The 230,686-nt window shown below is 72.9% G+C and carries 183 protein-coding genes, 2 tRNA genes and 3 pseudogenes (2 of these 188 only partly in view); 84 read left to right on the forward strand and 104 right to left on the reverse strand.

What is annotated here, in order from left to right; translation table 11 throughout:
- The 3 genes from J2S42_RS02840 to J2S42_RS02850 all read left to right on the forward strand — a co-directional run.
- A protein-coding gene (locus J2S42_RS02840; RefSeq protein ID WP_307234897.1) for a non-ribosomal peptide synthetase crosses the window boundary here: on the forward strand, positions 1-5,777 show its 3' portion. Its footprint begins 4,504 nt before the window's first position; 5,777 of the gene's 10,281 nt are visible here — the last part of the coding sequence; its start codon lies off the left edge, out of view; the stop codon is at positions 5,775-5,777.
- A complete protein-coding gene (locus tag J2S42_RS02845) occupies positions 5,774-6,817 on the forward strand; it encodes a serine hydrolase domain-containing protein (RefSeq protein ID WP_307234899.1) in 1,044 nt (347 codons plus the stop codon). Before J2S42_RS02840 ends, J2S42_RS02845 begins: the two co-directional genes overlap by 4 nt.
- 130 nt (positions 6,818-6,947) lie before the next feature.
- Positions 6,948-8,396: a GGDEF domain-containing protein gene (locus tag J2S42_RS02850; protein ID WP_307234901.1), complete on the forward strand. Its 1,449-nt coding sequence runs from the start codon at positions 6,948-6,950 to the stop codon at positions 8,394-8,396.
- Positions 8,397-8,412: 16 nt separating this feature from the next.
- Here the strand turns inward: J2S42_RS02850 and J2S42_RS02855 are convergent, their stop codons facing one another.
- Together J2S42_RS02855 and J2S42_RS02860 are read right to left on the reverse strand one after the other, a co-directional pair.
- Complete coding sequence (locus tag J2S42_RS02855; protein ID WP_307234903.1) at positions 8,413-9,636, reverse strand: TerC family protein; 1,224 nt, start codon at positions 9,634-9,636, stop codon at positions 8,413-8,415.
- A gap of 267 nt (positions 9,637-9,903) precedes the next feature.
- A complete protein-coding gene (locus tag J2S42_RS02860) occupies positions 9,904-10,893 on the reverse strand; it encodes a helix-turn-helix transcriptional regulator (protein ID WP_307234904.1) in 990 nt (329 codons plus the stop codon).
- Between the two features lie 139 nt (positions 10,894-11,032).
- On the opposite strand from J2S42_RS02860, the gene J2S42_RS02865 reads away from it, so the two are divergent.
- From J2S42_RS02865 to J2S42_RS02880, 4 genes are all read left to right on the forward strand, one after another.
- Complete coding sequence (locus J2S42_RS02865; RefSeq protein ID WP_307234906.1) at positions 11,033-11,233, forward strand: hypothetical protein; 201 nt, start codon at positions 11,033-11,035, stop codon at positions 11,231-11,233.
- A gap of 187 nt (positions 11,234-11,420) precedes the next feature.
- Complete coding sequence (locus tag J2S42_RS02870; RefSeq protein WP_307234908.1) at positions 11,421-12,299, forward strand: L,D-transpeptidase family protein; 879 nt, start codon at positions 11,421-11,423, stop codon at positions 12,297-12,299.
- A 101-nt stretch (positions 12,300-12,400) separates the two neighbouring features.
- Positions 12,401-12,817 carry a DUF6153 family protein gene (locus tag J2S42_RS02875; RefSeq protein ID WP_307234910.1) on the forward strand — a complete coding sequence of 139 codons (417 nt, stop codon included), beginning with the start codon at positions 12,401-12,403 and terminating at the stop codon, positions 12,815-12,817.
- 88 nt (positions 12,818-12,905) lie between these two features.
- Positions 12,906-13,553, forward strand: a complete 648-nt coding sequence (locus J2S42_RS02880) for a DUF305 domain-containing protein (RefSeq protein ID WP_307234912.1) — start codon at positions 12,906-12,908, stop codon at positions 13,551-13,553.
- Between the two features lie 260 nt (positions 13,554-13,813).
- Here the strand turns inward: J2S42_RS02880 and J2S42_RS02885 are convergent, their stop codons facing one another.
- The gene (locus J2S42_RS02885; protein ID WP_307234914.1) at positions 13,814-14,563 is read right to left on the reverse strand and encodes a (2Fe-2S)-binding protein; all 750 of its coding nucleotides are present in this window, start codon (positions 14,561-14,563) and stop codon (positions 13,814-13,816) included.
- A 276-nt stretch (positions 14,564-14,839) separates the two neighbouring features.
- Between J2S42_RS02885 and J2S42_RS02890 the strand changes: the two genes are divergently transcribed.
- Genes J2S42_RS02890 through J2S42_RS02910 form a run of 5 tightly spaced genes read left to right on the forward strand, consistent with a single transcriptional unit; the run spans position 14,840 to position 20,871 of the window.
- Positions 14,840-16,369 carry a pyridoxal phosphate-dependent decarboxylase family protein gene (locus J2S42_RS02890; RefSeq protein WP_307234916.1) on the forward strand — a complete coding sequence of 510 codons (1,530 nt, stop codon included), beginning with the start codon at positions 14,840-14,842 and terminating at the stop codon, positions 16,367-16,369.
- 37 nt (positions 16,370-16,406) lie between these two features.
- Positions 16,407-17,654, forward strand: coding sequence for a fatty acid desaturase family protein (locus J2S42_RS02895; protein ID WP_307234918.1), 1,248 nt, complete (start codon positions 16,407-16,409; stop codon positions 17,652-17,654).
- Between the two features lie 42 nt (positions 17,655-17,696).
- Positions 17,697-18,146, forward strand: coding sequence for a cobalamin-dependent protein (locus J2S42_RS02900; RefSeq protein ID WP_307234920.1), 450 nt, complete (start codon positions 17,697-17,699; stop codon positions 18,144-18,146).
- A complete protein-coding gene (locus tag J2S42_RS02905; protein WP_307234922.1) occupies positions 18,139-19,509 on the forward strand; it encodes a methylaspartate mutase in 1,371 nt (456 codons plus the stop codon). Before J2S42_RS02900 ends, J2S42_RS02905 begins: the two co-directional genes overlap by 8 nt.
- Before the next feature lie 12 nt (positions 19,510-19,521).
- Positions 19,522-20,871 (forward strand): aspartate aminotransferase family protein, encoded by a 1,350-nt coding sequence (locus J2S42_RS02910; protein ID WP_307234924.1) that lies wholly within the window; start codon positions 19,522-19,524, stop codon positions 20,869-20,871.
- Between the two features lie 5 nt (positions 20,872-20,876).
- Here J2S42_RS02910 and J2S42_RS02915 read toward each other — a convergent pair whose 3' ends face one another.
- Both J2S42_RS02915 and J2S42_RS02920 read right to left on the reverse strand, forming a co-directional pair.
- On the reverse strand, positions 20,877-23,813 hold the full coding sequence (locus J2S42_RS02915) for an AfsR/SARP family transcriptional regulator (protein ID WP_307234926.1): 2,937 nt from the start codon (positions 23,811-23,813) through the stop codon (positions 20,877-20,879).
- Positions 23,814-23,979: 166 nt separating this feature from the next.
- The gene (locus J2S42_RS02920; RefSeq protein WP_307234928.1) at positions 23,980-24,927 is read right to left on the reverse strand and encodes an EamA family transporter; all 948 of its coding nucleotides are present in this window, start codon (positions 24,925-24,927) and stop codon (positions 23,980-23,982) included.
- A 103-nt stretch (positions 24,928-25,030) separates the two neighbouring features.
- On the opposite strand from J2S42_RS02920, the gene J2S42_RS02925 reads away from it, so the two are divergent.
- Positions 25,031-25,582: a CGNR zinc finger domain-containing protein gene (locus J2S42_RS02925; protein ID WP_307234930.1), complete on the forward strand. Its 552-nt coding sequence runs from the start codon at positions 25,031-25,033 to the stop codon at positions 25,580-25,582.
- A gap of 230 nt (positions 25,583-25,812) precedes the next feature.
- A complete protein-coding gene (locus J2S42_RS02930) occupies positions 25,813-26,358 on the forward strand; it encodes a GAF domain-containing protein (RefSeq protein WP_307234931.1) in 546 nt (181 codons plus the stop codon).
- A gap of 30 nt (positions 26,359-26,388) precedes the next feature.
- Here J2S42_RS02930 and J2S42_RS02935 read toward each other — a convergent pair whose 3' ends face one another.
- On the reverse strand, positions 26,389-26,964 hold the full coding sequence (locus J2S42_RS02935) for a helix-turn-helix domain-containing protein (protein WP_307234933.1): 576 nt from the start codon (positions 26,962-26,964) through the stop codon (positions 26,389-26,391).
- An 82-nt stretch (positions 26,965-27,046) separates the two neighbouring features.
- Here J2S42_RS02935 and J2S42_RS02940 point away from each other — a divergent pair, with 82 nt between their 5' ends.
- Positions 27,047-28,138 carry an alkene reductase gene (locus J2S42_RS02940; protein ID WP_307234935.1) on the forward strand — a complete coding sequence of 364 codons (1,092 nt, stop codon included), beginning with the start codon at positions 27,047-27,049 and terminating at the stop codon, positions 28,136-28,138.
- Between the two features lie 189 nt (positions 28,139-28,327).
- On the opposite strand, the gene J2S42_RS02945 is transcribed toward J2S42_RS02940, so the two are convergent.
- The 5 genes from J2S42_RS02945 to J2S42_RS02965 form a co-directional block, all read right to left on the reverse strand.
- On the reverse strand, positions 28,328-28,729 hold the full coding sequence (locus J2S42_RS02945; protein WP_307234938.1) for an arsenate reductase ArsC: 402 nt from the start codon (positions 28,727-28,729) through the stop codon (positions 28,328-28,330).
- A 16-nt stretch (positions 28,730-28,745) separates the two neighbouring features.
- The gene (gene arsB / locus J2S42_RS02950) at positions 28,746-29,819 is read right to left on the reverse strand and encodes an ACR3 family arsenite efflux transporter (protein WP_307234940.1); all 1,074 of its coding nucleotides are present in this window, start codon (positions 29,817-29,819) and stop codon (positions 28,746-28,748) included.
- A 59-nt stretch (positions 29,820-29,878) separates the two neighbouring features.
- Positions 29,879-30,538: an arsenate reductase ArsC gene (locus J2S42_RS02955; RefSeq protein WP_307234942.1), complete on the reverse strand. Its 660-nt coding sequence runs from the start codon at positions 30,536-30,538 to the stop codon at positions 29,879-29,881.
- Positions 30,531-31,220 carry an arsenate reductase/protein-tyrosine-phosphatase family protein gene (locus J2S42_RS02960; RefSeq protein WP_307234944.1) on the reverse strand — a complete coding sequence of 230 codons (690 nt, stop codon included), beginning with the start codon at positions 31,218-31,220 and terminating at the stop codon, positions 30,531-30,533. Before J2S42_RS02960 ends, J2S42_RS02955 begins: the two co-directional genes overlap by 8 nt.
- Positions 31,221-31,396: 176 nt before the next feature.
- On the reverse strand, positions 31,397-31,768 hold the full coding sequence (locus tag J2S42_RS02965) for an ArsR/SmtB family transcription factor (RefSeq protein ID WP_307234945.1): 372 nt from the start codon (positions 31,766-31,768) through the stop codon (positions 31,397-31,399).
- Between the two features lie 149 nt (positions 31,769-31,917).
- On the opposite strand from J2S42_RS02965, the gene J2S42_RS02970 reads away from it, so the two are divergent.
- The 3 genes from J2S42_RS02970 (at position 31,918) to J2S42_RS02980 (ending at position 35,261) form a co-directional block, all read left to right on the forward strand.
- A complete protein-coding gene (locus tag J2S42_RS02970; RefSeq protein ID WP_307248604.1) occupies positions 31,918-32,391 on the forward strand; it encodes a GNAT family N-acetyltransferase in 474 nt (157 codons plus the stop codon).
- An 86-nt stretch (positions 32,392-32,477) separates the two neighbouring features.
- The gene (locus J2S42_RS02975; RefSeq protein WP_307234947.1) at positions 32,478-33,905 is read left to right on the forward strand and encodes an NAD(P)-binding domain-containing protein; all 1,428 of its coding nucleotides are present in this window, start codon (positions 32,478-32,480) and stop codon (positions 33,903-33,905) included.
- 672 nt (positions 33,906-34,577) lie between these two features.
- Positions 34,578-35,261, forward strand: a complete 684-nt coding sequence (locus tag J2S42_RS02980; protein WP_307234949.1) for a TetR/AcrR family transcriptional regulator — start codon at positions 34,578-34,580, stop codon at positions 35,259-35,261.
- Here J2S42_RS02980 and J2S42_RS02985 read toward each other — a convergent pair.
- The 10 genes from J2S42_RS02985 to J2S42_RS03030 are packed head-to-tail and all read right to left on the reverse strand — an operon-like array spanning position 35,240 to position 45,698.
- The gene (locus tag J2S42_RS02985) at positions 35,240-36,376 is read right to left on the reverse strand and encodes a glycosyltransferase family 4 protein (RefSeq protein ID WP_307234951.1); all 1,137 of its coding nucleotides are present in this window, start codon (positions 36,374-36,376) and stop codon (positions 35,240-35,242) included. The two genes, J2S42_RS02980 and J2S42_RS02985, sit on opposite strands and share 22 nt — an antisense overlap.
- 12 nt (positions 36,377-36,388) lie before the next feature.
- Positions 36,389-37,459 carry an endonuclease/exonuclease/phosphatase family protein gene (locus J2S42_RS02990; RefSeq protein WP_307234953.1) on the reverse strand — a complete coding sequence of 357 codons (1,071 nt, stop codon included), beginning with the start codon at positions 37,457-37,459 and terminating at the stop codon, positions 36,389-36,391.
- Positions 37,459-38,376, reverse strand: coding sequence for a UbiA prenyltransferase family protein (locus J2S42_RS02995; protein ID WP_307234955.1), 918 nt, complete (start codon positions 38,374-38,376; stop codon positions 37,459-37,461). The genes J2S42_RS02990 and J2S42_RS02995 overlap by 1 nt, the downstream gene beginning before the upstream one ends.
- A complete protein-coding gene (locus tag J2S42_RS03000; RefSeq protein ID WP_307234957.1) occupies positions 38,376-39,383 on the reverse strand; it encodes an NAD-dependent epimerase/dehydratase family protein in 1,008 nt (335 codons plus the stop codon). The genes J2S42_RS02995 and J2S42_RS03000 overlap by 1 nt, the downstream gene beginning before the upstream one ends.
- On the reverse strand, positions 39,377-40,798 hold the full coding sequence (locus J2S42_RS03005) for an aspartate aminotransferase family protein (protein ID WP_370879140.1): 1,422 nt from the start codon (positions 40,796-40,798) through the stop codon (positions 39,377-39,379). The genes J2S42_RS03000 and J2S42_RS03005 overlap by 7 nt, the downstream gene beginning before the upstream one ends.
- A 3-nt stretch (positions 40,799-40,801) precedes the next feature.
- Positions 40,802-41,722, reverse strand: coding sequence for a lysylphosphatidylglycerol synthase domain-containing protein (locus tag J2S42_RS03010; RefSeq protein WP_307234959.1), 921 nt, complete (start codon positions 41,720-41,722; stop codon positions 40,802-40,804).
- The gene (locus J2S42_RS03015) at positions 41,719-42,702 is read right to left on the reverse strand and encodes a glycosyltransferase family 2 protein (RefSeq protein ID WP_307234961.1); all 984 of its coding nucleotides are present in this window, start codon (positions 42,700-42,702) and stop codon (positions 41,719-41,721) included. The genes J2S42_RS03010 and J2S42_RS03015 overlap by 4 nt, the downstream gene beginning before the upstream one ends.
- A complete protein-coding gene (locus J2S42_RS03020; protein WP_307234963.1) occupies positions 42,702-43,685 on the reverse strand; it encodes a glycosyltransferase family 2 protein in 984 nt (327 codons plus the stop codon). Before J2S42_RS03020 ends, J2S42_RS03015 begins: the two co-directional genes overlap by 1 nt.
- The gene (locus J2S42_RS03025; RefSeq protein WP_307234965.1) at positions 43,678-44,742 is read right to left on the reverse strand and encodes a glycosyltransferase 87 family protein; all 1,065 of its coding nucleotides are present in this window, start codon (positions 44,740-44,742) and stop codon (positions 43,678-43,680) included. The genes J2S42_RS03020 and J2S42_RS03025 overlap by 8 nt, the downstream gene beginning before the upstream one ends.
- Positions 44,739-45,698 carry a glycosyltransferase family 2 protein gene (locus J2S42_RS03030; protein WP_307234967.1) on the reverse strand — a complete coding sequence of 320 codons (960 nt, stop codon included), beginning with the start codon at positions 45,696-45,698 and terminating at the stop codon, positions 44,739-44,741. Before J2S42_RS03030 ends, J2S42_RS03025 begins: the two co-directional genes overlap by 4 nt.
- Before the next feature lie 501 nt (positions 45,699-46,199).
- On the opposite strand from J2S42_RS03030, the gene J2S42_RS03035 reads away from it, so the two are divergent.
- Positions 46,200-46,448, forward strand: coding sequence for a hypothetical protein (locus J2S42_RS03035; protein ID WP_307234969.1), 249 nt, complete (start codon positions 46,200-46,202; stop codon positions 46,446-46,448).
- A 114-nt stretch (positions 46,449-46,562) separates the two neighbouring features.
- Here J2S42_RS03035 and J2S42_RS03040 read toward each other — a convergent pair whose 3' ends face one another.
- Positions 46,563-47,618 (reverse strand): LCP family protein, encoded by a 1,056-nt coding sequence (locus J2S42_RS03040; RefSeq protein ID WP_307234971.1) that lies wholly within the window; start codon positions 47,616-47,618, stop codon positions 46,563-46,565.
- A 377-nt stretch (positions 47,619-47,995) separates the two neighbouring features.
- On the opposite strand from J2S42_RS03040, the gene J2S42_RS03045 reads away from it, so the two are divergent.
- Entirely contained in the window at positions 47,996-49,384 is a 1,389-nt protein-coding gene (locus tag J2S42_RS03045; protein ID WP_307234973.1) for a hypothetical protein, read from the forward strand.
- Here the strand turns inward: J2S42_RS03045 and J2S42_RS03050 are convergent.
- The 5 genes from J2S42_RS03050 to J2S42_RS03070 are packed head-to-tail and all read right to left on the reverse strand — an operon-like array spanning position 49,357 to position 56,623.
- Positions 49,357-51,912 carry an O-antigen ligase family protein gene (locus J2S42_RS03050; RefSeq protein ID WP_307234975.1) on the reverse strand — a complete coding sequence of 852 codons (2,556 nt, stop codon included), beginning with the start codon at positions 51,910-51,912 and terminating at the stop codon, positions 49,357-49,359. The two genes, J2S42_RS03045 and J2S42_RS03050, sit on opposite strands and share 28 nt — an antisense overlap.
- Complete coding sequence (locus J2S42_RS03055; protein ID WP_307234977.1) at positions 51,912-53,114, reverse strand: glycosyltransferase family 4 protein; 1,203 nt, start codon at positions 53,112-53,114, stop codon at positions 51,912-51,914. Before J2S42_RS03055 ends, J2S42_RS03050 begins: the two co-directional genes overlap by 1 nt.
- On the reverse strand, positions 53,105-54,322 hold the full coding sequence (locus J2S42_RS03060) for a glycosyltransferase (RefSeq protein ID WP_307234978.1): 1,218 nt from the start codon (positions 54,320-54,322) through the stop codon (positions 53,105-53,107). The genes J2S42_RS03055 and J2S42_RS03060 overlap by 10 nt, the downstream gene beginning before the upstream one ends.
- Positions 54,319-55,503 (reverse strand): glycosyltransferase, encoded by a 1,185-nt coding sequence (locus J2S42_RS03065; protein WP_307234980.1) that lies wholly within the window; start codon positions 55,501-55,503, stop codon positions 54,319-54,321. Before J2S42_RS03065 ends, J2S42_RS03060 begins: the two co-directional genes overlap by 4 nt.
- Positions 55,490-56,623: a glycosyltransferase gene (locus J2S42_RS03070; protein WP_307234982.1), complete on the reverse strand. Its 1,134-nt coding sequence runs from the start codon at positions 56,621-56,623 to the stop codon at positions 55,490-55,492. The genes J2S42_RS03065 and J2S42_RS03070 overlap by 14 nt, the downstream gene beginning before the upstream one ends.
- A 188-nt stretch (positions 56,624-56,811) precedes the next feature.
- On the opposite strand from J2S42_RS03070, the gene J2S42_RS03075 reads away from it, so the two are divergent.
- Positions 56,812-58,080 carry a DUF1800 domain-containing protein gene (locus tag J2S42_RS03075; RefSeq protein ID WP_307234984.1) on the forward strand — a complete coding sequence of 423 codons (1,269 nt, stop codon included), beginning with the start codon at positions 56,812-56,814 and terminating at the stop codon, positions 58,078-58,080.
- A gap of 20 nt (positions 58,081-58,100) precedes the next feature.
- Positions 58,101-59,357, forward strand: coding sequence for a DUF1501 domain-containing protein (locus J2S42_RS03080; RefSeq protein WP_307234986.1), 1,257 nt, complete (start codon positions 58,101-58,103; stop codon positions 59,355-59,357).
- A 14-nt stretch (positions 59,358-59,371) separates the two neighbouring features.
- Here J2S42_RS03080 and J2S42_RS03085 read toward each other — a convergent pair whose 3' ends face one another.
- Positions 59,372-60,757 carry a sugar transferase gene (locus tag J2S42_RS03085; RefSeq protein ID WP_307234988.1) on the reverse strand — a complete coding sequence of 462 codons (1,386 nt, stop codon included), beginning with the start codon at positions 60,755-60,757 and terminating at the stop codon, positions 59,372-59,374.
- A gap of 476 nt (positions 60,758-61,233) precedes the next feature.
- Between J2S42_RS03085 and J2S42_RS03090 the strand changes: the two genes are divergently transcribed.
- Entirely contained in the window at positions 61,234-61,650 is a 417-nt protein-coding gene (locus J2S42_RS03090; RefSeq protein ID WP_307234990.1) for a DUF7134 domain-containing protein, read from the forward strand.
- 290 nt (positions 61,651-61,940) lie between these two features.
- Here J2S42_RS03090 and J2S42_RS03095 read toward each other — a convergent pair whose 3' ends face one another.
- Complete coding sequence (locus tag J2S42_RS03095; protein ID WP_307234992.1) at positions 61,941-63,770, reverse strand: hypothetical protein; 1,830 nt, start codon at positions 63,768-63,770, stop codon at positions 61,941-61,943.
- Positions 63,771-63,835: 65 nt separating this feature from the next.
- On the opposite strand from J2S42_RS03095, the gene J2S42_RS03100 reads away from it, so the two are divergent.
- The gene (locus J2S42_RS03100) at positions 63,836-64,369 is read left to right on the forward strand and encodes a hypothetical protein (RefSeq protein ID WP_307234994.1); all 534 of its coding nucleotides are present in this window, start codon (positions 63,836-63,838) and stop codon (positions 64,367-64,369) included.
- Here the strand turns inward: J2S42_RS03100 and J2S42_RS41860 are convergent.
- From J2S42_RS41860 to J2S42_RS03110, 3 genes are all read right to left on the reverse strand, one after another.
- Positions 64,258-64,794: a hypothetical protein gene (locus J2S42_RS41860; protein ID WP_370879141.1), complete on the reverse strand. Its 537-nt coding sequence runs from the start codon at positions 64,792-64,794 to the stop codon at positions 64,258-64,260. The genes J2S42_RS03100 and J2S42_RS41860 overlap by 112 nt on opposite strands.
- Positions 64,795-64,798: 4 nt before the next feature.
- Complete coding sequence (locus J2S42_RS03105) at positions 64,799-65,056, reverse strand: hypothetical protein (RefSeq protein ID WP_307234996.1); 258 nt, start codon at positions 65,054-65,056, stop codon at positions 64,799-64,801.
- A 447-nt stretch (positions 65,057-65,503) separates the two neighbouring features.
- Positions 65,504-65,577: transfer RNA gene (locus tag J2S42_RS03110), tRNA-Pro, on the reverse strand.
- A gap of 178 nt (positions 65,578-65,755) precedes the next feature.
- Between J2S42_RS03110 and J2S42_RS03115 the strand changes: the two genes are divergently transcribed.
- Complete coding sequence (locus J2S42_RS03115) at positions 65,756-66,628, forward strand: poly(ethylene terephthalate) hydrolase family protein (protein ID WP_370879142.1); 873 nt, start codon at positions 65,756-65,758, stop codon at positions 66,626-66,628.
- Positions 66,629-66,694: 66 nt separating this feature from the next.
- On the opposite strand, the gene J2S42_RS03120 is transcribed toward J2S42_RS03115, so the two are convergent.
- Positions 66,695-66,973 carry a GlsB/YeaQ/YmgE family stress response membrane protein gene (locus tag J2S42_RS03120; RefSeq protein ID WP_307234998.1) on the reverse strand — a complete coding sequence of 93 codons (279 nt, stop codon included), beginning with the start codon at positions 66,971-66,973 and terminating at the stop codon, positions 66,695-66,697.
- Between the two features lie 421 nt (positions 66,974-67,394).
- Between J2S42_RS03120 and J2S42_RS03125 the strand changes: the two genes are divergently transcribed.
- Positions 67,395-68,816 (forward strand): MFS transporter, encoded by a 1,422-nt coding sequence (locus tag J2S42_RS03125; RefSeq protein ID WP_307235000.1) that lies wholly within the window; start codon positions 67,395-67,397, stop codon positions 68,814-68,816.
- A gap of 34 nt (positions 68,817-68,850) precedes the next feature.
- On the forward strand, positions 68,851-69,342 hold the full coding sequence (locus tag J2S42_RS03130; protein ID WP_307235002.1) for a hypothetical protein: 492 nt from the start codon (positions 68,851-68,853) through the stop codon (positions 69,340-69,342).
- A 41-nt stretch (positions 69,343-69,383) separates the two neighbouring features.
- Here the strand turns inward: J2S42_RS03130 and J2S42_RS03135 are convergent, their stop codons facing one another.
- The gene (locus tag J2S42_RS03135) at positions 69,384-70,283 is read right to left on the reverse strand and encodes a fibronectin type III domain-containing protein (protein WP_307235004.1); all 900 of its coding nucleotides are present in this window, start codon (positions 70,281-70,283) and stop codon (positions 69,384-69,386) included.
- A gap of 164 nt (positions 70,284-70,447) precedes the next feature.
- On the opposite strand from J2S42_RS03135, the gene J2S42_RS03140 reads away from it, so the two are divergent.
- Positions 70,448-70,933: a hypothetical protein gene (locus J2S42_RS03140; RefSeq protein WP_307235006.1), complete on the forward strand. Its 486-nt coding sequence runs from the start codon at positions 70,448-70,450 to the stop codon at positions 70,931-70,933.
- Positions 70,934-71,248: 315 nt separating this feature from the next.
- Here J2S42_RS03140 and J2S42_RS03145 read toward each other — a convergent pair whose 3' ends face one another.
- The 4 genes from J2S42_RS03145 to J2S42_RS03160 all read right to left on the reverse strand — a co-directional run bounded on the left by J2S42_RS03145 (position 71,249) and on the right by J2S42_RS03160 (position 75,664).
- Positions 71,249-71,515, reverse strand: a complete 267-nt coding sequence (locus J2S42_RS03145; RefSeq protein ID WP_307235008.1) for a peptidoglycan-binding protein — start codon at positions 71,513-71,515, stop codon at positions 71,249-71,251.
- Between the two features lie 167 nt (positions 71,516-71,682).
- Positions 71,683-74,301 carry a hypothetical protein gene (locus J2S42_RS03150; protein ID WP_307235009.1) on the reverse strand — a complete coding sequence of 873 codons (2,619 nt, stop codon included), beginning with the start codon at positions 74,299-74,301 and terminating at the stop codon, positions 71,683-71,685.
- A gap of 141 nt (positions 74,302-74,442) precedes the next feature.
- A complete protein-coding gene (locus tag J2S42_RS03155; protein WP_307235011.1) occupies positions 74,443-74,841 on the reverse strand; it encodes a GlcG/HbpS family heme-binding protein in 399 nt (132 codons plus the stop codon).
- Positions 74,842-74,881: 40 nt separating this feature from the next.
- Positions 74,882-75,664: an SDR family oxidoreductase gene (locus J2S42_RS03160; RefSeq protein WP_307235013.1), complete on the reverse strand. Its 783-nt coding sequence runs from the start codon at positions 75,662-75,664 to the stop codon at positions 74,882-74,884.
- A 338-nt stretch (positions 75,665-76,002) separates the two neighbouring features.
- Between J2S42_RS03160 and J2S42_RS03165 the strand changes: the two genes are divergently transcribed.
- Positions 76,003-76,878, forward strand: a complete 876-nt coding sequence (locus tag J2S42_RS03165) for an AraC family transcriptional regulator (protein ID WP_307235015.1) — start codon at positions 76,003-76,005, stop codon at positions 76,876-76,878.
- A 369-nt stretch (positions 76,879-77,247) separates the two neighbouring features.
- Positions 77,248-77,433, forward strand: coding sequence for a CPCC family cysteine-rich protein (locus J2S42_RS42170; protein ID WP_488193135.1), 186 nt, complete (start codon positions 77,248-77,250; stop codon positions 77,431-77,433).
- A 623-nt stretch (positions 77,434-78,056) separates the two neighbouring features.
- On the opposite strand, the gene J2S42_RS03170 is transcribed toward J2S42_RS42170, so the two are convergent.
- On the reverse strand, positions 78,057-79,466 hold the full coding sequence (locus tag J2S42_RS03170; RefSeq protein ID WP_307235017.1) for a non-reducing end alpha-L-arabinofuranosidase family hydrolase: 1,410 nt from the start codon (positions 79,464-79,466) through the stop codon (positions 78,057-78,059).
- Between the two features lie 815 nt (positions 79,467-80,281).
- Here J2S42_RS03170 and J2S42_RS03175 point away from each other — a divergent pair.
- Positions 80,282-80,665 carry a hypothetical protein gene (locus J2S42_RS03175; RefSeq protein ID WP_307235019.1) on the forward strand — a complete coding sequence of 128 codons (384 nt, stop codon included), beginning with the start codon at positions 80,282-80,284 and terminating at the stop codon, positions 80,663-80,665.
- 54 nt (positions 80,666-80,719) lie between these two features.
- Here the strand turns inward: J2S42_RS03175 and J2S42_RS03180 are convergent, their stop codons facing one another.
- Positions 80,720-81,307 (reverse strand): hypothetical protein, encoded by a 588-nt coding sequence (locus J2S42_RS03180; protein ID WP_307235021.1) that lies wholly within the window; start codon positions 81,305-81,307, stop codon positions 80,720-80,722.
- Between the two features lie 322 nt (positions 81,308-81,629).
- Here J2S42_RS03180 and J2S42_RS03185 point away from each other — a divergent pair, with 322 nt between their 5' ends.
- From J2S42_RS03185 to J2S42_RS03195, 3 genes are all read left to right on the forward strand, one after another.
- Complete coding sequence (locus J2S42_RS03185) at positions 81,630-82,637, forward strand: ArsR/SmtB family transcription factor (protein ID WP_307235023.1); 1,008 nt, start codon at positions 81,630-81,632, stop codon at positions 82,635-82,637.
- A gap of 233 nt (positions 82,638-82,870) precedes the next feature.
- Positions 82,871-83,386, forward strand: a complete 516-nt coding sequence (locus tag J2S42_RS03190; protein ID WP_307235025.1) for a hypothetical protein — start codon at positions 82,871-82,873, stop codon at positions 83,384-83,386.
- 116 nt (positions 83,387-83,502) lie between these two features.
- Positions 83,503-83,985, forward strand: a complete 483-nt coding sequence (locus J2S42_RS03195; RefSeq protein ID WP_307235027.1) for a GNAT family N-acetyltransferase — start codon at positions 83,503-83,505, stop codon at positions 83,983-83,985.
- 123 nt (positions 83,986-84,108) lie between these two features.
- On the opposite strand, the gene J2S42_RS03200 is transcribed toward J2S42_RS03195, so the two are convergent.
- The gene (locus tag J2S42_RS03200) at positions 84,109-85,590 is read right to left on the reverse strand and encodes an endo-1,4-beta-xylanase (RefSeq protein ID WP_307235030.1); all 1,482 of its coding nucleotides are present in this window, start codon (positions 85,588-85,590) and stop codon (positions 84,109-84,111) included.
- A 460-nt stretch (positions 85,591-86,050) separates the two neighbouring features.
- Here J2S42_RS03200 and J2S42_RS41865 point away from each other — a divergent pair.
- The 3 genes and pseudogenes from J2S42_RS41865 to J2S42_RS03215 form a co-directional block, all read left to right on the forward strand.
- A pseudogene (locus J2S42_RS41865) lies at positions 86,051-86,314 on the forward strand (GMC family oxidoreductase N-terminal domain-containing protein); the annotation flags it as partial.
- Positions 86,315-86,765: 451 nt separating this feature from the next.
- Positions 86,766-87,620, forward strand: coding sequence for a hypothetical protein (locus tag J2S42_RS03210; RefSeq protein ID WP_307235034.1), 855 nt, complete (start codon positions 86,766-86,768; stop codon positions 87,618-87,620).
- A 578-nt stretch (positions 87,621-88,198) separates the two neighbouring features.
- Complete coding sequence (locus tag J2S42_RS03215; RefSeq protein WP_307235036.1) at positions 88,199-88,909, forward strand: helix-turn-helix domain-containing protein; 711 nt, start codon at positions 88,199-88,201, stop codon at positions 88,907-88,909.
- Between the two features lie 42 nt (positions 88,910-88,951).
- On the opposite strand, the gene J2S42_RS03220 is transcribed toward J2S42_RS03215, so the two are convergent.
- From J2S42_RS03220 to J2S42_RS03230, 3 genes are read right to left on the reverse strand one after another with little or no spacing between them, the layout of a single operon-like run.
- Positions 88,952-89,296, reverse strand: a complete 345-nt coding sequence (locus J2S42_RS03220) for a hypothetical protein (protein WP_307235038.1) — start codon at positions 89,294-89,296, stop codon at positions 88,952-88,954.
- Between the two features lie 46 nt (positions 89,297-89,342).
- Positions 89,343-89,762, reverse strand: a complete 420-nt coding sequence (locus J2S42_RS03225) for a hypothetical protein (RefSeq protein ID WP_307235040.1) — start codon at positions 89,760-89,762, stop codon at positions 89,343-89,345.
- Entirely contained in the window at positions 89,759-90,400 is a 642-nt protein-coding gene (locus J2S42_RS03230; RefSeq protein ID WP_307235042.1) for a TetR/AcrR family transcriptional regulator, read from the reverse strand. The genes J2S42_RS03225 and J2S42_RS03230 overlap by 4 nt, the downstream gene beginning before the upstream one ends.
- 129 nt (positions 90,401-90,529) lie before the next feature.
- On the opposite strand from J2S42_RS03230, the gene J2S42_RS03235 reads away from it, so the two are divergent.
- Positions 90,530-91,015, forward strand: a complete 486-nt coding sequence (locus J2S42_RS03235) for a Rossmann-fold NAD(P)-binding domain-containing protein (RefSeq protein WP_307235043.1) — start codon at positions 90,530-90,532, stop codon at positions 91,013-91,015.
- A 230-nt stretch (positions 91,016-91,245) separates the two neighbouring features.
- Here J2S42_RS03235 and J2S42_RS03240 read toward each other — a convergent pair whose 3' ends face one another.
- The gene (locus J2S42_RS03240; protein ID WP_307235045.1) at positions 91,246-91,662 is read right to left on the reverse strand and encodes a DUF4345 domain-containing protein; all 417 of its coding nucleotides are present in this window, start codon (positions 91,660-91,662) and stop codon (positions 91,246-91,248) included.
- 308 nt (positions 91,663-91,970) lie between these two features.
- Here J2S42_RS03240 and J2S42_RS03245 point away from each other — a divergent pair, with 308 nt between their 5' ends.
- Positions 91,971-92,708, forward strand: coding sequence for an SDR family NAD(P)-dependent oxidoreductase (locus tag J2S42_RS03245; protein WP_307235046.1), 738 nt, complete (start codon positions 91,971-91,973; stop codon positions 92,706-92,708).
- Between the two features lie 250 nt (positions 92,709-92,958).
- On the opposite strand, the gene J2S42_RS03250 is transcribed toward J2S42_RS03245, so the two are convergent.
- From J2S42_RS03250 to J2S42_RS03260, 3 genes are all read right to left on the reverse strand, one after another.
- Positions 92,959-95,094, reverse strand: a complete 2,136-nt coding sequence (locus J2S42_RS03250) for a TerD family protein (RefSeq protein ID WP_307235048.1) — start codon at positions 95,092-95,094, stop codon at positions 92,959-92,961.
- A gap of 43 nt (positions 95,095-95,137) precedes the next feature.
- A tRNA-OTHER gene (locus tag J2S42_RS03255) sits at positions 95,138-95,268 on the reverse strand.
- Between the two features lie 372 nt (positions 95,269-95,640).
- Positions 95,641-96,099, reverse strand: coding sequence for a hypothetical protein (locus J2S42_RS03260; protein WP_307235050.1), 459 nt, complete (start codon positions 96,097-96,099; stop codon positions 95,641-95,643).
- A 214-nt stretch (positions 96,100-96,313) separates the two neighbouring features.
- Between J2S42_RS03260 and J2S42_RS03265 the strand changes: the two genes are divergently transcribed.
- From J2S42_RS03265 to J2S42_RS03275, 3 genes are all read left to right on the forward strand, one after another.
- Entirely contained in the window at positions 96,314-107,425 is an 11,112-nt protein-coding gene (locus J2S42_RS03265; RefSeq protein ID WP_307235052.1) for a non-ribosomal peptide synthetase/type I polyketide synthase, read from the forward strand.
- A 75-nt stretch (positions 107,426-107,500) separates the two neighbouring features.
- The gene (locus tag J2S42_RS03270) at positions 107,501-107,896 is read left to right on the forward strand and encodes a hypothetical protein (protein WP_307235054.1); all 396 of its coding nucleotides are present in this window, start codon (positions 107,501-107,503) and stop codon (positions 107,894-107,896) included.
- A gap of 192 nt (positions 107,897-108,088) precedes the next feature.
- Entirely contained in the window at positions 108,089-108,649 is a 561-nt protein-coding gene (locus J2S42_RS03275) for a hypothetical protein (RefSeq protein WP_307235056.1), read from the forward strand.
- Positions 108,650-108,951: 302 nt separating this feature from the next.
- Here the strand turns inward: J2S42_RS03275 and J2S42_RS03280 are convergent, their stop codons facing one another.
- Both J2S42_RS03280 and J2S42_RS03285 read right to left on the reverse strand, forming a co-directional pair.
- Entirely contained in the window at positions 108,952-109,368 is a 417-nt protein-coding gene (locus J2S42_RS03280) for a nuclear transport factor 2 family protein (protein WP_307235058.1), read from the reverse strand.
- A gap of 2 nt (positions 109,369-109,370) precedes the next feature.
- A complete protein-coding gene (locus J2S42_RS03285) occupies positions 109,371-109,790 on the reverse strand; it encodes a Rossmann-fold NAD(P)-binding domain-containing protein (RefSeq protein WP_307235060.1) in 420 nt (139 codons plus the stop codon).
- Between the two features lie 77 nt (positions 109,791-109,867).
- Here J2S42_RS03285 and J2S42_RS03290 point away from each other — a divergent pair, with 77 nt between their 5' ends.
- Together J2S42_RS03290 and J2S42_RS03295 are read left to right on the forward strand one after the other, a co-directional pair.
- Positions 109,868-110,956: a helix-turn-helix domain-containing protein gene (locus J2S42_RS03290; protein WP_307235062.1), complete on the forward strand. Its 1,089-nt coding sequence runs from the start codon at positions 109,868-109,870 to the stop codon at positions 110,954-110,956.
- A 96-nt stretch (positions 110,957-111,052) separates the two neighbouring features.
- Entirely contained in the window at positions 111,053-111,712 is a 660-nt protein-coding gene (locus J2S42_RS03295; protein ID WP_307235064.1) for a DUF998 domain-containing protein, read from the forward strand.
- Between the two features lie 38 nt (positions 111,713-111,750).
- On the opposite strand, the gene J2S42_RS03300 is transcribed toward J2S42_RS03295, so the two are convergent.
- The 3 genes from J2S42_RS03300 to J2S42_RS03310 form a co-directional block, all read right to left on the reverse strand.
- Positions 111,751-112,689: an alpha/beta hydrolase gene (locus J2S42_RS03300; RefSeq protein ID WP_307235066.1), complete on the reverse strand. Its 939-nt coding sequence runs from the start codon at positions 112,687-112,689 to the stop codon at positions 111,751-111,753.
- Between the two features lie 28 nt (positions 112,690-112,717).
- Entirely contained in the window at positions 112,718-113,653 is a 936-nt protein-coding gene (locus tag J2S42_RS03305; protein ID WP_307235068.1) for an NADP-dependent oxidoreductase, read from the reverse strand.
- 99 nt (positions 113,654-113,752) lie between these two features.
- The gene (locus J2S42_RS03310; RefSeq protein ID WP_307235070.1) at positions 113,753-114,607 is read right to left on the reverse strand and encodes a helix-turn-helix domain-containing protein; all 855 of its coding nucleotides are present in this window, start codon (positions 114,605-114,607) and stop codon (positions 113,753-113,755) included.
- 473 nt (positions 114,608-115,080) lie between these two features.
- Here J2S42_RS03310 and J2S42_RS03315 point away from each other — a divergent pair, with 473 nt between their 5' ends.
- Positions 115,081-116,580, forward strand: coding sequence for a gluconokinase (locus J2S42_RS03315; protein ID WP_307235072.1), 1,500 nt, complete (start codon positions 115,081-115,083; stop codon positions 116,578-116,580).
- Here the strand turns inward: J2S42_RS03315 and J2S42_RS03320 are convergent.
- Complete coding sequence (locus J2S42_RS03320; protein WP_307235074.1) at positions 116,570-119,695, reverse strand: ATP-binding protein; 3,126 nt, start codon at positions 119,693-119,695, stop codon at positions 116,570-116,572. The genes J2S42_RS03315 and J2S42_RS03320 overlap by 11 nt on opposite strands.
- Before the next feature lie 122 nt (positions 119,696-119,817).
- On the opposite strand from J2S42_RS03320, the gene J2S42_RS03325 reads away from it, so the two are divergent.
- From J2S42_RS03325 to J2S42_RS03335, 3 genes are all read left to right on the forward strand, one after another.
- Positions 119,818-120,465 carry a DUF998 domain-containing protein gene (locus J2S42_RS03325; protein WP_307235076.1) on the forward strand — a complete coding sequence of 216 codons (648 nt, stop codon included), beginning with the start codon at positions 119,818-119,820 and terminating at the stop codon, positions 120,463-120,465.
- A gap of 118 nt (positions 120,466-120,583) precedes the next feature.
- Positions 120,584-121,453, forward strand: a complete 870-nt coding sequence (locus J2S42_RS03330; RefSeq protein ID WP_307235077.1) for a helix-turn-helix domain-containing protein — start codon at positions 120,584-120,586, stop codon at positions 121,451-121,453.
- An 82-nt stretch (positions 121,454-121,535) separates the two neighbouring features.
- Complete coding sequence (locus tag J2S42_RS03335) at positions 121,536-122,303, forward strand: hypothetical protein (RefSeq protein ID WP_307235079.1); 768 nt, start codon at positions 121,536-121,538, stop codon at positions 122,301-122,303.
- A 22-nt stretch (positions 122,304-122,325) separates the two neighbouring features.
- Here J2S42_RS03335 and J2S42_RS03340 read toward each other — a convergent pair whose 3' ends face one another.
- Together J2S42_RS03340 and J2S42_RS03345 are read right to left on the reverse strand one after the other, a co-directional pair.
- The gene (locus tag J2S42_RS03340; RefSeq protein ID WP_307235081.1) at positions 122,326-124,845 is read right to left on the reverse strand and encodes an HAD-IC family P-type ATPase; all 2,520 of its coding nucleotides are present in this window, start codon (positions 124,843-124,845) and stop codon (positions 122,326-122,328) included.
- 97 nt (positions 124,846-124,942) lie between these two features.
- Positions 124,943-125,800 carry a helix-turn-helix transcriptional regulator gene (locus tag J2S42_RS03345; RefSeq protein WP_307235083.1) on the reverse strand — a complete coding sequence of 286 codons (858 nt, stop codon included), beginning with the start codon at positions 125,798-125,800 and terminating at the stop codon, positions 124,943-124,945.
- Positions 125,801-125,887: 87 nt separating this feature from the next.
- On the opposite strand from J2S42_RS03345, the gene J2S42_RS03350 reads away from it, so the two are divergent.
- Positions 125,888-126,901: an NAD-dependent epimerase/dehydratase family protein gene (locus tag J2S42_RS03350; protein WP_307235084.1), complete on the forward strand. Its 1,014-nt coding sequence runs from the start codon at positions 125,888-125,890 to the stop codon at positions 126,899-126,901.
- 91 nt (positions 126,902-126,992) lie between these two features.
- Positions 126,993-127,262, forward strand: coding sequence for a DUF2277 domain-containing protein (locus J2S42_RS03355; RefSeq protein WP_307235086.1), 270 nt, complete (start codon positions 126,993-126,995; stop codon positions 127,260-127,262).
- Here the strand turns inward: J2S42_RS03355 and J2S42_RS03360 are convergent.
- Complete coding sequence (locus J2S42_RS03360; protein WP_307235088.1) at positions 127,250-128,485, reverse strand: MFS transporter; 1,236 nt, start codon at positions 128,483-128,485, stop codon at positions 127,250-127,252. The two genes, J2S42_RS03355 and J2S42_RS03360, sit on opposite strands and share 13 nt — an antisense overlap.
- A gap of 55 nt (positions 128,486-128,540) precedes the next feature.
- Here J2S42_RS03360 and J2S42_RS03365 point away from each other — a divergent pair, with 55 nt between their 5' ends.
- Together J2S42_RS03365 and J2S42_RS03370 are read left to right on the forward strand one after the other, a co-directional pair.
- Positions 128,541-129,503, forward strand: a complete 963-nt coding sequence (locus J2S42_RS03365) for an ArsR/SmtB family transcription factor (protein ID WP_307235091.1) — start codon at positions 128,541-128,543, stop codon at positions 129,501-129,503.
- Between the two features lie 24 nt (positions 129,504-129,527).
- Positions 129,528-129,995: a hypothetical protein gene (locus tag J2S42_RS03370; protein ID WP_307235092.1), complete on the forward strand. Its 468-nt coding sequence runs from the start codon at positions 129,528-129,530 to the stop codon at positions 129,993-129,995.
- Between the two features lie 151 nt (positions 129,996-130,146).
- On the opposite strand, the gene J2S42_RS03375 is transcribed toward J2S42_RS03370, so the two are convergent.
- Positions 130,147-131,076: a helix-turn-helix transcriptional regulator gene (locus J2S42_RS03375; RefSeq protein ID WP_307235094.1), complete on the reverse strand. Its 930-nt coding sequence runs from the start codon at positions 131,074-131,076 to the stop codon at positions 130,147-130,149.
- 81 nt (positions 131,077-131,157) lie between these two features.
- On the opposite strand from J2S42_RS03375, the gene J2S42_RS03380 reads away from it, so the two are divergent.
- Positions 131,158-132,102, forward strand: coding sequence for an alpha/beta fold hydrolase (locus tag J2S42_RS03380; RefSeq protein WP_307235096.1), 945 nt, complete (start codon positions 131,158-131,160; stop codon positions 132,100-132,102).
- Between the two features lie 88 nt (positions 132,103-132,190).
- Here J2S42_RS03380 and J2S42_RS03385 read toward each other — a convergent pair whose 3' ends face one another.
- A complete protein-coding gene (locus J2S42_RS03385) occupies positions 132,191-132,649 on the reverse strand; it encodes a MarR family winged helix-turn-helix transcriptional regulator (RefSeq protein ID WP_307235098.1) in 459 nt (152 codons plus the stop codon).
- 413 nt (positions 132,650-133,062) lie between these two features.
- On the opposite strand from J2S42_RS03385, the gene J2S42_RS03390 reads away from it, so the two are divergent.
- Entirely contained in the window at positions 133,063-134,304 is a 1,242-nt protein-coding gene (locus J2S42_RS03390; RefSeq protein WP_307235100.1) for a PQQ-dependent sugar dehydrogenase, read from the forward strand.
- A gap of 280 nt (positions 134,305-134,584) precedes the next feature.
- On the opposite strand, the gene J2S42_RS03395 is transcribed toward J2S42_RS03390, so the two are convergent.
- Complete coding sequence (locus tag J2S42_RS03395) at positions 134,585-135,619, reverse strand: LacI family DNA-binding transcriptional regulator (RefSeq protein WP_307235101.1); 1,035 nt, start codon at positions 135,617-135,619, stop codon at positions 134,585-134,587.
- A 381-nt stretch (positions 135,620-136,000) separates the two neighbouring features.
- Between J2S42_RS03395 and J2S42_RS03400 the strand changes: the two genes are divergently transcribed.
- The 3 genes and pseudogenes from J2S42_RS03400 to J2S42_RS03410 form a co-directional block, all read left to right on the forward strand.
- A complete protein-coding gene (locus J2S42_RS03400; protein WP_307235102.1) occupies positions 136,001-138,082 on the forward strand; it encodes a cellulase family glycosylhydrolase in 2,082 nt (693 codons plus the stop codon).
- Positions 138,083-138,552: 470 nt separating this feature from the next.
- Complete coding sequence (locus tag J2S42_RS03405; RefSeq protein WP_307235103.1) at positions 138,553-138,849, forward strand: hypothetical protein; 297 nt, start codon at positions 138,553-138,555, stop codon at positions 138,847-138,849.
- Positions 138,850-139,183: 334 nt separating this feature from the next.
- Positions 139,184-139,567: pseudogene (locus J2S42_RS03410) on the forward strand (IS630 family transposase); the annotation flags it as partial.
- A 248-nt stretch (positions 139,568-139,815) separates the two neighbouring features.
- On the opposite strand, the gene J2S42_RS03415 reads toward J2S42_RS03410, so the two are convergent.
- The 4 genes from J2S42_RS03415 to J2S42_RS03430 all read right to left on the reverse strand — a co-directional run bounded on the left by J2S42_RS03415 (position 139,816) and on the right by J2S42_RS03430 (position 143,281).
- Positions 139,816-141,054 carry a hypothetical protein gene (locus J2S42_RS03415; protein ID WP_307235104.1) on the reverse strand — a complete coding sequence of 413 codons (1,239 nt, stop codon included), beginning with the start codon at positions 141,052-141,054 and terminating at the stop codon, positions 139,816-139,818.
- A gap of 355 nt (positions 141,055-141,409) precedes the next feature.
- The gene (locus J2S42_RS03420) at positions 141,410-141,775 is read right to left on the reverse strand and encodes an SCO4402 family protein (RefSeq protein WP_307235105.1); all 366 of its coding nucleotides are present in this window, start codon (positions 141,773-141,775) and stop codon (positions 141,410-141,412) included.
- Positions 141,776-141,919: 144 nt separating this feature from the next.
- Positions 141,920-142,456: a hypothetical protein gene (locus J2S42_RS03425; RefSeq protein WP_307235106.1), complete on the reverse strand. Its 537-nt coding sequence runs from the start codon at positions 142,454-142,456 to the stop codon at positions 141,920-141,922.
- Positions 142,457-142,636: 180 nt separating this feature from the next.
- Entirely contained in the window at positions 142,637-143,281 is a 645-nt protein-coding gene (locus tag J2S42_RS03430; RefSeq protein ID WP_307235107.1) for a hypothetical protein, read from the reverse strand.
- A gap of 338 nt (positions 143,282-143,619) precedes the next feature.
- On the opposite strand from J2S42_RS03430, the gene J2S42_RS03435 reads away from it, so the two are divergent.
- Positions 143,620-143,889, forward strand: a complete 270-nt coding sequence (locus J2S42_RS03435; RefSeq protein ID WP_307235108.1) for a hypothetical protein — start codon at positions 143,620-143,622, stop codon at positions 143,887-143,889.
- A 398-nt stretch (positions 143,890-144,287) separates the two neighbouring features.
- On the opposite strand, the gene J2S42_RS03440 is transcribed toward J2S42_RS03435, so the two are convergent.
- Genes J2S42_RS03440 through J2S42_RS03450 form a run of 3 tightly spaced genes read right to left on the reverse strand, consistent with a single transcriptional unit; the run spans position 144,288 to position 147,347 of the window.
- Positions 144,288-145,499: a PP2C family protein-serine/threonine phosphatase gene (locus J2S42_RS03440; protein WP_307235109.1), complete on the reverse strand. Its 1,212-nt coding sequence runs from the start codon at positions 145,497-145,499 to the stop codon at positions 144,288-144,290.
- A 10-nt stretch (positions 145,500-145,509) separates the two neighbouring features.
- Positions 145,510-146,451, reverse strand: coding sequence for an LLM class flavin-dependent oxidoreductase (locus J2S42_RS03445; RefSeq protein ID WP_307235110.1), 942 nt, complete (start codon positions 146,449-146,451; stop codon positions 145,510-145,512).
- On the reverse strand, positions 146,448-147,347 hold the full coding sequence (locus J2S42_RS03450; RefSeq protein ID WP_307235111.1) for an NADP-dependent oxidoreductase: 900 nt from the start codon (positions 147,345-147,347) through the stop codon (positions 146,448-146,450). The genes J2S42_RS03445 and J2S42_RS03450 overlap by 4 nt, the downstream gene beginning before the upstream one ends.
- A 502-nt stretch (positions 147,348-147,849) precedes the next feature.
- Between J2S42_RS03450 and lnt the strand changes: the two genes are divergently transcribed.
- Positions 147,850-149,982 carry an apolipoprotein N-acyltransferase gene (gene lnt / locus J2S42_RS03455; protein WP_307235112.1) on the forward strand — a complete coding sequence of 711 codons (2,133 nt, stop codon included), beginning with the start codon at positions 147,850-147,852 and terminating at the stop codon, positions 149,980-149,982.
- A gap of 220 nt (positions 149,983-150,202) precedes the next feature.
- Positions 150,203-151,435, forward strand: coding sequence for a prolyl oligopeptidase family serine peptidase (locus tag J2S42_RS03460; protein ID WP_307235114.1), 1,233 nt, complete (start codon positions 150,203-150,205; stop codon positions 151,433-151,435).
- Here the strand turns inward: J2S42_RS03460 and J2S42_RS03465 are convergent, their stop codons facing one another.
- Both J2S42_RS03465 and J2S42_RS03470 read right to left on the reverse strand, forming a co-directional pair.
- Positions 151,436-152,146 carry a PfkB family carbohydrate kinase gene (locus J2S42_RS03465; RefSeq protein WP_307248609.1) on the reverse strand — a complete coding sequence of 237 codons (711 nt, stop codon included), beginning with the start codon at positions 152,144-152,146 and terminating at the stop codon, positions 151,436-151,438.
- Positions 152,147-152,371: pseudogene (locus J2S42_RS03470) on the reverse strand (methionine adenosyltransferase domain-containing protein); the annotation flags it as partial.
- A gap of 90 nt (positions 152,372-152,461) precedes the next feature.
- Between J2S42_RS03470 and J2S42_RS03475 the strand changes: the two are divergent.
- Together J2S42_RS03475 and J2S42_RS03480 are read left to right on the forward strand one after the other, a co-directional pair.
- Positions 152,462-152,758, forward strand: coding sequence for a hypothetical protein (locus tag J2S42_RS03475; RefSeq protein ID WP_307235116.1), 297 nt, complete (start codon positions 152,462-152,464; stop codon positions 152,756-152,758).
- Entirely contained in the window at positions 152,748-153,578 is an 831-nt protein-coding gene (locus tag J2S42_RS03480; protein ID WP_307235118.1) for a TrmH family RNA methyltransferase, read from the forward strand. Before J2S42_RS03475 ends, J2S42_RS03480 begins: the two co-directional genes overlap by 11 nt.
- Before the next feature lie 46 nt (positions 153,579-153,624).
- Here J2S42_RS03480 and J2S42_RS03485 read toward each other — a convergent pair whose 3' ends face one another.
- The 6 genes from J2S42_RS03485 to J2S42_RS03510 all read right to left on the reverse strand — a co-directional run bounded on the left by J2S42_RS03485 (position 153,625) and on the right by J2S42_RS03510 (position 162,109).
- The gene (locus J2S42_RS03485) at positions 153,625-156,597 is read right to left on the reverse strand and encodes a 3-keto-alpha-glucoside-1,2-lyase-like domain-containing protein (RefSeq protein ID WP_307235120.1); all 2,973 of its coding nucleotides are present in this window, start codon (positions 156,595-156,597) and stop codon (positions 153,625-153,627) included.
- Positions 156,598-156,912: 315 nt separating this feature from the next.
- On the reverse strand, positions 156,913-157,122 hold the full coding sequence (locus J2S42_RS03490; RefSeq protein ID WP_307235122.1) for an AfsR/SARP family transcriptional regulator: 210 nt from the start codon (positions 157,120-157,122) through the stop codon (positions 156,913-156,915).
- A gap of 75 nt (positions 157,123-157,197) precedes the next feature.
- Positions 157,198-159,303, reverse strand: a complete 2,106-nt coding sequence (locus J2S42_RS03495) for an MMPL family transporter (protein ID WP_307235124.1) — start codon at positions 159,301-159,303, stop codon at positions 157,198-157,200.
- Entirely contained in the window at positions 159,300-160,022 is a 723-nt protein-coding gene (locus J2S42_RS03500) for an LmeA family phospholipid-binding protein (RefSeq protein ID WP_307235126.1), read from the reverse strand. The genes J2S42_RS03495 and J2S42_RS03500 overlap by 4 nt, the downstream gene beginning before the upstream one ends.
- Before the next feature lie 63 nt (positions 160,023-160,085).
- Positions 160,086-161,423 (reverse strand): sensor histidine kinase, encoded by a 1,338-nt coding sequence (locus tag J2S42_RS03505; protein ID WP_307235128.1) that lies wholly within the window; start codon positions 161,421-161,423, stop codon positions 160,086-160,088.
- Complete coding sequence (locus J2S42_RS03510) at positions 161,420-162,109, reverse strand: response regulator transcription factor (RefSeq protein ID WP_307235130.1); 690 nt, start codon at positions 162,107-162,109, stop codon at positions 161,420-161,422. The genes J2S42_RS03505 and J2S42_RS03510 overlap by 4 nt, the downstream gene beginning before the upstream one ends.
- An 88-nt stretch (positions 162,110-162,197) precedes the next feature.
- Between J2S42_RS03510 and J2S42_RS03515 the strand changes: the two genes are divergently transcribed.
- From J2S42_RS03515 to J2S42_RS03525, 3 genes are all read left to right on the forward strand, one after another.
- A complete protein-coding gene (locus tag J2S42_RS03515) occupies positions 162,198-166,346 on the forward strand; it encodes an AAA family ATPase (RefSeq protein ID WP_307235132.1) in 4,149 nt (1,382 codons plus the stop codon).
- A 101-nt stretch (positions 166,347-166,447) separates the two neighbouring features.
- Positions 166,448-166,843, forward strand: a complete 396-nt coding sequence (locus tag J2S42_RS03520) for a hypothetical protein (protein ID WP_307235133.1) — start codon at positions 166,448-166,450, stop codon at positions 166,841-166,843.
- A 110-nt stretch (positions 166,844-166,953) separates the two neighbouring features.
- On the forward strand, positions 166,954-167,457 hold the full coding sequence (locus J2S42_RS03525) for a hypothetical protein (protein ID WP_307235135.1): 504 nt from the start codon (positions 166,954-166,956) through the stop codon (positions 167,455-167,457).
- A gap of 5 nt (positions 167,458-167,462) precedes the next feature.
- On the opposite strand, the gene J2S42_RS03530 is transcribed toward J2S42_RS03525, so the two are convergent.
- From J2S42_RS03530 to manD, 4 genes are all read right to left on the reverse strand, one after another.
- Positions 167,463-168,203: an HAD family hydrolase gene (locus J2S42_RS03530; RefSeq protein WP_307235137.1), complete on the reverse strand. Its 741-nt coding sequence runs from the start codon at positions 168,201-168,203 to the stop codon at positions 167,463-167,465.
- 4 nt (positions 168,204-168,207) lie between these two features.
- Positions 168,208-168,375, reverse strand: a complete 168-nt coding sequence (locus tag J2S42_RS03535) for a hypothetical protein (RefSeq protein WP_307235139.1) — start codon at positions 168,373-168,375, stop codon at positions 168,208-168,210.
- Positions 168,376-168,453: 78 nt separating this feature from the next.
- The gene (locus J2S42_RS03540; RefSeq protein ID WP_307235141.1) at positions 168,454-169,179 is read right to left on the reverse strand and encodes an MFS transporter; all 726 of its coding nucleotides are present in this window, start codon (positions 169,177-169,179) and stop codon (positions 168,454-168,456) included.
- Between the two features lie 69 nt (positions 169,180-169,248).
- Positions 169,249-170,457 carry a D-mannonate dehydratase ManD gene (gene manD / locus J2S42_RS03545; protein ID WP_307235143.1) on the reverse strand — a complete coding sequence of 403 codons (1,209 nt, stop codon included), beginning with the start codon at positions 170,455-170,457 and terminating at the stop codon, positions 169,249-169,251.
- Positions 170,458-170,554: 97 nt separating this feature from the next.
- Here manD and J2S42_RS03550 point away from each other — a divergent pair, with 97 nt between their 5' ends.
- Together J2S42_RS03550 and J2S42_RS03555 are read left to right on the forward strand one after the other, a co-directional pair.
- Entirely contained in the window at positions 170,555-171,268 is a 714-nt protein-coding gene (locus tag J2S42_RS03550; RefSeq protein WP_307235145.1) for a GntR family transcriptional regulator, read from the forward strand.
- A 142-nt stretch (positions 171,269-171,410) separates the two neighbouring features.
- Complete coding sequence (locus J2S42_RS03555) at positions 171,411-172,922, forward strand: GGDEF domain-containing protein (RefSeq protein ID WP_307235147.1); 1,512 nt, start codon at positions 171,411-171,413, stop codon at positions 172,920-172,922.
- A gap of 93 nt (positions 172,923-173,015) precedes the next feature.
- On the opposite strand, the gene J2S42_RS03560 is transcribed toward J2S42_RS03555, so the two are convergent.
- Complete coding sequence (locus tag J2S42_RS03560; RefSeq protein WP_307235149.1) at positions 173,016-173,843, reverse strand: SDR family NAD(P)-dependent oxidoreductase; 828 nt, start codon at positions 173,841-173,843, stop codon at positions 173,016-173,018.
- On the opposite strand from J2S42_RS03560, the gene J2S42_RS03565 reads away from it, so the two are divergent.
- Entirely contained in the window at positions 173,842-174,522 is a 681-nt protein-coding gene (locus J2S42_RS03565) for a TetR family transcriptional regulator (RefSeq protein WP_307235151.1), read from the forward strand. The genes J2S42_RS03560 and J2S42_RS03565 overlap by 2 nt on opposite strands.
- 107 nt (positions 174,523-174,629) lie before the next feature.
- Here J2S42_RS03565 and J2S42_RS03570 read toward each other — a convergent pair whose 3' ends face one another.
- On the reverse strand, positions 174,630-175,274 hold the full coding sequence (locus tag J2S42_RS03570) for an HD domain-containing protein (RefSeq protein ID WP_307235153.1): 645 nt from the start codon (positions 175,272-175,274) through the stop codon (positions 174,630-174,632).
- 600 nt (positions 175,275-175,874) lie between these two features.
- Between J2S42_RS03570 and J2S42_RS03575 the strand changes: the two genes are divergently transcribed.
- Positions 175,875-176,798 carry an NAD(P)/FAD-dependent oxidoreductase gene (locus J2S42_RS03575; RefSeq protein WP_307248611.1) on the forward strand — a complete coding sequence of 308 codons (924 nt, stop codon included), beginning with the start codon at positions 175,875-175,877 and terminating at the stop codon, positions 176,796-176,798.
- Between the two features lie 19 nt (positions 176,799-176,817).
- Here J2S42_RS03575 and J2S42_RS03580 read toward each other — a convergent pair whose 3' ends face one another.
- A complete protein-coding gene (locus J2S42_RS03580; protein WP_307235155.1) occupies positions 176,818-177,288 on the reverse strand; it encodes a MarR family winged helix-turn-helix transcriptional regulator in 471 nt (156 codons plus the stop codon).
- 87 nt (positions 177,289-177,375) lie between these two features.
- On the opposite strand from J2S42_RS03580, the gene J2S42_RS03585 reads away from it, so the two are divergent.
- Positions 177,376-178,251 (forward strand): alpha/beta fold hydrolase, encoded by an 876-nt coding sequence (locus J2S42_RS03585; protein ID WP_307235157.1) that lies wholly within the window; start codon positions 177,376-177,378, stop codon positions 178,249-178,251.
- 52 nt (positions 178,252-178,303) lie between these two features.
- Here the strand turns inward: J2S42_RS03585 and J2S42_RS03590 are convergent, their stop codons facing one another.
- Positions 178,304-178,732 carry a hypothetical protein gene (locus J2S42_RS03590; RefSeq protein ID WP_307235159.1) on the reverse strand — a complete coding sequence of 143 codons (429 nt, stop codon included), beginning with the start codon at positions 178,730-178,732 and terminating at the stop codon, positions 178,304-178,306.
- Positions 178,733-179,134: 402 nt separating this feature from the next.
- Between J2S42_RS03590 and J2S42_RS03595 the strand changes: the two genes are divergently transcribed.
- Positions 179,135-179,437 carry a hypothetical protein gene (locus J2S42_RS03595; protein ID WP_307235161.1) on the forward strand — a complete coding sequence of 101 codons (303 nt, stop codon included), beginning with the start codon at positions 179,135-179,137 and terminating at the stop codon, positions 179,435-179,437.
- A 119-nt stretch (positions 179,438-179,556) separates the two neighbouring features.
- Here J2S42_RS03595 and J2S42_RS03600 read toward each other — a convergent pair whose 3' ends face one another.
- Both J2S42_RS03600 and J2S42_RS03605 read right to left on the reverse strand, forming a co-directional pair.
- Complete coding sequence (locus J2S42_RS03600) at positions 179,557-180,219, reverse strand: DUF2182 domain-containing protein (protein WP_307235162.1); 663 nt, start codon at positions 180,217-180,219, stop codon at positions 179,557-179,559.
- The gene (locus J2S42_RS03605; RefSeq protein ID WP_307235164.1) at positions 180,216-182,792 is read right to left on the reverse strand and encodes an FG-GAP-like repeat-containing protein; all 2,577 of its coding nucleotides are present in this window, start codon (positions 182,790-182,792) and stop codon (positions 180,216-180,218) included. The genes J2S42_RS03600 and J2S42_RS03605 overlap by 4 nt, the downstream gene beginning before the upstream one ends.
- A gap of 84 nt (positions 182,793-182,876) precedes the next feature.
- On the opposite strand from J2S42_RS03605, the gene J2S42_RS03610 reads away from it, so the two are divergent.
- Both J2S42_RS03610 and J2S42_RS03615 read left to right on the forward strand, forming a co-directional pair.
- Complete coding sequence (locus J2S42_RS03610) at positions 182,877-183,239, forward strand: hypothetical protein (RefSeq protein ID WP_307235166.1); 363 nt, start codon at positions 182,877-182,879, stop codon at positions 183,237-183,239.
- A gap of 36 nt (positions 183,240-183,275) precedes the next feature.
- Positions 183,276-184,706, forward strand: a complete 1,431-nt coding sequence (locus J2S42_RS03615; RefSeq protein ID WP_307235167.1) for a GGDEF domain-containing protein — start codon at positions 183,276-183,278, stop codon at positions 184,704-184,706.
- A 197-nt stretch (positions 184,707-184,903) separates the two neighbouring features.
- Here the strand turns inward: J2S42_RS03615 and J2S42_RS03620 are convergent, their stop codons facing one another.
- The gene (locus J2S42_RS03620) at positions 184,904-185,389 is read right to left on the reverse strand and encodes a 2'-5' RNA ligase family protein (protein ID WP_307235169.1); all 486 of its coding nucleotides are present in this window, start codon (positions 185,387-185,389) and stop codon (positions 184,904-184,906) included.
- Positions 185,390-185,540: 151 nt separating this feature from the next.
- Between J2S42_RS03620 and J2S42_RS03625 the strand changes: the two genes are divergently transcribed.
- Entirely contained in the window at positions 185,541-187,985 is a 2,445-nt protein-coding gene (locus tag J2S42_RS03625; RefSeq protein WP_307235171.1) for a tetratricopeptide repeat protein, read from the forward strand.
- On the opposite strand, the gene J2S42_RS03630 is transcribed toward J2S42_RS03625, so the two are convergent.
- Together J2S42_RS03630 and J2S42_RS03635 are read right to left on the reverse strand one after the other, a co-directional pair.
- Complete coding sequence (locus J2S42_RS03630) at positions 187,982-188,353, reverse strand: hypothetical protein (RefSeq protein ID WP_307235173.1); 372 nt, start codon at positions 188,351-188,353, stop codon at positions 187,982-187,984. The two genes, J2S42_RS03625 and J2S42_RS03630, sit on opposite strands and share 4 nt — an antisense overlap.
- A 173-nt stretch (positions 188,354-188,526) precedes the next feature.
- Positions 188,527-189,126: a M23 family metallopeptidase gene (locus J2S42_RS03635; protein WP_370879143.1), complete on the reverse strand. Its 600-nt coding sequence runs from the start codon at positions 189,124-189,126 to the stop codon at positions 188,527-188,529.
- Positions 189,127-189,199: 73 nt separating this feature from the next.
- Between J2S42_RS03635 and J2S42_RS03640 the strand changes: the two genes are divergently transcribed.
- Positions 189,200-189,964 carry a ThuA domain-containing protein gene (locus tag J2S42_RS03640; RefSeq protein WP_307235174.1) on the forward strand — a complete coding sequence of 255 codons (765 nt, stop codon included), beginning with the start codon at positions 189,200-189,202 and terminating at the stop codon, positions 189,962-189,964.
- Entirely contained in the window at positions 189,961-191,025 is a 1,065-nt protein-coding gene (locus J2S42_RS03645) for a Gfo/Idh/MocA family protein (protein WP_307235176.1), read from the forward strand. The genes J2S42_RS03640 and J2S42_RS03645 overlap by 4 nt, the downstream gene beginning before the upstream one ends.
- A gap of 249 nt (positions 191,026-191,274) precedes the next feature.
- On the opposite strand, the gene J2S42_RS03650 is transcribed toward J2S42_RS03645, so the two are convergent.
- From J2S42_RS03650 to J2S42_RS03685, 8 genes are all read right to left on the reverse strand, one after another.
- Positions 191,275-192,312 (reverse strand): methyltransferase, encoded by a 1,038-nt coding sequence (locus tag J2S42_RS03650; RefSeq protein WP_307235177.1) that lies wholly within the window; start codon positions 192,310-192,312, stop codon positions 191,275-191,277.
- 190 nt (positions 192,313-192,502) lie between these two features.
- Entirely contained in the window at positions 192,503-193,813 is a 1,311-nt protein-coding gene (locus tag J2S42_RS03655; protein WP_307235179.1) for an MFS transporter, read from the reverse strand.
- Positions 193,806-198,200 carry a non-ribosomal peptide synthetase gene (locus J2S42_RS03660; protein WP_307235181.1) on the reverse strand — a complete coding sequence of 1,465 codons (4,395 nt, stop codon included), beginning with the start codon at positions 198,198-198,200 and terminating at the stop codon, positions 193,806-193,808. Before J2S42_RS03660 ends, J2S42_RS03655 begins: the two co-directional genes overlap by 8 nt.
- A gap of 46 nt (positions 198,201-198,246) precedes the next feature.
- Complete coding sequence (locus J2S42_RS03665) at positions 198,247-201,546, reverse strand: non-ribosomal peptide synthetase (RefSeq protein ID WP_307235183.1); 3,300 nt, start codon at positions 201,544-201,546, stop codon at positions 198,247-198,249.
- On the reverse strand, positions 201,546-202,244 hold the full coding sequence (locus tag J2S42_RS03670; RefSeq protein WP_307235185.1) for a DUF6875 domain-containing protein: 699 nt from the start codon (positions 202,242-202,244) through the stop codon (positions 201,546-201,548). Before J2S42_RS03670 ends, J2S42_RS03665 begins: the two co-directional genes overlap by 1 nt.
- A complete protein-coding gene (locus J2S42_RS03675; RefSeq protein WP_307235187.1) occupies positions 202,238-203,569 on the reverse strand; it encodes an FAD-dependent oxidoreductase in 1,332 nt (443 codons plus the stop codon). The genes J2S42_RS03670 and J2S42_RS03675 overlap by 7 nt, the downstream gene beginning before the upstream one ends.
- Entirely contained in the window at positions 203,566-206,682 is a 3,117-nt protein-coding gene (locus tag J2S42_RS03680; protein WP_370879367.1) for a non-ribosomal peptide synthetase, read from the reverse strand. The genes J2S42_RS03675 and J2S42_RS03680 overlap by 4 nt, the downstream gene beginning before the upstream one ends.
- 14 nt (positions 206,683-206,696) lie before the next feature.
- Entirely contained in the window at positions 206,697-212,945 is a 6,249-nt protein-coding gene (locus tag J2S42_RS03685; protein WP_307235191.1) for an AMP-binding protein, read from the reverse strand.
- 265 nt (positions 212,946-213,210) lie between these two features.
- Between J2S42_RS03685 and J2S42_RS03690 the strand changes: the two genes are divergently transcribed.
- The gene (locus J2S42_RS03690; protein WP_307235193.1) at positions 213,211-213,423 is read left to right on the forward strand and encodes an MbtH family protein; all 213 of its coding nucleotides are present in this window, start codon (positions 213,211-213,213) and stop codon (positions 213,421-213,423) included.
- A gap of 79 nt (positions 213,424-213,502) precedes the next feature.
- On the opposite strand, the gene J2S42_RS03695 is transcribed toward J2S42_RS03690, so the two are convergent.
- Complete coding sequence (locus tag J2S42_RS03695; RefSeq protein WP_307235195.1) at positions 213,503-214,507, reverse strand: cupin domain-containing protein; 1,005 nt, start codon at positions 214,505-214,507, stop codon at positions 213,503-213,505.
- 122 nt (positions 214,508-214,629) lie between these two features.
- Here J2S42_RS03695 and J2S42_RS03700 point away from each other — a divergent pair, with 122 nt between their 5' ends.
- Positions 214,630-215,667, forward strand: a complete 1,038-nt coding sequence (locus tag J2S42_RS03700; protein ID WP_307235197.1) for a LuxR C-terminal-related transcriptional regulator — start codon at positions 214,630-214,632, stop codon at positions 215,665-215,667.
- Between the two features lie 107 nt (positions 215,668-215,774).
- Here J2S42_RS03700 and J2S42_RS03705 read toward each other — a convergent pair whose 3' ends face one another.
- From J2S42_RS03705 to J2S42_RS03715, 3 genes are all read right to left on the reverse strand, one after another.
- A complete protein-coding gene (locus J2S42_RS03705; protein ID WP_307235198.1) occupies positions 215,775-216,074 on the reverse strand; it encodes an STAS domain-containing protein in 300 nt (99 codons plus the stop codon).
- Positions 216,071-220,114, reverse strand: coding sequence for a SpoIIE family protein phosphatase (locus J2S42_RS03710; RefSeq protein WP_307235200.1), 4,044 nt, complete (start codon positions 220,112-220,114; stop codon positions 216,071-216,073). The genes J2S42_RS03705 and J2S42_RS03710 overlap by 4 nt, the downstream gene beginning before the upstream one ends.
- Before the next feature lie 88 nt (positions 220,115-220,202).
- Positions 220,203-221,387: a zinc-dependent alcohol dehydrogenase gene (locus J2S42_RS03715; protein ID WP_307235202.1), complete on the reverse strand. Its 1,185-nt coding sequence runs from the start codon at positions 221,385-221,387 to the stop codon at positions 220,203-220,205.
- A 62-nt stretch (positions 221,388-221,449) separates the two neighbouring features.
- Between J2S42_RS03715 and J2S42_RS03720 the strand changes: the two genes are divergently transcribed.
- Together J2S42_RS03720 and J2S42_RS03725 are read left to right on the forward strand one after the other, a co-directional pair.
- Complete coding sequence (locus tag J2S42_RS03720) at positions 221,450-222,232, forward strand: SDR family NAD(P)-dependent oxidoreductase (protein ID WP_307235204.1); 783 nt, start codon at positions 221,450-221,452, stop codon at positions 222,230-222,232.
- Positions 222,229-223,392: a cytochrome P450 gene (locus J2S42_RS03725; protein ID WP_307235206.1), complete on the forward strand. Its 1,164-nt coding sequence runs from the start codon at positions 222,229-222,231 to the stop codon at positions 223,390-223,392. Before J2S42_RS03720 ends, J2S42_RS03725 begins: the two co-directional genes overlap by 4 nt.
- Before the next feature lie 192 nt (positions 223,393-223,584).
- Here J2S42_RS03725 and rph read toward each other — a convergent pair whose 3' ends face one another.
- Positions 223,585-226,386 carry a rifamycin-inactivating phosphotransferase gene (rph, locus tag J2S42_RS03730; protein WP_307235208.1) on the reverse strand — a complete coding sequence of 934 codons (2,802 nt, stop codon included), beginning with the start codon at positions 226,384-226,386 and terminating at the stop codon, positions 223,585-223,587.
- 237 nt (positions 226,387-226,623) lie between these two features.
- Here rph and J2S42_RS03735 point away from each other — a divergent pair, with 237 nt between their 5' ends.
- Positions 226,624-226,893: a hypothetical protein gene (locus tag J2S42_RS03735; protein WP_307235209.1), complete on the forward strand. Its 270-nt coding sequence runs from the start codon at positions 226,624-226,626 to the stop codon at positions 226,891-226,893.
- A 124-nt stretch (positions 226,894-227,017) separates the two neighbouring features.
- Positions 227,018-227,392 carry a YciI family protein gene (locus J2S42_RS03740; protein ID WP_307235211.1) on the forward strand — a complete coding sequence of 125 codons (375 nt, stop codon included), beginning with the start codon at positions 227,018-227,020 and terminating at the stop codon, positions 227,390-227,392.
- Between the two features lie 46 nt (positions 227,393-227,438).
- Here J2S42_RS03740 and J2S42_RS03745 read toward each other — a convergent pair whose 3' ends face one another.
- Positions 227,439-227,870, reverse strand: coding sequence for a VOC family protein (locus J2S42_RS03745; protein ID WP_307235214.1), 432 nt, complete (start codon positions 227,868-227,870; stop codon positions 227,439-227,441).
- 50 nt (positions 227,871-227,920) lie between these two features.
- On the opposite strand from J2S42_RS03745, the gene J2S42_RS03750 reads away from it, so the two are divergent.
- Positions 227,921-228,208 carry a hypothetical protein gene (locus J2S42_RS03750; protein WP_307235216.1) on the forward strand — a complete coding sequence of 96 codons (288 nt, stop codon included), beginning with the start codon at positions 227,921-227,923 and terminating at the stop codon, positions 228,206-228,208.
- A gap of 32 nt (positions 228,209-228,240) precedes the next feature.
- Here J2S42_RS03750 and J2S42_RS03755 read toward each other — a convergent pair whose 3' ends face one another.
- Entirely contained in the window at positions 228,241-228,672 is a 432-nt protein-coding gene (locus J2S42_RS03755; protein ID WP_307235217.1) for a hypothetical protein, read from the reverse strand.
- Between the two features lie 78 nt (positions 228,673-228,750).
- Between J2S42_RS03755 and J2S42_RS03760 the strand changes: the two genes are divergently transcribed.
- A complete protein-coding gene (locus J2S42_RS03760; RefSeq protein ID WP_307235220.1) occupies positions 228,751-228,873 on the forward strand; it encodes a hypothetical protein in 123 nt (40 codons plus the stop codon).
- 66 nt (positions 228,874-228,939) lie between these two features.
- On the opposite strand, the gene J2S42_RS03765 is transcribed toward J2S42_RS03760, so the two are convergent.
- A protein-coding gene (locus tag J2S42_RS03765; protein WP_307235221.1) for an Ig-like domain-containing protein crosses the window boundary here: on the reverse strand, positions 228,940-230,686 show its 3' portion. 1,238 nt of this gene lie beyond the right edge of the window; 1,747 of the gene's 2,985 nt are visible here — the last part of the coding sequence; the start codon falls outside the window, past its right edge; the stop codon is at positions 228,940-228,942.

The following is a 230,686-nucleotide window of genomic DNA, read 5'->3' on the forward strand; positions in this document are numbered from 1 at the left end:
CGGTGCCGGAGACGGTCGCGGACCGGGCCGCCGGCCGGCCGGACGCGATCGCCGTGGAGTGCGGCGACGTCCGGCTGTCCTACCGGGACCTCGACGGGTACGCCGACCGGGTCGCGGCCCGGCTGCGCACGCTCGGCGTCGGCCCGGAGTCGGTGGTGGCGGTGTGCTGCCCGCGCGGGCCGGGCCTGGTCGCCGCGCTGCTGGGCGTGTGGAAGGCCGGCGGCGCCTACCTGCCGATCGACGCGGCCACCCCGGCACCGCGCGTCGAAGCGCTGATCGCCGACTCCGGCGCGGCCGTGCTGGTGGACACCGCGTTCCTCGCCGCGCTGCCGGACGGCCCGGCGCCCGCGCACCGGCACGTGCCGGACCCGGACCAGCTCGCCTACGTCATCTACACCTCCGGGTCGACCGGCCGGCCGAAGGGCGTGCAGGTCACCCACCGCGGGCTGGCCGGTCATCTGCACTGGGCCGCGGACGCGCTCGCCGGCCGCGGTCACGACGGTGCACCGCTGTTCTCGCCGGTGGCCTTCGACCTGGTCGTACCGAACCTGTGGGCGCCGCTGATGACCGGGCAGCGGCTGTGGCTGTGGCCGGACGGCGAGGACCTGTCCGCGCTCGGTGATGCGCTGTCGGCCGCGGCGCCGTTCAGTTTCGTCAAGCTCACCCCCGGCCACCTGGAGCTGCTGCTCGGCCGGCTCGGCCCGCGGGGCACGGCCGCGCTGGCGCCCCTGCTGCTGGTGGCCGGTGAGGCGCTGCCCGGCGCGCTGGCCGGCCGGCTCGCCGGGCTCGGTGCCGAGATCGTCAACGAGTACGGGCCGACCGAGACGACCGTCGGGGCGACCGTGCACACGGTCACCGGCCCGGTGGCGGGCACCGTGCCGATCGGTCGCCCACTGCCGAACGTCACCGTGCACGTGCTGGACGCCGCGCTGCGCCCGGTGCCGGCCGGCGTGACCGGTGAGCTGTACGTCGGCGGGACCGGGGTGGCCCGCGGCTACCTGGGCCGGCCGGACCTGACCGCCCGGCGCTTCGTGCCCGGTCCGGGCGGTTCCCGGCTGTACCGGACCGGTGACCTGGTCAGCGTGGACGCGCACGGCGCGCTGGAGTTCGCCGGGCGCGTCGACGACCAGGTCAAGATCCGCGGTTTCCGGGTCGAGCCCGCCGAGGTGGAGGCGGCGTTGCGCGCGCTGCCGGGCGTCGCCGAGGCGCGTGTCGTGGCTCGGGAGGGGCGGCTGATCGGCTACGTCACCGGACCGGCCGACGCCGGCGCGGCCCGGGAGGCGCTGTCCCGGACGGTGCCGGACCACCTGGTGCCGGACGTGATCGTGCCGCTGGCGGCGATGCCGCTGACCGCGAACGGCAAGCTGGACCGGGCCGCGCTGCCCGCACCCGCGGTGCCGGACCGGGTGGCGCCGCGCTCGCCGGCCGAGGGGCGGATGGCCGAGGTGTGGCGCGGCGCGCTCGGCGTCGCGCGGGTCGGCGTGCACGACGACTTCTTCTCGCTGGGCGGTGACTCGATCCGGGCGGTGGCGATCGTCGGCCCGCTGCGGGCGGCCGGGTTCGACGTGACCGTGCGGGACGTGTTCGACCGCCGGACCGTGGCCGGGCTGTGCGCGCTGGCCGAGTCCCGGCCGGCCGCGGCGGACGATCCACCGGTCGCGCCGTTCGCGCTGATCGGCGCGGACGACCGGGCCCGGCTACCGGGCGGGCTCACCGACGCGTACCCGATGGCGCGCACCCAGGCCGGCATGATCGCCGAGATGCTGGCCGACGACACGCTGCACCGATATCACAGCGTGACCACGTTCCGGATCCGCGACGCGGTGCCGTTCGCGGTGGCGGCGTTGCGGGCGGCCGCGCGGCTGGTCGCCGGGCGGCACGAGGCGCTGCGGACCTCCTTCGACCTCGGCGGGTACACCGTGCCGATGCAGCTGGTGCACGCCGAGGCGGAGATCCCGGTCGGCGTGCACGAGGGCACGGATCTGCGGGCGTTCCAGGCCCGGGAGCGGGCCCGCCCGTTCGACGTGTCCCGCCCCCCGCTGCTGCGGCTGGCGGTGCATCTCGCGCCCGGCGGCGGCTGGTGGCTGACCGTGGTCCGCTGCCACGCGATCACGGAGGGCTGGAGCTTCTACAACCTGCTGACCGAGCTGCTGGACGCGTACCGCGCGATCCGGGACGGTCACCGGCCGGCCCCGCCGCCGCGCGCCTCGGTCCGCTACGCCGACTTCGTCGCCAGGGAGCTGCGGGCGCTGGCGTCCGCGGAGCACCGCGCGCACTGGACCCGGACGGTGGCCGCGCATCCGCGGTTCGCGTTGCCGGCCGCGTGGGCCGATCCGGTCTCGCCGCGCGAGCGCTACCGGCTGCGGGTGCCGTTCGCCGATCTGGAGGACCGGTTGCGGGCGCTCGCCCGCGACGCGCGCGCGTCGCTGAAGAGCGTGCTGCTGGCCGCACACCTGACCGTGCTGGGCAGGCTGACGCCGGAGCGGTCGTTCCTGACCGGGCTGGTGTGCGACGCCCGGCCGGAGGCGGCCGGGGCCGAGCACGTGCACGGCATGTACCTCAACACGGTCCCGTTCGTGCACCGGCACGGCACCGGGTCGTGGCGGGAGCTGGTCGCGGACGTGTTCGCCCAGGAGGTGGCGATCTGGCCGCACCGGCACTTCCCGATGCCGGAGATGCAGCGGATCGCGGGCGGCGGCCGGCTGGTCGGCGTGTCGTTCAACTACCTCGACTTCGACCAGCTGGACGCCGCGCAGGTCGACGTGGGTGCGACGCTGTCGGACGGCAACACCGAGTTCGACCTGGCGGTGACGACGCTGCGCGGGCAGGTCGGGATCAGCGGTCACACCCGGGTGCTCGGCCGGGACCGGGCGGACCGGCTGGCGGCGATGTACCGGGCGGTGCTGGAGGCGATGGCGTCCGGCGAGCCGGAGGTGCCGCTGCCGCCGGAGGACGTCGCGGTGCTGGACGCGCTGCGCCGCCCCGCCCCGCCGGCGCCGGCCCGTTCGGTGCCGGAGGCGGTCGCGGCCGTCGTCGCGGACCGGCCCGCCGCGGTCGCGGTCCGCACCGGCACGTCCACGCTGTCGTACGCGGAGCTGGACCGGTTCGCGGGCCGGATCGCGTACCGGCTGCGGCGTGCCGGGGCCGGGCCGGAGACCGTGGTCGCGGTCCGGCTGGAGCGCGGCCCCGGCCTGGCCGCCGCGCTGCTGGGCGTGTGGAAGGCCGGTGGCGCCTACCTGCCGATCGACCCGGCCACGCCGCCGGGGCGCGCGCGGCTGCTGTGCGCGGACGCCGGCGCCGCCGTCGAGGTGGACGAGGCGTTCCTGGCCGGGCTGGGCGAGGAGGAGTGGCACGGCATGCCGCACCCGGACCAGCTCGCCTACGTGGTCTACACCTCCGGGTCGACCGGCCGGCCGAAGGGCGTGCAGATCACCCACCGGGGCCTGGCGAACCGGGTCGCGACCGGCCCGCTGACCGCGCGGGACCGGGTGCTGCAGAAGACGTCGATCGGGTTCGACGCGGCGGGCTGGGAGCTGTTCGCACCGCTGGTGTGCGGTGCGAGCGTGGTGATGGCCCCGCCCGGCGCGGAACGGGACCCGGCCGCGCTGGTCCGGGCGGTCGCCGAGCACGACGTGACGGTCCTGCAGGTGGTGCCGTCGGTGCTGCGGCTGCTGGTGGAGACGCCCGGCTGGCGGGCGTGCACCGCGCTGCGGCTGCTGACGGTGGCCGGTGAACCGCTGGACGCCGAGCTGTGCCAGCGTTTCCTGGACCTGCGGCAGGCCCGGATCTGGAACACGTACGGCCCGACCGAGGCCGCGATCGACGTGACCGCGCACCGTTTCACGCCCCGGCAGGTGACCGGGCCGGTGCCGATCGGCCGGCCGTTGCCCGGGGTGAGCGTGCACGTGCTGGACGCCGGCCGGTGCCCGGTGCCGGTGGGCGTGCCCGGCGAGCTGTACGTCGGCGGCCCCGGGGTGGCCCGCGGCTACCTGGGCCGGCCGGACCTGACCGCGCGCCGGTTCGTGCCCGGCCCGGGCGGCTCCCGGCTGTACCGCACCGGGGACCTGGTGGTGGTGCGCGCGGACGGGACGCTGGAGTTCGCCGGCCGGACCGACGACCAGATCAAGATAAACGGGGTACGGGTGGAGCCGGGCGAGGTCGCCGCCGCGCTGTGCCGCCTGCCGTCGATCGCCGCGGCCGCCGTGCTGCCGTGGCAGGGGCGGCTCGCCGCCTATCTGGTGCCGGCCGGCCCGGAGCTGCCCGGCGACCGCACCCTGCGCCGGGAGCTCGCCGGCACGCTGCCGGACGTGATGATCCCCGCCGCGTTCGTGGCGCTGCCCGCGCTGCCGCTCACCGCGAGCGGCAAACTCGACCGGCGGGCGCTGCCCGAGCCGCGGACCGCGCACGCGCACGCGTACGTGCCGCCGTCCACCCCGGCCGAACGGGCGCTGGCCGAGGTGTGCGCGGGCGTGCTCGGCCGGGAGCGGATCGGCGCGCACGATCCGGTGCTCGCCGGCGCCGACTCGCTCACGCTGATCCGGCTGATCGCCGCCGCACGGCGGGCCGGGCTCCCGCTGACGCTGCGCCTGCTCTACGAGCACGACACGCTGTCCGATCTGGCCGCCGCGCTGCCGCCGGTCCCCGCACCGACGGCGATACCCGCACCGCCGTCATCGCCGACGTCGACGAGAGGCAGGAGAATGACCCCGGACGTGTTCGACCCCGCGGCGCTGACCGCGGCCATGGCCCGGCACGACGTGCCCGGCGTGAGCGTGGCGCTGCTGCGCGGCGGTGAGGTGGCGCACCTGGCCGGTTACGGCGTGACCGCGGCCGACCGGCCGGAGCCGGTCACCGCACGCACCCCGTTCCAGGTCGCGTCGATCAGCAAGCACGTCACGATGCTCGGCGTGCTGCGCCTGGTCGCCGACGGCGTGCTCAACCTCGACGCCGACATCAACCGCTACCTCACCTCGTGGCAGGTGCCCGGCGGCGCGGTGATCACCCTGCGGGAGCTGGTCAGCCACCAGGCCGGCCTCAGCCACGTACCGGCCACCAACTATCTGCCCGGCGAGCCGATGCCGTCGATCGTGCAGCTGCTGACCGCCGACCCGCCGGTCCGGGCCGTGCACCGCGCCGGTGACGTGTTCAAGAAGACCAACATCAACTACTCGGTCCTGGAGCAATTGCTCACCGACGTCACCGGCGAGCGGTTCGGCGCGCTGCTCCAGCGGCTCGTGCTCGACCCGCTGGAGATGACCGACAGCACGTTCGACCAGGACCGCCCGCACCGGCCGGCCCCGCCGGTCGCGGTCGGCCACGACGAGCGGGGCACGCCGATCCCGGGCCGCTGGCGGGTCCGCAACGAGGTCGCGGCCGGTGGGCTGTGGTCCAGCGCGCGGGACCTCACCCGGGTGGCGATCGCGATCCGCCGGTCCGTGCGCGGCGAGCCGGACGCGCCGCTGCCCCGCCCGCTCGCCCAGCAGATGATCACCGTGTGGCACCCGGGCAGCTTCTACGGGCTCGGCACGGTCGTCGACCCGAGCAGCGGCGACGTGGAGTACGGCCACGGCGGTCGTACCGTCGGGTTCCGGTGCGTGTCGGTCACGCTCGCCGGAAGCGGCGACGGCCTGATCGTGCTCGCCAACGGCGAGAACGGCAAACGGGCACAGACCGCGCTGGTCGAGTCGCTGCGCCGTACCGATGCCTCGGTCGGCACGTCACCGTCCGGCCGCGCCTGGGCCGAGGCCCCGGACGAGCCGGTCGAGGCCGTCCGGTGACCCCGGCCACGGCCATGTCCCGCGCCGTCGGGCGACGGCCGGACGCCGAGGCCACCGCCGTGCTGGTCCGGCTCACTACCCCGGACGGATCGTGGCACGGCCGCTCCGGCGTGGCCGACCTGCGTACCGGCGCACCGGCGGAGCACGGCCACCGGTTCCGCATCGGCGGCGTGACCAAGACGTTCGTGGCGGCCACCGTGCTCGGGCTCGCCGCCGACGGCCGGCTCGCCCTCGACGACCCGGTCACCGCGTATCTGCCCGGCCTGCTCCCCGCGGCGGTCACCGTCCGGCACCTGCTCGACCACACCAGCGGTCTCGCCGACGTCAGTGACGTGCGCTACCACGACACCGCCTGGTTCCTGGCCCACCGCTTCGACACGTTCACCCCGGGCGACCTGATCGGCCGGGCGCTGCGGGAGCCGCTGCTGTTCCCGCCCGGCACCGGCCAGCAGATCACCCGGGCCAACTACGTCATCGCCGGCCTGCTCGTCGAACGGGTCACCGGCGCCCCGTACGCCGGCGAGATCACCCGCCGGATCCTGCACCCGCTCGGCCTGCACGACACCTCGCTGCCCGGCGACGACCCGCACATCGGAGCACCGCACGTCCACGGGTACGACGACGGCGTCGACGTCACCGCGCACAGCCCGTCCATCCACGGCGCCGCCGGCGAGATGATCTCCACGGTCGGTGACCTGGACCGGTTCCTGGCCGCGCTGCTCGCCGGCGACCTGCTCCCCCGCCGCTGGCGCGACGAACTGCTGCGGGTGCCGGCGGTCCCGTACCGGCTCGGTGGTCCCGCGTTCGCCGGCGCCGGCCTGGACCGCGCGATCCTTCCCGACGGCACCGTGGTCTGGGGTATGGCCGGCGTCGTGCACGGCGCGCTCAGCGGCATCAGCGCCACTCCCGACGCCCGCACCCGCCTCACCTACCTGGTCGCCCCCACCGCCCGCGGCACCCAGCGCATCCCCCCACCCGTCCACCGCCTGCTGCGCGCCGCGTTCCCGGCGTTCCCCCCGCTGCCGGTCCCCCGGCCGTGAGCCTCCGGTCCGGACCGGAATCGGGGCGACGATCCGGTCACCCGACCACTCAGGTCGGCACCGCGAACCGCCGATAGGGACATACGGGCCGATCCGGCTGACCGGCCGGTGGGCGGGAAGGGGGTCGAGTGTGACGCGCGGTGCGGCGTGGCCGGTGTATCTGGCGTTGTCCGGGCTGGTCGTCGTCATCTATTTCGCGGTACCCGCCGACGCGGTGCAGACCGTGCTGGTCGGGCTGCTGGGTGCCTCCGCCGCCGTGGCGATCGTGCTCGGCGTACGGTGGCATCGCCCGGCCGTGCGCTGGCCGTGGTACCTGATGGCGGCCGCCCGGCTGCTGTTCGCCGTCGCCGAGGTCCTGTACTGGATCCAGACCGCGCTGTGGGGACGCGACGCGTTCCCGTCCTACTCCGACGTGCTCTACCTGGCCTTCAGCGCGTGCCTGGTGGTCGCGATCGCCGGGCTGGTGCGCGCCCGGCGGCCCGGCCGGGACCTGCCCGGCCTGCTCGACGCCGCGATCCTGTCGACCGGCGCGGCGCTGCTCGCCTGGGTGTACCTGATCGTGCCGTACGTGCGCGCCGACGACCTCAGCCCGCTGGCCCGCGCGGTCTCGCTGGCGTACCCGGTCGCCGACATCGCCATGCTGGCCGTGCTGCTGCGGCTGGCGACCGGCCGCGGGAACCGCCCGGCCGCGTACCGCCTGTTCGCCGCCAGCATGGTCGTGCTGCTCCTCGGCGACGTCGTCTACGCGCTGCTCGAGCTGAGCATCGGCTACCACCCCGGGCACCCGGTGGACGCCGCCTGGCTGATCATGCAGGCGCTGGGCGGCGCGGCCGCGCTGCACCCGTCGATGGCCACGCTCTCCCGCCCCGAGCCCGCGACCGCGCACACCCCCGTGTCCCCGGGCCGCCTGGCCGCGCTCGCGGTCGCCAGCCTGATGGCACCGGCCGTCCTGGCCATCGAGTGGGTGCGGGACATGCCGATCGACGTACCCGTGATCGTGGCCGGGTCCGCGATCCTGTTCCTGCTCGTCATCGCACGGCTCGAGGGCGTCGTCCGGCTGCAGACCGCCACGCTGCGTACGGCCGAGATCCTCGCCTCCACCGACCAGCTGACCGGCCTGGCGAACCGCCGCCGCTTCCACGACCGATGGCAGGCCAGCCTCGATGCCCCCACCGGCCCGACCGCGCTGCTCTACATCGACCTCGACGGCTTCAAACCCGTCAACGACGCACACGGCCACGCCACCGGCGACGCGGTCCTGACCGCGGTCGCCGACCGCATCCGCACGACCGTGCGCGCCGATGACGTGGTCGCGCGCCTCGGCGGCGACGAGTTCGCCGTCATCCTGCCCGTCACCGACGACGCCCGGGCCACTCAGGTCGCCGCGCGGATCCTCGCGGCGCTCGACGCGCCGATCGCCACACCGGCCGGGCCGATCCGGGTCGGCGCGAGCATCGGCATGATCACCGCCCCGCCCGGCAGCGACGCCGAACAGCAGCTGCGGCGCGCGGACGCGGCCATGTACGCGGCCAAGGCGGCCGGCCGCAACCGCCTCCACCACGCCGCCGACGCACCGTGATCGCCGCCCGCGGTCGTCAGGACACCCCCGTCGACGCCGGTTCCGGGCGGAAACACGTACCCGCGGCCACTCGCCGCTCGTGCAGTTCGTGAGCGCGCCGCAGCAGGTCGGTCAGCTCCTTCTCGGCGTACGTCCGGGCCCGGTACTTCGCGGGCAGGCCGTTGATGTGCGCCTCCTCCTCGAGCAGCCGGTGGTAGATCTCGTCGCAGTAGGCCGGGTCCGTCTCGACGTCGAGGTACTCGTTGGCGTGCCGGCGTGCCGCCCTGGTGTACGTCTGCGCCCGCCCACGCGGGCTCAGCAGCGAGAACAACACGGTGACCAGCAGGATGCCGATGATCAGCGACAGCGACAGGCCGGTCGAGATCTCGGCGGCGTCGACGTGCTCACCGTTGTTGATGAACGGCACGTTGTTCTCGTGCAGCGCGTGCAGGATCAGCTTGATCCCGATCAGCGCCAGGATCGCGGCGAGACCGTAGGACAGGTAGACCAGCCGGTCCAGCAGGCCGTCGATCAGGAAGTACAGCTGCCGCAGCCCGAGCAGTGAGAACGCGGTCGCGGTGAACACCAGGTAGGTGTTCTGGGTGAGCCCGAAGATCGCCGGGATCGAGTCGAGCGCGAACAGGATGTCGGTGCCGCCGATCGCCACCATCACCAGCAGCATCGGCGTCAGCATGCGGCGCCCGTCCACGGTGGTGACGAGCTTGTCGCCGTCGTAGTTCTCCGAGGTACGCAGCACCCGGCGTGCCAGCCGGATGATGACGTTGTCCGGCGGCCGGTCGTCGTCGTGCTGCTCCCGCAGCAGGTTGCCCGCGGTGATCAGCAGGATCAGCCCGAACAGGTAGAACACCCACGCGAACGAGTTGATCAGCGCGGCGCCCAGGAAGATGAACCCGGTCCGGACGATCAGCGAGAACGTGATGCCGAACAACAGCACCTTCTGCTGGTCGGCACGCGGCACCTTGAAGCTGCCGAGCAGCAGCAGGAAGACGAACAGGTTGTCGACCGACAGCGCCTTCTCGGTGACGTAGCCCGCGAAGTACTCCGCACCGGCCGTACCACCGCCGAGGATCAGCACCCCGAAGCCGAACGCCACCGCGATGCCGATGTAGACGGCCGTCCAGCGCGCGGCCTCGCCGAGCGACGGGATGTGCGTACGCCGCACGTGGAAGAAGTAGTCGAACAACAGCAGGCCGACGATACCGATCACGGTAAGCAGCCAGACGGCACCGGAGACGTTCATGCGGCACATTCTCCGCGACGGCGGTCTCGTTCGCCTCGGTGGCGGTCGCCTGATCCGGAAGCGGTACGGCAGCGGCGCGACCCGCGACCGCGGACCCGCCGCAAGCGGCGCCCGCCCACATGCCCGGTGCCGGGAACGTCTTGGTGTTGCTGCCGGTGCGGACCTGGCCGCCGGCGGGCACCGGCGTCCGGGTGTGTCCAAGATCCGTTGCCGCGCCCATGCGGTCACCGGGCCGATCCGCGGTAGGGGTGACCCGACCGGCGGGCGTCACCGCGCCGGTGCCGTCGCATCGTCGAGTCGCCGGCTGATCTGACGCATCGCGGCCCGCAGTTCCGGTGGCTCGACGTCACTCAGGCCGGTGTCGAAGGTGATGAGCAGACCGGCGATCCCGGCCCAGGACCACCCGCCGACGGTGAGCCTGCTGCGCCCGGCGCCGACCGGCTCGACGACGGAGCCGCCCGGCGCCCAGCGGGCGGTGACCGCGGCGGGCAGGTCGAGGATCGCCGACCCGACGCACTGCCACTGACCGGGGGTGTCGCCGCGATCCGGGTTCTGCACCACCAGCCGGGTCAGGTCGTCGCGGGTCAGCGGCTGCGGGGTGAAGACCGCGCCGCCACCGGGGGTGTGCGGGCGGATCCGGTCGACCCGGTAGGTGTGCCACCTCCGGCCCGGGAGGTCGCGCGCGATCAGATACCAGCGTCCGGCCCAGACGACCAGGTGATGCGGCTCCACGTCCCGCGGCGGGCCGGCATCGGGAGCCACGCCGTCACCGGCGTGATGATCGAACCGCAACACCCGCGCGGTACGGATCGCCGCGCCGACCGTCCGCAGCGTGCCCACGTCGACCGGCTCGGCCGAGAACTCCCAGTAGTTGCGCAGCAGGGTCACGTCGAACGCCTCGCTCGCCGCGCGCAGCCGGGCCGGCATCACCTGACGCAGCGTGGTGAGCGCCCGGCCCACCGCGTCGACGATCCCGGCCACCGTCGCCGGCGCGGTCTGCAGCGCCAGCGCGATCGCGATCGCCTGGTCGTCGTCGAGCACGAGCGGCGGCAGCCGGCCACCGGCACCGAGCCGGTAACCACCACCGGCGCCCATCACGGCATTGACCGGATAGCCCAGCTCCCGGAGGGTGCCGACATCGCGCCGCAGGGTCCGGGCCGACACGTCGAGCCGGTCCGCGAGGTCGGCGCCGCGCCACTCGACACGCGCCTGGAGCAGGGACAGCAGGCGCAGGATCCGCGCGGAGGTATCGGCCACGGACCTCACGATCGCAGACATAGCGGTCAGCCGGTGACCGCCACGGTTGCCCGGCTCGTGCCGCCCGGCCACGATCCCGGGCTTCGGGGCGGCCGACCGCCTTTCGGCCGCGCCACCGGAGGGGGCACCGGAACGGGCGTTGGCGACCTCGCCCTACACGCTGCCGGCCTCCACGGTGGGCCACGTCATCGGCGAGCAGAGCTACGTCTGCCACGCGGGGCATTTCTGCGCGGTCGCCTGGGACCCGACGGTGAGCAAGTACGAGGTGTTCGACATGTACTACTGCAGGAACTACTCCGTCTACTACTGGGACCTCGTCTACGCGATCCGCAACTGCTGACCGGCCGGCGCCCGCGGGCCGGTTCGGGCGATCCGGCCCGCGTAGCGGCAGCGGCCGGACGACGCGCCCGGGATCGCACCGGGACTGCTACCTGCGGCGGCGAAGGCTCGCCGCGGCCGTGCCGATGGGATGACGATCGGTCGGCTGGTGAGTGAAGGGCGGTTCGTGGGTGTCGGGTTCGCACGCGGTGACCTATCTGCTGAGCGCGGCCGCGGTGCTCGGGCTGGTGGCGACGGCCGCGGCCGGTGACGTACTGGACCTGATGCACCCGGCTACGGCGCCCGCGCAGGTCGCGCCCGCACCGGCGGCCCCGGCCGCGGGCACGGCGGTCGTCACGGTCCTGCGCCAGGACCCGGCGTCGACCCGCGCTACGGCCGCGGACGCGCCCGCACCGCGCCCGCCGGCTTCCGCGCCGGCCCCGGGTCCGGCCACCGCCGCTGCGGGCGCGGACACCGCGGTCGTCGCGTGTGCGGGCGGCCGGTGGCAGCGCGACATCGAGGAGCACCTCGCCGGCCTGGGCGGTTACGGGCCGGTCAGCGTCGACGGCCGGTCCTCGCCCGCCGACTGCGCCGCGATCCGCGCGTTCCAGCAGCGGTTCGGTATCGAGCCGGCCGCCGGGCAGGCCGATCCGGCGACCGCGGACGTCGCCCGGCGCATCGCCGCGAGTACCGACCCGAAGCGGGAACGGCAGTGCAGGGCCGGCGCCGGTGTGACCGCGTGCGTCGACCTGACCCTGCAGACCGTGTGGGTGATGCGTGCCGGTGCCGTGGTGTTCGGGCCGACCGTGGTCCGGACCGGGTTCCGCGGCCACGCCACCCCGGCCGGGGTGTACCGGATCAACAAACGCGCGGTCCGGGAGTGGTCGGATCCGTACGAGGTGTGGCTGCCGTACTGGCAGCGGTTCATCGGCGGGATCGGGTTCCACGAGACGACCACGTACCTGCATGACGCGGCCCGGGGCTCGCACGGCTGCGTCAATCTGCTGCACCGCGACGCCGTGGCGATGTGGAAGCAGCTGCAGACCGGCGCGCGGGTGCACACGTTCGGCCGCCGGCCCGGTACCTGACGTCCGCGGCGGCTCACCCGCACGGGTGACCGGCGACCGTGGCGCCCGGCCTGGCGTGGCCGCCGTCATCGCCGGTGCGGGCAAGGCGCTACGGTGACGTCGTGACCTCCGCAGCGGTGACCGTGACGGGCCGGACGGCCCGGCTCGTGCTGCTGCTGGCGACCGCCCTCGGGCTGGCGCTGATGCACACCCTCGGCCACGCCGGTGTCCGCGGCGACGCGCACCCGGCCACGACCGGCATGCACGCCCCGGCGGTCGTCGGCGGCACGGCCGCGTTCACCGAGGCGACCGCGTGCCCGGGCGGGCACTGCGGTGATCACGGACCGGGCGTCTGGAGTGTGTGCCTGGCGATCCTGACCGGCATGGTCGTGCTGATGATGCTGCTCTGGCTGGCCGGCGCCGGCCACCGCCGGTCCGGGCGTGCGGCGGCGGCGACGCGGCGGGTGTCGTCGCCACGCGCCCCGCCGGACGCGCCGGCCGGGCTGAGGCTGACCTCGGTAGCGGTGCTGCGTATATGACGCCGCCACCTCGACGGCGACCGTGAGAGGTCGCGGGTCGAGGCGTCCTCGTGTGCACCCACTTGTCTGCCGAAAGGTCATTTCCGTCATGATGCGTACTTCTCTGCCGTCCGCCACGGTGCTGCGGCGTGGCCTGCTCGCCGTGGCCGCCGTCACCGCCGCGCTGGCGCTGCCGGCCTGCGGCGGTGACCACTCCGCCACCCCCGGGGCCGACGGCATGGACCACACCCCGGCGAGCGCGCCGGCCGCCGCGCCTGCGTCGGCCGGGACGTTCAACGACGCCGACGTCAGCTTCGCCCAGTCGATGATCCCGCACCACCAGCAGGCGGTGCAGATGGCCGTGATGGCCGACGGCCGGGCCGCCGACAGCGAGGTCAGAACCCTCGCCGGCAAGATCCGGCAAGCCCAGCAGCCCGAGATCGACACCATGACCGGCTGGCTGACCGCCTGGGGCCGGCCCGCGCCGAGCATGAGCATGGACGCGGGCATGCACCACGGGTCGATGCCCGGCATGATGTCCGACGCGGACATGGCCACCCTCACCGACGCCACCGGCACCGCGTTCGACAAGCACTTCCTCACCATGATGATCAGCCACCACGAGGGCGCCGTCGAGATGGCCCAGCGAGAACTGGCCGACGGCGCCAGCACCGACGCCAAGACCCTGGCCCAGAAGATCATCACCGACCAGCAGGCCGAGATCACCACGATGAGGACCATCCTCGCCCGCCTGTGACCTGTGCCGCCGGGTGGGTGAACACGTGGACCGCGTTCTCACCCGCCCGGCTCCATCACCGCGTCGCGCGGACCGGCACTCGACGTCAGGGCGCACGACGGAGATCACGCAGGACACATTCCTCGTCATCGAGCGCGACGGGTTCGTAGCCCGATTCCCGGCCGGCCCGCAACTTCAGGCCCAGGACGTGTACTCATCGTCACCGCGGGCCCCGCCTGCTGCGCGAGCCTCCTGATTCTCGACGGCGGCGAGTTGTGGGGTCACGCCGAGCGGGTGGCGCAGCTGGTGCAGCCGGTGCGGTGCGGAAGGGCGTAGGCGAGGCAGCAGGTGCGGCGCCGGACGGCCGGTTTCCCGGCCGGGCCGGGCACGACCTCGGCGAGACCGGCGCAGTCCAGCGCGGTGAGCCACCGGTCGAGGGCCTCCGTCGCGGACCGGGTCGTCAGGTCGGCCGATCGCAGCAGCGCGTGTGCCGCGCCCGAGGCGATCAGACCGCGCAACGTACGGCGGCCCAGCCGGGTCCGGCGGTGCAGTGCCTCCAGCACCGGGTTCAGGTGCGCGTCGAGTACGACGTGGTGCAGCAGGGCGGGCAGCGCGCCGTCGGTCGCGGCCGACCGGTCGTGGGCGAGCGTCGCCACACCGGTGCCGGGGCGTGCGCCGACGACGACCGGGTGGCGGGTGTCCAGCCGTAGCATCGTGTTCCCGGCCGTCAGCAGCGGTATGCGACGCCCGGACTGCCAGCCGTGCACGATCGGGACCAGCAACCAGTACGTGTAGGCCTTCCACATCTGCGCCACGGCGGCGTGCGGCGGCGCGTCCCATCGGGACGTGGCCGCGGTGATCATCATGTCCAGGCCGGCGCCGGTCAGTTCGGTGGCGGGTATCCAGCCGGCCCGGTCGGCGACGGTCAGGCCGGGTGCCAGGCCCGCACCGTCCGCGTCGGCGGCCCGGAGTCCGGCGGCCACCGCGGCGAGCGGATCGGCGCCGGCCCGCTCCCGCACGAGCGTGGTCACGGCACCGTGGGCCGGGCACGCCAGCCGGTCTCGCCCCGGGCGGCGATGCCGGCGGCGGCCGGGCCGAGCTCGATCGTCAGGTTCGGGCGGTACATGGGTTACCTCCGTGGGGCGTCGGTGCGGTCGATGAATCTGTGCCCCCGGCGTTATCGGATCTCTTTCCATCGCCTAACGGCGCGATGCACACGGGCGCCGATAGCGGGCCGATAGCGGCCGGTTGGCGGGCCGGGCATCCCTGTTGCCGACAGGAAGTCACCACCGCTGGGGAGGTTCTCCGTGAGCATCGTCGAGCAGAGCATGACGTCCGTGGCACCGCTGGAGCCGCCGGCCGGCAGCGCGGCCGGGCTGGACCGGGTACGGACGCTGACCGAGGCCGCGCTGGAGGTGCTCGGGCAGGTGAGCGCGGGCCGGCCGGGCCCGGTGACGGCCGGTGGGCCGGCCGCGGTGACGAACGCGGCGCGTGCGTCGCTGAGTGGCCCCCTGCTGCCGGAGCACCCGGCCGGCGCGCTGGAGACGTTCGTGACCATGGTGCGCGACTACGCCACGTGGTCGGTGGATCTGAGCCACCCGGCAGCGCTCGCCCGTATGCAGTGCCCGCCGACGCCGGTCGCGGCCGCGTCGGAGCTGGTCGTCGGCATCCTCAACCAGTCCCTGCACGCCTGGGAGAGCGGGCCGTACGCGCTGGAACTCGAGCGGTACGTCGTCCGGGAGCTCGCCGACCTGGTCGGTTACGGGCCGGAGGCGGGCGGGACGATCACCGCCGGCGGCAGCATCTCCAATCTGATGGCGATCCTCACCGCCCGCGACAGCGTCCTGGCGGCGCGCATGGACCGGCGGGCGTTCGCGGACGGGCTCGGTGCGCTGCCGCGCCGTCCGGTGGTGCTGGCGACCGACGCGACGCACTTCTCGATCGGCCGCGCCGCCGGGATCTGCGGCATCGGTGAGGACGGGATCGTCCGGGTCCCGTCGGACGAGCTGGGCCGGCTGCTGCCCGCCGAACTCGACCGCACCCTCACGGGCCTGCCCGCGGACGTGCTGCCGGTGGCGGTGATCGCCTGCGTCGGCGCCACCGATCAGGGCTGGGTGGACGACCTGCCGGGGCTGTCGGAGGTCTGCCGCCGGCACGGGGTGTGGCTGCACGCGGACGCCGCCTACGGCGGTGGCGCGCTGTTCTCGCCGCGGCTGCGCGAGCGCCTGGCGGGGATCGCCGAGGCCGATTCGGTCACGCTGGACCTGCACAAGTTCGGCTGGACCGCGGCCACCTCCGGGGTGTTCCTGCTGCGGGACGCGGCCGGGCTGGCCCCGCTGTCGCAGCAGACGACCACGCTCAACGCCGGTGACGACGCCGAGGCGGGCTTCATCGGGCTGTACGGCAACTCGGTGCAGGCGACCCGCCGCGCCGAGGCCTTCAAGATCGCGGTGACCATGCGCGCGCTGGGCCGGGACGGCATGGCCGCGATGGTCGACGGCTGCTACGAGCTGGCGCGGTACACCGCCGACCAGGTCGAGGCCCGCCCCGGCCTGGAGCTGGCCGCACGGCCGGCGATGACCACGGTCCTCTTCCGCTTCCGCGACGAGGACGAAAACGACGGCGACGGCCACGACCTGGACGCGCTCAACGGTGCGCTACGGCGGCGGCTGATGGAGCAGGGCACGGTGCTGCTCGCCCGGACCAGGGTCCGGCGCCCGGACGGCACGCAGCCCGTCTTCCTCAAGATCATGATTCTCAACCCGGCGACCACCACCGCGCAGATCGACCACATCCTCGACCAGATCGTGCACACCGCCACCGGCCTGACCCGTTGACGGGCCCGGCCCCGGCTCCCACCCGAGAGGACCTCCCGTGACCATCACCGAGATCCCTGCGCCGCCGGCCACCGTGGCCGAGAGGCCGGCTGCCACCTACCGCACCCACGACTCGGCGGACAACAGCGTCCGCGACTCGATGCGACAGCTCCCCGGCGTCCTGCAACTGCCGCTGACGTTCCTCACCGGCCGCCCGTACTCCGGCCAGCGGTCGCTGCACCTGACGCCGACCGTGCACCTGCTGACCGCGGGCGCGTCGATCGCGGCCGGGCTGGCCCTGACCGCCGGTGCGCTCGGCGGCGGCGGCTGGTGGCTGCTCCTGCTGCTGCCCGGGTGGGCCGGCACGCTGCACGGCGCCCGCAACCTCCGAATGATGATCTTCCACCAGTGCGCGCACCGCAACATGTGGGCGCGGCGCGGACCGGACGCGCTCGCCGGCCGGATCGTGGCCGGGCTGTTGGTGGTCCAGCACTTCGAGCGGTACAGCGCGGAGCACGTCGCCGACCACCACGCGCTGCACCACATGACGCTGCGCGACCCCACCGTGCAGGCCTTCCTGGTCAGTCTGCAGCTGCGGCCCGGGATGACCCGCCCGCAGATGTGGCGGCGCCTGCTGGGCAAGATCTTCTCCCCGGTGTTCCACGCCCGTTTCCTGTGGGCCCGGATCCGTTCCTACGCGCACTCGGCGGCCCCGGCCGAGCGGCTGCTGACCGGCGGTTTCTACGCCGGCCTGGCGGTGCTGGCCACGCTGCTGGGCGGCTGGCCGCTGCTGCTGCTCGGCTGGCTGCTGCCGATGACGCTGTTCTTCCAGGTCAGCAACGCGCTCCGGCTGTGCGTCAAGCACACCTTCCCGTCGCCGGACGTCACCCAGCGCCGCGGCAAGGAGTACTTCGCCAGCCTCACCAACGCGATCTTCATCGGCGAGCCCGCCCCGTCCCCGCGACTGCGCGGCCCGGCCGCGGCCCGCGCCTGGCTGCGCTGGTGGGCACGGATGCTGCTGGTCCACTTCCCGGCGCGCTACCTGGTCCTGACCGGTGACACCGTGTGCCACGACTTCCACCACCGGCGTCCGATGAGCAGGCAGTGGGCCGACTACATCTTCGCCCGCGAGGAGGACGTGCGCTCCGGGCACCGCGGCTGGCCGCCGTACCGCGAGATCTGGGGTCTCGTCCCGGCGATCAGCCTGGTCCTGGAGTCGCTGTCGCAGGCCGACCCGGCGGAGTTCGACCCGGCGCTGCTGGCCGGGGCCAGTGACCGCGAGCTCTTCGCCGCCTTCGACGACTGACCCTCCGACCCGCCCGGCCACGACACTGCGAAGGACACCACGATGGGCACTCGACAGCGAACGGTCATCCTCGGTGTGGCGCACAGCGACGCCCACGCGGTGGCCAACCACCTGATCGCGATGCAGTTGCGCGAGCACGGCTTCGACGTGGTCAACCTCGGCGTGTGCACGCCGCTGACCGACTTCGCCGACGCGCTCGACGCGCACCCCGACGCCGAGGCCGTCATCGTCGGCAGCCTCAACGGCCACGCGTACGCCGACCTGGCCGACCTGCCACGGCTGCGCGACGCCGGACGGCTGGCCCGGCCGCTGATCCTCGGCGGGAACCTGACGGTCGGCAGTCACAAGACCGACGAGGGCTACCGGCGGCTGCGCGCGCTGGGCGTCGACCACCTGCTCGACGACCCCCACGAGCTGCCGCTGCTGCTGGACCTCATCCACGCCGCCGGCACCCGCGGCCGCACCCGGGAGGCGGTGAGCGCACATGTCTGAGGTCGAATGGGCCGGCATGCGGGTGGACGCGGCGACCGCCGAGACGCTGCCGTCCTGGGCGGACACCGTCGCCTACCTGCGCTCCGGCCGGGCACCGTCGGCCGTGGCCGCCCTCCGCGCCGCCCGGGACACCGGCCGGCCGATCGTGCAGCCACGGTGCGGCGTCGGCGACCACGGCGACATGCTGCGCCTGCTGCACCGGCTGCGCGAGGCCGGTCCCGGCATGCTGACCGTCACGATCGACTCGTACACCCGGCTGCGGCAGTTCGACCGGGCCGCCCGCGCGCTGCGCGAAGCACCGGCGGACCTCAACGGTTACCCGCTGGTCGCGCACGGCTGGCGGCGCGGCCGGGAACTGATCGAGGCGGTCGACGTCCCGGTGGAGATCCGGCACGGCTCACCGGACCCGCGCGAGCTGTTCGCGGTGTCGCTCGCCGCCGGCGCCGGTTCCTTCGAGGGTGGCGGCATCGGTTACAACCTGCCCTACTGCAAGGACGTCCCGCTGCGGACGTCGATGGAGTGCTGGCGCGAGGTCGACGCGCTGTGCGGCCGGCTCGCCGCCGCGGGCGTGACCGTGGACCGGGAGCTGTTCGGGACGCTGACCGCGGTGCTGATGCCTCCGTCGATCAGCCTGGCCGTGACGCTGCTGGAGGCGCGGGCGGCGGCCGCCGAGGGGGTGCGCTGCCTGTCGATCGCCTACCCGCAGGGCGGGGAGATCCACCAGGACGTCGCCGCGCTGCGCTGCATCCGGCTGCTGGCCGGCCGGTACCTGCCCGCCGGGGTGGAGGTGCACCCGGTGCTGCACGAGTTCATGGGTGTCTTCCCGCGACGCCGGGACACCGCGGACGCGCTGATCCTCTACGGCGGTGTGACGGCGCTCCTGGGTGGCGCCTCCAAGGTCATCAACAAGACCCGGCAGGAGGGGTACGGCATCCCCGACGCCGACGCCAACGCCGACGGCATCCGCACCGCCCTGCTCGGCACCTCCGACCTGCTGGACGTCGTACGCATCGACGAGGACCGGGTGGGCGAGGAGACCCACTGGCTGCTGCGCGAGGTGACCGAGCTGGTCGAGCCGGTGCTCGCGGAGCCGGACCTGCCGGCCGCCGTGGCCGGGGCGTTCGCCGGCGGGCGGCTGGACGTGCCGTTCAGCGCGAGCGTGCACGCACGGTCGTGGGTCGTGCCGGCCCGCGACGCCCGCGGCGCCATCCGCTACCGGCGCACCGGCCGGCTGCCCTTCTCCACCGGCACGCTGCACCGCAACGCCACCGAGCTCGGACCGGAGCGGCCCACCGCGGACCTGGTCGAGAGCGTCACCGCGGACATCAACTACTTCCTCCGGCGCGACCACGCGCCCGCATGAGACGAGGCCGACATGCTCACCGACTCCAGCACCGCCGCGGCCCGCGCCGCCGACCGCGCGCACGTCTTCCACTCCTGGTCGGCGCAGGGGCACATTGACCCGATGCCGGTCGCCGGCGGCTCCGGCAGCACCTTCTGGGACTACGAGGGCAACCACTACCTGGACTTCTCGTCGCAGTTCGTCAATCTCAACATCGGCCACGGCCACCCGCGCGTGGTCGAGGCCATCTGCCGGCAGGCGCGCAAGCTGTGCACGGTCGCCCCGCACTTCGCCAACGACCAGCGATCCGAGGCCGCCTGGCTGATCGCGCAGCACGCGCCCGGCGACCTCGACAAGGTGTTCTTCACCAACGGCGGCACGGAGTCCAACGAGCACGCGGTCCGGATGGCCCGGCTGGTCACCGGCCGGCCGAAGATCCTCACCGGGTACCGGTCCTACCACGGCTCCACCCACACCGCGATGCACCTGACCGGCGACCCCCGTCGCTGGCCGAGCGACACCGGAACGGCCGGGGCGGTGCACTTCTTCGGTCCCTACCCGTACCGGTCCGCCTTCCACGCCGAGAGCGAGGCGCAGGAGTGCGAGCGCGCGCTGGAACACCTCGAGCAGGTGATCACGCTGGAGGGTCCGCAGACCGTCGCGGCCGTGCTGCTGGAGCCGGTCGTCGGCACCAACGGCCTGCTGGTGCCGCCGGCCGGCTACCTGCGCGGCGTCCGGGAGATCTGCGACCGGTACGGGATCCTGCTCATCGCCGACGAGGTGATGACCGGCTTCGGGCGGACCGGTCGCTGGTTCGCGGTCGACCACTGGGACGTCGTGCCCGACCTGATCACCTTCGCCAAGGGCGTGAACTCCGGGTACGTACCGCTGGGTGGGGTGATCCTGTCCGAGCGCGTCGCCGCACGGTTCCACGACACCCCGTACCCCGGTGGGCTGACCTACTCCGGGCATCCGCTGGCCTGTGCCGCCGCGGTCGCCACCATGCACGCCATGCGCGACGAGGGCATCGTCGAGCACGCCGCCTGGCTGGGGGAACACGTGATCGGCCCCGGACTGCGCAAGATCGGCGAGGCGCATCCGAGCGTCGGCGACGTACGCGGCCTGGGTGTGTTCTGGGCCCTGGAGCTGGTGCGCGACCGGCGGACCCGGGAGATGCTGGTGCCGTTCGCCGCCACCGGCGCCCAGGCCGCGCCGATGGCCGAGCTGGCCGCGGACTGCCGGCGCCGCGGCCTGTGGCCGTTCACCCACTTCAACCGGCTGCACGTGCTGCCTCCGTGCAACGTCTCCGCCGAGGACGCGCGCCGCGGCCTGGAAATCATCGACGAGGCGCTGGACGTCGCCGACCGGTACGCCGCCGAATGAGCCGGTCACAGGGTCGCCAGGGCGTCATGAGCCCTGGCGACCCAGATCCGCGCCTGCAACTGCTCGAAGATCTGGATCGCCCGGCGCAGCATCCGGCCCGCCTCGGCCGGCTCGGTCCGCGGCAGACCGGCCAGCTCGTACAGGGACTGGCCCTCGATCAGCCGCTCGTCGGACTGCTCGGCCAGCCGCAGCGCCTCGGTCAGCCACGAGTGCGCCCGGCCCTGGTCACCGGCGCGGCTGTGCACCACGCCGAGCCCGTGCGCGGCGTAGGCCTCACCGATGCGGTCGTTGCCGTCCCGGACCAGGTGCAGGGTCTGCTGGAACGCCTCGGTGGCACCGCCGAGGTCACCGGTCCGCAGGTGCAGCTCCCCCAGCTGGTGGCGGGCCTGCGCCTCGACCCGCTTGATCCCGACGCGGTGGCAGATCCGCAGCGCCTGATCCAGCAGCCGGCCCGCCTCACCGGCCTGGCCCTGCCGGGAGAGCACCCGGGCGAGGTTGACCATCACGTGCGCCTCACCGACGTGGTCACCGGCGGCCCGCAGCGGGCCCAGCGCGCGGCGGTATCGCGAGATGGCGGCCGCGTCGTCGCCGCCCAGTTGCTCCAGGTAGGCCAGATTGCGCTGGATGAGCGCGCCGAGATGCGCGTTGCCCGTCGCCCGCTGGATCGGCAGCGCGTCCCGGAACATCTGCCGGGCCCGGGCCGGGTGCCGCTGGAACATGTACAGCGTGCCGAGCGAGTGCAGGGTCACCGCCTCGCCGAGCCGGTTGCCGGCCCGGCGGGCCGCCGTCAGCGCCGCGGCCGCCGTGTCCTCCCAGTCGTCGTAGCACCCGCGCGCCTCGAACAGCGTCACCAGCGTGAACGCGAGGTCCCAGCACAGCTCGTCCAGGTCGTGCTCGGCGGCCAGCCGGACCGCGGCGATGAGGTTGTAGCGCTCCGCCTCCAGCCATTCGATCGGCCGGCCGAGCAGCTCGTCGAACAGCTCCGGCCGTAGCGGCCGGCGCGGTGCCCGGCCGTGCACGATCGTGTAGTCCCCGCCGTACTCTCGCCGGTGCGCCTCGGCCGCGACCGTCAGCCAGCAACTCACCGCCCGGCGGATCAGCTCGGTGCCGGCACCGGCCGGCTCCTCGACCGTCAGCCGTTCCCGGGCGAACGCCCGCACGATGTCGTGCAGCCGGTATCGGGTGGAGCCGTCGACCGGCTCGGACGCCGCCTCGACCAGGCGCGCGTCCACCAGCTGTTCGACCAGCTCGTCCACCGCCGCCGGGGCCTCGTCGACGAGCGCACCGGCGATCCAGCCCGGGAAGTCGTCGCAGCGCAGCACGGCCAGTCTGCGCAGCAGGCGCCGGGCCGCCGCCGGCAGGCCGTCGTAGCTGAAGGTCAGCGTGGACCGGACGCACATGTCCCGGTGCACCAGCTCGTCCAGCAGCAGCGTCTCGTCGCGCAACCGCGCCACCAGACGGCTGACCTGCCAATGCGGCCGGGACGCCAGGCGGGCTCCGGCGATCCGCAGCGCCAGCGGCAGGTTCCCGCACAGCCGGGCGAGCTCACCGGCCTCGGCCGGCTGTGCCAGCACCCGCGGGCCGACGATCTGGTGCAGCAGCGCCAGGCTGTCCTCCAGTGACAGCGTGGTGAGGTCGACCAGGTGCGCGCCGGGCAGTGCGGTCATCCTGGTCCGCGCCGTGACGATCACACCGCAGCCGCCGGTGTTCGGCCACAGCGGCAGCACCTGCGCCTCGTCCGTGGCGTTGTCGAGCAGCAGCAGCATCCGCCGCTCCGCCAGCCGGCTGCGGAACAGCGCGGCCCGCTCGGTGACGCTGTCCGGAACCGCGGTGCCCGCGACGCCGGTGGCCTGCAGCAGCCGGTTCAGCACGTCACCGACCCGGTCCGGCGTCGCGCACGCGTCGTCGAGATTGACGTACAACTGCCCGTCGGGGAACTGATCGAGCAGCGTGTGCGCGGCGTGGACCGCCAGGCAGGTCTTGCCACTGCCGCCCTGGCCGCTGAGCACCACCAGCGGCGCGGTGTGCGGATCGATCCGGATCCCCGTGCCGCTGAGCAGCTGGCGTATCTCGGCGATCTCCGACGCCCGCCCGGTGAAGTCCGCGATGTCCGCCGGGAGCTGGCGCGGCACGGCCGCCGCGTCCCGCGAGGCCGGCACGACCGGCAGCCAGGCCGCCGAGGGTGTCGGCGAGTCCAGCGCCGGATCACGGGACAGGATCAGCCGTTCCAGCCGGCTCAGCTCGGCCCCGGGCTCCATGCCCAGCTCCTCGACGAACACCGCACGGGCCTCGCGGTACGCGCTCAGCGCGTCCGACTGCCGGTCGGCGCGATACAGGGCCAGCATGAGGTACGCGCGGGTTCGTTCCCGCAACGGATGCGCCCGCACCAGCGACTCCAGTTCACCGATCAGCTCGTCGTGCCGGCCCAGCGTCAGTTCGAGGCGGATGCGCTCCTCGACCGTGGCATTGTGGCGTTCGACCAGTTCACGGCGCCAGGCGGCCACCCGGTCGCCGGGCAGCCCGGCCAGCGGCGTGCCCAGGCACAGCGCCTCGGCCGCGCGGAGCCGCTCGACCGCCATCGGCACCTGCCCGGCGCCGGCCAGCCGGCGGGCCTCGGCCGTCAGCCGGTCGAACCGGCCGGCGTCGAGCTCCTCCGGCGACAACTGCAGCTGATAACCGGCGAAACGGGTGCTGAGGGCGTCGTCCCGGCCGGCGGCGCGCAGCGTGCGGCGCACCTGGGAGATGCAGATCTGGATCTGCGACCGGGCGGTCGGCGGCGGTGGCGGCCCGTCCCACACCGCCTCGATCAGCTCGTCGACGGAGACGACCCGGCCGTTGCGTGCGGCCAGCACGGCCAGGACCACACGGGTACGCACCCCCGGCACGTCCCAGCGCTCCCCGGCGTGCGTGACCTCCAATGCCCCGAGAACTCTCAGCTCCACTTCTACCCCTCGATCGGCGACAGATACAAACGGTGCGCTTTCGAGTGGTTGCCTTATGAAACCTACGTGCGGACGCGGTATCTCCGAACGGCGTCGATGCCTCTACTGCCATATCGCGCGATTTTTCAGGCGGCCGCGCATCGGCCCGCGCACGCGGGAAAAGGCGTCAGACGGTGGCCTCCGCGAGCGACGCCCGCTCCGGCGCCGAGCGCTCCTCGACGGGCTGCCGCTGCAGGTGAACCACGGCGGCGATGACCATCACGGCACCCGCCAGTTGCAGCGCACCCAGCGCCTGCCCCAGCCAGACCCAGGCCAGGACCGCGCTGAACACCGGCTCCAGGCAGATGTTGACCGCGCCGGCCTGCGCGCCGACCCGGGCGGTACCCCAGGAGAAGAGCACGAACGGCACCAGGGTGCCCAGCACGCCGACGAACAGGATCCCGCCGATCTGCTCACCGTGCCGGACCAGGCCGGGTGTGCCCTGGGGGATGAAGAACAGCAGCCATGCCACGCTGGAGACGGCGAAGGCGTACACGTTCGCCCGGATCGCGCCGTAACGCCGGGTCGCCCGCCCGCCCAGCACCGAGAACGCCGCGACCGCCGCCGCCGTGCCCAGGCCGAACAGCAGCCCCGGCAGGTTGACCTCGCCGACCGGGGTGCTCGGCAGCTCGACGACGCACGCGACACCGGCCAGCGCCAGCAGCAGCCCGGCGACGATCCGCACTCCCGGCCGGCAGCGGCCGGCCAGCACCAGCCAGGCCACCACGAACGCCGGTGCCAGGTTCTGCAGCACCATCGCCACCGCCACCGGCAGGTGGGCGATGGCCAGGAACAGCAGCGCGTTGGCCAGCCCGACCGACAGGCCGAATCCGATGACCAGCGGCCAGCTGATCCGGGCACGCGGCCCGGGGGTGCGCATCACCGCGAGCAGCACGCCCAGCCCGGCCACGGTGATCAGCGTCCGCGCCGCGACCAGTTCCAGCGGCTGCACGCCGGCCTCGAACAAACTTCCGGCGACGGTGCCGCCCACTCCCCAGAGGCCCGTGGCGACCACCACCGCGAGCAGGCCACTGGCGTACGAACGGCGGGCGGCGGGATTCTCGGTGACGTCCACAGGATCACCTCGGAGTGCGGTCGGGGTGGTGCCGGACCTCTGACGGGTACCCGCCACGGCGCCTTGGTAACCTCTTAACGATATTAGAGGTTACGGAGGCGCGATGCTCAAGCACCAGGAGGCGCCCGGCCGGCTGGAGCTGGTCCGCGGCTTCCTCAACACGCTCGACCTGGAACACGGCACCGACCGGCTCGCCGGCCCGGACGACATGCACCGCTGGGTGCGCGCCGCGCTCCCGCAGATCACCGCCGGCCGGCCCACGGAGACCGGCCGGCTCGCCGCGGTCCGGCTGCGCGAGGCGCTACGGGCGGCGGCCGCGGTCCACTCGGCCGCCGCTCCCGACCCGGCCGCCCACGCCGCGCTCGACGAGATCACCGCCCGGCTGCCGCTGCGGCTGCACTTCGACGCCGCGCTGACCCCCGGCCTGCGGCCCGCACCGGGACACGACGACGTGCTGGCCGGCACCCTGCTCGGCATCGTCGCGGAGGCCGCCCTCGACGGCACCTGGCGGCGGCTGAAGATCTGCCCCGCGGAGGACTGCCGCTGGGCGTTCTACGACCACGCCAAGAACCGGATGGGCGTGTGGTGCCAGATGGCCGAGTGCGGCAACCGCGCGAAGGCCCGCCGCCACCGGGGCCGGCAAGCCCGCACCTGACCGTCGTCACCAAGGACAGGTGCGGGCCGCATTTCCCACGGTCCCGAAATGGCAATGCACGACATGCCTGGCACGCCACCATGACATTTAAATGCACCATTGTGCGGTTTCGTCCCGGCCGCCACCGTACCCGGGATTCCTGCCGGTCCTCGCACGTTTCCGCTGCCGTATCGGCGGGAATGGCGAATGCACCGTCGGCCGGACGGCGCGGAATGCAGAAAGGACGCATTGTGGACACATACGAATACCTCGACACTCCCGACGCGCGCGAACTGCGGCGACTCGAAGCGGTACGCCGGTACAGTCTCGTCGACGCACCGGCCGAGGACGCCTATGACCGGATCGCCTTCGTGGCGGCAACGATCTTCGACACCCCGATCGCCACGGTGTCGCTGGTCGAGCAGGACCGCGTCTGGCTCGCCGCCTGCCAGGGCCTCACCGGGGTACGCGAGGTCGGCAAGGAACCCGGCCTGTGCGCCTCGGTCATCGCGCAGGACGACACGTACGTGGTCAGCGACGCGGTCCGCGACCCGCGCACGCTCGAGCACCCGCTGGTCCGCGGCGACCTGGGCCTGCGCTTCTACGCCGCCGCCCCGATCCGCACCCACGACGGTTACCGGCTCGGCACGGTCAACGTGATCGACAACCGGCCGCGGACCGCGACCCCACGCCAGCTGAAGGCACTCGAGCACCTGGCCGCGATGGTCGCCGACGAGCTGGAGCTGCGGCTGAGCGTGATCCGCAACGCGGCCGGCCGGGCCACGCCGGCCGGCTGACCGGCGCCACCCGGCGCGCATCCGGCGGGCTCAGTCGCGGACGTGGATCTGCGCGCCGTCCGGGCTGAAAAGGGTCAGCATCTCGGCGGCCCGGGCGGTGGCACTGGTGATGCTGTGCGGGCGACGGGTGTCGAACTCCGCGGCCTCACCCTCGGCCAGGACGGTGACCTCATCGCCGACGGTCAGCCGGATCGTGCCCTTGAGCACGTACAGCCACTCGTACCCGCCGTGGGTGGCCCGCTTGGCCGGTGCGTCCGGGCGACGGCCGGGCAGAACGACCTTGAACGCCTGCACCGGCGCTCCGGCCAGCGTGAGCGGTACGAAGACCATGCCGTCCCGGCGGATCGGGGTGAGGTGGATCCGCGGATCGCCGGTCGGGGGCGCGCCGACGATGTCGTCGAGCGCGACCCGGTAGACCTGCGCCAGCGGGATGAGCAGGTCGAGCGTGGGCCGACGGCGGCCGGACTCCAGTCGCGACAGCGTGCTGACCGACAGGCCGGTGGTCTCGGCGACCGCGGCGAGCGTGAGCTGGCGACGGCCGCGGAGTTCACGCAGCCGGGGACCGACCGCGTCGAGCATGGTGTCGACGCCCGGGGTGGTTTGCATAAATCGCAAGTCTATTTGCTGGTCCGACCGGGTCAGGCGCACAGTGGCGGCCGATCAGCGGCCACCGTAAAGGACCAGCACCATGACGGACATCGCACGCTCGCGCCTGTGGGAGCCGACCATGCTCGGCGCCGTCGCGCTGCGGAACCGGCTCGTGATGGCACCGATGACCCGGCGCCGGGCCGGCGACGACGGCAACCCGACCGCGCTGATGGCGACGTACTACGCCCAGCGCGCCGGATTCGGCATGCTCGTCACCGAGGGGATCTTCCCGGGCCTCGACGGACGCGGCTACCCGCGCCAGCCCGGCCTGGCCACCGCCGCGCAGCGCGACGCGTGGCGGGCCGTGACGGCCGCGGTGCACGCCGAGGGCGGCACCATCGTGGCGCAGCTGATGCACGCCGGCCGGGTCACCCACCCGGACATCACCGGAACCACCCGTGTCCTCGCGCCGTCCGCCGTGCCGTACGACGACCACCACCGGCCGCACGCCGGCCCGGCGGTCCGCCCCGACGCGATGACCCCGGCCGACATCGCCGCCGTCGTCCGCAGCCACGCCGACGCGGCCGGGCGCGCTGTGGACGCGGGCTTCGACGGGGTGGAACTGCACGCCGGAAACGGCTACCTGCTGCACCAGTTCCTCGCCCCGTCCACCAACCGGCGCGACGACGGGTACGGCGGCTCCCCGGGCTCCAGGGCGCGGTTCGTGGCAGAGGTGGCCGAAGCCGTCGCGGACTCGATCGGCGGCGACCGGCTGGGCGTACGGATCTCTCCCGGCGCCGGCATCCAGGGCGCCGACGAACCCGACCCGGACGACCTGCGCGCCACCTACACCGCGCTCGCCACCCGGCTGCACGGGCTGCGGCCGGCCTACCTGAGCGTGATCCACCCGGAGATCGGCGACGACCTGATCAGGCACCTGCGCTCCGTCACGGGCGTGCCGCTGGTCGCCAACACCGGCTTCGGCACGATCACCGGCCGCCACGACGCCGCCGCGCTCACCGACGCCCACCTCGCCGACGCCGTGGCGGTCGGCCGCCCGGCGATCGCCAACCCCGACCTCGCCCGGCGCTGGCGCCACGACGCCCCCGAGGCCGCACCGGACCGGACGACGTTCTACAGCGGCGACGCCCGCGGATACATCGACTACCCCACGCTCACGACAACGCCGTAGCAACCCGTCCCCTCCGCCCACGAGCCGTTCCCGCTCCGCGCCTGCTGCCTGGCGCCCCCGGGATTCGCGCCGACGGTGCCGCGCGGTGTCGTGAGTCCCCGGCCGCCTTCAGGGGATCCGCGGTGACGAGCGCGGGCGGCTGCGGGCGTCCGGTCCGCCGGAGGACGTCACCACGCGGCCCGCGGTGCGTCAGGAGGTGAGTTCGGCGAGCAGCTTCTCCACGCGATCGCGGATCTCGTCGCGGATGGGGCGGACGGCCTCGATGCCCTTGCCGGCCGGGTCGGCGAGCTTCCAGTCCTCGTAGCGTTTGCCGGGGAAGACCGGGCAGGCGTCGCCGCAGCCCATGGTGATGATGACGTCGGAATCCTGGGCGGTCTCGTACTCGAGCAGCTTGGGGGTGTGGCCGGTGATGTCGATGCCGACCTCGCGCATCGCCTCGGCCGCGGCGGGGTTGACGGAATCGGCGGGTGCGGAGCCGGCCGAGCGCACTTCGACGGTGTCGCCGGCGAGGTGGCGCAGCCAGCCGGCGGCCATCTGGGAACGGCCGGCGTTGTGGACGCAGACGAACAGGACGCTGGGCTTGCCGGTCATCTGAGGTTCCTCCTGCTCAAACGGTGGTGAAGAAGCGGCGGCGGGCCCACAGGGAGACGTAGACCAGGCCGACGAGGACAGGGACTTCGATCAGTGGGCCGACGACCCCGGCGAGGGCCTGGCCGGAGGTCACGCCGAACGTGCCGATCGCGACGGCGATGGCGAGCTCGAAGTTGTTGCCGGCCGCGGTGAACGCCAGGGTGGTGGTGCGTGCGTAGCCGAGGCCGATGGCCTTGCCGAGCAGGTAGGAGCCGGCCCACATGAACGCGAAGTAGACCAGCAGCGGCAGTGCGATCCGGGCGACGTCCCAGGGCCGGCCGGTGATCGCGTCGCCCTGGAGCGCGAAGAGGATGACGATGGTGAACAGCAGGCCGTAGAGCGCGGCCGGGCCGATGCGGGGCAGAAAGCGCTGTTCGTACCAGTCGCGGCCGCGGGCACGTTCGCCGAGACGGCGGGTGAGATAGCCGGCCAGCAGCGGGATGCCGAGGAAGACGAGGACGTTGCCGGCGATGTCCCAGCCGGAGACGTCCAGGGCGGCGCCGTCGAGGCCGAGCCAGCCGGGCAGCACGGTCAGGTAGAACCAGCCGAGCAGGCCGAACGCGAGGACCTGGAAGACGGAGTTGAGCGCGACCAGCACGGCGGCGGCCTCGCGGTCGCCACAGGCCAGGTCGTTCCAGATAATGACCATGGCGATGCAGCGGGCCAGGCCGACGATGATCAGGCCGGTGCGGTACTCGGGCTGGTCGGGCAGGAAGGTCCAGGCGAGGGCGAACATCACGGCGGGCCCGACGATCCAGTTGATGACCAGCGACGAGACGAGCAGGCGCTTGTCACCGGTGACGGTGTCGAGACGGTCGTAGCGCACCTTGGCCAGCACCGGATACATCATGATCAGCAGACCGAGCGCGATCGGCAGGGAGATCCCGCCGATCTGCACCGCGTCCAGTGCGGTGTTCAGGCCGGGCACGCCGCGGCCGAGCAGGAGCCCGGCGACCATGGCGACGCCGATCCAGACCGGCAGGAACCGGTCGAGCCGGGAGAGGCGGGCGACGACCGCGGTCTCGGGCGGGCTGGGGCTGGTGGTGCTCACGGTCGATGCTCCTGAACCTGGGTACGGACATGGACGGGCGTGCGTGGAGGCGGCCTGGCCTATCGGGCCGGCACCGCGAGTCGGGTGAGCAGGGCGCGGACACGGCGCTCGAGGTCGTCGCGGATCGGCCGGACCTCCGGCAGTTCGTGGCCGTCCGGATCGTCGACGTCCCAGTTCTCGTACCGGGTGCCGGGAAAGACCGGGCAGGCGTCGCCGCAGCCCATGGTGATCACGACGTCGGCGGCGCGGACGATCTCGTCGGTCCAGGGTTTCGGGTACTCGCCGGAGATGTCGATGTCGCGTTCCCGCATCGCGGCGATCGCGGCCGGGTTGACCTCGGTTCCGGGTTCGGATCCGCCGGACCACGCGACCGCGGCGTCGCCGGCGAGGTGGGTGAAGAAGCCGAGGGCCATCTGCGATCGGCCGGCGTTGTGGGTGCACAGGAACAGCACCACCGGGCGGCCGTCGCGGTGATGGCCCTCGATGCGGGCGAGGGCTAGCAGGCGCTGCCGGGCGAACCGCTCGGCCAGCAGCGGCAGGTAGTTCGGGATCGCATGCGGGCCGGCGAACTGTTCGTAGCTGGTGTACAGAAACCGTTCGACGGTCTCGGCGCCGTAGACGCCGTCGAACTCTGCCGCAAGGCGGGTCGCGGCGGTGCGCAGCGCGAGTTGCTGATCGACGGACAGATCCCGCTGCCAGCCGATCGCGGTGTCAGGCATGGTCGTCTCCAGGTGGGATGGCGGGTGCGAGGCGGTCGATGCGCGCGGCCAGGTCGGTGTAGGCGGCCTCGAACGCGGCGTCGGTGCCGGCGCGGACCGGGTCCGGCACCGACCAGTGCAGCCGCGGCCGGACCGGGCCGGTGAGGTCCTCGTGGGCGTTGTCGCAGACCGCGATGATCAGGTCGCCGCCGTGCACGACGTCCTCGACGTGCGCGGTGCCGGCCGGGTCGAGATCGAGCCCGTGCCGGTGCGCGACCGTCACCGCTCGCGGGTGCACCCGCGGTGCGGGGGCCGTGCCGGCGGAGGCGACCGGACGGCCGGTGCGCCGCCGCCACAGCGCGGCGGCCAGCTGCGAGCGCGCCGAGTTGTGCGTGCAGACGAACACCACCCGCTCGGCCGGTGGCATCGCCGGTGGGCGCAGTGCGGCGAGCGCGTCCGGTTGCAGGCGCACGTAGGTGCGGCGCCGGTCGCCCTCCGACCGTGTGCGCACCAGCACGCCCGCGTCCTGCAACACCTTCAGGTGATGGGCAACGAGGTTCGACGGCAGGCCGAGCTCGGCAGCGATCTCGCCCGGGGAGGCGTCGCCGAGCGTGAGACCGTCGACGATCGCGAGCCGCGCCGGATCGCCGAGCGCGGCGTGTATCCGCGCACGACCCGCCAGGGAGTTATCCTCAACGTTCATTGACTCAATAAATACTGAGATTTTTCGGCGGGGTCAAGCCGGCCCAGGTGAACATCCGGTGCCGAGCGCGAGCCGGATGCCTCGCGTGGCGCGACCGGACCGGCACGGCCGGCACCGCGCCGGCGGGCCGCCTCGGCCCGCTCGCGGCTCTCGGGTGCGGGTGACGCGGCCCGCGTCTACGCCTCCGCCGTGACGTCGGCGGCGAGCAGCCCGGCGAGCCGGCGGATCAGCGGGAGGCGGGGCCGGTAGTACACCCAGGTGCCGCGGCGCTCGGCGTCGACCAGGCCGGCCTCGCGCAGCGTGCGCAGGTGGTGCGAGATGGTGGGGCCGGACAGCGCGAACGCCGGGGTCAGGTCGCACACACAGATCTCGCCCTCGGGCGCCGAGGCGATCATCGACATCAGCCGCAACCGCACCGGATCGCCGAGGGCCTTGAACGCCGGCGCCAGCGCCGCCGCGGCCTCGGCGGGGATGCGCTGCCGCGCTATCGGCGGGCAGCATCCGGCGTCGGGGCCGGTGGCCGGCACCTCCACGGACTGATTCGACATGCGTCTAGGTTGACAGATCTCGAATCAGCGTGCAACGTGTTGTTTCGAGCGACGTCAAGACAAGACGCCGCGGTCCCCGTGGTCCGCCCGAAGGGGGTGTCGTGACCGATCACTTCGTCACTGCCGCGCGCCGGCCGCTCGTCCGCCCGATGACCTCCGCCGACGCCGCGGCCGTGCTCGCGATCTACCAAGAAGGGCTGGACGGCGGCGACGCCAGCTTCGAGACCGCCGCCCCGGACTGGGACGCCTTCGACTCCGGCAAGCTTCCCGGCCACCGGCACGTCGCCGCCGACGCCGACGGGGTGCTGCTGGGCTGGGTTGCCGCCTCCGCGGTCTCGGCGCGGGCCGTCTACGCCGGCGTCGTCGAGCACTCCGTGTACGTCCGCGCCGCCGCGCGCGGCCGGGGCGTCGGGCGGGCACTGCTCGGCGCACTGATCACCTCCACCGAGGCGGCCGGGATCTGGACCGTCCAGTCCGGGGTGTTCCCGGAGAACACCGCGAGCCTCGCCCTGCACGCCGCCGCCGGGTTCCGGCAGATCGGCATCCGGCAGCGCGTCGGCCGCCACCACGGCCGCTGGCGCGACGTCGTCCTCATCGAACGCCGTAGCCCCGTCGTCATCTGACCCACGCCCGCCCTTCTCCGGGCACCGCCCACCCTTCCGATTCGATGAACATCTGATTCGATGAACATCGAGACAAGGAGATCCTCGTGAGTACCAGCCCGCAGGACCTGCCCGTGGTCGTCATCGGCGCCGGGCCGGTCGGCCTCGCCGCCGCCGCACACCTGCACGAGCGCCAGCTGCCGTTCCTCGTCCTGGAGGCCGGTGACGGACCGGCCGCCGCGGTGCGCCAGTGGGCACACGTGCGCCTGTTCTCGCCGTGGCGGTACAACGTCGACGCCGCCGCGAAGCGACTCCTCGAGGAGGCCGGGTGGACGGCACCGGACCCGGAGAAGCTGCCCACCGGCGGCCAGCTCGCCGACGACTACCTCCGGCCCCTCGCCGGCCTGCCCGCGCTCGAGCCGCACCTGCGCTACGGCGCCCGGGTCGCGGCGGTGACCCGGCACGGCATGGACCGCATCCGCACCGACGGCCGCGACGACGTGCCGTTCCTCGTCCGTCTCACCACCGGCGAGGACATCCTCGCCGGTGCGGTCGTCGACGCGACCGGCACCTGGCAGACCCCGAACCACCTCGGCGCCGCCGGCATCCCCGCCCACGGCGAGCACGGCGCCGCCGCGTTCCTCGACCATGCCCTGCCCGACGTTCTCGGCCGCGACCGGGACCGGTTCGCCGGCCGGCACACGCTCGTCGTCGGCGCCGGGCACTCCGCCGCGAACACGCTGCTCGCCCTGGCCGATCTCGCCGAGCAGGTACCCGGCACCGGCGTCACCTGGGCCATCCGCGCGACCAGCCCGGCCCGCACCTACGGCGGCGAGAGCGCCGACGCGCTGCCGGCCCGCGGCGCGCTCGGCACCCGGCTGCGCGAACACGTCGAGTCCGGCGCCGTCACGCTGCTCACCGGCTTCTCCGTGCAGGCCCTCACCGTCGACGGCGACCGGGTCACCGTCTCCGACGGCACCCGCGCCGTGACCGCCGACCGGATCGTCGGCGCCACCGGCTTCCGGCCCGATCACTCCTTCGTCTCCGAACTGCGGCTGGACCTCGACCCGGTCATGGGTGCCACCCGCGCGCTCGCCCCGCTGATCGACCCGAACGAGCACTCCTGCGGCACCGTCCCGCCGCACGGCATCGACGAACTCACTCACCCCGAGCGCAACTACGTCGCCATCGGCGTGAAGAGCTACGGCCGGGCCCCGACGTTCCTGCTCGCCACCGGATACGAGCAGGCCCGTTCCGTCGCCGCCGCGCTCGCCGGCGACTGGGACGCCGCCCGGGACGTGCAGCTCGACCTGCCCGAGACCGGCGTCTGCAACAGCAACCCGGTCCTCGGCGACGACACCATCGCCTCCGACGGCGGCGGATGCTGCGGCGTGCCCACCGCCGTCGCGCCCGCGTCCGCCCCGGCCGGGCGGGGCCTGGCCACCGGGATCAGCGGAGGGCTGCTGTCCGCACCGCTGACCCTGACCGCGGTAGGGACGAAGACCGGCGAACAGGCCGGCGGCTGCTGCTCCTGATGCCGCTCGCATCCACGGTGGCCGCCGGCACACACCCCGGAGGCCACCGTCCCACCGCAGGGCGCGGTGAATCGTCGCGGCGTTCGCCGTCACCCGGACCGTCGGCTACGGCACCCTCTACTACGCCTTCGCCGTCCTCCTCCAACCGATCGCCGCGGACCTGCACGCCGCCACCACCGTCGTGACCGGCGCGTTCACCACATCCGTCCTGGCCGGAGCGGGGATGGCCATCCCGGTCGGCCGATGGCTGGGCCGCCAGGGCGGCCGCGTCACGTTCTTTCCCCGGCGAACGCCGCGCCACCGCGATCCTCGCGATCACGCTCGTGGCCGGATTCGCCAGCACCGTCTTCATGCCGCTGACCGGCCTGCCCACCGACCGCTACGGCTGGCGGACCGCCCCGTGCTCGTCCTCACCGCCGTCCACGGCTGCCGCACCGTCCCGCTGCACGCCACCGCGATACGCCGGACACCGCCCTCGGCCACGACGCCGGACGGCTCCGGGACCGCACCCCGGCCCCTAGCGGTCGGGCACCCGCGCGCCGGCTCGTGATCACCGGCGTGCTTCCCGGACTCGCCGAACGGCGCGAGGCCTCCGGATGGATGACATAGGCGACAGCCGTTCATCAGGCCCCCACGGATCGAGCTGCGTAGTGCACGATGGAACGCCCCTCGATGTCCCGGAGGTCTGTTTTGTCACCACGGTCGGAGCAGGTCAATCAGCAGCGGCGTGCGAGTTCGCGGGAGCGAATCCTGGCGGCGGCGATGGAGGTCTTTGCGGAGCACGGCTACGAGAGCGCGACGATTTCGCAGATCACCGAGCGCGCCGGCGTGTCGCGTGGCCTTATTTCATACTATTTCGCGGCCAAGCAGGATCTGCTGGAGACGATCCTCGGCCGCTACCTCGACGGTCTCCTCTCCCTGTTCGCCGACCTCGATCCGCATGACGACCCGGACTACCTGCTCGCGGCCGTGATCGACCGGACGCTGCAGTCCGCCGCGAGCGGTCTCGCCGGGCAGCGCCTGCTGCTCTGCCTGATGGTGCAGCCGAGCATCCGCACGGTCTACGCCGACGTCGAGCGGTCCCGCGCCGCGGCGATGGAGGCGGCCGAGGAGTGGCTGCGGGCGGTCTTCGCCCGCCGGGGAGCGGACGACCCGGCGGTGGAGGAGGTGATGCTGCGCAGCGTCCTGGAGGGAGCGATCTTCAAGCTGGCCGTCTACGAGCACCGCTATCCGCTGACGGCGATCCGGGCCCGGCTCTATGACCTCTACGGGCTGAGCGAGCCGGGCCCGCTGCCGTTGCCGGCCGACACGTTCGGCGGCCACCGGCATCTGCGCTACCTGCCGGAGGAGGAGTAGGCGCGGGCACGGACCAATTCGCACAGTGCCTGATAGGCGTCCAGACCCGGTGACACCCCGAACAGGTCCCGGGCCAGGGCGGCCTTCTCGGCGCGCTCGCCCGCCGGGATGGCGGCGGACTCGAGAATCGCGGTCCGCAGCGCGTCCGGGGCGCGAGGCGGGACCACTCGGCCGAACCCGGTGGCCACGACGGGGTAGCGGCCGCCGGGCAGGTCCGTGGTGACCGACGGGACACCGCACATCATCGCCTCGGCCTGCACGATGCCGAATGATTCGGCGACCGACGGCAGCACGAACACGTCGATCGAGGCGTAGAAGTCGTTGATCTCGGTGCCGCGCAGTTCGCCGAGCAGCCGGATCCGGGAGTCCGCGCCGATCTCGTCGCGGATCTCGGACATCACCCCGCCGCCCATCACGGTCTCGTGGTTGCCGGCGATGAGCAGCCGCGCGCGCGGGTCGGCGATCCGGCGGAACGCCCGGATCAGGTAGGGGATCCCCTTGTCCTCGACGATCCGGCCGAGGAAGCCGATGTGCGGTCCGCCGGTCTCCCGGTAGACCGGGGTGCCGCCGCGCCGGTCCAGGCACGGAGCGGCGATGGCCCGGAACTCGCGCTGTGCCATCAGATCCCAGAACTTCGAATGCCGGGCCTGGTCCTCACTGTTGGCCACCACTGCGGCGGAGCGGCGCAACACGAACCGGGAGGTGGCGTCGGAGGCGGCGACCGCGACCCGGTTCAGCATGCCGGGCGGCAGGTACAGGTCGATGTGCAGGATGCTGATGATCGGGGTCGGCGCGGCGAGCCGGGCCAGCGCGGCGCCCTCGGCCATCGGCAGATTCAGCAGCAGCACCGATGAGCGGCGGGCCAGCCGGGCGGCCTGCATCGGATACGCCGGGCTGACCTGCGCCCGGGTGATCTGCCCGAGGACCGGCGCACGGTAGACGTCGACGCCGTTGATCCTCTCTCGGGCCGGGGTCGCCCGATCGTGGCGGCTGGCGATCACCGCGACCTTCCAGCCTCGGGCGGCGAGGCCCTCGGCGACGGTCTGCGCGGCATGCGTCACCCCGCTCATGTAGGGCAGATAGTAGGTGAGCGCGACGGTCACGTCGTAGTCCATCCGATGTCCCCCTCAGAGAGTAAGAGTGATCAGCTGTCCCCGGTGGTCCGACCCGCCCTGCGGCGAGACCAGCTCGCACCGATGCACTTCGATGCCTTTGCCGAATGCCCAGTCAAGTCGCCACAACGGGAGACCGAACCGCTGCCAGGAGTACGGGTAGAGGCCGTCGTTCGCGTCGTCGAGGCCCGGCGGCAACCGCCGTCGATCGCCCATCGCCGGTGAGGTGTTCAGGTCCCCGGCCAGCAGGATCGGCTGATCGTTGCCCGCGACGTCCACCGCGAGCGCCCGGAAGCTGGCCTGCCGCACGTCGTAGCGGGCGAGCGCGTCCCGGGCGGTGTCCGGGTCCCGCAGCGGCAGCGTCACCACCGGCACCGGCAGGTGTGCGTTGTAGACCGACAGCGCCCGCCCGCCGACCTGCAGATCCGTCCGCAGCGTCTTGACGGTGTAGTAGGCCGGCATCAGGGTGTCCGCCGGTGGCAGGTCCGGCCAGGGCCGCTCCAGGAACGGTCGTAGGTCCACCTCCCGATGCGTCGTGATCGGGTATCGCGACACGGTGACCAGCTCGCCCGAGATCGCCACGTGCCAGCCGGGGAACTCCGTGCGCAGCCGGCCGTTGTCCGGTACCGGCAGCGGGCTCCAGTCCGGTTCCAGGTACAGGAACTCCTGCAACAGGTACACGTCGGCTCGCTGCGCGTGCAGGTGGGCGTAGAATGCGTCGGCGTCCGGCGGCGCTCCCGGGGACTGTTCCCAGTAGAACGTGTTCCACGAGTAGACCCGGATCGCGTCCGCCGGTACCGGGCCGGGCCGGTGCCACAGCGCCGAGGCGTAGACGCCGTTGCACGACCAGCCGAGCGCCAGCGCGCCGACCGCGAGCGCCACCCCGAACCACCGGCGTGCGGCAAGCCCGAGGACGGCCAATAGCAGTGGCACGCCGAGAAACGCGAGCGGTGGCAGCAGGTCGGGCAAATTCCACCAGTAGACCCGGCCGGACAGCAGCCGGTGGGCGGCCGTGAACACCAGCCACACCGCGGACAGGACGGGCACGGCGACAGCTGCCCGGCGCCGTAGCGTGACGGTCAGCATCACAACGTCCCCTGCGCGACCACGACCAGCAGCCCGGACAGGGCCGCCCACAGCGCCGTGTTCGCGACCAGCACCGGGTCCCGGACCAGCGTGTGCACCGGGTTGCCGCCCTTGTTCTGCACCAGGACCAGTTGCAGGTACCGAAACAGCGCGAACAGCGCCGGCGGGGCGAGCAGAATCAGGCCCAGCGTCCCGGAGCCGGTGTGCGGGGCCTCCTGATGCAGGTAGAGCAGGTACGAGGCCGCGGTGAGCGTGGCCGACAGCAGCATCAGCTGCTCGGTCAGCCCGACCGTGTATCCGCGCAGCGCCGGCCGGTGGGCGTGCCCGGTGCTGAGCAGTTCCTGCCGCCGTTTGCCGAGCGCGAGCAGCAGGCACAGGGTGAGCACGGAGGTGAACAGCCACCCGGCGACGTCCGTACCGGCCGCGAGGTGCCCCTGCAGCAGCCGGAGGATGAACCCGCCGGAGATCAGGAAGACATCCAGCAGCGGTACGTGTTTGAGGCCGAGCGAGTAGGCGACGTTCAGCAGCAGGTACGCGGCGACCGGCCACCCGGTCGCCGGAGTGAACCACAGCAGCGTCACCACCAGCAGCACCGACACCAGCAGCGCGAACCCGGCCGCGGCCGCCGGGGAGACGGCGCCGGACGCGATCGGCCGGTGCCGCCGTGCCGGGTTGGCCGCGTCCCGGTGGCGGTCGGCGAGGTCATTGAGCACATACACCAGCACCGAGCTGAGCGTGAACGCGGCGACGGCACAGACCAGCCCGGCCAGCGAGGGCAGGTTCCAGGCCAGCGGGTCCAGCAGCGGAACGGAGATGACCAGGATGTTCTTCGGCCACTGACCCGGTCTCGCCAGGCGCAGCAGACCGGGCAGCAGGACGGCGGGCGGGGCGGCCGCGAGCACGGTGGGGCGGCTCATCAGAAGAACGCCTTCGCCATGCGCAGCGCGCCCTGCGACCAGGCGTCCCGGCTGGTTCGCCCGGCCCTGCCGGTGTCCGCGCGGGTGCGCCACCAGTCGAACGTGCGCAGCAGCGCGTCCACGTTGGAGTAGGTGGGCGTGAACCCCAGCCGGCGAGCCGCCCGGTCGGTGCTGACGTAGGAATCGGCGAGCAGCTTGTGCAGCAGCCGGTCGTAGACCGGGGACAGGCCCAGCCGGCCCAGGCCGCGCAGGGCCAGCAGCGCGGGCCGGGCCGGGATCGGGACGACCCGCCTGCCGTGCCCGGCCGCGTCGAGCACGGCCTGGAAGTCCTCGCGGAGCGTGCCGAACTCGGTCGCCGCGATGTTGTAGGTGTCGTCCGCGACCTCCGGGTCGGCGCGCAGCACGGTCAGCACCGCCGCGGTGAGATCCTCGACGTGGCACATCTGGATCCGCACGTCGCCGCGGCCGAGGACCGGGAAGTGCCGGCCTTCCTCGGCCCACTCGAACAGCATCGCGAACAGCCCCATCCGGCCGGGCCCGAGAAACGTCTTCGGGCGCAGGATCGGTACGCACAGCCCTTCGGCGCGGGCCTTCTCGGCGATCTGTTCGGCCGCGGCCTTGGCCTCGCCGTAGGTGTCGATCGGGCTGCGCGGGAACTCCTCGGTGGTCGGCACGACGTCCGGCAGGCCGTAGACCGCGGTGGTGGAGATGTGCACGACCCTCCGGACCCGTGCGCCGATCGCGGCGCTGAGCACGCTCCGCGTACCCTCGATGATCGTTGATCTGATCTGTTCGGCCGGGTAGCTGGGGAGCGCGGACGCGCAGTGGACCACCGCGCCGGCGCCCCGGAGTGCGTCGGTCATCGCGGTCCGGTCGCGCACGTCGGCCACGGTCACGCCCGGTGCGGCGCGCAGGTCGACACCGCGGACCGCGAGTCCCTCGGCGGCGAGCCGGCGCATCACGAACCCGCCGAGCATGCCGGTCGCACCGGTCACCACGGTCACCATGCCGCACCGGCCTTCTCGCGTACGAACGCGGTCAGCAGCCGGGCCAGACCGACCTCCAGCGTGGCGTCCAGCGCGGTCAGGAACCGTTCCAGGTCGGCCGGCTCCGCCATCAGCGTCGGCGCGACCATCAGCGGGTTCTCGGCGTTCGGGCTGTAGTAGGTCATGATCCGGTGCTCGCGGTAGAGATGGGCGATGACCGACAGTGTGATCAGCTTGGTGCCGAACCGGGGGTCGTTGGTGAAGCCGGGCATCAGCTTCCCGGCCAGGTCGAGCAGCTTCGGGCCGCGGTTGAGGAAGACACCGTAGAGCGAGCCGACGCCGGCCACCCGGTCGACGACGTCCGGGTGTTGTTTGCGGATACGTTCCAGGCCGCTGCCGAGGATCTCCTCGATCCGCCGGGCCCGGCCGGGAAAGTCGTCCTCGACCACCACGTTGACCGCCTCGATCGCGGTCGCGGTCTCCTCGCCGAAGCCGTAGTAGGTGGTGCTGTGCAGGATCACGTCGGCGAGCCGGTCGTAGGCACGCCGGAACAGCCGCTCCCGCGCGGTGTAGCCGGAGATGGACGCCTTGCCGCCGCCGAGCGACTTGGAGTAGGTGAGGATGTCCGGCAGCAGCCCGTCGTGGCGCATGAAGTAGAACAGGCTGCCGGTCTTGCCCCAGCCGGTGTACACCTCGTCGAAGATGAGCACGATGTCCTCGTCGGTGCACATCCGGCGGATCTCGTAGAGCTGCTCCGCGGTCCAGCAGCGCAGGCTGGACGCGCTGTACGGCTCCAACATCAGCGCGTAGACGTCGCAGCCGCCGTCCGGCCGCCGGGTCGCCTCGATGCGTTCCCGGATCGAGGCGACGTCGCCGTAGTGGTACACGGCAGCGTGCGGCAGCCCGGGGAACCGGAAGTGGTTCTCGGCCGACCCGGTGAGGCTGCCCGCACCGAGCGTCTTGCCGTGGAAGCTGATGTCGGCGCGCAGGATCGTGTGCCGCTTCCCGCCGTGATACTTGTAGGCCATCTTGATCGCACCCTCGTTCGCCTCCGCGCCCGAGTTCGGGAAGTACGAGATCCGCAGATCGCCGGGCAGCAGCTCGGCGACGTTGTGCGACAGGGCGGCCAAGTACGGCGAGAAGAACGCCTTGTGCACCTCGAGACGCCGCTCCGCGGCGAACCGGGCTCGGGCGGCCATGATCCGCGGATGGTTGTGCCCGTGGTTGAGCACGCCGACCCCGCCGGACATGTCCAGCACCCGGCTGCCGTCGCGCATGTACACCCACGCTCCCTCGGCGTGCTCGACCAGGTCACGGCCGAACCCGAACGTGGTCATCAGCGACACCTGCGACTTGCTCACGTAGGCCCGGTAGAGCTCGTGAACCTCCTTCGTGGACAGTTGCTCGGCCTCTTCGATCCCGATCAACCTGGGCATCGCTCATCTCCTCGCCGGGTCCGCGGCAACCGCGGACCGTCTCCATCGGACGACTTCCACAACCGTCATCACCAGCCCGCCGAGCACGACCTCGCCGAGCGTCGTCACCAATCGGCTGGCCACCGCCACCGTCACCGCTGCCGGTAGCGGCAGCACCAGAGCGAGCGCGCCGGTCAGCGCCACCTCCCGCACCCCGATCCCGTCCGGCACCACGAACGCCAGCACCCCGAGCACGGTCGCGAGCGCGAACCCGCCCACGCACAACGGCAGCGCCGCGACCGGATCGGCGCCCATCGCCACCGCGAGCAGCCAGACGTGTACACCGCTGACCAGCCAGGACGCGATCTGCCAGCCGATCGACACCCGTACCACCTGGTCCGGCACGTCCGGCACCGGCCGCCGCAGCACGCGGAACGCGGCCGCGATCGGCCACTGCGGGCGAACGAGCGCCACCGCCACCGGTATCGCGGCCGGCACCAGCCACCACCCGCGGTCGCCGAGCGTCTGAACCGCTGCCAGCAGGCCCAGCGTCAGCCCGGTCAGGTGCGTCACCAGAGCACCGACCGCACCGGAGATGATCATCCGAGGCGCCGTCACACCGTTCGCGGTCGCGACCTTGACAGCGGCGAGCATGCCGGGCACCTTGCCGGGCACGTACTTCGCGAGGAAGCCGACGAAGAACACGCGCAGGACCTGAATCCAGCCGACCGGCGGGCCGAGCGCAAGCAGGATCACCCGCCACGACAGCATTCCCCACACCGGTCCGGCGACGGCCGCCCCGAGCGATGCCGTCAGCAGGCCCACGCTGTCGCGTGCCGCCAGTTCCCCGACGACCGACCAGTCCTGGCCGGCCAGCGCCCGCGCCAGCGCGATCACCACCACTGCGGAGAACACCCCGCCGGCGACCCACCAGAACGTTCTCATCGGGCCAGCACCCGTACCGCGCCGGGCAGCCCCGCGATCAGCCCGCACACCAGCGCCCCCTGCGCCAGCAGATGGATCCCGGATGCGGTGAGCATGAACCCCACACCACGCAGCCGGTACGCGAAGCGCAGGAACTCGTGATTGGCCAGCAGGATCACCCCGCACAGCAGGGGCAGCGCCGGCGGCAGGACCGGGACCAGCAGCGCGGCCGCAAGCGTGACCTGCGCGGACCGGTCGAGGTGCGCGAACCGGGCCGGAGACATCATCGCCACCCGTGCCCCGCGTGCCCCGTCCCGCTGCCGCAGCAGCGTGCGGGCCATCAGCGCGGGCTTCGTCCGGGCACGGGTGAACTGCTCGGCCAGCAGCGGCCCCAGCCGCTCCTCGTCGTCGTGGCGGGTCAGTACCCGGTCCGTGGCGATCAGCCGGTACCTGGCCGGCAGCCGCGTCCCGAACTCGTCGTCCTCGCCGTCGCGCAGCCGTTCGTCCAGCCCGCCGGCCTCCTCGAAGACCGAGCGGCGGATCAGGCTCGCGGCCAGCAGTGCCCCGGTCTCCCGCCCGACCGCCCGCCGGCGCCAGAAATGCTCGAACGCGACCCGGTACGCCTCCACCGGCCCGTCGTCGAACAACGGATACGGCTCATAGATGCCCTGCACCATGCCGACGTCATCGCCCAGCAACCGCACCGCGTTCGCGATCGCATCCGGCGCCGGAGCCGTATCCGAATCGACGAAGAACAACAACGGCGCGGTAGTGCACCGCACCCCCTCATTACGCGCCGCCGCCGGACCGCCGTTGACCGGCATCTCCACGAGCCGGCAATCGAACTCACGCGCGATGTCGGCCGAACCGTCCGTGCTGCAATCGTCGACCACCACGACCTCGACCGGACGGTACGACTGCCCGGCGATCGCGGTCAGGCAAGCCCGCAACGTCTTGGCCTTGTTGAAATTCGGCACGATCACCGCCACCGGCTCAACCATCACGCCTCACCCCGGGCCAGGGCGTGCGCGGCCCGCAGCACGCCGACGCCGGTGGCGACCACCAGCAGCGCGTACAGCAGCGTGTGCATCGCCGTCGTGTAGAGCGCGAACCGCGCGCCCCGGAGCCGGTAGGTGAACCGGATGAACCGGTGGCTCGCCGCGGTCGAGGCAGCCAGCAGGCCCAGCCACGCCGGCAGCAGCGCCGGGACGGCGACCGTCACCGGCAGCACCAGCAGGCTCAGCCCGGCAAGCAGCAACCCGGTCCGGGACATCGCACCGACCCGCAAGGTGGGGCCCGGATTGCGGCGGGCACGCAGCATGACCAGCGGTGTGTCGACGGCGAAGCCGAACTGCTCGCGGACGAACGGCAGGAAACGGTCCACGTCGTCGTGCCGGGTCAGCACCGCGTCCGTGACGACCAGCCGCCAGCGCGACGGCATCCGCGTACCGAACTCGGTGTCCTCCCCGGTCCGCAGCCGTTCGTCCAGCCCGCCGGCCTCCTCGAAGACCGAGCGGCGGATCAGGCTCGCCGCCAGCAGCGTGGCGGCCCGCGGGCGCCCGACCGCACGCCGGCGCCAGAAATGCTCGAACGCGACCCGGTACGCCTCCACCGGCCCGTCGTCGAACAACGGATACGGCTCATAGATGCCCTGCACCATGCCGACGTCATCGCCCAGCAACCGCACCGCGTTCGCGATCGCATCCGGCGCCGGAGCCGTATCCGAATCGACGAAGAACAACAACGGCGCGGTAGTGCACCGCACCCCCTCATTACGCGCCGCCGCCGGACCGCCGTTGACCGGCATCTCCACGAGCCGGCAATCGAACTCACGCGCGATGTCGGCCGAACCGTCCGTGCTGCAATCGTCGACCACCACGACCTCGACCGGACGGTACGACTGCCCGGCGATCGCGGTCAGGCACGCCCGCAACGTCTTGGCCTTGTTGAAATTCGGCACGATCACCGCCACCGGCTCACTCATCCCCGGCTCCCCAGTTCGCCGCGGTGCCGAGCAATGCCAGCCCCGTCAGCGTGTAGAGCAGCTCGACGGGCATCCACCACGCGTGCTCCGGCACCGGCGCGAGGCCCAGCACGTAGACGATCCACCAGGGCAGCGGCAGCGCGAAGACGACCCACAGCACCCGGCTGCGGACGACGGCCAGGATCGGCAGGCACCACACCCAGTGCGAATACCAGGTGACCGGCGACACGAGCAGGCCGGTCACCGCACACAGCACGATCGCGTGCAGCACGCGGCCCCGGCGATGCGCGATGACCGCGACCGTCAGGCCGGACACGCCCACGATCAGGCTCAGTACGATCCAGACGAGCGTCGGCGCGCCCGGCACGAGGTGACCGACCGCACCCCGGACCGACGTGCCGAACGCGTCCTCGCCCGGCGGCCGGGTGCGGGAGCCGTCCAGGAACATTCCGGACCAATACCTGGTGGACGGGCCCGGCAACGCCAGGAACCCGGCCGCGACCGTGCCGGCGAACGCCGCGGCCGCGGTCAGCCCGGCCCGGATCCGGCCGATCAGGAACAGGTAGACGATGAAGATCAGCGGGGTGAGTTTGATGCCCGCGGCGAGCCCGGTCAGCACACCGCGTGCCCGGCCGCGGACCAGCAGCAGATCGGCGAGGACCATCGCCATCAGCAGCAGGTTCACGTTACCGAGCAGCAGTGTCGCGGCGACCGGTGAGAGGAGCAACGCGCCGGCGGTCGTGTACCGGGCCAGCCCGGCCGCGGCTGCGGTGGTCCAGGCCCAGTAGGCGGCCCCGGGCACGAGCAGGGCCAGCGGCGTCAGCAGGACGGCGGCGAACGGCGTGTAGACGAACCGGTACCCGTGGAGATCCACCTCGTACGGCGAAAGCCCGGCGAGCACCGCCTCACCGGCCGCCCGGTACACCGCCAGGTCACCACCGGGCACCCAGCCGACCCCGGCCCGCGCCGCGACCGCCTGCGCGACCACGACGCCGGCGACCGTGGCGGCCACCACGACCGCGCCCCGGGGAGCCGTGCGTGCCGCGAGGACGGTCATCGGCGGGCCAGCCGCGCGAGCGTGCCGGCCGCCGCGCCCGCGGCGGCGGTGAGCAGGTAGAGCAGATGCAGACCCGTGAAGCCGAGCCCGAACCGGACACCGCGATCGGCGAACACCCGGCGGTACGTACGACCGTCGCACACCACCGCCACCGCGATCAGCCCCGCCGTCACCGCAAGTCCGGCCGGGCCGGTGACCAGCAGCAACGGGATCGCGGTCGATGCCGCGGCGAGCAGCAGAACGCTGGCCATGACCCGGTCGGCCGAGCCGGACGGGACCTGGCCCCGCCTCAGTTCCAGAGCGGTCTCCCGGGTGCGCAGGAACACCTTCGGCAGCAGCACCCGCAACGTCCGGTCGTGGTCGTGAACGCCGGTGATCGCCGGGGTGCTGCGCAGCTCGTACCGCTGAGTGATCCGGCGCGCGTACTCCGGTGCCTCGGTGTGCCGGGAGTCGGTGAACGGGCCCAGTTCACGGAAGACCCGGGCGGGCATGGCGCAGATCGCGGTGTGCAGATCGTTGATCTGGCCCTCCTGTGCGAGCCACCAGTGATACATCTGCAACGCCCGGTACTCGGCGACGAGGCTGTGCGGGGTCAGCGACCGTGGTCCCAGTACGCCGCAGATCGCACCGAGCGCGGGGTCTGCCTGCAGCTCCTTGACGGCCGCCGCGATGCTGTCCGGTGCCAAGGCCACATCCGCGTCCAGGAAGAACAGGATGTCGCCGGTGGCCCGCGCCGCGCCGGCGTTGCGGGCCCCGCCCGGACCACCGTTGACCGGTAGCCGGAGCACCGTCGCCCCGGCCCCGGCCGCGACCTCCGCCGATCCGTCCGTGCTCGCGTCATCCACCACGAGGATCTCGACGGGCCCGTAACCCTGGTCAAGCACTGAGCGCACGCATATGGCCACTGTGAGTGACCGGTTGAAACATGGCACGACGACAGACACGAGTGGCTGCACGGGGTCGGCTCCTTCGCGGATTGGCCGGCGGCAACGGGGATCTCGGGGCGAACGAGTGATGACTGGACATCCATCCAGGGTGATTGCCGCCGATAGTTTGTCGGTCCCCCGTTCGGCCGTCAACCCCTCATAGATGTCGATCTTTGCTCGTCAGAACGGGTCTAGACTCGATCTCCACCGGCGCGCTAGGGTCCGGAGTCGGAGCTTCGATCCACGTAGGACTGACCGATACGATCCGTTCGGCTCGAGCCCGGTGGTCCGGGGTCAACGGTGACCCGAAGCGCGTGATCACGGTGATGGACGACGCCGTGCACCCGATGGTCACGCAACACACCCGTACCGGGAACCGGCAGAAGCGGCTCTCCCAGGGTTCAGGCCGGCCCCGGCCGGCTTCGTGGGCACCCGCCCGCCAGCCGGATCCGCCGTGGAACCGATCCGGTCCGACGGACATCCGAGCACCAGTGGCCCGGACGGCCGCGGCCAGGCCCGAGGAAGGTCTTCGTGAAATCGCCGTCGGCCGCGACGGTCGCACCGACGGGCCTCGGGCCGGCGAGGAACGCGGCCACCGCCGCGATGTCGGCCGGCTCGGCAGACGTGCCGAGCGGTGAAACCGGCCGGCACACTCGTCGTCGGCGCCGGCGACACGATGCCGAATCGGAGGACGGCGAACTCCTGGAGATGAACTTCCCGCGCGAGATCCAGACGGGGCCGCCGGCGCTTGCTGCGGTGCCCGGCGACCAGTCGGTGTGATCTACGGAGGGCCGGTCGAGTTCCCGCTCGGCTCCGCGGTACCGGGCACCAGCGGACTTCGCCCTGTCAAACCGCGGCCGGCCCGCACGTGCCGGGACCGGCCCCCAGCGGGTGCTACTTCGCTTTCCCGATCGACAGGATCTCGGGCACGGCGTCGCGGCGTACGGCGTCGTAGAACGACTTCGCCTTCTCGGTGTCGGCGAGCACGACGCTTTCGGCGCCGATCTGGCCGGTTCCCGTCGTCGGGCTGGTGATGAACGTCAGATTCTCCGATCGGAGATGACGCATGTCGACGGCCATGTCAGCGATCGACAACGTCTCGTCGACCGTGACCGCGTCGGCCGTGGCCCGCAGGAACGAGTTCAACTGCCCCGGGCTGGTGAGCATGCCTCCGGACACCGCCTTGTCCAGAATGGCCTTGATGACCTGTTGCTGGTGCTTGATCCGGGTGAAGTCCCCGTCGGCGAACGCGTAGCGCTCGCGCGCGTAGTCCAGGGCCGCGGCGCCGTCCATCGTCTGCCGGCCCTTGACGAACGTGCGCCGCCCGTCCGGGTTGAGCGAGTGCGTCGACGTGAAGCCCTCCGCCACGTCGATCTCCACGCCGCCCAGCGCGTCGACGATGTCCTTGAAACCGGCGAAGTCGACGAGCGCGACGTGGTCGATGCGCACCTGGGTGAACTTCTCCACCGTCTGCACCATCAGCGGGATGCCGCCCCACGCGTACGCCGCGTTGATCTTGGCGTCCTGACCGCCTTGGCCATCCTTGGTCTTCGGCACGCTCACCCACGTGTCGCGCGGGATGGATATCAGCTGGGCACTGGACCGGCCCTGGGCCAGGTGCGCCAGGATGATGGTGTCGCTGCGCGAGCCGGACGGATTGTCCGGATCCCGACTGTCGCTGCCGAGAATCAGGATGTTCGTCGCATCCGCGATCGCCTTGACCGGCCGGTCGGCCTCGGGCACCTGGTCGAATGCCTCCACCCGCTCGATGTCGCCCTCGACCGAGCGCAGGTAGAGGCCACCGGCACCGATGACTCCCACGCCCAGCAGGACCAGCACCAAAAGGACGATGAGGACGATCCGGCGGGCGCGGCGGCGTGGCGGCCGGCCGGGCACCGCCTCGGCGACCTGCGCGTCGTCCGGCTCGGCGAGTTGCGATGGATGTGACATGCCGCGATGGTACTGACCGGCCGCGACAGCCCGCAGCTGCCCACCGGCGACGCACCACCGCCGGATCGCCGCCCGCGCCACCACGGGCTCGGCGCGGGTCACCGGCGACGCCACCGCACCACCCGTGACGCGGGCCGGCAGCACGCTCCTGGAGCACTGGCGGGCCAGGTCCCGCCGGTTCCTCCGCACGCGGCGACGGCGGGGGCGTTCCCCCTTACGCCTCCGGCAACGGGCTCGGCGGGATCCCGCCGTGGCGGATTCCGGCGGTGGCGCCGCCCGGTCCGGCCGGACCAGCGAAACCACGTCGGCGTCCCGGCATCTGCCAGGCAGACACGGGTCGTTAGGATCCGCACGCAGTGGCAACAGGGGGGACTGGGATGCTGGCGAACACACCATTTCGCATCATCGAGGTGCTGGGATCGTGCCAGGTCGGCACCGTCTGGTCGGCCGTCGACGTGCAGGGCCGGCCGCTGACGGTGGCGGTACTGACCGCCGGTAACGACGCGCGCTGGCGGGACGCGTTCGCCGCCGCGGCGAACTCACCGGATCAGCCGCGGCCCGGCCCGCCCTTCCTGTACGCGGACTTCACCGCCGCCGAACCGTGGGTGGCCTGCCCGGCCGACGACGGGCCCGGCGCGGAGCGCATCTTCCTCTCCCTCGGCCAGCAGTACCGTCCGGTCGCACCGGGCACCGGCGAGACGCCCGCCGCGAACGCGGCGCCCACCGCTGTGGACGGGCCGCCCGCCGACGGCACGGCCGATGCGATCATCGCGCCGGGCCCCTGGACGACGCCGCCACAGCAGCCGGTCTCGCCGTCTCCGAGCCACCCCGGCCCGGCGGCCGACCGGCCCACGTCGGGCGGCCCGGTGTCCGGCCCGCCGGTGTCGAGCCCACCCGTATCCGGGCAGCCGTTCGCCTACGGCAGCCCGGTCTCCGGCCCTCCGGTGTCGAGCCCACCCATATCCGGGCAGCCGTTCGCCCATGGCGGCCCGCGCACGCCCATGCCGGACATGGAGGATCCGTTCACGTCACCGGTGCGGCGGATTCAGCCGGTGCCGCCCAAGCCGCGGCGCACCGGTCGATGGATCACGATCGCGGTCGTGATCGGCGTGCTGGTCGCCGGCTCCGGCGCCTTCGCCTGGCAGTGGGCGCTCGGCGGCGACGAGTCGCCCGAGGGCGTCCTGCAACCGACGGCCGCCGCCGAGTCCGCGTCCGCGTCCGCTTCGGTCCCGGTCCCACCGCCGCGGGCGCCGGGCATCGAGCCGCCCAAGGCCGGCGAGTGGCCGGGCGCCTGGCCCCGGTTCACCCCCACCGACCGGATCCGCACCCTCACCGGGCTGGAGGGGGTCGGCTTCACTCTCAAGATCCCGATGTCCTGGCAGTGCGTCCTGGACGGGCGCGGGGCGGGTTTCACCCGGTATCGATGCGGGCTGGCCGCCGGCGACGATCTGCAGACCGGCGGTGAGCTGATCGTCCGCGACTGCCCGGACGGGTGCCCGAAGGACCGGCAGACGACGATGCGCCAGGCCGAGGAGGCGTGGGGTCTACAGTGGATCGGCGCCGGGCCGACTGCCGCGTACGCGGAGTCGAGCACGTTGCAGATCGACGGAGAGCAGCAGTACGGCCTGGTCGTCGTGGCGTTCTGGCGCGGCGGCAGCGAGGGCGCGATCGACCGGCAGGTGGTGCTGCGGATGACCGCTCCGGTGGACGGCGCCGGACAGCTCCGCCGGGTGGCCAACTACGTCCGCGACACCACCCTGTTCTGAGTCGGCTCGGCCGGCCCACCGCCCACCGGCGCGGCGGGCCGGCTCGGTCCCAGCCGCACGATCAGCACCAGCGGCAGCCAGGTCAGGTATCCGGTCAGTGTGGTGGACACGTGCGACGCCTCCAGCAGCGACACGAGGGCCAGCGCGACCAGGAACAGCACCGGGGCCGGCTGACCGGCGCGGGCCGGCGCCAGCGACTGTCGCCAGGCCAGGACCACCAGTCCGGCGAACAGCACCGCCGCCAGCAACCCACCCACGACCAGCAGGTGCACCGAGACGTTGTGCCCGTGGGTGAACCGGCCGCCGAGCGCGTCCGTGAGCTCGGGACGGTCGAAGACGCCCGGACCCCAGCCCAGTAGCGGCCGGTCGGCCCACCGGTCCAGCAGTGCCTGCCAGATCCGGCCGCGTTCGGTGAAACCCTCCGGGTCCCGGGTCAGCAGCGGCACCACCACGACCAGTGCGAACCCGCCCGCCACCGGGGCCGACAGCAGCCAGGTGCTACCGCGCCACCGCCGCGGCGCGTACCGGATCAGCAGGTGGACGAGCAGGACGGCGGCCACCGCCAGTTGGGCGGTGCGCGCGCCGGTCCACGCCACGGCCAGGAGCACGACCAGCAGCATCCCCCCACGCACCAGTCGGGAGCGGACGCCGAAGACGAACGGAAGGCTCAGCGCCAACCCGATGCCGAGCACGTTGGAGTGCAGGAACGGGCCGGCCAGCAGACCGCCGAGCAGCACGCTCTTGTCGCCGGCCGCCTCGCCGGAGATCAGGGCGAGATCCGGGCGGAGCACCGCCATGAGGATCGAGACGACCGCCGAGGCCGTGCCCAGGGCTCCGATCGCGATCAGCACACGCGGGTCCGGCGGGCACAACCACAGCGCCGTCGCCGCCAGCAGCAGCGCCAGCGTCACCAGGCCGGGCGGTTGCTGGTTGACCAGGCCGGCCACGGTGATCGCGGCCAGCGGCCCGAGCACCACCATCAGCCACGGCCATCGGTCCGGCCGGCCCCGCAGGACGCCGACCGCGGCCAGGGCGGCGGCGACCGCGACGAAGGCGAGGCTGATGGCGTCACCGAGGACGTCAGCCACCCCGGGCACGGCGTCGTCCGGGGCGTTGAACGCCGGCCGGCCGCTGATGGACATCTCCACCAGGCTGGGCACGACCGTACGCAGCCACGCGAGGCTCAACAGGACGACGGCGCCGGCCGTGCCCACGCCGGTACCGCGGGCCAGTGCGGTCACGCGGGCGACCGCCGGATTGCGCCGCATCCAGTCCCACGCGGCCGCGATGTCGTCGGCGTACGGAACGGTCAGCATGCGCGGCGTCCACCCCGGCCCGCCCCGGACGACGGCCCACACGGCCACGGCGAGCGAGACCCCGTAGCCGGCGAGGCTGGCGACGGCCGCGCCCACCGCCCCGAGCGGCGCCAGGACCAGCAGCAGGACGATGCCCACTACCGCACCCGCGACCAGGGCGGCGGACGAGCGGCCCGGCCGGCCGTCGGCGAGCAGGACGGCGCCCATGATGACCACGCTGGTGTACAGCACGGTGGCGGCGCACAGGATCACGGTGGGCAGCACGGCCGGGGCGAAGGCGCCGCCGAAGACCCACGGCACGGCCAGCGGGGCGGCCGCCGCCAGCGCAGCGCAGGCGACCAGCGAGGCGAGCGTGGCCAGCCGCGCCGGCCGGGCGGCCAGGCGACGGTCCGCCGCCGACGGCCGGCCCATCAGCACGGTACGGGCGGCGACGCCGATCACCATGGGAATCTCCGCGACCGAGACGGCGACAGCGTAATAACCGAGCTCCTTCGCTCCGATCACCGGCAGTCCGATGATCTGGTCCAGGCGGGCGGTGGAGATCCCCGCCAGCACGCCGGGCAGGCACATCAACGAGTACGCGAGCAGCGAACGGACGGGCACACCCTGGTCGGCTCGGGAATCGGCCGGAGGTCCGGCCCGCAGGAGGCGGGCGAGCCCGAGGGCGAGGCCGGCCAGTACCGACGCCAGGAACAGCAGCCCGGCCCAGAACACGCTGAGGTCGAAGGCAAGACAGGCGATGACGACCAGGACGGTACGGACCAGCGCCGGCACCACCTTGACCAGGTTGACCCCGCGAATGTCCGATGCACCGGTCAGCGCGCCGATGAGCAGGTTGGCCAGGATGTGCGCGGGTGCGAACAACGCCAGCACCAGCAGCTGGTCGTGGTGGCCGCGGTCGTCGGCGAAGACGAACAGGCCCACCACGGCGAGCAGCGCCACGCCGACCAGGCCCAGCGGCACCGCGGCGACCAGGCTGACCGTGGCCGCGGCCCGCCGGGACAGCCGGCCTTCGCGCAGGTGGTAGGCCAGTGCGTCCTGTAGTCCGGCCGTGCCCAACCATCCACAGACGATGATCGGCAGGGTGAGCGCGGCGTACAGGCCGCGCCCCTCGGGCCCCAGCTCCCGGGACAGAAACGGGCTCGTCAGCAGGCCGCTGAGCGGAATCAGCAGGTTGGCCAGGGTGGCCGACGCCATCTTGCGGGTGGACATCAGCACCCCTCGGCCGCGGGCGTGCCGGCCGCATCCAGATATCCGCAGCGGGTCAGCGACCGGACCAGCCGCTCGGCGAAACGCTCTTCGGAGAGTTCGGCGTGGATCAGGCGCGGGCCCTCGACGGCCATCGCGTCCAGGTCCGCCCGGGAGGTGCCGAGGATCGCCTCGGCCAGCCCCTGGGGGGTGTCGGCGATCCGCACCGCGGCCGTGGCCGGGACACCCTCCGCGCCGATCGTCGTGCTGAACACCGGTACCGCGTGGGCGAGCAGGGTCAGCGTCTTGAGCTTGACCCCGGCACCGCTCCACAGCGGCACCACCGCCGCTGCGGCGCGGCCCAGAACCGGGCGCAGGTCCTCGGCGTAACCGGCCACGGTGACGCCGTCGTACGCCGCCAGGTCCGCCCGGGACCGGTCGGTCAGCCCGGATCCGACCAGCGTCAACGTATAGCCGGCGCGACGCAGCGGCGTCCAGCCCTCGGCCAGGAAGCGGCGCAGGCCCAGCAGGTTGGAGCGGTAGGCGAAGCTGCCCAGCCAGACGAGCGCTCGCGCGGCCGGCTGCGGCGTGTGCCAGGCCGGGATCGGCACGCAGCTGGCCAGCGTGAAGCTCGCGGTCCGGCCGTGCCACCGCAGCAACCGTGCGGCCTCCGCATCACTGGTGACCGACACCGTCTCGCAGCAGGCCAGCGCCGCCGCCTCGAACCGGGTGGACGCGGTCACCAGGTGCCGGGCCCGCAGCCGGTGCGGGACGCCGGACGCCTCCGCGACGTCCTGGCGGGTGCTGTCGGCCAGCACGTTGGCCTTGTCCCAGTGCCAGCGCAGCCGGGTGCCCGGCAGGTACGCGCCGGCGGCCTCGCCGATGGCCAGCCCGAGGCCGGTCCGGGCCCGCAGGCGCGCGTGCATCGGCCGGCTGTACCGGCTGCGTACCCACGGCGGCATGCCGGCGGCCAGCGCCTCCGGGTACCGTCCGGCCGGTCCGAGCCGGCCCAGCCGGTACGGGGTGGCCGGGAAGTCCTCGACCCGCACGCCTGGCAACATCTCCCTCAACTCGTCGACCTGTTCCTGGGTGGTCTCGGCCCGGCGCACCACGAGCAGGGTGTACGCCCGTACGCGCGCCAGCGCCCGCAGCATCATCAACACCCGCACCGGGTCGCCCCGGTCCGCCGGCAGCGGAAAGTAACTGCACACGACGGTCAGGTCCATCGACGCCTCCGCCGGTCACGGGCCACCGTCCGGTTCGACGGGCGGGCGAGACCGTACCAGGTCGCCAGCAGCCGCTGCGCCTGCAACTGCGGCGAGAACTCCGTCGCGACCCGCCCGGCCAGCAGCTCCGCCCGGTGCGCCGCCCGATCCGGGTCGTCGATCACCTGCGCGACCGCCTCGGCCAGAGCGGCCGCGTCGTCCGGTGGCACCAGCCGGCCGCTGTCGTCGTCGACCAGTTCGGGGATGCCGGAGACGGCGGTGGTGACGACCGGGACGTGACGGCTCGCGGCCTCCATCAGGAAGACCGGAATGCCGTCGAGGTCGCCGTCGGCGTCGCTGCGGCAGGGCAGCACCGCGACGTCGGCTACGGCCAGTGCCCCGACCGCGGTGCTGTGCGGCACGGCCCCGTGGAAGGTCACCGCGGCGCCGGCGCCCCGGTCGGCGGCGAGGCGCTCCAACCGGGCCCGCAGGGGGCCGTCGCCGTACACGTCGTAGGTCACGTCACGGCCGGCGGCGACGAGCCGGGCCACGGCCTCGATCACGGTGTCGATGCCCTTCTTGCCGACCAGCCGGGCGACGGTGACGAGCCGGGTGCCGGAGCCGCCGCGGCTCGCCGCCCGGGGCGTCATGACGCCGTCGAACGCGGCGCGGACCACCCCGTGCGGCACCCGGGTCATCGGCACTCCCCGCTCGGCGAGCTGCCCGGCGGTCGCGGCGGAGATGACGAAGAGGTGGCTCAGCGCGAGCAGCCGGCGGCGCAGGGCCGCCCGGTGCCGGTCCAGCAGGAAGTCGGCGGCGTGGGCGGTGGCCGTCACCGGCACGCCGAGGTCGCGGGCGACCAGTACGGCGATCGCGGTGGGCAGGTTCACGAAGTGCGCGTGCACGATGTCCGGGCGGGCCGCCGCGACCGCCGGGGCGAGGCGGATCGCGGTGGCGGCGGCCAGCCAGGCCCGCGCGCCGTACGAGAGGCCGAGCGTGCGGACACCGCGCAGCAGCCGGACCGGGTGCCGGGCCGCGACGCGGGCCAGCAGGGCGGCGCCGGCCGCGCGCCCGCCGCCGGCGTCGGTGGCCGGGAAGACGTCGACCGCCGCGCCGGTGGCCCGCACCGCGCGTATCTCGGAGTCGACGAACGTCTCGCTGTAGCCGGTGGGACGGGCCAGCACGTAGGCGATCCGCAGCTGTGGCCGGTCCACCGTCGCGCCGGTCACGCGGCCGCCCGTCCGCCCGGGACGGCGGATCGCCGCGCCACCGCGCGGAAGAACTCGCCGTGCGCGGCCGCGCACTCGCGGTCGGTGAGGATGCCGGTGGTCCGGAACGCCGCGGCGGCGAGGCGGGCGCGCACCTCGTACGACTCGGCCAGGCCGGTCAGCGCCGCGGCCAGCGCCGCCGGATCCCCGGGCTCCACCAGCAGCCCGTTGACGCCCGAGGTGATCCACTCCCCGGGCCCGCCGCCGGCCGACGCGATCACCGGCCGGCCGTACGCGAGGCCCTGGAGCACCGTCTGGCCCAGCGGCTCCGGCCGGGTGGAGGCGTGCACCACGACGTCCACGGAGTCGAGGAAGGACGCTACGTCGTCCACGTGCCCGAGGAACGTCACCTGGCCGGAGATGCCCAGTTCGCCGGCCCGCCGGCGCAGTTGCTCGGCGTACCCGGCCGCACCGAACAGGGCGGCGCCGGCGAGGTGGGCGCGCACGTCCGTGCCGGCGAAGGCGCGGGCGAACGCCTCGAGGAAGACGTGCTGTCCCTTCCACGGTTGCAGGCGTCCGAGCATGCCCACCGTCCGTACGGTCCGGCGGACGGTGGGTGCGGTGGCCGGCCGGGTCAGTCCGATCGGGCTGGGGATCACCACGCCGGGCACCGCGGGGCTGAGCCGGCCGGCCGCCGACTCCAGCGTGGACCGCGAGTTGGCGATCGCACCGGCGGCCCGGCGCAGCCCCGTCCCGGAGAACGCGGCGAGGGCGAAACGGCCCAGGCTGTCCGCGGTGACCAGGTCACGCAGGTGCACGACCAGCGGCACGGACGTACCCCGGAGGGCCAGCGCGCACATGATCGCGGCGGCCGCGGTGTTGGCGTGCACGACGTCGGTCTCGCCCAGCAGCGAGCTGGACCGCAACGCCCGGGCGCCGGCCCGCAGCGCCGCCAGGTAGCGCACGGCGAGCACCGGGTCGCGGCCGCGGGTGCCGCCGGTGGGCAGGTCGGGCAGGCACCGCCGGACCTCCACACCGCGGCGTTCCAGCTGCGCGAACGCGTCCCCGGCCGCCGGCGCACAGACGGTTGCCGACCAGGGCGGCTCCTGCGACAGCAGGCGTGCCAGCGCCAGCTCGGCTCCCCCGGCATGCGCGGTGTGGCTGACATGCAACACGCGCAGCGGCGCGTCAGCCGCACTCATGGTGTATCCACGCGGTCAGCTTCTCCTCGAACGCCCGCCGCGAGAACGTCGCCGCGTTCGCCGTCATCCGCTCCGGGGACAGCTCCGCCGTCCGCCGTACCAAAGGAGCCAGGACGCGCGGGTCCGTGTCGTCGGTGAGCAGGCCGGTCTCCCCGTCCACCACCGTGTCCAGCAGTCCGCCGCGGCGCAGTCCCAGCACCGGCGTACCGCAGGCCTGCGCCTCGACCGGGACGATGCCGAAGTCCTCGTGCACGGGGAAGACCAGCGCCCGCGCGCCCCAGTACAGCCGCCGCAGCCGTTGCGGGCCGGGCCGGACCTCGAAGGTGACCGGAACGCCGGCCCGCGCGGCGAGGCGGCGCAGATGCGCCTCCTCCGGTCCCGATCCCGCGATCACCAGCGGCAGCCCGGCGGCGTCCGCGACCGCGATGATCAGGTCGAATTTCTTGTACGGGATCCACCGCCCGACCCCGAGCAGGTAGTCGCGCGGCTGCGCCCGGTCGGCCGCCGGCGCCGCGGTGTAGAAGTCCACGTCGACCGGCGGATTTATCACCACGGCGTCGCGCCGCCAGTGCTGCCGGATGCGATCGCGCACCTCACGGGAGTTGGCGGCGTAGCTGTGCACGTGGCGGCTGAGTCGCACGTCGGCGCTCTGCAGGACGCGGCGCGGCCCGGCCAGCAGGCGGCCGCTGCCCCGGCCGTCGAAGTCCGGGCTCCACACGTACCGGGCGGGCGAGTGCACGTAGCTGAGGTAGCGGGTCCGTTCGGGGGGACCGAGCCGTACGGTGTGCGCGAAGGCGTGGCTGGAGGAGATGACCACGTCGAACCGCTCGCGGGTCAGCGTGCGCCAGACCAGCGGCATCACCGGCAGCGCGGCCGCCTTGGCCGCTCGCAGCGGGGTCCGGGCCAGCCAGGACTCGCGCAGCCCGGGCTCGGTCACGTCGCGGTCCTTCCACAGCACGAACCGCTGCCCGTGCGGGACGAGCTCGGCGATGTGCCGAAACACGCTCTCCGAGCCGCCGGTAGCGCCGTACCACTCGTGCACGAGCGCGACGGAGCGCCCGTCGAGCGGCCGGTTCCGCTGCTGCGGTTCCGCGTCATGGCCGTGCCCAGCGGTCGTCACCCGGTCCTCCCCCGACATGGACACGACGGTCCGGTGCGGGATGCTACCGCAGGCCGGCCAGCGCTGACCGCCGCCATGACCTTGGCGTCGGCCACCGCGGGTGACGCGGCTCACCGGCCGTCCGATGGTGATCCACAGCATCGCTTCCGGGCGCGGCGGCCGGTTACGCCGTGAGGTATCGTGCGGTGGTGTCCGATGACGTAGCTCTGCTGCTGCGTCGTGCCGGATTCGGCCCGACCGCGGCGGAGCTGGCCGCGGCGCGGAAGGCGGGCTTTACCGCCACCGTGTCCACGACGCTCTTCCCGCCGGGCCCGGACATCGGTGCGAGCAGGGCGCCTCTCCCCCAGCTCGGCCGCGACCCGTACGCCGGCCAGAAGAACCCGTCCGACGCGCAGCGGGCCGCCGCCGACGAGCGGCGCCGCGAGCAGGCCGAGCAGCTCAGCCGCTGGTGGCTGGACCGGATGACGGTCGCCGACCACCAGGCCGCGGAGAAGCTGGTGTTCTTCTGGCACGGGCACTGGGCGACCTCGATCACGAAGGTCAAGAGCCCGCAGCTGATCCTCGCGCAGCACCGCACGATGCGTCAGGCCGGCGACATCGGCGCGCTGGCGCACGGCATGGTCGTCGACCCCGCCCTGGTCCACTGGCTGGACGGGCAGCTGAACGCCAAGGACGCGCCGAACGAGAACCTCGCCCGGGAGTTGTTCGAGCTGTTCCTGCTCGGCATCGGGCAGTACGGCGAGACCGACGTGAAGGAGGCCGGCCGGACGCTGACCGGCTGGCAGATCGACCTCGGCGGCGAGCGGACGGTGTTCGACCCGCGCCGCCACGACCCCGGCACCAAGACGGTGCTGGGCGTGACCGGCCGGCACGACGCCCACGCCCTCGTCGAACTGCTGCTCCGGAACCCGGCGTGCCCCCGCTTCATCGCCTCCCGGCTGTGGTTCCGCTACGCCTCGTCCGCCGTCCCGATCCCGGCGGACGTACAGGAACGGATGGCCGCCGAGTTCCCCGACCCCAGGGCCATGCTGCGGGTGCTCTTCACCGAGGACGCGTTCCGGGCCACCGCCGGCACGATGGTCAAGCAGCCGGTGGAGTGGCTCGTCGGCGCGATGCGCCAGCTCGGCCTGAAACCCGCCGACGCACCAGCCGAGACCATGACCCAGATCCTGGACGGCCTCGCCGGTCTGGGCCAGCGCCCGTTCACCCCGCCCAGCGTGGGCGGCTGGCCGTCCGGCGCCGCGTGGCTGACCTCCGCCGCCGCCCACGTCCGGCTGACCCTGGCGGCCAAGCTGGTCAGGCTGCTCGATCCCGGCCGGATGAGCCCGGAGGACGTCGCATACCTGCTGGGCCTCGACCGGTGGACCAACCGGACGCACGCGGTGCTCCGCGAGGTGACCAACACCCGGCTGTTGCTGACGCTCGGCCTGGTGAGCCCGGAATACCTGGTGACCTGAGATGGGCCTGGTGACCTGAGATGGACGTGGTGACACGACGCCGGTTCCTGCTGGCCTCGGGCGTGGCCGGCGGCGCCGCGCTGGCGGCCGGCGCCGCCGGGCTGAGCCTGGCCGAGCTGCTGCGCACCGCCGACCGGGAACCGTCGCCCACCTCCGGCGGACCGGCCAAGGTCGTGCTGGTGACGCTGTACGGCGGCAACGACGGGCTGAACACCGTGATCCCGTACGCCGACCCGGGCTACTGGGCGGCGCGTCCCGAGCTGGCCTACCAGCCGGAGGAGGTGCTCCGCCTCGACGACGCCCTCGGGCTCAACCCGATGCTGACCGGCCTCCGGCGGATGTGGGACGACAAGCGGCTGGCCATCATGCTCGGGGTCGGCTACCCGCGACCCGACCGCAGCCACTTCCGGTCGATGGACATCTGGCAGACCGCCTCCCCGGCCGAACCGGTCAGCACCGGCTGGGTGGGGCGCTGGCTGGACGGCACCAACGCACCGCTGGAGGCGGCGGTCAGCTTCGAGTCCGTGCTCCCGCCCCTGCTGGTGGGCCGGTCACGCATCGGTGCCTGCGTGAGCTACCGGGGCCTGACCCTGCCGTCGTGGGTCAACGCCGACCTGGTGACGGCGCTGGGCCGGGCCGAACCGGGCGAGCCGGAGTTGCAGCGCCACGCCGCGGCCTCGTACGGCGACCTGGTCACCATGGCCCAGGTCCTGCAGGAGACCGACCACCCCGGCACCACGGCCGACGCGACGCTCGACGCACCGACCGCGGCGACCGGAACCGGCGGGGGCAACGCGCTGGCCGCTCAGCTCGCCCTGGTGACCCGCTGCATCGAGGCCGGCGTGCCCACCCAGGTCTACTCGGTGAGTCTCGGCGGGTTCGACACCCACGCGGAGGAACGCACCGGGCACGAGGCGCTGCTCAAGCAGCTGGACGACGCGCTGACGACCTTCGTCGCCGCGATGGCGCGCACGCCCGCCGGGCAGGACGTCACGGTGGTCGTCTACAGCGAGTTCGGCCGGCGGGTGCGCGCCAACGCCTCCGACGGCACCGACCACGGCACGGCCGGCCCGGTGTTCGCGCTGGGACCCCGGGTGGTGGGCGGGCTGTACGGCGAGCAGCCGAGCCTGGTCGACCTGGACGACGGCGACCTCAAGGCGTCGACGGACTTCCGCGCGGTCTTCGGCACCGTCCTGGCCTCCGTGCTGCAGGCCGATCCCGCCCAGTACATCGACGGGTACCGCGGGTCGCTCCTGCCGTTCATAGCGCCGGCCTGATCGCGACCCGCCGATCAGCGACCGCCGCCGCGCAGCACCTCCGCGATCGTGCGCAGCACCACCTTGACGTCCAGCCAGAGCGACCAGTTCTCTATGTAGTAGTTGTCGAACCGCGCCCGATCGGAGATCGGCGTGTCGCCGCGCAGGCCGCTGACCTGGGCAAGCCCGGTCAGCCCGACGGGAACGCGGTGCCGCATGGCGTACTCGGGCAGCTCCGCCGAGAACTTCTCGACGAAGTACGGGCGCTCGGGCCGCGGCCCCACCACGGTCATGTCACCGCGCAGGATGTTCCAGAACTGGGGCAGTTCATCCAACGACGTACGGCGCAGGAACCGGCCCACCGGTCCCACCCGGTCGTCGTTCGCGACGGACCATCTGGTGTCGCCGTCAGTGGCGGCATCGCCGGCGGCGACGCGCAGGGTACGGAATTTGATCAGCTGGAACGGCTTCCCGTACCGCCCGATGCGCTCCTGCCGGAAGAAGATCCCCCGGCCCAGGGTCAGCCGGGTGGCGATCGCGCACAGGGCGAAGACCGGGCTCAGCACGAGCAGCGCGAGCGAGGCGACGACGACGTCCGAGGCCCGCTTGAGCACCCAGCGCGGGCCCCCGAAGACGGTGTGCCGGATGTGGACGACGGGAATCGCGCCGATATGGTCGGGCACCCGGCCCTGCAACCGGGACCCCCACAGCAGCGGCACCATCCACAGGTCACAGGCCGCGCACACCGGGCTGCGCAGCAGTTCCATCAGCTCCGCCTCGGAGCATCGCGGCTCCGCGACGACCAGCACGTCCGCTTCCACCATCTCGATCGCCTGCTCGATCCCGGCCAGCGTGCCGACCAGCGGCGGCCCCCCGGCCTCCGACGGCTCCCCGGCCGCCGGCGGATCGTCGACGCAGCCGACGAACCGCAGGCCGTAACGCGGGTTGCGACGCAGCAGACGGCCGAGTTCGGCGGCCACCGGCCCGCTGCCGACGACCAGCGCGTTGTGTGACACCCAGCGCCGCCGGCGGGCGATCACCACCATCGTCCTGGTGATCGCCCGGCCGACGATGACCAGCGCAGCCGAACAGGCCAGCCAGCGCATCATGCCGGTGACGTAGTCGACCGAGTCGTGCCGCATCGCCGCGATGATCGCCACGATCCCGGCCGAGGCCAGCAGCCGGCCACAGAGGCTGGGCAGCTCGTCCAGCACGCTCACCTGACGACGCGGCCGGTAAAGCCCACCCGCCGCGAAGATCGCAACCGTCAGCCCCGCCGCGAACAGCGTGCCGCGCCAGTAACGGTCGGTGAACAGCAGCGGGAACAGCAGCGCGGCAACGTCCACCGGCGCCGCGACCATCCAGGCACGCAGGCCCTGGGTACGCGTGGCGGCGCGGGACACCGCATAGGGAAGCACCACGGTCGGCGCCGCACCGTCCCGCCGCGGGTCCGCCGCCCGGTCACCTTCGCCCGTCCGGGGGCCAGGTATTCGCGCCCCCGAATCATCCACCGCTTTCCCGACACCGACCGATGCACTCGACATACCCATGGGCCCCCCGTGGCCATTGCCGCGTATCACGTTCGCTCAGGCGGCACACAGCAGGATACGGCGGCCGGCTCGCGCTGTGTAGACGGCTTCTGTCATGTTCAGGCGGGCTCGTCCGGTCCCGCCCGGAGCACGGCGGACGGCCGATTCCGGCGACGGATCAGCGAACACCGGCCCTCGATGCGCCGGCAACCCGATTATCGGACACGCTGTCGAGCCGGCCGCTGCACGCGATCGGCGCACCGCGCGCGGATCAGCCCTGATGACGATTGTCACTGTTCCGGGAGATAACCGGCGACGGGCGTGCCTACGCTGATGCGGCCCTCCGGGATCGATGGCCCGGCCGTCGGATGCCCCCGCGCCCACCGGTCGGCGCGGGGGTGTTGCTCGACGTCTCGTTCACCGTGCTGTTCTGGCTCGTCTTCGGCCTGTCCAGCCTCATGGTCGCGGGTCCGGTGGGGCTGGCCGTGGCCACGGCCACGATCGTCGCGCTGGCCGTGCGGCGGCGGCACCCCGCTGCGGTGCTGGGCTGGTCGGCCGCGATGTTCGCGGTGCAGCTGCTGGTCGTGCCGATCCCGTTGCCGGCCAACGCCGCCCAGACGGTCGTCGTCTACACGGTCGCCGCCCGGGTGATGTCGGCGCGCGTACGGCTGTTGGCTCTGGGGTCCGCGGTGACCGGCTGCCTGGCCGGCGGTACGGTTCATGCCGGCCGCGATCGCGGTGGCGCGACCGGAAAGGCGTGCGAACAAGGGGATCCTGCTTTCTGAGGCGTCGCGCCCAGTGTTCGCGTTCGGCGGTGGACTGCCTTCCACCCGCGATCGGAACCCTCGCCACCGCCTCCACCACCGGTGCTTGTCCCGGCGGCGGGCCTCCTCAGCCGCCCGGCCCGTGGCGCCGTGCCGCACGCACGGCACGACCGACGCGGCAGGACCTTCTCCCGCCGGCGCCGGAGCGCGACACCAAGATCGTTACCTAAGGGCACCCAAGACTGATCCTCATCTCCGGCGACCCAGCCGGGCCGCCCGAGAACACGAGCCTGCCTACCGGCGCCCGCCCGCTATGGAACCCAGTCGTGCTGTGCAAGCTCGAGCAGTCGCGCCGCGAGCACGCGGCCGACGGTCGTCTGGTCACCCTCATCGTCGACCACCGGGAACGGCAGCGCCGACGCGGCGGCGGCTGCCGCGAGGATCGCCAGGCCCGAGTCGCCGGTGACGTTCAGCACCGTTCTGCCGGCCCGGCACATTGCCTCGGTGCCTTCTCGATACCAGGCAGTGGCCCCGCTTTCTCCCAGCGGAAAGTCAAGCCGGCTGTGCCACAGCGCGGTCAGCACCATGTCGGTCCCGCGCTCCGTGGTCAGCTCCGCGAGATCGCGAACGATCTTCTCAATAACCGGATCGGGTGACACGTCGGGTTCGTCGTCATCCTGGTCGCCGGTCGTCGGCTTCGTCGTGGGCTCCACGCCGAGGTCAGCGTGTGACCAGAACTCCGGTGTGACGATTGCCGGTTCGGGCAGCCCGGCGGCTATGCCGGCCACGGAGGTCTCCATCGGGGAAGCGTTGAGCAGGCCGAGAAACAGAAGCCGGGTCAGCGCGGACAGTGGCAGCCTGCTGTCCTCGTGCCAATGTCCCGGTTCCCATTCCGGCTCGGCGGTGGCACGGTGGGCCAGCTGCTCGAACAGGTTCACCGCGTGGGTGGTCGTGTGTTCGCGCGGGACATATCGCTTTGCCTGCGCCGTACTTGCCGCATTTTTCGTAGCCCGCCACGCCAGGCTGTACAGCTCTCCCAGTGTCCGCACCGAGCCGGCCTTGTCCGCTGCTGCGAGCAGACGGGGACGGTGGTTGTCAGGTACAGGCGGCAGGTTGAACTCGGTGAGCCGGAACTCGAAATAGCGGACGGTCTCGCGCACCAGCACCTTGATGATCAGGTCTAGAAGTTGCTCTTGCCTCGATGCCGACATGCGCGCCGGGTCGAGCCGGCGAACCAGATGCTCGTCCAGCTGGTCGGCCCCGGCCCTCGCCGTAGGCCCGTAAGGGCTGTACCACAAGACCGCCGGAGGATGAATTCGTCGGATCACAGGCGGGGGAAGAACCTCCAGGACCGATTCCCATGATGCTTGCTCCACCACGTCGAGCTCGTCCTGGAGCGAGGACTGCCAGCTGAAGGCCGACAGGGCACTTCGCGGGTCCACTCGCAGCAGCTCCCCGTGCAACCATCCCGCGGCCAGGTCACGAGTCCAGTTCTCGTCTGGGCTCAACGGCATCGACCACGTGTCCAGCGGTGGGATGGGCTGCGTTCCGGAGGCGAACCGCAGGCAGGCGAGAGTGGCGGCTTCCGTCTCGACGGGCAGTTCCATCGGTACGGTCATGTGCAGTTGTACGGGGTACTTCGCATAGACGGCCTGCCGTCGGCGATCGTCCCACTCCTTGGCGACGGCCCGCTGCAACGTGCTGGCCCGTTGCCGTTGGATCTCGGCTTGCCGCCGTGCGGTGGAGGCCGGGTCCGACTCCCGCGCTACCGCAAGCCGCATGTCCTCGTCACAGGCGGCGCACCCGGATCCGGGCCCTCCGGCACGTACCAGCTCCTCGAATGCCGTTCGTGATCTCGGCTGCCAGGGCTGCTCGCCGCATGTACCGCAGCTGACGCCGGCTACCTCAGCGATGACGCCGGCGGCGGCCGTCACGTGCGGACGCGACCCACCACCGACGGCGCCGGCTTTCTCGGCCCATACCACTCGGTCACGTTCGTCGAGCCCGGCAGCGGTCCAGTAGCGGCGGCCGACCGCAATCAAGTCTTCGGTCGCGCCTGGACGCGGCGTCAGCATGACCGAGAACGGCAGCGGACGTGCCCCTTGATCGCTGCTGTGCGCGGTGGTCACGGTGATGGCCATACCGGACATTATCGGTCCGGTCGATGCCGGCTGAGCAACGTGGCCCCTGTGCCGTCACCTCGGCTGTGGACAATTGGGTGCGGTGTCCGTTCGCCTACGGCGGCCGGCTGTGGGCGGCGGACCTGGCCGGCAACCCGGCGGACGAAATGATCGATCAAGGCTGTCGCTGTGTTCAGCCGGGGTTGCTGATGAGCGGTCACAGATCAGCGCGTGAGCCGGGCGGCCTTCGATCGCGGTCATCGAAATCCTCCGGCCCAGCCGGCACGACGCCGGTGGCCGCGTCGTCGACCGCGCCGGTGGGCGTGCTCGAGGCGCGGTCCGGGCCGTTCGAGGTCCCGTCGAAGGGGTTCTACGGCGAGCACCCGATGTGGTACTCGAACGGCACGACGAAGGCGACGATCTGGCCGGGGATCCGCGTGGGCGTGCCGAATGCCGTTCGACGGCCCTTACCGCCTTTCCGTGACGGATCGGGACAACGGCCGCTACATCACCCAGGCCGAGCTGGAGCGGACCGTGGACGCATGACGTTCGCGGACCCGGACGACCCGTCCACCTGGACGCCGGTAGCCGAGGCGTTCGCCGGCGCGGCGATCCGTTGAACCCGGCGCATGTTCGCCGGATCCAATCCCAGCGGGGCAAGAATTCCTCCGTTGTACTCGCCGCGGCGGCCGCGAACCGGGCCTCCTGCCGCAGCACATCCCGGTCGGTACTCGTCCGGCCCAGGCGGCGGGCCTGGTGCCGCTCGCGGGCTGCCGGCCGGGCGGTACGCCCGGCCGGCAGCGCCGACGCGGTAGAGGCCGTAGCGTTCCCCCAGATCGCGGCACGCAGCCTGGGCCCGCCACCGGTCGCGCCGAGCCCGTTCGGTACGCCGGTCCTTCCGCACCAGCGCGGCCACGATGTGAATGTGGTCGGCGCCGTGCCGCACCGCTACCCACCGCACCGCACCGGCATCGCCGTACCGTGCGAGTCCGATCTGCGCCATCGCCTCCCCGGCGATCCGCCCCCACGCCTCGTCGCTCAACACCCGATCACACGGATGGGTACGGCTCGAGCAGTGCCAGACCGGCCTGTCCGGCGGATTTCGGCCGCGGCTGCTCCAGCACCGCGGTCAGCATCCGGAAGTCCCGCGGCCCGTCCGGCCCGGCCGCGGGTTCGACCGCGGCGAGCGGCCCGGCGCCGTGCCAGGCGGCCACGAGCCACGGATCGACGTGCTCCTCCCACCGGCCCGGCCCGCAGCGGTAACACAGCAGCCCACCGACCCGCCGCCCGCGCACTGCCTCTTCCACCGGATGCCGACCGCGCCCGGTCGAGATCCGGCAGCCGGACGCATAGCCTCCTGCTCCCCGCCCTCGGGCCGCCCGGTTCGCGTACCTTGGAATCTTGCCGCCGGTGCGCCGGATGCGATGCTGTCCGGTGTGCAGTACGCCTGGGTGGTCCGTGGACGTTGGGAATCGGCAGACCTGACGCGGACTCCTGCCACGCGCGCCGGACGGTCCCGACGACTCCCACAACTTCCGGGCCCGCCACCATCCCTTTCCACGCACCCGGGATGGCACCACTCGCTGCTTGGCACAAGGGTGTTCCGGAGGGCCGCACGGTATAACGACTGCGGCGCGGTGTCGTCCTTACCTCGCCTGCCACCTGCGAACTCGTTCGCGAACCACGGATACCGGATAATCAAAAAGGGCCGCCGATCTGGGCTTCCCCCGGATCCAGCGGCCTTTCTTCGTTTGTCGGGACGGCCGGATTTGAACCGACGACCCCCTGACCCCCAGTCAGGTGCGCTACCAAACTGCGCCACGTCCCGCCCGCCGCCGGAATCGCTCCCCGCGGCAGTGCACATAGCCTAGCGCAGCCCTCCCCCACACCACACGCACCCCCTCCACCCCAGCTATGACCCCAAGGGGATTACCCACCAGTAGCCTCCCCGGGCCACGATGACGACGCGCACCTCCAACGCCGTCCATCGATATAAGGAGCCCGCCGTGCCCCTCCCGCACCGGCGCCTGATCGCCGCCACCGTCCTGGCGGCCGCCCTCACCCTGACCGGCCAGACCGTCGCCTCGCCGGCGCTGGCCGCCAACCCCTACGAGCGTGGCCCCGCCCCGACCACCGCCGGCATCGAGGCCGCTACCGGGCCGTTCGCCACGGCCCGGCTGACCGTCGCCCGGTCCAGCGTCTCCGGGTTCGGCGGCGGCACGATCTACTACCCGACCAGCACCGCCGAGGGCACGTTCGGCGCGGTCGCGATCTCCCCGGGCTTCACGGCCAGCCAGTCCTCGGTCGCCTGGCTCGGACCGCGTCTCGCCTCGCAGGGCTTCGTCGTGATCACGATCGACACCCTGAACACGCTCGACCAGCCGGCCTCCCGCGGCACCCAGCTGCTCGCGGCCCTGGACTACCTGACCCGCACCAGCGCGGTCCGTACCCGGATCGACGCCACCCGGCTCGGCGTCATGGGGCACTCGATGGGCGGCGGTGGCAGCCTGTCGGCGTCGGTGACCCGGCCGTCGTTGCAGGCCGCGATCCCGCTGACGCCGTGGCACGGCACCAAGTCGTGGTCGTCGGACCGCGTACCCACGCTGATCATCGGCGCCGAGAACGACACGGTCGCGCCGGTCGCCTCGCACTCCGAGCCGTTCTACACGAGCCTGCCGTCGACGCTGGACAAGGCGTACCTGGAGCTCAACAACGCCTCGCACTCGGCGCCGACGTCGACGAACGTGACGGTCGCGAAGTACAGCATCTCCTGGCTCAAGCGTTTCATCGACAACGACACCCGTTACGAGCAGTTCCTCTGCCCGGCGCCGACCGGTTCCGCGATCCAGGAGTACCGCGACACCTGCCCGCACTCCTGACCGCACACACAGCGGCGCCTCCCACGTCGTCGTGGGAGGCGCCGCTAAGTGAGGTTCGGGCGACGGTCAGAGCGCCCGGTGGCCGCGACGACCGCCGACACCGGCGACGATCGCGACGCCGATCGCGGCGAACGCGACCTGGAAGATGATCTCCCACCAGTCGATGCCGCGGGTCTCGGCGAGGCCAGTGAAGCGGGCCAGGGCCGTGCCGAGCAGGGCCGCGACGACACCGATGACGAGCGTCAGCCACAGGGGGATGTTCTGCTTGCCGGGGACGACGAGGCGCCCCAGCGCACCGATGATGAGACCCACGATCAGCGCGGTGATGATGCCGGTGACGGTCACGTTGCTCTCCTTTGACCATCCAGTGGTCCCGGGGCGACTCGGGGGTTCGAGCCGCGCTCTCCTGCCGGTAACCGGCCCCAGCCGGTCGACAGATGGATTCCCGCCCTCGCCGATTTTCAATCCACGAAGTCTGAGAACTTCCTACATCGTTTAGGTGACCGCGACCACACCACCAAAAGCCACACATTCATCTTCCCGCTCCCGGCGTGGTGCGGCCCGCACGCTCGGAGCGGGCCAACCGCGCGGAGGCCTCCGACTCCGCTGACAGCTCCGCTCCGGCCGCCGCGCCGGAGCCGGTCCCGCCGCCGGTCACCGAGAACCCACGGTGGCGGGGTCCCGGCCGCGGCCCGGGTTCCGCACCGGGCCCCGCCGGTCGCCTGCGGTGGCGGACGGCGCCGGAGCGACTAGGCTGATCTTTCCTATGACCAGTGACAACAGCCGCGGCGCGACCGTCGGCCTGCGCTCGGAGCGTGGGCCGATCCTGCTGGCTCTCATGCTCTCCACCGGGCTGATCGCCATCGACACGACCATTCTGGCCACCGCGGTGCCGAGCATCGTGGGTGAGCTGGGCAGCTTCGACCAGTTCCCGTGGCTGTTCTCCGTATACCTGCTGACCCAGGCCGTGTCGGTGCCGATCTACTCGCGGCTGGCCGACACGGTGGGGCGCAAGCCGATCATCCTGGTCGGCATCGCCGTGTTCCTTATCTCCTCGGTGCTGTGCGCGGCGGCCTGGAACATGACCGCGCTGATCGCGTTCCGGGCGTTGCAGGGGCTGGGCGCGGGCGCGATCGCGCCGGTCTCCGTGACGATCATCGGGGACATCTACTCGGTCGAGGAACGGGCCAAGGTCCAGGGGTACATCGCCGGGGTCTGGGCCACCGCGGCCGTGCTCGGGCCCACGGCCGGTGGCCTGTTCGCGCAGTTCGCGTCGTGGCGGTGGATCTTCCTGGTGAACGTGCCGCTGTGCGTGGCGGCCGGATGGATGCTGCTGCGCGCGCACCGGGAGACGGTGGAGCGGCGCGAGCACCACATCGACTACGCGGGCGCGGTGACGCTGACGGTCGCGCTGACCGCGCTGATGCTGGCGGTGCTGGAGGGCGGCAACGCGTGGGCGTGGCGGTCCGTGCCGAGCGTGGCCATGTTCGCGGTCGGCGCGGTCGCGCTGGCCGGGTTCGTGCTCATCGAGCGCCGGGCCGCGGAGCCGATCATCGATCTGGATCTGCTGCGCCGGCCGATCATTCTCAGCACCACCTGCGTCGGGTTCGGCGTCGGCGCGATGCTGATCGGCGTCACCAGCTTCGCGCCCACCTACCTGGAGAACTCGATCGGTACCGCGCCGCTGGTCTCCGGGCTGGCGGTGGCCGCGTTCACGATCGGCTGGCCGCTGGCCGCGAGCAACGCCGGCCGGCTCTACCTCAAGTACGGCTTCCGGACCACGGCGATCGTGGGCAGCGGGATCGCCACCGCCGGCGCGGTCGCGCTGGCGGTCACCGCGGCCTGGCCGAGCCCGTTCACGGTCGCGGCGGTCACGTTCGTCATGGGCTTCGGCCTCGGCTGGACCGCGGTGCCGACGCTCATCGCCGCGCAGTCCTCCGTCGGCTGGGAGCAGCGGGGCGTGGTCACCGGCGGGAACATCTTCGCGCGTACGGCCGGCAGCGCGGTCGGCGTGGCCGTGCTCGGCGCGATCGCGACCGGCATCATCGCCGCGGGCGCCGGTGAGCACGACTTCGACACCATCGTCTCCGCCACCACCTGGGTCTTCGCGTCCGTGGCGGTCGCGGCGGCGCTGACCGTCGCCGCGGTCCTGGCGATGCCGCGGACCCGGTCCGATCAGAACATTTGATCGACTCGTAGTTGATCAACTACACTCCGCGCCCGTGAAGAACACTCGCCTGCTGGCGTCCACTGTTTTCTGCGTCTCCGTTCTCGCGCTGTCGGCGTGCGGCGGCGACTCCGACACCGCCGAGACCGCCGCTCCGGCGCCGTCGGCGGCCGCCACCACCGGTGCTCCGGCCACCGCCTCTGCGGCGCCCGCCGCCGCGGCCGCGTCCGACAAGGACATCTGCCAGTCGGCCGTGAAGGCCACCACCGCGTTCGGGGAGAAGCTCGCCGAGTCGCTGAAGGCCGGCCAGGAGTTCGGCGACGCGGAGATCAAGGCGGCCTGGACCGCCATGGCCACCGAGCTGAAGGTCGCCGAGGGCGGCACCAGCGACGTGGCGAAGGCCGCGCAGTCCGTGCAGGCCGAGCTCACCAAGGCCGCCGCGGCCACCGACGTGGCAGCGGCCGAGGAGTCCCCGTCGTACCAGAAGGCGGTCACCGACCTCGAGACCGCCTGCAAGGCCGAGGGCGTCGACCTCAACGCCTCCTGACCCCGGCACCGCCCGCTACCGGCACGCGCCGGTGGCGGGCGCTACCAGAGCACGGCGGGTACGGACACCGGTGACTCGTTGCCGGCCGCGTCCCGTGCCGCGATCGTGAAGAAGCTGAAGCCGGTGGGCTCGCGCGGCACCCGCAGTGAGCCGGCGGCCGGTGCGGTGCCGACGAGCACGCCGGGTGCGTGGTAGTCGCCGCTGCGGTAGACGGCGTACTCGGTGACCGCGGTGTCGTCCACGGCCGGGTCCCACGCGACCGTGGCATAACCCGGATCGGCCGCCTGGACGCGCGGGTGGGCGGGTTGCTTCGGATGGTGGGTGTCCGGCGTACCCGGCGCTGGGGTCTCGAATGATTCGGCGGTAACGTCGTCGAAGCTGCCGTCGGTCAGCCCGCCCGCGCCGGACGGCAGCCGGGTGTCGTGGGCGTAGAGCGTCACCGGCACCGGGATGCCGAGCATCTGGCCGGCCAGCAGATCGCCCTTGACCTGGAACGACATGCCCTGCCACGCGCCGGCGCCGAATCCGGTGTAGAGCGCGAGCGTCTCCGCGGTGCCGTCCGCGGCCACGTACTCGATCGCGACCTGGGCGTTGTACCGGATCACCAGGCGGTAGTGGCGGCCGTCCGGCTGGGCGCGAAGGACCAGGCCGGTGCCGGGGCTGTACACGTACGACGTCTGCAGCCCGTAGTCGGTCCACCCGGACGAGCCGGCGATCTCCAGCCGGCCGGTGCCGCGCACGTAGTTCGGCCAGTAGTACGGCCAGGTGGTGGTGGCCGGCTCCCAGCTGCCGACCGGTTGCCAGCCGGCCAGATCCTGGTCGGCGAAGTCGTCGGCGAACAGGTGCGGCGGCGGGCTGCCGGACACCGCGGCGGAGGCCGGGAGCGGGACCAGCACGGCCGCCAGCACGGCGGCGATCACCAGCATTGCCCGGGTACGCATCGCGCCCTCCCTCGTCATCGGCCGGCGCCGATGCTAGCGGCCGCCGGGGACGCCGACCGTGGATTTAGGACGCTCCGACCCGAAGGTCACACTGCGTGGATGCCGCCAATAGCCCCGGAAGCGTATTTGATCAAGAAGTTTTTGATCTAGTAGCATCCCGCGCCGTGAAGAACATCCGCCTCGTGGCGTCCACCGTTTTCTGTGTCTCCGTGCTGGCGCTGACCGCGTGCGGCGACGACTCGACCACCGAGACCGCCGCTCCGGCGCCGTCGTCGGCCGCCGCGACCACCGATGCACCGGCCACCTCCGAGGCGCCGGCCGCCGCGGGCGCGTCCGACAAGGAGATCTGCGAGGCGGCCGTGGCGAACACCAAGGCCTTCCAGAAGAAGACGACCGACGCGCTGGCCGCGGGCAAGACCGTCGGCGACGCGGACGTCAAGGCCGCGTGGTCGGACCTGGCCGGCGTGCTGGCCGTCGCCGAGGGCGGCACCAGCGACGTGGCGAAGGCCGCCCAGGCCTACGTCAAGGAGCTGAACACGGCCGCCGCGGCCGCGGACACCGCCACCGCCGGTGAGTCGCCCGCGCTCGGCAAGGCCAACGCCGACTTCAACGCCGCCTGCAGCGCGGCCGGTGTCGAGACGATCGGCTAGTCACCGCTACAGCCCGCGCAGCGGGCGGGGGTCACCCCACCTCAGAAGCCGCCCGGCACCGCGAAGCCGGGCGGCTTCGCCGTCTCCACCGGCCCGCGCAGCCGCCGCAACCGGTCCGCGCAGCCGCCGCAACCAGCCCGCGCAGCCATCGCAACCGGTCCGCGCAGCTGTCTTCACCGACCCGCGCATCGGTGGTCACGACCTCGTCGGAACCGTCCGCACGGTGCCGGCCCGTGCCCCTCCCTGTGGTCGGGGTGCTCGACCCGCCGCTGCCGGCCGTGAGACGGCAAACCCGCCTCGCCGGTGATCGCGGCGTCAGACCGCGGGCCGGGCCTGGCGCAGCGTGGTCACCATCATGTGCACGGTGCGCGGGCCGGCGACGCCGTCGGTGGGCAGGCCGGCCATGGCCTGGAAGCGGCGGACCGCGCGGGACAGCGCGTCGGGCGAGCCGTCGCCGGTGCCGACCCGCAGCGCCTCGAGCAGGCGCCGGACGGTGCGGTCGTCGGCGGGTGGGTTGGCCGTGTCGTCCACGATTCCGGACAGCGCCCTGGCGAGCGCGTTGATCGTCGTCGTCACCGTCATCGGGTCCTCCCTGGAAGCCGGGGTGCTGTTCCAGGATGCCGAGGTGAACCTGTGCGTACCTCCGGCAAAGGACCTGAACCGGCTGTGGATCCGCTACGACTTTCGGCCGATCCGGACCCGTAAGGAGCCGTTCGGGGGTACGCGTTCGGCGTACCCCCGAATCGGGTCTAATCGGTCACGACGCCGGTCAGCGGCGGTCGCTCGTCGGTGATCGACCGTAGTTCCACGGTCTCCGCCGGTTCGGCCAGGTCCTCGCGGATCGTGGGGATGGCGAACTCCGCGGTCAGCGACCCGGCCGGGATGTACGGCCACCAGTACACGACCTCGTGCAGCGGGCGGGCCGGCTCGGCGGGCACGCCGAACGTGTCGAGCAGCCACCGCGGGTCGACGTCCGCGGTGGACAGTTCGGGTCCGCCGGCCGGTGGGAACGCCGCGTACAGGGTCTGGGCGTAGTCGGACTCCGACGGTGCGGAGAGCGTCAGGCGCCAGGTGAGCGTGCCGCCCTCGGTGACGGTGCCGGTGGCCGGCCCGGCGGTGACGGTGCCGGCCGGGTCGTCGTTGCGCACGTCGACGGTGCCGACGTAGTCACCGACGACCACGCCGGTCTCCGCCTTCGCGAGCACCTCGATGATCTCCTGGTCGTGGTTCCAGACGTCGTCACCACGTACCGTCACCGGCACGTCGATTGTGGTCTGTCCGGGCCGGACGGTGGCGGTCCAGCTGACGCTGGAGGCGCCGTTGGGCTGCACCACGGACAGGCGGATCCGGCCGTCGGCCGCGCCGGTGACCGCGACCGGGATCTGATAGGTCTGTTCGTCGCCGGGACCACCCTCGATGACGACGCGGCCCGCGACGTCGACGCGGGGCAGCGCGCTCGTGCGCGGGTCCGGGGTGCCGGGTGACCAGCCCCAGGCGTCGATGAGCCAGGCGGTGCCGACTGCGGCACGGGGCGTGAGCGTCAGCGTCGCGACGTCCCGCACGCCCTTGCGCGGCACCCGGACCTCCTGCGCCCACACCGGTGTGCCGAACTCGCCGGCGGGCAGCCCGGTCAGCGTGACGTCGCCCAGCGCGGTGGTCCGCCCGCCCGTGTCGGTGACGGACACGCCGAACGTGCTCGCCGGCGTGTTCTCCGGTACGGCGAGCCGCAGCGCCAGGTGCGAGGAGGAGCCGAGCCGGGCGGCGGCCGGCGGGCTGACCGTCATCGGGGTGCCGGCCGTGGTCCAGTCGTAGCGGATCGCATGCCGGCCAGGCTCGTCGAACAGCCACCGGTAGACGGCGAAGTGCGGCGAGCCGTAGGTGGCGAACGGCAGGCAGGCCGCCCGCTCGTCACGGCTGACCTGGTCGCAGAGCCGCGCTCCCCCGCCGGTGCGGTAGCCGGCGGCGGGCAGGAGCGCGGTGGTGCGGTTGCCGCCGACCGCGTGGCTGAGCACGCGGGCCGGGCCGGCGGACGGCGCCCGGCGGCCGGTGCCGTCCAGCAGCGGCCGGACCCGGTCGTCACCGGCGACGAACAGCCGGGCGGCAGCCGCGATGTAGGTGGCACCCATGGTCTGCTGCGCGGCCGCGGTGAGCCGGGTGGGTGCGTCCGTTCCGCACACCGCGTCCTCCGGCAGGAACCAGTCGTCGTTCGCGGGCGCGACGGCCTGGCCGGGCGTCCACTCGGTGTTGAAGTAGTTGTGGTTCGCGCCGACCGCGTAGAGCACGCTGTGCAGCGCGCGACCCTTGCTGACGCCGCGGGTCGCGTCGGCGAACATCTGGCCCTGGAGGTCGCTGACGTCGCCGTCGCAGCCGGGCAGGATCGTCACCGACGGCACGTCCGGCGCCGGGTTCTGCCCGAAGATCGTCGGGCCGATGAGCAGCAGCCCGCGGATCGTCCACCGGGGACGGGCGCCGGGGGTGAGCGAGTCGGTCGCGGCCCGGCTGACCCCCTCGCCGCCGCGGGAGTGGCCGACCAGCAGCACCTTGGACAGGTCGGCGGCGGGCACGGACCGAACGATCGGCGGTGCGGACGCCCGGTTCGCCCACACCTCGAGGTGCCGGCGGACCAGTGCGGAGCGGGCGTCGGCGCCGGCCTCGTCGAGCGGATCGTCCTGGGCGTTGATGCCGTTCGCCGCGATCGACACGGTGACGTAGCCCTGCGAGGCGAGCAGTTCCTGTGCCTGCAGGTAGCCGAGGTGGCTGGGGACGGGCACGCTGCCGGGCGCGCACGGCCAGTCGAGCGCGTAGTCGGTGCCGCCGCCGGGTGCGTAGCACCACAGGTGCCGGCCGTGCAGGAACAGCGCGAGCGGGCGGGCGCCGGGCGCGTTGCGGGGTGCGACGACCTCGGCGAGCATCTCAACCGGTGCGGGCATGCCGGGCAGCGTCACGGCCGGGAGTTCGTAGCTGCCGCGTACCGTCGTGAACGGGCCTCTGACGCCGGGGTCGACCTCGTTGGCGGGCAACGGCGCGATCTCGGTGATCGTGGCCGGTGCCCGGGTCGCTGTCCGGGCGCCGAGCGGCCGGCCGCCGACCTTGACGGTCAGGTCGTCCGGCAGCGGGCCGGCGCCGACGTCGAGGCGCAGGGTGCGCTGGCCGGCGTCGGGTGCGGGACGGCCGAGCAGCCGGTCACCGGCCCAGAACTCGACCATCGCGTCACCGATCGGTATCACCGACTCCGAGCGCCAGGTCAGCGTGCCGTCCTCGATGGACCAGCCGGGCGGGGCGGCTCCCGGCGCGGCAGCCGACACCGGGATTCCGGTGCCGGCCACCAGGACCGCGGCGAGCGCGGCCGTCAACAGGGTTCTTCGCATGCACCCCTGTCTAGCAAAACATGTCGATTCTTGGTTACGGCCGAAGCCGGGTCCTCATCGCCCGGCGTTCGCCCATCGCCGCGTGGCCGTCCACGGGGCCGAGGTAGCCGGGTGATCCGGCCGGATCTCGGACGGTGTCGTTCAGAGTGCTGCTGCTCCGGCGGTGGCGACGCTGTGGTCCTGCTCGGGAAGGCCTCCGCTGACGCCGATGGCCCCGAGGAGCGTGGTGTCGGCCATCAGGGGGGTACCGCCGGGGAAGGTCACCAGACCGCCGTTGGTGAGTTCGATGCCGTAGAGCGCCCCGCCGGGCTGGGAGTACCGACCCAGGGTGCCCGTCGGCATCCTGAACAGTTGCGCGGTGCGGGCTTTCCTGACGGCGATGTCGATGCTGCCGAGCGTGGCGCCGTCCTGGGAGAAGAAGGCCTTGAGGTGTCCGCCGGCGTCGACAACGGCGATGCTGAAGGGCACCCCGGCGTCCCGGGCAGCGGCGAGGGCTGCGTCGAGAATGCCGCGGGCGCGGTCGAGGCTGAGATCGGTCATGGGGGAGCTCCTGCGACGTGGGGTTGCGGGTGGTGGGCGTTCAGATCGTGCTGTCCCACTCGGCGGCCTGGTCGGCCCTCGCCTGCTTCTCGACCTCGGGGGGCAGCATGGTGCGGTATGCGCTCACCTTCCCGGTCAGCACGTCGGCGATCGCGGAGACCATCTGCTCCGGCTCGTACTGCGTGAGCGGGAAATCGTCCTCGGAGTAGGCGGGAGGGGCGGCGATGGTCGCGGTGTCGGCGTCGTACCACTGGTAGATCGACTCGAAACCAAGGTTGTTGAATCCGGTCAGATAGGGGCCGGGGTTCACCGTCTGTACGGTGATGCCGTAGTCCTTGACCTCCTGACGCAGGATGCCGGCGAAGGCCTCCAAGGCATGCTTGGTCGCTGCGTATGGGGACAGGAACGGCACCTTGCCGAAGCCCGCGAGGGAGGAGACGAACACGATCTTGCCCGCGCCCTTCTTCACCAGGGCGGGCATGAAGCCGCGAGTCATCGCGATGTTGGCGAACAGGTTGACGTCGAACGACTCGCGCCACAGCGACTCGGGGACCTCGGTGGCCGGGCCGGCGTACATGATGGCTGCGTTGTTGAACAGCACGTCGATGTCGTAGCTGAAGGCGTGAGCTCGGTCGATCTCGTTCGTGGTGTCCAGCTTGATGACCTCCAGCTGGACACCGGCGGCCTCAGCCTCGTGGCGCAGCTGCCAGACCTGAGGCCAGATCTGGACCCCGGCGATGACCCGGTGTCCGAGCTGGGCCAGCCGCAGGGCGACGCCCTTGCCGAATCCGCTGCCGGCACCGGTGATGAGGAAAGTGGTCATGGTTGCTCCTGGCGTGGGGGTATCGATGGGGACGCGGGTGACCGAGGCGGGTTCTGCCTCGGAAGCCGTCGGCAGAAGGGGTGGTCTCCCACGTGCGCCAGCCTCCGCTGGCCGCGGTGGGCCATACCGCGCTGCCGCCCAAGGCCGTGTGTCGTTCGGGTTGTCGGCTCGCAAGGTCATTCGTTGACCCGGAGCGGGGTTTCACGTTCCGTCACCGCACCATCCTCGGGTCATCGGACCGCCGCGCCCTATAACGATGCGCTCAGATCGACGTACGATCCGATCAATGCCCCTCGTCGCGGAGCTGCAAGATCAGATCCGGTGCCATACTCGGCGACGTGGATGCCCTGGCACAGTTGTGCGACTTGATTCCCAGGCTGAAGGCGCTGGCCCCGCGTGGCAGCTGGCTCCCCGGCTGCGTGCTGCTGGCCTCGCAGGACGTCGGCGCTCCGGCCTGCACCCGTGTCGAGCCCATGCTGATCCTGGTCGCCGCCGGCCAGAAGCGCACGATGCTGGCCGGCAGTGATCTCCGGTACGGCGACGGCGAGTACCTCATCTACTCCATGGATCTCACGGTCACCGGCCAGATCACCCGTGCCGATCCGTTCCTCGCGGTGGGCCTCACGTTGCGCCCCGACCTGGTCGCCGAACTGACGCCCGAGGCAGAGCCCTTCATCGGCCCGGCGATGGGTGTGGCAAAGGCCGGCGAGGACCTGCTCGACGCGGTACTGCGCCTGCTGCGACTGGTCGAGAGGCCCCGCGACTTCCCGGTCCTCTCCCCCGGCCTCGAGCGCGAGATCCACTGGCGCCTGCTGACCGGCCCTCTCGGCGCCCTGGTGCGACAGGTCGGTCGCGCCGACGACCGTTTCGCGCTCGTGCGCCGCGCGGCCCGCTGGATCGAGAACCGCTACGACCAGCCCATCCGCGCCGGCGACCTGGCCCGCCACATCGACGTGAGCGTCCCGACCCTCAACCGCCACTTCCGCGAGGTCACCACGATGAGCCCGGTGCAGTACCAGAAGCAGCTTCGCCTGCAACGGGCACGGATCCTCCTCGCGGCCGCCCCGGACGACATCGCCGCCACCGCTCACGCCGTCGGCTACGAAAGCCCCTCGCAGTTCAGCCGCGAGTATCGCCGCCTCTTCGGCCTGTCCCCCAGCGAGGACGCCCGCCGCCAGGCCTCGTTATCGCCAGAGCCGCCGCCCTTCCACTAGCCGCAGCGCCGTTCAGTTGAGGGCCGGGAACCCACCCCGGCCATCGTCAAGGCCGGTGTCCTTCGCGCCCTCACCGGCGGCTGGAAACCCGGCAGCCAGGCCGGCCGTATGCGCTGGCGCTCGACCATCCGCCGCGCTGACCACAAGCAGCAAGGCGCTCTCTGCGGCAGATCCGCGCACGCGATATGCCGATGACCGATCAGAAGAAGCGTGTGCTCCGCCGCCCTGGCGGGAACAGCGCCATGTTCACCGGACCACCGGTTGCAGACACCACCTTGCGGCAGATCACTGCATGTGACCTTGCGGCGGGAACCGCGTGACGTGAGCATGGCTGCCGGTTGTGTTCTTGCGCGCCGACCTCCGCGCGACATGGCGGTACCGCGTCGTGCAGGCCGGGTTCCGTGGACAAACGTCGCCTTTTGCGTGTGCTGCGGATGTCGAACTCTGCCGGTACCGCCAGGACCTCATGAGGTCCTGGCGGCTATGCGGGTGGAGGACGACGTCCATCAGCTTCGCTGGCCATATCGATCCGGCGGTGCGAACCGATCATTTTGATCGGGCACAGCACAGCTTCGCCATGTCGGCTACCGACAGTGAGGCCGTTCGAGTCCGGATGCGCGCCGAGAGCGCAGATTTCGATCGGGAACCGTTCTGGCGCCCCATCGAGGTCGGCCGGGACCGATTCGAGCCACGCGGCGGGCAGATGGCGCTCTGGCCCGCGGACCGAACCGGGCTCTACCGGTGGCGGCGGCGCCGGGACTGCTTGGCGGGAGGAGGCAGTATCCCCGGGACCTCATGTCGACGAGCAGAAGAACGCACAAGAAACCACTTTCATCGACGCGGTACGTGCTGTCGCTGCCGTGCGGCCGCTGGCGGATCCGGACAGCCTCCCGGGCATGGCGATCGACTTCGATCAGTACCTGTGGCGCTGCCCTTCCATCCCGAAGGTAATCGTGTGCAGCAGCGCGGATCCCGCCTGCCGGCTGACGCACTGAGACGGGCGACGCTTCCGAATGATGTCGCGCCGGGCCAGCGCGCCAACCGAGTCGACCACGGTGACTCCGCGCGACCCCGCGCACGCTCAGCGCCAGATGGAACACAGCCACCGGGCCGGCTGGTGACCGGAGGGCGGACCTGCCGGGAAGCAGGCCCGCCCTTGGTTGTCTCACCCGGTCGGGTCAGCGGCGGAGGGTCAGCAGACCCGGCCGGTACGGCAGGAGGGCGTATTCACCGCCCGAGTTCGTGGCCCGGCCCTGGTACAGCAGCTGCAAGTTGCACGGGTCGATCGTGTTCGTCTGATCCGCGCTGGTGCGCAGCAGCTCGCCGTGGCTGATGTCGTTGGTCCAGGTGGCGCCGCTGTTGGCCTTGCCCGCGAACGGATTGTTGTAGGTCGACGCGTTCGGTGTCCAGGTGCCGCTCAGGCTGGTCGCCGTGAACGAGCGGAAGTAGCGCTCCCAGGAGCTGGTCCTGGCCTCGACGATCATCAGGTACTGGTCGCGGCCCTGCACCTTGTACACCTGCGGCCCCTCGAAGAGGTTTTCCGAGGTGTCGCTCATGATGGTCGTGTAGTTGGAGCCGAAGCTGCCCGGGAAGTTCCCGATCGGCATGATCTGGCGGTAGATCTTGCCGTTGTCGCCGGCGAAGAACAGGTACATGTTCTGGCTGTCACCGATGATCGTCTGGTCGATCACGCCGGTGCTGGAGCCGGTGATCTGCGCGGTCGACAGGGGCTGCGGGGCCGACCAGCTGTTGGCGTCGGCCGGGTTGGTCGACGTGCGGTACGAGAATGACGTCGGACCCCACTGGTGGGCGAGGACCCAGATGTTCCTCGGCGCGAAGTAGAACAGTGACGGCGCGACAGTGCCCTGGTTCATGGTGTTCTGGCTGGCCGAGCCGAGCTGGTTGAGGTTGTCGACGAGACTGAAGTTCATCGAACCCCAGCCACCGGTGGCGCTGCTGCTGTGGGTGGTGGCGTACACCAGCTGCTTGCCCTGGTAGGGGGCGATGGTGAAGTCCTTGAGTGACGCCCAGCCGGACTTGGGCTGCGCCAGCGGGCCGGTCGACGACCAGCGGTAGGAGGTGGGCAGCGCGCAGGAGGGCGGCGGGCTCGACGGCGGCGGGCTCGACGGCGGCTGCGAGGTCGGGGTGACCGGCGGGGTGGGGGTGGCCGGTTGCCCGGTGCAAGCCACGCCGTTGAGGGCGAAGTCGGACGGGATCGGGTTGCTGCCGTTCGACGAGCCGTTGAAGCCGAACGACACCTCGCCGTTCGTGTCGATGGAGCCGTTGTAGCTGACGTTCTTGGCCGTCACGGAGGAACCGTTCTGGGTCAGCGAGGTGTTCCAGGACTGGGTCACAGTCTGCCCGGCAGCGTATGTCCAGGTCAGCGTCCAGCTGCTCAGCGCGTCGCCGAGGTTCTTGATGGATACGTTGGCGCCGAATCCACCCTGCCACTGCGAGGCGATGGTGTAGTTGACCGAGCAGCCCGCTGCGGCGGCACTGGCCGGCATCGTCACCGCGACCGCAGCCGATCCCAGCAGCACGGCACAGGCCGAGGCCAGAGCGGCATTCACTTTTCTGGATCTGTTCACAGATTCTCCCCTTGGCGGAGGTGGGGCTCTCGGAGCCGCTGAGGCCGCGTTGTTAGCGCTAACAACGCGTTACTGGCATGTTACCTCGAATTTAGGTTCATCGATAGCTGAGCACCTACGCCGAACTCCTTTGCCCGCATCTCCCGCAACGTGGCACTCCGGCCGAGCGCCCCGGACCGACGCACTGCGCTCGACACGAACGCGTGCCGGCTTACACGCTGGGCGATCCTGGTTGCATACGGAACGTGACGTTCGCCGACGGGCCGACCCACCCCGGCGGCGACCGAAGAGGACGCGGAGCGCCTGATCACGATGCCGACCTTGGGCAACAGGCCCGGGCAGCGTCGGCACGGCGACATCCAGCTGTCCGGCATGACCCGCCCGGCGCGGCGACGCGGACGGACCGCGGCAGCAGAGGCATCGCCGACGGTTGTAGCCGCCGTGCCGACGGGACAGGGCGCGCGATACTTTGGCCGTCGTGAATTCTCGAACACCCTGTCCCGAGTGCGGCCAGGACCGGGTTCGTCCCTACCGGTTCACAGACGACAGCACTCGGTTCTACGTCTGTACGGAGTGCGACTCGCTGTGGTGGTCGGAACAATCCGTCGGGGTCACGCGGCCGGACTTCGTCGACGAGGTCGTGGCCGGGCGCTTGAGCATCGATGGACACCCGTGGGCAGACCGCGCCTGGGGAGACGTGATGGAGCCCGTACCGGACAGCGACTGAACCGCCGACGGGGCGGGAGCCGCTCCCGCTGCGCGCATGATCATCGCTACCATGGGCGCCGTCGTCCGAGGTGGAGCGGAGTTTCGGCATGAGCCTGGAGATCTCGGTATGGGTACCGGACGAAGGCGCCTACGCCGGCCGGAAGAGTGTCGGCAGCCCGCCGGGTGTCAGTACCGGAGTAGGAGCTGAGAACTTCCGGTACGAACTCTGGGGATCGTCGGCCGCTCGCAGTCTCGGCGCGACCTTTCTGCCACAGCTCGCTGACATCACGGAGCAGAACCGCGGCAATCTTCAGGTTCCGCCCGACCAGCTCGACGCCTTGGAGCAGGAATGCAGATTGCTGGAGAACAACGTCGAACATCTTTCCGATGCGACGATCCGCGACAGGGACCGAATTCTCTACTATCTCACCAACATATATGCGGCAATACACCGGGCCAGGGCGGTAGGCGGCGGTGTCGTCATCTGGTAGCGGCTTCGCTATGCGTTCGCATCGGCATGACCGGCTCACGCCACCCGCTGCCGGTCAGCCTGTGCCGGTGGTGGCGTCTCCGCCGCCCGCCGCGTTCTCCCGGCGGCCGGCCTCCGCGGCTTGCCGGACAGCGAGCAGCCGGCTGGGTACGACCACTACCGAGTACAACGCGGCCATCCGCACGCCCAGAGCCCGGTGCGGGTGCGGGTGACCCTGCCGGGTGAGCCGCTCCAGCCAGCGTCGCTCCAGCCGGCGGACGGCCATGGCCGCGCCGGCGGAGACGGCCACGGCGGTGGCAAGGCCGGCGGCACCGGCCAGGACAACCCGCCGCCGCGCTGATGCTTTCTCTCCGGACGGCTCACCGGCGGGGACCCTGATACCGGCGTCCACGAACGGCAGCCCGGAGCGGGCACCCGGAATCACCGGCTCGGCGGCGCCGTGGACATCGGCACGGATCGCACGGACCCCCGGGATCGCCACGGCAACGGTGGCCGCCACCAACGCCCCACGGGCGAGGCGCCGACGGGCCGGGGGCAATGCGCCGGCGGCGATCCAGGCGCCGACGGACGCAACGTCAAACCCCGCCTCGGCGAGAGCGCGTAGGTAGAGGCGCCATGCGACGCCGGTCGGGATGCTGGTCATCCCCCCACCGTAGACCGCATCCGCCGCCTCCCACCGAACCGGCGGTAGACCACGTGACAGACGAGCACGGACGGCGCGGAGGAAAGCCTCCTTCTGCCAGCCGGCGCCCGCGGCCCGACCGGGTTACGGCGACACTGCGGCCTACGCTGCGGTCCTCCCGGGCGAAATACGCGGCGGCGCGTATCAGGACGTGGACTTCCGTCTCCAGTTGCCGGTTTCGGCGCTCACTCAGTGAAGTTTGTCTTCTTCTGGACCGAGCGTGGCACTGCCGGAAGAGTGCGTGTTTGGCTGCGATCGGGACGGGTCTTCGGAAGGAGCCGATATGACCGGCGGTGCCGCTCCCATGCGTAGTCGGCTGCGCATTCACTTCACCGCGGATGATCTGGCTCGGGTGCGGATCGCCAGCGGACCGGATCCGATGTGGGAAAGCGTACTGAGCATGCATCTGCTGCAGACTCAGCGTGGTGCCCGGGTTTTCGCCGGGTGGCGCAGGGAGAGCCGGGCGCGGCTGGGCCACTCGGCGGCGCGGTTGATGGCGCTCAACCCGGCGGTCGGGTCCTTTCCCGACTTTCTGACGCCGGCAAGCGGAACCACCGATCTCGAGGCCGGGCTCGACGCGATGCTGTCGGTTCCGCGGAGACAGGTCCGGGCCGAGCTGAGCACGCTGCCGTGCGGGCCGTCGATGCGTACCTGGATGCGTACGGTCGCGGAAGCGGATGCGGACGCGATGACGGAACTCGGGCAGCTGTTCCGGGCCTACTACGCAACAGTGATCTCGCCGACCTGGAGTGCGATCGTGGCACAGGTCGAGGCGGACCGGCGGCGGACAGCGCAGGCGTTTCTGGACGGCGGGCCGGTAGCCGTGCTGACCAGCGTCAGCCCGGACAGCCGGTGGCGTCCCCCGGTGCTGGAGATCGGCTATCCGGTGGACCGCGACCTGCATCTGGACGGGCGCGGAATCCTGCTCATCCCCTCCTACTTCTGCTGGCGTGACGTGGTCACGCTGGTGGATCCGGCGTTGCCGCCGGTGCTGGTCCATCCGGTGCGGAGCTCGTTCACCGCGTCCGGGCGGCCCGCGCGGCACGCCGGCGACGACTCCGAACTGTCCGCCCTGCTGGGCTTCACGCGAGCCACGGTGCTACGGGCGCTGGAAACGCCCTGCACGACCACTGAACTCGGGCAGCGGGCCGGCACCTCCGTCACCTCGGCGAGCCAGCACGCGGCGGTACTGCGGCGGTCGGGTCTGATCGTCACCAGTAGGCGCGGTGGAGCCGTCGTGCACACCCTGACCGGTCTCGGCGCCGATCTGCTTCGGGCATCGGGAGCCTGAGCAGCGGGTTTCAGGCTCGGCGCAAAGGCGTTGAGGTGAGCGAACGCCGCCTTGAGAATTCCCTCAGGGCTTACGGCTCCGTACGCCGGCGCGGTGTCGTCGCGGCGACAGCGCTTCTCATCCTCGGCGCACTGATCACGCCGTCGTACGGCAAGGCGCATCGATGGAGTACGGACTCTCCGTACTGCGCCTGCCCGAAGCGATCAGCGACACCTTTCACGGGAGGAAGCACCATGCAGAAACTCACCAGGGCACTGGCGATTCTCGCGCTTGCCTGTGCGGCCGCGCTCGTTCCGGCAGCCGCGTCTGCGTCGGCGAGCGCCGGAGCGGTCCAGACGGACGACGGCGGCCGGGGCGAACGTCCGGCGATGGCGCCGGCTTCCGCATTGGCCGGCAACGAGAACGCCAGCGTCACCGGCGTCGGTTACTGCGCGAACCTCAACGTCGCCGCCGACTGCTGGACCAATGAGGGCACCACTCACGTCGCCTGCCCGGTCAGCCACTTCTGCCTCTACACCAACCTGACCCCGGCCGCGGGCGGCAAGGTCTTCTCGTTCTATCACTGCCGCCGGAACGGCTCCGACTGGGCGCTGCAGAACTGGAACGGCGAGGGCTGGTACTACAACAACAACGACGGGGGCGCCCGCGCTTACATCAAGAACCGGAACCGCGCCACCATCGCGAACCCCGCTCCGGGCCAGGGCGCCGCTTTCAATTTCGTGCCGGCCTGGTACGTCCAAGCCTGCTGACCTGATCGGATCGGCGGCCACCGTGGGGACGGCTCCTCAGGGTGGCCGCTGTCGGCGTGGCGGGGCCCGGGCTGTCCGGCAACCGCAGGCCGCGCCGGTCTGCCATAGTCGGAGGTATGCAGGATGGTGAGCGGAATGTTCGCCGTGCCAGCGCGTCGGACGCAGGTGTTCTGGCGCGGCTGTTGTACGAATTCAACACCGAGTTCGACACCGAGACCGACAGCGAATCCGTGCTCAAGACCCGCTTCGCGCGGATCCTGACCGACGACTCCGTGATCGCCCTGCTGTCGGCGGACGGCCGGCAGACCACAGGTTTTGCCCTGATCACCCTGCGGCCGGCGATCTGGTTCGACGGGCCGGTGGCCACGCTGGACGAGCTGTACGTCGTGCCTGCCCGCCGCGGTGCGGGGTTCGGTACCGCGCTGCTTTCGCGGGCCCGCGACGTGCTACGGGAACGGGGTTGCCCCGAGATGCACATCAACGTCGATGAGGTCGACGTTGACACCCGGAGGTTCTACGAGCGGCACGGGTTCATGAACATTGAGCCCGGGGCCGGCTACCGGATGCTCTGCTACGTCGGTTCTACCGAACTCCCTTGAACGGCGCCCGGCACGCCGATGGCGAACGACCGCGTACCCCCGCGATGCCCGCCCTTCGTCATGCCGCGCTCCCCTCAGTGAGCCGTCCGGGGCAGGCGCCGCCCGCCCCGGACATCGGTGCGGTCAGGAGGCCGTGCAGGTCGGGGTGATGCCGGTCGCCGAGCCGGTGCCCTGGAAGCCGAACTCGGTGGTCTGCGCGGCGCCGAGGCGTCCGTTGTGGCCGACGTTGGCGAAGCGGACGGCGCCGCTGGTGCCGCTCGGGGTGCTGTTCCACGCGTTGGTCACGGTGGCGCCGCTGGGCAGGTTCACCCCGACGGACCAGCCGTTGATCGACGCGGAGCCGGCGGTGACCCGTACCGTGGCGACGAAGCCGCCGTTCCAGGAGTTCAGGGACACGGTGGCCGTGCATCCGGCGGGCACCGGGCTGGGCGAGGTGGAGGGCGTCACCGTCGGCGTGACCGTCGGGGTGACCGGTGGCGTGGTGGGCGTGCCGGTGCCGCTACGGCCCTTGTTCAGCTCGTCGAGCACCGCGTGGTACGCGGCCTTCTTCTGGTAGTTGCCGTTGCCGCCGGTGAAGAGCAGGCCCCGCTCGGAGGAGCGCCACGACTCACTGTCCGCGATGCCCCAGACGGTGATGCCGGTGCACCTGGCGACGTTCAGGCAGGCCCGGACGACCTTGCGGTAGTTGTCCGCCTGCCCCTGGCCGATGTCGTTGTTGCTCAGGTCGTCGTCGATGTCCAGCTCGGTGATGTGCACCTCGACGCCGAGGTCGGCGAAGCGCTGGATGTTGGCCTGCAGGTCGTCGCTGATGATGCTGTTCGGGTTGTCGTTGAAGTGCGCCTGGAAGCCGACGCAGTCGATGTACTGCCGGTAGTTGCTGACGATGTCGTACAGCGCGTTGGCCTTGCGGTTGGGGGTGCCGCCGCGGACGGTCAGGCCCTCCACGTCGTAGTCGTTGATGCACAGCTTGGTGGAGAGCCCGTTGGCCTGGACCACCTGCTTGGCCCGGACGAACGAGTCGCGGATGACGTCGGTGTCGCCGGCGTCGAAGAGGTCGCCGTCGCCGTTGGCGTCCCGGTTCAGGGTGTGCGGCCACTCGCTGCGCCGGGTGCCCGCGTTGTTGTCGGCCAGCGCCTCGTTGACCACGTCCCAGTACGCGATCCGGTTGCCCCAGCGGGTCAGCGCGTTGCCGATGAAGGTGTTGAGCGTGGCCTGGTTGGCGCCCTGGAGCGCGCCGGCCTGCGAGTGCCAGACCAGGGTGTGGCCGCGGACGAGCATGTTGTTGGTCTGCGCGTAGTTGACCAGCGTGTCGGCGGCCCCGGTGTTCTGCAGCCCGCCGCTGGACGTGGCGATCGTGGACGGCTTCATGTCGTTCTCGGGGGTGAGCTGGCTGAACTCCTGCGCCACGATCGAGCTGAGCCGCCCGGGTGAGGCCGCCACCCCGAAGAAGAGGCCGGCCTTGGCGGCGGCCGCCCGCAGCGTGGTCTCGGCCGCGGCGGCCGGCGTGATCCCCTGGACGATGGCCGCGCCACCGGCCAGCAGCAGCACCGCCGCCGGCAGGGCCAATCTGGTACGTCTCCTGCGCTGGTCCGTGGTGCGGCTCACGGGGACCCCCTCCGAATCGATCGCCATACGTCGACATGTGTCAATGCCGCAAAGTATTGATACCGGTACGTGGCGGTGTCAACTCCCGGAAAACTTCCGGAACACCGTATGTGCCAATCCGGCGGAAATGACCTGGTCACGGCGGCCGCCCCGGCCTCCACGGCAACGGACCCATCCCGGAGTTCCACCGTCCACCGGCGCCGTGTTGCGGCGCGGGAGTCGCCAGTCCGGCTTGCGCAACCTGTCGCGGGCGGCGGCCTGCAACTGCCGCACGTGCCCATCGTGCAGACCGGCCAGCTGCGCCGGCCGCATCACCGGAACCGGGCCGGCGCACGGGGCCACGGAACCTCGTCCGCTCAGCGGACGCCGCTCGCCGCAGTAGCCGGTTCGCAAACCATGCCACTCGCCGAACATAACGAGATGAAGGGCATGCATCGTGTCTGTATCGCGCTACGACTTCGTGGTCTGCGGAGCAGGGTCGGCCGGATCGGCGGCGGCCGGGCGCCTGGCGGAAGATCCCGCCGTGTCGGTGTTGCTCGTCGGAGCGGGCGGCGACGATCGCGACCCGGCCGTCAACGGTCGCTCACTGCCGTACGCCATGGGCCGCGTGCTGGGCGGCGGCGGCAGCGTCAACGTCTCCATCTGGATCCGCGGGCACCGCGACGACCGGGACTTCTTCGCCCGTGAGAGCGGCGATCCGGCGTGGGGACACGACAACGTCCGCCGGCTGTTCGACCGCATCGAGAGCGGCCCCATGTGGGTGCAGGACACCCAGGAGCGCCAACCCCATCAGGCCGGACGCCAGCGACCAGTAACCATCGATGCGATCCACGGCACCGGCCGCACGCAACTGTGCCGGCAACCGGTGCACCGTCGGCCGGGGAATCCGCGTGAGGCGGACAAGCTGCGCCACCTGGCCGTTCGGCAAGATCGTCGTCAAGTTTCCTGGGGGCGACGGTGCCACCGGCTTCGCGCCGTCGAAAGCGGCACGAAGAACGCCGCACCCTCGCCGGAGAACTGCTGCCCCGGGGCAGTCCGGCGAGCAGGGCCGCGCGGTCGCCGTGCCGCCGTCCGGGTCCGTGCTGGCCGGCGGTACCGCGTACGCCCTGGGCCAGACGCTACGACCTGGTTCCGGCCGCCTACCGGATGTGACAGCATTCGATACCGTCAGCGCCGTGGACGACGACGTTCCCGGCGCCGGCCGGGTCGAGGGCAAGAGCAGCGCCGCGTTCGGGCCGCGGGAGATCGCCGCGGCCGGGTCGGCGCTGCTGATCCTGCTGGTCCTGATCAAGATCTACGGCGTGGCGCACTTCTCGCTGACCACGACGACCGGTCTGCTCGCCGCCCCGCCGGTGCAGGTCGCGCTCGGCACGGTCACCATCTACGCGTACCACGTGCTGCCCGCGCTGGCGCTCGGCACCTGCTGGCTGGCCGTGCGCTACCGGCGGAACATAGCGTGGGGCGTCTGGCCGGTCATCGTGATCGTCGCGATCGTGGCCACGCTCGCGTCACCGTTCCAGTACCTGCTGGTCGAACTCGGCGTGGTCGCGGTCGCGGTGCTGCTCGAGGTCGGCCTGTGGCGGCTGATCAAGGAACGTCCTTCCCGTACGCTCAACGGCCTGCGCGGCATGATGTTCGTCTACCTGGCCGCGGCCGTGCTCGCCTACCAGTTCCTGGTCAGCCTGGACGCGCCGTGGGTGTCCGCGCAGGCGTTCCGGGTCGATGCCGCCGCGGTGGTGCGCACCCAGCACATGACCTGGGACCCCAACGAGTTCGACGTGCTCAGCGACCGAGTGTTCATCGGCTACCCGATCGCCGAGGAGGCCGGCTGGCTGACCGTCCTGCACGCCGACACCCGCTATCTGATGCGTTTCCCGGCCGCGTCCGTGCGGGACCGCCTGACCTGCCACTACGAGAAGGACCAGCTGCACGGCGACCGGCCGTTGCTGTCGGTGCTGCAGGACCGGCCGTACGACTCCCCCAACATCGACTGCGAGATGGTCCGCACGTATCTGTACTCGCGGCCGTGACGGAGAGCTGCGGGTCGTGAGGCTCACCCCGGTCCGGTGGCGTCTATTCAGGATGCCGATCGTGCAACATGCGTACGGCTGCCCCGTGGGCCGCCTCGCACTCCCACCGGAGCGCCCGCTGTCGGGACTCATGCCATCAAGGGATCCTTCGTTTATGCTTCATGACACTGAAGGGGAGCGGCTATCAAAGATAGATCCCCGTCTAATACTTCCTGCTAGGTGATGCGCCCGGGACCGGCGTCCGCTTCGGCTCGGTGAGGGAGAACTTCGGCTGACCGATCATGGTCGAGCCGAGGGCCTCCGATCGCGCGCCCGGTAGGACGGGATGTCGCCGTGAATCCAAGTCATGAGGCGTGGGTGATTCATCACCATTTCGGCAATCTCGGTCCTGGGGGTGCCTCCGGCGCCTACGTCGGGAAGTCTCCCGCACGCCCGGCGGTGCGGAACATATTGGGCTGCGGCGTTGTGGTCGACCGCCGCTGGGAACCATCGGCAGGCACGTAGCGATCACCGAGTCTGCCGGGCCGTTCGCCGTTCGCACGGCGGGCGACCCGGGCCGGGGCGAGGACCACGTCCGGTTGTGGCTCGTCCGCCGCGGCCAATGGGCGCTCGGCGACTCGCGGGCCAACACGGAGCTGACCGCCCCGGCCGGGGGGTTCGTCCTGCGGCACGTCGGGCGGCTATCCCACTTCGCAACACCGCCGCACACAACGGCTCAGATCTTCGTGCTGCCGGGCGCCGCCCTGAAGCCTCTGCTACGCGACCGTGTGGTGACCGGGTCCGCCACCTCTGCCGGGGTACGCCTACTGGTCGCACACGCCAGCATGGTCCACCGGACGCTACCTGCTCTCGGCCCGGCGGGAGTAGACGCTGCTCGGGACACGCTCGTCGAACTAGCTCGAGCGGTAGCGCGGCAAGGGCTCGACGCCGCGGACCCGCGCCTGGCACCCACGCTGGCCCAAGCGGCGAAGGACCTCGCGGCACGCCGGCTCACCGATCCAGGCCTCTCGCCGGTGATGATGGCCCACGAGCTCAACGTCTCCGTCCGTACCCTCCAGCGCGCCTTCGCCGCTGAAAATCAGCAGGTGGCCACCTGGATCCCCGACCGGCGCCTCGACCGGGCCCGCGCGGCTCTTGCCGAGAACCGATGGAGCATCTCGGAGATTGCCGCGCGCTGGCAATTCGCCGACGACAGCCATTTCATCCGGACTTTCAAGAAACGATATGGCCGCACGCCCGCTGAGTACGCCCGCGAGCTTCACCAGGACACGCTCACAGAACCACACTGATCGAAGAATCCGCGCTGCCATCGTGCCGACATCTGGCAACCATCAATACCGCAAACACGCATTCGCCTCATCAGAACGTCCGCTCATCGGCAGATCCGTGCGCTGCTCGGGGATCTGAAGAGGCTTGGCCGCGGAGTCGTCATCGAATTGCGCCGCGACCAGGGGTACGTGGTGGGCGGCAGTGTTGGACAGCTGCGGGCTGCCGGCAGTTGCCGAAGCCGGCAACCCGTTCGGGCCGGTCAACTCCAACCCGTGGGCCTTCGCCGCGGCCACCGTCGCCGCCGTGGCAGCCTGCTCGGGCGACAACCGCCGCCCACCACCGTCACTCTCCTCCCCTGGGCTCACCAAACTCGATGTCATCTCGTACAGGACGACGCCGGCGGCCACGGCGTCGAAGGCGGCGAACTCGGCGTGACCGAACAGCCGCGGTGCGCTAACGGTGTTCCCGCACCGTGGCCACGGGCCAGTCCACCACAGCGGCTATGTCCTCGTCGGCGGTGAGCGGATTGCAGATCCACTCCTCGAGTGCACGCTGCAACGACCGCGGAATCGACGGTACGGGTGGCTCCGGTATCGGGACGTCGGTGTACAGGTTGTCGGCGTGGTACATCGTGCGCAGTGCGGACGCCATCCCGGCCGGACCGTCGTGCCCCTGGGCGACCGGTTCCCTAGTCAGCCAGTCGTACAGCTGCCAGTCGGTCGCCGAGGTCATGCCGCCCTCCACGACGACGCGGCCGGCGCGCGTGATCGTCATGGCGTACCGGCGGCGGGCGTCCTCGGCCAGGAACGGCGCCCGTAGATAGTGGCGCATGTGGGAGCGGACGAGATCCGTCACGTGCGGGGTGCCGGTCAACGGCGCACCGCCGCGAGCAGCACGCCGTCGACGACGGAGGCGAGGAACTGCCTGTCGAACGGCCGGCGCTGCAGCAGGGCCCGGTAGGCCGCCATGGACGGGATGACTTGGGCCAGCGTCTCGATGTCAGCCCTGGCGTCGATCTCGCCGCGGTTCATCGCCCGGCGCATCAGGACGCGGTTGGCGACCGCCCACGGCTCGACGATCGCCTCGTGTGCCGCCGCCGCCAGCCCGAGGTCCTGGCTGAGCGCGGAGGCCAGCCCGGCCATGACGGCGAACTGGTACTCGGCGTCCTCGGTGGAGGTCGCACGGAACAGCCCCATGAGATCACCGCGCAGCGTGCCGGTGTCCGGGAGCCGATCGAGGTCGACTCGCTCCCGCCCGAGGTGGCCGATGGCGTCGAGGACCAGCTCGGCCTTGGTCGGCCAGCGCCGGTAGAAGGTCGACTTGCCGGCCCGGGCACGCGCCGCGACCGCGCTCATCGTCATGCCCGCGTAGCCGACCTCAGCGAGCATGTGCAGCGCGGCGTCGAGGATCTCCCCGTCGCGGCCGTGATCGCGTTTGCGCCCCGGGCGTAGCCGCTCGGGCGGCCGGTCCGCGCTGCCTGTGGCGGAGCGGTCGGGGTGTTGTTGATCCATGCGAAGACCTCGCCGTTGTCTCGTGCCGGCGGCCGACTCCCTCACCGTACCAGAAACGGTAACGGCGGTTACCGGTACCGGTTGGTTTCGAAATGCGGATGTGCGATACAGCTGCTCAAGGCGTCCGGCATGGGGTGGACGATCATCCAACCGTCGGCGTACATGCAGAACCTGGTGCAGTCCGCAGCGCCCATCTCCCGGGGGCTCTACCCGCAGACCACCGGCGAGGGTGCCATCGCCTGGACGGACGCGCAGGACGTCGCCCGGGTGGCCGCGGCCGTGCTGCTCGACGGCACCCACGCCGGCCGGACGCCCTGCATCACCGGGCCGCGTCTGCTCACCTCCCGACAGGTCGCCGCCACGTTCGCCGACGTCCTCGGCCGGCCGGTCCGCTACGTGCCGCTCCCGAGCAGGCTGTTCGCCGCGACCGTACGCCTCGGAGGCGCCGGCGCCTGGACAGCTGAAGGGCTGCGGCAACAGTTCGCCCGGATCGTGCGGCACGGGCTGGACAACGTCGACGCGTGCACCGATGAGATCCCCCGCATCACCGGCCGCCCGGCAACCGCCCTCGCCACCTGGATCGAGGCCAACCGCCACCGCTTCGACCGCCGGTGAGGTAGCCGATCCGTCGCGTGGATCGCGGCGGTGAGGTGGATGTGGCACGGCGCGGTGCCGAAGGCGGCCAGCACGGTTCGGAGATGCCATGCGGCGACGGGCGCCCGGTGCGCACGGACGCGCCGAACACCCTGAACACGCAGGCACGGCTCGTCACAAGTGAGCTCGTACGGCGGTTCTCCGGCTGCCGCACAGCCCGATACGGACGGGATCACCGGGCGGATCGGCGGCTAGGCGACCGGAGGCCGGACCACCGGGTACGCGCGGCGATGCCAGACCAGCAGCGCGGGGATCACCAGCAGCTCGACGGCCATCGACACCCGGAACGGCACCGGCGGCAGCCCCGTCAGGGCGGCGCCCAGTAACCGGGCCACACCGCCGAGCACCATGACACCGAGCAGTGCCCGGGTTACGACGGCCCGCGGCCGTGGTGCGCGCAACGACCACCAGAGCAGCACGCCCGCCGCCATCCACCACACTCCCAGAAAACGGTACTCACTGTCGAAGTACACATTGCCGTTCGTGTCGTCAGGGCTGAAACCCAGACCTCCCACGACCGCGGTGGCCCCGGTGAGTACCGGAACGGCGCCCAGCACCATCAGCAGAATGAGCAGAATCCTTCGGTTCATGATCTCAATGATGATCAACCGTGGATGCGCAACGACGCCCGGTGCCGCGTGCGCGATCGCCGCTGAGCCCGCCGCGGCATCTCGTGTCGTACGTGGTGCCGGTCGCGGTTCTGAGGTCCGGAACCAGCGGGGCTCGTGGCCGCCGGCCGGGTCGGCCGTGACCTGGCTTTCGATCCGGCGCCGGGCGGTTCGTGGTGCGCCTCCATGACGCGAGACCCATGCCGCCGAGCGGGCGGAGCTCGCGGTCGCCCGGGCGGCCGAGACAGTGCCTGTCTTGAGCGGCAAGGGCCGTGGGTAAAGGCGATCCCGGCGGAGGGATCATGATCATGGCCGATATTGCGATCGTCACCGGCGGCGGTGCCGGCCTGGGACGCGAGATCGCGCTCGGGCTCGCCCGAGCCGGTTACGGTGTCGTCGTCGCCGACGTCGACGAGCACGCCGCGCGGGCGTGCGCGACCCTGATCGAGGCCTACGGGACACCGGTCCGTGCGCTGGGCGCCGATGTGCGCGAGCCGCGGGACCTGGACCGCATCGTGGCACTCGCGCGTGACCTCGGCGGGCCGCACGTGCTCGTCAACAACGCCGGTGGCTGGACGCCGCGGCGGCAGTACCCGGAGGCGACGGCTCCGGAGTGGACGTCGACGGTCGAACTGAACCTGGTCGCGCCGATGCGGCTCAGCCAGCTCGTTCTCGACCCCATGCGGGCTCTGGGCGGTGGCGCTGTCGTCAACGTCGCCTCCAGTGGCGGCATCGGGTTCGAGCCCTATGGTTCGCCCGAGTACGGCGCGGCCAAGGCCGGTCTGATCCGGTTCACCTCCACCGTGGCGGGACTGGCGGGTACGCACGGGGTCCGGATGATGTGCGTGGCTCCGGACTGGATCGGGCTGGACCGGGCCCGGGTGCAGTGGGAGCGCATGAGCGCCGCTGAACGCGCGGCATCGCCCCCGCTGATCCCGCCGGCCGAGGTCGTCGCCGTCGTCCTGGACCTCGTGCGGCAGGGGGCGGGCGGAACGGTCGTGGAGATGCGGGGAGGCGGTCAGCGCAGCGTGCACGCGCCGGCGTGAGCGAGCCGTCCACCGTGGCACGTCCCCGGACGGTCAGCGCAGTCGACACGAAACGCGCAGCGGATCGGCGGCCGGCACGGTGCGGGTCACAACGAGCGGCCGGGCCCGGGGCCGGCACCTGCCGGGCCGGCACCGGGCCTCATGGGCCGAGGAGAGCGCGGGAGCTGTGCGCCAGTCCTCCGCTCGCGCGGAGGTCCCGAATTGAACGGTGTAGGAGGAAGCGCCCGCATGGCCTCGGCTGCCGCAGATCCTACCGGGGCAGCAGCTCGGTCAGCCGGTCCAGCAGGTAGAGCTCGGAGCCGTCCGGCAGTCCGTCCGGGGCCTCGAGGCCGACGAACACGACCGGCTCGTCCGGCGGCCGGCCGTCCCACATGCGTACGTCGGCCCGGTCCCGCCACAGGCCGACGAGGTGGGCCACGGTCAGGTAGTCCCGCTCGACCAGCGCGCGCACCCGGTCGGCGACGGTGAACGTGTTGTCCTCGACCCGGTTGAACGACGGTGCGCCGCGCAGGTACAGGTGCAGCCAGATCGCCTGCCAGCCGCGCTCGCTGAGCGCGAACACCATCGGCAGCGCCACCCGGCCGGTGCCGCGCAGCTCGGAGCGGGCCCGCACGGTACGCGCGTCGAACGGCGTGCCCCGCTGCCCCGGGTCGCGGACCTGGTAGCCGAACATCGACTCGGCGACCTCGTCGAACGCCTCACCGGCGTAGACGTACACCTGCGGCACGACATACGTCGTGGCACTGCCGCGCGGCACGTCGATGAACTCGGTCGCACCGTCGGCGGCCTCGGTCAGGTCACCGGAGTGGACCACGCCGGCGTGGCGGTAGTTCGTCCACGACACCTGCCCGGCCGTGTGGAAGCTCGCGTCGAGCAGCAGCACGGACAGGTCGTAGTCGGTGCGCCGGTCGCGCTGCCGCCAGTACGTGAAGAAGCGCAGCAGGTCGCCGGTGACCGCGGCCCGGGAGCCGCGCGGCAGGACGGCGAACCCACCGGCGGCGGCCTTGCCGGACAGCGGCAGCGCCACGTCCAGCACGGCCGGGTCGACCAGCAGCGGCCGGCCGAACACCGGCAGCCGGGCGCCGATCTCCGCGTCCAGCCGTGCCGACAGCTCGTCGACCAGGTCACCGGGCAGCGGCGTACGCGTGTCCGGCCCGACCCACGCGCGCCCGGAGCGGCCCGTGAACATCCGGGCGGACGCGGGCACACGCCGGTTCGCCACGTGCTCGCGCAGCGCGCACAGCACCCGACCGGACGCCGTCCCGAGCGCACCGGTGACCGCGTCCACGACCGCGGCGCGGGAGTCCGTGCGCAGCAGCCGGTCCGCCGAGCGCAGCAGCATGCCGGGCGCGGCGGTCAGCACGGCGGTGGCCGTCCGCGTGTCACCGGCCCGGAACGCCGCCTCGGCGCGGCCGGCCAGCGACGGCACGCGCCGCTCGCCGCGGGCGACCGCGAACACGTCCGCGGCGTGCGGCCACTGGGGGTACTCGTGCGGGTGCAGCCGCTCGCCGAGCCGCTTCCACCGCTCCGCGTACCGTGCGACGTCGGCGAGCTTGGCCGGGCCGGCGGCGACGACGTCGTGCAGCGCGGCCAGCAGCACCCGCCGCTCCCGGCGCGGGAACGCGCGGAAGCGGGTGGGTTCGGCGAGCGTGGCGTCGCCACCGGAGACGTGGCAGGCCAGCCGGAGCACGTCGGTGGTGGTGTCGATCGCGGTCAGCGGGCGGCCGAGGACGAGCCGGACGCCGTTGAGCACGGCCCGGTTCTCCCGGACCGGGATCGTGGCCGGCTGCGGGCCGTCCGCGCAGGCGACCGCGAGCTCGCGCAGCACCGCCAGGCCGGTCGTGCCGAGCGGCGTGCTGCCGCCGGCCATCGCCAGGTAGAGCCGCTCGGCCTCGGCCCGCACCGTGCCGCCGAGGCGCACCGGCGTCAGCCGGTCACCGGCCGATGCGATCAGCTCGTCGTGCGCGGCCAGCAGCTCCGCGTACGTGTGCCGGTAGGTGCCGTACCCGGGCAGGCCGAGCAGGTTCAGCCCCGGCGGGACGCGTGCACCGGCCGGGTCACCGCCACCGGCGAGCACGGCCGCGCGCAGCCGCTCCAGCCAGAACTCCATCGTGTCCGGCACGCCGTCCGGGAAGCGCGGGAAGTACGCGTTGTGCCGCACGTGGTCGCCGACCAGCTCACGCACCGCGCCGACGACCGTGACCGCGAGGTCCATCGCCGGCCCCGGCGCCAGCCCGCCCACGTGCTCCAGCAGCTCACGCGACGCGCCGAACCCGGCGTCGAGCAGCGCCGCGTCCAGCTGCCGGGCCACGGCCGCACCGTCACCGGCCGCACCGGTGCTCGCCGGCACGCGCAGCGTCCTCTGGATGATCAGCTTCTCCAGCACGCGCGTCCTCCATTCGTCGCCGGTGTGCGGCCGTCACGGGAAGTGGGCCGCCGGGGATTCGAACCCCGGACCGCCGGATCCAGAAAAGGAGAAGGAAGCGCCCTCATGACCGCCGAAGGACGGAAAGCGAACGCACTACCAAGTCCGGTGCTCTGACCACTGAGCTAGCGACCCGCGACAGATCCTCACACGCCCCCGGACCGCCCGGCAATCGAGTTACCAGCGGGAACACCACGGCCGGGCAACAGGATCAGGGCGTTCACCGGCCGTCTCGACGCGGCCGGCCAGCAGTCGTCCTGGTGCCACTGTCCGGCCGCCCGGGTCCAGGGCTCGGCCTCCTGGTTGTTCGCTTTGATCGAGTAGGTGTTAGGCGACCCGGGCGAGGTCGTTCCGGTACCGTTTCTGGCTGGAGAACGAGATCTGGTACGTGGCCGAGGACGGCGAGCCGATGCCGGCGGAGGCGGCGGAGTACGTCCGCCGTTACCGGGCCGCCGGCGAATGAGTCCGGCGGGCCCGGGGGGGGCGTGCGGCTGCCGCACCGGGTGGTCAGCCGCGGGCGTACGGGTCGATCTGGATCTGCTCGTCGACCGGGGCCCACTCGGCGGTGCCGTTGATGTCGTAGGCCTCGTCGGCGAAGCCGTCGCCGTCGACGTCGCGGAGGATGAGGTCGGGTGAGCCGTCGGCGTCGACGTCGATGTCGGCCTCGTCGGCCACGCCGTTGCCGTCGAGGTCGAACAGGGCGGTGTCGCGCTGGCCGTCGCCGTCGGTGTCGTGCTCGCTGAACTCGACCAGGCCGTCCTCGTCCAGGTCGTGGTACTCGCTGTCCATCGGGCCGTCGCCGTCCTGGTCGATCACGGTGCTCTCGACGACGCCGTTCTCGTTGAGGTCGTACTCGGCCTTGTCGGTGACGCCGTCGCCGTTGTAGTCGTGCAGCACCGTGTCGATGACGCCGTTGTCGTCGCTGTCGACCTCGGTGATGATCGTGTCGCCGTAGTTCTCGCTCATGTCCGTGTCCCTTCCCGATCAGCGCCGCCCTGGCGCTGGGGAAAAGTTATGGGAACCGGTAGGGGCGCGTTATCCCGGATTTGTGCCACCACAGTGCACGGTCGAAGTGCGTCTATACCCGAACTTTCCGCTGGTCGGCACATTGATCGGCCGCGACCTGAATAGGTCACTGTTACCGAGGACTGCCGTGCCCGCGACGACCTAGGGTGCGATCATGACGCTGACCGACGTGCTGGTGCTGGCCGCGACCGAGGCACCGGAGCAGGTGATCGTGCACGCCGACGGTGCCGGCGGTGAACGGGTCACCACCTGCGCCGAGCTCTACCGGGACGCGCTGGGCGTCGCCGGTGGACTGCACGCCCGCGGGCTGCGGCCGGGTGACACGGCGTTGCTGGTCGTCGAGGACGGCGCCGCGTTCCTGCCGCTGTTCTGGGGGGCGGTGTTCGCAGGCGTCGTACCCGTGCCGCTGCCCCCGGAGCCGAAGCGGGTTGCCGCGGTCGCGGCGCTGCTCGGCGACCCACCGCACGTCGGCGGTGCACCGCCCATCGGTGCGGAGCCGCTGCCCGCACCGGTCCCGGTCCGCGCCGGCGACCTTGCGTTCCTGCAGTTCTCCTCGGGCAGCACCGGCACGCCGAAGGGCGTCGAGCTCACCCACGGCAACGTGGCCGCGAACGTGGAGCAGGCCGCGCGGGCCGCCGCGCTCGGTGCCGGCGACGTCGTGCTGACCTGGATGCCGTACTTCCACGACATGGGGTTGATCGGCACCCATCTGGTGCCGCTGCACCGGCGCTGCAAGCAGGTGCGGATCGACCCGCTGACGTTCGCGAAGCGGCCCGAGGTGTGGCTGCGCACCGCACAGCGGCACCGCGCGACCGTGCTGTCCGCGGCGAACTTCGCGCTCGCGCTCACCAACCGGCGGGTACGCCCGGAGCTGCTCGACGACCTGGACCTGAGCAGCGTACGCCTGATGATCGTCGGCGCGGAGCCGATCTCCCCGGCGGTGTGGCGCGCGTTCACCGCCCGCATGGCCCGCGCCCGGCTGCGCCCGGAGGCACTGCAACCGGTGTACGGGCTGGCCGAGGCGACCGTGGCGGTGTCCTGCCCGCCGGTCGGGGAGCCGGCCGTGCCGGTGCGGCTGAGCCGGGCCGCGCTCGCACGTGGCGTGGCGCTGCCGGCCGCGCCGGACGACACCACGGCGGCCGAGGTGATGGACGTCGGGCACCCCGTGGAGGGCTGCACGATCCGGGTGGTCGACGACGAGGACCAGCCGGTCGGCGACAGCATCGTGGGGCACGTGCAGGTGCGCGGGCCGAACGTCACGCGCGGCTATCACCGGGCCCCGGAGGCGACCGCGGCCGCGATCGTGGACGGCTGGCTGCGTACCGGTGACATCGGTTTCGTCCGTGCCGGCCGGCTGTGTGTCACCGGCCGGCACAAGGACGTGGTGTTCGTGCACGGCCGCACGTTCCACGCGGCGGACCTGGAGGAGGTGGCGGCCGCGACGCCCGGGCTGGGCAGCGGCCCGCTGGCCGTGGTCGGCACGACCGAGGGCACGGAGGAACGGGTCGTGGTGTTCCTGAGCGCACCGGCCGTACGGGACCGGCCCGAGGTCGCCGCCGAGGTGCGGGTGCGGGTGGCGGAGGCGCTCGGTTACGCCGCGGTCGAGGTGCGGCTGGTGCCGCCGGGCGCGTTCGCCCGCACCACCAGCGGCAAGCTGCGCCGGCAGGTGCTGCGCGACCGTCTGGCCCGCCGGCCGGACAGCGAGCCGGCACCGGCCACGACAGCCACCGAGCCGGCGGCGACCGCGACGGACACCGGCCCAGCCGTGACCGCGCCGGCCGCTGGACAAGCGGCGACCGCGCCGGCCGCTGGACCGGTGGTGACCGGCGACCTGGAACGGACGGTGCGCGCGGTCTGGGCCCGGGTGCTGCGTGTCCCCGAGGAGCGCATCGGCGCGCACGACCGGTTCCTGGCCATCGGCGGAAGCTCGGTGGCGGCCATGGAGGTGCTGGCGCTCCTCGAGGACGCCCTCGGCCGCACGCTCGACCCGGCGCTGCTGCGCGACTGCGCCACCGTCGCCGCGCTGGCCGACCGGCTGTCCCGGCCCGAACCGCCACGACCCACCGCTGCGCGGCAGGACCACATCGCCACGGTACGGACGGAGGACCTCGCCGTCGTCGGGCTCGCCTGCCGGTTCCCGGACGCGGACGACCCCGAGCGGTTCTGGCACAACCTCGTCACCGGCCTGGACAGCGTCACGGACGCGCCCCGCGGGCCCGGCGCGTTCCTGGCCGGCCCCGACCTGTTCGACGCCGAGTTCTTCGGCATCGGCGAGGACGAGGCCCGGCTGCTCGACCCGCACGCCCGGATCCTCCTGGAGCTGGCGCACGAGGCCCTGGAACGCGCCGGTTACGCCGGCCCGCGCCGGCACGCCCACCGGATCGGGGTCTTCGTCGCCGTCGGCGAGAGTGACTACCCGGCGCTGGCCGAGCGGTCCGGGGCCGGCGGCGCGCACGCGCTGACCGGCACGCTGCGCAACCTCGCCGGTGCGCGGGTGGCGCACCTGCTCGACCTGCGCGGCCCGGCGATCGCGATCGACACCGCGTGCTCGTCCGCGCTGGTCGCGCTGCACACGGCCCGCCGCGCGCTGGCCGCCGGCGACTGCGACGTGGCCGTGGTCGGCGGCGTCAACCTGAACCTCACCGGGACCGGTGAGCGGCTGCTCGGCGAGGCCCGCGCGCTGTCGCCGTCCGGGCGGTCCCGGGCGTTCGCCGCGGACGCGGACGGTTTCGTGCCCGGCGAGGGCGGTGCGGCACTGGTCCTGACCAGACTCGGGTACGACCCGGGCGACCGGGTGCTGGCGGTGGTGCGGGGCTCGGCCGTCAACAACGACGGCCGCTCGCTGAGCCTGATGGCACCCAACCCGCTGCGGCAACGGGAGGTGATCACGGAGGCGTACCGGGACAGCGGCGTGGACCCGGCCGACGTCTCCTACGTCGAGGCGCACGGCACCGGCACGCCGATCGGCGACGCGACCGAGGCGCGGTCGCTGGCGTTCGCGTTCCCGCCGCGGCCGGACGGCCGGCCGCGTCCGGTCGGGTCGGTCAAGACGAACGTCGGGCACCTGCTCAACTCGGCCGGGCTGCCGGCGCTGGTCAAGGTGATCCTGGCGCTGCGGCACCGGGAGATCCCGCCGTCGCTGCACGCCGGCCGTCCGTCGCCGCGGTTCGACCTGGCCGGTGCCGGGTTCGAGGTGGTCACCGAGCGGCGGCCGTGGACCGGGCCGGCCGTGGCCGGGGTCAACGGCTTCGGGTTCGGCGGCACGAACGCACACGTGATCCTGGCCGCAGCGCCGCCGGAGTCGCCGGTGTCGCGGTCCCGGCCGGCCGGGCCGCATCTGCTCACCCTGTCGGCCCGCACCGGCGGCGCGCTGCGTGCCGCGGTCGCGGAGCTGGCCGCGCATCTGCGCGCGCATCCGGACCTCGCCGAGGCCGACGTGTGCGCGACCGCGTCGACCGCCCGGGACGACGGGCCGCACCGGGTGGCGATCGTGGCCGACGGTGACCTGGCTGCCCGGCTGGACGGGGAGCACCGGCCCGGCTCGGTCACCCGAGCTCCGAAGGTGGCGTTCCTGTTCGGCGGGCAGGGCACCCAGCGCCCGGGGCAGGGCGCCGCCCTCTACGCGCACGCGGCCGTCTTCCGCCGCACGCTCGACGAGCTGTCCGCCGCGGCCGGGCCGGTCGCCGGACGTACCCTCGTGCAGTGGTGCGTCGATCCGGCCGTGCCGGCGGCGGAGCTGGAGCGCACCGAGGTGACCCAGCCGCTGGTGGTCGCGTTCGCCGTCGCACAGGCGGCACAGCTGCACGCGTACGGCATCACACCGGACGCGGTGGCCGGGCACAGCATCGGTGAGTTCGCGGCCGCGGTCAGCGCGGGCATCCTCACCGGCGCGGACGCGGTACGGCTCGCGGCCGCACGGGGACGGCTGACGGCCGAGCTGGCCGCGCCGGGGGCGATGGCCGCGGTCGCGGCTGGTCCTGACGTGGTGCGCGACGTGCTCGGCGACCGGGCGCTGAGCACCACGGACCACACCACCACCGCAGCCGGCGTGCCCGGCGGCCGCGTGGCGACCACCGCGGACCGCACCGGCGCCGGGACCGTGCCGGGCGACCGGGTGGTGATCGCGGCGGAGAACGCGGCCGGCCGGGTGGTGCTGGCCGGGCCGGTGGCGGCGCTCGACCGGGTGCTCGCGCTGCTCGCCGCGCGCGGTATCGGGGCCCGCCGACTGGCCGTGTCGCACGCGTTCCACTCCCCCGCCATGCGGCCGGTCGCCGACCGGCTCGCCGGCCTGCGCCCGGAGGCGGCACCGGCGCGGATTCCGTTGCTGAGCACGGTCACCGGCGAGTGGGGCGCCGCCTACGACGGCGCCTACCTGACCGCTCAGGCAGTGCAGCCGGTGCGTTTCGCGGACGCGGCGGACCGGCTCCGGGCGGCCGGCCACGACACCTTCGTCGAACTCGGCGGGAGCCCCGCGCTGGCGCCGCTGCTGCCCCGGGCATCCGTGCGGCAGGCCGGGACCGACGCGGCCGCGCTGCTGGCCACCGCGGGCCGGCTGTGGCAGCTCGGCGCCGCGCTGGACCGGACGCTGCTGGACGCGGGCACCGCCCGGGTGGACCTGCCGACGTATCCGTTCCAGCGCCGCCGGTTCTGGGTGGAGACCGCCCCGCTCGCGACGCCGGAACGCGCCGCCGCGCCCGCGCTTGCGACGCCGCACTGGGTGGACGCGTCCGCACCGGTGGACGGGCCGGTGACCGCCGCGGTCACGGTCATGCGCGCCACGGATTCCCCGGACGAGGCGGTGACGGCACTGGCCGCCGCACCGGCGACCGGGCACCTGCTCGTCGTCACCGAGGACGTGCACGTCACCGGCGTCGGTCCCGAGCGGCCCGATCCGTCCCACGCGGTCTGGGCCGGGCTCGCCCTGGCCCTGGCCGACGAGCGGAAACAGCTGGGTGTACGGGTCGTCGACCTCTGCTCCGCCGACGACAACGGCGCGCGACACTCCATCGTGGACCGGGAGGCCGGCGACCCGCCCGCGCCCGGGGCCGTGGAGATCGTCGCCTGGCGGGCCGGCCGGCGCCTGATCCGCACGTTCACCGCCGTCCCCGGCACACGCACGGCGGATATCCCGGCGGACGGCAGCTACCTCATCGTCGGCGGGGCCGGTGCGGCCGGTGCCGCCGTCGCCCGGCACCTGGCCCGCCGGGGCCGGCCCACGTTGCTGCTGGCCGGCCGCGGGCCCGAACCCACCGCGCTGCTCGGCGAGCTGCGCGAGCTGGGCGCCACGGCGGAGTACCGAACCGCGGACGTGTCCGTCGCCGCGGACGTATCCGGGCTGGTCGACGGCCGGACACTGGACGTGGTGGTACACGCGGCCGGGATCGTTCGCCCCGGCAGCCTGCGCGCGAAGACACCGGCGGACGTGGCGGCCGTGCTCGCGGCCAAGGTCCGCGGGACACGACTGCTCACCGACGCGGTACGTGACCGGCGGCCGCTGATCGTCGCCCTGTCGTCGGTGTCGTCCGTGCGGCCCGGCCTCGCCGGTGCGATCGGCGACTACGCCGCCGGCAACGCCTTCCTCGACGCGTTCGCCGCCGCGGAACGCGCCGCGGGCGGCCGGTTCGTCTCGGTCAACCTGCCGTCGCTGGCCGGTGGGATCGCCGCGGGGCACGGCGGGGGCGAGGGCGGGCTGCCGCTCGACGCGGTCCCGGACATCCTGTGGGCCGCCGCCGCTACCGGCGCCGGCCAGGTACTGGTGGACCCGATCCCGCCGGCCGGCCAGACCGCCGCCCCGACCGACCGGTCCACCGCGGCACTCAGCAGCCATACCGCCGCCGCGGCCGATCAGGCCGCCGCAGCACTCAGCAACCGGATCGCAGCGCCCACCGGCGGGGCCGCCGCCGCGCCGGCAGGCCAGGCCGGCCCACCCCCGGTCGGTCACGACCGGGTGGTGGCGATCGTGCGCGAGCTGCTGGCCGAGCCGCTCGGCCGGGCACCGGACACGATCGGGCTCGACGAGCCGTTCCTGGCCCTCGGCCTGGATTCACTGACCGCGGTCGACCTGGTCAAGCACCTGGAGACGCGGCTCGAACGCACACTGTCGACCACGCTGTTCTTCGAACACCGTACCCTCGGCGAACTGGCCCGGCACCTGGCCGGCGGCGCCGCCTTCCCGCTCAGCCCGGTGCAGCAGGCGTTCCGCTCCACCGGCCTGCTCTACCCGCGGGTGCCCGCCTACGCCTACGTGCGGCGGACGCTCGCCGGCCCGGTCGACCCGGACCGGCTCGGCCGGGCCCTGGCCACACTCGAACGACGCCATCCCATGCTGCGGATGCGGTTCGGCCCGGACGGGCAGCACATCACCGCGCCCGGCGACGGCACGCCCGGCTGGTTCACCGTGACCACGCTCGGCACACCGATCGAGCAGTTCGAGACCGCGCTGCGCAACCGCACGTTCGACCTGACCCGGGAGGCGCCGGTCCGCGCGGTGCTCGCCGTCGACGGGCCGGACCGGGCGCACCTGATGCTGGTCGCGCACCACGCCGCCGCCGACGGCTACAGCCTGGCGATCCTCGGCGACGAACTCGCCGCGCTCGACGCGGGCACGCCGCTGCCGCCCGCACCGGCCGCCGGATTCGCCGGGCACGCCGCCGCCCGGGCGGCGGCGTCCGCGGACGACCTGGCCTACTGGCGGGCGATGCTCGCGGCGTACCCCGGTCTCGCTCTGCCGTTCGACGGTGATCCGGCGGCGGCACCGGCCGGCCCGTACGCGCTGCACCAGGTGTCGATCGGTCCCGAGCTGGCCGCCCGGCTCACCGCCCGGGCCCGGGCCGCCGGGGTGACGCTGTTCCATCTGCTGCTGGCCGGCTACGTGCGCTGCCTGTCGGAGTGGAGCGGGCAGCGCAGCGTGCCGGTGTCGGTGGCCCGCGCCGGCCGCACCGCGCGGATGCCGGGCGTGGAGCGGATGGTGGGCCCGTTCGCGGACACCCTGCCGGTACTCGCCGGCGTGCGCCCCGGTGAGCCGGTGGCCGCGCTCGCCGCCCGGCTGCGCGACGCGTGGCTGACCAGCGAACGGCACGGTTCGGTGTCCACCGTGGACCTGGCACGGATGCTGACCGTCGGCGGCGAGGGCCCGCGGACGGTCAGCCCGGCGTCGTTCAGCTTCGCCCGCTTCCCCGGCACCGGCCCTACCGGCGGCACCGTGCTGGCCACGGTCGCCGGCAGCGCGTCGGCCGCGACCCGCCTGAGCCTGGTGTGCTTCGAGGCGCACGGCACGCTGCACTTCTCGTGGAACTACCCGGCCGCGCTGTTCACGGCGCAGACCGTGGAACGTCTCGCCGCCGCGCATCTGGCCTCGCTCGGCGAGGAACCGCCGGCCGCGCCGCCGGCGGTGGTGGAGCGGATCAGGCAGCAGGCCCGCCGCACCCCGGACGCGACCGCCGTGCTCACCGACGGCGCAGCGCTGTCCTACGCGGCCCTGGACGCCGCCTCCGACCGGCTCGCGAACCGGCTGGCCACGTACCGGCAGCGGCGGATCGGCCTGCTGACCGGTCCCGGCGCGACGACCGTCGTGGGGCTGCTGGCGATCCTGAAGGCCGGCGCGGCATGGGTGCCGCTGGACGCCGCGCACCCGCCGGCCCGGCTCGCCGGGCAGCTACGGCGGGCCGGCGCCGGCATCGTGGTCCACGACGGCGCGCACGCCGGGGCGCTGGACGGGTTCACGCTCGTCGGCACCGGCGACGGGCTGGACGGCGCCCCGCCGGCGGTGACCACCGGGCCGGACGACGACGCGTACGTCATCTTCACGTCCGGATCGACCGGGCGGCCCAAGGGCGTCGTGGTCAGCCACCGCGCCATGACCACCTACCTGGACTGGGCCGTGGCCACGTTCGGCTACTGGGCCGGTGACCGCCTGGCCCAGACCGCGTCGATCTGCTTCGACGCCTCCGTCCGGCAGCTGCTCGCCCCGCTCATCGCCGGCGCGACCGTGGTCGCCTGGGACCGCGACACCGTACGCGATCCGGACCTGCTGCTGTCCCGGCTCGAACGGGACCGGGTCACGGTGTGGAGCTCGGTGCCGACGCTGTGGGAACGGCTGATCGGCGCGGCCGAGCAGCGGCCGGAGCGGCCCGGTCTGGAGTCGCTGCGGTGGGTGCACGTCGGCGGCGAGGAACTGTCCGCCGCGCACGTGCGGCGCTGGTTCGACCTGGCCGGGCCGCACCGCCCGGTCGCGAACCTGTACGGCCCCACCGAGACCACGATCAACGCCACCTACCACGTCGTACGCGAACGGCCGGCCGACGGCGTGACGCACCTGCCGATCGGGCGGCCGGTCGCCGGCGCGATCGTCGAGGTGCGCGACCCGGACGGCGCGGTCTGCCCGCCCGGCACGGCCGGGGAGATCTACATCGGCGGCACCGGCGTCGCGGCCGGCTACCTCGACGACGAGGAGCAGACCACGGCGGCGTTCCTGGACCAGGACGGCATCCGCTGGTATCGCAGCGGCGACCGCGGCGTCCGCGACGCGCACGGGGTGCTGTGGTTCCGCGGCCGGATCGACGACCAGATCAAGCTGCACGGGCACCGGATCGAGCCGGGCGAGATCGAGGCGGTGCTGCGCGGCCACCCGGGCGTCGACGGCGCGGCCGTGCGGCTCGACGGCGGCCGGCTGACCGCCTGGGTGCAGCCGCGCGGCATCACTCCCCCGGCCGGCGCGGAGCTCCGGGCGCACCTCGAGCGGGTGCTGCCGCCGTACCTCGTCCCGGCGCGCATCGAGGTCGTCGGCGCGCTGCCGCTCACGCCCACCGGCAAGGTCGACCGGGCCGGCCTGAGCCAGCCGGCGGACGACGATCCGGTCACCGGCACGGAACGGCTGGTCGCCCGCGCGTGGGCGGCACGGCTCGGCGTACCCCGGGTGGGGCGCGACGACGACTGGTTCGCGCTCGGCGGCGACTCGATCGGCGCGCTGGACCTGTTCGCCGACCTGGCCCGGGACCTGCCGGTGCTGCCCCGGCCGACCGTGATCTACCGTCACCGTACGCCGGCCGCACTCGCCGCCGCGATCGACGCCGCCACGCTGGCGCCGGTCCCGGACGCCCCGGCCGGACCCGAGTTCCCGCTCACTCCGAGCCAGCGCGGCTTCCTGCTGGCCGGCCTGGCCGGTGCGGCCACCACCTGGCTGGCGACCCCGCGCCTGCACGGCCCGCTGGACCCGGACCGGTTCCAGCGCGCGGTCGACGACCTCGTCGCCCGGCATCCCATGCTGCGCACCGTGTTCCGGCCGGACGCCCGCCCACCGGCACAGTACGAGGTGACCGGCGTCCCGCGCCTGACCGTCGGCTACGACCCGGCGCCCGGGCCCCTCGACGACCAGGTGGCCGCGGAACGGGCCCACCGGTTCGACCCGGCCCGGTGGCCGCTGGCCCGGATCCGGCTGCTGCGCACCGGGCCCCGGGAGCACGTGCTGATGCTGCACGCCCACCACCTGATCGGCGACGGCTACAGCATGGCGCTGCTCACCCGGGAACTGCTGGCCGCGTACGACGGGCAGCCGCTGCCGCCGCTGACGTCCACGTTCCGCGACTACGTGGCGCTCCACCAAGGACGGACGCCGGTCGTCGTGCCCAACGACCATGCGGCGTTCGGGCCGGTCGTCTCGACCGGGTTCACGCTGGACGAGGCGGCGGTGGCCCGGCTGCGGGCCACCGCGTCGGCCGCGGGCGTGACACCGTTCGCGCCGGTCCTGGCCGCGTTCCACCGCACGCTGGCCGAGCTGAGCGGCGAACCGGAGCCGACCGTCGGCGTGGCCGTGACCGGCCGCGACCACGCGCTGCCCGGCCTCGGTCAGGTCTTCGGCCCGTGCGCGACCGCGGTCGCGGTCCGGTCCGCCGGGGACGACCTCGGCCGGCTGGCCGCCGAGGTCACCGACGCGCGCACGCGCACGTTCACCGCACCGCACGGCTGGCGGTACTTCTTCACCTACCTCGACTTCGACGCGCTCGGCACCCGGGACCGCCGGACACTCCGGCTGTCCTGGAGCGGCGAGGACGCCGACCTGGGCGTACCGCCCGGCACCGAGGTGCTGCTGGCCGTGCGCCCGGCCGGCGGCAGGCTGCGGCTCACCGTCCGCGGCCGGCTCGGCACCGATCGCCTCGCGCAGATGGCCGCGCACCTCGAGGCCCAGCTGCGGTACCTCGACGCGGCGCTGGTCGGCTACCTGCCGGCACCGGCCGACCTGCTCGCCATGGCCCCGGAGCCGGTGCGCCGGGCGCTGCCCGATCTGGACCGGGAATCGGTGCGGGCGGCGGTGTTCCCCGGCGGGCGGCCACGGCTGCTGGAGACCGTGACGACCGCGCTCGGCCGGTCCGGTTTCGTCTGCCTGCCCCGCTTCGCCGACGAACTCACCGCACCCGGCCTCGCCTCCGACGTCGCCGCGGCCGTGGACCTGGCCGCCGCGCTCGGCGCCGGCAGCGTCTCCCTCGCCGGAATGATCCCCGCCCACACCGGCTACGGCACCGCCGTGACACCGCTGGTGCGGTCCACCGCCCGGATCACCACCGGGCACGCCGTGACCGCCGCGTCCGTGGTCCGCACCACGCTGGCCGCGGTCGCCCACCACGGCCGGTCGCTGCCCGGCAGCGTACTGGCCGTGCTCGGCGTCGGCTCGATCGGCGAGTCCGCACTGCGCCTGCTGCTGCGCCGGCCCGGCACCGCACCCGCCGGGCTCGTCCTGTGCGATCTCCCGGCCGCCGCCGGCCGTCTGGAGACGCTGGCCGCGACGCTGTGCGCGGACGGCTATCCCGGCGACGTCCGGATCGCCACCGACGGCACCGGCCCGGTGTACGACGCCGACGTCATCATGGCCGCGGCCAGTGGCGGGCCGGGCACGCTCGACGTGGACCGGCTGCGCCCCGGCACCGTCCTGGTCGACGACTCGTTCCCGCACTGCTTCGACACCGCACGGGCCCTCGACCGGATGCGTGAGCGGCAGGACGTCCTGATCGTCGGCGGCGGTCTGCTCGACGCCGGTCCGGCCACCCGCGAGGTCGCCGCGGGCCTGCCGGCCGGCGTCCGCCCGGCCGCGCTCGGCATGGCGTCGTGCCAGCTGGAGTCCCTGCTGCACGCGGCCGATCCCGGCCTGCCCGCCGTGCTCGGCCCGGTCGACGCCGCCTCGGCCACGGCCTACTGGGACGCCCTCACCGTCACCGGTATCACGGCCGCGCCCCTGCACCTGCTCCACCACCGCGTCGACCGGCCCGTTCCTTGAACAGGTGTCGTGTGCGAGGCGGGCGCGCGCTCATAACCTTCGATCAACGAAGTCGAGGGACGGGATTGGTGGAACATGATTCGGTCACGCACCGCACTGCTGGGAGCCTCGCTGTCGCTGTTCGCCGTGCTCGCCGCCGGGTCCGGGGCGTCCGCGGGAACCGACGCGGCCGTTGCCGCGGCGCACCCGTCGTGCACCGGCCTCATGCTGAACGCGGGGCCGTCCAACGTCGGAATCGGCTTCTTCTTCGCCACCGACGCCAACAGCCGCAAACGCGTGCTCTTCGGCGGGAACACGATGAACGGCACCGTACAGGACCCGATCAACCGGTTCGAGATCCATTCCGGCCAGCGAGCGGACATCGACTACTACGACCTGCGTACGGCGGCGTTCCTCGCGACTCACACGAACGTGGGACCCGGCATCTACAACAAGAACGTGTGCCACTACGCATCCGTACGGTTGCGCTGACCTTCACCACGCCCGCCCGGCTGCCGTCCGTACCGTCGTTCCGGGGCCGTGGCGGTTCCGGACTGACTGATTCGTCGGTCAAACATGCGATCACCGCCATATCTGCTCCCCGGCTCCACGCGCCGACGGACACTGATGGTCCTTTGTGTTGTCGGCCTGCCCGGGGGGCGGGCTCATCGAAGAGGGGGAAGCATGAAGGCCGGAAAATCATGGACGAGAGCGATCCTCACCACGCTGACCGCGGTCGTCATCGTCGCGCTGCCGGCGGCGGCCGCGGCCTCGACGACCGTGGAACGCCCGGCCGCGCGCGCCGCGGTCGCCACCACGAACCTGTACCGGCTCTACAGCGGTAGCGCCGGCGACCACTTCTACACCACCAGCTGGAACGAGACGCAGAACGCGTTCAACAACCTCGGGTACACGTACGAGGGCGTCGCGGCGCGGGTCTGGACCGGCGGCGGCCAGGGCCGCGTCCCGCTGCACCGGCTCTACCACCCGGGCACCGGCGACCACTTCTACACCACCAGCTGGAACGAGGCACAGAACGCGTTCAACAACCTCGGGTACACGTACGAAGGCGTCACCGCGCACGTGCGGGCCACGAAGGGCGGCGGCCTCGTCGCGCTGCACCGGCTCTACCACCCCGGCCCCAGCGACCACTTCTACACCACCGACTGGAACGAGGCACAGAACGCGTTCAACAACCTCGGGTACCGGTACGAGGGCGTGGCGGCGTACGTCCTGCCCGCCTGATCCGGCGGCGAGATCCGTCCGCGGACGGCACCCGGCGCGCTCCGCACCGGGTGCCGTCCGCGGACAAGGGTCGTGTCGGTCACCTCGTGACGCGGCCGTCCGCGGTGCCGACGACGAAACAGGTGCGGTCCGGAGTCTCCGGAAGCGCGATCCGCACGCGCCGGATGGCGTCGTCGTCCGCATCGAGGTGGAGTCGGTGGGCACGCGCGAGAACGAGGGCCGCGGCCACACCTCCCCGCCGGTGGCCGGATGCCGGACATCGGTGCCGCGCCGGGCGAGGTGACCGACGCGGCGCAGGGCCTTTACGGGGCCAGGCTGCTTCGCAGGCCGGCGACCGTGATCGGGTTGGCGTACTCGCGGATGAGCTGGATCAGGCCGTTGCGGATCACGAACTTGTAGACGTAGCGGTTGCGGTACGGTGCGCCGCTGCCGGCCAGCAGCACGTCGCCGCGGCACTCCACCATCACCACGCCGGCGGCCTCGTCCACGGTGAACTCGCGGTCGAGCCAGCTCACCTTCCCGATCATGGTGGTGAGGCCGCCGAGGAATTCCAGCACCGCGTCCCGGCCGGTCAGCACCTCGGCGGGAGCGGGACCGCCGTCGAACGACATCGGGACCTCCTCGACCACGTCCGGTGCCGGCAGCGGCGCGATCGAATCCGGGGAGCGGTTCTCCATCGCGGCGAGGAACTTCTCGGCGTACGTGCGCAGGTCTGTCATGGTCAGGCTCCGATCTTCCGCAGGTGGTCGAACAGGGCGCGCTCGCGGCTCTCGTCGTAGGACTCGCCGGAGGAACGCGCCACGTGCGTACGGTCGATGTATGAACCCGACGGCACCTCGGTCCGGCCGAGGATGACGTCGGCGAGCTTGCGGCCGGCACCGTCGACGGTGTCGGCGAGCGGGGTGAGCGCCATCGGCCGGCTCGCCACGTTCATCAGGAAGCGGGCCAGCGGGCCGGCCTCGCGGGCCAGGCCGGTGCCGGGTACCAGGCCGGGATTGTGGGCGACGATGTCGATGCCGGGCGGTAGGCGCCGCGCCCACTCGTGCACCAGGTAGATCGCGGCGAGCTTGCTGGTGGTGTAGGCGGCACGGCCGGCGAGCGGGGTCTGCGGGTCCGGGAACGCGCCGGGGCGGGCCAGCACGGCCGGGTCCGCCCAGCGCGGCGGCGGGTACCGCGCCGAACGTGTGCTTGAAGTCGCCGAAGTGGGTGTCACTGACCGTGACCACGATTCGTCCCGGCGTGTCCATCTCCGCGACGAGGCCGGCGATCAGCAGGTGCGGGGCGAGCACGTTGACCGCGAACGTGCGTTCCAGGCCGTCCGGGGTGGCCTGCGTCGCGGACAGCAGCGAGACGCCGGCGTTCGACGCGATGCCGTGCAGCGGCGGTACGGTGCCGTCGGCGATCAGCTGCCGGACGGTCGCGGCCGCCGACCGTACCGCATCGGGCCGGTGCCCGATGATGGTGCGCATGAACGAGCTGGGTGACGCACTTCGCGGCTGGCGTGGCCGGCTGGCGCCGGACGAGGTCGGGCTCGCGCACCACACGCCCCGGCGGGTCAGCGGCCTGCGCCGGATCGAGCTGGCGTCGCTGGCCGGCATCTCGGTCGAGTACGTGATCCAGCTCGAGCAGGGCCGGGCCAGGACCCCGTCGGCGCAGGTGTGCTCGGCGCTCGCCCGCGCGCTGCGCCTCTCCGGCGACGAGCACGCCCACCTGCTGCGTCTCGCCGGTCACGCCACCGGGCCGGACCACATCCCGCGGCTGATCCCGGACAGCGTACGGCGGCTGGCCGACCAGCTCGCCGGCAACCCGATCGCCGTCTTCGACGCCGCCTGGCACCTGCTGCACTGGAACCCGCTGTTCGCCGCCACGTTCGGCGATCCGACCCGGTTCGGCGCCGACTCCCGCAACGCCGCGGTCTGGCAGTTCGAGGACGAGCCGACGCGGCTACGGCACACCGAGGCCGAACGGGACGCCTTCGAAGCGTCGCTCGTCGCCGACCTGCGGGTGACGGCCGGCCGCTACCCGCACGACCCGGAGATCCCGGCGTTGCTCGCCCGCCTGCGCCGCAGCCCCCGGTTCCGGCGGCTGTGGGAGACGAGGTCGGTCGGCAGCATCCAGAGCGGCATCAAGATCGTCGACCATCCGGCGGCCGGCGAGATCCCGTTGGACTCCGACGTGCTCACGGCCGAGGGCTCCGGCCTGCGAATCCTGGTCTACTCCCCGCGTCCCGGCACCGCCGCCCGCAGCCGCCTCGACCTGCTCGCGGCGATCGGCACCCAGACCCTGAACCCGTCACGACCCTCGTGACCGGTCTACGCGGGCCGGTCCGGCAGCCGCGGACGGCATCGATGTGGATGAGGGCGGCGCCGGGAGGCATCGACGGCGTTTAGTAGGATGCCGCAGGTGATCGCAGACGGGGTGCGGCGATGGGCCTGGGTGGGATTTGCGGCCCAGGTTCTGTTCGTGGGGAGCTGGCTGCTCGCGGCCGGGTGGCAGGGCGGCGGGTACAGCGTGGCGGCGCACACGATCAGCGACATGCTGGCCGTCGGTGCGCCGGCCGCCGCCGTGCTCATCGTCGTGTTCACGGTGTGTGGTCTGGGCACCATCCTGTTCGCCTGGTTGTCGGTGCGGCCGGCGTTGCGTCCCGGCGGCCGCTTCGCCACGGTCGGGGCGGTGCTGCTGGCGCTGTCCATCTTCGGTGTCGGTGATCTGCTCGCCGCGGCCGAGCGGCAGGGCTGCCGGCTGGCCGATCCCGGGTGCACCGGGGCCGGCCAGCGGGCCACGCTCGGCGGCAAGATCGACACGATGATCACCCCGACCGGTATCGTGCTCTTCGCGATCGCGGCCCTGGTGCTGGCCGCGGCGATGAAGCGGGCGCCGGGCTGGGAGCGCTGGGCGTGGCCGTTCCGCGGCGTCGCCGTCGGGTTCGCCGTGCTGCTGTTCGCGTTCGTCAACGCCCCGGCCGGGCTGACCGGGCTGTTCGAGCGCCTGCTCGCCGCCTTCGGCGCCGCCGCGATCGCCGCCCTGGCCCTGGGCATCGCCCGCCGGCCGGCCAAACCCTGAAGACGGCCTCGGCCGTCCCGGGAGAAGCCGGACCCGGTTCAGAGTGACCGGAGGACCCGGACCCGGTCGGCGATCGCGCGCCGGGCCACGTCGGAGGTGAACGCGATCGAGTCGAACTCGTGCGGCGCGCCGGGGTGCAGGTGGAATTCGACCGGGACGCCCGCGCGGCTGAGCATGGCCGCGTACGCGAGGTCCTCGTCGCGGAACACGTCGAGCTGGCCCACCTCGATGTAGGCCGGCGGCAGCCCGGTGGCGTCGCCGAGCCGGGCCGGTGCGGCGGTCGGCGGGACGCCGGGCCCGCCCGCGGCCTCGCCGAGCAGTGCCGGCCACGCGGTGCGGCTGTCGTCGTAGGACCACAACGCGTACGGCGTGATGTGCGGGTCCGGGGTGGCGATCCGGTCGTCGAGCATCGGCATGATGAGCATCTGCCGGGCGATCGCCGGGCCGCCGCGGTCACGGGTCAGGATCGCCAGCGCGGCCGCCATGCCGCCACCGGCGCTGTCGCCCATCACCGCGATCCGTTCCCGGTCGACGCCGAGTTCCGGGGCGCGGTCGTGCAGCCAGCTCAGGGCGGCGTACGCGTCCTCGAGCGGCGTCGGGAACGGGAACTCCGGCGCGCGGCGGTACTCCACCGACAGCATCGGTACGCCGGAGGCGGACACGTACCGGGCGACCGGGCCGTCGAACAGGTCGATGTGGCCGAAGATGTATCCGCCGCCGTGGAAGAAGAGCGCGGCCGGGCCGGGTGTCGCGCCGTCCTTGACGTACCAGCGTGCGGTGATCCGTGTTCCGTCACCGGCGGTGATGACGTGGTCGGTCATGGTGACGTCGGTGGGCATCGGCTGCGCGGCGCCGGCGGCGCCGATGACCGGCTCCCAGAAGGCTCGGCGTCCTTCGATGTCACCCACCGCGGGTGGCGTGACACCGGCCATCGGAGCCAGCGCCGCGGCGATCTCGGGGTCCAGAGACAGAGTCATGGCATTCTTCCTTGAGGTCTGAAAGCGGTCAGGCGACGACGACGGTCTTGCCGGGCAGGTCACCCGCACCGGCGCGGGCGTGGAGGGCGGGCAGGTCGGCCAGCGCGACCCGCTGGGCGACGTGGACGCGCAGCTCGCCGGTGCCGACCCGGGCGGCCAGGTCGGCGAGCTGGTCGGCGTCGCTGCGGACGAACAGGTCGACGCCGTGCACGCCGCGGGCCTCGTCGGACGGGGCGGGCATCCACACCGTGGTGTTGACCAGGGTGCCGCCGTCGCGGATCAGCGGGACCAGTGCGGCCAGCTGCTCCGGGGCGACCGGCGCGAGGTTGAGCACCAGGTCGACCGGTTCGGTCACGGCCGCGGTCACGTCCGTGGTGGTGTGGTCGACGATCTCGTCGGCGCCGTCGGCCCTGACCCGCTCGGCGCTGCGCGGACCGGCGGTGGCGATCACGTGGGCGCCGGCCTCCTTGGCCAGCTGGACGGCGTAACCGCCGACCGCACCGCCGGCGCCGTTGATCAGCACGCGCTGGCCGGCGGTCAGCTTGCCGTGGTCGAACAGCGCCTGCCACGCGGTCAGGCCGACCAGCGGGAGCGCCGCGGCGTCGGCCAGTGGGATGTTGCGGGGCGCGCCGGTGAGGATGTCCGCGGGCGCGATCACGTACTCCGCGGCCGCCCCGGCGCCGGTCATCGGCAGGAACCCGATGACCCGGTCACCGACCGCGATGTCGGTGACGTCGTCGCCGAGCGCGTCGACCGTACCGGCGACGTCGATGCCCGGGGTGTGCGGCAGCGCGACCGGGATCGGGCCCTGCATGTAGCCGGCCCGGATGTTGCCGTCGACGCCGTTGAACGACGTCGCGGCGACCCGGATGCGGACCTGACCGGCGCCGGGCGTGGGCTGCGCGGCGTCCTCGTAGCGCAGGACCTCGGGACCGCCGAACTCGTGGAAACGCACTGCCTTCATGGCTGGACCTGCTTTCGTACGTGACGTGGCCGCCCGGCGGCGGCCGTCGCATCCGGCGTTCGCCGGTGACGTCACTGAATCTCGCAGGATCCCGCGCGGTTATCCTGGGCCGGACCGGCCCACCTTGATGATCGCCGGCTCCCCGGCACCCTGGACGAGTTCGGCGAGTCGCGCCGCGTCGGCCGAGCCCGGCGCCGCGGTGAGCATCAGCGCCGCCAGGTCGTCGCCCGGTATCGCGAGCAGACTGCCGACCAGCGTGACCGCGGCGCCGTCCGGGTGCACGAACGCGGCGCTGCTCTCGTACGCCGTGACCGGCCGCGGCTCCCGCCACAGCGTGTCGAACAGGCGGCTGCGGCTGCGCAGCTCGTCCACCAGCGCGGCCAGCGACGTGTCCGCCGGATAGCGCAGCAGCGCGGCCCGCAGCCGGGCGACCAGGATCGTCTGGTGATCGGTCGCGTCCGTCGCGGACTGCCGGAAACCGTCGAACGGGTCGCAGAACGAGCGCCAGGCGACGTTCCAGTCCCACGGGTCGCCGGTCAGCTGCCAGTGTCCGAGGGCCAGGAACGCGCTGTTCACGGCGATCAGGTTCATCGCCGCGTCGGAGACGAACATCGGCGTGTCGGTGAACCGTTCCAGCAGCCGCATCGCGCCCGGGCCGATCTCGTCCGGCACGTGCCCGTCCGCGGCGGCGTACCCGGCCAGCGCGCACAGCCGCTCGTAGTCCGCCCGCCCGACCCGCAGCGCCCGCGCGATCGCGTTGACCACCCCGGCCGACGGGTGACTGCGCCCCTGCTCCAGCCGGCGCACGTAGTCCGCGGACATCCCGGCGAGCTCGCCGAGCTCCTCCCGCCGCAGCCCCTGCACCCGCCGCCGGCCGGCCGCCGGCCCCACCCCGGCCGGAGCCGTGTTCTCCCGCAACTGGCGCACCGCCGCACCGAACTCCAGACGTTCCACGGGCCCCAGTCTGCCTGCTCGGTCCGGCGTCCCGTCAGGAGGTCTCCTCGCAGCCGGACGCGCTCAGCGGCCGGCACGTCCGGCCCCGCTGATCGCCGCCGGGTACTTCGAGGCGGATGCGGTCCCCGACGAACGGCAGCGAGCCGTTCTCGTGCATCTGCGGGCCGCGCTCGCGTCCGTGCCCGCGATTGCGGCTCCGCGGCGCCGCCGCACACCGAGCTGCGCACCGGACGTCTGGCCGGGGCGCTGCGGCAGACGGAGGACCTCGGTGCCCGGCGGTGGCCGGAGAACGCCGCGTTCCGGGCGGCATTGCGCCGTGCCGGTGAGACTCTCCGGTCGACCGGACCCCGCGGCACCGGTACCCCTCGCCGGTGAAGTGGGTGGCTGAACCCGCGCGGCCCGGTTCGGCGGGTGCGCGGCCGCGGTGTTGGTTAAGGTCGCCGGAGAGATTCGACGCCGAGGACGAGGACGCGATGACCCGCACCGATGACGAGGTCGCCCTGGAGGCGGCGGTGGAGCCGCTGGTGGTCGCGATGGACATCGGGTCCACGGCGACCCGCGGGGGTGTGCACGACGCGTCCGGGCGGCGAGTGCGCGGGCTGCAGCACAAGGTGCCGCACGCGTTCACGGTCGCGGCCGACGGCACCTCGGTCATCGACCCGGACCAGGTGGTCGCGGAGGTCGGGCAGGTCCTGGACGCGGTGGCCGGTGACCGGCGGCTCGGCACGCGGATCGCCGGCGTCGCGATGGACACGTTCGCGGCGTCGCTGATCGCGGTGGACGCGGCGGGGCGGGCGCTCACGCCGTGCCTGACCTACGCGGACTCGCGCAGCACCGGTGCGGTGGCGGCGCTGCGCGCGGAGCTGGACGAGCGCGCGGTGCAGCAGCGCACCGGCACCCGCCTGCACACCAGCTATCACGCGCCGCGGCTGCGCTGGCTGGCGGCCACGCAGCCGCGGGTGGTGGCCGGGGCCGCGTTCTGGTGGTCGCTGGGCGAGTACGTCCTCGCCCGGCTGATCGGGCAGCCGCTGGCCGGTACGTCCACGGTGGCCTGGACCGGTTTGCTGAACCGGCACACCGGCGCGCTCGACGCCGAGCTGCTGGCCGCCGCGGGCGCCGGCGTGGGCGTGGGCGTCGACGCCGGGCAGTTCTCGCCTCCGCGGGACACGACGCAGCCGGTGCCGGCGGTGGCACCGGCGCGCTGGCCCGCGCTCGCCCGGGCCGCGTGGTTCCCGGTCGTCACGGACGGGTACGCCAGCAACATCGGGGCCGGCGCGACGGACGCGACCGTGCTCGCCGCGGCCACGGCCACGTCCGGCGCACTTCGGGTGCTGCTGGACGGCCCGGCCGATCCGCTGCCGTCCGGCCTGTGGAACTACCGGGTGGACGCGGGCCGCACGCTGCTCGGCGGTGCGATCAACGACGTCGGCCGCGCGGTCGGCTGGGCGCAGGACACGCTGCGGCTCGGGCCGGCGCCCGAGGCCGTGCTCGCCGCGCCGCCGCGCGACGCCACACCGCTGGTGCTGCCGTACCTGACGGGGGAACGCGCGCCGGGCTGGGCCGGTGGGGTACGCGCCGAGTTCAGCGGTGTGTCGGCCGCGACGGACGCGGACGCGTTGTTCCGCGGGATCGTCGAGGGCGTGGCGATGACGTACGCGCGGGTGGCCGACGAGCTGCGTCCGGCCGCGCCGTCGGTGCTGGAGATCGCGGCGGCCGGGCGGGTCAGCAACGACCGGCCGGAGTGGCTGCGGGTCCTCGCCGACGTGCTCGGCCGGCCCGTGACGCACGTGACCCGGCGCCGCGCCACCCAGCACGGCACCGCGCTGCTCGCGCTGGACGTACTGGCGCCGGACGCCCCGCGCGCACCCCGGGTGACCGGCGCGACCTACGAGCCCCGGCCGGGCCACGCCGCGTATTACGCGCAACGGCGTGCGCGTTTCGCCGCCGCCTACGACGCGCTGGTCACCGGCTGACCGGCACGCCGCTGCCGCCGCACCCGGTGACCCCTTCCGCGTACGCGGCGCTGAACTCCGTCTCGCCCAGCGCGGCCCGCGCGCTGCGGGTGAGTTCGCGGACCCGCGGGTCGGTGTGGTCGTCCGCGCCACGCAACCCGGCGGCGGCGCCGAGCAGCACGGCCGATTCGCGCGGGCGGCCCCGCCGGCCGGCGAGCGCGGCCATCCGCACCGTCACCTCGGCCACCACCGGTCGTTCCCCGGTGGCCACCGCGGCCGCGTGTGCCGCCGCCAGCGCCCGGTCCGCGCCGGGCAGGTCGCCCCGGGCCAGCAGCAGCGCCGCCCGGACGCCGCCGGCCAGCGCGCGGGCGTGCGCGGAGGGGTGCTCGCGCAGCGCGCGGCCGGCCGCATCGAGCAGGTCACCCGCCCGGTCCAGGTCGCCGAGCCGGACCCGCAGGTCCGCCTCGTGCGCGTCGATCAGGATCAGCATCGGCGCCGAGGACGCGCGGACCGCACGTACCCGGGCGGCGTCGAGCAGCGCGGCCGCCCGGCCGGTCTCGCCCCGGCGCAGGTGCAGGTCCATCCAGCGCAGGTCGCCGTAGAGCCGGTCGGCGAGGCCGGGCGCGCCGAACCGGCCGAGCAGCGTCCTGGCCTCGTCCAGGTCGGACAGCGCGCCGTCGACGTCGTCGTATCGCCGCAGCATGGCGCGCATCGGCAGCACCGCGGCCCGGGCCCATCGATCGCCGGCCCGGTCGAAGTGGTCCAGGGCCGCCTCGACGTGGGTGCGCATGCGGTCCGCCGCGCCCTCGTTCCCGGCGATCTCGGCCTGGAACATGTGCGCCAGCCCGGCCGCCCACCGGTCGCTGCCGTCCGCGACACGCCGGAACGCCGCGGACGCGGCCGGGTCACCACCCAGGAACAGCAGGATCGGACCGAGGAGGCGGTGATGGCCCGGCAGGTCCGGGTCAGCGAGCAGCCGGCCGGCCAGCTCGCGCATCTGCGCCCGGTCGGCGGCCGCCTCCGCCGTGGGGACGCCGGAGAGGATGTCCGCCCGGTGCAGCAGGTACGCGGCCCGTGCGGACGGCGGTCCGCCACCGGAGACCGCCAGTACCTCGCCCAGCCGGCGCGCGCCGTCGGCGTGCCGGCCGCGCATCTGCCAGTACCAGGTGAGGTCCAGCGCCAGCGCGATCGCCGTGGCGGAGTCGCCCGTGGTGCACACGTGCTCGAGCGCGGCGATCGTGTTGTCGTACTCCGCGTCGACGACCGCCAGGGCGGTCAGCTGGCCGGGGCCGCGCAGCCGGGCGTCCTGGCCGGTCAGCAGCGCGGCGAAGTGTGCGGCGGCCAGATCACGGACCGTGCCGAGGGCGCCGGTGGCGGCCAGGCGCGCAGATGCGTACTCCCGGACGGTCTCCAGCATGCGGTAGCGGCCGGTGGCCGGGTCCAGCTGCAGCAGCGACCGGTCGACGAGCGCGGCGAGCAGGTCCGGGACGTCGGCGGCGCCGGCGCAGACCGCGGTGGCGGAGTCGATGGTGATGCCGCCGGGCAGCACGGAGACGCGGGCGGCGACGTCGCGTTCCCGGGCGTCGAGCAGGTCCCAGCTCCAGGCGATCACCGCGTGCAGCGTGCGGTGCCGGGGCGGTGCGGTGCGGCTGCCGGCACCGAGCAGGCGAAACCGGTCGGTGAGCCCGCCGGCCAGCCCGGTCAGTGTCAGGGTGCGAAGCCGGGCCGCGGCCAGTTCCAGCGCGAGCGGCAGGCCGTCGAGACCACGCACGATCCGCACGACGTCGGGCAGCGTGGTGTCGTCGACGGCGAAATCCGGGCGTACGGCGGCCGCGCGCGCGGTGAACAGCCGCACCGAGTCGGTGTCGCGGGCCTGGGCGACGTCCGCGTCCGGGCCGGGAAGGCCGAGCGGGTCCAGCGGGACGAGCGCCTCGCCGTCGATCGCCAGCGGTTCGCGGCTGGTGGCGAGCACCCGCAGGCCGGGGCAGCGGGGCAGCAGCACGGCGACCAGGCGGGCCACGGCGCCGATCAGATGCTCGCAGTTGTCCAGCACCAGCAGCGCTTCCCGGTCGCTGAGCTCGGCGGCGAGGACGTCGAGCTGGTCGCCGCCGGCCCGGCCGAGCAGGCCGCCGCTGCGCGGGCCGATCGCGGCGAGCACGACCGTGGCGATCATGCCGGGGTCGGTGACGGCGGCGAGGTCGACGAGCCGGGCGCCGTCGCGGTAGTCGTGGCGGTGCCGGTGCGCGGCCTCCACCGCGAGCCGCGTCTTGCCCGCGCCCCCCGCTCCGACGACGGTGGCCAGACGACCGGTGGCGAGCAGCGTGGCGACCCGGGCGAGGTCGCGGTCCCGGCCGATGAAACGGGTGAGCGGCACCGGCAGACCGCCACCGGGGAACCCGGTGGCGAGCGGCGCGGCAACCGGGCGCAGCAGGCTCACCTGCCGGTCGCGCAGCGCGGTGCCCGGATCGACGCCGAGCACGTCCGCCAGCGCCGCCCGGACCCGCTCGTAGACCGTCAGCGCCTCCGCCTGCCGCCCCAGCAGGGCGAGCGCGTCCATCAGCACCACGGCCGCCCGCTCGTCCGCCGGCTGCTCGGCCAGCAGCGCGGACAGCCGGCCGGCCGCGGCCTCGGCCCGCCCGAGCGACAGCTCCTCGCCGGCCAGGCCGACGACCGCGTCGATCGACGTCCGCGCCAGCCGGGTCGCCACGGCCGGCGCGACGGCGGCGACGACCGCGGGCTCGGCACCGGGACGCTCACCCCACAACGCCACCGCCTCGGTCAGCGCGGCCACACCGCCGTCCGCCGCGAGCTCCTCGAACAGCACCGCGTCCACGTCGTGCGGCCGTACCTCCAGCCGGTATCCGCCCGCGACCGGCAGCACCGCGGCGGGATCCGGGCCGAGCGCGCGGCGCAGCCGGGAGACGAGCCGGTGGAGGGCGTGCGCGGGATCGGCCGGTGGTGCCTCGGCCCAGATCGCGTCGATCAGCGCGGCCACGGTGACCGGCCGGCCACCGGCGAGCGCCAGCCGGACCAGCAGAGCCCGCAACCGCGCGCCGGGTACGGCCAGGACGGTGTCACCACGGGACACCCGGAACGCGCCGAGCAGCGTGACCCGTAGCCGTGCGCCGCCGCCCATGCCCGCATCCTCGCGCGCCGCCCCGCCCGGCCGGACGGCGGGGCCGTGTGCGTGCGGTGTGCGCCGGATGTCAGCGCCGCGCCGCAGGCTCGCACCACGCACTCAGCACAGGAGGACGATCCGTGGACGACAGAGCACAGCACCCGGTGGCCGCCGTGGCGCTCACCGCCGCCGGCACCGCCTACTTCACCGGCGAGTTCATCGCCGCCGCCGCGTGGACCGACCCGCCCTACAGCTACACGCACCACTTCATCAGCAACCTGGGCGTGCACGGCCCGCTCACCGCGTTCGGCCAGTACATCTACTCGCCGCTGGCCGCCGTGATGAACACCGGTTTCGCGCTGACCGGGCTGTTCGCGCTGGCCGGTGTCGCCACGCTGCGGGGCCTGCCGGCCGCGCGCCGGGTGGCGGCGGTCACCGCGGCGGCGGTACTGGCGGCCGGCCTGATGCTGGTGGCGCTGTTCCCCGGCGACGGCAGCACCACCGGGACCGACTTCCACGGGATCGGCGCGATGCTGGCGTTCGTCGCCGGCAACGCGCTGATCGTCCTGCTGGGCCGCGCCCACCGCGCGCTCGGGCTGTCGCCCGCGCTGGGCCGCGCGCTGACGGTGGCCGGGATCGTCGGCCTGCTCTCGCTGGTGGCCTTCGAGGCGATTCTCGCGTCGGGCGCCGGCGTGCTCATCGGCCTCGCCGAACGCGGCATCATCTACCCGTTCCTGACCGGCTTCGTCGTCCTGGGCGCCGCCCTGCGACGGCGCCGCGCGCGGTGACCGGCAGACTTTCCTGTCAGCGCAGGTCAACGCGGGTACGGTTGCGCGGCGAGGCGCTGCTGAGAGGTGTACCGCCAGTACGTCCCTCAGCGCGCCGGGACGCCGTACCGTCGGAGGAATGGACAATCGAGCCGAGGTACGCGACTTCCTGACCGCGCGCCGCGCCAGGATCACGCCGGAGCGGGCCGGGCTCCCGGCCGCGGGGCAGCGCAGGGTACCGGGGCTGCGCCGGGCCGAGGTGGCGGCGCTGGCCGGGATGAGCGTCGAATACTACGCGAAGCTGGAGCGTGGCGCGCTGGCCGGTGTCTCCGCGAGCGTGCTGGACGCGATCGCCCGCGCGTTGCAGCTGGACGAGGCCGAGCGTGGGCACCTGCTGCACCTGGCGCAGGAGGCGAACAGCAGCAGCGCGCTGGTGCGCACGCCGGGCCGGCCGAAGCAGTGGGCGGTCCGGCCCAGCCTGCAGTGGACGCTGGACGCGATCACCAGCCCGGCGATCGTGGTCAACAACCGGGCGGACCTGCTGGCGGCGAACCTGCCCGGCCGCGCCATGCACAGCGACCTGTTCCACGACGGTACGCGGACGCCGAACGTCGCCCGGTTCACGTTCCTGGACGACACCGCACACCGGTTCTACCCGGGCTGGGAACGGTTCGCGGACATGACGGTGGCGAACCTGCGCACCGCCGCCGGCGTCCACCCGCACGACAAGGGCCTGCACGACCTGGTCGGCGAGCTGTCCACCCGCAGCGACGAGTTCCGCCGCCGGTGGGGCGCGCACGACGTGCGCGTCCACGGCACCGGTGTGCAGGAGTTCCGCCATCAGGTCGTCGGTGACCTGTCGCTGGCGTACGAGACGATGGCGCTGCGGGCCGAGCGCGACCTGTCGATGACCATCTACGTGGCCGAGCCCGGTTCGCGGTCCGCGCACGCGCTGGCGCTGCTGGCGTCCTGGGCCGCCACCGAGCAGATGTCACGGTCCACTGTGTGATCACACTTTGCTTCTGGATCTTTACGAAAGGCGATCACGTTCCATAGAGTGCGGCCACTGCCTGTCACTCATGGGGGTATCCGTGGCATCACTGTCGTCCCGGCGCGCGTCGTTCGCCGCCGTCTCGCTCGCCTCCGCGCTGCTGTTCGCCGCGGCACCGGCCACCGCGGCCCCGGCGCTGCCGGCCTCGCCGGTCGAGGCCGCGGCCGCACGCGCGGAGGCGTCCGGTCAGCGGGTGGAGATCGTCGCCGAGCGCACCGAGTCGGCCCGGGTCTTCGCGGAGCCGAACGGCACGCTGACCCTCGAGGCCGCGGTGTCGTTCTACACCGGCTCGTCGAGCTGGGCGTACGCGTCGAGCAACAACACGACGTACAACTCGACGATCGCACCGGTCGGGTACAACGAGTCGACCGGCGCCACCTACCGCTCGTTCTTCACGTTCCCGACCGGTGCGCTGGCCGGCGTGACCGTGCAGAACGCATACGTGCAGATGCTGCTGGAGCACTCCTGGTCCTGCACGCCCACGCCGGCCACCATGTGGTCGTCCGGCGCACCGGCCGGCACGCCACGCACCCCGTGGGCCACCCCGCTGCAGACCCGGCTCGCCACCGTCTCCGCCAGCGCGAACAACACCGGCGCGTGCGGCGCGGCACAGCCGCCCGCCACGGTCACGTTCGCCGGCGGCCCGGTCACCGCGCGGCTCCAGGCGGCGGCGGACGGCGGCCACCCGGACGTCACGGTCGCCTTCTCCGCGGCCGCCGCGGACGGCACCGGCGAGACCACGGTCAGCCGGTGGAAGCGCTTCTCGCGGACCGACGCGCGGCTGATCGTCACCTACGACGCGCCGTGACCGGCGCGGCACCCCGGCGCGGTCACCGCGCCGGGGTGCCGCCCAGCCCGAGCAGCCGCTCCAGGATCCGGTAGCGGTAGGCGAGCGTGAGCGCGCCGAACCACGGCACCAGCGACAGCAGCACCACCTCGAAGACCGGGCCGGCCGGGCCGGTGAGCCCGAAGTACGACCACAGCGCCGGGACCAGCAGCACCGCGGTGAACACCACGACCAGCGCCACCACCAGGTAGGCCGGCCGCCGGTCACCGGTCGGGCGGGTCCACGCGGCGAAGAACCGGCCGGGCGGCGCGAGGAACAGGATCAGCAGGAACGACGCGTAGCAGAAGAACGTGGACAGCCCGGTCTGTGCGCCGATCGTGGCGGCCGCGACCGTGAAATCGGTGTCCGTGCCGTAGGTCAGCCCGGTGTAGCTCTCGAAGTCGTCGATCACCTCCGCCGGGGTGCGCCCGGAGCTGAAGCCGCGCAGGATCCCCTGGTAGAGCGCGGTGTAGATGGCGGTGCCGCACGCGGCGGTGACGATCGCGGCCGGCAGCACGAACCGGGCCAGATTGCGCAGCAGGTGCGGGTCCGGGCGGGCCGGTGCGGCCCAGAACGTCAGGAACGCGGTCGGGATGCCCACGGTGAACAGCGTCAGGCCCACCTGCGTCGGCGTGTACGGGAACCCCAGCCCGAGCATGGTGACCGCGAGGATGACCAGGCCCTGGCTGCCGACCCGGGCCAGGAACACGTACAGCGAGATACCGATCCCGCCGATGATCCGGCGGCCCTCCTCGCGCGCCGGCGGCAGCACCGCGAACGAGTCGCCGGTCAGCACGATGTCGGCCACGTCCCGGGTCACCGTGCTGCCGCTGCGCATCGCCACGCCGACCTGCGCCTGCTTCAGCGCGCGGGCGTCGTTCACGCCGTCGCCGATCATCGCCACGTACCGGCCCTGGCGGCGCAGCGACCGTACGATGCGCTCCTTGTGCTCCGGCGCGACCCGGCCGAACACCGCGGTCCGCGCGACCAGCTCGTCCAGCCGCGCGTCGTCCAGGCCGTCCAGGTCCGCGCCCGGCACCGGCTCCCCCACCGCCAGCCCGGCCCGGGCCGCGATCGCCGCGACCGTGCGCGGGTCGTCACCGGAGAGCACCTTCAGCTGCACGCCGTCGTCCCGGAACCGGGCGACCGTCGGCACCACGTCGTCGCGCAGCTCGTCCGCCAGCGCGGCCAGCGCGACCGGTTCCACGCCGGTGAGCCGCGGTCTTCCGGCCTCGTCGCGCAACCCGGCGGCCCGGGCCAGGATCAGGACCCGCAACCCCTCGCCGGTACGGGCGGCGACCGCCTCCGGCACCTGCGGCAGCAGCGCGGCCGGGGCGCCGAGCACCCAGGTCCCATGGTCGGTTACCAGCCCGGACCAGCGCAGCGACGACGTGAACGGCACCTCGTCGCGCACCACCCAGGTCTCCCCGGGCAGCGCCGCGGCGATCGCGGCGCTGGTCAGGTTCGGTGCGGTGACGCTGCACGCGAACGCACCGAGCGTGGTCACGGCGGCGTCCCGGCTGTGGTCACCGAGCGGGACGACCTCGGCCAGCGTGAGATTGCCGGTGGTCAGCGTGCCGGTCTTGTCCGTGCAGACCACGTCCACGTTGCTGACCGACTCGACCGCGTTGACCTGCTGCACCAGCGCACCGCGCCGGGCGATGCGCACCGCACCGGCCGTGTACGCGAGCGCGATCAGGAAGAACAGCCCGTACGGGATGAGACCGGACAGCACCGCCGTGATCTGCACGACGCGCAGCAGCGTGAATCCCTCCAGGGCGGCCTGCGCGAGGATCGCGCCGCTCATCAGCGCGGTCAGCAGCATCACCAGCCGCACCACGAACTCGATGCGCCGCTGCAACGGCGTCGCGTCCGTGCTGGTCCGGCGTGCCTCCGCGGTCAGCCGGCCGGCGTGGCTGCGCGCGCCGACGTCCCGGGCCAGCTGATGGCCGTTCCCGGCCACACAGTGGCTGCCGGAGAGCAGGTCGTCGCCGGGCGCCTTGACCACCGGGTCGGACTCACCGGTCAGCAGCGACTCGTCCGCCTCGACCCGCCCGCCGGGCAGCAGCGGCCCGTCCACCACGATCTGATCACCGGCCCGGACGCGCAGCACGTCACCGCGGACCACCCGGTCCGGGCCGATCGTGCGCTCCGCGCCGTCCCGGACCACCACGACGGTGGCACGTTCCAGCAGCTGGAGCTGGTCGAGCTTACGCTTGGCGCGGATCTCCTGCACCGTGCTGATCACCGCGTTGATCAGGCCGAGGCCGACGCTGATCAGCGCGTCGCTGTACCGGCCGAGCGCCAGCAGCGTCGCGCCGATCACGAACAGCACCAGGTTGAAGAACGAGAACACGTTCGTCCGCAGGATCTCGCCGTAGCCGCGCGATCCCCCGCGTACCGCCGTGTTCGCCTCTCCCCGGCGCCGCCGGGCCTCCGCCTCGGCCTCGCTCAGCCCGAAGGCGTCCGCCCCGGGCCCGTCCGCCGTGATCGGCTCCGCCGCCGGCTCGGTCCGCTGCCTCATGCGCTCGTCAGCCCCTCCGATCGGCCACCCACCACATCCGATCATGCCGGGCATCCCACCGCCCGCCTCCCGGAATCGCCGGAACCGGCGCTCACGATCAGGGCGTGCGCTCCGGTGTCATGTCCTGGGTGCCGATGACGTTGAGCAGCTGGAGCGCGCGGTACTCCGGGGAGTCGCGGTCGGCGGTGAAGATGACCACCTGCTGGTCCTCGCCGGGGACCGAGAGGATCTCGAAGTCGAGTGTCAGCCGGCCGACCGCGGGATGGTCCAGGATCTCCTCGCTGTGGTGCTCGATCCGCATCTCCTGGCCGTGCCACAGCGCGGCGAACTCGGCGCTGCCGGCGGTCAGGTCGCGGATCAGCGTACGGATGCCGGGGTCCTTGGGGTAGCGCGACGCCGCGAGCCGCAGGTAGCTGACCGCGATGCCGGCGAACCGCCGGGCGCTGCCGATGCCGTACCGGGGCCGGCCGGGATCCGGTTGCAGGAAGTACTGCCGCACGATGTTGCGGTCGTCGGAGCTCAGCGCGGAAAAGTCCTCGAACAGCGCTGCCGCCAGCGGATTCCAGGCGAGCACCTGGCAGCCCGCGCCGATCACGAGCACGCCGGCGTCGCCGAGCCGGTCGAGGAGTTTGAGCGTGCCGGGCGGGACGTGACCGGACGGCCCGCCGCGCGGCGCGGTGCCGGCGTGACCGCCGAGCCGGAACAGGTATTCGCGTTCCTGGTCGGTGAGCCGCAGCGCACGGGCGATGCCGGCGAGCACCGCGGGTGACGGATGCCGGCCGCGGCCCTGCTCCAGCCGGGTGTAGTGCTCCACCGAGATCTGCGCCAGCTGGGCCACCTCCTCGCGGCGCAGGCCGGGGGTGCGCCGCCGTCCGCCGTGCGGCAGGCCCGCGTCGGACGGCCGGATCCGCTCCCGTTTGCCGCGCAGGAACGTGGCCATGCTCTCTCGGTCCATGGCTCGACCCTACGCACGACGGCGCCGCTCAGCCGCGTACCACCGGTGCCTGGCTACCACCCGGGCACCGGCGGCACCGTCACCGTCATGGAAAACAACAGTTCCGTCCTGGTCACCGGCGGGTCGGGGTTCCTGGCCGGATACGTCGCCGCCGAGCTGCTGCGACGCGGGCACCACGTCCGCGTCAGCGTGCGCAACCTCGCCCGGGCGGACGCGGTCCGGGCCCGGATCGGCCGGCTGGCCGAGGCCGCCACCCTGGATGTCGCCGAGGCCGACCTGCTGAACGACCGCGGCTGGGCGGCGGCGGCCGACGGGATGGACTACGTCGTGCACACCGCGTCGCCGATGCCGATCGGCGAGTTCCGCAACCAGGACGTCGTCCGCCCGGCGCGGGAGGGCACCCGCCGGGTGCTCACCGCGGCCCGGGACGCCGGCGTCCGGCGGGTGGTGCTCACCTCCTCGACCGCCGCGGCGATGCCCGCGGACCGGGACGCACCGGCCGACGAGAGCGTCTGGACCGACCTGCCGGACCGGCCCGAGTACGTCTACCCGCGGGCGAAGACGCTGGCCGAGCGTGACGCGTGGGACCTGGTCCGCGGCTGGCCGGACGGCCCGGAACTGGCCACCGTGCTCCCGGCCAACATCCAGGGTCCCGCGGTCGACGACGACTACGCGCCGTCGATCGCGTTGATCCGGATGATGCTGACCGGCCGCTTGCCGCTGCTGCCCCGGCTCGGCTACTCGATCGTCGACGTCCGTGACCTCGCGGTCCTGCACGCGGACGCGCTGACCGACCCGGCCGCGGCCGGCCAGCGGTTCATCGCGGCCGGCGAGTTCCTGTGGTTCAGCGAGATCGCCGCTGTGCTGCGCGCCGGCCTGGGCGGCGCGGCCCGCCGGGTCCCCCGGCACGCCATGCCGAACTGGCTCGTTCACGCCGGCGCGCTGGTGAACGCCGAGATGCGGCAGATGCGTCCGAGCCTGGACCGGCGCAGCAACCTGATCGCCACGCACGCGGAGCGGGTCCTCGGCTGGCGCACCCGCCCGGCCGCGGAATCGATCCTCGACGCCGGGCGCAGCCTGATCACGCTCGGGCTGGTCTAGGGTCCGTACCGGCCTGATCGGGTGAGCCCCGTTCCCGGCGGCGTACGCGATACGCTGCCGGACGGCTCCGTCCGCCCGAGGAGGAACGCGCATGTGCCGCAGCATCCACCCGTTGCACAACTTCGCACCGCCGGCCACCCCGGACGAGGTGCACGCCGCCGCACTGCAGTACGTACGGAAGATCGCCGGGACGACCAAGCCGTCCCAGGCGAACCAGGAGGTCTTCGACGCCGCGGTCGCCGCCGTCATGGCGGCGACCCAGGCGCTGCTGGACGGGCTGGTCACCGCCGCGCCGCCGAAGAACCGCGAGGAGGAGGCCGCGAAGGCCCGGGCCCGCGCGGAACGCCGCTACGCCTCCTGAACGCGGCCGGCGCGTTCCGCGGCCCGGCCGATCACGAAGCGGGTGGCCAGCGCCGCGGCCAGGAACATCGTCGCGAGCAGCGCCCAGCCCGGCGTGCCCCGGTCGACCGCGGTCGCGGTCACCACGACCGGCGCCACCATCGCGCCGAGCGCGAACCCGGTGCCGTAGACGCCCTGGTACGCGCCGATCGCCCCGGCCGGGGCCAGCTCGAAACTGATGCTCCAGCCGGCCGCGCTCGAGGTGATCTCCGCGAGCGTGTGCACGGCCGCGGCCGCCAGCAGCGTCAGCACCGCCGCGACCGTGGGCAGCTCACCGGCGGCCGCCCAGAGCAGGCAGGCCAGCGCCATCAGCCAGCCCGCCCAGGTCATCGCCCGGCGGGCGCCGCGCAGATCCGACGTACCGCGGCTGAGCCGCACCTGCAACGCGATCACCAGCGCGGTGTTGAGCAGCAGCAGCGGTGAGACCAGCACGTCCGGCGCCGCGGTGTGGTGTACCACCCACAGCGGCACCGCGATCTCGAACAGGCCGAACTGAATGCCGAAGATCCCGTTGAGCGCGGCCAGGAGCAAGAACCTGCCATCACGGTACGGGCCGGAGCCGCCCGATCCGGCCGGGTGACCCGCGTCGGGGCGCGCGTCGACGCGCGCCGCGGGCAGGCCGCGCAGCAGCACCGCGGACGCCAGGAACAGCACGCCCGCCGCCACCATCGTCACCCGGTAGGCGCCCGCGGTGCCGACCGCCAGCGGGATCGCGGCGAGCGCGGTACCGGCCGCGATGCCCGCGTTCGTGACCGTGCGCATCAGCGCTCGGATCCGCACCCGTTCCTCGCCCTGGAACGCCCGGCCGATCGCGGCCGACCGCACCGACGCGCCGCCCTGCTGCGCCAGCATCACCAGCGACGCCACCAAGATCAACGTCGGCAGATCCCGGACCAGGACGTACGCGGTCAGCGCGCCGCCCTGCACCACGTGCAGCGCGATCAGCATGCGGCGCGCACTCCACCGGTCCGCGAGGTGCCCGAAGCCGAGCGAGGCAAGCACGCCGACGCCACCGGCCACGGTCAGGCCGGCACCGACCGTCACCGCCGGGAGGCCGGCCACCCCGATCAGGTACAGCGAGGTGAGCGTGAAGAACGCACCCCGCCCGACGGTGTCGACCGCGGTCACGGTGAGCAGGCGGCGCAGGGCGGGATCGGCGCGGACGAGCGCGGTTGTCGTGGTCACCGCCCAGTTCTCCCCGACCGCGCCGCCGTACGGAACAGATGTAGCCTTGAGCTTAATGATCAGGTATGTGCTGGAGCCGTCCGACGTGACCGCGATCCGGTTCGGCATCTCCCCGCTCAGCGAGCTCGGCATGGGCCTGCGCGCGCTGCGGTTCCCGGACCGGTACCCGCTGCAACGCCCGTGGATGGACCGGATCACGCCGGTGCTGCCACTGCTCGATCTCGCCCCGCTGTACGCGCTGGTCGACGACCGCCGCTGGGTGGCCGACTTCGTCAACCCGCGCCCCACCTCGCCGCTGACGGTCATCGACGACGAGCTGGCCGCGCTCGCGCAGATCACCCCGGAACGCCTGCGTGCCGACCTGGAACGCGTGCACGGCACCGTCCCCGGCGTGTTCCGCGGCGACCACAGCGCGGTCGTACGCCGGATGATCGATGCTCTGTCCGCCGCCTGGCGGCTGTGTTTCGCCCCGTCCTGGCCCCGGATGCGCGCCGTGCTGGAGGCCGACATCCTGCACCGCGGCCGGGTCGCGGCCGGGTCCGGTCTCGGCGCCGCCCTCACCGGCCTGTCCCCGCGCGTCACGTTCGACGGCCGGCACCTGGACGTACGCCTGGCCTCGAACCTGGCCGGCGTGCGCCCGGTCCGCGGCGAGGGCGTCACGCTGGTCCCGTCGATGTTCGTCAACCGGGTCTGCATCCCGGCCGACGACATGCTCCCGCCGGTCCTCATGTACCCGGCACGCGGCCAGGGCGCAATGTGGTCGACCGCCACCGCACCCGACGCCGGCGCCGTCCGCGATCTGCTCGGCGTGCCGCGCGCCACGCTGCTGGCCGCACTCGGCGAACCCGCCTCCTCCACCGAACTCGCGATGCGCCTCGGCGTCACCGCGTCCGCCGTCAACCAGCAGCTGCGCCTGCTCTCCCGCGCCGGCCTGCTCAACCGCGCGCGCTACGGCCGCAGCGTCCTCTACTACCGCAGCGACCTCGGCGAATCCCTCGCCGGGGACGCCCGGGCCTGAGCGACGTCAGGCGACAATCATCCGGTGCCCGATACCCCGCCGTTCGTGATCACGCCACGTGCGCTCAGCGACCTCAGCGCAGTCCAGTACCGGTTCGCCACCGTGCGGCGCGCGGCGCACGCACGCGACGACCTGCTGATCGTCACCTTCACGGGGTCGTACGGCGTGGGTAGCGCGGGCAACGGCGACGCCGCCGCCATGCGGGCGGTGATCGCCCTCGGCCGCCGTGCGTTCACCCCGGCCGGCGTCGTGCTGGATCTGCGCGGACTCACCTACGAGTGGGGCGACATGATGGCCGACGTCCTCAACGACGCCATCGTCGCCCGGGTGAACCCCGCGGTCGTGGTCTCCGACGCCTGCCGCAAAGCAATGACCAGCCTGGTGGCCAGCGAATTGGGCGAGGACCCGGCCGCCTGGCTCTTCGGCACCCCCGACGACGCCCTCCGCGCCGTCGACGCCGGCACGAGCCGGACGCGGCCCTCGTCGCCGTAGACCGGGTTTGGCACCGGTGCGTTACCGCGGCCTCGCCCAGCAGCGTCCGGGCGATGTCACGGTCGTCGCGGACGGCCGCGGGGCAGGCGGCCACGGCGCGCAGCCGCCCGTGGACTCCCCGTCCGTTGCACGGCGCCGGAGATGGTGGGGCTCAGCCGTACCGTGCGACGAGGGTGTTGCCGATCGAGGCGAGCTGAGCGCGTACCCCCGGCGGGCCGGTCACCTCGACCCAGGTGACCAGCGCGGCCAGCTCGCCGGCGAGGGTGCCCTCGTCGCTGCCGCGCACCACGACCTCGATGCGGCCGTCGGGGGTGGGGCCGCCCACCTCGAGCCGGCCGCCGAACGCGATCCGGAGCACGCCCATCCCGCTGGGCGCGCACACCGCGTGGGCCTCGACGGGTGTGCGCTTGCGGTCGAACTCGTCCGCGAGCACGCGCCAGCTCTCGGCGAGGTCGAAGTCCCCGGGCCGGTGCACGGGTTCGCCGGTCGGCTCGGCGGACGACACCCGGTCGATCCGGAAGGTGCGCCGGCCGGCCGCGGTGTCGGCGACCAGGTACCACGACGGGCCCTTGGCCACGACGCCCAGCGGGTGAACGGTTCGCCGGGTCTCGCTGCCCGCGCGGTCGGCGTAGCCGAGCCGAACCTGGACACCGCGGATCACCGCGTCCTGAAGTGCGCCGAGGAAGCGGGGTAGCGGTGGCACGGCCCGGTCCGACCCCCATCGCCGCGGGTCCGTGACGAACGACGACGCCGCCGCCTCGGCCTGCGCCCGGAACGGTTCCGGCAGCGCGTGGACCAGCTTGCGCAGCGCCGCTCGAACCGCCGGCGTCACGGACGCGGCCGGGCCGGCGACCAGGAACAGCGCGCGGGCCTCGCCCGCGGTCAGGCCGGACAGGTCGGTGCGGGCGCCGCCGACGAGACGCCAGCCGCCGCCCCGGCCGGGCACGGAGTAGACCGGCACGCCGGCCGTGCCGAGCGCGTCGAGGTCGCGGCGCGCGGTGCGCTCGGAGACCTCCAGTTCCCGGGCGACCTCGGCCGCTGTCACCTGCTGACGGCGTTGCAGCAGAAGGAGGATGGCCATCAACCGGTCGGCACGCATGCCGGCAACGGTTTCATGGAAACCGGTCAGGGGATGACCGGTTTCGGCCCGCACGATGCCGGCATGACAACGAACTTTCCCGAGCCCACCCGCGTCCCGGTCAACGGTGTGGAACTCGAGGTCTTCGAAGCCGGCCGGGAGCACGCGGGGAACCCGGTCGTGCTCTGCCACGGCTGGCCGGAGCACGCGTTCTCCTGGCGCCATCAGGTGCCCGCGCTCGCGGCGGCGGGCTACCACGTGATCGTCCCGAACCAGCGGGGGTACGGCAACTCGTCGCGCCCGGCCGAGGTCACCGGCTACGACATCGCACACCTGTCGGGTGACCTCGTCGCGCTGCTCGATCACTACGGGTACGACAATGCCACCTTCATCGGCCACGACTGGGGTGCGGCCGTCGTCTGGGGCCTGGCCCTGTTGCACCCCGGCCGGGTCAGCCGCGTGATCAACCTGAGCCTGCCGTACCTGGAACGCGGGGAGCGGCCCTGGATCGAATCCATGGCGGAGACGCTCGGCGGCGACTTCTACTTCGTGCACTTCAACCGGCAGCCGGGTGTCGCGGAGGCGGTGTTCGAGGAGAACACGTCCCGGTTCCTCCGGAACCTGTACCGCACGGAGGTGCCACCCGCGACGCGGGAGCCGCAGCCGGGCAATGCGTTGATCGACCTTGCCCGCATGGAGAATCCGCCCGGCGAGCCCGTCATGAGCGACAGCGAGCTGGCCGTCTTCGTCGCCGCCTTCGCATCGACGGGATTCACGAGCAGTATCAACTGGTACCGGAACCTGGACCGCAACTGGCACCTGCTGGCCGGCGTGGACCCGATCGTCCGGCAGCCCACCCTCATGATCTACGGGGACCGCGACCCGGTCGCGCGATCCGGGCGACTGACGGACTTCGTACCGCACGCGACAGTGGTCAGTCTGGACTGCGGTCACTGGATCCAGCAGGAGAAGCCTGCGGAGACGAACCGGGCGATCCTGACATGGCTGGCCCGGCAGCATGCCGCCTAATTAGACCGCGGCACCGTCGGCAGGGCCGGGACCGTGGGTCGCGCACGCGCCCCACGGTCCCGGCCAGGCACGAGACAGCTGCGGCGGTTCAGGCAGATGCGGAATCGATGTTCGAAATCATCCGACGAATGACCTTGAGCGCCGCTACGTACTCCTCGTCCGGGATTCCTCGGTGAATCTCGGTGCGCAGTCCGGTCACCAGGTCCCTTATCCGGCCTTGAGCTGCCCGGCCCGCGTCGGTCAGATGCAGGTGCCCCAGCTCGTCCGAGGCGATCCAACCGCGGTGCAGGAGCTGATCGACGGCGCGAGGAACCTCGTCCGGACCGTCGGCCACGTCTGTCAGTTGCGTAGCGACGTCCGTCCGGGTGAGGCCGTCACCGGCATCCACCCGCGTGAGAGTCCACCATTGCGGTTGCGTGACGTCGACGGTGGCCATCATGTCACGCAGCCGCTTGATGACGGCCTTGTGCACGGCCCCGCTCCAATAGCCTATCGGCTGTGCCGCAAGGGCATCGTCCGCGGCGGAGGGATCGGCGGTCGCGGGCACGGCACCAGGGTTCACACGGCCTCAACTCCGGGAGTGACGGGCGAAGTGACGACGCGCTCCATTGTAGCCAGCGCCTTCGACGGCCATCCGGCGACGAACAGCTCGGGCCAGGCCGGCGCCAAGACCCGGGAACGGCCTCTCCCGATCACAGAGGTGAACGACTCCTCGCCGGGAACGTCCCGACCGGCTCGGACATCACCGCCGTGGTCGCGCGCCGAGCAGCGCCGACCTCGCGCCGGCCCGGCGTAGCCGCGGGCTCACCCCGGCATCCGCCCATAGCCGCAATCCGGGACGGCGGACGCTGCCGAGCGTGCAGACCGCCGGCGCCGGGACACCTAGAGACATCGTCGTACTTCGATGTAGGGTGGGAGCGCTCCCGCACTGCGTCCTCTACTTTGATCGAGGAGCTGACCATGTCGCGACTCCCGCGCCGCCCGGCCGCCCTGCTGGCCGGCCTACTCTCGCTGGTCCTCACCGCGCTGCTGGCACCATCGAGTTCGGCGGCCGGCACCGCCGCCCCCGACACGTCACGCGCGCCCGCGGTGCCACTCACCGAACTGACGGTGTCGGCCGAACGGGTCGCCACCGGCCTGCGGCGTCCCATCGCGATCACCGGACTGCCGGACGGCCGGATGCTGATCGCCGAGAAGGCCGGCACCGTCCGCGCCTACCACCCCGGCACCGGGCTCGCGGCCGAGCCGGTGCTCGACCTGACCGCCCGGATCGACACCTCGAACAACGAACGCGGCCTGCTCGGCATCACGCCCGCGCCGGACTTCACGCAGTCCGGGACCCTCTACGTGGCCTACACGAGCCTGCCGGCCGGCGAGCTGACCCTGGCGCGGGTGCCGATCGGCGCACCGGACCAGGTGCAGGTGCTGCTCACCCAGGAGCACGCCGAGTACGGCAACCACAACGGCGGGCAGGTGGCGTTCGGCCGCGACGGCTACCTCTACTGGTCCCTCGGCGACGGCGGCCACACCAACGACCCGTTCAAGGCCGGCCAGAACCTCGGCACCCTGCTCGGCAAGATCGTGCGGATCGACGTCAACCGCACCTGCGGGGCACGGCCCTACTGCGTCCCGTCCGACAACCCGTTCGTCCGCACGCGCGGAGCACGACCGGAGATCTGGGTGTACGGGCTGCGCAACCCGTGGCGGTTCTCGATCGACCCGGCCGACAACTCGCTGTGGATCGGCGACGTCGGGCAGGGCCTGATCGAGGAGATCAACCACATCCGGCCGCGGCAGCGCGGTGCGAACCTCGGCTGGTCCTGCCGGGAGGGCACCCCGGTGTTCGACCCGCAGCAGTGCCGGTCGAACGTGCGCTACACCGACCCGGTCTTCGAGTACGACCATCTCAACGACAACTGCTCGGTGACCGGCGGCCTGGTGTACCGCGGATCCGAGACCCCGGCGGCGGTGGGCACCTACATCGCGAGCGACTACTGCTCGACCCGGGTGTTCGCGGTCCGTCCCGCGCCGGGCGGCGGCTACGAGTCCGCCGCGATCGGCAACTTCCCCACCCAGCCGACCGCGATCGGCGCCGACGTGCACGGCGAGCTGTACGTACTCAGCGACCTGCCCGGGTGGCTGAACCGGGTGCGCTTCGCGCACGTCCCGCCCGCCACGGACGGCGCGGTGCCGAACCGCTGACCCGGCCGGCGGAGGAACTCTGCGGGACGGTCAGGTCCAGATGGCCGTCCCGGGCCCGCCGTGGCCCCGCACACCGGATGCGGCGCTGCGCCCCGCCGGCGGCGTGCGGCGGGGCGGTAGCCGGCCCGTCACGACAACCTGACCTGCCGAAGCCCGGCCGCACCTCCCGCCGAAACGCGCATCCTCGAACCGGCGCGAACACCGCCGGGCCGGCCGGAGGGCCGGAGATTCGGTAAGCGGTGGTAGCGACGACTCGGGCGGCGGGCGTCCCGCGGGGCCGTCACCCGGCAGGCGGGGCGGTGCTCTGCCGGACGGTGAGCGTCGTCGCCAGCTCGATCCCGAGCCGTGTTGCGCGCTCGCCCCGGCCGAGTGCCAGTGCCAGCTCTGTTGCGGCAACGGCCATCTCGACCAGCGGCTGGTGAACGGTGGTCAGTGGAGGATCGACCAACGTGGCGACCGGCAGATCGTCGAAACCGACCACGCTGAGGTGCGCCGGGATTCGCAACCCGGACGCGCGCGCCGCCTGATAGACACCGACGGCCTGCAGGTCATTGCCCGCGAAGATCGCCGTCGGAGGCCGCGGGCCCTTCAGCAGCCGCAGCGCGGCGGCCCGGCCGCCGTCCACGGTCAGGTCGGCGTGGACGATGGAATCGCCGTCGACCGGCAGGCCGGCGGCGTCCATGGCGGAGCGGTATCCGTCCTGGCGGGCCCGGCAGCACAGGATCCGGTCCGCGCCACTGATCAGGGCGATCCGTTGATGCCCCTGCCCGATCAGGTGCCGGGTGGCCGCCCGGCCACCGGCCCAGTTGGTCGCTCCGACGAACGGAACGCCGTCAGGCAGTTCGACGGTGGGGTCGAAGACCACGAACGGGATGCCTCCGGTACGTAGCTGGTTGCGTTGCTCATCGTTCAGCTGCGCCACCGCCACAAGACAGTCCGGACGCCGGTCGAGAGCATCGTCGATCCAGTACCGGATCCCACCGCCCTCCGGGCCGAACTCGGTCAGGACGACCCCGACGCGCTGCTGCCGGGCCACCTGCTCGACACCGCGGATGATCTGAACTCCCCACATGTCCGCGATCCGGTCGAAGACGAGCTCGATCAAGTTGCTGCGGACGGCCCGATTCGGACGGCGGTACCCGAACCGGCTGATCGCTGCCTCGACGCGGGCGCGGGTGTCGGCAGCAACACCGGAACGGCCATTGACGACCTTGGAGACAGTGGGAACGGAAACCCCGGTGGACGCGGCAATGTAGGCGATGGTCACCGGCTTGTCCGAATCGTCAACCGGGTCCGCCGACTCGGCGTGCGTCAACGTAGACTCCCGAAACTTTCCAACGATGCCCGTCATCCCCCAGCTCGGACCGTAACGATGCTCGGCCCTTCCGTCAACAAATCATGGCCTCATGACGTACACCGGCACTCAATGGCTTTATGTATTGACGTCGATCTAAGAAATGCGTAGCGTTCGACTTGGAAACTTTCGGAGTCCGGGCCTGCGAAAGTTCAGCGCGGCAGCGGAAGCCTGCTATGGCTCGCGGGCGCGGGGCTACGCCTTTCCCGACCCGCTCTTCGGCTGATCGGCTCGACCCACGAGCAGCGGCCGTCAGCCTCGCCGCCTGCGACAACGCCGCCCGCTGACAGGGTGGCGAACCGTCGGCAGACGAACGAACCACCTACGGCAAGGAGAACCCTGGTGAGTCCGCAGACTCTGGTACGAGCCCGCCGGCGGGTCGGCATGGTGGCCGGTGGAGTGGCCGCGCTCCTGGTCGCGGGGATGATGACGGCCGCCGACGCACAGGCGGCGACCGGGTGCCGGGTGGCCTACGCCGTCTCGGCGCAATGGCCGGGAGGCTTCACCGCCAATGTGTCCGTGACCAACCTCGGCGAACCCGTCGACGGCTGGACTCTGGCGTGGACGTTCCCGTCCGGCCAACGGGTCACCCAGGCGTGGAGCGCGTCGGTCACCGCGTCGGGCGGCACCGTGACCGCGGCGAACATGAGCTACAACGCCACCATCGCGACCAGCGCCACGGTCACGTTCGGATTCAACGGCGCTTGGACGGGCAGCAACACCGCCCCGGCCTCGTTCACGCTGAACGGGGCCGTCTGCACCGGCAACCTCGACGGCACGGGAACACCGACGGCCGGCGTGTCCCCGTCGGTGTCGGCGTCGGCCTCACCACGCCCGAGTGACCCGATGGCGATCGTCGCCGCGATGCAACCCGGCTGGAACCTCGGTAACACGCTGGACGCCATCCCCGACGAAACCGCTTGGGGCAACCCTTTGACCACCCGGGCGATGCTCCATCACGTACGGTCGCAGGGGTACAACAGCATCCGGCTCCCGATCACCTGGAGCAATCACCACGGTGCAGCACCCGACTACACCATCGACGCCGCCTGGCTCGCCCGCGTCCGCCAGATCGTCGACTGGGCTTTGGCCGAGGACCTCTACGTGATGATCAACCTGCATCACGACTCCTGGCAGTGGATCAACACCTATCCGAGCGACCGCACGAACGTGATGAACCGGTACACCGCGCTGTGGACCCAGATCGCCACGGCTTTCCGTGAACACTCCGCCAAGCTGGTGTTCGAGAGCATCAATGAGCCACAGTTCGCCGGCACCACCGGTGACGCCGAGAGCGACCAGATGACACAGGAGCTCAACACCGCGTTCGTCCGCCTCGTACGGCAGACCGGCGGCGACAACGCCACCCGGCTGCTGGTGCTGCCCACCCTGCACACCAGCGGCGAACAAGCCCGGCTGGACGCACTGAACGCCACCTTCAACGAGCTACGAGACCCGCACCTCGCCGCGACCGTCCACTTCTACGGTTGGTGGCCGTTCAGCGTCAACATCGCCGGCGGCACCCGCTACGACTCCAACGTGGAACAGGACATCGTGGCCACGTTCGACCGCGTCCACACCACGTTCGTCTCCCGCGGAGTCCCGGTGATCATCGGCGAGTGGGCACTGCTCAGCTACGACTACACCCGCCCCGGCATCATCGAGCGCGGCGAGTTCCTCAAGTACATCGAAGCCGTCGGCCACCACGCCCGCGCCCGGAAACTCACCACCATGCTGTGGGACGCGGGCTCCTTCCTGCATCGCCCCGAGCTGCGGTGGCGCGACCAGGGCATCTACGAGATGATGAAGGCCAGCTGGAGCGTCCGCTCCGGCACCGCGTCCTCCGACCAGGTGTATGTGCCCCGCACCGGTGCCGTCACGAGCAAGTCGTTGACGCTCAACCTCAACGGCACCGCCTTCGAGGGCCTGCGGCAGGGCAGCACCGACCTGGTCGACGGCGCCGACTACACCGTCTCCGGCGACACCCTCACGCTCACTCCAGCCGCCCTCACGCGGCTGGTCGGCAACCGCGCCTACGGAGTCAACGCCACCATCGAGGCCCGCTTCTCCCAGGGTGCGCCGTGGCAGATCAGCATCATCACCTACGACCCGCCGACGCAGGCCGCCGCGACCGGCTCGACGAACTCGTTCGCCATCCCGACCCAGTTCCGCGGCGACCAACTCGCCACGATGGAAGCCACATACGCCGACGGCAGCCCCGCCGGACCGGCCAACTGGACTTCATTCAAGGAGTTCTGGAGCAACTTCCAGCCCGACTACACCGCCAACACGATCATCCTGAAGCCAGAGTTCTTCGCCGAGGTCAACGACGGCACCGTGACGCTCACGTTCCACTTCTGGAGCGGCACACAGATCACGTACCACGTCACCAAGTCCGGCACCTCGGTAACCGGCACCACCTGAAAGCGCCAGGGTGCTGCGGACCTCCACGAGCCGCAGCACCCTCTCGGGCATCCTCAAAGCCGTCACGCGCAGGTTGACCAAGATCGGGTAACCGGATCGGCCGCCGAACGTGCGCGGCGGCCGCCCGGGCCGGCGAGGCGGCGTGATCGGTGTCGGCCGGCGCCGGGCGCACGCCGGGACGTGTGCCCGGGGTTGGGCTGGGCATCGATGAACGAGAGGAGATCCATCCAGTCGTCGACCGGCTTGCGACGTTCGGCCGCGTGCCTCAGGCGATGAACGGTCTGGTCCTCGGGTATATCGCGATCAAGGCGGTACCCGTTGGTCACGGTAGGCCGCGATCCGCTCGCTGACCACCGTGACGTCCCGCCGGCCCGCGGATGCCCCGACAGTCGACGCGTTGCTCCCCGGAGCGGTCGCATAAGCCCTGACCGGCGTGTTTGACCCGCTCCGGTACGGGCACACCAGGTTGCATGAGCGACGAGACCCAGACCGACAGCACCCTGGACCGGCACACCGATCTGGAGGCGTTGCGCAACGGCGGTACCCCGCAGACCCCGGGCGTCATGACCACCACCGGCGGCATCGCCGGCCCGGCCAGCGTGGCCGCCGCCATCAACCGCCACCGCACCGCCGGCGAGGGCGAGACCGCCACGGACTCGGACTCCGACGAACCGGACCCGCAGGAGGCCCACGGCGGCAGTATGGCCCCCGGCCTGGTCAGCGACACCGGCGATCTGATCTCAGACCCGCCGCCCGCCGGCCGCTGACCCTCCCGCGGGAGACGGATGGCGTCGCGGTGGCGGCAACGCCGCGACGGCCCTCGCCCACCGCCCTCCGCCAGGTCCCAACCGATCGGCCATAGACGCCGCTCCGCTCGAACTCGCTTTGGTGCTGTGCCCTTTCGCGTTCACGCTGCGCCTGGTCGGCCTGTGCCGGATCCGCCACCACGACGAGGTCTGCCCGGCACGCAGCCCGCGCAGGTCTTCGCCACGATTTCCGAGCGTGAACACGCCGAACTGAAGACCGCGCTGCACGGCCCGTGACGGAAAGCGAGCTGTCCGCGGCCGGCTGAACCGCGGCGGGGATCGGTGACGTGATCCCTACAACCCGAAAACGGTCCGGTCCCGAATCGCCCGCCACCAGGCCGAAGGCCTGGCCGGCCGCCTCGTCCCGGCCGCTCACGCAGAGGCCGAACCTGTCTCGTCGACCGCATCCGGCGCCTGTTGCAGCCCCCGAAGGCCTGGATGACCGGACGACATCCGTGCCGCCATCCGTGACCGGATCGTCGAAACCCCGGCCGTGTCGGTGGTCCTGGCCGAGGACGAAACCCACCTCGGCCCGCTGCCCCGTATCCGCTCCTGCTGGCAGACGGCCGGGACACGTCACCGGGTTCCGACCCCCGGCGGCGACCGCCGCCGCACCACCCACGGCGCGATCGACCTGGACACCCGGGCCTGGCACCACCACGTCTCGGTCAAGAACGTCGTGACGTTGAGGTGGCCACGGTGCGCTGCCGGCGCACGGCTTCACATGAGGACCGAGTGGCAGGCGCGCGGCTCGTCGGCTCGGGCAACTCGACTACATTCAGTGATGTCTGCGGACCGATCGACGTCCGGATCTGCCGAAAAGAGTGCTATCGCAGAACGCGATAAGTGCGGCCCGTTCAAATGGAATCCAAAAAGCAGTTTTTATCGACAAGGAAGTTGCCGAGAGCTACACTGACACCCTTTACCTCAATGTTGAGAAATCCCAAAAACTTTGAAAAGTCGATTTTCTAAACTCTTCGTATCAGCTGCAGTTAGGGCCAAATTCCTCAAGAATCTTTTGCGACTCGACAGTTCAGCGGAGTTTTTGAACCTTTGGAAGATCGGTGGTATTTTTACTTTAAAAGTTATAATATGCGCGTTCACCTCAAACTTTTCGGATCCGATTCCAAGTTCTCTTCTCAGGCTTTCTTTTAGGGCCTCTAGCTGCCTCTTTCCCTCCGCTTCCTTGAGCCCGCTATCCTCCCCGAACATCTCTGTCATCCAGGCCCGAAGATTTATAGCACCTCTCGAATCTCGAACCTCTCTGCAGACTTTTAGGATATCGTCCGGCGACTTTGCAGTATTGACGACAAATGCAAAAACTGGAAACAGATCTATGTCCCAATCACTGCCCCCGTAATCTTGGGAGCAAAACTTCGCTACTTCGTCGCGGAAGCCTCTCGCAAAATTAGCCGGAATAGAACCGAAGTCTGCATTTTTGCGCAAACTCATAGCTGGGTCAATTGAAAGCATGACCGCACGCGCTGGATGCGGTCGAAATATCATGCCGTGATCGATTGAAATTGCATTATATACCAGTGCGCGAGCAAGGAAGGCGCCGATTGAGGCCAGATAGTCGAAGTTCGTATAGGCCGTTTGTATCTTTTTGCGCCCGAGGCGCACCCACTCTCGATCGATCGCCGCCTCAAACTCCCTTTTATATCCCCCCAAAGAATCTTCGCCTTCGAGCTGATAAATAGTTTGACTATGCGAGAAGAGGTCAGGAATATTCCTATAAACCGGAGCCTCCAGAACTCCGAGGGTGGCTTTAGCCATCTGATTCCTGCGATCCTCATCTTCCATAAAGAATTTCATGCCGTCTCTAAATATCTCAGCAATAGATCGCCTGTCTTCGACTCGAACAATTACTTCATCAAGCCAGTTGTCAAATACGCCCAACTTGGTTGGCAGCCACGGATAGGAGGGACTTCGGCGGAGGTTACCCCCTTCCTGGTCAACACTGAGAATGCCGATACGCTCATGAAGAATTGCCGATTCGATGACCTCGGCAAGGCTGGCGAATTCGATCCAAATTGGACACTCCCCGCCGCTTTTGCGGCCCCGAAGGAAGTTTTCATATGGATTCTTGACAGAAGTTGGATACCTCAACTCGGCACAACTAAGGGCGTTCGCTGCCGAGGCAAGCGTCGTGTAGTCGAGAAGCATAGTAGACATGGCGAACTTCCCCCATGAAGTGAGTGGAATCCCCTGAATAGACATAGTGCATGCAATCAACCGCCACAGATTCTAGACGAGGTTTTCGACACGACTGGCGTGTGTGATATTTTTTTCGTCATCTGCAAGATGTGCGCCCATTAAAATTGCCGCGATTGAGATTCTTCATTCGGGTTTGGCAGCATCCCCGGTCATATGGTCACGTGTTCCAACGCACCCTAGATCTGCCGAACTCATTTGCCGCGATCCGCGCGTTGATCATGATCGGATGCACGGATCTGCCGCAGACAGTGCTCGGTGCCAGGTGCCCGCCGTGACGCTCCGTGCTGTGGAGAAGCCAGACGATTCAGGTTGCCGGGAGCTGGCGTTCGCCGGTCATGAGTCGGTGGGCGTCGGCGGCTGCGTGGGCGACTTCGTGCCATCGCGGGTGCGCGAGGTAGTCATCATCGGCTGCCATGGGTCCTAACTCGTCGAGAACAACCATTAGGTGGTCGAGCGTTGCCGAGACCGCTGCGGCTTCGGCGGCGCTCACGAGGATGGTGCCGATGTCGTGTCGGGGGTGGTACTGGTCCCACAAGGTGTCGTCAATGATCCAGTGCACGGCCTCCGTCAAGCCCGGCCAGCGCCCGGTCTCGTGTGGACGCAGCTTTGCGAGGACGGACAGGGCGTCGATGATGTCGGCCCTGCGTCCGGGTAAAACGACGATGGTCATACACCTTCCTGTCCAGCCGACATGAGCTGCAACCTACAGTCGCCGACGCCAACCGCGCGCACTCGTTGCCGCAAGCCGAGCCCGGCGCCATCATCAGATGTCCGGTTCTGCCGCCGATCGTGCGCGTCGGCCGAGGCCTCGCGGTCACTTGCCGTGTCGTCGGCTTGGCCGTCTTGATCCGCCGTAGAGGTGGACGCGGTGTTCGACATGATGGTCGGGCTCGCGTGAGACGAACCCGTCGGTCTTCATCTCGCCGTTCGTGATGAGGATCAGCCACTCTTCGTAGTACCAGCTGGGATCGCAGGCGCAGGTGGTCACGGTGAACCGGAAATTCGCCCGGTACCGGCCGGTCTCGCCGGGCTTGAGCGCGAAGAGACGGGCCGGGCCGCTCTGCCGCGGGTAGGCGGCCCTGCCCGGTAGCCGGTCGACGATCAGCGTCCCGCTTTTCGTGGACAACCAGAGGTCGAGGTCGTGGGCTCGATCCAGGCCACCGCTGATGACGCCGTCATGCGGTATGTACCGCACTGCCTCATCCGCCAGCACGTCGTGGATCATCACATCACCGGTCGGCAGCGACGGCGGAAGCGCCACTGGACTGCACAAACCGCGCCGGGCGTTCGCCGCCAGGGCTCCACGTGCTGCCGCGCTCCAGCGCACACGCACTCGTTGAACAGTGATCACCGGTTCACCTTGACGCGCCGAACCTCCGGGCCGCCAGCCGTTATCCGGATCTGCCGCGATCCGAGCGTGCGGGTGGACAGGCTTTCGGAGACCGTTTGGGCTGCCCGTCACCACGGTCACAGGTGCGCCGGGCCTTGGAGGGGGATGTATCACCGAACATGCTCGCCGTGCCCGGGGTGTTCAGGTTTGCATGGATCGAGCCGCCGCGATCACCGTACTCAGCTGCTCGCTGTTGAGCTGTCGAGCGTGCCAGGTCAGCGCGGCGATCTCCGCGGCGGCCGGGTGTGCCCGCGCGTCCTCGACGACCGGGCCGATCCCGGTCAGCGCGACCATGTCCGCGGGTGGGTAGCCGAGCAGGTGAGCGAACGCGGTCACGTATTGCGGCGTGACGACGACCCTTCCTGAGCCGAGCCCGGCGACGGTGGCATCGGAGACGTGCGGACCGTCCCCGATCTCCGCGAGGATCCGCGCGTTGTACGGACGGATGTTGCGATTGCGCAGCAGGCGCAGCAGCAGCGCTCCGGGAGTGTCCGGGTATTCGTCGTCAGGCGTCGGGCCGATCCGGGGCTCGACGGGCAGCGATCTGATCACCGCGGTCAGCTGACGGCGCCGGTCGGCGTCCATCCGGACGAGGTGCCGGACGATCGCGCCCACGTCCCATGGCGATGTCGGCCATGCTGAGCCCAGCTCATCCGGTACCGGCTGCCCGGCGATGACGAACAGGTCCGCGGTACGGAGGCCGAGTGCCGGCGCCAGTCTCCGCAGGAGATCAGGGTCGGGCATCACGGCATCATCGATGACCGCGGCGAGGTGTTCGCCCGGCACGCCGGCCTCCCTGGCGAGGACGGTCCGCATATGTGCGACCGATGTGTCCGGAGTCGGCCGGCGCTGCGACAACAAACGCCACAACCGTCTGCCGAAGACCGACCGTTCCATGGCACGCGACTCTATCGTTCTCCGACCCATGCCGGATGATTCGTGCAGGCATCCGGATCCGCCGCTGTTGGTGGCGGCGGAGGAGACGAGGCCGGCACAGGTCATCGTTCGAGGTCTTCGGGCGGTCGCCAAGCCGTACGGCCGCATCATGAGCAGCGGCGTCCCAGCGGTCCTCGATACCAGCTCGCCCGAGGAAGTCCGGCTGGCCGCGGATGCCTTGGACTACCTTGGACTACCTTGGTCTGCCGGATCTGGCCGAGGTGACCCGGCGACTGGTCGACGCCGACTGGCGGTCCGAGGACAGCCTGCAAGAGCGGCTCAACCACGCCTTCTGGGGTCTGGAACAGGCGCTTGCCGGTGCGTTCGAGCGTACATACGCCGAGTCTCCGGAGGACTTCGCCCCGCTCGTCGCGGACGGAGTCGATCGACGGTCTTATTCCGTCGGCGCGGGGTGCGCGTCCGGTAACTCGTTGGCGGCTGCGGACGTGGACTCTTGAGGTGCAGCCATTACACGCAGGCAGGCTGACATCCAGCTGCGGACACCGCGACAAGATTCCGCTCAGCCGCGCGGCTCCCGCCAGGCCGACGGAGCACGCGATTCTCCTGATCGGCCATTGACATACCGAGATCACATGCGCGGACCTGCCGCTCGCCGAGCGCAGCACCCGGCGCAGTCGTCACGCTGCGCGTCGCCGCCCGCGCCGGCTCTACGGCGCGGGCTGCGGCAGATCGGCCCGTACGATCCGGCGAGTGGCGCGGACGCCGTGCGGCCGTGTTCGCCGGCCCCGCACCCACGAGAGGGAAGGTAGCCGTTCGAGCCGGGCCGGGACCGGAGCCCGCGGGAGCGGGCGGGACCCGGCCGCGCCGGAAGCGGGAAGCGGGACATGCGCGGCTCTCAGGGTTTTCGGTGTACGGCCAGCATCGCGATGTCGTCCGCCGGTTGCTCGACGCCGAGCAGCGTCATGATGTTGGCGCAGGTCTCCTCGGCCGAGCCGGGGTGCACGGCGGCGGCCAGGCGTCGGATGCCCTCGTCGATGATCTCGGTGCGGCGTTCGACCAGGCCGTCGGTGTAGCAGATCAGCAGGCCGCCGGGCGGTAGCGGGACCGGGGTGGTGCGGCGCGCGAATCGGCTCGGGCGCAGGCCGAGGGGCGCGTCGACGGGGACGGTGACCGGGGCGGCGACGTGGCCGGGGGCGGCGAGGACCGGGGGGAGGTGGCCGGCCAGCGAGAGGTGGGCCTCGGTGCGGCCGGGGGTGATCACGGCGTAGGCGACGGTGGTGAGGTTGCCGGCCTCGAAATGGTGAACCTTGTGGTCCAGGTGGGTGAGGACGGTGGCCGGGTCGGCGGAGGTGAGGGCGTAGGCGCGCAGCGCGCTGCGCAGGCGGCCCATCACGACGGCGGCGGCCAGACCGTGGCCGGAGACGTCGCCGATGACCAGGCCCAGGCGGTCGCCGGGGAGCGGGAACACGTCGTACCAGTCGCCGCCGACACCGGCGTCGTGGCCGGGGACGTACCGGGCGGCCAGCTCCAGGCCGGGTACGACGGGCAGCCGCGTGGGCAGCAGGCTGCGTTGCAGCGCGAGCGCGGCCTCGTGGTCGAGGCGGCGGGTGCCGGTGACGGTGGCGGCCCCGACCCGGTCGGCACACAGGGCGAGCAGTTCGACGTCCTCGGGCGTGAACCGGCGTGGCGTGCGGGTGCCGACGTGCAGCACGCCGACCACGTCGCCGCCGGCGAACACCGGCACACCGAGCAGCGACCGTACGCCGGCGTCGGCCAGGACGGGGCTGGCCACGTCCGCGCGGGTGACCTCGGGGATCATGACGGGTGCGCCGGTCGACGCGACGCGGCCGGCGAAACCGGCGCCGAACGGAACCCGGATGCGGCGGCGCACCTCCTCCTCCAGGCCCTTGGCGGCGACGACGGCCAGCTGGCGGGCGTGCCGGTCGAGCATCAGCACCACGGCGGTGTCGGTGCCGAGCACGGTGCGGGCGCGGTCGAGCAGGACGTCGATCAGTTCCGCGCCGCGCAGCCGGGACAGGCCGCTGTCGGCCAGCGTCTGCAGGCGGCGCAGGCGCTGCTCCACATCGACATCCCTGGGCGCCGGCACGTGCCTGATTTTACGGCCGCTGACCCCGGCCGGAGGGGATGGCACGGGGGCCCGGGACCGGCCGCTCGCTCACCCGCCGGCGGACCTCGGCCAGCAGGTCGGCCTGGGCGCGCCAGTCCGGGCCGGCGACGCCCGCGACCAGATGCGTGGCGCCGGCGGCCGCGTACTCCGCGACACGGTCGGCGGCCTCGGCCGGGTCACCGGTGAGCGGGATCTCCGCCGCGTCGCGGGCGGTGTGCCGGTAGGTGGCGGCGATCCCGGTGGCCAGGTCGTCGCGGGACGGTGTGCCGGGCGCCCGGCCGAGCGCGGCGAGCGCCCCGATCGTGATCACCGGCTCCGGGCGCCCGGCCGACCTGGCCGTAGCGCGCAGCCGTTCCCGGCCCGCGGCCAGCACGGCCGGCGTGATCAGCGACGGGAACCAGCCGTCCCCGAGCGTGGCCGCGCGGTGGATCGCGACCGCGGAGGCGTTGCCGATCCACAGCGGCGGCACGTCCACGCCGGGCGCGAGCGTCACCGGCTCGCCGTCCGGCGGCGTCACCGGATCACCGGTCAGCAGCCCGGGCAGCAGGCGCAGCGCGGCGTCGGTGCGGGGGCCGCGCTCGCGGAACGGGACGCCGGCCGCGGCCCACTGTGCCGGGCCGCCGCCGGAGCCGATACCCAGCAGCAGCCGGCCGCCGGAGATCAGCTGAAGGCTCGCGACCGCTTTCGCGGCCCAGATCAACGGCCGGATCGCCGGTACGAACACGGCCGCGCCGACGCCGATCCGGTGGGTCGCGGTCGCGGCGACGGCCAGTGCGATCGTGCACTCCACGGTCGGCACGCCGGTCGCCAGGTGGTCGCCGTGCCAGACGCTGTCCAGGCCGGCGTCCTCCGCGTGCCGGGCCGCGGTGGCCAGGTCCAGCCCGTCGCGGCGCTGCACCTCGGCCGACGGCAGGACGACACCGATCCTCATCCGGTCAGCACGACCTTGCCGCGGCCGTGGCCGGTCTCGACCTCGCGGTGCGCGGCCGCGGCCTCGGACATCGGGTACGTACGGCGGATCGGGAAGCGCAGCCCACCGGCGGCGTAGAGGGCGGCGAGTTCGGCGAGGCGGGCGGCGGAGCGCAGGTTCTCGGTGGTCCGGATGCCGAGTTCGGGCGCGCGGCCGTGGTCGACCAGCGTGAGGATGCGCAAGCGGTCCGCGCACAGGTCCAGCGACAGGTCGAGCGCCTCGCCCCCGGCGCCGTCCAGCACCAGCGCGGCGCCGTCGGGGAGCAGCGGGCGGAGACGGTCGGCGAGGCCGGGGCCGTAGACGACCGGTTCCACGCCGAGTGAGCGCAGGTAGTCCTGGTTGGCGGCGCTCGCCGTACCCACGACCCGGGCCTGTGATCGTCGGGCCAGCTGGACGGCGACGCCGCCGACGGCTCCGGCGGCGCCGTGCACGAGCAGCGTCTCGCCCGGCTTCGGGGCGAGCAGTTCCAGTGCGATGTGGGCGGTCTGGGCGGCGCCGCTCAGGCCACCGGCGACCGCCCACGGCACCGCGGCCGGTTTCGCGGTCAGCTGGGTCGCGGGGACCACGATGTACTCCGCGGCCGCGCGCATGAAACCGAAGCCGAGCACCTCGTCACCCGTCCGGAAGTCGCCGCCGGGCTGGTCGACCAGGCCGGCGAACTCGTTGCCGGGGATGCCGGGCAGGCCAGGTTCCAGCCAGGCGGGGGTGAACCCGCCCCGGACCGCGCAGTCGATCGGCTGGACGCCGGCCGCGAGCACCCGGACGCGCACCTCCCCCGGCCCGGCCTGCGGTGTCTCGACGTCGTCCCATTCCAGGACCTCGGGACCACCGGTCCGCCGGTACAGCGCTGCCTTCATCTCTCCCCCTCGGTCGCCGGTGGCCAGTGTCGAACCTCAACCGAGGATGAGGTCAAGGCGCACGGAACAGTTCGTCCGGGCCGAGGAACGCGGCCACGAACCGCGGGTCGAGGTGGCTCCAGCCGGGTTCGGAGGAACTCGTCGACGGACGCGGTCAGCGGCCCGCGGGCCGGCTCGGGCAGCCCGTCGACGACGCCGGCGAGGGCCTGGCGGAACAACGGGTGCTGCTCGATGACGAAGACGGCGGCCGCATTCATCTGCGGTACTCCTGTCGTGCGGCCGCGCTCGCGGTCACCAGGTAGTAGCGGGCGGCACCGCCGACGTCCTCGGTGCGCAGCACCTGGCCGGAACGGCTGCGCAGGTCGCCGAGCCGGGGACCGGGCGCGTCCGCGGCGAGGACCCCCGCTGAGCGTCGCTCTCAGGATCGGCTGTGATACTCCGTACCCGCTGGTCGTGCACATGATCGGGGTTCACGGGCGGCCGACTGGAGGAGACGCGCGGCATGACGGTGGACATCACGGCACCCGCACCTGCGGAAACGCGGCCGCGGTTCGCGGGTCGCGGGCTTGCCGGGCTGTGGCGCGCGGTCGCGGCCGTGACCGGCGGCGCCACGCCGTCGCAGCGGGCCGACGGCGGACCGTCTGACGGCCGGCGGGCTGATGGCCGCCAGGCTGACGGCCGCCGGGCCGCGCGGGCGGGGCGGGTGGGACCGTGGTGGGCCGGGCCGGCGCGGGTGGCCGTGGCCGTGACCGGCGGCGTCGTGATGGACCTGGGCTTTCCGGGGCTGGACTGGTGGCCGCTGACGCTGGCCGGCGTGGCGCTGGTGCTCGCGGCCGTCGACGGGGTGCGCTTCCGGGCCGGTGCGGGGCTCGGGCTGCTGGCCGGGCTGGCGTTCTACCTGGTGCACGTGTCGTGGAGCGGGCTGTACCTGGGGCCGGTGCCGTGGTTCGCGCTGTCCGCGTCGCAGGCGGCGAGTTTCGCGGTGGGTTGTGGGTTGATCGCGGTCGCGTCCCGGCTGATCGGCGCGGTGCTGCCGGGCCGGCGTGCGGCGTTCGTGCTGTATCCGCTGCTGGTGGCCGGTTTGTGGGTGACCCGGGAGGAGGTCGCGTCCCGCTGGCCCTACCACGGGTTCTCCTGGGGGCGGGTCGGTTTCTCGCACAGCGAGGGCCCGCTCGCGCCGCTGCTGTCCTGGGTCGGCACGTCCGGTCTGTCGTTCGTCCTGGTCGCGATCGCCGCGGCCGCCTTCCAGATCGTCCGTGCGACGGTCCGCTCATGGCGGGCCCGAACAGCTGAGGGCCAGGATCCGGACGTCACACCGACCGCCGAACCGGACGTTCCCGGCGCACCCGGTTCGGTGCCTGGCGCACCCGGTCCGGGCGTGCTGGGCACGCCCGATCCGGACGTGACTGACGCACGAGAGCCGAATATATTGACGGTGCGTGATCGGGCCGTGGCGACCGCGGAAAGCCCGGACAGCCCGGACAGAGCGGTGGCTGACGCGCAAGACATGTTGACGGCACGTGTGGACATGTTGACTGCACCTGACGCGGAAACGTTGACTGCACGGGACCCTCACATATCGACCGCACGAGCCATGAGCGCATCCACCGCGCGGCCCACGGGTGCGCCGGATTCCCGGGCCGCGGGCCCGGTGCGCCGGCTCCCCCGCGTCGCCGGCGCCCGCGCGCTGCCGCTGCCGGCGCTGGCCGGCTGGTCGTTCGCGGTGTTCGCGCTCGCGTTGGTGCCGGTCGCGCACATACCCGCGACCGGGGAGATCACGGTGGCCGCGGTGCAGGGCAACGGGCCGGCCGGATACTTCACGAAGAAGACGCGCGGGGACCTGCTGGCCGCGCAGGAGCTGGCCACCGCTCCGCTGCTGGGCCAGGACGTCGACGTGGTGGTCTGGCCGGAGGACGGCGCGGACCTCGACCCGCTGCGCTACCCGGAGGGGCGGATCCGGATCCAGCAGCTCACCGAGGCGATGGACGCGCCGCTGGTCTTCGGCACCATCACGAAACGGGACGACCGGTACTACAACACCAGCCTGGCCTGGGAGCCGGGCGCGTCCGCGCCGTCGGATCACTACGACAAGAAGCGGCCGGTGCCGTTCGGCGAGTACGTGCCGGACCGCGCGTTCTACGCCGCGATCGTGCCGGACCTGATCGGCATGGTCGCCCGCGACTACGTGCCCGGCACCCGCGAGGGCGTGCTCGAGGTGTCCGGGATGCGGCTCGGCTCCGCGATCTGCTTCGACATCACCGCCGACGACGTGATCGCCGACCTGCCGGTACGCGGCGCCCAGGTGATCCTGGCCCAGTCCAACAACGGCGACTTCGGCACCACGGACGAGAGCGTGCAGCAGCTCGCGATCGCCCGGATCCGCGCGATCGAGACCGGCCGCGACGTCGTCAACGTCTCCACGGTCGGCACCAGCGCGATCATCGCGGCGGACGGCAGCACGATCGACCGGCTGCCCACGTTCCAGGCCGGTGCCATGGTCCGAACCGTGACGCTTCGGGACGGCCTGACGCCCGCCACCCGACTCCGCGGCATCCTGCCGCTCACGCTGGCCGCCGCGTCGCTGCTCACCCTGGCCGCGCTCGCCGCGCTCCGGATGCGGCGCGCGTCCCGCTGAGCATCAGAGGCGGGAGCTGCCGGCGCCGCTTGCCGCAAGCGGCGCCACCCACGGCCGGCGCAACACCCGGACGGCGCCGATCCACCGCCGGCTGCGGCCGGCGCGACACCCCGAGCCGCGCGAGCCGCGGGCAGCGGGTTTCCGAAGTGTTGCCGGGGGATTTCTCAGGCGATAGGTTTGCGGACATTGACATGCCTCGCTGCGATCGAGGGAGTTCCGCATGGCCGTGATCAGCCGTCGTCTCGTCCTGACCGCCGGAGCGGGTGCCGCCGCCGGTCTTGCCCTGCCCGGTGCCGCCGCCGGGCACGCCACGACCGTGCGGTTCCGGCTCGACGCACGGACGCTCGACGGCGGTGAGCAGGTCGTCTCGGTCACGCTCGGCACGGCGCGGCTCGGGACGATCGATCCGGCGAGCCTGACGCCGGGCACGTTCAGCGTGCACGCCACCGCGACCAGCCCGCTGCCGAACACCGCCGGCCTCTACGACCTGGACCGCACCGTGACCGAGGCCCGCCTCGACCGGCACGGCGACGTGGTGCTCACGCTGGCGCACGGCGAGGGGGTACCCGGCGGCAACACGCTCGGCTACGTGCTCGACCGCGGCCGCAACGTCCGGCTCGGCCTGACGTACACGATCACGCAGAACGCGCCGCTCCGGCTGCGCCACGGCCGGCCGGTCACGATCGCCGGCTTCACGCAGGGCCGGCTCGCCGATCCGGAGGTGGACGCGTTCGGTCACCACGAGTCCGCGTCCGGCATGAAGTACCGGCTCTACTCCCCCGGCCGCCGGTCCGGCCGGCGGCCGCTGATCGTGTGGCTGCACGGCGGTGGCGAGGGCGCGTCACTGCCCGACGGCTACTACGACAACGAGACCCAGCTGCGCGCGAACCGCGGCGCGCTCGGCTTCGCCACCCCCGAGGCCCAGAAGATCTTCTCCGGCGCGTACGTGGTGGCGCCGCAGAGCACGTCGTTCTGGATGCAGGACGGTGACCGGTTCGCACCGCTGATCCGGGAGATCATCGACGAGGTCGCCCGCCGCCACCCGGTCGACCGTTCCCGCATCCACGTCGTGGGCTGCAGCAACGGCGGCTACATGAGCCTGAAGATGACCACGGTCTACCGTGACCTGTTCGCCTCCTCGGTACCGGTCTGCGGTGTGGTCATGCCGCTCGGCGGCACCGGCACGCCGCCGCTGATCCCGGACGCGGAGCTGACCGCGATCACCACGCCGACGTGGCTGGTCACGTCGATGGACGACCCCACGGTCCCGCCGGTGCCGAACACCGTGCACGCGGCCGACCTGATCCCCGGCGCGCTCCGCACGCTCTACGACCAGGTCGTCCGGGACGGCTACCGGTTCAACGGCCACTGGTCCTGGATCTACGTCGCCCGCAACGACCCGAGCGTCGACGGCACCCGCATCTGGCAGTGGATGTCGCGGCAGCGCGCCTGATCACGGCCGCCAGCCGGTCGCCCACAGCGCCGCCGCCGGCCCGAACAGCGGCTCCGGGAGGCGTTCGAGGTCCGCCCACCAGCGCCACTCGTACGCCTTCTCCGGCTCCCGCAGCTCCGGTTCGCCGTCCGCCTCGACCAGGTGGTGCAGCGTGACGTAGTGCAGGCCGCTCTCCGGGAACAGATCGCTGGTCCAGCGGATCGGCACCACCCGGGTTGCCCGCAACCCGGTCTCCTCGTGCAGTTCCCGCCCCACGGTCACCGCCGGTTCCTCACCGGCGTCCACCTTCCCGCCGGGAAATGCCCAGGTCCCGTTCCCGTGCGTACCACGCCGCCGGCCGAGCAGGACACCCCCGTCCCGGAGCACCACGGCGCTGACTCCGACGAACGGCCCTCGAAACGATGCAGACATCCTGAGATCATGACGCGGCGGGCGATGGCGCCGGCACTCGTCGGTGTACCGGCGCAGGAACCGGGCGGTGTGCCGGTGCCGCGACCGCCGTACGTGCGTGGTGGAGACGCCGTGGTGCTCCAGCCAGGCCGCGTACGCGTCGAAGTCCCGCCCGGCCGCGGCGACCAGGGTCGCGGTGGCACCGAGCCGGCGCATGCCGAGCGCGATGTTGGCCGCCACCCCGCCCCGCCGCACCTCCAGCTCGTCGACCAGGAAGGACAGCGAGATCTGGTCGATGCGGCCGGGAACGATGACGTGCATCGCGACGATGTTCTTCGCCACCCAGCGCATGTCGTAGGCCGCGCTGCGGTCCACCTTCGACGGGTCCTTGCCGGAGAACGCGCCGCCGCCGTGCCGGGCGTATCCGCCGTACGTGTCAACGATGATCTTCCGGCCGGTGAGTCCGGCGTCGCCCATCGGCCCGCCGACCTCGAATGCCCCGGTCGGGTTGACCAGCCGCCGGTACCCGTCCACGTCCAGGCCGAGCTGACCCGGCCCGCCCGGCACGGCAAACCCGACAGCACCGGCGCAGAAGGTGTCGGGTGACCGGGACCGTACACGCCGCACGATGGGGGCATGGACGGCCCGACCCTGATTTCCCGCTTCCTCGCGCCGGAGCTGACCGCGGCGTCCGCCCACCGGCCACTCGCGCTCGCCCCCGGGTCACCCGGCGATGTGTTCCTGTGCCATCCGTCCCTGGGACACGCGGCACAGCCGCACCACGGGACCCGGCCGCGCTTCCTGGCCCAGCCGCCGCTGTTGCCGGCCGCACCGTACGAACCGGAGCGCGGCGACGGCGCGCACTCACCCGTCGAGCGCGCGATCCGCCGCGGCCCCGGCCTGGACGATCCGGATCTCGACGGTGACCGGTAGCCGCGGCCGGCGGGTGAGCGTCCGCAACGCGCGTTTCCAGCAGTGGGCGGCCCTCCTGCGGAACCGGGCCACGCGCCGGCGTCGCGGCGAGTTCCTCGTGCAGGGCGTACGCCCGATCGCCATGGCCGTCGCACACGGGTGGCACGTGCGGGAGCTGCTCCACGACGACGGCGCCGCGCTGTCCGGCTGGGCACGCGAGACCCTGCACACGGTCCAAGCCGAGACCGTCGCCGTCTCCCGCGACCTGATGCACGAACTGGGCGGCAAGGCGGACACGGTGCCGGAGCTGCTGGCCGTGGTCGCGCTGCCGGAGGACGACCTGTGCCGCATCCCGGCCGGGCCGGCCATGCTCACCGTCGTCTTCGACCGGCCCACCAGCCCCGGTAACGTCGGGACCCTGATCCGGTCCGCGGACGCGTTCGGCGCCTCCGGCGTCATCGTCACCGGCCACGCCGCCGACGTGTACGACCCGAAGGCGGTCCGGGCCAGCACCGGCTCACTGTTCGCGCTTCCCGTGGTTCGGATGCCCACGCACCAGGACGTCCTGTCCTGGGTCGCGGACGTCCGTGCCGCCGGTGCCGGCGTACGCGTCGTGGGGACCGATGAGCACGGCCCGCTCGATGTCGCCGGGTACGACTTCACGCAGCCCACGCTGCTCGTGATCGGCAACGAGACCACCGGTCTCAGCGCCGGCTGGCGGGCGGCCTGCGACCGGCTCGTCCGGATCCCGATGTCCGGGTCCGCCAGTTCCCTGAACGCGGCGGCGGCCGCGACCGTCGCGCTGTACGAATCGGCACGCCAGCGGCGATCCGGTTACTGAAGGGTCCCGGCGGCAGGATGCCACCGGGACCTTTCACGCCATGTCCTTACCGCGCCGGTTCGATCCAGATGTTGCGGTACTGGACCTTGTTACCGTGGTCCTGGAGGCGGATCGCGCCGGTGGACGGGCCCTCCGGGATGTTGCCGCCGGTACCGGCCGGGATCTCCACGTTGTCGTGAATCTTCTTGCCGTTCCAGACGACCGTGATGCGCGCGTTCTCGGTCTTGACGCCGGCCGCGTCGTAGCGGGCCGCGCGGAACGTGATGTCGTACGTCTGCCACGTCTCCGGTGCGGTGGCCGCGTTCACGTCCGGCGGCTTCAGCTGGTAGATCGCGCCGGCCTCGTTGTTGTTCAGCGTGGTGTCGCCGAACGAGTCGAGGATCTGCAGCTCGTAGCGCTCCTGCTGGTAGACGCCGCTGTTACCGCGGTCCTGGCCGGTGACGTCCGGCGGCAGCAGCGGCACCTTGAACTCGACGTGCAGCTTGTAGTCGCCGTACGCGTCCTTGGTGCGCAGGTCGCCGCAGCACACCTCGGTCGCCTTCGCCGCGGGCAGGACCGGCCACTGCGGACGGCGGCCGTCCGTGTGCTGCCAGTTGTCCAGCGACGCGGCCGTACCGTCGAAGAGCGTGACCCGCTTGCCGTTCCACTCGCGGACGCTGATCAGGTCGAGGTTGACGTGGCCGGTGTCGAGCGCGTCCACCCGGTACTGGACGGTGTTGGCGCCCCTGCGCAGGTTGAGCTTCTCGGTGACGGTCGCCCATTCCTCCCAGGTGACGGTGGACGGCAGCGACACCTGCTTCACCTTGCGCCCGTTGACGTGCACGCTGACCGTCTTGGTGCCGCTGAACGGGTCCGGGCCGTTGGAGTAACGCAGCCCGACCGCGTAGTCGCCGGCCTTGTCCACGTTGACGTGCACGGTGGTGGACGCGTTGAGCTTGCCGAAGCCGGCGGTGAAGCCGATGCCGGAGTAGCCGCGGTGGTCGGTGGCCAGCGACGCGCCGCCCTCCCGGTTGCCCTCCTCGGCCTCGTAGTAGACCTGCTGCACCTTCTTGCCGGGCAGCTCGTTCATCGTGTACCACGCCTCGGTGCTCCACAGCGTCTCACCGTCCTGGGCCGCGAACGGGCGCGGCGAGCGCAGGTGGACGACGCGGTCGCGGCGCAGGCCGGGCACGGTCAGCGTGACGGTCTTCCGGTCGGAGGACACCTTCGCGCCGGTCACCTGGAGCGTCTCGGTGTCGACCTCCGGGCCGCCGTACTGCGCGGTCGGCACGTACCGCCACTGCTCCAGCTGGTACGCCGTGGGCAGCTTCGCGATCGTGGCGTCGGACAGCGGCTCGGTGTACTCGAGCTTGAAGCCGCCCTCGACCGCCTTCATCGTCTTCATGTCGAAGACGGAGGTCTTGTTCGGCGTGAGCTTCTGCAGCCCGAAGCGGAGCTTGCCCTCCTGGCCCCAGTTGCCGTCCGCGCCGAGCCCGCCGACGTAGATCGCGCCGTCCGGGCCGACCGACACGCGGTTGATGCCGGCCTCGAGGCCCTGCGTGTGCCGGAACACCGCGCCCTGCTCGACGCCGTTGACGGTCTCCAGCGCGGCGCGCTGCAGCCCGCCGTAGGTGACGTCACCGATCAGGAGCTGGCCACGGTACGTCCCGGAGTCCAGCAGCACCGGCGTGCTCGGCGAGTTGCCGATCTGGTTCTGCGGCAGCCACAGCACCGGCCGGGTCGGCGCCTTCGCGTCGAACGGGCCGTCCGGGTTCATGTAGTGGTGGTAGAACGCACCGTCCTGGATCTTGATCAGCTTCGACGACGGCAGCCAGCCACCCTGGTTGTCGGTCACGTAGATGGAGTTGTTCGGTCCCCAGCCGATGCCGTTCGGCGTGCGCAGGCCGCCGGCGACCGCGGTCACCTCGCCGCTCTTGCGGTCCACCACGATGTGCGTGCCACGCCCGCCGACCGGCTGCGGGTCGGTGGTCGCGCCGCCGTAGTTGATCGACACGGAGAGGTTCAGGTAGAACTTCCCGTTCCGGTACAGCAGCCCGAACGCGAACTCGTGGAAGTTGCCGCCGAACGGCCAGGTGGCCACGGTCCGCCGGGTGTCCAGGATGTCGTCTTTGTTGGTGTCGCGCAGCTCGGTCAACTCGTGCTTCTGCGACACGTAGACCATGCCGTCGACCACGGCCACGCCCATCGGCTCCTTGAGCCCGTCGGCGATCTTCTTGTACGTGACGCTGTCCGGCCCGGTCCTCCCGGTCACGTTCTCGACCAGGTACACCTCGCCGGCGACGGTGTCCGACCCGCCCCAAGTGGTGATCACCATCTTCTTGTCCGGCCGCCACGCGATGCCGCTCACCTGCGGCTCGAAGCCCGGCGGGCGCAGGTTCGCCAGGTCGTACCCGGGGTTGACCGCGTTCAGCGGCAGGCCGTCGCCGGGCGTGTCGGTGCCGGACACGCACTCCTTGCGGCCCGGCGCGGTCACCCGCACCACGCCCGCGTCCGTGGTCAGCGCGCTGTTCGGCACGGTCACGAACTCACCCGCGCCGGGGGTACGCCAGGCGAGCCGCAGTTCCTGGCCGCCGTCCCGCTCGAAGTGCTCGATCCGCAGCGGGTGCACGCCCGCGGTCAGGTCGATCGTGCCCTCCTTCGGCGGATCGACGCCGTGCAGCCCGTCGTGGTCGATGACGAGCTTGTCATCGACGTACAGCTTCGAGCCGTCGTCGCTGGTCAGCCGGAACGTGTAGGCACCGGCGGACGGCGCGGTCAGGTTCGCGATCGCGTGCGTGACGAAGTTGGACTGGAGCCCGAAGTCGGCGTCGGTGGACCAGTCGATCGTGGGCATCAGCTTGTCCACGTTGGGCGTCTGCCCCGGCTTGAGTTCGCAGACCTTGCTGAGCGGCAGCCCGATGTCGTACGTCCGGAGCGTCACCCCCGGCTCCTGCGCTGGCGGGTCGACCGCGAACGCCGGTGTGGGCGTCGCTATCAGACTCGTGACGATCACGGCGGCCACGGACAGACGTTTTCTCATCTGCGCTCCCGGGTTACGGGTGTGATTCAGGGCTGTGAACATCCTGAAGCACTTCCGTCAGTACGTCTATATCTTTCGATCGTGCGGATTCAACTTTTTCCCGGACCGTTCAAAAGTACGGTCAAACAGGACAGATGCCCGCGGTCCAGGTGCTCTCACCCGGAATTCCAGCGGTTCTCCAGCGGCACGCGGACGGTGCGGGAGCACGTCCACTCACCACCGTGGAGGTATCGATGACACCGCTGTACCGCCTCGCCGCGGCGCTCCTCGTGGCGAGGCGGCACGCTGGATGCTCGGCGACATCTCGGCGCGCGACTACGTCGAGCACACATGACCGCGGCCCCGGCCGGGCAGCGTGTTCGCGGCCGTGGCCGGTGGCGTACCGGCCCACACCTCGGCAATCAGCGCGTCCGTCGTCACGAGGTGCCCCGCGTGCGCGACCAGGTGCCCGAGCACGGTCCGCGCCTTCGCGCCCGGCATCAACCCGTCCCGCCCGCCGTAACGCACCGTCAAGGGTCCCAGCACGAAAAGCTGCACCCGGCCGGGTTTCCATCGGAACCCGGCCGGGAGATCAGAGCGTTCGATTCCGGACAGTCCGTATCAGGCGGCCCGCTCCGGCATCACGGCCGCGGCCCGGCGGCGGGGCGTCCACCAGTTCACGTCACCGAGCAGCGTCATCACGGCCGGGACCAGCAGGCCGCGGATCACCGTGGCGTCGACCGCGATCGCCACGGCCAGGCCGAGGCCCATCATCTTGATCACCGGTTCGTCGCCGAGCACGAAACTCGCGAACACGCACACCATGATCAGCGCGGCCGAGGTGATCACCACACCGGTCTCGGCCAGGCCGTCCCGAACCGCGCGGCGGTTGTCCCCGGTCCGGTCCCAATGCTCGCGGACCGCGGTGAGCAGGAAGACCTCATAGTCCATGGACAGTCCGAAGAGCAGGGCGAACAGCATCATCGGTACGTACGCCTCGATCGGCACCGGGCCGTCCAGCCCGATCAGCGCCGCGCCCCACCCCCATTGGAACACCGCGGTCAGCGCGCCGTAGGCCGCGGCCACGGACAGCAGGTTCATCAGCGCCGCCTTCGCCGCGACCACCGGCGCCCGGAACGCGACCAACACCAGCAGGCCGCTGAGCAGCACCACCACCACGATCACCAGCGGCATCCGGTCCGCGACGCGGCCGGCCAGCTCGCCGCGGATCGCGGTCTGCCCGGTGACCGAGACTGACACTCCGGCTACGTCCAGCGCGGCCAGCCGGCCGGCCGTGTCCAGCGTGGCCGGGTCGGACGGCGCGGTGTCCGGGATGACGCGCACGGACGCGACCTGCCCGTCCGGGGCCAGCCGGGGCGGGTTCGCCCGCGCCACGCCGGGCACGCCCGCCACCGCGCCGGCCAGCGCCGCCAGCCGCGGGTCGCCCGGTCCGGTGGCGGCCGGGCTCAGCTCGGCGACCACGGTGAGCGGTCCGTTGATGCCGGGCCCGAACGCCGCGGCCATCGCGTCGTATCCGGCCCGCTCGGCCGAGGACACGGGCTTGTCACCGGCGTCGGTCTGGCCCAGCGTCATCGCCGCGGCGGGCGCGGCCAGCGCGAGCAGCAGCAGGCCGCTGGTCAGCGCGTACCGCCAGGGGCGGCGGATCACCCGGCCGGCCAGCCGGCCCCACCCGGACTCGCGCCCGGCGCGGGCCCGGCGCACCGGCAGCGCGTCGACGCGCGTGCCGAGCAGCGTGAGCAGCGCCGGCAACAACGTGGTGGCGGACGCGACCGCGACCACCACGACGAGCCCGGCCGTCCAGCCGAGCGTGGCCAGGATCGGTATGCCGGCCACGCCCAGCCCGCACAGCGCCACCACCACGGTCCCGCCGGCGAAGACGATCGCGCTGCCGGACGACGCCACGGTCTCGGTGATCGCGTCCCGCACGTCGCGCCCGCGGGCCAGCAGCGCCCGGTAACGGGTGATCAGGAACAGTGCGTAGTCGATGCCGACGCCGAGACCGATCATCGTGCCGAGCGTGGTCGCCACGGACGGGATGCCGGTCAGGTGCCCGGCCAGGCCGATCGCGCCGATCCCGGCGACCAGCACGATCGCGGCGGTGACGAGCGGCAGCGCGGCCGCGACCAGGCCACCGAACGCGACGACGAGCACGGCCAGCGCGACCGTGACGCCGATCAGCTCGCTGTGCCCGGTGCTGTTCCGCGCGCGGGTCAGCGCGCCGCCGGGCAGCGTCTCCAGGCCGGGTGTCGCGGCCGCGTCCATCACGTCCACGGTCGTCGCCCGGGTCAGCTCCTGCGGGCCGACGTCCAGCGCCACGTCCAGGTACCCGGTGCGGCCGTCCGTGCCGAGCACCGGCGGGCCGACCGAGTCGACGTGCTCCACCGCGCGGATCCGGTCCGCGGACCGGGCGATCCCGGCCGCGACCGCGGGGTCGTCCAGGCGCGCACCGGCCGAGCGCAGGATCACCTGGCCGGTCGCGTTGCCCGCACCGGCGAAGTGCGCCTCCAGCACGTCGCGGCCGTGCTGGCCGGTGCTGCCGGGCAGCGTGGCGTCCTCGTCGACCGGCCGGCCGAACGCCAGCACCAGCGCGGCGACCGTGACGGTGAGCAGCAGCCAGGCGGCGATCACCGGCCACGGACGGCGGGTGGTGAAGCGTCCGCACCGGGTCATCACCCGGTGCATCGCGCCGCTCTCGATCGTGCTCATCCGTCCGTACCCCCACAGGTGTTGTCGTTGTCGTCGTCGTCGCGGCCGGCGCCGAGGTCGAGGCCGGTGCCGGCCACCGTGAGCAGCAGGCCGCCGGCGGTCGCGGAGATCCGCTGGTAGGCGAGGCCGTCCGGGAGCGTGGGCAGCGGGACCGTGCGCGCGGCGGCCAGGCCGTCCGGCAGGCGGGACGCGGGCACGCGCAGGCCCAGGCCGGTCAGCTCGATCTCGCCGGGCGTGACGGTCAGCCCGTTGCCGTCCACGGCCAGGTCCGCGTACACGGTGGCGGGCATGGTCAGACCGCGGACCGGCACCGACGTGGTGATGGTGAGCCGGCCGCCGTCCCCGCCGAACTCGGCGCCGGGCAGCCCCCGGCCGGACAGGACCGTGTACGGCAGCACGGCGCTCGCGGTCAGTGCGTCCACGGACGTGCCCCGCAGGCCGCGCGCCTCCACGCGCACCTGATCGAGCGTCAGGTCGCGGACCGTCACCCGGTCCGCGCGCAGGCCGGCGCCGTCGAACTCGCCGCGCACCAGCTGGGTCAGGAACGGGAAGCCGCGGACCGTCACGTCCACGTCGCCGGTGGTCCCGGCCGCGCAGCTCAGCCGCGCCGCCAGCCGGTCACCGGCCAGGGCCGCCGCGACCCGGTCGGCCACGAGGAGCGCGGCCAGTGCGGCGACGGCAGCGGCCACGATCACGGTCTTCGAAGGTCTTCTGGGCACCGCGACATGCCACCAGCCGCGGATGCCGGGCCGGTGCGAGCAGGATGAGAGTTCGTCGTGAGATCAGCGCGGCAGCGTGAACCACACGGTGGAGCCGTCGGCGCCGGTCTCGCCGCCGTGCGCGCGCACCACCGCGGCCACGATCGCGAGCCCCAGCCCGGCGCCGTCCGGCCCGGAACGCGCGGCGCCGGCCCGCCAGAACCGGTCGAACGCGTGCGTGGCCGCCGCCGCGTCCAGGCCGGGCCCGTCGTCGGTGACCGCCACCCGGACCCGGTCCGGCGAGTCCGTCACCGTGACCCGCGCGGCCGTGCCCGGCGGCGTGTGCGCGCGCACGTTGCCGAGCAGGTTCGCCAGCACCCGGCGCAGTGAGTCCTCGTCGCCGGTGAGCACGCAGCGGTCCGGCGCGGCCACGGTCAGCGGGCGGTCCGGCTCCACCGCGGCCGCGTCCGCGACCGCGTCCCGGGCCAGCGCGGCCAGATCGACCGGCCCGTGCCGGACCGGCGGCTCCGCGTCCAGCCGGGCCAGGTAGAGCAGCGACGTGACCAGCGCGCTCATCCGGTTCGCCTCCTGCTCCAGCCGGCGCAGCACGTCCGGCCGGTCGTTCAGATCCACCACGCCGGTACGGATCAGCTGCAGATAACCGCGGATCGCGGTGACCGGCGTGCGCAGTTCGTGCGAGGCGTCCGCCACGAAGTCGCGCATCCGCGCCTCCGAGCGTTCCCGGGCGGCCAGCGCGGCCTGGATCCGGGACAGCATGCCGTTGACCGCGCCGGTCAGCCGCCCGACCTCGGTCCGCGGGCCGTGCGGCGGATCCGGCACCCGCCGGTCCAGGTGCCCGTCGGCGAGCTCGGTGGCGGCCGTCGCGATCTCGTCGAGCGGGCGCAGCCGCCGGATCAGCAGCCACCGGCCGAACACGGCGAGCACGGCCAGCACGGCCAGCGAGGTGGTCGCGGCGACCACGGCCAGCCGGGTCACCGTGTCCCCGGCCCGGTCCAGCGGCAACGCGACCAGGATCGTCAGGCCGCGATCGTGGACCACCACGGCGCGGAAGCCGGCCACGTTCTGCGGGTCCGGGTCGTCCGGGTCGGCGCGGTCGAGCAGCGGGCGGGACGGCAGCGGGACCGTGCCCATCAGGCGTAGCGTGCCGATCCGGTCACCGCGCACCTCGATCAGGAACTCGGTCGGCGAGATGATCTCCCGGACCGTCTGCGGACGGCGTTCCGGCGGCAGCGTGTCCAGCTGATAGCGGTGCCGGGCCAGCTCCGCCGCGGCCCGCAGCTGGTCGTCGGTGCGGTGAATCAGATAGGCGTGCAGCACCACCGCGGCCGTGCCGGTCACGACCAGCAGGCCGAGCGCGGTCAGCCCGGTCATCGCCAGCAGCAGCGAACGGCGCAGCGTCACGGCCGGGCCGCCCGCAGCGCGTAGCCGAAGCCGCGGTGCGTGACCAGCAGCGGCGGGCCGAGCGGATCGAGTTTGCGGCGCAGATACCCGACGTAAGTGTCCACCACGTTGGAACCGGCGTCCAACTCGTACTCCCAGACCGCCCGGTAGATCTGCGCGCGCGACAGCACCCGGCCCGGGTTCTCCAGGAAGTAGCGCAGCAACCGCAGCTCGGTCGGGGACAACCGCACCTCCCGGCCCGCCCGGCGCACCTCCAGCGTGTCCGGGTGCAGCTCCAGGTCGGCGTACCGCAGCGTCGGGTCCCGCTCCGGCGGCGCGGCGCGGGCCCGGCGCAGCACCGCACGTACGCGGGCCAGCAGCACGTCCATGTCGAACGGCTTCGTGATCCAGTCGTCGCCGCCGTAGGCGAGCCCGGCGACCTCGTCCGCGCGGGCGTCGCGCGCGGTCAGGAACACGATCGCGGCGTCCGACCCGGCCGCGCGCAGCCGCCGGCACACGTCCATGCCGTCGCCGTCCGGCAGCATCACGTCCAGCAGGATCAGATCCGGGCGGTACGCGGACGCGGCCTCGACCGCGCCGGCCGCGCTCGTCGCCGCATGCACGGTGAAGCCGTGGAACTCCAGCACGGTACGGAGGAGATCCACCAGGTTCGGCGCGTCGTCGACGACGAGGATGCGGGCGGTCATGATGCGGCCATGACATCACGGTTACGTGTGAACCGGATGAGAGTTCGGCCCATTGCCACAGTGGCGCGCACCCTCTTCAATGTCACGTGTGGACGACCACGCCGCCGAACGGGCCCGGCAGGGGCTGCGTGCCTGGGTGCGCGACGCCGGCCGGCAGGCGCAGCGCGCCGGGCCGTACGCGGTGCTCGCGCTGGTCACCGCGTCCGCGATCGCGCCGGTCGCCGCGGTCGCGCTGCAGCTGCCGGCCGCGTTCGCGGCCGCGCTCGGGCAGATCGGCGGCATCGGCGTCGGCGTGCTCACCGACACGCTGACCCGGACCGCCCGCCGGTTCCAGGGGCGGCCGGCGCCGTCGGAGGAGCGGTGGCGGGCCGCGATCGCGGCCGAGCTGGAGCCGCTGCTGGCCTCGGACGGTGAGAACGGGCGCGCGCTGCGGGCCGAGGTCGCGCGGCTGCTGCGCACGGTGGACGCGGTAGAGACCACACTGACCGCGGTCGCGGCCGACGACGTCCGGTGGCGCGACGACCTGGTCACCGCGTTCACCGTGCTCGGCACGGACATCGGCGAGCTGCGCTGGATGGTCGCGGACTCGCGGCGGGTGCTGGACCAGGTACAGGACCGGCTGGCGGTGCAGAGCGTGGAGCTGCACGCACGCCTCGACGGGATCCGGCGGCAGCTCATCGCGTACGCGCAGCTGCGCTCGTCCGGCGCGGCGCCGGAGCAGCCGGTCCCGGCGGCGGACGCGGTCTGCCCATACCCGGGGCTGAGCAGTTTCCAGCCGGAGGACGCGCCGTTCTTCCACGGGCGCGACCGGGAGACCGCGATGCTGCTCGGGCGCCTGGCCGAACAGCGGGTCGGCGGGCCGCCGCTGGTCGTCACCGGCGTCTCCGGCGCCGGGAAGTCGTCGCTGCTGCGCGCCGGCCTGCTCCCGGCGATCGCGGCCGGCGGGCTCGGCGCGGAGGCGACCGCGTGGCCGTGGGTGCTGATGACGCCGGGCGAGCACCCGCTGACCGAGCTGTCGGTGCGGATCGCCGCGCTCACCGCCACCGGCACCTCGGCCGGCCGGCGGGACACGATCCGGCGGCTGACCGCGGAGGGGCAGCGGCCGGTGATCGTGGTGGACCAGTTCGAGGAGCTGTTCACCCGGTGCGCGGACCCGGCCGAGCGGATCTCGTTCGCGGACGCGCTGGCCGGTGCCGCACCCGCGCTGGTCGTGATCGGTGTCCGGGCGGACTTCTACGCGGCCTGCACCGAGCTGCCGCCGCTGGCGCGGATGCTGGCGGCCGGGCTGACCGTGGTCGAGCCGCTCGGCGACGAGGAACTGCGCCGTGTGGTCACCGAGCCGGCCGCGCGCGCCGGGCTGGCGGTCGAGCCGGGCCTGACCGAGCTGCTGCTGCGCGACCTGACCGCGCCGGGCACACCCGGGCACCGGTACGAGCCGGGGACGCTGCCGCTGCTCGCGCACGCGCTGCACGCCACCTGGGTCCGGCGCGAGGGGCTGCGGCTGACCGTGGCCGGGTACCGCGCGACCGGCGGCATCCACCACGCGGTCGCGGAGACCGCGGAGAACATCTACCTCAGCCTCGATCCGGGCGGCCGGGAGCGGCTGCGGACCGCGATGCTCGGTCTGGTCACGATCGCGGCCGGTGGCACGCCGGTGCGCCGGCGCGGTCCGCGTGGCTCGATCGACCCCGAGGTGCTGCGGCTGCTGGTCTCGGCGCGGCTGCTGACCGCGGGCGACGACACCGTGGAGATCAGCCACGAGGCGCTGCTGACCAGCTGGCCGCGGCTGGCGGACTGGCTGGCCACCGCGCGCGAGGACCTGCTGCTGCGGCAGCGGCTGGGCGACGCGGCCGACGACTGGCACGCGTCCGGCCGCGACCCGGATTTGCTGCTGCGCGGCGCCCGCCTGGCCGCGGCGCGCGAGCTGACCGGTGCGCCCGGATCCGCCGGTGGCACCGCGCCACCGCCGGTCGCCGGTGCCGCGCCGGTGACACCCGCGGACGCGGGAACGCCCGGGCCGGCCGACGTCTACCGCGACTACCTCGAGGCCAGCACCGCCGCGGCCGGTGTCGCGGAGCGGGCACGCCGACGGCGTACCCACCGGTTGCGGGTGTTGGCCTCCGCGCTGGGGGTGGCGCTGCTGCTGGCCGTGGCCGGTGTCGTCGTCGCGGTCGACCAGGGTGGTGACGCCCAGCAGCGGCGGCGCGAGGCCGTGTCCCGGCAGCTGGCGATGGAGACGCTGACCACGCTGGGCAGCGACGACCTGACCGCGATGCGCCGGGCCGTGGCCGCGTGGGCGGAGGCACCGACCGCGGAGGCCCGCGGCGCGCTGCTGTCCGCGCAGATGACCAGCGCGTCCGGCAGCCTCGGCACCGGCTTCGGCGGTCCGGCGGCCGCGGTCAGCCCGGACGGCTCGCTGATCGCGGTCGGGCACGTCGACGGCCACGTGGAGCTGTGGAACACCGCGACGCTCACCCGCACCGGGCCGGACCTGGTCGCCGCGACCGGCCAGGTGGTGCTGTCGCTGTCGTTCTCCCCGGACGGACGGCACCTCGCGATCAGCGTGCCGGTCGAGAACGGCGTGCAGATCTGGGACGTGCCCGCCGGTACGCTGCGGCACCGGCTGCCCGCGCTCGGCGCCGCCGCGTGGCTGCCGGGCACCGGCACACTGGTCGCGATGCGCACCGACGTCACCGGCGACCACCAGATGGGCGGCTGGACCGCGGAGACCGGCGCACGCACGCTGTCGTTCGGGATCGGCGACCTGGTGCCGTTCGACCTCGCGGTCAGCCCGGACGGCGCGTACGCGGCGGTCGCGGACAACCGGCGCGGTGCGGCGGTCTGGCGGATCCGTGACGGCGTCCGGCTGATGACCGTGCCCGACACCGTACGGGTCGCGCTCGCCCCCGGCGGTGTGCTGGTCACGAACGGCACGGACGGCGTGATCCGCACCTGGCGCGTCGACGGCGGCGCCCAGATCGCCACGCTGACCGACCCGGCCCGCTCCCGCGCACCGGACCCGCTAGTGATCACGCCGACGAACCGGCTGCTCACGTTCGGCACCGAGCAGCGCGCCCACCTCAACTCGTGGCCGCTGCCGGACGGCCTGGAGAACCGCGGTTTCGTCGGCTTCACCGGCGCGCCGAACACGGCCGCGATCTCCGCGGACGGCCGGGTGGTGGTGGTCTCCGGCACCGAGGCGCCGACCGCCGTGTTCCGCCGCGGCGACAACTGGATCTTCCACCCGCGGCCGGTGGTCGACGCCGTCCCGGACCCCACCGGCCCGCGCGTCGCCGCGGTCTCCCGGGACGGCACGTTCACGATCACGAACATCGAAACCCACGCCACGGTACGTCGTGAGGAGACCGGACTTCCGGCCCACGACCTCCGGATCGCGCGTGACGGCACGATCGCCATCTCCACCTCGGACGGGCGCGTGCAGGTCCGCGCGCCGGACGGCACGGTGCGCGGCGAGGTCAAGGTCGGCGGCGCGGACCGGTTCGGCACACCGGTGGAGATCGAGTTCTCCCCCGACGGCTCCGTGCTGGCCGCGACCGGCTCCGGCCCGCCGGACGAGGACGGCTTCCCCACCGGCCTGACGATGCTGGTCGACATGCGCACGCTGCAGCCGCGCGGCACCCTCGACACCGGCGGCGACAGCGTCTCCGACCTGCTGTTCAGCCCGGACGGGAGCACGGTCAGCGCGATCGTCAACGTGACCGGCGAACTCGACCGGCCGACCGCCGCACAGCTGGTCACCTGGCGGGTCGCGAACCTGCTGCGGCTGTCCGCGCATCCGGTCGGCACCCGGCAGATCGTCGACGCGGACCGCAGCCCGGACGGCCGGCAGGTCGCGGTCGGCGGCGTGGACCGGCACATCCAGATCTACGCGGCCGACGGCAGCGGGCCGCCGCGCACGTTCGGCACTCACCCCGGCATGATCATCGCGGTGGCCTGGTCACCGGACGGCCGTACGCTGGCCACGGCCACCGACGTGGACAACACCATCCGGCTGTGGGACGCCGCGACCGGCACGCTGACCGCGCAGCTGACCGGGCACGTGAACCTGGTCGCCGCGATCACCTTCCGTACGCCGGAGCTGCTGGTCACGGCCTCCGCGGACAACACGGCCGGGCTCTGGGACCTGGATCCGGCCGCGGCGCTCGACTCGGTCTGCCGGGTCCTGGTCCCGGCCGAGGCGGCCGCGGGCCGCGAGCGCCCGGCCGGCTGCCCCTGACCCGCCGGGTACGACCTCACCCGGCACTACGTGACCGCCCACGACCGGCTGCCACCGGCCGTCTGGACCGGATCATCTGCCCGGCCGATACGATCTCGACGGTGAAGGTATGGACGAACCGGCCGGCCACCGCCGAGATCGAGGAGACTGTCCGCCGGTACTTCGACCTCCTGCGCGCCGGGAATCTCCCGGCGGCCGCACAGCTGGTCGATGCCACGGATGTCCGGCACGTGGCCAAGGCGCTATGGACCGGCTCGGTCGGGGCCGAGACCGACGCGGACGGATCGGATCGCAGCCCGGCCTCAGGCACGTGGGAACAGGATTTGTCCTGGCTCGCAGAACTACAGGCCGTGGACGATCTCACGTGGGAGCCCACCGGAAGCCGCGTCAGTATCAGGATCCTCCACAACGGCACGGTCATCGAGGTGGAACTGTCTTTCTGGGTCAAACCCACCGACGACGGCTGGGTCATCGCGGGACCAGCCACCCTCTGGTAGGAACCACCGGTACGCATGCCGCGCGGCACCCTCCTGTCGAACTCGGCGGTGTCACCGGCCGACAGCACCGGTTCGTGTCGGCGGTTGCGCGGTGCGGTCAGAATGTCCGCGTGTGGGCGACGCAGACCCGGCTGGGTGCGGTGACGGCGGCTCTCGTCGCGCTGACTTTCTGTGCGGCGGAGGCGTTCGGCCTGACCGTCTACCTGGAGACGACGCTGCGCGGCGGCCACGTCCGCGCGACGGTGCTGAGTGTCTACGGGGCTCCCGGATACCAGCGCGACTACGCGTTGACGTACATGTGGGAGGGCGAACGCCGGTACACGCATACCGAATGGATCCCCGACGACACCGAGCCCGACGAGACGGTCAGCGTCTACGTGAACCGTCGCGATCCCGGCACGGTCGTCGGTGCGGGAACCGTGGGGCTGCGCGCCAGTCGGTCTCCTCTGATGCTGTGCCCGGCCGCGCTGCTCGCGGGATTCGCCTGGGTGCTCTACCGGATCTGGCGGCGCCACAACCCGGACCCGAGGCGGCCGGTCAGACCGCGGCGGCCATGGGTCGTTCCCGCCGTCGCACCGAACCGGGCGGAACGGCCCGCCCGCCGGCGCCGCTGAGCGGATCAACCGCCTCGGTGGGGGGTGATCGGCAGGGCCGTGAGGCTGCTGACGCGGATGACGCCCGGCGGGAGTGCCGGGGCATCGGAGTGGTGCCGGTCAAGCCAGCATCCGGTGAGGCCGGCGTGAGTTGCGGCTACCGCGTCGGTGTGCAGGTTGTCGCCGACGTACAGCACGCGTGCGGGGTTCCAGCGCATCGCCGTGCAGGCGCGGAGGAAGCTTTCCGGTGCCGGTTTCGCGGCGCACACCTCGGACGGTGTGAACAGCTGCGGGAGTGGGGCCACGCCGAGGGCCGCGACTTTGGACTCCTGCTGGCGGCGGTCGCCGTTGCTCAAGATCGCCACGTCGAGGCCGAGGCGGCGCAGCATGCCGAGAGCGGGATGCACGTCCTCGTACGCGGACCAGGACGCTTCGTAGCGCCTCAGATAGATCGCGAAGAGGTGATCGGCGCGGGCATCCGGAAGAGTGTCGCCGGACGGATCGAAAGCGGCCAGCAGTCCTCGAAGGCGTGCCCGGCGCTGTTCCGGGAAGGACAACGTCCCGTCCAGATACGCCTGCATGTGGGTGGCCTCGAGCTGTTGCCACACCGTCACGGCGTGGATGCGTTCCACGGCGGAAAGGCGGGGCAACCATTGGCCGATTGCCTCCCGCAGCGCGGTCCGGGCCGCACCCTCGTGGTCGAGCAGGGTGCCGTCGAGGTCGAGCAGCACCGCCTCGACAGCGTTGTTCACCGCAGGAAGGGCCACGCCGTCAGGCCGGGGGCGGCAGTTCGGGTGCGGTGGTGTCGCCGGAGGGGCACATGGCGACCACGACCGCGTGCACGGCCTGGGCACGCCGCGCCGCACCGTTGTCGATGTCGGTGCTCAGCAGCGCGTCGAGCACCGCGCGTTCTCTCGTCGTCAGTGACCGGGTGTCCATGGGTGCCTTTCGCGAGTTGCCTTCCGGAAGTCTTCCATGTCTCGTGGAACGGCCGGCGGAACGCGGCGACCGGGTGGGTCACCGACGGGGCGCGCGGGGAAACGGTCCGCGGGTACGTCTATCGTCGCGGCCCCGGCCGCGTGGCCGTTGCGGGCACCGTGGGGATGCACATCGATCGTTCTGTTCCGCGGTGCGCCTGCGTGGGCGCCCCACCGGATCCGGCGGTACTGCAACCCGGATCCGCGGCGGCCGCAGAAGCCGCGGAGCGTCCCGTCCGTCGACCGCGAAGATCATGAGTACGAAGCTGAGCAGGAACGGCAGCCGCCAGCCCCGGCCGAGCAGCTGTTCCTCGGTGAGCACGGCGAGCAGGACCGCCCACAGGCGGGACGCGGCGAGCGTGCCGGAGTTCGTGCCGAGCGACACCAGCGACGCGATCAGGCCGCGCCGGCGGACCGCGGCGTACTCGGCGAGCATGACCGTGGCGCCCGCGATCTCCGCACCGGCACCGAAGCCCTGGATCAGCCGCAGTACGACGAGCAGGACCGGCGCGAGGATGCCGATCGTGGCGTAGGTGGGCAGCACGCCGATCAGCGTGGTGGACGCGCCCATCATCGCGATCGTGATGAACAGGACGCGTTTGCGGCCGATCCGGTCGCCCATCCGGCCGGAGCAGATCGCACCGGCGAGCCGGGCCGCGTAGCCGCCGCCGTAGGTGGCCATCGCCGCGATCAGGCCGATGGCGGGCGAGACGTCCGGGAAGAAGATCGCCGAGTAGAGGTGGTCCTGGGCGCGCAGTGCGGCCACGGTGTCCCGGGAGCGGGGCGGCCGGCGGCGCGAGATCCGTCATCGTGGCCCGGGAGGGCAGCACGCGCGTCACCAGTCGTGCATCGAGCCGTCGAGGCGCCGCGCGACCGGCAGATACTTCGCGTCGTACGGGAAGCGCGCGGCCACCTCGTCGTCGTAGGTGATGCCCAGGCCCGGCTCGTCGGACGGGTAAAGCATGCCGTTCGCCAGACGGGGCGTGCCGCGGAACACCTCGTACGTCTCCGCGGTGTGGCCCATGTGCTCCTGGACGCCGAAGTTCGGCACGGAGATGTCCACGTGCACGGCCGCGGCCACGGTCACCGGGGACAGATCGGTGGCGCCGTGCGAGCCGGTCCGCACACCGTAGAGCGCGGCCAGGTCGAAGATGCGGCGCAGGTGCGTGATGCCGCCCGCGTGCACGACCGTGGTCCGCACGTAGTCGATGAGCTGCTCGGTGATCAGCCCCTGCACGTCCCAGATCGAGTTGAGCACCTCGCCGGTCGCGATCGGCGTGGTGGTGTGCTGCCGGATCAGCCGGAACGCCTCCTGGTTCTCGGCCGGCGTCGGGTCCTCCATCCAGAACAGCCGCAGTTCCTCGACGCTCTTGCCGAACCGGGCCGCCTCGATCGGGGTGAGCCGGTGGTGCACGTCGTGCAGCAGGTGGAAGCCGAACCCGAACCGCTCGCGCACCTTGGCCAGGTAACCGGGCGCGACGTCGAGGTACGCCTCCGTGCTCCAGGCCTGCTCGTCCGGCAGGTTCGTGGCCGCGGGCTCGTACAGCTGACCCTTGCGTACGCCGTAGCTGCCGCTCAGCCCGGGCACCGCGGCCTGCGCGCGGATAGCGTGGAAACCCTGCTCCTGGTAGCGGGCCACGTCGTCGAGCAGCGCCTCGACGTCGGTGCCGCTGGCGTGGCAGTAGACCAGCACGCCGTCCCGGGAGCGCCCGCCGAGCAGCTGGTAGACCGGGAGCCCGGCAACCTTGCCCTTGATGTCCCACAGCGCCACGTCGACCGCCGCGATCGCGGTCATCGTGACCGGGCCGCGCCGCCAGTAGGCACCCTTGTAGAGGTACTGCCAGGTGTCCTCGATGCGCGCCGGGTCGCGGCCGATCAGCAGCGGCGCCAGATGGTCCTCGAGATAGGAGGCGACGGCCAGCTCGCGGCCGTTGAGCGTGGCGTCGCCGAGACCGGTCACGCCGTCCGAGGTGGTGATGCGCAGCGTGACGAAGTTGCGGCCCGGCGAGGTCACCAGAACCTCGACCCGTTCGATCGTCGCCACCGGATCACTCCCTCGTCACGCGCTTGTGAGCAGATGCTTGTATACAAGTTGTGGTCGGCCAGAAAGTCAAGCATTCGGGTCACCTATGCTGGGATCCGTGGCGACCGACGGGCGTAAACGGACAAACCGGCAGACGGTCTACGCGACGCTGCGCCGGAAGGTCCTCACCATGGAGCTGCCGCCCGGCGCCGCACTCAGCGAGAACGAACTGGCCGCCGCGCTCGGCGTCAGCCGCACGCCGGTCCGGGAGAGCCTGATCCTGCTCGCCGAGGAGGGCCTGGTCCAGGTGTTCCCGCAGGTCGGCTCGTTCGTCTCGCGCGTCGACCCGGTCCGCGTCGCGGACGCCCAGTTCATCCGCGAGGCGGTCGAGCTGACCGCGCTCGACGACCTGCCGGAGGCCCTGGACCCGGAGGTGCTGGCGTCGCTGGACGACAATCTGCGCCGCCAGGACCGCACCGGCATCACGGTCGAGGACTTCTTCGCGCTCGACGAGGAGTTCCACCACGGCCTGCTGCGGCTGAGCGGTCACGGCGCGGCCTGGGCCACGGTCAGCGCCGCCAAGGGCCACCTCGACCGCGCCCGCCGGCTCGGCCTGCACGACGCCACCCCACCGGCGGTCAACGCGGACCAGCACCGCGCCATCCTCGACGCGGTCCGCCGCCGCGACCTGCCCGCCGCCCGCGACGCCATGCGCGACCACCTGCGCGCGGTCTTCGCCGACGTGGAACGCATCCGCGCGCGCTCCCCCGAACTGTTCGCCTCCAACGGCACCTCGACCCCGGTCCGCCGCAACATCGTGGTCTGGGATTAGAGCCTGTGCCGACGTGCGGCCAGGCGGCGCCCGGGCCTCGCCGCAACCCGGCATCCCACGTCGATACCGGCTCCAGCCGCGCGTGACGCGGCTCTCCGCCGGAGTGCTTCAGATCCGCGGCCCCGCGGCCGATGACGCACCCATGAGTCTCGTACGTCGGGTGGCCGGCTGGCAGTGGTGGCTGCTCGGAGGCGGGCTGGTCGCAGCCCTCTACCGCGCACTGCCGGCGGAGAGTCCGTGGAGTTGGGCCGTGTACAACGTGTTCGGGCTGGCCACCGCCACCATGATCATCGTTGGCGTCCGGCGGCACCGGCCGGAACGGGTGGGGCCCTGGTACCTGTTCGCCGCCGCGCTCACGATGTCGGCGATCGGCGACGTCGTCTACCAGGTGCAGTTCTTCGTGCTCGGCTGGGACAGCTTCCCGGCCCCGGCGGACGTGCCGTACCTGCTCGCCTACCCGCTGCTCGCGGCCGGGGCGTACCGGCTGATCAAGGGACGTATCTCCGGGCGGGACCGTGCCGGGCTGCTGGACGCGGCCATCGTCTCCACCGGGCTGTCGCTGCTGGCCTGGTCGTTCCTGATGCGGCCGATCGCGGCGGACGAATCGCTCAGCGCGGCGCAGCGGCTGGTCGCGCTCGCGTACCCGGCCGGTGATCTGCTCCTGCTCGTCATGGTGGTGCGGCTGGTGACCACGCCCGGCGCCCGGACCACCAGCTACCGGCTGCTGCTGGCCGCGATCGGCGCGCAGCTGGTCAGCAACATCGGCTACGCCGCCGTCAACATGTTCACCGTCTACACCGACGGCGTGCTCGACTTCGGCTGGATCCTGATGTACCTGCTGTGGGGCGCGGCCGCGCTGCACCCGTCGATGCGGGCGCTGTCCGAGGTCGCGCCGGACCGGGCCGAGCGGTTCACCCGCGGACGGCTCACGCTGCTCGCGGCTGCCTCGCTGCTGGCACCGGCCGTGCTGACCGTGCAGGGCTTCACCGACCCGGCCGCCATCGACTGGCCGGCCATCGCGGTCAGCTCCGCGGTGCTGTTCCTGCTGGTCGTGTGCCGGATGGGCGGCCTGGTCGCGCGGGTGCAGGACCAGGCGGCGCAGCTGCGCGCGCTGGCGCACAACGACCAGCTGACCGGCCTGCCGAACCGGCGGGCCTGGGACCTGGAGCTGAGTCGCGAGATGGCCAAGGCGGTGCGCAGCGGCGAACCGGTCGCGGTCGCGCTGATCGACCTCGATCACTTCAAGCGCTACAACGACACGCACGGCCACCCGGCCGGCGACCGCCTGCTCAAGGAGGCCGCGGCGGCGTGGCGGGAGCGGCTGCGGCCCGGCGATCTCCTGGCGCGGTACGGCGGCGAGGAGTTCGGCGTGCTGCTGCCCGGCGTCACGGCGGACGAGGCGGCGGTGCTGCTCGACCGGATGCGCACGGTCACGCCGTACGGGCAGTCGTTCTCCGCCGGGGTCGCGCTGTGGGACGGGCACGAGGTTCCGGAACAGCTGGTCGCGGACGCGGACCGGGCACTGTACTGGGCGAAGAACGACGGCCGCGGGCGGACCGCGGTCCCGGACGGCGGCATGTCACCGCGCGGGCACATGGGCAGCGGCACGCGACGCGACGCGGACGACCGTGCCCGCGCGAGCCAGGCAGGCTAGCGCCTCATCCTGATCATCGGCGAGATCTACCACCGTGCTCCAGGCGTCACTCACGTCGCGCCGGTGACGTGGGCGACGCCTGGCCCACCGCGGTCAGCTCGCCACGGGCGAGGACTCAGCCTCGGCGGACAGGTCCGCCCAACGCTGCCAGGTCGCGATCCGGTCGGCGTAGATCTGCGGTACGACCTGCAGCGGCATGGTGCCGAAGAAGACCCGCGACGGCGGCTCGTCGGCGTCGGCGATCCGCAGCAGCGCCGGGCCGACACCGTCCGGGCCGGGGTTCGGCAGGGTCGCGAAGCCCGCGTTCACCGCTTCCCGCACGCCGGCGTACGCGGGCAGCGGCGTGGAGTAGGTGGCGACCGCGGAGAAGTCGGTCCCGAACGGCCCCGGCTCCACGATGGTCACCGCGATGCCGAACCCGGCCACCTCCTGCGCCAACGCGTCGGAGAGCCCTTCGACGGCGGCCTTCGCCGCGGTGTACGCCGCGGTGCTGGGGAACGCGGCGAGGCCGAGGAAGCTGGACAGGTTGATGATGTGCCCGCTGCCCTGGGCACGCAGGTAGGGCAGCACCGCCTGGGTCACCCACAGGGTGCCGAACACATTCGCGTCGAAGTGGGCGCGCACGTCCGCCTCGATCAGCTCCTCCACCATGCCGATCAGGGCGGATCCGGCGTTGTTGACCACCACGTCCAGGCGCCCGAAGTGCTCGTGCGCCCGCCGGGCCGCCTCCGTCGCGGCAGCCCGGTCGGTGACGTCCAGCGTCAGCGGCAGGACCCGGTCACCGTGCGCCGCCACCAGATCCGCCAGCGCGCCGGCGTCCCTCGCGGTCGCGGCGACCCGATCACCGCGGGACAGCGCCGCCTCGGCGAACCGGCGGCCGAACCCGCGCGACGTACCGGTGATGAACCAGGTCTTGCTCATGAACACTCCCAAGATGGAACTGAGTCGTCTCAAGGGACTGTATATCTTCGTGGAACTAAGTACCACTTCGGGTCTGTGGTTAGATACAGGCATGGCCTCCCTGCGCGAACGAACCAAAGCGGCCATGCGGGCCGAGGTGACCGAGGTCGCGTTCCGCCTCTTCGCCGCACAGGGCTTCGAGAACACCACCGTCGAGCAGATCGCCGCCGAGGCCGGCCTGTCACGGACAACCTTCTTCCGCTACTTCGGCACCAAGGAAGAGGTCGTCCTCGGCCGATTCGCCGACTACGGCCACCTCGTCGCCGACGCCCTCGCGGCCCGGCCCGCCGGCGAGCCCGCCTGGACGGCCCTGCGCCGATCCTTCGACGTCATCACCGCACCGCACGCCGCCGAGACGTCCCTGGACGTCATGCAGCTGCTCTCCGACGCGTGCGCTCTGATGACCCGTCGCTGGGAGAAGACCCACGGCTGGCAGAGTCAGCTGGTCCCGCTGATCGCCGGCCGCCTCGAACCCGACGGGCTCCCCGCCCCCGGCCTGCGCGCCCGCGCCCTCGTCGCCTCCGCAATCTCCTGCCTCGACGCGGCCACCGACGCCTGGACGGCCGAGGCCGGCAGAACCCCGCTCGCCACCCTCCTCGACCAGGCGATGGGCGCCCTGGGCGATCACCGCACCGCCTGAGCACCACCGTTCACCGGCGCCACGCCGGTGAACGCCCTGGCCGAATCGCGGAATCACGCCGGAACGGACAGCGGCCACGTCAAATCACTTTCGGGGCTGCATCGCCCTCACTCGCCGAACGGTGCGGCCATCAGTACGTCGTCCACGGTGGGCAGGGCGAAACCGGCGATATGGCGACGGCCGACCTCGGCGAAGTAATGCATCATCACCCCGGCCGGCTTTCCCGCGCAGAGCGCGATCATCGTGTCCAGTGCGTCCTTCTTGAAACCCAGCCGCGGGTACGCCGAAAGGATCTCACCGAGCGCACCGTCCGGCAGGTGCTCCAGGCCTATTCCGGCGAAGTCGAGCCCGGAACCGAGCGCCACGATCGCGATCTCCGGGCGTTTGCGCAGCGCGATGCCGGCCGATGTGTGCAGTGCGATCGCGTCCCACACCACGTCGACGATCTCCGCGGGCACGCCCTGACCGGCGAGGAAATCACGGGCCGCGTCGGCGCCGTCGACCTCGAACCGGTCCGCCGGTGACCAGAATCGCTCGAGCAGGCCGAGATCGTGCAGCAGACAGCCGAGAAACGCGACCTCCTCGTCGAATGCCGTGCCCGTCTGCCGCAACTGGATCGCGCCGAACAGGTAGGTGCGCATCACGTGGTTGATCAATACCGGCGGCATGGTCTCGTGCGCGAACGCCATTGTCTCCCGGGCCGTCCGCGTCCGCGGAATACGAATGCCGGCCACCTCGTCGATCTGCTCCATACCGGAAACCCTAGGCGGATCGGGCCGCGCGGAACGCCCGGAATCCGGACGAGAAGCAACGGTTTCCCGCCGGTGCCGGCAGGCATGCCTGCGACGTGTCCGTCACGGCTGCGGGTGGCTCCGTCGGGCGGACGAATGCACCCACGCGTCAGTGGCGCACGAACTCCCTCGGTGATCTGCACGCTCTGCGCGACCACCATCATCGCGACGGTTCCGGCGGCGGTCTCGGCGTCCCATGCGAACACGTGGTGTGTCTCCGCCGCGGTGACCTGCCGGGCGAACGCGATCTCGGACGGCGTCGCCGGCCGGAAGACCGGGTGGTGGAACAGGTCCGCGCACGCGGACCACACCGCATCGGTGAACGTGACCTCGACGCAGTGGTGGTACGTCAGGTCGTTGTCCGCGACGAGACGGAGCCCGGCTCCGTCCCACCCGGCGATCGACCCCGGCCAGGTAGCGGTCGCGGTCGGACGGCTCGACGTGCAGCGTACCGGCGATGATGATCGATTCATGCTCCTCGGGTGGCGAACCCCGACCATGCCACACGCGTCCGCACGCCGGGGCACGCCCGAGGCGCGGATTCCGGATAGTGTCGCGATCATGGACGTGGTCGTGGTGGGGGCCGGGGTGGCGGGGCTGGCGTGCGCGCGGACGCTGGTGGACGGCGGCGCGCGGGTGCGGGTCCTCGAGCGTGGCCGGGTGCCCGGCGGGCGGCTGGCCAGCAAGCGGTACGACGGCCGGTACGCGGACATCGGCGCCGCCTACCTCGTCGCGGACGACCCGGACTTCACCGCGCAGGTGACCGCCTGGGAAGCGCGCGGCCTGATCCGGCCGTGGACCGACACGCTGCGCGTCTACCCCGGCGGCGCCACCACGACCGGCCCGGTCCGGTGGGCCGCGCCGGGCGGGCTGCGGTCGCTGGCGGCCGCGCTCGCCGACGGGCTCGACGTCCGTTACACGCAGCCCGCGGATCGCGTGCCCGCGGACGCGGACGCCGTGGTGCTCGCCATGCCCGGTCCGCAGGCGCTGCGGCTGGACCCGCCGCCCGCGATCGCCGCGGCGGCGCGGGCGCAGGTGTGGCATCCGGTGATCGCGGCGGTCCTGCGCTACCCGGCCCGCGAGTGGGACGGTCTGCACGGCGCGTTCGTCAACGACCACCCGCTGCACGGCGCGTTCGTCAACGACCACCCGCTGCTCGCCACCGTCTGCGACGACGGCGACCGGCGGGGCGACGGCACGCCGGTCCTGGTCGCGCACTCGACCGCCGCGCTGGCCGCGCGGCATCTGGACGCGCCGGAGGCCGCCGGGCCGATTCTGGCCGGCGCGGTCGGTGAGCTGCTCGGGCTGTCCGCCTCGCCGGTCGTGGACGTGCACCGCTGGACCTATGCGCAACCCGGCGAGGGTACGGACGCCCGGTTCGCCGTGGACGGTGACGTCTGGCTGTGCGGGGACGCGTTCGGCCGGCCCCGGGTGCAGACCGCCTGGCTCTCCGGCCGCGCGGTGGCCCACGCGCTGCTCGGCTGAGGACCGCCGCCGTACCGGGTCAGTGGTCCTGTGCCGCCCATCCCGGTGCGGCCAGGTTGATCGGCGAGTCGCCGACGAACCGGGCCAGCTGGGACTCCAGCGTGGCCAGTTCCGCCGCACCCAGACGCCGTTCCCAGCGGGCGCGCACCTGGTCGAAGATCTCCGCGCCGTCCCGCATGAGCGCCCGCCCGCGCGCGGTGAGCCGCACGTGGCGGCGGCGGGTGTCCGCGGGGTCGACCTCGCTGGTCGCGTATCCGCGCTCGATCAGCACCGCGATCGTCTTCGCGGCGGCCTGTTTGGTGACGGCGAGCCTGCGGCCGAGTTCCGCGGCGTTGCTGGCGCCGGCGGCGATGGCGCGCATCGCGTACTCGTGCGACGGCCGCACGTCGGGATATCCGCGCTCCTCCAGCTCCCTGACCACCTCGTTCACCAGGTTGCGATAGCTGCCGAGCAGCAGCAGGGCGAGGTCGGCACCGGTCGGCGAAGGCATGGGGCCGAGTGTAGAACCCGGCTTGACAGGGGCAACCAGGTTGTCTAATTTTCAGGGCAACCAGGTTGTCTATTTCGGGAGTTCCGCATGACCACCACGTCCGTCGAAGGCATCACCCACCACACCGCCGAGATCAACGGGGCCACGCTGCACTACGTCTCCGCCGGCACCACCGGCTCGCCGATCCTGCTCGTGCACGGCTGGCCGGAGACCTGGTGGGCGTTCCGCGCGGTCATCCCGCTGCTGGCCGCCACGCACCGCGTCGTCGCGGTCGACCTGCGCGGTTTCGGCGACTCCAGCACCGGCGACGGCGACTACGACGCGGGGACCGTCGCCGAGGACCTGCACCGGCTGGTCGCACACCTCGGCATCGGGCCGGTGCACGTGACCTGCCAGGACATCAGCGGCGGCCCGGTCTTCCGGTTCGCCGCCACCCACCCCGCCGACGTCCTCAGTCTCACCGCGACAGAGACGACCCTGCCCGGGTACGGGATGGAACTGCTGGCCGACGTCGTCAACGGCGGGTCCTGGCACGTCGGCTTCCTCGCGGCCACCGGCATCCCGGAGCTGTTCCTGGCCGGCCGGGAACGCGTGCTGCTGGACTGGGCGGTCTCGCTGATGACCACGGTGCCGGGCGCGATCACCGAGGCCGACCTCGACGAGTTCGCCCGCGCGTACGCGCGTCCCGGCGGCTGGCGGGGCACCGAGGGGCTCTACCGGTCCGCGCTCGGCGACGGCGACCGCACCCGGGCGCTCGCCGGGTCGAGCCCGCTGACCGTCCCGGTACTGGCCGTCGACGGCATCAACGCCCCGTTCACCGCACGGACGATGCGCCAGGTCACCCGCGGCGAGATCACCGCGGTCCGGATCCCGGACGTCGGGCACCTGATCGCGCAGGAGGCACCAGAGGCCTTCGCCACCACGATCCGCGACTTCGTGGACCGCGTCGACCGGGACCGCTGAGCCCGATGGCGCGGAGCGCCGGCCACGCACCGCGCCACCGGCACCCCGGTGCTCAGTACGCCACGCCGGGGCCGCGGACGCCGAACTCGGCCGCCACCAGTGCCGCGGACAGCAGCGCGGCGGCCAGTGCCGCGATCCGTTCCGGGCGGCCGAGCCAGCCACCGGCGGCCACGGCCGCACCCCACGGCACCGAGTACAGCAACGCGACCTGGCCCATCATGGTGAGCGGGCTGACGTGCGGGCCGGTGACCAGCGCCACCGGCAGACCCAGCACGATCAGCGCACCGGCCGCCGGATATCCCGGCCGGTCCGGCCGCAGACCGCGCCACCCGTCCGCCGGCTCCCGCCAGACGACCGCGGCGCTGACGCACCCGGCCAGCGTCGCGCACACCGCTACCACCGCGGCGAAGCCCACCACCAGCGCGAGCTCGCCCTGCCGCATGCCGCCGCCGGCGCCCGCGGTGTTGAACCAGTCCCGCACCGCCACGATCCCGTGCCCGCCGCCACCACGGCCACGACCCGCCCCCACCGCGGCCGGACCGCCGAGCGGGACCGCCGGGCGCCGGGTCGCGGTCGTCGCGACGACGTCCCGCAGCTCGCCGACGACCGCCTGAACCCCCGTGTACGCGGCGCGGCGCGGGGTATGCGGCCGCCATGATGACGCGAGTGGTGTGGCAGGGCGTGGTGGCGGGGCTGGCCGGGGTGGCCGTGATGACCGTCGCCGAGAAGGTCGAACAGCGGTTCACCGGACGGCCCGACTCGTACGTCCCGGCGCGGACCCTGTCCCGGCTGACCGGCCTGCCGGAGAGCGGCCCGCGCCCGCCGCGGTGGCGGAACCTGGCGATGCACTACGGCACCGGCGCGGCCGTGGGCGTGCTGCGTGATGGCGCAGGCGGGACTGCGCGGCCCGGTCGCGTCCGGCATGTTCACCGTGGTCCGGCTGACCACCGACCAGATCCTGGAGAACGCGACCGGCGCCGGTGCACCGCCGCAGACCTGGCCACGCGCCGAACTCGCGGTCGACGTGCTGCACAAGGGCGTGTACGGCTTCGTCACAGGCGCGGTCGCGGACGCGCTCGCGGCCCGCAACGGCCCCGGGCCGGGACAGCGGCACGCCGCACTGAGCCCCGGCCGCCGCTCGGACATCGGGCCGGTCCCCCGCCGCGAGGCCTGGGCCGCGCGGTAGGGCGGCCCGGACGGGTTCTCGCCGGCTCGGCCACCGGCACACCGAGGCCCGCGGGAGCATGCGGGACTCAGCCGGGCCGGAAGCGGGAACATCGGCTTCGTGCTGTTGATCCTCCCGCGTCACCGGTCGGCCGGGTCCGGTGTGGCGCGGAAGCGGATGTCCAGGACCAGCGGCGCGAAGCGGCCGCGCGGCGGGTAGCGGGTGAGCAGGATCGCGGCCGTCACCGTGATCATCCAGAGCGGCGTGTGCGTGCCGGGCACCGCCATGACGGCCATCAGCGGGCCGCAGACGCCGGCGCAGGCCAGGCCGTGCCAGGCACCGAAGTGCAGCGCGCCGCGGGCCGCGCGCCAGCCGGTGGGCGGCAGCGGGATCGTGCGGTGGCAGGCGCGCAGGCACGCGCGGCGGGCCGGGAGCAGTTGCCAGAACGCGGCCAGCACGATCAGCGTGACCAGCAGCGGCACGCGCGGCGGCACGGCCAGGACCGGGATCAGCAGCGCACCGGCCGCGGCCCAGACCGCGACGTACCCGGTGAGGAAGTAGCTCATCGCGCGGAGCCGGCGGCGGCGCAGGCTGTTGACCGCGACGTGCCGGACCGCCGGCAGCACCACCGGGACCATCATGGCCACGCACATCAGCACCCACGACCACAGCGTCGGCGGGGTCGCGTGGTGCGCGGCGGGCTGCGCCAGCAGGACCGCCCAGGCGAGCAGTGCGAGCAGCGGCGCGGGCCAGTGAGGGTGGCTCCGGGCCGCGCGTGCGACCCGGAGCCGGAGGGCGGTCATCGGTAGAAGATGCTGACGCGGCCGATGGTGACCGGGGCGGACTGCGCCGCCAGGGTCGCGTCGACGAGCGCGGCGTCGGCGGACGCGCGCACGTCCGGCGGGAGCTCGACCACGACCGGGCGGAACGACACCGCGGCGCCCTGGTCGGACCATTCGCCGCGGTCGCGCAGGGCGGCCACCCAGTCGGAGATGTCGAACGTGCGGCGGAAGCCGTGCGGGCCGTCCCCGGCCGAGGTCCGGCTCGTCACGTGCTCGATGCCGAAGAACGACACGTTCCCCACGTGGTACGGGACCGCGTCCGGCGTGCCGATCGGGCGCAGGTACACCTCGTACACGGTGGCGGGTGCCCGCTCCGCCTCGACGTCCTCCAGGTTCAGCAGCACCTGGGCCGGTGCCGTGGCCCGGCGGGTCGCGACGGTCGGCCCGTCGATCGGGACCTCGACGCGGGCCGGCGTGCCGGTCAGCGTGATCGGGCGGTCGGACGCGCCGACGAACTCGGCCTCACCGTCGGAACGGGCACTCATGATCGGCTCCTGCATCGGGCGGGCGCCGGGTGCGACGCCGTCCTGATAGACGTACCCCAGGTGCAGCGCGGTGTCGACCATCTGCGCGTTCGTGACGGTGACCCGGTCGCCGTCCGCGTCGTGGAACGGCCACGACTGGTTGCGCCAGTCGGTGTCCGCCGGGTCGGCCCGGCCACCGCCGAGCGCCAGCCAGGACGACCACAGCCGATCGATGTTCGCGTGGTGCAGCCAGAAGATCGGGTCGAGCGCGGCCAGGTCCGGATCGCCCATCCAGCCGCCGATCAGCACGTGGATGCCGTTGTGCGGGGTGAACTCCAGCTCGCCGCCCAGGTTGAAGAAGTGCTGCGGCGTGGTGCGGCCACCGCCGAAGCCGGGCGCGGGCGGCGGTACGAACGTGGTGTGCGCCATCGCCCGGGCCGCGGTGGTCGCCGTGGACGGCAGCGTCGCACCGTTGTTCATGGACGGGTTGCGGTCCGCGACGAACAGCGGGTTCGGCGAGCCGTCCGGCATGGTCCGCTCACGGAACGCGGGCGGCAGCGCGGCCCGGCCCGGCACCGCGTAGTTCCAGTACGGCAGCGCCCAGTCGGCCGGGCCGCCCTGCGCGATCACCTCGGCCCGGACGATCTCCTCGAACCAGTACAGGTAGCCGCGGTGCCAGGGCAGGAAGTACCAGCTGCCGTGCTGGCACTCGTTCCAGATCGCACCGGCCGGTGGCGTACCGGTCCGGCCGTGGATCGCGCCCTGGTACTCCCAGCTGCGCGGGTCGGTGAGCGGGCGGGCCTGCATCGCCCGGACCGCCCGCGCGTAGGCCAGCGTGACCGGGTCCCACGGGCCGTTCGCCTGCAGTTCCCAGATGTCGCGGCGGATCCGTACCCGCTGGAACGTGCCGTCGCCGTTGTTGTGCGCGGTCCAGACGCCGCCGTCGCCGAAGCCGACGATGTCCGGCCGGCCGTCGCCGGTGATGTCGGCGAGCACGCGCGGGTGCTTCTCCACCCGCCAGCCACCGGCGTCGTAGGCGAAGTTCGCGATCACCATCCGCGGTGGCGCGAACGTGCCGTCGCCGTTGTTGAGCGACACCCAGACGCCGCCGTCGCCGAACCCGACGATGTCGGCGCGGCCGTCCCCGGTCAGGTCCTGCACGTACCGCGGGTGCTTCTCGACCCGCCAGCCGCCGGCGGCGTAGCCGAAGTTCGGCACGACCAGGGTCGGTGCGCCGAAGCCACCGTTGCCGTCGTTGCGGGACACCCACACGCCGCCGTCACCGAAACCGACGATGTCCGGGCGGCCGTCGCCGGTCGTGTCGGCCAGGAACCGCGGGTGCCGCTCCACGCGCCAGCCACCCGCGGTGTAGCCGAAGTTCGGCACGGTCAGCACCGGTGCGGCGAACGTGCCGTCGCCGTTGTTGCGGGCGACCCAGACGCCGCCGTCACCGAACCCGACGATGTCGGCACGGCCGTCACCGGTCACGTCCGTCACGAACCGCGGGTGCCGCTCCACGCGCCAGCCACCGGCGTCGTAGCCGAGGTTCGGCACGGCGAGATGCGGCGTGCCGAACGTACCGTCGCCGTTGTTGAGCGCCACCCAGACGCCGCCGTTGCCGAAGCCGACGATGTCACCGTGGCCGTCGCCGGTCAGGTCCGCGACGACGCGCGGATGCCGCTCGACGCGCCAGCCACCGGCGGAGTAGCCGAAGTTGCGGACCGCGAGGCGCGGCTCGGTGAAGCGGCCGTTGCCGTCGTTGAAGGACACCCACACGCCGCCGTCACCGAAGCCGGCGATGTCCGGCCGGCCGTCGCCGGTGAGGTCCGCGAGGGCCCGCGGGTGCCGGTCCACGCGCCAGCCCCCGGCGGTGAAGCCGTAGTTCGCGACGCCGAGGACCAGGTCGTTGAACGTGCCGCCGCCCTTGTTCGGCGACACCCAGGCGCCGGCCTCGCCGAAGCCGAGTATGTCCGCGACGCCGTCGCCGGTCAGATCCGTGACGAACCGCGGGTGCCGCTCCACGCGCCACCCACCGGCGGTGTAGCCGAAATTCTCCAGTACGAGTTGCATCTGTGCCCCCTCGTGCACTCGTGAACGCACACCCAGCCTCGGCCGGGACCGGCTCGCGCGCGTGTGTCCAGTCCCTGATCGGACATGACGTATCACGCGCTGCCCGGCGCGCTCGGCATCCAGCCGGAACGCCGGGCCGGATCAGCCGGGGGACGGAACGCGGCCGGCCGGTGGTCCCGGGCCGGTGCGCCGGGCGGCGGGCCGTTGCTGAACGGGCTCGCGGCCGTCGCGGGCGCGCTGATCGCCCGGATGCATCCGGCGCACCTGGCCGCACTGCTGCCGTCGGCGACGGTCGGCGGACACGGGACGGTCGCGGCCGGGCCGGACGCGGACCAGCGGCTGCCCGTGACGCTGGGATTCGCCGCGATCGCCCTGATCACCGCCGCCGACGTACGCCCGGCGTTCCGGGACCTCACCCGCCTCCGGGCCGCGCTCCGGCGGCGTTGATCTCACATCCGGCCCGGACCGGCCGAACAGGTCGTCATGAGGGCACGCCTGCTGATCGTGGCCGGGCTCGGCCTGGGGCTGCAGGCGGCGCTGATCGTCACCGGTTTCGCGCCACCGCTGCTGATCACGGTCAACGCGCTGGCGATCGTGGCGGCCACGGCCGCGCTGTGGATGCTCGGCCGGCGTGCCGTCCGGGCACGCGGCCGGGAGCGCGTGGCCTGGGGCGTGCTCACGGCGGCGATGCTGCTGTGGCTGCCAGCCACCGGCCTGAACCTGCGCGTCGCACTGACCGGCATGACCGAACGACCACACCTGCTCGGCCCGCAGCTGCTGCTCGGCACCGGCGGCGCCGGCCTGGTGCTGCTGTGCCTGCTGGTCGGGCCGGGCACGTCGCTGACCTGGCGGGACCGGCTGCGCCTGACGCTGGACGGCGCGATGGCCGCGGCCGCACTGTTCGTACCGGCCTGGGCCTATCTGATCCGGCCCGCGTCCGAGAACATCGGCCGGCCGGTGACCACGCTGATCGCGGTCGTGGTCTGCACCCAGCTCGCCGCGCTCGCGTTCGCACTGGTCCTGCTGTCCAGGCATCGCGGCACGAACGCGTTCACGCTGCTCGCGGCCGCGTCCGCGGTGTCCGGCGCGGCCTCGGTCACGTACTGCGCACTGATCGTCCACGACCGCGCGACGGAACTCGCCGCGGTCGCCGCGCTCAGCACGCTCGCCACGTTCATGCTCATCGCGATGACCTGGTATCCCATGCCGGAGACCGCTCCGTGCAACGGCGCCGCGACTGGTCTGGCCGCGACACTGCCGTACCTGCCGGTGCTGTGCGCGTTCACGATCACCGTCACGCTGCGCCGCTACGGCGGCTTCGACGACGTCATCTTCGCCACGATGTGCGTGGTCTTCGGCCTGGTCCTGCTGCGCCAGGCGGTCGCGCTGCACAGCATCACCGTGCTGCTGGCCGAGGTCGAGCAGCAACGCACCGAACTTCAGTACCAGGCCACCCACGACCACCTCACCGGCCTCACCAACCGCTCCTACCTCTACCAGCGCGCCGCCGGCTGGGGCGGCTCCCCGATCTCGCTGCTGCTGCTCGACCTGGACGGCTTCAAGGAGATCAACGACCGTTTCGGCCACGCCACCGGCGACGAGGTGATCATCGAGGTCGCCACCGTCCTCACCGCACTCGTCCCGCCCCACCACACCGTCGCCCGCCTCGGCGGCGACGAGTTCGCCGTCATCCTCGAGCCCTCCCCGCCCCCGGTCGAGGCCGCCACGTTCGGCGAACGCCTGATCGCCGCGATCTCCGCCAAGGGCCGCGTCGGCGCCAGCCTCGGCCTCGCCTACGAACCCACCGGCCGCACCACGCTCGGCATGCTCCTCAGCGACGCCGACGCCGCCCTCGACAAGGCCAAAGCCGCCGGCAAGGGGCGGGTCGCGGTCAACATGCGCGCCATCTCGTAATTCCCGGCTTCGATTTCCAGCCGCCGGCGTGGTCACGTACCGGGTGCTTCCGGCGGCGACCTCGGGCTTCCTACGGCTCAGCTCCGGCCCGCCCGGTCGGAGCCGGCATCGCAACGCTGTGACGTTCGGAAGCGTCAGGCGTTGAACGGTTCGCGGACCTCGATCACACCGTAGATGTCAGTTCCCACGCGCAAAGATCATAGGCAGCGGGCCACGGGCCCGGCCGGGCAATCGGGAAGGTCGATCACGGTGCGCGTCTCCTGGTCGTAGCTGCGGGCCGCCACCACCTCACCGGTCAGCGGCGGCAGCCCGGTCAGCAGGGCGTCGGAGCCGGGGGTGGCGTTCAGCGCGAGGCTGACGTGCGGAACCCACCGGGCGGGATCGTGCAGCGGGTTGGCGGAGCCGACCGCACGCCACACCCGCGCGTGCATCTCGTGCAGGCCGGTGGCCGGTAGCACCAGCGCACGGCCGAGCATCCGGGGCGCACCGAGACTCACCGGCACCGGCAGGCCGAGAAACGGAAGACCCTCCAGCGACGGTACGACCACGAGCGTCACATGGGGCCGGTTGGTCGGATGCGTGTGCGTGGCGAGGCTGCGCGCACCAGCCGCGTGCAGGCGGGACCAGAGCGAACGCACCTCGCGCTCCAGCCCCGGGTCGAGCAACAATTCCACGGTACGCATCGAAACACCATAAACCGGTCACCTGACGCTACCACCCCCGTACTGGCATCGTCCGGTGACCGGCTCACCTAGCAGCATCGACGACCGTATCGGGGGATGGGGGAAGTCCGGACGATTCCGGACGGCGGTCTCCTCCACTAGCCTCACAGGCGTGGATCCGGCGGCCGCGTTCAACGAGCTGCCCGATCCGGCACGCGCGACCGGGCTGGACGAGTTGGTCGAGCAGTTGCGGTTGCTGAAGATCTGGGCCGGTGACCCGTCCTACGGGACGATCAAGGACCGCGTCAACGCGGCCTGGGCCGCGGCCGGCCGGCCCGCCGGTGAGCTGGCCCGGCGGTCCACGGTGGCGGACTGCTTCCGGACCGGGCGCCGGCGGTTCAACACCGACCTAGTGGTCGAGGTGGTCCGCGCGCTGCACCCGGACACCGGTTATGTGGCGCAGTGGCGTCAGGCGCTGCGCGTGCTGAGCGGCGAGTCCGAGGCGGCGTCCCGGGTGCGGGTGCAGGACCGGCTGCCACCGGACCCGGCCGGGTTCACCGGCCGGGTCGCGGAACTGGACCGGCTGCGGCGGGCCGCGCGGGCCGGTGACAGCGTGGTGATCTCCGCAATCGAGGGGATGCCGGGCGTCGGCAAGACCCAGCTGGCGCTGCACGCCGGTCACGTGCTGCTGCGCGAGGAGCCGTTCGACCGGGTGCTGTTCGTGAACCTGCGCGGCTTCCACCCGGACCCGGCGCAGCCGCCGGCCGACCCGGCGGCGGTACTCGACGGGTTCCTGCGGCTGCTCGGTGTGCCGGGACGGCAGCTGCCGCACGGGCTGGCCGCGCGGACCGCGGCGTACCGGGAGCGGCTGGCCGGCACCCGTACGCTGGTGGTGCTGGACGACGTGGCGACCGCGGCACAGGTACGGCCGCTGCTGCCGGCCACGCCCGGCTGTCTCGCGCTGATCACCAGCCGGCGGCGGCTCGGGGCGCTGCGGCCGGCGGCGCGGCTGACCGTGGACGTGTTCACGTCGCGCGAGGCGGTCGCCTACCTGCGGGAGGCGGCGCCGGGCACACCGGTCGGCACGGATCCGCGTGCGGCCGCCCGGATCGCGCGGCGCTGCGGTCATCTGCCGCTGGCGCTGAGCCTGGTCGCGGGCCACATCCGGGGTACGCCGGGCTGGACGCTGACCGATCACGCGGACCGGCTCGACCAGCGGCACCGGGAGCGGCGGCTGGACTCCGGGGTCGAGCTCGCGCTCGCGCTGTCGTACCAGGCGCTGTCGGTTGATCTTCGGCTTCTGCTGCGGTTGGCGGCACTGCACCCGGGCCAGGACCTGGACGCGTACGCGGCGGCCGCGCTGACCGGCACCGGCCTGAGCACCGCACGGGCCGGGCTGGACCGGCTGCGCGACGATCACCTGCTGCAGCAGCCCGCACCCGGCCGGTACGCGTTCCACGACCTGGTCCGCGCGCACGCCATCACCCGCGCGCAGGACGAGGACCGCCCGCCGGACCGCCGCGCCGCGCTGGACCGGCTGTCCGGCTACTACGTGGCCGCCACGGCCGCGGCGATGGACACGCTGCACCCGGCCGAGGCGCATCTGCGGCCGCGGATCGCGCCGATCGTGGGCCCGCTGCCCGGCCTGTCCGATCCCGACACGGCACTGGACTGGCTGAACGCGGAGCGGACGACGCTGGTCGCGATCGCCGCCCGGGGCCCGGACCCACACACGGTACGGCTGTCCCGCACGCTGTTCCGCTACCTGAGCGGCGGGCACCTCACGGACGCGCTGACCGTGCACGGCCACGCGGTGGAGGCGGCCCGGCGTGCCGGTGACACGCTCGGCCAGGCGCACGCGCTCACCGACCTCGGCGGCGTCCACTGGCGGCTGGGCCGGCCGGAGGACGCGGCCCGGCACTTCACCGAGTCGCTCGCGCTGTTCGCGCGCGCCGGTGACTCCGACGGCGAGGCCCGCGCGCTGACCAGTCTCGGCATCGTCGCGGACCGCGGCGGGCGCCCGGACGAGGCGATCGGCCTGTTCGAACGCGCGCTCACGCTGTTCGCCGCGGCCGGGAACCGGACCGGCGAGGCGCGCACGCTGAACAACGTGGCGAACGTGGAGGCACGCCGGGGCCACACCGATGCCGCAACCGCGCACTGGGAGCGCGCCATGCGCCTGTTCCGCCAGGCCGGCGACCGGGCCGGCGAGGCGAACGCGCTGAACGGTCTCGGCGACCTTGAGGTGCAGGCCGGTGCGTTCGAGGCCGCGGCCGGCCGCTTCCAGCGCGCGCTCACGCTCTACCGGCAGATCGGCAACCGGGCCGGCGAGGCGAACATCCTGGACAGCCTCGGCATGCTGCACACCCGGCTCGGCCACCCGGACCAGGCCACCGACCTGCACCGGCTGGCACTGACCATGTACCGGGAGACCGGCGACCGGTACAGCGAGGCCCGTGCCCACAACGGCCTCGCCGAGGCGGCCCGGGCCGCGGGCCGGTTCACGGACGCGCTCGCCCACCACGAGCAGGCCCTGACGATCGCGGACGGCATCGGCTCCGGCGACGAACAGGCCCGCGCCCGCACCGGCATCGCCGAGGTGCGGCAGCGCCGCTAGTCGCCGAGCCGCTGCAGCGTGGCCGCGTCCCAGGACAGCGTGACGACACCGTCGGTGACCCGCACCCCGCCGCCGGTCCAGTCGACGGTCAGCGCCTCACCGTGGTCGAACGGGTTCTTCGCGGAGTAGAACCGGCCGCCGTCGCGCAGGCTCACCCAGATCTCGTCGTACGGCGCCAGGAACAGCCGTTCACCACGGTGCACCCGCTCCACGCAGTATCCGGCCTGGCAGCCCAGCTGATCCGCTTTCGTGGCGAACAGCAGATTCGGCGACAGCCACCGTCCGGCCAGCACGGCCAGCACCAGCAGCCCGAGAACGACCCCCAGCGCGACCCGCCCGGCCCGCGCCTTCCGCGACGACGATTCCATGTCGCCCACCGTACAAATCCAGCCCGCCCGTGCACTCCCCGGATCGTGCCGTGGCGAGAATCCGGGGTCCGCTCGGACGGCGATCGGGTATCCGCCCACCCACCGGCCAGGACGGGGTGAGGCCGGAACGCCACCACGCCGGCCGCGGGAGAACCGCTTGCCGACATCGTTGCCTACGGGCAGTTGGCGCTGGTGTGGTTGACCGCGTACTCCTCGTTGTCGTGGGTGATGCCGGAGCGTTCGCCGGCGAAGTAGGACTCGACCTTCTCGCCGTCGCGGAGCTGCTCGAAGTGCAGGTGCGGGGCGCTGGACTCGCCGGTGCTGCCGAGTTTGCCGATCTGGTCCCCCATCTCGACGCGCTGGCCCTCGGTGACCATCGGGGGTTCGAGCAGGTGCAGGTAGAGGGTGGACCACTTGCCGCCGTGGTCGATGCGGACCCAGTAACCGCCGCCGCGGCCCATCGGGCCGCGCGGGTTGTCCGGGGTGCGCTCGCCGAGGCGGCCGTTGATCCCGGCCCGGACCACGGTGCCGGCGTACGCGGCCAGGACCGGGCGGCCCCACGTCTCGCCGCTGGTCGGATAGAGGTCGACGTCGAAGTCGCCGTGGCCGGGGTAGGTGCTGAGCCGCCACGTCTCGCCGCACGCCACCGGCAGCTGGAACGCGGGGCGCGGGCCCGGCGGGCGCATGGTGCGCTCGGCGAACCACACCGCCACCGCGGCCAGCATCAGGACCACGACGACGGAGACGACGGTGCGGACACGAGTGGCAGTCACCGTCCGATGGTGCCAGGCCGAGACCATGAGCGGCGAACGTGGAAAGCTGGACGAAACGAGCGAAGGAGCGCACGTGAGCACACCGATCCGGGTCACGGTCTGGGGCGAGAACGTCCATGAGCAGCATGAACCGGAGGTGGCGGCGCGGTATCCGGACGGCATGCACGGCGCGATCGCGCAGGGCGTCACGCAGCATCTCGGTGATCGGGTGACGGTGCGCACCGCCACGTTGCAAGATCCGGAACACGGCCTCACCGAGGAGGTTCTTCGCGAAACGGACGTGCTGACGTGGTGGGGGCACGCCGCGCACGCGGACGTGGCGGACGACGTGGTCGACCGGGTGCACCGGCACGTGCTGGCCGGAATGGGCCTGATCGTGCTGCACTCCGGGCACTGGTCGAAGATCTTCACCAAGCTCATGGGTACGTCGTGCACGTTGCGCTGGCGATCCGCGCACGACCGGGAGCTGGTCTGGACCGTGGACCCGACGCACCCGATCGCGCGCGGCGTCCCGCACCCGATGATCATCGAGGAGGACGAGATGTACGGGGAGTTCTTCGACATCCCCGCGCCGGACGAGCTGGTGTTCATCTCGTCGTTCTCCGGCGGCGAGGTGTTCCGGTCCGGGTGCACGTTCAAGCGCGGCCACGGCAAGGTCTTCTACTTCCGGCCCGGTGACCAGGACTACCCCACGTACCACCACGACGGGGTACGGAAGGTGATCGCGAACGCGGTCGAGTGGGCGGTGACGGTGCGCCCGGAGCGGGCCGAGCCGACGCTGCTGCGCTACGAGACCGAGGACTTCTACCACGGCCACGGGTACGGTGGACCGCTGTGACGCTGCGGGTCGTGGTCATCGGCGCGGGGGCGATGGGCCGCGCCTGGATCCGTACCGTCGAATCGGATCCTGATGTGGAACTGGTGGGTGTCGCCGACCTCGACGTTGACACCGCCGTCGAGGCCGTCGAGGGACGCGTACCGACCGGGCCGGACGGCGTCGCGCTGGCTCAACGGACGAACGCGGACGCCGTCATCAACGTGACCGTTCCGGCCGCGCACCATCCGATCACCACGGAGGCGCTGTTCGCCGGCCTGCCGGTGCTCGGGGAGAAGCCGGTCGCGGAGACGGTCACGCAGGCGTTGTCGCTGGCCGCGACCGCGGAAGTGACCGGCGAACTGTTCATGGTCAGCCAGTCCCGGCGCTACAACGCGCACCTGTGGGCGCTGCGCGCGCAGGCCCGCGCGCTCGGCCGCCCCGGCCTGCTCACCACGGAGTTCTTCAAGGCGCCACGGTTCGGCGGCTTCCGGGACGCGATGGACCATCCGCTGCTGCTGGACATGGCGATCCACCCGTTCGACACCGCCCGGTTCGTGCTCGGCGCGGAGCCGGTCTCGGTCTACTGCGAGGAGCACAACCCGCCGTGGAGCTGGTACGCCGGCGACGCGGCCGCGACCGCCACGTTCGAGATGACCGGCGGGGTGCGGTACGTCTACACCGGCAGCTGGTGCTCCCCCGGCCTGGAGACGTCATGGAACGGATCGTGGCGGCTGTCGGCCGAGCACGGCTCCGCGGTGTGGAACGGCGACGATCCGCCGGTGTCGTCGGTGCCGGTCACGGACGGGGTCGTGGCGGACCCGGGCGTGGAGATCGCGGGCGCGCTGCGCGCGTTCACCCGCGCACTGCGCACCGGGGAGGTGCCGATGGGCGAGGTGCACGGCAACGTGATGAGCCTGGTCATGGTGGAGGCCGCGGTCCGGTCCGCGTCGACCGGCGCCCGGGTGCGGATCGACGACGTGCTGGAACGCGCCTACGAGCGGGCGATCGCGGAGGAACCGCACCCCGAGGTCCGCGAGGCGCTGCACTCGTGGACATCGGTACGCGAGGCGCTGAAGGGCTGACGTCGCGCGGCGCCGCCCACGTCGTTCCCGCGGCGTGGGCGACGCCCGTCCCCGGCGTCGTGCTCGTCTGCGGCCCTGCTCCCGGCGTGGCCCGCGGCCGCTCCGGCGGCATTCGCGTCGTGGGCGGGTGCCGTGGTCGCGGTATCGTTCGCCGTGTGGACGACGCCGCCTCCGGCGTCGGGCCGGTTAGCGGAACGCATCGACGACGCGATGAACGTGTTGACCAGCTTGAGTCAACACGTCAACACATCAACCCGGCGCGCGGACCGCGGTGACGACGTGGTCGGTGTCGGAGCCGGTCAGTGCCGCCTCGTGCACGTCGGTGAAGCCGGCCTCCTTCAGCAGCTCCGTCAGTTCCGGCATGTCGTAGGCGCGGCCGCCCTGCGTGTGGAACATGTTCAGGCTGAACATCCGCACGAACGCCTCCGCCGGTCCGGGACCGCGGGACGGCACGTCCGCCAGCGGCTCCAGCAGCGTCAGCCGGCCGCCGGGCCGCAGCGCGGTCGCGGCCCGGCGCAGCAGCGTGAGCACGTCCGCGGGGCGGTAGCCGTGCACGATGTTGCACAGCAGCACGAGATCGTGGCCGTGGCCGAGATCCGTGGTGAACAGATCCCCGGGGCGCAGCGTCACCCGCTCCGCCACGCCGGCCTCGGCCACGGTCCGGGCGCCCTGCTCCAGCGCACCCGGCAGGTCGACCACGGTGGCCCGCAATCCCGGCCTGGCCCGCAGGAACGCGACCGTGTAGCCCGCGTGCCCGCCGCCGAGATCGAGCAGACTGTGGTCGTCGCCGGCCGGGGTCAGCGCCACGATCTCGTCACCGAGGTGCGCGGCCAGCCGGCGCAGCATGGTCTGGAAGTCGGCCAGCGTGTCCGGGTGGCGCTCCAGCCACGCGTAGAAGTCACCGGACGGCCCGCCACGCCGCACCGACTCCTCCAGGTCGCCCCACCAGTGGTCGAGCACCGCGACCCAGAACCGCAGCACCGGCACGAAGCTGCCCGGCACGTCGGTGCGCAACCAGCGTGCGGTGTGTGGCGTGTCGGCGTAGCGGTCCCCGGCACGTTCCAGGTAGCCGTAGCCGGCCAGGGCGTCGAGCAGGATGCGCAGCCCCGCCGGGTCGGTGCCGGTGCGGGCCGCGGCCTCCTCCGCGGTCAGCGGCTCGGCGGCCAGCGCGTCGAAGACCCCCAGCCGCGCCCCCGCACCCGCGGCACGGAACGACACCGCGTCCAGCAGATCCAGATACGCCGCCGGAAACGCTTCCGGATCGACACCGTTCAACGGTACGGGCATGAGCGTGCTCCTCCAGGAAGATGTCGCGGCCGGGCAGGCCGGCTTTCTCTGGTGACCGAGGCGCCACCGACGTCGTAGGAACGACATGGACGACGCCTCAGTCACGGTGGTCGATTCAGAAGCAGCGCCGGGCTGGTCCCGGCCGGGACCAGCCCGCCGACCGGGACCGGTCAGCTGGGTGGGCATGCGGTCACCCGGCCGGGGCCGGCACCGCGTCGGGCAGGTCGTCGGCGCGGCGTAGCGTCCGGGAGGCGGCGGTGATCGCGGCGAGCAGGACCATCGCGGTGCCGCTGACCACGAACAGCAGCGCGATCCCGCGGCCCGGGCCGGTGCCGATCACCTCGCCGGCCGTGTTCGCGAGCGCGCCGCCCGGGGCCATCAGGGGCTCCGCGACCGCGTCCGCGAGCGGGCCGGCCAGCAGGTAGGCGAGCGGGACCGCGGCGTCACCGATCACCCGGGCCGCGGCCATCACCCGGCCGAGCACGGCGGGCTCGGTCTTGAGTTGCAGCAGCGTCATCGTGGAGCTGTTCACGATCGGCAGCGTGAACAGGAACAGCGGCGCGACGACGCCGATCAGCCACGGTGACGGTGCGAGCGCATGCAGCGCGAGCGCGATACCGCCGCCGGCCAGGCCGCCGATCACGGCCCGGCTACGGCGGCGCGGACCGCCCCAGGCGCCCATCACGAGGCTGCCGGCGAACAGGCCCGCGCCGCCGGCGAACATCAGCACGCCGAGCGTGGCCGCGTCCGCGAACGACAGGATCAGCGGCTGGATCAGCACGCCCGCGATGCCGAACAGGAAGTTGAAGACACCGAACACGATCACCAGATGCAGCAGGCCGGGCCGGTCCCGCAGATGCCGCCAGCCCTCGGCGGCGCCGCCACGCGGCTGCTTCGCGGTGCCGTCCGCCGGTGGGCGGGTGACCGCGGCCGGGAGCCGGACCAGGAACAGCGTGCCGGCCGCGATCGCGAACGTGAGCAGGTCGACGGTCAGCACACCGCCGATGCCGATCGTGACGACCAGCGCGCCCGCGATCAGCGGCGCCGCGATCTGCACGGCGCGGGAGATCTGCATGAAACCGTTGAACCGGGCCAGGTGCCGGGTGCCGACCAGCGCCGGGGTCATCGCCTGGTACGCGACCTGGTGCACGGTCGACGCACCCGCGGTCAGCGCGGTCGCCAGGTAGATGTGCCACACCGCCAGCTGGTCCGTGGCGACCAGCACGGCCAGCGCGGCCGTGCCCACCGCGGCCACGGTGTCCGCGCGCAGCATCAGTGTCCGCCGGTCGCCGGCGTCCGCGGCCGTGCCGGCCAGCGGGGCGACGAGCAGCGCCGGTACGGTCGCGGCCAGGAAGATCAGCGAGAACTGCAGCACGGAGCCGGTGCGCTGGTAGACCCAGACGCCGAGGACGAACGCGGTGAGGCTGGAGCCGACCAGCGACGCGAGCTGGCCGAGCCAGATCGCGACGAGCAGCCGGGTGGCGACGGGACGCTCAGTCATCGGCGAGCACCTTCAGGTAGGTGTGCAGGAGTCGTTCGTCCGCGGCCGGGCAGACGATCCCGGCCGCGGCCAGCCGGGCCTCGGTGCCGGTGCAGTCGAAGTCCGGCTGGGTGCGGACCGGCGTGTCCGGCCCGAACAGCGGCGCGAACGCGGCCAGTGCCGCGTCCGGCCGGTCGAGCAGCGCGGCCCGCCAGCGCGGGTACGGCACCAGCTCGGCCCGGTGCCCGAACGAGGTGAGTGCGCCGGCGAGCGCACCGAAGCTCATCGTCCGGTTGTTGTAGTAGTGGTGGTCGGCCGTGCTGCGGTCGCGGGTGAGCAGCCCGATCCCGGCGGCCACGTAGTCGACCGGGGACAGGTCGATCCGGTCGTCGAGGTCCGGCACCGCGCCGAGCTGGACGCAGGTGGCGAGCAGCCGGCTGAAGTAGTCGCCGGTGTTCCCGGCGCCGGTCACCGAGTGCCCGCTGACCCGGGCCGGCCGGTGCACACTGACCCGCAGCCCCCGGTCCCGGGCCGCCCTGACCAGCGCGTCCGCGGCCCACTTGGTCGCGTTGTAGCCGCCGAGCCCGGTGCAGTCGTCCGGCGCGTCGCCCTCGCGGACCAGCCCGAGCCGCCGGGCCGGGGTGAGGAAGACGCCGAGCGTGGAGACGAGGTGGACGTCGCTCGGGTCGCCGTGCGCGGCGAGGCGAAGCACGGTCAGCGTGCCGCCCACGTTCGCCGGCTTCAGCGCCGCGTACGGCCGGAGGAAGTCGACCACGCCTCCGTTGTGGACGATCACCTGGACGCGCGCGCCGAGCGCGGCGAAGTCGTGCGCGGTCAGGCCGAACGCGGGTGCGGCCAGGTCGCCCGGGACACCGGCGAGCCGGTCGCCGAACGACGGGTGCCACAATCCGTACCGTCGCAGGTTGTCCTCGACCCGCGCGGTCGCCGCGGCTTCCCCGGCGGCCCGGACCAGGCAGTGCACGGTCGCGGTGGTGTGCCGCAGCCAGTCGGCGAGCAGGTAGGCGCCGAGGAAGCCGGTCGCGCCGGTGAACAGCACGTCGGTGACCGGCAGCAGCGGCCCGGCCGGGGCCAGGTGCAGGTCCGCGGGCAGGCGCGCGTCGGCCCGCAGCACGTCCTCGGCCGGCGTGCCCGGCCGGTCACCGGCGTCCAGCGCCGCGGCGAGGGCGGCCAGGTCCGCGGTGCCGAAGACCAGCGGCAACGGTACGGGCCGGCCGAGCACCGCCTCCGCACGTGCGGTGAACCGGGCCGCGAGCAGCGAGTGCCCGCCCAGGTCGAAGAAGTTGTCGTGCCGCCCGACCGGCCCGATGTCGAGCAGATCCGCCCAGACGTCCGCGAGCACGCGCTCGACCGGGGTGCGCGGCGGCACGTGCGCGGGCCGGGCCGGCGCGTCCGCGGGCGTGGGCAGCGCGGCCGTGTCCAGCTTTCCGTGGCGGGTCGTCGGCAGCTCCGGCACCACGACGACCGCGGTCGGCACCAGATGATCCGGCAACATCTCCCGCAGCCGCGCCCGCACCGCGACCGGGTCCGGAGCGCCGCCGGCCGGGTCCGGGGTGCCGCCCGCCGGGTCCGGCGCACCACCGGCCGGGACCGGGACCAGGTAGGCGATCAGGCGGCGGCCGGTGGGGTGGTCGGCGGCGACGACGGCGGCCTGGCGGATGCCGGGCAGGGACGCGCAGGCCGCCTCGATCTCGCCGGGCTCGATCCGGTAGCCGCGGATCTTGATCTGCCGGTCGGTGCGGCCGAGGAACTGCAGCGTGCCGTCGGAGCGGTGCCGGGCGAGATCACCGGTGCGGTAGAGCCGGGCGCCGGGCTCGCCGCCGAACGGGTCCGGGACGAACCGGACCGCGGTCGCGCCCGGGGCGCCCAGATAGCCGCGGGTGGGCGCCATGCCGCCGATGTAGACCTCGCCCGGCCGGCCGACCGGGACCGGCCGCATGGCGTCGTCGAGCAGGTGGACGCGCACGTTCGGCACCGGGCGGCCGATCGGCAGGTGCGTCAGGCCGGGCAGCTCGTGCGCGTCCACGGTGGTGTAGGTCGTGGCGCAGACGGTCGCCTCGGTCGGGCCGTAGTGGTTGTAGAGCGGCACCCGGCCACGGGTCAGCGCGGCCCACCGGCGCACCTGCGCCACCGGAACAGGTTCCCCGCCGACCAGCACGGCCCGCAGCGGCCCCGCGGCCACTCCGGCCGCGCCACCGGCCGGTCCGGGCAGCGGGTGGCCGGGCGCCTGAAGGTCCGAGGTCCAGCTCGACCACAGCGGCGCCGCCGTGTCGACCACGGTGATGCCGTACTCGCGGCACAGCCGGAGCAGTTCCGGGCCGTTGATCGTGGCCGGGTCCGGGTGGACGACCAGCGCGGCGCCGGTGATCAGGGCCGGGAACAGGTCGCCGACGGACGCGTCGAAGCTCAGCGGCGGGATCATCAGCAGCCGGTCATCGGCCGTGAGGCCGTGCAGGCCGGCGAAGCCGCGCGCGAACGTGACCGCGGTCCGGTGCGCGACCATGACGCCCTTCGGCGCCCCGGTCGACCCGGACGTGTAGACCACGTAGGCCAGCTGATCAGGGTGGTCGCCGACGCCGGCCGGGACCTCGTTGCCCTCGGTTGCCGGATCATCGGGCCGCACGACCGTACCGTGGAAGCCCGGCACGGAACCGGAGGCGATCGTGACCGCGGCCCCGGCCGCGGACAGCAGTGCCGCGGAGCGGGCCGGTGGCGCGGCCGGGTCGAGCGGCAGGTAGCCGGCGCCGGCCCGGAGGATGGCGAGGACGGCCACGATCGCGTCCGCGCCGGACGGCAGCAGCAGCCCGACCGGCGTGTCCCGGCGGACGCCGAGCGCGCGCAACCGGCCGGCCAGCGCCGCCGACCGCCGGTCCAGCGCGCCGTAGGTGAGCGGCGCCCGCCCGGGTTCCAGCACCGCGAGCGCGTCCGGCGTGGCCGCGGCGCGCGCCACCACCAGCGCGTGCAGCGTGGTGGCGGCGCCGACGTCGAGCGCCGTGTCGTTCCAGGCGGTCAGGTCGCGGCGCTCGCCCGCGGTCAACGTGTCCAGTTCGGACAGTCGTGCGTCGCCGCGGACGGCCATCGCGTGCACCGTGTCCCACAGCCGGTCGATCAGCCGGTCCACGGTGGACTCGTCGAACAGATCCGTGTTGTAGTCGGCCAGACCGCCGAGCCCGGCGTCGAACTCGTGGATGGCGATCGTCAGGTCGAGCCGGGACGTGTCGCGGCGGACCGGCACCGGGCGGACGGTCAGGCCGTGCCGTTCCCGGACGCCGCCGCCGCGGTTGAGCACCAGCATCGTCTGGAACAGCGGGTTGCGCCCCGGGTCACGCGGCGGCGCGGCCAGCTCCACGATCCGGTCGAACGGCAGCGCCGCGTGCGCCAGCGAGTCCATGGTGGTCCGTCGCACCCGCGCCAGCGCCTCGTCGAGCGCCGGGTCGCCGGACAGGTCGGTGCGCAGCGGCAGGCTGTTGACGAACAGCCCGACCGTGCGGTCCAGGTGATCGCCCGATCGCAGCGACACCGGGGAGCCGACGCAGACGTCGTGCTGGCCGCTGAGCCGGGCCAGCACCACCTGCAGCGCGGTCAGGAAGATCATGAACCGCGTGGCGCCGGTACGCCGGGCGAGCGCGTCCACCTCGGCCGCGAGCTCCGGTGCGATCGTGAACGCCCGGGTCGCACCGGCCGTCGACGGCGTCGCGGGCCGGGGCCGGTCGGTGGGCAGGTCGAGCACGGCGGTACCGGCCAGGTGCGCGGCCCAGAACGACTCCGCCTCGCCGGACGCCCGGTCCCGCTGCCACAGCACCCAGTCGCCGAACTGGACGTCCGGCGGTGGTGCGGCCGGCTCACCCGCGCGGTGCCGGCGGTGGCCGTCGAGCAGCTCGTCGAGGATGACGCCGAGCGACACCTCGTCCGCCACGATGTGGTGCACCGCGACCGTGAGCAGGTGGTCGTCCGGGCCGAGCCGGACCAGCCGGATCCGCAGCAGCGGCGCCTCGGCCAGGTCGAACGGGGTCTCGCACTCGCGGCGCACGATCGCGGCCGGGTCCGCGCCGGGCCGGTCCTCGTAGGTGAGCGGGTCCGGCGCCGCCGCGAGCACGTCCTGGTTCCCCGCGCGGATCCGGGTGCGCAGCGCCTCGTGCCGGCCGGTCAGCGCGATCGCGGACGCGCGCATCGCGGCCGGGTCGACCGGTCCGGTCAGCCGCACCCCCTGCCCGAGGACGTAGGCGGGGTTGCCCGGCAGCAGCCGGTCGAGGAACCACATGCCCTCCTGCGACGGTGACAGCGGCACCGGCACCCCGGCCGGCCGGCGCGGGATCTCCGCGGCCGGTGCGCTGCCGCCCAGCCCGCGCCGGGCCAGCAGTTGGCGGATCAGCCGTTCCCGGTCGGTCATGCCGGCTCCCCCTCGCACGGCGGCGCGATCGGGGCGACGGGCGCGCTCATGGCTTCTCCTCCAGCATGCGGTGCAGTTCCTCGTCGGACAGGCCGGCCACCTCGAGGCGGACCGCGGCGACCGCGTGCAGGTGGCCGGGCTCGGGTTCGAACGCGGTCAGCGCGGACGCCATCGTGGCCACGGTCGGCGCCTCGAACAGCACCCGGATCGGCACGCTGATCCCGAAGGTGTCGGACGTGCGCGCGACCACCTGCGCGCCGAGCAGCGAGTGGCCGCCGAGCCGGAAGAAGTCGTCGTGCGCGCCGACCGGGCCGCCGCGCAGCACGTCCTGCCAGATCCCGGCCAGAACCTGTTCCACCGGGGTACGCGGGGCGACCGCCGGCGCGGTCTGATCACCCCAGCGCGGTGCGGGCAGCGCGCCGCGGTCGACCTTGCCGTTCGCGTTCAGCGGCAACGCGGGCAGCACGTCCAGGTGCGACGGGACCATGTAGCCGGGCAGCCGCGCGGCCAGCACCGGGCGCAGCAGATCCGGCAACGTGGCCGGGTCGGCGCCGTCCGCGGCCACGATGTGCCCGGCGAGCCGGGTGTCGCCGTCGCCGCCGGTCCAGGCACCGACGACCGCGTCCGCGACCCGGGGGTCCGCGCGCAGCACGGCCTCGATCTCGCCGGGTTCGATCCGGAAGCCGCGCACCTTGATCTGGTGGTCGCCGCGGCCGAGGAACTCCAGCCGCCCGTCGGCGCGGCGGCGGGCCAGGTCGCCGGTGGCGTAGAGGCGGGCACCGGGCGTGTCGGCGTACGGGTCGGGCAGGAACCGGCGCGCGGTCAGCCCGGCGCGGCCGTGGTAGCCGCGCACCACACCGGTGCCGCCGATGTAGATCTCGCCGACCACGCCGGCCGGTACCGGTTGCAGCGCCTCGTCGAGCACGTAGACGCGGGTGTTCGCGATCGGCGTGCCGAGCCCGATCGGCGCCGGTGCGGGCGGCACGGCCCCGGCCGCGGACCAGACCGTGGTCTCGGTCGGGCCGTAGCAGTTCCACAGCCGGGCGTCGCCGGTCAGCAGCCGGTCGGCCAGGTCGCGGGGCAGCACCTCGCCGCCGCAGAGCCGCAGCCGCAACCGGTCCGGCACGCCACCGGACGCGAGCAGCAGCCGCCAGGTGGCCGGCGTGGCCTGCATCGCGGTCGCGCCGGACGACTCCAGCCGGGCCCGCAGCGCGGCGCCGTCACCGGCCTCGGCCGCGCCGACGATCTCCAGCCGGATGCCGCGGACCAGCGGGACCAGCAGCTCCAGCACGGAGATGTCGAACGACAGCGTGGTGACGGCCGCGAACACGTCACCGTCACCGAGATCGAGGTCGTCGTGGAACGACGCGACCAGGTTGACCACGGCCCGGTGCGGCACGGCCACGCCCTTCGGCCGCCCGGTCGACCCGGACGTGTAGATCAGATACGCGAGCCCGTCCGGATGCACCGGCTGCCGCTCCGGCGCCACCGCCGGGAGGTCCGCGTCGATCAGCACGGTCGGCGCGGTCGCCAGCACGTCGCCCAGCCGGGCCGCCACGGACGCGTCGGTGAGCACCACCCGCGTGCCGGAGTCGGTGAGCATGTACCGCAGCCGGTCCTCCGGCAGTTCCGGGTCCAGCGGCAGGTATCCGGCGCCGGCCCACCACACGCCGAGCACGGCCGCGAGCATCCCGGTGCCGCGCGTCATGCACAGCCCGACCGGCGTGTCCGCGGTGACGCCGGCGTCGCGCAGCCGGGCCGCGATCCGCCCGGCGCGCTCCAGCAGCGCGGCGGTGTCCCGCGTGCCGTCCGGCCCGGTGACGGTGGCACCGGCGACCGGGTCGATCAGGCCGAGCACGGAGCCGTCCGGCGGCGTACCCCGGTCGGTGTCGTTCCAGCCGGTCAGCACCTCCCACCGTTCCGCGCCGCGCAGCAGCGGGATCAGGTGCAGCGGCCGGTCCGGTGCGGCGACGCCCGCGGTGAGCAGCGTGCTCAGGTGCCGGGTGAGCCGGTCGATCGTGGACGCGTCGAACAGGTCGGTGTCGTACTCGACGGCCAGCCGCAGCCCGCCGGACGGCGTGGCCTCGCCGACCAGGGTCAGGTCGAACTTGGCGGTGCCGGTGTCCAGCTCCAGCGACGTCGCGGCCGTGTCGCCGAGCCGGAACGGCGCGTGCGGCGCGTTCTGCAGGATCAGCTGTGCCTGGAACACCGGCGTGTGCGCGAGGCTGCGCTCCGGCTGCAGTTCCTCGACCAGCCGTTCGAACGGCAGGTCCGCGTTGCCGAGCCCGTTCAGCGTGACCTCGCGGGCGCGGGCGGCCAGCGTGCGCAGCGACGGCCGGCCGACCGACGACAGCCGCAGCGCGACCGTGTTGACGAAGAACCCGACCAGCCCCTCCAGGTCCGGGTGGCCGCGCCCGGCGACCGGGGTGCCGATCACCACGTCGTCCTGGCCGGCGTGCCGGGCCAGCACGGTCTGGAACACGGCCAGCAGCGTCATGAACATGGTGACGCCGGTGTCCTGGTTGAACGCGGTGACCCGGTCGACCAGCGCGGGCGGCAGCGTCAGGTAGTGCACGGCGCCGCGGTGCTCGCGGACCGCGGGCCGGTGCCGGTCGGTGGGCAACGTGAGCAGCGCCGGCGCGCCGCGCAGGTGGCCGAGCCAGTAGTCGAGCTGACCGGTGAGCAGGTCGCCGCCGAGCTGCCCGCGCTGCCAGCGGGCGAAGTCCGCGTACTGCACCGGCAGCGGCGGCAGCGCCGGGTCGCGGCCGTCCCGCGCGGCCGTGTACGCGGCGTTCAGCTCGGTGAACAGCACGCCGAGCGACCAGGCGTCCGAGATGATGTGGTGCAGCACCAGTGTGAGCACGTGCTCGTCCGGGCCGAGCCGGATCAGCGCGGCGCGCAGCAGCGGCCCGGTGGCCAGGTCGAACGGCCGCCGCCCGAACTCGGCCGCGAGCGCCCGGCCCTCGACGCGGGTGCCACCGGACGCGTCGGCGATCTCCAGTTCCACCGGCAGGGCCGGGTGCACGATCTGCACCACCTCGCCACCGGACTCCGCGAACGTGGTCCGCAGCGTCTCGTGCCGCGCGACCACGGTGGACAGCGCGGCGCGCAGCGCGGCCGGGTCGACCGGTCCGCGCAGGTGGAACGCGACCGGGATGTGGTAGACCGCGGTACCGCCGGCGAACCGGTCCAGGAACCACAGCCGCTGCTGCCCGAACGAGGCCGGGTGGGTACGCGGCGCCCGCGCCCGCTCGGTCAGCAGCCGGGCCAGCAACGCCCGCTTACCCTCACGCGGCACATCCGATCGCGGCGCATCCGATCGCGGCGCCGGGGATTCGGTGCTCATCAGGCCTCCTGGATCTGTGCGGGCAGGTCGAGCCCGAAGCGGGTGGCGGCGGCCGCGACCTGCCGGCGCAGCGCCACCGGGCCATTGCCGGAGAAGCGGCTCAGGTACGCGCCGAGCGTCACCGGGTCGTCGGCGAGGAACGGGAAGTCGCTGGGCACCATGTGCCGGATCGCCAGCAGCGGCACCGGGCTGTGCAGCGGCCGGAAGTCCGGGTTCCACAGCCCGCCCTTGGCCGGTGGCCCGTCGTGGAACTCGCCGATCATCAAGCCGCGCTCGGTGTACGCGGCCTTGAGCCGGGCCTGCGCGCTGTCCACCTGCACCCGGGCGATCTCGTCCGGCAGGTCGGGCAGCGTGAGCAGGATCGTCTTGAACTGGGCGGCCGGGCCGTGCGCGGGTTCCAGCGCGGTGAACCAGTCCCGGTACCCGGCCAGCAGCGCGTCCAGGTCGTCCGGGTCGAGCGTGTCGCCCCGGTGCACCGCCAGGTAGAACACGCCGCGGTCCAGCGAGCCCTGCACGAACGGGCACACCGGTCCCTTCCGGCCGAGGTCCGGGTGCGGCCCGCAGAGGTAGTGCTGTGCCCAGGCGAGCACCTCGAGCAGCCGGCCGGTGACGCCGGCGACGAGCGGGTGCGGCAGTTCGGCGTGCAGGTCGGCCGCGTCGAACAGCACCTGGCCGGGGAATCCGGGGCGGGTCAGCATGCCCGCCCCCGCAGGGAGAGACGGGCGGCCAGCACGGCGACGGCGGTACCCACGGTCACGGCCGCGGCGAGCGCCCGGCGCTGGCGGCGTACCCGGGCGAGCGCGTCCGCGTACGGCGTGGTGGTGTGCGCGACCAGCGTGTAGAGCGGCACCCAGCGGTGCGGCAGCAGCCGGGACAGCGCCCGGTCCGCGGCCGCGGCCAGCACGTACCCGGGCCGGTGCACGCGTGCCCGCAGCTCGGTGAAGTTCGCGGCGGACAGGTCGGCGAGCACGTCGGTGTGCGGGCGGCGCGCGGCCTCGTACGCGGCCAGCGCGGTCCCCCGGTCCGGGTGCCGGCCCAGGCAGGCGTCCAGCACCAGGCAGTCCTCGAACGCCGCGTTCATCCCCTGCCCGAAGAACGGGTAGACCGCGTGCGCCGCGTCGCCGACCAGCACCACCCGGTCCTCGTGCCGCCACGGCGCCGTGCGCACGGTGACGAGCCGGCCGACCGGGTGGGCCAGCAGCTCGTCGGCCAGGTCCGGCATCAGCTCGCGCGCGTCCGGGAACGCGGCGTCGGCGAACGCGTGGATCGCGGCCCGGTCACGCAGCGCCGCGAAGCTGACCGGCCCCTCGTGCGCCATGAACAGCGAGCAGGTCAGCGAGCCGTCCCGGTTGGGGTGCGCGACCATCAGCGCGTCCTCGCCCGGCCAGACGTGCAGCGCCTCGAGGCGCACCCGGGGCACGCCGCCGGGGCCGGCCGGGATGGTCAGCTCGGTGTAGCCCCACGGCAGGAACTCCTGCGCGTAGTCGGCGCGCAGCCCGTGCTGCAGGTGGCGGCGCGCGGCGGAGAACACGCCGTCCGCGCCGACGATCAGGTCGGCCTCGACGGTCTCGGCCGGATCGGCGACCTCCACCGTGCCCTTGTCCCGGTCCAGACCGGTCAGCGTCCGTCCGAAGTGGAAGCTGACGTCCGGGTGCGCGGACGCGGTGTCGACGAGCAGCCGGAGCAGGTCGTCGCGAAGGACCGAGTGCAGGATCTCGTGCTCGCGCACACCGTACGGCTGAAATCTGGTCGTGCCGTCGGGCCGGTGCACCACCCGGCCGCGCATCGGCACGCCGCGGGCGAGTACGGCGTCGAGCAGCCCGGCCTCGTCGAGCGCGGCCATGCCGCGCGCGGACAGCCCGAGGTTGATCGATCGGCCGGTGGCCGCGGTGCCGGCGGTGCGCGGGTCCGGCCGGCGTTCGTAGACGGACACGCGATACCCGCGGCGGGCGAGGAACACCGCGGTCAGCGAGCCGGCGAGCCCCGCGCCGACGACGACCGCATGTTCCTGTGGGCCGGTCATGACTCCTCCTCCGAGGTCAGTGCGTCCAGCAGCGCGTCGATCTCGGCGTCGGAGAGCGAGTCGAGCGAGTCCGGAAGCCGGTCCGGCGCCGGTCGTGCCGGGCCGGTGTGCGGTGATGCCGGGCGGGTGGCCCGGTCGAGCAGCGGTGCGAGCTCGGCGACGGTCGGCGCCGCGAACAGGTCGCGCAGCGTGACGTCCGCGCCGAACGCGGTACGGATCCGGGCGATCAGCCGGGCCGCGTTGAGCGAGTGCCCGCCGAGCGCGAAGAAGTTGTCGTGGACGCCGACCTCGGGCAGGTTCAGCACCTCGCGCCAGAGCGCGGAGAGCTCCGACTCCACCGGGGTACGGGCGAGCACGGCCGGTGTCGCGGTCGTCTCCCGCCAGGACGGCTCGGGCAGCGCCGCCCGGTCGGCCTTGCCGCTCGCGGTGCGCGGCAGCGCGTCCAGCACCACCAGCGCGGCCGGGATCATGTAGTCCGGCAGCCGCGCCGCGAGCCCGGAGCGCAGCTGCGGCCAGAGCCCGGCCGCGCTCCGCTCGCCGGTGGTGACGACGTAGGCGGCGAGCCGGCCGCCGTCCCGCGCGGTCACCACCGCCTCGGCGACGGCGGGGTGCTCGCGCAGCAGCGTCTCGATCTCACCCGGCTCGATCCGGAAGCCGCGCACCTTCAGCTGGGCGTCGGCGCGGCCGAGGAAGTCGAGCGTGCCGTCGGCCCGCCATCGCCCGAGGTCCCCGGTCGCGTAGAGCCGGCCACCCGCACGGTACGGGTCCGGCCGGAACCGGGCCGCGGTCGCACCGGGCTGCCCGAGGTAGCCGCGCGCCACGCCCGGCCCGCCGATGTGCAGCTCGCCGACCACCCCCTCAGGCACCGGCCGCCCGGCCGCGTCGAGCAGGTACACGGTCGTGTTCGGCGTCGGCCGGCCCAGGCTGACCGGCCCGTCCGGGCCGGCCGGTCCCGCGGTGGAGTAGACCGTGGTCTCCGACGGCCCGTACCCGTTGATCACCGTGCCGCCGTCGCGGAGCCGGTCGGCCAGGTCCCGGGAGAGCGCCTCGCCGCCGCTGATCCGCAACCGCACCCCCGCGGGTACGCCACCGGCGGTGACCAGCATCCGCCAGGTCGCCGGCGTGCCCTGCGCGACGGTGACGCGCCGGCCGGCGAGCGCGGCCCGCAGCAGCGCGGCATCCCGGGCGGTGTCCGCGTCGATCATCTCGATTCGCGCACCGGCCAGCAGCGGCAGCACCAGCTCGACGACGGAGATGTCGAACGCGTGCGTGGTCACGGCCGCGACCCGGTCCGCCGCGGTCAGCCCGAGCACCGCGTGGAAGCCGGCGAGCAGGTCGGTGACGGCCGCGTGCGGCACCGCGACGCCCTTCGGCCGGCCGGTCGACCCGGACGTGTAGAGCAGGTAGGCCAGCGCGTCCGGGTGCGTCTCCACCGGCGGTGGCGCGGACGCGGGGAACCGGTCCAGATCGGCGGTGTCCACCCGTACGACGGTCGATCGTGGATCGTCGAACGGCGCGTCGGTGAGCACGACCGGTGGGCGGGCGTCGGCCAGCATGGTGGCGATCCGGGCCGGTGGCAGGCCCGGGTCGAGCGGCAGGTAGCCGGCACCGGCCCGCCAGACCGCCAGGATCGCCGCGACCAGCCACGTGCTGCGGCCCAGCGCCAGCCCGACCGGCGTGTCCGGCCCGGCGCCGTGCGCGTGCAGCAGGTGCGCGAGCCGGTTCGCCCGCGCGTCCAGCTCCCGGTAGCTGAGCCGGCCGTCCGGCCCGGACACCGCGATCGCGTCCCCGGTCAGCCGGGTCAGGTCCGCCACCGCCGGCAGCGGGTCCCCCGTGCCGTACCCGCGCAGCCGTTCCCGGTCCCCGGGTCGCAGCATCGGCAGCGTGGCGACCGGGGTCCCCGGCCGGTCCAGGCCCGCCTCCAGCAGCGCCAGGTACTGCCCGGTCAGCGCGCGGACGCGCGTCTCGTCGAACAGCCCCGACCGGTACGTGACGCGCAGCCGCAGCCGGTCCGCGCGCTCCTCCACGGTGAGCGTGAGGTCGAACTTGACGGTGCCGTTCTCCCACAGCTCCGGCGTGATGGTCAGCCCGGCCGCGGTCCGCGGCGGCGGCGCCTCCTCCAGCGCGAACATCACCTGCACCAGCGGCGGGTGGGAGAGGCTGCGCGGCACCGCGAGCCGCTCCACGACCTGCTCGAACGGCGCCTCCTGCCGGGTCTGTGCGGCCGCGACCGAGTCCTGCGCCGCGGTCACCAGCTGCCCGAACGTGACGCCTTCCGGGAACACGGCGCGCAGCGCGAGCGTGTTCGCGAAGAAGCCGACCACGTCCCGGGTCTGCGGCCGGGTGCGGGCCGCGACCGGCAGCCCGACCAGCAGGTCGTCCTGGCCGGTGAGCCGGTGCAGCAGCGCCTGGAAACCGGCCAGCAGCAGCGTGCTCCTCCCCCGGTGGAGCCGCGCGGTCAGCTCCGCCGGCACGTCGCAGGTGACCGTGCCGCCGGCGTCGTCCTGTTCGGGCGGGCGCGGCCGGTCGGCGGGCAGGTCGAGCAGCACCGGGGCGCCGGCGAGCGCGCGGTGCCAGTGGTCCAGGTCGTCGTCGAACGCGCCGCGCGCGGCCTGCTCGCGCTGCCAGATCGCGAAGTCGCCGTACTGCATCGGCGCGTCCGGCAGTGCCTCGCCCGCGTACGCCGCGGCCAGCTCGCCGAAGAGCACGCCGAACGACCAGCCGTCCGCGACCGCGTGGTGCACCACCCAGACCAGCGCGTGCGAGCCGTCCGGCCGGCGCAGCAGCGTGAACCGGTTCAGCGGGCCGGCGGCCAGGTCGAACGGGCGGCGGGCCGCCTCGTTGACGTGCCGCCGCCAGTCGTCGCCGGTCTCGACCGGGTGCAGCCGGACCGGGCCGGCCGGCGCGACCACCTGGGCCGGTTCGCCGTCCACGGCCGTGAAGTGCGTGCGCAGGCTCTCGTGCCGGGCCACCAGCCGGGTCAGCGCGGCCTCCAGCGCCGGCCCGTCCAGCGGCCCGTCCAGGACCACGAGCCAGGCGATGTTGTACGTGGCGGAGCCCGGGCTCAGCTGGTCGAGCAGCCACAGCCGCCGCTGGGTGAGCGAGGCCGGCAGGAGATAGGTGTCGCTCACGCGATGTCCCTTCGGGTGTCGACGGCGACCAGGCGCAGCTCGGCGGTGTGCCGGCGGCCGTCGGCGCCGGTCAGCCAGGTCTGGTCCGGGCCGGGCAGCATCTCGCTGAGCTTCAGGCGCGCGTCCGGCCCGGCGCGGCGGACCGCGCGGGCGAACACGTCCACCGACGCGAGACCGGCCAGATCGAGGTGGAACGGCTTCTTCTCGGCCGGTGACACGACGAAGACGTGCCGGGGCAGCCGATGCGCGCGCTGCCAGGCACGCGCCCGCCGGAACCGTTCGGCCTCGTCCGGCACGTGCACGAAGTCCAGGCCCGCGGCCGGGAACGTCCACGACTCCCGCGACCAGACCACCCGGTCGACCGTCACCCGCGGCCGGTGGTCCGCCGCGGGCAGCACGTCGAAGCGCTGCAGCAGTTGCAGCATCACCGGCTCGCCGATCACCTCGGCCAGCGGCATCCGGTGCCGCCCGTCCCGGCTGGCCACGGTCAGCACGCCGCCGTCGTCGCGCAGCACGCAGTCCGCGACCGGCAGCGCGGTCGCCGGGTCCAGGCCGCCGCTGTCGTGCCCGAACACGATCCGCAGGTCGCGGCCGGTGATCAGGCCGTCGGTGATCCGGGCCGGGGCGCCGCCCTCCTCGCCGGTCGCGGCCAGCACGATCCGGCGGCGCGGCAGGTCGGCCAGCATCGCGGCGCGCAGCGCGTCCGGGTCCGGGTGCTGAGCGACGAACAGCGCGGACCGCAGCGTGTTCACGCCCGGGTGCACCTCGCCGACCACCCAGTGGAAGTCGCCGCGCCGGACCGCGTCCGGGCCGTCCGCGGCCAGCATCACGTCCGGGCTGTGCTGGTGCGCGCCGGACCAGCCGGGCCGCGGTGCCGCGAACCGTCGCCGGACCGCGTCGGCGAGCGCGGCCGAGTCCGCGGTGATCCGGTTCCCGTCCGCCGCGGGCAGGATCTGCGACCAGCGCTCGCGCAGGCCGCGCACGACCGGGCCGATCAGGCGTTCCGGCGCGTCGAACAGCACGTCGTTGGCCCAGAGCCAGAAGTCCGCGAACGGTACGCCGGGCGAGCCGGTGCGGGCGGCCAGCTCGCGGTAGCGGTCCGCGCAGGCCCGGTGGAACAGCGCGGCCCCGGCGAACGTGAACCAGCGCGCACTGGTCAGCAGCAGGCTCAGCGACGGCCAGAGCGTGCCCATCAGCTCGGTCGACAGCGTCACGCCGGTGCCGGAGCGGCAGTCCTCGTAGACCACGGTCCGCCCGGCGTAGGCCTTCCCGGCGCGGCGGGTGGCGGCCGTACCGGTGAGGCCGGTGAAGGTCTGTTCGAGGCGGGTGACGGCCGCGTCGAGGCGGTCCGGGTCACCGGCCGCGGCGGCGACCGCGTCCCGGGCCGTCTCCAGGCGGTCGAGCGCGGCGAGCGCCCGCGCGCGGGCCCCGGCGTCGCCGACCGCGGTGAGGCGGGTGCGGAGCACGCGTTCCGGGAACACGTCCTCCTTGGGCACCTCGAACGACCACGAGATCCGGCGCGCGTCGCGCAGCGTGGCCAGCCGGTGGAACACGTCGTCCGGGTCCGCGCCGAGCGCGGCGGCGATCTCACCGGCGGTGCGGGTGCCGTCCGCGGCGCGCAGCAGCCGCGCGGTCTCCGGGTCGAGCGGCGTGGGCGGGGTGAGCGGCAGCAGCAGGTGGTCGCCGTCGACGCGCAGGAACGGCATCCGGCGCGGGATCAGCCACGGGCGCAAGCGGTCGTCGTCGGCGGCCAGCCGGCCGGCCAGTTCGGACACGGCCCAGTTCTCGAAATAGACGGTACGGGTGGCGAGCCCGCCCGGCCGCACCCGCAGCGCCGGGCCGGGACCGCCGATCTCTGCCCAGCCGACCGGGCCGAAGAAGCCGATCGTGTCGTTCTTGCCGCAATACCGCTGCAGGTACGTGGCGACCAGCGCCTGATGCTGCCGGTACTGCGAGCCGGCCCCGCCGGGCTTCGCCACGTCCGCGACGCCGGTGTGCAGCGCGGCCCGGTTCTGCCAGGTGACGGCCTCCCGGAACCGCGGGTCGGCGGCGGCCCGGCGCAGCGCGTCCGTGCGACGCGCGGACGCGCGCTCGTAGGCGGCGGCGAAACGGTCCCGGGCGTCCTCGTGCGCGGCGTGCGCGGCGACCGCGGCCGCGTGTGCCTCGGCCAGTTCGGCGCGGCCCGCCTCGCCGGACGGCGCGGGTCCGCCCGCCTCGGCGGCCCCGGCCGGAGACGGCGCCGGCAGCGGGGCCGGGGTGGCGTCCCGGCGGGCGTGGCGGGCGGCCCGGTTCCAGGGCCCGCGTGCGCCGGGCGGTGCGGCCGCGCGCGCGAGCTGCAGCAGGTGGCCGAGCGCGCGACGGGCGTCGTCGCATCGCTGTCCGGCCTCGTCCAGCGCGTCGGCGGCATCACCGAGCGCCGGATCGCCGAGCGCGGTCAGCGTGTCGATCGGGAAGCCGGCCGCACGCAGCCCGGCCCACCGCCACAGCGCCCAGTCGCCGCCCGGCCGTACGAGATGCCCGCCGCCGCCGAGCTCGCGCCCGCCGTCCGCAGGCTTGCGCCCGCCGTCCGCAGGCTTGTGGTCCGACGCGGGTCCGACGTCGTCGCCCGGCGCGGGACGGTCCGCCGTGCGCGGGGCACCGCCTGCCACCGCGGGCGGCGACGCGAGCGTGACGCCACCCGCCGGACCCCACCGATCCACCGACGGTGTTCCGGCGTCGTCAACGGCGGCGCCGGATGCCGCCGGCCGGGCCGTCGCGGCCGGTGCGAGCCGGTACGCCGTGCGGTCGCGGGCAACCGGACCGTCCACATCCGACCGCGGCAGTGCGGCGATCGTGGCGGCGATGTCGCGCAGCGCCGGTGTGTCGAAGACGGCGCGGACCGGCAGGTCGACGTGGAACGTGTCCGCGACCGCGAACGTGAGCCGGGTCGCGAGCAGCGAGTTGCCGCCCTGCGCGAAGAAGTCGTCGTCCCGGCCGGCCGCCGGCACGCCCAGCAGGTCACGCCAGAGCGCGGCCAGCCGGGTCTCCACGTCACCGCGCGGCGCACCGCCGGACGAGGCCGCGGGCGGTGCGGGCAGCGCCCGGCGGTCGAGCTTGCCGGCCGGGGTCAGCGGCAGCGCGGGCAGCCGGACCAGCGCGGCCGGGCGCAGATACGCGGGCAGGTGCCGGCCGGCGAAACCGGGAAGATCATCCACCGGTACGCCGTCGCGGGCACAGTAGTAGCCGACCAGCCGCCGCCGTTCGCCGGTGCCGTCGACGACCACGGCGGCGTCGGTGACCGCGGGATGGCGGCGCAGCACCGCGGCGGCCTCGCCCGGCTCGACCCGGAAACCGCGGATCTTCACCTGGTCGTCGGCGCGGCCGAGGAACTCCAGCGTGCCGTCCTCGCGGACGCGGGCCCGGTCACCGGTGCGGTACATCCGCGCGCCCGGCACCGCGCTGAACGGATCCGGCAGGAACACCCGCGCGGTCGCGGCCGGCCGCCCGAGGTAGCCGCGGGCCAGCCCGGCCCCGCCGGTGTAGAGGTCACCGGCCGTCCCGGCCGGGACCGGGCGCAGCGCGGCGTCCAGCAGGTACACGCCGGTGCCGGGCACCGGACAGCCGATCGGTACCGGGTCGGGCACCTCGTCCGCGCCGGTCAGCACGTGCACGGTGGTGAACGTGGTGTTCTCCGTCGGGCCGTACCCGTTGATCAGGGGTTTGCCGTCGCGGGCGCGCAGCGCGCGGCGGACCGCGGCCGGGTCGAGCACGTCACCGCCGGCCAGCAGCTGCCCGACAGCGGCCAGGCCGTCCGGGGCCAGCTCGACGACCTGGTGGAACAGTCCCGCGGTCAGCCAGAGCACGCTGATCCGCTCGCGGCGCACCACGTCCGCGACCTCGGCCGGGCCGAGCGGGCCGGGTGGCGCGACCACCAGCGTGGCGCCGGACGCGAGGCTGCCCCAGATCTCCAGCGTGGCCGCGTCGAACGCGACCGGCGCCAGGTGCAGCACCCGCTCGCCGGGCCCGAGCCGCAGGTAGCCGGGTTCGTGGACGAGCCGGACCACGGCCGAGTGCGGCACGCCGACCGCCTTCGGTGCGCCGGTCGAGCCGCTGGTGTGGCAGACGTAGGCGAGCCCGGCCGGGTGCGGCGCACGGGTGCGCGGCGGCGCGTCCGGCATCGACTCCGCGTTGATCGTGACCGGGTCGCCCGCCTGCGCCAGGATCGCGGCGGTGCGGTCCGGCGGGTCGGCCGGGTCGAGCGGAAGGTAACCGGCGCCGGCCCGGAGCACGCCGAGCAACGCGACGATCAGCGCGGCCGAGCGGGGCAGCGCGACCGCGACCGGCGTGTCCGGCCGCACCCCCGCGTCCAGCAGCCCGCCGGCCACGCGGTCCGCGCGTGCCAGCAGCTCGCGGTAGGTGAGCGTGCCGTCCGGCGCCACGACCGCGACCGCGTCCGGCCACGCCTCGGCCCGGGCCACGACCAGATCCACCACGGTACGGGTGGCGAGCGCGGCCGGCAGGCCCGGTCCGGACAGCACGGCGCCGCTCCGGCCGGCGGCATCGCCCGGCAGACCGCCGAGGCTGTCCCCGCCCCGCGGTTCGACCGGGCGGCCCGCGGTCGGCAGCTCGCCGCGGCCCGTGTCCGCGGGACCCTCCGGGGGCCTCATGTCCGGCGGATCGTCGAGACGGCCCACGCCGGCCGGATCACCGAAGCCGCCCGCACCGGGATCATCACCGCGGCCGTTCACACCGGGCCCGTCGCCGAGCCGATCCGGATCGTCGGGACCACCCGGGTTCGGCGGTGCCACGCGGTGCGCGCCCGGAACGCCCGCCGGGCGGCTCTCGCCCGGCGCACCGGCGGGGCGATCCGTGCCCGGCAGGTCGCGGACGTATCCGTCGAGGTGGGCCGGGAGGCCGGTGAGGATCGTGCCGAACAGGTGCAGCAGTGCGTCGGCCGCGGCCGGGGTGAGCCGGTGCTGATCGTGGTAGAGCAGCGCGTGCGGGCCCGGTTCGCCGAAGACGCACAGCGTGACCGGTGGGCCCGGGTGGCGGTGGACGCGGGCCCGCCGGCCGCCCCAGCCGGGCACGGCCGCGGCCAGCGAGCTCTGCAGGTTCCGGTGGTCGTACATCAGCAGCGTGTCGAACAGCGGCCGGTCGGCGGGTACGCCGCTCCACCGCTGGATCCGGTCGAGCGGGGTGAGCCGGTGGTCGTGCAGCCCGGCGACGCGCCGGCCGGTCTCGGTCAGCCAGTCACGGACCGGCAGGTCGGCGCGGACCGGCACGCGCAACGGCAACGTGTTGATCAGCAGGCCGATCATCCGGTCCGCGCCGTCGACGGTGTCCCGGCGGCAGGAGCGCACCGAGCCGAATACCACGTCGTCGCGGTCGGTGTGCTGCCGCAGCGTGGCCGCCCAGGCCGCGGTGACCAGCGTGTCCAGCGGCACGCCGGTCGCCCGCAGCGCACCGGCCTGCGCCGGGGTCAGTTCCAGCACGGTCTCCCGGACCGAGCCGGGCGTCCGGTCCGGCGCGCCGGCCGCGGGCGCGAGCACCGGCAGTGGCGTCGGCAGCGTCGCGCCGGCCAGGTGCGCGCGCCAGAACGGGCGGTCGCCGTTCTCCGGCCGGGACGCCACCCAGCGGGCGAAGTCGCGGTACGCGGGCCGGTCCGGCGCGGTGAACGGCCGGCCGGCCGCGAGCGCGTCGTGCTCGGCGAAGACCTCGGCGAGCAGGTGCCGGACGGACCGGCCGTCCAGGATGGCGTGGTGCAGCGTGATCGCGACGGTGTGCCGGCCGGGTCCGTGCGTGATCAGCGTGACGCGGGCCAGCGGCGGGTGCGCGTGGTCGAAGCCGGTGCCGCGGTCCGCGGCGAGGAACGCGGCCAGGTCCCGCTCCGGCGTGCCGGTCCAGTCGTGCAGTTCGACCGGCACCTCGGCGGACGGCCGGACCGCCTGGGTTGGCGGGGCGCCGGGCGGCCAGTCGAAGCCGGTGCGCAGCACCGGGTGCCGTGCGGCCGCGTGCCGCCACGCGGTGCGCATCGCGGCGGGATCGAGCCGGACCGGCCAGTCCACGACGACCTGCAGCAGATCGACGCCGGAATGCCGCCGATGCCGCCCGAACAGCATTCCGGGTTGCAGCGTAACCGCTTCGTATCGTTCGTGACTTGCATTCTCCGACGGCCGGGCATGCACCATTTGCTCCTTCATCCCGCGAGGGATTCCCGTCAATTTCCGTTCCGGACACGCGCACAGCGGAATGACCACCGTCGGCATTAAAGGTGGTTTTGTGATCCGGAAAAGGATTGCACAGAAGCTACGTAAGTGCCTGCACTCTGTCAACCGGACGTCACTGAAAGTAGGATGCGGGGCGATTTGTCGGCAAATCTGGGGGCCAAAGTGGACGGTGACCGGAAAAGGGCATTGACGTAGCAGCGCCAGTAAGTCCGACCTTGCCTCAATAGTGCGTGTTGAGGTTTTACCGGCCGTATCCAGAAGTCACCCTCGACCGGGACCGCGCGTGCGTATAACCTCTTTCGCCATGGACACGGAAGGTATTGACGGCCGAATTTATGACGTAGTGATGAACGACGAGGAGCAATACTCGGTGTGGCCGCACGGGACGCCCGCGCCGGCCGGCTGGCACGGCACCGGCTTCAGCGGCGACGAGGCGGCCTGCCTGGCCCACATCGACGAGGTCTGGACCGACCTGCGCCCCCGGGGTCTGCGCGAGTGGCTGGCCGCCCGGTCCTGACCGTCCCCGGGCACGGCGAAAGCCGGGAGGCACGCGCCTCCCGGCTCCCGCACGGCGACCGGCCGGTCGCGACCGCCTCTCAGTCGCGCAGCGCGTGCGCCGGGATCATGTCGCCGGTCTCCAGCGGCGGGCCGAGAACCGTCTGCCCGGTCGCCGCGGACGCCTCCCCCATCAGCGCATAGTCGATCGCCCAGCCGTCCGGCCGAGGTTCGCGCACGTCGCGGCCCACGGTCCGGAAGAACGACTCCAGTCCACCCGGCGTCGTCAGCGCGAGCATCTCCGCGTCCGCGGTGATCCGGTACGCCAGCGGAACGCCGCGCGGCACGAACACCAGGCCGCCCGCGGCCAGCTCGAAGCGGTGCGCGCCGGCCCAGAAGACGCCGCCGCCGCGCAGCAGCAGGATGATCTCGTCCTCACGGGAGTGTGCGTACACCGGCGACGCCGCACCGGCCGGCGCGCTGGACCGGAACATCGCCAGCTGCCCGGCGGTGTGTTCCGCGGTCAGCAGGATCCGCATGAGGCCGCCGCCGATCCACTCCAGCGTCTCGTGCGCACCGGCCCGCGCCACGTACGGCTCGCCGACCGCTTCGGAGCCGGCCCGCGGCAGCACACCGTCCGCCGGCAACGGCGGGCCGAGGATGGCCTGCCCGTTCGCCGCCGCAGCCGCGGCCATCGTGGCCGGTGTGACCACGAACCCCTCCGGGCGCGGCATGCTCAGGTCGTGCCCGGCGCCGCGGAAGAAGTTCTCCAGCCCGGCCGGTGTGCTGACCGCGAACAGGTCGGCGTCCTCGGTGATCCGGTACGCGTGTGGGACACCGCGCGGCAGGAACGCCACGCTGCCCGCGTCCGCCTCGTACCGCTCGTCACCGATCCAGAAGATCGCGCTGCCCTCGAGCAGCACGAAGATCTCGTCCTCGCGAGCGTGTACGTACGCGGGTGACGCGGCACCGGCCGGCGCCTGCGACCGGAACATGGCCAGCCGCCCGCCGGTCCGCTCGCCGTCGAGCAGGACCCGCATCACACCGCCGCCCAGCCATTCCAGCTCCTGGTGCTCGTCTGCCTGCGCCGCGTAGGGGTGCGTCATCGGTGAATCCGTCCGTGAGATGTTCGCCGTCGACGGAAAACTAGGAACTCACGCGGGGGCGCCGATATCCCGGAAATCAGGGGTTGTGCAAGATCAGCCGTCGTTCTACGGTGTGGGGTCTGATGGCACGCCTGTCGGTCCGGGACCGCGATTCACTGCACGGCGTCGAACGGGCCTGCGCGCTCGACCTCGACTCCCGGGCGCTGCGCCGGGAGCTTGCCGCACGGCTGTCCCGGCTGGTCGGCTACGACGCGTACTGCTTCGCCACCGTCGACCCGTGGTCGCTGCTGCTCACCGACGAGGTCTCCGCGGGCATGCCGCCGGACGGTGGGCCCGCCGTCACGCACAACGAATACTTCGTCGACGACGTGGACAAGTTCGCCGAGCTGGCCCGGACCCGCCGCGCGGTCGGCATCCTCGGCCACAGCACCGGCGGCGAACCGGTCCGCAGCCACCGGTACCGCACCGTCCTGCCGATGCTCGGCGCCCGGGACGAGATGCGCGCCGTGTTCATCGCCGACGGTCGCTGCTGGGGCGCGATCTCGCTGTTCCGCGGCGCCGGCCGGCCCGCGTTCACGCCGCACGAGGGCACGCTGGTCCGGTCCGTCGCGCGCACGATCGCGGTGGCGCTGCGTCGCGCGGCCTGCCGCCGGCCCGGCACGACCGCGCCGGCTAGTCACCCGTCCGCTCCGGGCGTGCTGACGGTGGACCAGCGCAACCGGACCGTGTCGGCCACCGAGTCCGCCCGGCGCTGGCTGGACGAGCTGTCGCCGCTGCGGATGGGCGTGCACGAGATCGCGGCCTCGGCACGCGCCGGCGGCGAATCGTACCTGCGGGTCCGGTCGCGCACCGGCCCGTGGCTGTCGCTGTGGGGATCCACCATGGACGGCGGCGAGCGTGGCACGGTGTCGATCGTCGTCCAGCCCGCACCGGCCGCCGACGTCTTCCGTATGCTCGCACTCACCCACGCGCTCAGCCCACGTGAGCAGGAGGTGCTGCAATCCGTCATCGGCGGCACCCCGCCCGCCGCGATCGCCACCAACCTGCACGTCTCCGCCCACACCGTGGACAGCCACCTCAGATCACTGCTCGGCAAGTTCGGCGCCGGCACCAGGGCCCAGCTGATCGGCCAGGTCATCGGCGAGATCTACGAGATCTAGAGAGCTGATGAGGCGGCTCGGGCCGGAACCGGCCCGGCGTCAGGGGCAGGCCCCGCTGATCGCGGAGGTCGGCGCGGCCGGGCGGGACGCGGCGGCGTACCGTGCGGTCAGTTCTTGATCGTGGTTATGTCGTCGAGGCCGGCGATGGCCAGGACCGGGGCGAGCAGCGGCGCGGCGACCAGCGTGGCGTGGTCGACGTGCTGGAAGAGCACGGCGAGGCCGGCGCTGTCGAGGTACTCGACCGCGGTCAGGTCGACGACGAAGGAGTCGCTGCCGGCGTCGGCGAGCGCGGCGGCGAGCGCGGTCGCGAACGCCGCCGCGTTGCTCATGTCGATCTCCCCGGCGACGGCCAGGACCAGCGCGCCGTCGGGGCGCTCGGTGGTGGCGAAGCTGACGTCGGTGCTCATGCCGGGCGACCCTTCGCGTCGAGCCGGGAAGACGTCATGGCGGGAATCCTCGCTCGCATGCCGACGACGGTGCCGTCCAGACCGGTGGTGATGGTGACCTCGTGCATCAGGGCGCGGATCAGGACCAGGCCGCGGCCGCGGTGCGGGTCCGCCTCCGGCCGGGGGGCACGCCAGCTGCCGGTGTCCGTGACGACCAGGTGCAGGTCGTCCGCGGTGACGGCGGCGCTCAGGTGGATCTGGCCGCCGAGCTGGCGGTGCCCGTGCTCGATCGCGTTGGCGCACGCCTCACCGGCCGCGACCAGCACGTTCTGCGCGGTGCCGGTGTCCACGCCGCAGCGTTCCAGCCAGCGGCGCAGCGAGGAACGGACCGGCGCGAGCCGCGTCGCCTCGGCCGGGAACTCCAGGTCGAGCGGGCCGGGGTGACGGTAGAGCAGCAGCGCGACGTCGTCGTCGTAACCGGCGTCCGGTGCCATGCTGTCCATCACCTCGGAGGCCAGCGCGTCCAGTGGGGCGGACCGGCCGCGCTGGACCACCGTGCTGACCCGGCCGATGCCCGCGGTCAGCGGCGCCCGGCGGCGTTCTATCAGGCCGTCCGTGTAGAGCAGCAGCGTGGCGCGGGCCGGCACGGTGTACGTCGCCTCGGGCCGGTCGGCCGCGCCGCGGACGCCGAGCGGGCGGGAGCGCCCCTGGTCGAGCAGCTGGGTGGTGCCGTCCGCGTGGGTGACGATCGCGGGCGGGTGACCGGCACTGGAGTAGCGCAGCTCGCCGGTGCCGGTGTCGAGCGTGCCGCAGAAGACGGTGGCGCACGAGGCGCCGGGGAGCTGGGCGGCGAACCGGTCGAGCGCCATCAGCGTGGCGGCCGGGTCCAGGTTCTGCAGCAGCAGCGCCCGGCAGGCGCTGCGCAGCTGGCCCATCACGGTCGCGGCCTGCAGTCCGTGGCCGACACAGTCGCCGACCACGATGCCGATCCGGTCGTCCGGGAGCCGGATCGTGTCGTACCAGTCGCCGCCGACCTTGAGCGGGCGGGTCGCGGGCGCGTACCGGACCTCGAACCCGATCGGGAGCTGGGCCGGGCCGAGGATCGCGCGTTGCAGCGCGAGCGCGGTCTCCCGCTGCTGGTCGATCTGGTGGATGCGGTGCAGGCCCTGGCCGAGGTGGCCGGCGAGCAGCGCGAGCAGGGTCTGGTCCTCCTGCGTGAACGCGCGCTTCTCGGCCGGTTCGACCCAGAGCACCATGGTCCCGTCCGGGTGCTCCAGCGTGATCCCGGCGCCGGCGAGCGGGTCGGCGAGCGGGGTGAGCAGCGGCGTGTCGCGCAACGCGGTGAGCGTGGCGCGCAGCGACTCCGGCAGCGTGTCCCAGTGCCGGTCCGGGTCGGTGGAGACCACGTCCGGCGTGCTGCCGCCGCCGAAGACGACCGCGTGCACCGCGGTGGCCCGCCACAGGCCGGTCAGCACCGGCAGCACGGCCCGCAGCGCGCCGCCGGCCGTGTCCGCCTGGCTGAGGCGCAGGCCGAGCGCGGCGAGCGCGCTGTCCCGCTGCACCGCGTAGTGCTCCGCGGTGACGTCGCGGAACGTGCCGACGATGACGCGGCGGCCGGTGTCCGGGTCTTCGACCTGGTTGAACGCGGCGGCCACCCAGAGCCGGTGGCCGTCGCGGTGGTTGACCGGGATCGTGTACGAGCCACGGGAGTGTTCCATCAGCAGCGCGAACGCGTCCTCGACCAGGCGGTGGCCGTCCGGGTCGCGCTCCGCGTCCGGCCACCACGGGTGCACCGGCGGGTACGGCAGGCCCTCCGGCCCGTACCCCAGGATGGTCTGGAACGTGGAATTGATCTCGATGACCGCACCGTCCTCGTCGCAGACGAAGAAGGCCTCCTGCAGCGAGTCGACCAGCGCGGTGCGCCACCGCGCATGGTGGTTGCGCAGCCGGGACAGCTCCAGGTTCGCCCGGACCCGGGCCAGCAGCTCGGCCGACGAGAACGGCTTGACCAGGTAGTCGTCGGCGCCGGCCTCCAGGCCCTCGATCGACGACTCCTGGCCGGCGCGGGCGGAGAGCAGCAGCACCGGCGTGCCGGCCGTGCGCGGGTCCGCGCGCAGCGCCGCGACCAGTTGCAGGCCGTCCAGCAGTGGCATCATCACGTCGCTGACGATCAGGTCGGGGCGGCGGACCCGGGCCGTGTCCAGCGCGGCCTGCCCGTCCGCGACCGCCTCGACCCGGTGCCCGGCGGAGCGCAGCAGCCGGACCAGGTAGTCGCGCATGTCCGCGTTGTCGTCGGCGACCAGGACGGTCGGCTGCGTGCCGGGGTCCGCCGGCGCCGACGGGGTGGCGGGCACCCAGCGGGACACCTCCGCCACGTACGGCGTGGCCGCGGACGGCGTCGAGGAGCCGGCCGGGACCAGCGCGTCCGCGGGCAGGTGTGCGGTGCCGAACGGCAGCCGGATGGTGAACGCGGTGCCCTCGCCGAGCACGCTGTCCGCGGTGATCGCGCCGCCGTGCAGCTCGACCAGCTCCTTGACCAGCGCGAGGCCGATGCCGCTGCCCTCGTTGGACCGGGACCGGGCGTGCTCGATCCGGTGGAACCGCTCGAACAGGCGGGGGATCTCGTCCGGTGGCACGCCCACGCCGGTGTCGGCCACGGTCACGGTCGCACGGTCGCCGTCGGCGCGGACGGTGACCCGGATGCCCCCGCGGAAGGTGAACTTGAGCGCGTTGCTGAGCAGGTTGAGGACGACCTTCTCCCACATGCCGCGGTCGATGTGGACCGGGGCCGGCAGCGGCGGGCAGTCGACGTCCAGCCGCAGGCCGGCGCGTTCGATCGCGGACCGGAACACGCTGGCCAGCTCCGCGGTCGCGGCGGCCAGGTCGGCCGGCTCGTACCGGGCCTGCATGCGCCCGGCCTCGATGCGGGAGAAGTCGAGCAGCGTGTTGACCAGCTTGCCGAGCCGCAGCGCGTTGCGGTGGATGACCTCCAGGTTCGGGTCGGACGCGCCGATCCGGGCGCGAAGATCCTCGACCGGACCCATGATCAGCGTCAACGGGGTGCGGAACTCGTGGCTGATGTTGGAGAAGAACGTGGTCTTCGCGCGGTCCAGTTCGGCCAGTTCCTCGGCCCGGCGCTGCTGGGCCTGGTAGCTGCGCGCGCTGGCGATGCCGGACGCGACGTGCCCGGCGGCCAGCTCGACGAAGCCGCGGTAGCCCTCGTCCAGCGGCCGGAACCGGTTCAGGCCCGCGACCATGAACCCGTAGGGCGTGCCGCCCTGCTGCAACAGTGGCACGACGAGCGCCTCGGTCGGCGGCTGGTCCCAGTCGCCGTGCGGCAGCCCGTCCACGCCGTCCAGCGGGATCAGGCCCTCGGCCGGCCCGGCACCGGGCCAGGTGGCCGGCTGGAAGCCACCGGTGGAGCCGGCCAGCCGCGGCTCGCCGTCATCGTCGTCGGTCAGGTATATCAGCGTGAACGGCAGGTCACGCAGGTTCCGGGCGAGCTGGGCGGACGCGAACGCGAGCACCTGCTCCTCGGACCGGATCGCGCTCGGGTCGGAGCCGAGGTCGCGCAGCGTCGCCATCCGCCGCTCGCCGATCACCCGGTCGGTGTCCTCGCTGACCACGCACAGCATGCCGACGACCGCACCGGCGTCGTCGCGCAGCGGGCTGTAGGAGAACGTGTGGTACGTCTCCTCCGGGTAGCCGGACCGTTCCAGGAACAGCAGGAGGCCCTCGTCCCAGGTGGCCTCGCCGGTGGACAGGACGGTCTCGATCCGCGGGCCGATGTCGTCCCAGATCTCCGCCCACACCTCGCTGGCCGGCCGGCCGAGCGCCCACGGGTACTTACGGCCGAGCGTGTCCCGCCGGTACGCGTCGTTGCAGAAGAACGTCAGCTCCGGGCCCCAGGCCATCCACATCGGGAAGCGGGAGGACAGCATCAGGCTGACCGCGGTCCGCAGGCTCTGCGGCCACGCCTCCGGGGCGCCGAGCGGCGTCTCGCGCCACCCCACCGCGGCGAGGTCGCGGCCCACAGGGCCGACGAACACACGTCCAGTCATCCTTGACAGCTCTCCCGGTCCGGAGTCCTCAGCAGGATACGCAGCCTGGCCGGACCGGGAGAGTTCGTACGCCGAACGGTCGACCACGCTACGGCTTCAGGACGACCTTGATGCAGCCGTCCTCCTTCTTCTTGAAGATCTCATACGCCTGCGGTGCCGACTCCAGCGGGAGGCGGTGGGTGACGAGGTCGTCCACGCCGAGCGGGTCGCCGGCGCCGGTGAGCAGCGGCAGCACGTCGTCGGACCAGCGGCGTACGTGCGCCTGGCCCATCCGCAGCGTGACCCCCTTGTCGAACAGGTCGAACATCGGGATCGGGTCGGCCTGCCCGCCGTAGACGCCGACGATCGACACGGTGCCGGCCCGCCGGACCGAGGCGAACGCGGTGCGCAGCGCGCCCATCCGGTCCACGCCCATGGTGTCGATCGCCTTGCGGGCCAGCGCGTCCGGGAGCATGCCGGCCGCGGTCATGGCGGCGGCCTGGAACGGCGTGCCGTGCGCCTCCATACCGACCGCCTCGATCACGCCGTCCGCGCCGCGCCCGTTCGTCAGCTCGATCACGGCCGCCGGGATGTCGTCGATCTTGTCGTGGTTCAGCACCTCGATGCCGTGGCGCTCGGCCATCGCCAGCCGCTCCGGCACGTTGTCGACCGCGATGACGCGCTCGGCACCGAGGTGGCGGGCGATCCGCGCGGACATCTGGCCGATCGGGCCGAGGCCGGTGACCAGCACGGTGCTGCCCGGCTCGATGTCCGCCCACTTCGCGGCCTGCCACGACGTGGTGAGCACGTCGGAGAGGAACAGGTAACGCTCGTCCGGGTGACCCTCCGGCACCTTGATCGGGCCGAAGTGGGCCTGGGGGACGCGCAGGTACTCGGCCTGACCGCCGGGCACCTGGCCGTACAGCCTGGTGTAGCCGAACAGCGACGCGCCCTTGCCGTGCTCCTTGACCTGCGTTGTCTCGCACTGGGCGTAGTAGCCGCGGCTGCACATCCAGCAGAAGCCGCAGGAGATGTTGAACGGGATCACCACGCGGTCGCCGGGCTTGATGTGGGTGACGTCCGCACCGACCTCCTCCACGATGCCCATCGGCTCGTGGCCCAGGATGTCACCCTTGTCCAGGTACATGCCGAGCACGTCGTACAGGTGCAGGTCGGAGCCGCAGATGGCGGTCGAGGTCACCCGGATGACGGCATCCGTCGGCTCCTGAATGGTCGGGTCGGGGACGTTCTCCACGGACACCTTGCCGGTGCCCTGCCAGGTGAGTGCTCGCATGGGTGAGGGTGTGCCCCGGACCCGACGGGATTAACCACGGTTTCCCGGGGCATCCGGCAGGTATGGCTAATCAGTTTGCAGTGGTCACCGGCGCGTCCAGCGGCATCGGGTACGAGCTCGCCCGGCAGCTGGCGTCGCGCGGCTACGACCTGTTGATCACGGCGTCGGGCGAGGAGCTCGCGCAGGCCGCCGCGAACCTGCGGCGGGACGGCGCCGGCGTCGAGGTGACCGAGGTCCGCGCCGACCTCGCCACGCCGGAGGGCGTGGAGAAGGTGTGGGCCGCGATCACCCGCGACGTGGACGTGCTCGCGCTCAACGCGGGCCGCGGCATCGGCGGCGAGTTCGTCGGCGGCACCGACCTGCGCGACGAGTTCAACGTGATCGACGTCAACGTCACCTCGACCGTGCACCTGGCCAAGCTCGCGCTGCCCGCGATGGTCGCGCGCGACGCCGGCGGCGTGCTGTTCACCTCGTCGATCGCGTCCACCATGCCGGGTACGTACCAGGCGGTCTACAACGCGTCGAAGTCGTTCGTGCAGTCGTTCGCGGAGGCGCTGCGCGAGGAGCTGAAGGACACCGGCGTGACGATCACCGCGCTGATGCCCGGTCCGACCGACACGAACTTCTTCCACCGCGCGGACATGGACGACACCCGGGTCGGCGCGTCGAAGAAGGACGACCCGGCCGTGGTCGCGGAGCAGGGCATCGAGGCGTTGCTCAAGGGCAAGGAGAAGGTCGTGGCCGGCTCGGTCAAGACCAAGGTGCAGGGCGCGGCCAGCAAGGTGATGCCGGACAGCGCGAAGGCGACCATGCACGCCAAGATGGCGGAGCCGGGCTCGGCATGATGCTCCTCGAGGGTTACTCCTGGCTCCCCGGCCTCGGCCGCACCCCGGTGCCCACCCGACTGTTCGGCCTGCGCGCCACCGCGCTGCGCGGGCCGGACGCGGTCCGGTTCTTCTACGACGAACGCCACGTGCGGCGGCACGGCGCGTTGCCGGAACCGGTGCGCGGCACGCTGACCGGCAAGGGCGCGGTGCACACGCTGGACGGCGACGCGCACCGTGCCCGCAAGGCGATGTTCCTGGCGCTGCTGAAGGAGCCCGCGCAGGTCAAGCGGCTGGCCGACGAGCTGGACGCGGCCTGGGACGCCGCATCGGCCCGCTGGCCCGGCCGCCGCGTCATCCTGTTCGAGGAGTCCGGCCGGATCCTCGCCGACGCGGTGTGCCGGTGGGCCGGCGTCCCGCTCGCGCCCGGCACGCTCCCGGCCGTGGCGGCGGACCTGCAGGCGATGGTGGACGGCTTCGCCACCGGTGGTCCGCGGCACTGGCGGGCCCGGCGGGCGCGCGGCCGGCAGGAGCGGCACGCCGAAAAGCTCATCACGGGGGTACGGGACGGGAGCGTGACCGTACCGCCGGGCTCGGCGTGCGAGGTGGTGGCGCGGCAGCCTTCGCTGTCTCCGCGCACCGCCGCCGTGGAGTTGCTGAACATCATCCGGCCGACCGTGGCAGTGTCCTGGTTCGCCGCGTTCATGGGCCACGCGCTGTGGCGGTACCCGGAACAGCGGGCCGCGCTGCGCGACGGGGGCGACGACTACGCGCGGGCGTTCGCCCACGAGGTGCGGCGGTTCTACCCGTTCGCGCCGTTCGTCGGCGGGAAGGCGGTGCGCGACCTGTCCTACGGCGGCGTGCGGATCCCACGGGGGTCGATGGTGCTGCTCGACATCTTCGGGCAACACCATGATCAGCTTTTGTGGCCGGAGCCGTACCGGTTCGCGCCACAACGATTCCTGGAGCGCGAGCCGGGCCGCGACGACCTGATCCCGCAGGGCGGCGGCGACCCGGAACTGCACCGGTGCCCGGGCGAGGACATCACGGTCACGCTGATGTCCCGGATCGCCCAGCGCCTGGCCGCACTCGACTACCGGGTGCCGGACCAGGACCTGGAGATGTCGCTGCGCCGCATCCCGGCGCTCCCCCGCAGCGGGATGATCATCCGGGTCGCCTGACCGGCTCCGGCGATCGCGCGGCCATCCCCGTCCGCGGGACGGCCGCGCTCCGCGGGGCCGCCGCCCGGCGATCCGCGGCCGGTCGCGTGATCCCCGCGGCCACCGCGATCCGCGGGCCGCCCCGCGATCCGCGACCGGTCGGGTGCTCCCCGCGGCGACCGCGATCCGCCGGGGCGGCCGCGCGATCCGGCCTCAGTCGAGGAGTTCGACGAAGCCGTCCGTGCCGTGCACCCGGATCCGGCTGCCGTCCCGGATCAGGCGGGTCGCGCCGACCACGCCGACCACGGCCGGCAGGCCGTACTCCCGGGCGATCACGGCGCCGTGCGTCATCAGGCCGCCGACCTCGGTGACCAGGCCGGTGACCGCGACGAACGCCGGGGTCCAGCTCGGGTCGGTGTACGCGGTGACCAGGATGTCACCGGGCGCGAGGTCGGCGACGGACAGGTCCAGCACGACGCGGGCCCGGCCCTCGACCGTCCCGGCGGAGACCGCCAGCCCGGCCAGCGCGCCGTCCGGCACGTCGTCCCGCCGGTAGGCGCCACGCACCGCCTCGCCGTCGGAGGTGAGCACCCGCGGCGCGGTGAGCGTCCGGAAGAACCGGAACTCGTCCTTGCGGCGGCGGATCAGGTCATGGTCCGCGCGTCCGCTGCGGACCACGGCGTCCAGTTCGTCGAATCGTAGGTAGAACACGTCCTCCGGCTCGTGCAGCACACCCGCGGCGACCAGCCGGGCGGCCTCGGCCAGCAGCGCCCGCTTGTAGATCAGGTAGCGGCTGACCATGCCGTACTTCGGGAACTCACGGTAGCCGCTGAACGTGCGCAGCCGGTCGATCACCCGCTTCGTCTCCGCGGCCTTCGCCTCGCCGTCCGGTAGCGCGCGCACCCGCCGCAGCACGTCGTCCTCCGCGGCCCGCGCCTCCGCGAGCTTCTCCGCGAACCGCCGCGTCCCGGCACCCGCCGCGAAGTTGCGCACGTTGCCGAGCAGCAGCGGGATCAGCATGGCCGGCTCCTCACTCCACCGCGGCCGGGTGATGTCGATCTCGCCGGGGCAGCGCATGCCGTACACGTGCAGGAAGTTCGTGATCGCTTCCCGGGTCTCCGGCCCGCCGTCCAGCCGGTCGATGCCGTCCAGCCCGTGCTCGCCCAGGTGCGCGACCAGCTCCGGATGCGGGCGGATCACGTCCGCGACGTCCAGCAGCGCCAGGCCCATCTCCGCGGTCACGTTGCCGGGCGCGGACCGTGCGAGCGTGTCCGCCGCGTCCCGCTCCCCCAGCCACGTTGACAGCCGGTCGTTCAGCCAGGTCGCGGCCTCCTGCGCCGACACGATCACCGGCAGGCTCCGCGGGTCGGACAGGACCCGGCGCAGCTTCTCCACGTCGGCCCGGACGGCGTCCATCAGATCCGCGCCGGACCGGCCACGGAGGTCGTGCTCCGCCGCGGCGACGGACGCGCGGACGTGCTCGACCAGCGCGGTGACCAGGGCCGGGTCCGCCTCGATCGGCGCGGTCGTGGCGCCGGGTGCGGCCCAGGGCCGCTCGCCGTCCGGGACCGTGCGGATGAATCCGTCCCGCGCGGCGATCGTCCGCAGCGCGTCCCCGGTCAGCGGGTCGGACGTGCCGAGCGCGGCCACCAGGTTCGCCCGGCCGGTGGGCGACGCCAGTGCTGCGGTGACGTCGACGAACAGCCGGCCACCGGCCTCCGCCATCGGCCGCGGCGTGGTCATCTGCCAGAGCGACAGTCCGAGCGGCTTCATCGCGTCGGTCATCATCTGCTGATGCCCGACGGACACGTAGACGTGGTTCTCGCCGTCCCCGGCGGCGGGAATCGGGAACAACGTGGTGATCGGGCGGCTCTGCACCACACTGATGTCGTCGCCGGTCAGGCACCACTCGATGTCCTGCGGCACGCCGAGCTGCGCCTCGATCCGCCGGCCGAGCGCCACCAGCCGCACGACCTGGGCGTCCGTGAGCGCGGGACGAGCCGGGTCGTCGACCGCCACGTCCTGCACGCCGCCGCCCGGCGCGGCGCGGACCGCGGTCGGCTTGACCGCGATCGCCCGGGTGAGGATCTCGCCGTCGCGGACGGTGAAGCTGTCCGCGTGCGCCCGGCCGGAGACGAGTGCCTCGCCGAGCCCGACGGCCGCCTCGACCGACGCGAGCCGCCGGTCCGAGGTGACCGGGTCCGCGGTGAACAGCACCCCGGCGGCGTCCGGCGCGACCATGCGCTGGACGACCACCGCCATGAACACCCGGCGATGATCAAACCCATTCCGGCGCCGGTACGCGACCGCCCGCTCGGTGAACAGCGACGCCCAGACGCGCTGGACGTGCGCGAGGACCGCATCCGTCCCGGCCACGTTGAGGAACGAGTCCTGCTGGCCGGCGAAGGACGCCTCGGGCAGATCCTCCGCGGTCGCACTCGACCGCACCGCGAACGCCGCGTTGCCGCCCGGTACGTCCCCGGCGGGTGTCCCGTTTCCCCCGGACGGCCCGCTCCGGCCGGATTCCCCGTCCCCGGCGGCTACCTCACCGCCACCGGATGCCCCGTTCCCGGCGGGCAGCTCGTCCCCGCCGGACGCCTCGGTCACGCCGGACGACTCACTGCCGCCGGATGCGCTGCTACCGGCGGACACCTCGCTGCTGGTCGGCGACTCGCGCCCGGCGGGTGCCTCGTTCCGGCTTGACGCGCGCACCGCCTCGGTGATCTCCGCCGCGAGATCGCCGGGGACCGGGACCGCTTCGATCGCGGCCCGGATCTCCGCGCTGAGCGCGCGGATCCCGTCATCACCGGCGTTCTCCAGCCGCGCGAACAGCTCGTCCACCGCCGGGATCTCCGCCATGATCCGCCGGAACGCGGCGGCCGTCACGCAGAAGCCGGACGGTACCCGGACCCCGTCGATCCGGGACAGCACGGCCAGCTGCCGCGCCTTGCCGCCGACCTCCGCCGCGTCCGCCGCGTCCGCCTCCGCCAGCCCTACCACATAACGCCCCAGCACGCGACACCCCCGGCACCGTCATACCTCGCCACCCCACGGTCCGGGCCGCACCTCCCCGGATCGTGGCCCGGCCGACGATTCTGCGCCCCGTACCGGGCCTTGCCGCAAGTCCCACCCTCCGCTATATGTTGAAGATGGCGGGAGGGCTTCCCCTCCGCACGCGGCCCGCCGATCCGGCCACCCGGTCCCGGCCGAATGCCGATACCCCTCCGCCCGCGCCGCGTCCAGGATTCCGGCATGGAGTGCTTCGTCGATCGGGACGCCGACTACGTACGGTGGACCAGGGACAATCCGGGCGGCTTCGTCATCAACACGTATCGGCGTCCGAGCGCCCGCTATCTGAAACTGCACCGGGCCGGCTGCCGCACCATAACCGTGCTGCAGCCCGCGGCGACCCGCTGGACGACCGGCGACTACGTCAAGATCTGCGGAACCCGCGCCGACCTGGAGGCCTGGGCGGCGCGGATGCTGCGGGCCTCGCCGGAGCCGTGCTCGCTGTGCTGCTGAGCCGGCCGCGTGGTTCCGCCGGGAAATGTCGCCGGGATGGTGTCGTATCGGGGGGCGCTCGTTCGTAGGACGTGTGGGCGGCGTCCACGGGCCGTCGCGTTGCGCAGATCCAAGGGAGAAGACCATGACGGAGTATCTGATCGCGTTCAACGATGAGTGGGTGGCTCCGCACACGCCGGAGCAGATCGCGCAGAAGGCCGAGGCCTCCCTGGCCGTGATCGACGAGATGCTGGCGGCGGGCATCCTGCTCTTCAGCAACGGCGGGCTGGACCGGTCGACCGCGGTCTGCAGCGTCGAGGCCGTCGACGGCAAGCCGGTCTTCACCGACGGGCCGTACATCGAGACCAAGGAGCACCTCGGCGGTTTCGCCGCGATCGACGTGCCGGACGACGAGACCGCGCGGTACTGGGCCGGCCGGCTCGCCACCGCGCTCGAATGGCCGCAGGAGGTGCACCGCTTCCGCGGCCCCGGCGCGTACCGGCTTCCCAGGCAGGACTGACCGGCCGATCCGCGTCGCCGGGCGGGAGTCCGCCCGGCGGCGTGTGTCAGTCGAGGCAGAACTCGTTGCCCTCGACGTCCTGCATCGGGATGCACGACTCGTTCTCGTCGTCCGCGACCAGCACCTGCACGACGCTCGCGCCGAGCGCGACCAGCCGTTCGGCCTCCGCCTTCAGCACGGCCAGCCGCTCCTCGCCGGCCAGGCCGGTGCCCGCCCGCACGTCCAGGTGCACCCGGTTCTTGACGACCCGGCCCTCCGGCACCCGCTGAAAGAACAGCCGCGGCCCGGCCCCGGCCGGATCGACGCACGCGAACCACTCACCGCGCCGCTCGGCCGGCCGCGACCGCTCGTATTCCTCCCACGACTCGAACCCCTTCGGCGGCCGTACGACGTACCCGAGCACCTCGCACCAGAACCGGCCGACCCGCTCCGGGTCCGCGCAGTCGAACGTCACCTGAAACTCCCTGACCAACGCCATCCGGACACCATAGACAGACCGAACACCGGCCGGCGCGCACAATCGAGCGGATGCGGTGGACGAGCTGGAGCCGGGGGCGGCCTGCGGCGCCGTCGGCGGGCATCCGCCGGAGTCGCTGGCATGTCCGGCTGGACATGGTGTTCGCGGACACGCCCACGCTGACCGATCTCGATCGGCTTTCCGTGCAGGACACCGATTTCGGCTTCAGCCCGCCCGGCCCCGGCCGGGCGCGGGCGATCGCGGAGGCGGAGCGGGAGGCGCGGCACTGTCCGGTGCCGCGGGCACTGTGGCAGAGCACTCCGACGCGCAGCGCCGTCGTGCCGGAACGGGCGGATTGATCAGCGGGGAGCGCGGTGTGCCGGCCGCGGGGTCAGCGGCGGTGGGCGACCGCCGCGGCCAGGCCGAGTACGACCGCGTCCTCCAGCAGTGCGGCAGCGAGCGGCGGCCATCCGCGCCGATCGGCGAACGCGCGCCAGCGGGCACCGGCGACACTGCCGGCGAGGGCGCCGGCCGCCGCCGGTAGCGCGTGCCACACCGGATTGCCGTGCGATCGCGCGGCCAGCGCCGCGGCCGCGGCGGCACCGGTGGCCGCGCGCACCGTGAGCGCGGGCGGAGTGAGGCGGCTCGGGGCGTTCGGGAGTTTGTCGCCGGCGAGTTCGCCGAGCGCGCCGGCGGTCGTCAGAGCACGGGTCCACGGTCCGACGAGCGGGCCGGACCGGGACGTGAGCGCGACCGCGGCCAGGCCGGTCATGCTGCGGCCGCCGGAGACCACGCCGAGCAGGAACGAGCGCACGAGAAGCATGCCGGCCGGATACCCGGACGTTTCGCTGCGAAACGACCTGCGGCGATTGCCGGACGCGTTCGGGGGTAGTCGCTGCGCATGCGTATCGGAAACGTGGAGATCCGGCCGCTGGGCGGCGGCCTGGGGTGTCTCGGGATGATCCTGGTGTCGATCCTGCTGTCGGTGCTGTGCACGGTCGGCGCGAATCTGTTCATCCGATGACGAAGCACGCCGGCGGCAGCTTCCCGGCGCCGGGTCACCGCTTCGGCACCGATCCGCCGCGCCGTCTCAGGCCTGCGGCCGCAGCAGGGTGATCCGGTTCGCGCCCAGCTCGGTGACGTACAGGTTGCCGGCGTGCTCGGTGACGTCGAGCGGCTGACTGAAGCCGGTCAGCCCGGCGATCCCGGTGGTGCGGTTGCTGAGCGTGCCGTCCGCGGCCACGTCGAACGTCTGGATGTCCTGCCCGGACGAGTAGCGTACGACGAGCAGCTTTCCGCGCAGCGCCCCGCCGAACGCGGCGCCGGTGTACTCGATGACGCCGTTCGCGGACGCGTGCAGGCCCGCGTCGTACATGCCGGCCAGGTCCAGGTTCGCGTCCGGCGGCGTGCCCACCGGGTATCCGGGGACCTGGAACGGGTCGGTGCCGCCGGTCGGGTTGCCGCCGGCCAGCACCCATTCGCACCGTTCCGGGTTCGGGTGGCCGTAGTAGCGGCCCGGCCGCACGTCGAACACGTAGTCGGTCTCGGCCGTGCCGACGCCGGTCAGGCCGGGCACGGCCGGGCCGGTGTAGCCGCGCCGCGCGCAGGACGCGGGCAGCGGTGCCGGTGTCGCGGGCGTGTTCCCACCAGCCGCGGACCCGTTCGTCGGCGCGTAGAGGTGGCCGTTGGAGTGCCAGACCAGGTCGTAGGCGTTGCGCACGCCGGTGGCGTGGATCGTCAGCGGCGCCCCGGCGGCGTACGGGTCGTAGGTGCCGCCCTCCGCGGTCTTGACGTCCAGCGGGAGTGCGCCCAGCGCGGCCGGGTCGAGGCGGAGCACGGCCGCGGACAACAGCCGTTCCGGCCGGTTCCCCCAGGTCGAGTCCGGTGCGCCCATCGCGTTGTTCGCGCCCTGCGAGACGTAGAGCGCGCCGTCCGGCCCGAACGCCAGCGAGTTCGTCTCGTGGTCCTTGACCGACCGCGGCAGGTTCGTCACCACGTCGGTGTAGACGCTCAGGTCCGGCCCGCTGAGCCGGGCGATGTGGCTGGACCAGTCCGGCACGTTGAGCGGCCCGGCGTACTCGTAGTTGTCCGTGATCCACAAAATCGGCGCGGCCGGTGTCGAGGCAGGATCAAAGGCCAGGCCGATGACGGTACGGTCGGGGGCGCCCGCCAGCCCGGCCGCGACCGCGTGGTCCCGCACCGTGTTGATCACCGTGGCCGTGCCGAGCGTGCCGTCCGCGTCGATCGGGAAACGGAGGATGCGCCCGTCCAGCGTGCCGGCGTAGAGCCGGCCGTCCGGCCCGGTCACCACCGAGGTGAACGGCGCGCCGGTGGCCACGCCGACCGTCTTGGTGAACGCGATCGGCCCGCCGGTCCCGCCGCCCGCACCGGTCCGGAACACGATCGAGTACGGCTGGAAGGCACGCCCGGCGACGTCGCGCACCTCGGAGGTGACCGCGAACCGGTACAGCGTGGACGGTTGCAGCGGCGCGGCCGGCGAGAGGTTGATGACGTCGCCGCCACCGCTGGTGATCGGGTTCGCCGGGACGGCCGCGCCGTCGGCGACCCGGGTGAGCGTGACCGTGGCGGACGTAAGCGTGGCCGGGTCGACGCCGCCGCCGGGCAGCCGCAGGTCCTCGACCACGCTCGCGGTGACCGGCACGTCCACCGCCAGGTTAGGCGGTGTGCTGGCCCGCACGGACGGCAGCGCGGCGGACGCGGGCACGCTCGCCACGTCCACATAGTTGAGTTTGGTGTTCGTGCCACCGGCCGGGCTGACCGTGAGCCGCCCGTCCGTCACCGTCACGGTGCGGGTCACCACCGCGTGCTTCACGGAC

Origin of the sequence: Catenuloplanes indicus, assembly GCF_030813715.1 — a bacterium.
Taxonomy (GTDB): Bacteria; Actinomycetota; Actinomycetes; order Mycobacteriales; family Micromonosporaceae; genus Catenuloplanes; species Catenuloplanes indicus.

Excerpts from the sequence above, each read along its gene's own strand:
- J2S42_RS03710 (WP_307235200.1), bottom strand. The coding sequence starts at position 220,114 with ATGACTGGACGTGTGTTCGTCGGCCCTGTGGGCCGCGACCTCGCCGCG.
- J2S42_RS03280 (WP_307235058.1), bottom strand. The coding sequence starts at position 109,368 with ATGACAGACCTGCGCACGTACGCCGAGAAGTTCCTCGCCGCGATGGAG.
- J2S42_RS02855 (WP_307234903.1), bottom strand. The coding sequence starts at position 9,636 with ATGAACGTCTCCGGTGCCGTCTGGCTGCTTACCGTGATCGGTATCGTC.
- J2S42_RS03460 (WP_307235114.1), top strand. The coding sequence starts at position 150,203 with ATGGCCGTGATCAGCCGTCGTCTCGTCCTGACCGCCGGAGCGGGTGCC.
- J2S42_RS03055 (WP_307234977.1), bottom strand. The coding sequence starts at position 53,114 with ATGGACCTGACCGTCGTGTGCAGTTACTTTCCGCTGCCGGCGGACCGG.
- J2S42_RS03535 (WP_307235139.1), bottom strand. The coding sequence starts at position 168,375 with ATGGACACCCGGTCACTGACGACGAGAGAACGCGCGGTGCTCGACGCG.
- J2S42_RS03350 (WP_307235084.1), top strand. The coding sequence starts at position 125,888 with ATGGAAAACAACAGTTCCGTCCTGGTCACCGGCGGGTCGGGGTTCCTG.
- lnt (WP_307235112.1), top strand. The coding sequence starts at position 147,850 with ATGACGGTGGACATCACGGCACCCGCACCTGCGGAAACGCGGCCGCGG.
- J2S42_RS03755 (WP_307235217.1), bottom strand. The coding sequence starts at position 228,672 with ATGCTTCTCGTGCGCTCGTTCCTGCTCGGCGTGGTCTCCGGCGGCCGC.
- J2S42_RS03345 (WP_307235083.1), bottom strand. The coding sequence starts at position 125,800 with ATGGACCGAGAGAGCATGGCCACGTTCCTGCGCGGCAAACGGGAGCGG.
- J2S42_RS03195 (WP_307235027.1), top strand. The coding sequence starts at position 83,503 with ATGCAGGATGGTGAGCGGAATGTTCGCCGTGCCAGCGCGTCGGACGCA.
- J2S42_RS03175 (WP_307235019.1), top strand. The coding sequence starts at position 80,282 with ATGAGCCTGGAGATCTCGGTATGGGTACCGGACGAAGGCGCCTACGCC.
- J2S42_RS03190 (WP_307235025.1), top strand. The coding sequence starts at position 82,871 with ATGCAGAAACTCACCAGGGCACTGGCGATTCTCGCGCTTGCCTGTGCG.
- J2S42_RS03650 (WP_307235177.1), bottom strand. The coding sequence starts at position 192,312 with ATGCCCGTACCGTTGAACGGTGTCGATCCGGAAGCGTTTCCGGCGGCG.
- J2S42_RS03095 (WP_307234992.1), bottom strand. The coding sequence starts at position 63,770 with ATGGCCATCACCGTGACCACCGCGCACAGCAGCGATCAAGGGGCACGT.
- J2S42_RS03610 (WP_307235166.1), top strand. The coding sequence starts at position 182,877 with ATGACGTATCACGCGCTGCCCGGCGCGCTCGGCATCCAGCCGGAACGC.
- J2S42_RS03580 (WP_307235155.1), bottom strand. The coding sequence starts at position 177,288 with ATGCCTTCGCCGACCGGTGCCGACCTCGCCCTGCTGCTGCTCGGCAGC.
- J2S42_RS03015 (WP_307234961.1), bottom strand. The coding sequence starts at position 42,702 with ATGGTTGAGCCGGTGGCGGTGATCGTGCCGAATTTCAACAAGGCCAAG.
- J2S42_RS03185 (WP_307235023.1), top strand. The coding sequence starts at position 81,630 with ATGACCGGCGGTGCCGCTCCCATGCGTAGTCGGCTGCGCATTCACTTC.
- J2S42_RS03495 (WP_307235124.1), bottom strand. The coding sequence starts at position 159,303 with ATGAGCACGATCGAGAGCGGCGCGATGCACCGGGTGATGACCCGGTGC.
- J2S42_RS03020 (WP_307234963.1), bottom strand. The coding sequence starts at position 43,685 with ATGAGTGAGCCGGTGGCGGTGATCGTGCCGAATTTCAACAAGGCCAAG.
- J2S42_RS03760 (WP_307235220.1), top strand. The coding sequence starts at position 228,751 with ATGCGTATCGGAAACGTGGAGATCCGGCCGCTGGGCGGCGGCCTGGGG.
- J2S42_RS02990 (WP_307234953.1), bottom strand. The coding sequence starts at position 37,459 with ATGCTGACCGTCACGCTACGGCGCCGGGCAGCTGTCGCCGTGCCCGTC.
- J2S42_RS03615 (WP_307235167.1), top strand. The coding sequence starts at position 183,276 with ATGAGGGCACGCCTGCTGATCGTGGCCGGGCTCGGCCTGGGGCTGCAG.
- J2S42_RS03150 (WP_307235009.1), bottom strand. The coding sequence starts at position 74,301 with ATGCGAAGAACCCTGTTGACGGCCGCGCTCGCCGCGGTCCTGGTGGCC.
- J2S42_RS02985 (WP_307234951.1), bottom strand. The coding sequence starts at position 36,376 with ATGGACTACGACGTGACCGTCGCGCTCACCTACTATCTGCCCTACATG.
- J2S42_RS03485 (WP_307235120.1), bottom strand. The coding sequence starts at position 156,597 with ATGAGAAAACGTCTGTCCGTGGCCGCCGTGATCGTCACGAGTCTGATA.
- J2S42_RS03620 (WP_307235169.1), bottom strand. The coding sequence starts at position 185,389 with ATGCGTACCGTGGAATTGTTGCTCGACCCGGGGCTGGAGCGCGAGGTG.
- J2S42_RS03000 (WP_307234957.1), bottom strand. The coding sequence starts at position 39,383 with ATGGTGACCGTGGTGACCGGTGCGACCGGCATGCTCGGCGGGTTCGTG.
- J2S42_RS03570 (WP_307235153.1), bottom strand. The coding sequence starts at position 175,274 with ATGGAGCAGATCGACGAGGTGGCCGGCATTCGTATTCCGCGGACGCGG.
- J2S42_RS03245 (WP_307235046.1), top strand. The coding sequence starts at position 91,971 with ATGGCCGATATTGCGATCGTCACCGGCGGCGGTGCCGGCCTGGGACGC.
- J2S42_RS03705 (WP_307235198.1), bottom strand. The coding sequence starts at position 216,074 with ATGAGCACCGACGTCAGCTTCGCCACCACCGAGCGCCCCGACGGCGCG.
- J2S42_RS03300 (WP_307235066.1), bottom strand. The coding sequence starts at position 112,689 with ATGACTCTGTCTCTGGACCCCGAGATCGCCGCGGCGCTGGCTCCGATG.
- J2S42_RS03330 (WP_307235077.1), top strand. The coding sequence starts at position 120,584 with ATGGACAATCGAGCCGAGGTACGCGACTTCCTGACCGCGCGCCGCGCC.
- J2S42_RS03720 (WP_307235204.1), top strand. The coding sequence starts at position 221,450 with ATGGCTAATCAGTTTGCAGTGGTCACCGGCGCGTCCAGCGGCATCGGG.
- J2S42_RS03375 (WP_307235094.1), bottom strand. The coding sequence starts at position 131,076 with ATGGCCATCCTCCTTCTGCTGCAACGCCGTCAGCAGGTGACAGCGGCC.
- J2S42_RS03660 (WP_307235181.1), bottom strand. The coding sequence starts at position 198,200 with ATGACCGACCGGGAACGGCTGATCCGCCAACTGCTGGCCCGGCGCGGG.
- J2S42_RS03010 (WP_307234959.1), bottom strand. The coding sequence starts at position 41,722 with ATGAGAACGTTCTGGTGGGTCGCCGGCGGGGTGTTCTCCGCAGTGGTG.
- J2S42_RS03305 (WP_307235068.1), bottom strand. The coding sequence starts at position 113,653 with ATGAAGGCAGTGCGTTTCCACGAGTTCGGCGGTCCCGAGGTCCTGCGC.
- J2S42_RS03670 (WP_307235185.1), bottom strand. The coding sequence starts at position 202,244 with ATGCTGACCCGCCCCGGATTCCCCGGCCAGGTGCTGTTCGACGCGGCC.
- J2S42_RS03315 (WP_307235072.1), top strand. The coding sequence starts at position 115,081 with ATGACCCGCACCGATGACGAGGTCGCCCTGGAGGCGGCGGTGGAGCCG.
- J2S42_RS03050 (WP_307234975.1), bottom strand. The coding sequence starts at position 51,912 with ATGTCCACCCGCAAGATGGCGTCGGCCACCCTGGCCAACCTGCTGATT.
- J2S42_RS03025 (WP_307234965.1), bottom strand. The coding sequence starts at position 44,742 with ATGACCGTCCTCGCGGCACGCACGGCTCCCCGGGGCGCGGTCGTGGTG.
- J2S42_RS03040 (WP_307234971.1), bottom strand. The coding sequence starts at position 47,618 with ATGTCACATCCATCGCAACTCGCCGAGCCGGACGACGCGCAGGTCGCC.
- J2S42_RS03180 (WP_307235021.1), bottom strand. The coding sequence starts at position 81,307 with ATGACCAGCATCCCGACCGGCGTCGCATGGCGCCTCTACCTACGCGCT.
- J2S42_RS03715 (WP_307235202.1), bottom strand. The coding sequence starts at position 221,387 with ATGCGAGCACTCACCTGGCAGGGCACCGGCAAGGTGTCCGTGGAGAAC.
- J2S42_RS03630 (WP_307235173.1), bottom strand. The coding sequence starts at position 188,353 with ATGGAATCGTCGTCGCGGAAGGCGCGGGCCGGGCGGGTCGCGCTGGGG.
- J2S42_RS03160 (WP_307235013.1), bottom strand. The coding sequence starts at position 75,664 with ATGACCACTTTCCTCATCACCGGTGCCGGCAGCGGATTCGGCAAGGGC.
- J2S42_RS02995 (WP_307234955.1), bottom strand. The coding sequence starts at position 38,376 with ATGAGCCGCCCCACCGTGCTCGCGGCCGCCCCGCCCGCCGTCCTGCTG.
- J2S42_RS02905 (WP_307234922.1), top strand. The coding sequence starts at position 18,139 with ATGTCTGAGGTCGAATGGGCCGGCATGCGGGTGGACGCGGCGACCGCC.
- J2S42_RS03065 (WP_307234980.1), bottom strand. The coding sequence starts at position 55,503 with ATGAGTGCGGCTGACGCGCCGCTGCGCGTGTTGCATGTCAGCCACACC.
- J2S42_RS03135 (WP_307235004.1), bottom strand. The coding sequence starts at position 70,283 with ATGCGTACCCGGGCAATGCTGGTGATCGCCGCCGTGCTGGCGGCCGTG.
- J2S42_RS03595 (WP_307235161.1), top strand. The coding sequence starts at position 179,135 with ATGGCGCAGGCGGGACTGCGCGGCCCGGTCGCGTCCGGCATGTTCACC.
- J2S42_RS02940 (WP_307234935.1), top strand. The coding sequence starts at position 27,047 with ATGACGGACATCGCACGCTCGCGCCTGTGGGAGCCGACCATGCTCGGC.
- J2S42_RS02960 (WP_307234944.1), bottom strand. The coding sequence starts at position 31,220 with ATGAACGTTGAGGATAACTCCCTGGCGGGTCGTGCGCGGATACACGCC.
- J2S42_RS03690 (WP_307235193.1), top strand. The coding sequence starts at position 213,211 with ATGGACACGGAAGGTATTGACGGCCGAATTTATGACGTAGTGATGAAC.
- J2S42_RS03675 (WP_307235187.1), bottom strand. The coding sequence starts at position 203,569 with ATGACCGGCCCACAGGAACATGCGGTCGTCGTCGGCGCGGGGCTCGCC.
- J2S42_RS02925 (WP_307234930.1), top strand. The coding sequence starts at position 25,031 with ATGCTCAAGCACCAGGAGGCGCCCGGCCGGCTGGAGCTGGTCCGCGGC.
- J2S42_RS03340 (WP_307235081.1), bottom strand. The coding sequence starts at position 124,845 with ATGAGGCAGCGGACCGAGCCGGCGGCGGAGCCGATCACGGCGGACGGG.
- J2S42_RS03405 (WP_307235103.1), top strand. The coding sequence starts at position 138,553 with ATGAGCGACGAGACCCAGACCGACAGCACCCTGGACCGGCACACCGAT.
- J2S42_RS03655 (WP_307235179.1), bottom strand. The coding sequence starts at position 193,813 with ATGACTGAGCGTCCCGTCGCCACCCGGCTGCTCGTCGCGATCTGGCTC.
- J2S42_RS03155 (WP_307235011.1), bottom strand. The coding sequence starts at position 74,841 with ATGACCGATCTCAGCCTCGACCGCGCCCGCGGCATTCTCGACGCAGCC.
- J2S42_RS02880 (WP_307234912.1), top strand. The coding sequence starts at position 12,906 with ATGATGCGTACTTCTCTGCCGTCCGCCACGGTGCTGCGGCGTGGCCTG.
- J2S42_RS02900 (WP_307234920.1), top strand. The coding sequence starts at position 17,697 with ATGGGCACTCGACAGCGAACGGTCATCCTCGGTGTGGCGCACAGCGAC.
- J2S42_RS03700 (WP_307235197.1), top strand. The coding sequence starts at position 214,630 with ATGGCACGCCTGTCGGTCCGGGACCGCGATTCACTGCACGGCGTCGAA.
- J2S42_RS03745 (WP_307235214.1), bottom strand. The coding sequence starts at position 227,870 with ATGGCGTTGGTCAGGGAGTTTCAGGTGACGTTCGACTGCGCGGACCCG.
- J2S42_RS03565 (WP_307235151.1), top strand. The coding sequence starts at position 173,842 with ATGAACACTCCCAAGATGGAACTGAGTCGTCTCAAGGGACTGTATATC.
- J2S42_RS03450 (WP_307235111.1), bottom strand. The coding sequence starts at position 147,347 with ATGAAGGCAGCGCTGTACCGGCGGACCGGTGGTCCCGAGGTCCTGGAA.
- J2S42_RS03475 (WP_307235116.1), top strand. The coding sequence starts at position 152,462 with ATGGACGGCCCGACCCTGATTTCCCGCTTCCTCGCGCCGGAGCTGACC.
- J2S42_RS03465 (WP_307248609.1), bottom strand. The coding sequence starts at position 152,146 with ATGCACGTCATCGTTCCCGGCCGCATCGACCAGATCTCGCTGTCCTTC.
- J2S42_RS03265 (WP_307235052.1), top strand. The coding sequence starts at position 96,314 with ATGACGCTGACCGACGTGCTGGTGCTGGCCGCGACCGAGGCACCGGAG.
- J2S42_RS02970 (WP_307248604.1), top strand. The coding sequence starts at position 31,918 with ATGACCTCCGCCGACGCCGCGGCCGTGCTCGCGATCTACCAAGAAGGG.
- J2S42_RS03230 (WP_307235042.1), bottom strand. The coding sequence starts at position 90,400 with ATGGATCAACAACACCCCGACCGCTCCGCCACAGGCAGCGCGGACCGG.
- J2S42_RS03125 (WP_307235000.1), top strand. The coding sequence starts at position 67,395 with ATGACCAGTGACAACAGCCGCGGCGCGACCGTCGGCCTGCGCTCGGAG.
- J2S42_RS03415 (WP_307235104.1), bottom strand. The coding sequence starts at position 141,054 with ATGCTTCTCGACTACACGACGCTTGCCTCGGCAGCGAACGCCCTTAGT.
- J2S42_RS03090 (WP_307234990.1), top strand. The coding sequence starts at position 61,234 with ATGCCCCCGCGCCCACCGGTCGGCGCGGGGGTGTTGCTCGACGTCTCG.
- J2S42_RS03740 (WP_307235211.1), top strand. The coding sequence starts at position 227,018 with ATGACGGAGTATCTGATCGCGTTCAACGATGAGTGGGTGGCTCCGCAC.
- J2S42_RS03390 (WP_307235100.1), top strand. The coding sequence starts at position 133,063 with ATGTCGCGACTCCCGCGCCGCCCGGCCGCCCTGCTGGCCGGCCTACTC.
- J2S42_RS03045 (WP_307234973.1), top strand. The coding sequence starts at position 47,996 with ATGCTGGCGAACACACCATTTCGCATCATCGAGGTGCTGGGATCGTGC.
- J2S42_RS03275 (WP_307235056.1), top strand. The coding sequence starts at position 108,089 with ATGAAGGCCGGAAAATCATGGACGAGAGCGATCCTCACCACGCTGACC.
- J2S42_RS03695 (WP_307235195.1), bottom strand. The coding sequence starts at position 214,507 with ATGACGCACCCCTACGCGGCGCAGGCAGACGAGCACCAGGAGCTGGAA.
- J2S42_RS02910 (WP_307234924.1), top strand. The coding sequence starts at position 19,522 with ATGCTCACCGACTCCAGCACCGCCGCGGCCCGCGCCGCCGACCGCGCG.
- J2S42_RS03665 (WP_307235183.1), bottom strand. The coding sequence starts at position 201,546 with ATGAGCACCGAATCCCCGGCGCCGCGATCGGATGCGCCGCGATCGGAT.
- J2S42_RS03600 (WP_307235162.1), bottom strand. The coding sequence starts at position 180,219 with ATGACCGCCCTCCGGCTCCGGGTCGCACGCGCGGCCCGGAGCCACCCT.
- J2S42_RS03380 (WP_307235096.1), top strand. The coding sequence starts at position 131,158 with ATGACAACGAACTTTCCCGAGCCCACCCGCGTCCCGGTCAACGGTGTG.
- J2S42_RS03270 (WP_307235054.1), top strand. The coding sequence starts at position 107,501 with ATGATTCGGTCACGCACCGCACTGCTGGGAGCCTCGCTGTCGCTGTTC.
- J2S42_RS03575 (WP_307248611.1), top strand. The coding sequence starts at position 175,875 with ATGGACGTGGTCGTGGTGGGGGCCGGGGTGGCGGGGCTGGCGTGCGCG.
- J2S42_RS02955 (WP_307234942.1), bottom strand. The coding sequence starts at position 30,538 with ATGCCTGACACCGCGATCGGCTGGCAGCGGGATCTGTCCGTCGATCAG.
- J2S42_RS03355 (WP_307235086.1), top strand. The coding sequence starts at position 126,993 with ATGTGCCGCAGCATCCACCCGTTGCACAACTTCGCACCGCCGGCCACC.
- J2S42_RS03585 (WP_307235157.1), top strand. The coding sequence starts at position 177,376 with ATGACCACCACGTCCGTCGAAGGCATCACCCACCACACCGCCGAGATC.
- J2S42_RS02945 (WP_307234938.1), bottom strand. The coding sequence starts at position 28,729 with ATGACCGGCAAGCCCAGCGTCCTGTTCGTCTGCGTCCACAACGCCGGC.
- J2S42_RS03365 (WP_307235091.1), top strand. The coding sequence starts at position 128,541 with ATGATCAGGTATGTGCTGGAGCCGTCCGACGTGACCGCGATCCGGTTC.
- J2S42_RS03080 (WP_307234986.1), top strand. The coding sequence starts at position 58,101 with ATGGACGTGGTGACACGACGCCGGTTCCTGCTGGCCTCGGGCGTGGCC.
- J2S42_RS03685 (WP_307235191.1), bottom strand. The coding sequence starts at position 212,945 with ATGCCGACGGTGGTCATTCCGCTGTGCGCGTGTCCGGAACGGAAATTG.
- J2S42_RS42170 (WP_488193135.1), top strand. The coding sequence starts at position 77,248 with ATGGCGGTACCGCGTCGTGCAGGCCGGGTTCCGTGGACAAACGTCGCC.
- J2S42_RS03725 (WP_307235206.1), top strand. The coding sequence starts at position 222,229 with ATGATGCTCCTCGAGGGTTACTCCTGGCTCCCCGGCCTCGGCCGCACC.
- J2S42_RS03750 (WP_307235216.1), top strand. The coding sequence starts at position 227,921 with ATGCGGTGGACGAGCTGGAGCCGGGGGCGGCCTGCGGCGCCGTCGGCG.
- J2S42_RS03560 (WP_307235149.1), bottom strand. The coding sequence starts at position 173,843 with ATGAGCAAGACCTGGTTCATCACCGGTACGTCGCGCGGGTTCGGCCGC.
- J2S42_RS03145 (WP_307235008.1), bottom strand. The coding sequence starts at position 71,515 with ATGACGGTGACGACGACGATCAACGCGCTCGCCAGGGCGCTGTCCGGA.
- J2S42_RS03260 (WP_307235050.1), bottom strand. The coding sequence starts at position 96,099 with ATGAGCGAGAACTACGGCGACACGATCATCACCGAGGTCGACAGCGAC.
- J2S42_RS02935 (WP_307234933.1), bottom strand. The coding sequence starts at position 26,964 with ATGCAAACCACCCCGGGCGTCGACACCATGCTCGACGCGGTCGGTCCC.
- J2S42_RS03420 (WP_307235105.1), bottom strand. The coding sequence starts at position 141,775 with ATGACCATCGTCGTTTTACCCGGACGCAGGGCCGACATCATCGACGCC.
- J2S42_RS02965 (WP_307234945.1), bottom strand. The coding sequence starts at position 31,768 with ATGTCGAATCAGTCCGTGGAGGTGCCGGCCACCGGCCCCGACGCCGGA.
- J2S42_RS03510 (WP_307235130.1), bottom strand. The coding sequence starts at position 162,109 with ATGACCGCCCGCATCCTCGTCGTCGACGACGCGCCGAACCTGGTGGAT.
- J2S42_RS03235 (WP_307235043.1), top strand. The coding sequence starts at position 90,530 with ATGGGGTGGACGATCATCCAACCGTCGGCGTACATGCAGAACCTGGTG.
- J2S42_RS03005 (WP_370879140.1), bottom strand. The coding sequence starts at position 40,798 with ATGCCCAGGTTGATCGGGATCGAAGAGGCCGAGCAACTGTCCACGAAG.
- J2S42_RS03445 (WP_307235110.1), bottom strand. The coding sequence starts at position 146,451 with ATGAGGATCGGTGTCGTCCTGCCGTCGGCCGAGGTGCAGCGCCGCGAC.
- J2S42_RS03605 (WP_307235164.1), bottom strand. The coding sequence starts at position 182,792 with ATGCAACTCGTACTGGAGAATTTCGGCTACACCGCCGGTGGGTGGCGC.
- J2S42_RS03555 (WP_307235147.1), top strand. The coding sequence starts at position 171,411 with ATGAGTCTCGTACGTCGGGTGGCCGGCTGGCAGTGGTGGCTGCTCGGA.
- J2S42_RS03735 (WP_307235209.1), top strand. The coding sequence starts at position 226,624 with ATGGAGTGCTTCGTCGATCGGGACGCCGACTACGTACGGTGGACCAGG.
- J2S42_RS02980 (WP_307234949.1), top strand. The coding sequence starts at position 34,578 with ATGTCCCGGAGGTCTGTTTTGTCACCACGGTCGGAGCAGGTCAATCAG.
- J2S42_RS03320 (WP_307235074.1), bottom strand. The coding sequence starts at position 119,695 with ATGGGCGGCGGCGCACGGCTACGGGTCACGCTGCTCGGCGCGTTCCGG.